This window comes from Paenibacillus paludis, from assembly GCF_042610515.1.
In the GTDB taxonomy this organism is placed as follows: Bacteria; Bacillota; Bacilli; order Paenibacillales; family Paenibacillaceae; genus Paenibacillus_AQ.
Genome location: NZ_JBGJZP010000002.1, coordinates 401,286 through 631,971, shown reverse-complemented (window position 1 = coordinate 631,971; position 230,686 = coordinate 401,286). Strand labels below are relative to the sequence as shown.

The window sequence follows — 230,686 nt, the reverse complement described above, 5'->3', positions numbered from 1 at the left end:
TCAACACAGTACCAAGCAGGGCTCGATACCCAGGGACAATTCCCGGGTATTCCGCTTGTATCCAACCCACCGGAAACCCTTCCAGTCTCCGCTTCGTCGGAACACTGAGCCGGGTCTTTCCATATGCCGGCCATTCCGAGTAGTTCCCAAACATGGTCTGTCTGTTGAGGAAATCTATGATATACCGTATAAGACCTGCATCATTCCGGAAGGGGGGCGGTACAGTTCCAAGATCGAGGTCCGCATGCTCCAGCATGGCTAGCACCCGAATCCGGTCTGCAGGGCGAAGGGAGGCGAATGGACTTCCCGCCCAAACGGAATAATCAATAACATCCTGCATCTGTCCGGAGGCGACGAATTGAACGGCACCGCAATTGAGCAACCCGGCGACAGGAGCGGATAGCGGTACAACTGTCAAATAAAAACCTTGCACAAGCGAAAGAGAGTGGTCCAGCTCCCAGATCATATACTCGTGAACACATAAATTAACAGCACCTGCAGTTTGCACGTCCCCGTATACGGAGCCTGTCGCAGTATTTGGGATTATTGCTTCAACAAGCGCACGAAATGTGGTACAGGTATGGGGAGAGACGGTTGCGGCGTAGGTTGCAGCCGGATGCATGACAAATCCCCCTTTGCTATAACGGATTTTACTGCTCATCAGTTTCCCGTATATAGATATCTATTCCTCAGAATTCACTTTAGACGCTGTTCAGCAGCAAGAATCTGAAATCTTAAAGAGTTGAATAAATGGAGCAGGCTGTATTAACGAAGTTACCGGTGATGCCCGATAAAAATACCAATACAAGTTGAACTAAAGAACTACCTAGAGGCAAAAGCAGCGGAGGGGAATTTTGGAACTGTAGGAGCGATAGCGACCGCCTGAAAGCTTTCCGTAGGAAAGCTCGCTTCGAAAGCATAAGCAGTCTACGGATTTCAACCGCTAAGAGCGGTATAAATCAAGAAATCTGTAGACAACAGCGGCCGGAAGTCCAAACATTCACCGCAGTTGCGTTCTATGCCGGTTTGGTAAGTCTAAAGTTCAACTTATATAAGTGCCAAGATGATTTACATTCAGTTTAAACATTTATCTTACATTAAAATGAATTCTCGCATATGGAGGTAAGATCTTTTGGAATTGTTTGAATATATTTTGCTGATGCTGGCGGCAGTCTCTTTATCCAATTTAGTAAACCGGTTTATCCCTTCGGTCTCCGTGCCTATTATTCAAATCGTGCTGGGGATGGTGATTACTTGGCTGCCCGTGCACTATGAACTGAAACTAAATCCGGAGCTGTTCTTGTTGCTGTTCATTGCCCCGCTGCTGTTCAATGACGGCAGGCATGCCGACAAAAAAGCCCTTTGGAAGCTGAAGAAGCCCATTCTTTTGCTGGCGCTGGGTCTGGTCTTTGTAACGGTAGGAGTCATGGGATATTTCCTTAATTGGCTGCTTCCGGTCATCCCGCTGGCGGCATCCTTTGCACTGGCGGCTGCATTAGCGCCTACCGATGCCGTGGCCGTGGGTGCACTGGAGCAGAAAGTCAAAATCCCCCACCGGACGATGCAAATCCTTGAGGGAGAATCTTTAATAAATGACGCATCGGGTCTGGTCTCCTTTCAGTTTGCCGTGGCCGCTATGGTCACTGGGGTGTTCTCCTTCAAATCCGCCGGGCTAAGCTTCATTTCCATTTCACTAGGCGGTGTGGTGCTGGGCCTTCTGCTCACGCTAGTGAAATATGGAGTGGTGAAATGGCTGCGGAGACTGGGAATGGAGAATGTCACACTTCACATGCTGATTGAGATCCTGACTCCCTTTTTGATCTTTATGGCGGCCGAGGAACTGGGGGTTAACGGCATCCTTGCCGTCGTCGCCGCAGGTATTGCCCATTCTTTCGGTTACAAGAAAATGAATCCCGAAGTAGCCAAGCTTAGCATTGTCTCCAAAAGCACCTGGTCGGTCATTATTTTTGTATTGAACGGTCTGGTCTTCCTGCTGCTTGGCACCCAACTGCCGGAGATTATTCAGACGATTTGGAACAGCCCGGAAATAGGGAATTTTAAAGTGATTATGTACACGTTAGTATTGACTGCGGCTGTACTCGGGCTGCGCCTTATCTGGGCGCTTCTGATGGATATTCCCAAAGGGACCGAACCGCGCGGCCCATGGCAGCTGAGGTTCAAGAAGGCGCTTATCCTTAGTCTGTCAGGAGTCCGGGGAACGATCACACTGGCGAGTACGTTGTCGCTGCCGTTTTTTCTAGATGATGGCACAGCATTTCCGGCCAGGGATCTGATCATTTTCCTGGCGGCTGGAGTTATATTGTGGACCCTGCTGGCCTCCAACTATCTGCTGCCGCTTTTATTGGTGAAAGAAACGCAAACAGAGCAGGAAGAGGAGGAGATTCAGGCGAAAATTGAGATTCTGAGGAATGTTGTTAGCGGATTAAACGACCTGACCACGGACCAGAACCGGCTGGCTACTGCCCAGATCATCAATACGTATACCTCCAGAATCCGAACGCTCAGGAAAGATGAGAAGAAGGATAAGGTACAGCAGTCCTTGGGCCTGGCTGTCCTGCAATGGGAAAGAGAGAACACGCTGCTTGCGCTGGAGAAAAAAGAAGTGAATCCATATACAGCGTACCGTTATCTGAACAGAATTAACCGGTTGCTGTTTATGCACACACGGAATCCCCAGTATAAAAGAGAGCTGTTCCCCGTTAAGCATTGGGACGAGGTGGTCGGGGTGCTGCAGCAAGCCCGGTTAAGCATCCGCGAGAGACGCGCCGAATTGAACAGCCTCAGAATTCAAAATATTGCTTATGTTATTAAGCAGCTAAAGACTCTGCTTACAGAAGGAACGCCGGATATGGAGACAGTCAACTCGATAGTTCTACAATATGAACGGATGCTGTTGCGCCTGACAAGAAGCGAGTCGGACAGCGGCACCCGAAAAGAGTTCGACATGTCGATGCAGGAGCTGGCCCGGGTCGGAATTCAGCTGGAGAGAGATCACATCCAATCCATGTTCGAGACAGGGCGTCTCTCCAGACAGGGCATGAAAGAAATGAAACGCGATATCCTCTTCATGGAGCATGATCTGCGAGAAGAGACGAGTTAAGGAGGGCGGTCTTGCCGCAGAAGGCGCTCATATCCAAAAGGGTGCTTGACCGTTGAAATAGGATAACTTATGCTTTCTTAGAGCACCAGCGTCCCCCCAAAAGATACTGCTTACAATGGTATGAAAAACAATCAAAGGAGAATTTCGAATGGAACAATCAATCTTTGATGATTTTGAGTGGATCAACCAAAGCAAGGCGAGCTATGTAGACGACAAACTGATTATTGAAGCACCGGCTGAAACGGATTTCTTCTGTAATAATGGTGCCATTTCGGAAACAGGAATTACCCCGGAAAGCCTCTTAAATGCCCCCTTTTACTACAAAGAGGTAACCGGAGATTTTGTGATGCGGGTTCAGGTTTCGCATGATTTCAAGGATACTTATGATTCGGCGACGATTATGGTGATGCAGGATTTCCAAGTATGGGCCAAAGCCTGTTTTGAAAAGACAGACTTTGATACCCATGCTGTAGTTAGCGTTGTAACCAATCATACTTCAGACGACGCCAACGGCTGCAATATTAACGGAAATATTGTATGGCTGCAGGTTGCTAGAGTAGATAATGCATTCTCTTTCCACTATTCGCTGGATGGGATCAAGTTCGACATGATGCGGTTCTTCACTTTACCGGTGGATCAGACCCTTAAGGTTGGTCTTGTAGCGCAGGCACCGATAGGCCAAGGCGGGGAACGGATTTTTCAAAATTTTTCATTAATTAATAGAACGGTAAAAAATATTCGGTTTGGCGAATAAACTTCAATCACTTACATAGAGAATCATATGGAAGTAATATGTTGGCCGCTCTGCATGGAACGGCCTCTTTTTGTGTTAATCATAGAAGCTAAATTAGTACATAAGTTGCTCTCAAGGGCCCATGAACCCCGACAACGAGCTGCATTTCAATATCGGCCGAATTCGAAGGACCGGAGATGAAGTTGATGGAGGAGCCCATGGGCTCACCTGCTTGAACTCGCCGGTTTAGATCGGCTGCGGCCTGAGTGGAGCGAAGCACAAGCCTCTTTTTTTCAATAATCGCAATATAATGGGCAGGCAGAAAGTGGAGGGAGCGGCCCTGATCCGGGCGGCTTTCTACGACAATCGTTCCTGACTCGGCTAGTGCGTAGTCGGCGAAGACAATTGCGGTATTGGCCGATTCGGAGCGGAGAATATTCTTCTCTCTTCCTGCCGCTTCCTCCCAGACGTACGAATCCGGGAAGTTTAACCTATAATCGGTAAACCGGGTATCTCCGGAAGTGATTACAGCACCTCCGCCATTCGCTTGGGTCAGATCATCCAATGTTCTCTGCAAAATCTCGGGATTCGACTCAATCAACTGGGTGTGGATAAAAAAGCACTGCTCTTTAAGAATCTCTATCAGCTCATCGGTTGTTAAATCGCCATAGCTGTCTGGGATCCACTCTTTCAGGTCGGGCCGCTGAACATCATGTACACGTTCTCGCCCCAGCTTGAAGGCGATTGTGTTTAGAAAAGACTCCTTGTCCGATACCGTCATTGGCCAGCCCCTCCTTTACGTTTGTCAAACCACGCCCGGAAGCTGTCTTGCTGCTTGACCGGTTGACTAAGATCACGAGCGTTGATCCAGCCACGGACTAGGCCCGGTCCTCTAACAATTCGTCCATGTCTGCTGATCAGCTGGCTGGCCGGGTTCGCAAACCGCAGTGCTTTGCCGAACAAAGCTTGGGAAGACAGGAGACGGCTGGCCGCCTTCATCTGAAGTCTATCTCCTGCACCGGTTCTATTTTGTTCCACAATTTTCTGACGGTGCAAGATAAGCTGCTCGTGAAGCGGGATTTTAACCGGACAGACATCCGTACAGGCTGCACAAAGGCTGGAGGCAAAAGGAAGCTCTTTGTAATCATCGTATCCGCCCAGCAGCGGGGTGATTACTGCCCCAATCGGACCCGGATAAATGGACCCGTAAGCATGCCCGCCAATATGACGGTAGACCGGGCAGACGTTAAGACAGGCACCGCAGCGGATGCACTGCAGGGCTTCGTTGAATTCGCTGCCCAGAATCTCGGAACGGCCGTTGTCCACTACGACTAAATGGAACTCTTCCGGACCATCCGTTTCCCCGGCTGCCGAGGGGCCCATTACAGTAATATAGCTGGTCAATTTTTGCCCCACAGCACTTCGGCAGAGCAGATTATCCAAAACCTCCATCTCCTCAAGTGTCGGGACAATGCGTTCCATCCCCATCACAGCGATATGCGTTTTCGGTATGGCGGCTGTAAGATCACCATTGCCTTCATTGGTCACCAGATTAATGGCTCCAAGGTTAGCGATGGCAAAGTTGCAGCCCGTAATCCCGACATCCGCTTCCAGGAACTTTTGCCGCAGCACCGTCCGGGCAAAACGGGCGAGGTTCTCAGGGCTTTCATCGCCTGTATATCCAAGCTTCTCAGTGAACACCTTATGGATTTGCGTCCGGTCTTTATGCAGCGCAGGGGCCACAATATGTGAAGGCGGGTCCCAATCATCCATTTGAAGGATATATTCCCCAAGATCGGTCTCGATCAGCTCGCAGCCTGCTTCCATCAGGACATGATTCAGCTCAATTTCCTCGGTGACCATTGATTTGGATTTGACGATTTTTTTAGCCTTTTTCTGTACGATGATGTCCCGGATATAGCTGCTTGCTTCCTCTTTGGTTTTTGCAAAATAGATGTGCCCGCCCTTTTTCTCAATGTTATCTGCCAGCTGCTCTAAGTAATAATCCAGATGTTTCAGCGTATGCTGGCGGATTTGCTGGCCGATGGTACGCCACTGCTCCCAATCCCCAAGAGAGGCCGCGGCGGAAAGGCGCCTTGTCTTCAGGCTGTCCTGGGCGGAGCTTACGGCGCTTCTCATGAAGGGATTACCAAGGCCATCTGTAGTCCGTTCGCTGAAATCCCGTTTATCCGTTTGCAGGCTCATGTCTGGCTCCCTCCTTGGCAACAGCAGGATTGTAATGGTTCAGCACTTCTGCAATATGCATTATTTTCACAGGTTCGCCCTTGCGGGACAGGCGGCCGCCGATGTTAAGCAGGCATCCCATATCAGCGCTGATCAGAATGTCCGCTCCGGTTTCAACGACACAACTGCTTTTTTCATCGACCATTTGCTCGGAGATCTCAGGCATTTTCACGGAAAAGGTTCCACCAAAGCCGCAGCAATTATCACTGTTTTTGAGCGGCTCCAGTTGGAGTCCCTGTACCTGTTCAAGCAATTGGAAGGGGGTTTCCTTTTCTCCCAGCAGTCTTGTCATGTGGCAGGAACGGTGGTAGGTGGCGGTGCCTTCAAGCGTTGCGCCAACATCGGTAATACCAAGCACCCTTACGATGAATTGTGTGAACTCATATGATTTCTCTTTTAAAGCAATCGCTTTCAATTCCCAATGTGGATCTCCTTTGAAAATTTTCGGATATTCATGAAACATAGCGATACAGGAGCCGGACGGACCCACGACATAATCGGAGCTTTCGAAGGCAAGCATCATGTTTTTCATCGCAAGCTTGGAATCTTCAAGATAACCGCTGTTATAAGTAGGTTGACCGCAGCACACCTGGGAAGCCGGAAAGTCGATTTCACAGCCGAGCCTTTCGAGAACTTGGACCATAGCAATTCCGACATTCGGGGTCATAAGGTCTACTAAACAAGTTGAAAAAATACTGACTTTCATTTCGATCCCTCCCAATGCAACCTTGATAAGAATAGCTTAACTCAAGAAGTCAATGAAAAACAACACAAAAACAAATAAAAAATGTGAATGTTGTTGACATAAAATAATGATAACGTTTACACTAAGAAAGGATCGAATGGAATAATCTACCTTGAGGGGGAGAGACAGTGGAAAAGCATTTGATGTATATCAACGGCCAGTTTACGGAATCAGAAGGCAATGAGTGGATGAATGTAACCAATCCATCAACAGATGAAGTCATTTCACAGGTTCCCAAAGCTACAAGGAATGATGTGGTGCGTGCCATTAACGCAGCGGAAGAAGCCCAGTCAGCCTGGGAGGAAACACCTGCGGTTGAAAGAGGAAAGTACCTTCATGCCATTGCCGATGGGATTCGGGCAGAGGTTGATATCCTTGCCAGACTGATCTCCGAAGAAGTAGGTAAGACCTTGGAATTGTCCACGGTAGAGGTTAACTTTACAGCAGACTATATGGATTATATGGCAGAATGGGCACGACGTTATGAAGGGGAAATTGTTCAGAGTGATCGTGATAATGAGAATATTTTTGTGTTTAAACGGGCGATTGGGGTCACCACAGGCATTCTGCCATGGAACTTCCCGTTCTTTCTGATCGCCAGAAAAATGGCACCGGCCCTGATTACCGGAAATACGATTGTAGTCAAGCCTAGTGCCGAATCTCCGAACAACGCGGTGGCTTTTAGCAAAATTGTTGACAAAGCTGGTCTTCCTAAAGGCGTGTTCAACCTGGTTACCGGTAAAGGCGGAGAGGTCGGCAATGAATTGGCCAGTAACCCTAAAGTCGGCATGGTCAGTCTAACAGGCAGTGTGCCGGCAGGACAACAGGTGATGAAGGCGGCTGCTGAAAATATCATCAAGGTCAGTCTGGAGCTTGGCGGCAAGGCGCCTGCCATTGTCATGGATGATGCCGATCTGGATTTGGCTATTAAGGCAATTGTGGATTCCCGGGTGATCAATACAGGGCAGGTTTGCAACTGTGCGGAGCGGGTCTATGTGCATGAGAAGATCAAGGACGAATTCACCACCCGTCTGGTTGAGGCGATGAAGGCGGTGAAGTACGGCGATCCGCTGAAAGACAAGGATATTCATATGGGGCCGCTGATTAACAAGGCGGCACAGGAATCCGTGCAGCAAAAGGTAAACCGTGCAGTACAAGAGGGCGCCAAGATCGCCTGCGGCGGTAAAAAGGTAGAGGGAGCAGGCAGCTTTTTTGAGCCGACGGTCATTACCGGTGCCACCAATGATATGGAAATCGTACAAGAGGAGATCTTCGGACCGGTTATTCCGATCATTTCTTTTGCAAACCTGGATGAAGCGATTGCGCTCGCCAATGACAGTGAGTTTGGACTGACCTCTTCCCTGTATACCCGGAATCTGAACGTTGCGATGAAAGTCATCAAGCGTCTCAAATACGGGGAAACCTATATTAACCGCGAGAACTTTGAAGCAATGCAAGGCTTCCATGCAGGCTGGAGAAAATCCGGCATCGGCGGCGCGGACGGCAAACATGGTTTGAACGAATATCTCCAGACCCATGTAGTTTATTTACAGTATGATAAATCCGTCAACTAAATTAGTGGAAAATGAATCATGCACTTATCCGATACGGTCCGAAAGGGCCGTTTTTTGTGTGGTTGGGTGTAACTCTTTTAATTGTAGACAGCAGATTTTTGGAGCAGGATAGAGCTGTACATAATCACAGGAAGAAAGGATGTAGGACATGGAAAAAAATAAGGACTGCATGTATTGTATGGAGGATGAAAGAAGGGACAACCTTATGATTGAGGTGGCTGAGCTGGAGGTTTCGACCGTGTTTCTGTTCAAAGAGCAGACGTATAAAGGCAGATGTAATGTCGTTTATAAAGATCACGTAAAAGAGTTATTTCAGCTTACAGCAGAAGAATTATCGGCATTCATGAAGGATGTGCAAAAAGTGGCAGCAGCTATGGATCAGGCTTTTGGGCCAGATAAATTGAATTACGGGGCTTACGGAGACAAGCTGCATCACCTGCACATGCACATCGTCCCTAAATATGCAGATCAAAAGGATTGGGGCTCCACCTTCCAAATGAACCCGGGCGATACTTATTTAACTGACGAAGAATATGTTGAAATGAATGCTCAGATTAAAAAGTATTTATAAGCTGGTCAAGCGAATAATGATATTCTGAAAGAAAAGACGATGCAAAAACTGAGTTTTAAGCCCGATAAGGGCTTTTTTTGCTAGATATTTAGTTGGGATCGGCAAAGACACGTCATGTTTTCCGGAGTACTGTTCAATTAAATGCTTGGCTAATTTAACTATGGCTTTTTCTCGATTTATTTTATCCTCCCTTAGAGGGGCTATAGGCCCAGAATATCAGTGTGCAGAACGTAAGGCGGAGTTAGCTGGTGTTTACTTTGTTCGGTGATGGTTTGAGAATCGGGTATACATAAAATAACCCACCGAACTAAAAGATGCTGGCGGGTTTGTTTTTTTCTGCAGTGTGTCTAGTAGCTAGGCCGGAAACGTGACTTTTTAACATGTCTAATTTGTATGCATGGATTTATAGACATTGACGTGACAGAAAACGCTTGTTTGTATTCATTACTTCGCATATGTTTATTACTGCAAATTCGACAAAAATACTATATACTCCCTTTTTATTTCAAATGCACAAAAGGAAGCTATTTCTGAATTTTGAATGGTGTCAAATAAAGACTATTAAAAATAGAGAACAATCTGATTCGTCCGAAACAAAGTAAATCATTGAGTGAAAGGAGAAGGATAGTTGTAAGGATAGTTGTAAGGATAGTTTGAATACCGTGTGAAAAAAATAGTGAAATCGAATTGACATTGGAGTTTACTCCAATGTTATTGTGAATGTATGGAAAAACAATATTCTATAAAAGAGGTTTCACGGATACTTGGTATTCCGAAGGATACGCTTCGGTACTATGACCGTATTGGAATCGTATCGCCTTCCCGGGAACACAATTCTTACCGTAGGTATTCGAAGGATGACCTCGTCGATTTGATGAATATTCAAATCATGCAGTATGCGGACTTTTCTCTAGAAGAAATCAAGGGAAAGTTTCAGTTCCACAGAATGCAGAGTGTAGATCCTGCTTATTACCAGGAGGTCGCTGAATTCCTTGATGCCAAAAAAGCAGAAACGCGCAAGAAAATTGCACATCTTGAAAAGGTCAGTCAGTTGCTCGACGTAGCAGTTGAAACGCTAAGGGACTTTAATCGTGAAAGTGACCAGCGGCTGGCAGTGTTCGTTCAGGAGATTTACCGGGATCTTCACAAGAAGGATCCTGGAATAACTAAGGAGGATTGTGATGGACATCAAAATTAAGAATTATTATTATCTGATTGCTGGTGTTCTTGCGATACTGTTTGCTGTTACGCACGCTTGGAATGGGCAATCCGTTGTACTGCCGACGCTCTTTGTGAATGATATAGCCATGGATACACGGATAATATTTAGGTATGTCTGGCACATTATCACCGCAGAGAATCTGGTCTTCGGTATTGTATTCATTATCCTGTCATTTCAAAGCGAGCGTTCGAAGATCCGGTCAGCTGCATGGACGATCGCCTTACTTCTGCTCGTTCGTCTGATGGTCATTCTCGGCGTAACGGCATTTTATGATGTTTCGGCACTTACTGATACGTTAATCGATTCGATTGCCATCCTAATCTATGTCGCTTTCATCATATTGGGCATAAGAATGAAGGGAAAAGAGTTCGGAGGTCAATCGACACAAACCAGTAGGAAGGTATGAAGAACTAAACTGCGTTTCACTGCCAGTGATTTGCAATACGCTAATGGGAAACGATAGTTGAAAAAAGCCAACTCGGCAGCCGTCCAAAAGGAACGGCTGCTTTTGATTGAACTAACGGGCAGGTTAGTTTTAATACCTTCACGAATACCTTAATACGAGGCTACTAAAGAGTGGTTATATAATAGGATTTAAGACAGACTTAATGACACGGGAAAATCGAGTGTAAAAACACTACTAGATGCTTCAAACTAATAAAGACTTGGATTAATTTGGGTATCAAGGCTTCTGTATACGGATGATTACCACCTGACATTATCCTGCACGGAAAGTCAGGCGACATAAACTACCGGATGATATGCTTCTTACGAAAGGAGGGATTGTCCTGGATTGGCTAGAGAGAATGAATCGAGCTGTCAGCTATATTGAAGACAACTTAGAACAAGATATTGATTATGACCAAATCGCTAAAATCGCCTTATGTTCGGTTTACCAATTTCAGCGCATGTTTTCATTTGTACTTGATGTCCCATTGTCCGAATATATCAGGCGCAGAAGGCTGACGCTTGCTGCATTTGATTTAAAGAACAGGAAGAACACTGTGACGGATATTGCCTTGAAGTACAGATATGAAACACCTGAATCATTCTCACGAGCATTTCAAAATCTGCATGGAATGACGCCTACATTAGCGCGAAATGCCGGAAGTGAGTTAAGAGCCTTTCCTCGTATCTCCTTTCAAATCATATTAAAGGGAGTTGTCGGAATGAATTATCGGATTGAAAAACGGGATGCTTTTCAAGTTTATGGGCTGGAGGATATCTACCATTACGACACTATTGCGAATGAGGAGGGGATATCGATCCCCGAGGTTTGGCAAACCATCAGCAAAAATGGTGAGTTGGACCGATTATCCCAGTCGGTGAGCGGGGATTGGAGAGACGAAAGCAGTTTCAGCAAGGAACTTGGAGCTGTCTTTGCATTCGACTCCTATACATTCACAAACAATACGACGTTCCCTTATCTGATCGGGTGCTACAAAGCGCTTGATAGCAAGGTGAATGGATATACAGTTGCTGATGTTCCAGCATCTACGTGGGCAGTATTCTCAACATTACATGATGGGAATGGCAGCGGCAAGTATGATTTGCAGTCTTTGAAGAATCGAATATTTTCGGAATGGCTGCAAACATCAACATTTACGATTTTAGATGGCGGCAACTTCGAGATGTATGGTACAAGTGTAGATGGCTACGAATATTGTGAACTATGGTATCGGGTCGAGGGATAAAATGGAAAAACGCGATTGCCGACATGCCCGGTCACCGCGTTTTCTTAACTCGAAGATGTTACAAGGACCATTTCAGCATGGTTCATTTAACTCTAACGGGAAACTATAGCTCAGTACAGACAGAAGCAACCGGGCTTGAGGACCGGCTGCTTCTCGTTACGTTAACGGGCAGATTAGTTCAAGATTAACCGCGGTGAACCGTATCACAAGTAGCGGCAAGTTTCTTAAGTGCCCCAATTCCGCAAAATATATCAAAAATAAAATTACGAAATGATGTACAGTTGTGGTATATCCATGGAGGCGTTTAATGAATTACATTGCATTGGTAACCAAAGCAATATCCTATATTGAAGACCATCTGATAGAAAAGACCACAGCCGAAGAAATTGCAGGATGGGTAGGATACTCCCCCTATCATTTCCACCGAATCTTTCAATCCGTTACACGAAACACCGTCTCAGATTATATCAGGAGGCGGAGATTGACTCTTGCAGCGTACGAATTGTTTCATTCTGATCTTAGAATCGTAGAGATCGCCATCAAATATCAGTTTGAATCTCAGGAAGCCTTTACCCGTGCCTTTCAAAAAATGTTCTCCATCTCGCCGGGACGGTTCCGCAAGCAAACAAACATGAAAGACACGTTGTTTCGGACAATGGAGAAGAAAGCATTGGATAAATCCGGGATGTGGCATTTGCTCTATGGAGTAACCCTCGACCCCTTGATTATCAATAAGGAAAAACTCAATTTGGTTGGAATGGAAATAAGGGGGCTGGGCTCCCGAGAAATCGGAAAGCTGTGGAGCGGTTTCAGGCAACGAGTAGCGGAAATCGATAGAAGAAGAAATCCTGAATCTACCTTTTACTCGTTATTTATGCTTACAGGAGTTCAGTGGGAAGTCTCTTACATCGCCTGCGTCGAGGTCTGCGAAGAGGGGCAGATCCCTGAAGGGATGGTCTATATAGTCCTCCCAGCAACAACATACGCTGTATTCACGCATCGGGGGTCGCTGGATAGAATACCGGATACGTTCTATTATATCTATAACACATGGTTACCGAAATCGGGAAGAATACGCACGAATGATCCGGAATTTGTACGATACGATCATAGATATATGGGTCCTATGAATGATGATTCCGAGTTTGATATTTATATACCCATTGGCCCGACATTGTAACTTGAGCGAATTTTGAGGAAAGGAAGTATGGTGAATGATAGGAAACACAGAGTTTAAGAATGGGTATGCAGGATTCCGAAAAGTAAAAATAGACGATATCTTCTTAGGCATTACGTTTCCCATGACGGTGATGTATCCGGCGGGCAATCCCGAACAAGTAGAGCGATTGGGACCCTACCTGTTGGAATTGGCCAGAGAAGCAGAGCCTTCGGGAGGGATGTTTCCACTGGTTATCATCTCTCACGGTACCGGCGGTTCGCCGCTTGTATACCGGACGCTGGCTCGGCATTTAGCTCGCAACGGTTTTATCGTGGGCATGCCGGAGCATCCGTACAACAATCGAAACGACAATAGCTTGGAAGGGACGGTACAGAATCTTGCAAACAGACCTAGGCACCTTAGGATGGCCACCGACTGGTTTTTCGAAAATAAGATGTTTAAGGAGAAATTAATGCCGAATGCCGTCTCGATCATCGGGCATTCCTTGGGCGCTTACACGGCATTGGCAGCGGCGGGTGGCGTGCCAACTTCGCTTCCTCATGAAACTTCGGACGGAAAGCCGCAGCTCATAGAGGTTACACAGGATCACAGAATCAAGTCCCTAGTTCTACTAGCGCCGGCGTCGGTCTGGTTCCAAGCTGAGGGGGCCTTACGTGCGGTTAACCTTCCCATCTTGATGCTGGATGCAGAGAAGGATCTATTCACTCCCCTTTTTCACGCACAAATGATAGTGGGTGGCGTTGCTGATCCGAAGAAAATACAATACAGAACAGTTGAAAACGCCGGACATTTCTCCTTTTTGAGCCCCTTCCCGGAATCGATGAAGAGCCCGACGTTTCTCCCTTCTCAAGATCCCCCAGGCTTTGATCGCGAACATTTCCATAAAACGCTTAATGCAGACATATTGGATTTTCTTTATACCCATCATGACGGGAGATGTGACAACTAGGCAAAGCTTTCTGTTCAGGTGCATATATTAGGTTGCATAAAGAATGAGTTTTTCAGCAAAGGATGACCTTGAAACTTGCCGTTACAGATAGCGCGGTGAAGCGCATCACAAGTAACGCCTAGATCATTACGCTAACGGAGAACGCTAGTTAAATCAAGATTAGAATCTTCTACTAGAAGCAAACTAGGAATAACTGCTCTATTAGGAGGTTTTATTATGATTTTAAGTGAACTTTGGTTTCATTATGAGACAGATAAAAGAATCCAAGGGTTTAGCCCAAACACATTGCTAGCGTATGCTTTACAACTTAGGATGTTGGTTGCGGAACTCGGAGATATAGATATCTCTGGGATCACACTGAATGTCCTGAAAGAATATTTAGCGAAGCAGTCTGAGCGCTTGAAACCAAGCAGCTTAGGACACCGCATGCGTTTTGTGCGGTCCTTATTTCGATTTGCATATGAAGAAACCTACTTATCTAGTAATCCTTCGCTCAAGCTGCGTGAACCTAAAATGGATAAACGAGTTCCTGAATTTTTGATGGAAGAGGATATCATTCATCTGAAGATATCATGCCAGACCTTAAGGGAAAGAGGATTGTTAGAGTTTCTATATTGCACAGGGTGCCGTATTGGCGAGGTTGAAAGGTTAAATATTGAGGATTTAAATTGGGAAAATTGATCTGCCATTGTAAATGGGAAAGGATCAAAGCAGAGAGAAATTTATTTCACCACGGAATGTAAAGTATGGTTGAAGAAGTACTTAAACAGCCGTGAAGACTCGTGTAAAGCCTTATTTGTAACAGAAACAAATCCAGTGAAGCGAATGGCTATACCATCGCTCAGATGGGCCATAAAGCGGTTGGCAGAACGCGGTGCTATTGAGGCAAATGTATATCCTCATCGTTTTCGTCATACCTATGCCTGCCAACTGCTTGATAACGGAGCGCCTTTAGATTTTATCCAAGGCATGCTAGGGCATGAAAAAGCATCAACCACACAAATCTATGCTCAATTGCGCGGAGAACGACAGAGAGAACTCTATCGCCGATTTTTTTAACGAATGTTAGCGACAGATGCTCTTTTAATGATCTGCCGCTATTCAACCAAAGGGCAGATTAACGCAACAATTCAATCGCTCCTGTCGTCTTTACCTAGTAATAAATCGATAAAAGGAAGATCATGGAGGCGAGTGGGAGACGTGCGGTTGCGCACATCGGTTTTTGAAAGATAAAGAGAGGACGAGTGGAACATGAATGTGGAAGTGTATACGTTAAATGCGTTTGCGAAAGGGGAGCGTGGCGGTAATCCAGCAGGCGTTGTCTTGGAGGATGGCCTTTCTCTGGATGCTGCCAAAATGCAGCTCATAGCGAAGGAATTGGGCCTTTCGGAGACAGCCTTTATGGAAAAATCCCTGCTTGCGGATTACAAAATCCGCTATTTCACCCCCGCCAGCGAAGTTGATCTGTGCGGACACGCCACGATTGCTGCGTTTGGACTAATGCATTCGCTGGGTTTGTCAAAGGAAGGGACCTCCTATTCGATAGAAACCAAGGCAGGGATTCTGGATGTCGATATTAGCTCCGAGGGTCTTGTTTACTTATCACAGGCTTTACCACAATTTCTTGAAAGGATATCCTGTGAGGAAATCGCCCCATCTTTGGGGATGGATGCCGAGGATCTGGAAACCGGGTTGCCCATCCAGATTGTTTCGACAGGCCTGCGGGACATTATGATCCCGATCCGCAGCAGGAAGCTCTTGAATGAGATTCAGCCAAATTTTGATGCCATAACCGCCATCAGCGAAAAATATGATGTGGTTGGATATCATCTGTTCACGATGGATACTCCAGACGATGCTGCTGCGGAATGCCGGAATTTTGCGCCGCTGTACGATATTCCCGAGGAGAGCGCGACAGGAACATCCAACGGTGCCCTGCTCAGCTATTTGTACCAACATGGCCAACGATCTTTGCGGGAAGTAGAGAATGTTATGTTCAGGCAAGGGTATTCGATGGATTGTCCTTCTGAAATCAAGGCAGGATTGCGCCTGAGCGAGAACGGTGAAATCAATCAGGTTCGGGTCGGCGGTGCAGTGGCTGGAATCGAACGAAGACATATCATGATATAAGCGGAACCAAAAAGCCTATTTGCAGCCACCGTACCATAGGGGGCAAATAGGCTTATTCTGCTACTGCGAGGCTAGATAGCAGAGGATGCTTGCGTAAGCAGACGGGTTAACAGTTCTTCATCCAACCTGTCGTTTTCCTTGATTTTGATCGTTTTGCGTTCCTCGAGGCCATCGAACAAGCCCCTCCCGCAATGCTAGGCCGTTTGCGTTGAAGATCGTGAACGACACGTAGTTGCATTGAACTAACGGGAAACGTTAGTTCAATAAAACATTTAGCCATGATATTGTTTCTGTTCACTTTGGCTCCTGTTTTAACGTCTTTGATGGCTTTACTGATTTTTGAATGGTAGCCATCTGGATCAAGTTGTTTTTTCATCTCATTCTTTCCCCAAAACTCTCCATCGAACTAAGCCATTTGGAGTTGAAAAGCAACTTCATCTGCAAGTACTTCGGTTGCAATCTCCATGATTAATGCTTCAGCGATCCCATCTCTCAACACCACACAGTATCTATTGTTAAGTAAGATTGAATAGTACAATCCGGAGTTCCTCCTTTTTGAATGTTGTTTTATCATACGCAAAACTCGGTTAAAAGACGAAATTCAATGTGAAAGCTGACTCTACCTGAATGAAGTGCTGAATACATTTCTAAGGCCTGATATCAGATTCTTTGAAAAGATAGAGAGCGATATTATGGTAAAGAAATATTAGAAAAGTTAAAGACAGGAGAACATATTTATAAGGATTTAACGTACATATTTTTAGAATTTTAATAAAAAAATATAAATTGAATTTTGATACACAACTTTAATGTATATATAGAATCACATAATAAGTTAAAAATGTTGATACACCAAGGGGTACTAGTACACAACCTTTTCGAAGAAAGTTGTGTACAGACAATAAAGTTGTGTTCTAACTTATAGTAACTTGTGAGTGACTGTACTGTGAAGCCGAGTAAGGACGAAGATCGATCAAGGTCAGCAGATTGCAAAGCCTTTTTGGGGTAGCTAAACCAGACCCTTTCGAAACTTAAAACCAAACGGCGACTTTTCCCTGGAATCCACTGGAGAGAAGTCGCCGTATTTGTTATGGAATGTTTCTTAGTTTTAAAAATAAGATTAATCTATTGTTCTTTATTTTTGATTAGCACGTTGTGAGAGCCATTCTTTTTTCAGTAATGCATATTGATACGTATTCTCGTATTTCGGCGTGCCGTCTTCATATTTAACAAATGAAACGAATTCCATGAAGCAGCCTTCTTGGCGAAAGCCCAGTTTATCACACAGCTTCTGGGAACGGAAGTTATCGTCCTCGACGTAGGCGTACAGTCTTCTTACTTCCTGTTGCGTAAAGAGATATTCTATGAAGGCGTTGGCGCTCTCACTTGCGTACCCTTTCCCTTCAAATCTGGCATTGAAATTCCATCCAATACCATAAGTATCCGAATCTTGTTCTTCCTTCATACCAAACAGCTCTCCGATCAGTTCGTTGCTGTCTTTCAGGCAGACCGCGATTTTGGAGTCGTCACTGCTTCTTTTTTCGACCTCCCCTGTAGCTTCCTCCAACGTCGAAATCTGGTGATCCATAAAGCAGTTAACTCTTGGATTAGCTGTATACTCCAACAATCCGGCAGCGTCGGTTGCGACAAAATTCCGCAGGATCAATCGGTTGGTTTCAAGTGTTTGCATGGATATACCTCCAGTTGTTATTTAAATAGATGGCTTTGTTCATTCGGTATGATCCTTTTATTCTATCAGAAACCGCGATTCAATCGTAATCAACTGTCAACGGACAATAAAATGGTAAAGAAATATTAGAAAAGTTAAAGACAGGAGAACATATTTATAAGGATTTAACGTACGCATTTTTATAATAAAAATATCTAAATCACAAATATTGGATTTTGGTACACAACTATATTGTATATCGTACAGGTGAAAATAATTTAGTTTACTCGCTAGTACACAACTTTATTTGTACGAAGAGAGTGTCATATTTAATGAGAAAATTTTCAGATTAAACGAGAAAAATCATCATAATTGACAAAGAAGAAGTTATACAAATTATTGATTGTATAAATACTCATTTTTAGAGTTGCGGATATTCTCATGAAATATGAAAATTAGGGTAGACCTAATGACCCAGAGCATCTGCTTGTTAAAATGGTAGAGGCAGTAAAGAATATTCCAGAAAATAAAACCATTGTCATTTGGTGCGCGGATAACGCACATGATCAAACAGGCTTACGTTTCGTATTGCATTTGTTGAGAGATCGAAAACAGCCAGTTAATGTTGTCAATGTGACAGAGCTCTTTAATACTACTGGACTTCGTAACAAAGAAGGATTTAATCCCTATTTTAGTGGTTTAATCGATCGAGAGCATTTTCAGATAATCGTAAAAAAGTATTATGAAGGTGTTCCTCTTGATCAAGTAGTTTAACGTATGTAATTTTTCATAGAAAAGTGTGAATGCTCGTTCATGTGTTATAATTTTTCGGGGGAAGGATGGAAAATTTTTTCCTATCATTATTTGAAGGGGGACACACTACTGTGGTAAGTCCGTCAACTAGGGATTTTCGATTATGAGCTACACCATGAATAATGTTTTGATTATAGACGATGACAAAGAACTTTGCGCTCTTATGAAAAAATGCGTAGAGCAAGAGAATTTATCAGCTATTATTGCATATAGCGGTGTGGACGGGTTGCGTCTGGCCGACAAAAATAAAAATAGCTTCTCTCTTTCTCTCGTGATTTTGGACGTAATGATGCCGGATATAGACGGTTTTCAAGTTTTGAAAAAAATCAGGGAAACAAGTAATATCCCGGTGCTCATGTTAACCGCCAAAAATGACGAGGAAGATAAAGTTTTCGGGCTTCGGAGTGGAGCAGATGATTATTTAACAAAACCGTTCAGCATTAACGAGTTGATGGCTCGTGTCAACTCCCTGATTCGTCGCTACACCACTTTAAACCCTACGACAGAAATAGATACTGAGTACATGTTGCTGAAAGGAATGGTCATTGATAAAGCAAACCGCATTGTTTCTGTCAATGATATTACAGTTGAGCTTACAAGCAAAGAATTTGACTTGCTTTCGTTTCTATCTTCTAATAAAGGACGGGTGTTCACCAAAAAACAGATTTATACGCGAGTTTGGGAAGAAGAATATGCTTTTGACGATAGTAACATTATGTCTTACATCAGTAAATTGCGCAAAAAGATTGAACCAGATCCCGACCGTCCATTTTATATTTTAACAGTCAGAGGTGTAGGCTATCGTTTTAATAAGGAGGCGTGACGTAAATTATGAATGTTTATCTGCTTTTTGCGTTGGTTTTTTCCCTGCTTATTATAGCGTACCTTGTTTCTGTCATACGGCGTGTCCAAACACAGCTTGCACTTATCAAAGACGCTTTAGAAGATATAAAAAATGGAAACCTTAATCGACGTGTTTTAGCAACGGAGAACGATATGACAAGGCAAATTTGTTATGGTATTAACGAAATTGCAATTAACAGCCAATCACGTCTCATTCAGCAAAAGCAATCAGAGCAGGCATACAAACGGCTAATGGCAAGTCTTTCCCATGATGTGAAAACTCCACTTGCTTCACTGATCGGTTATTTGGAAGCAATCGAAAATAAAATTGTTGTGGGAGAAGAACAGGACGAATATATCCATGTTTCGTCTGATAAAGCTCAGCACTTAAAACATTTTGTAGAACATCTATTTGAATGGGTTAAATTAGATTCCGGGGAACAAATTTTTCATTTTGAGATTTTTGATTTGAACGAGCTATCCCGTAATATTATAGCTGAATGGATTCCTATTTTAGAAAAGCAATTTGAATACGAGTTTGACATACCTGAAACAGAGTATCGCACACGCATAGACGCTACTGCGTATACCCGTATACTCAATAATCTATTACAAAATATAATTACCCACAGTGGCGGTGATAATATGTCGCTGCGCATTTATGAGAATGAACAGCAAGTCAAAATCGTAATAACAGACAACGGGAAAGGTATATCTTCTGATAATCTCCCACATATTTTTGAAAGAATGTACCAATGCGACCATTCGCGGGCTGCCAAAGGAAACGGGCTTGGGCTTTCTATTTCTAAAGAGCTTGTCAGCGCCCACAAAGGAACCATAACAGCGGCCAGCATTCCCGGTTCTGGAACTACATTCACGATAGTATTACCTAAAGCCCTGTGACAGCACAGGGCTTTCTTGCTGCTAAAACAAGATAAAAACAAGGTTACGGCAAGGTTTTGGCAAGGTTAATGTTCTATAATTTTAATTGCGATTGTTTCTACCTTTATATAGGTTAGCACGTTGAATAAGCACAGTTATCGAAAGTGAGGGGAATTCAGATGAATGATTTAGTGATTGAAACGAAACAACTGACAAAAATTTACGGAGAGCAGACAGCAGTTGGCTCAGTCAATCTCCATGTAAAAAAAGGTCGGATTTACGGTCTGTTAGGGCGCAACGGAGCCGGCAAAACCACTATTATGAAAATGATTTTAGGGTTGACTCAAATCACATCTGGCGAGGTAGAAGTGTTAGGACGAAACATCAAAGGTCAAGAAAAAAGGGTATATCCCCGTATCGGTGCTATTATCGAAACACCGGGATTCTATCCAAATTTGACAGGAACGGAAAACTTAGAGATTTTTGCGAAGCTGCGTGGTACAGCCGCCCCACACGCAGTTGAAAACGCATTGAAAGTAGTAGGCTTACCTTATAAAGACAAAAAGTTGTTTAGTAAGTATTCTCTTGGAATGAAGCAGCGTCTTGGTATTGCGAACGCTATTTTACATGACCCGGAACTCCTGATTTTGGACGAGCCTACAAACGGTCTTGACCCTATCGGCATCTCAGAAGTAAGAGATTTTATTAAGAATTTGAGCGTTGAGCAAGGAAAGACAATTCTTATTTCCAGTCATATTCTTTCGGAAATTTCACTATTGGCTGACGATATCGGAATCATCGACCACGGTGTTCTTTTAGAAGAAAGCAGCATGAGTGAACTGGAAAAGAAAAATCGTAAATATATTCTGCTGCAAGTTTCGGACATTCCGAAAGCGTCACTGATTTTAGAACGTCAATTTCACTTGAAAGATTACTCTGTTCAAGACGACCATTATTTACGGCTTTATGACACCGCTCTGGATATGGGTGAAATCAATAAGGCCCTTGTGACGCAGAATATAACTGTTATCAGTTCTCAACTTTGTAATGACACCTTAGAGGACTATTTCAAAAAAATCACAGGAGGAGAAGGCATTGCTTAGACTAATTCAAATAGAATTTCTTAAACTGCGCCGCAGGAAATTTGTCTGGCTAATGTTGTTAGCCGCCCTCTTTATGCCTTTTTTCGCACTATTATATTTCAAATATGTGAAAGAAACAGGTGGAGATCCATTACAGTTTTATAAATGGTCAGCGTTTGGTTATACGCTTTGGTTTATCTTACCTGTCGTTTTGGGAACACTTTGCACCATGCTTATGTACGAGGAGAACCAGCACGATATGCTCAAACAAATTTGGATTGTGCCGATCAGCAAAATGGGATACTTTTTCAGTAAATTTTCTGTAGTTTTGAGTTACTCGATTTGTTTTATGCTGATTACAGCCGTTGCGTCTGTTATGTTCAGTGTACTTCCCGGATATGTCGCATTTGACTGGGTAAGTATTTTATATTTGCTGAAAAAATGTTTAGAGATTGGTGTTATCACTTCTTTTGCAGTGCTGCCGATTTTGGCAATCGCTGCGTCGCAAAAAGGATATATTCTCCCAGTTTCTATTACATTGGTCTATGTCTTTCTCGGTTTTATTTTAATGACGGTAAATATGTATCTACATCCATTATCCAGTATGGCAGTTATTGTCATGCGAAATGGAGATATTCCAGGTTTAGTATTTACACAGGCTATCAATATTCCTTTAGCATTTCTTTGTATTTGCGTTTGGGATATTGTTGCAGTATTACTTGCAAACGCCGCATTGGGAAGAAGAAAGTGAGGCGTGAATTATGAGAAAATTGCTTTGGGCGGAACGTCAAAAGATTCGCCGTTCAAATATTGTTTGGATTGCAGTTTTTGCAACAGTTATGGTAGCGTTTATTGTTTTTTTAGGAGGGCAGGACGTATATGATGGCTCTCGGAATATAGACAATGCAGGCTGGTATATGACTATGGCTCAACCATGGGCAACTTTTTTTGTTCTTCCTGCGGTCATTGCCCTTTTGGGCAGTTATATGATTTGTCGTGAAGAACAGGAGGACACTATAAAATCCCTGCGGCTTATTCCCATAAATGAAGTTAGCTTAACCGCTGCAAAAATGATTATTACTTTTGTGTTCAGCATACTCCTTTACTTGCTGCTCTTTGCTATAACATTATTTGTTGAGGTAATTTTACATATTTCCGATTTGTCAGTAGCAATGGTTTTAAGCTTTCTGAAAGCATATTTTCTGGACGGTTTAGGTATATTCCTTGCTATCTCACCGATTATTGCTTTTATATCGCGTATGAGAAAAGGATATTGGCTTGCGTTATTATTTGCTGTAATTTATTCTTTTGCCGGACTATTTATGAGTATGTCAAATTTCTTAAAAGCCTTTTATCCCATTACTGCTGTGTTTACTATTTCTGGATACTATGACGCATCAACAAGTCAAGTAATCCTTAGTTGCATTAGCTTACTGCTTTGCGGCTGCCTTTCTGCCTTTACGCTGAAGGGCCTAAAACATAATGAAGAAAGTTGAAATAAGGCGGCCCTAAGCTGATTGGTTTGGCAAGCTGGTCATTAATTCAAAGACAGACACAAAAGCGGAGAGCCGATGAACAATGTCAGAAAGGTAACTGTTTATGAAAAAAAGATTATATAGGATTAGAAGGTTCCGATGGATATAATTTCACCGCACCGTCCGCCAAACCCACTATCATGACCTTCTACGATCTGCACGGTTAGCACCGGATTTAACTCATTCCATTTCATAATGTTGGTGCCCTTCCTTTCGTATTCGAAGTTCATTCATCCTCGCCGTCGGTCCAATGCTTATAGCGCACATCAGGTGGTGTCGTCTACTTTATTTAGTGCTGCCAGTACAATCTTGATATCTCGCACCTTGGCAAAGGGTGAACGGTCACTTTCGACGATGGTTTCTATCCGGCTAAGAGCTGCAGCCCGGCGGAACCTCACATCATGTTTTCCGGGGGACTGTTCAATCAAATGCTTGGTTAATTCAACTATGACTTTTTCTCGATCCATTTTATCCTCCTTTAGAGGGGCTAGAGGGCCAGATTATCAAAATACTCTCTTATTAAACCCCAAACCTCTGATCATTTTCTGAACATCAGCGATATGTATCTAATATTATGAGTGCGTATGAAAGTGTGCAGAACGTAAGACGAAGTTAGCTGGTGTTTATTTTGTTCGGTGATGGTTTGAGAATCGGGCTTGTATGCATCGATTTTACAGGATTTCTGCAACATATCATTTTTTGAGCTGTCTGTTCTAAAAAAAATGATAGCGGCAAAGAAACGTTTACAGCGTTCCGCATGAAATTCCTACAACGTAGTTCTGTCAGGAAAGTTACTGAGCTAGCGGGCAAGCTCATCTTTTCCAGTTAGCACCTCAACCATAAAAGGCTTCTCATTTCTCTCCATCCTTTCTAAACTTTTTAGTTGGGCAGGTTATCCATCAGCCTACATTAAATTCTTTGCTCTCTATTGCAGGAGCTTTGAATATGAAGGCATCAGAGTTAGTGGAACTTGTTGAAAAGGAGATTGGGAAAAATAAAATAAATAGACAATAAAAAAATAAGAATGGCTATGCGGAGTATCATACATAGTCATTCTTATTTTTTATGTTCCAGCCTGAAACCCTGCCTTAGGGTTGAATGTTTTTCCGGATTGCTTTTATTTTTTCCTCTGTAAAAACTCCCGAATCCAACAAGTCTAAAATCGAAAGCACACCGCCACGCGAGCCCCAACTTCCTTCTTCAATGACTTGAAAGGATACCCACCATGTAGGAGAGGGCTCGGGAACTTCAAGAACTGTGGTTAAACTGACAAAAATATTCTCAATGACCTGTTTTCGGACCTCATTTGGCCAATCCCCGTCCATCACAATTAGATTAACGGTAATTATGTCACGCTCAGGCATGTCGGATAGCAATTTTCCACCAATAGCCATTCGATCTGCAGAACGCTCTGTAAAGTGGACTTGAAAACCTTCACGTGCCGGAGGACAAAATTGCCCTACTTCTGGAACAAGCACAGCATCTGTCAAAGATTCTGCTAAAAGACGACGGTGTTCATTTGTCAGACGGTTTTCTGAATAATTTACTGAGATAATAGTCATGTTTGTTACTCCCCTTTTGATTAGTTAGGATATCGCAAATTCTTGATTTGAAATTTGGCGATCCAAAATACTTTTATTAATAAACATACTATATATTCGATAAAAACCATTGTCAACACTCATTATTATTATAATATATATTTAATTAATATATTGATTCAAGATGTTTACAGAGATGAAATGTTTTATAATGATATTTGTCTGGTTCATAATGAATGGGATGTATCCCTCACTATATATTTTATTTTGGAAGGTGAACAAAATGGCGAAGCAGTCCGGAAAGACCAACACTATGTTTGCAATATTAGGTATTCTTACGATTGGCCCCCATACAGGTTACGATATTAAGCAACATATGGAGAAGAGTACCAGTTACTTTTGGAATGAAAATTATGGCCAGATATATCCCAGCCTTGCCGAACTTCTGGAACGTAAGGATGTTGCCGTGGATGTAAAAAGGCAACAAGGAAAACCGGATAAAAAAGTGTACAGTATTACAGATCAAGGGAAACAAACATTATCTGACTGGTTATCTCAGCCAATGGTGCATGAGGTGATGCTGAAGAAGAACGAGCTGTTGTTAAGAGTGTTTTTTGGCAGTAACGCCCCGCCTGAAACCATTATTCAACATATACAGGAACATAAAGGAAAGCTGGAGGAAGCCTTACAGATGTTTCAGGAACTTGAAGCATGGCTTCGCAATGATGAGCCAAAGGATAGAAACTTTAAATATTGGCTTATCACAATTAATTATGGGAAAAGTCAGTTTCGTAGTTTAATAAGTTGGTGTGATGAGAGCATTAAAGAATTGGAATCTTAATTTGCATTGATATTGTAAATAAACAACATTGGAGATGAACAAGACATGGCGAAAGCAATTTTTCTTGATTTTTACGGTACGCTGGTATATGAAAACAGTGAAATTACGATGGAGGTAATCGACCAAGTTTTTAACACTGGAAATGCAAAGGACAAGATGGAAGCTGCCAGGTTCTGGTGGAGATCTTTTGCAGAGCTGCGTGCCGCTTCATTTGGAGAGACGTTTCTGCCACAGTATGAACTGGCTGTCCAGGCGTTTGAGACAACCATTCAACATTATTCTTCCACAGCGGACGCCAAAAAGCTTGCTGACAGGCTTGCAGAACATTGGAGCAATCCTCCTGTCTACAAGGATGTCGAGGCTTTTCTCTCAGCCAACCGGTTGCCGATATACATTGTGACGAATTGCGATACTATTTTTGTGGAAACAGCATTGCTCAACATGGGTTTACAACCAAATGGACTGATTACAAGCGAGCTGGCAAAAGCTTATAAGCCCCGCAAGGAAATTTTCGAACTGGCCTTGGAGGTATCCGGGGTGAGTGCAGACGAAGTGATACATATTGGCGATTCATTAAGCGGTGATGTCACGGGTGCTGCTAAGGTTGGAATTCAACCGTTGTTTTTAAATCGGGAAAACAAAGAGACGCCTCCTGGAGTAACGTCGATTCATTCGTTGCCTGATATTAATAAAATTCAGCATATTTAACTGTAAGAAGGATGGGAGTACTTTGACAATGCGTAGAAAGTATTTATTGTTTGTTTTAACCATGGTTATCTCTGTAATTTCATTAAGCGGGTGTGGAAGTGTAAAAGAAGCAGACCTGAAAAAACCGGTTGAAAATTATTTGGATGAGCGATATGGCTTCAAGGAGCCGTTTAAATTTCTGACATGGGATGATAATTGGTTTGAAGGTATTGATCATCAGACAGCTATTGAAATCGGCAAACCCTATCATGCGACTGCGTATATTATGCTCGAACGGGATACTTACAAAATTGCAGAGGAAAGAAGTGATAATGTATTTTTTGAATTATATAAAGGTGCCTATATCGAACAGCATCCAGAGGTAATGAAAGTAACCGAACAACTGATTGACAAATATGATTTAATGAAGAAATCGGCAAGCGAGTACGATAAAATGAAAGGGAATTACTACTACTATCTTAATGTTAATCTGAATACAAAACAGGCGGATGAACTTATAGATACTTTCAGAGGGACTCAAAAAATAGATACCCTAAATTCTCTGCCCGACATGTCTGAGCCATTAAGTAAAGAGGGTAACCGTTATCGGGGCGTAATTAATTTTAATTTTGATTTTAACACCTATAAACAAGACAAAGAAGTTCCTCAAGCAGAGGATATTGTAAACGATTTTGAAAAAAGTCATGTTCTCACTGAAGGACTTTATGGTATCTCTGTACATACTATAGAGGTTCATGATAAGGGAGTTTCTCAAGGAATGGATCGCAGGAATAGTAACGTTCGTTTTGAGGTCGATAAAAATGGTGAGTTCAAAAATATAAGTGTGTTGGAAGAGTAACGAAAGAACAAGGAAGATCGCAAGGCTCTCATGAAGTAATGAGGGTCATGCGATCTTTTTTAAGTTCAGAATACCACTTACAGAAAGAACACTTTCAAAGCAAGGCACAAAACAAAGATTCGTCCCGCTCTCTAAGGACAAGCTCATTCCTCTTCTGTAAATACCGTAAGTGCGCAACTGTCTCCCCAAGCGCAAAACTTACGGAGGCAGGATCGGCCACCTTGGGGAATAAACGGGTGCTGATCTCATAAGGGGTGAGTTCTCCGGCGTTGGAATGTTTCCATATGGACCGGATCTCCTGAAGACGTTCAAGATGATGCTCAATTACGCGGTCGATGAACGATTCGGACAACTGAAATGCTTCGCCGTGCCCGGGAAGGACAGTTTGTATATGTAAGGTTTGCAGCTTTTTTAGGGTATCAAAATAATCCTGCAAGGGGTCTGAGCCGGTACTGTAATCATACGTAATATTAGGTGTGATTTTCTCAAGCAGAAGGTCACCGCCTATGAACAATCCGCTGGCCTGGTGGAGAAAGCCAACACTCCCTTCAGCATGACCATTACCAAACTTTACTTGAAATCGCTCTCCACCTAGTTGAATGTCCTCCTCTGGCTCCAAGAGCACTTTGGCTCCCTCGATCGGCTTCACCCAAGTAAACAGTTCTTCATTGTGTTCAGTCATTTGGGCAACGAGCGAAGCAGGAACACCGCATTTTCGGCTGAATTGGGCGGATTTCCTGATAGATTCGCTATAGGTGCGGTCTGCCCAGTCAAAAGTCTCCTTGCTGCTGTAAACAGCGGCATCCGTCCACTGCTGAAACATCCCCGCAAGACCGTAATGGTCCGGGTGGTAATGAGTCACGATAATCCTTCTGATGTCCCCGAAAGTCAGATCATAACGCTGCAAAGCTTCAGTCCAGACCGTTAGGGTATTGTCTGTAGCTAAACCAGGATCGATCACGCTCCATCCTTCTTCATCTTCTATAAGATAACTATTCACATGATTGAGACGCAGGGGCAGAGGCAACCTCACTTTGTGTATGCGCAGCTCTAAAGGATTCATTAGTATCTCCTTTTAAATTAATCCGGTTTATCGGAATTATAAAAATTAGTTTGAACTATAATCGAGAAATGCGGTAGTGTCAACGTTTTTAATTTAAAATTGTTTATTCACAATTGTGTTGACAAATTAATCATAGCGGTTTAGTATGATTAAAAATGTTTCGTTGGCAAACAAAAAGGGGGTGACACAGCATGAAGGATTTAATCAACCGGGAGCAGATTGAAACCTTGCTTAGAAGCTCGGCATATCACCGCTTTTTGGATGTTCAAGTTGAAGAACTAAATGAAGAGTCCATTACGATTTTACTGCCTGACAACGATCTGTTTGTTACAGGGGACGCTGAATATATTCACGGCGGGATCATTGCAACGCTGATCGACATCGCCGGATACTTTGCGGTACATCGCAAGGTGAATCTGCCTACGCCTACTATTGATTTGCGGATTGACTATTTGAGGCCGGCAGCGCCTGGTGTTCTGCGTGCCAAGGCCAATCTGGTCAAATTAGGGAGAACGGTTAGTCTGGCAGATATTTCGGTAACAGACCATACAGGCAAGGAAGTTGCTGTCGGCCGGGGATTGTTTAGCTCGAAGCAGTAACCGTATATATTTGGAGGTCAGCTCTAGAAAGGGAGGAGTTATGAGTACGTATAATTTTGCGAGCATCATTCAAGAATCTGCTGCACGTTATCCTTCAAAGATTGCCTTGATCACGCCCCAGATTACATTGAATTATTCAGAGCTGGCCCGGCGTGTGAATCAAGCGGGGAACCTCTTTCTAAACCTGGGTGTTCATCCGCAAGACCGTGTCAGCATATTGTTCACTAATGATTACCGGTTCCTGGAAATTTGCTTCGGGTTGATGTCGATCGGAGCTATTCCGGTGCCGATGAATGCCAAGCTGGGTGCGGAGACGTTAGCTTATGTGTACCGCAACAGCGGAAGCCGGGTTCTAATTTTTCACGATGAACTGAATGAGAAGGCACAGGCTGTGCAGCAGATCAGTGAAGCTTCTATACTTGTACGCTGTGCTAGCGTGAATGAACAAGCAACTCCCGTTGCACTGTCCTACGATGAGTTGCTTCCTCAGCAGTCCGTAAGTCTGGAGCTGTACCCGTCAGAGGAGAGGGCGATCTGCTTTCTCCCCTATACATCCGGTTCAACCGGGAATCCCAAAGGATGCAGGCTAACTCACCGGGGGCAGCTATGGAACGTTCAGTCTACCTCGAAGCTAAGAGGTTTAACGGATGAGACGCGGGTGATCATCTCTCTGCCTCTCTACCACAAAAATGCGATGACGACGATGAAGACCATTTTCTATCTCGGGGCATCAGCCGTCGTACTCCCAAAAGCGGATCCAGAGCAGATCGTGAAAGCCATTGAGACTCACCGCTGTACATATATGACGGGTGTACCCGCTTTATATCGAATGATAGTAAGTTATCTGAAAGAACATCCGGGGTTCGATCTTACATCCTTGCGTTTTGGCATATGCGGTTCCTCCGATACGCCTAGTGAACTGTTGGAAGAGGTACAGCAGCTCTTAGGAATTCCAATGTATGAAGGATATGGGCTTACCGAAGGGGGGCCCGTCGTGCTGGAATCCCGGGAAGGTATTCAGCGGATAGGCTCTGCAGGTATTCCTGTGCCGGGCTGTAAGATTCGAATTGTGGATGAACAAGAGAACGAGGTCGGTCCGAATATAACCGGTGAGCTTTGGGTGAACAACCCGGGCGTAGCTGACGGGTATTGGAATCTCCCGGAGATCACTGCCCGCAGGATTACGCCGGACGGCTGGTTGAAGACAGGCGATGCAGCTTGCAGGGATGAAGATGGATTCATTTATATTGTTGGTCGTAAGGACGACATGATGAATGTAGGAGGAGAGAACGTCTATCCCAAAGAGGTGGAGAACATTCTCCTGAAGCATCCTTTGATTGAGGATGTCTGTGTCCTGCCTATTCCTCATGAAGTGAAGGGTGAGGTTCCTGTAGCCGTCATTGTGACAGGCAAGGGCGGTGAGTTAAAGGAGGATGAAGTGAAGCAGTTCTTTATCCATAACGGTCCCGCTTATGCGCATCCCCGCAAAGTCATCTTCGTGGATGCCTTGCCGCTTACCGGACCTGGCAAGCTTGACCGAACGCGAATAAAAGAGCAAGTCACGCAAAATATAATTTAAGAGGAGAAGATATCCAATGAGAGCTGCACTTATTCTTGAACACGGAGATCGAAATAATGTTGTTGTGGGAGAGTATCCGAAGCCTGAAGCCGGGCCGAAGGAAGTTGTCGTTAAGGTTGAAGCTGTCTCCCTGAACCATCTTGATATTTTCGTACGGCGGGGAATTCCGGGGAGAAAGCTCCCTCTGCCGCATATCTCTGGCGGGGACATCTCAGGAATTGTGGAACAGGTAGGAGAAGGAGTTCTAAATGCCAAGCCTGGTGACCGGGTTCTCATTGATCCATCCATCCCGGGCCATGGAGCACTGGGGGAAGATCTGACAGGCGGACTTGCCGAGTACGTAAAGGTTCCGGCGCAGAATCTGATTCCGCTGCCGGATGAGATCTCCTTCGAGGATGCCGCGGCTCTTCCGATTGCTTACGGAACAGCCTGGAGAATGCTGATCACCCGCGGCAAGCTGCAAGCCAATGAGACGATCCTGATTCTCGGTGCTAGCGGCGGCGTAGGGAATGCGGCCGTGCTTATCGCTAAGCTGGCCGGTGCCAAGGTCATAGCTGCTGCCGGATCGGACGACAAGCTGGAGAAGCTTAAGGAGCTTGGAGCGGATCTGGTCATTAACTACAATACAACGGATTTCTCGAAAGAAGTCTGGAACTACACCGGCAAAAAAGGAGCGGATGTCGTCGTTGACTATACCGGTAAGGCAACCTGGCCGCAGAGCATCAAGGCGACTGCCGTCAAGGGAAGAATTCTAACTTGCGGTGCAACGACTGGCTATGAAGCAGTGACGGATCTGAGATATATATGGGTGCGTGAAATTACAATTATCGGTTCCAATGGCTGGGAAGCGGGCGATCTGATCACTCTGCTTGAGCTTGTGCAAAGCCGCAAGCTGAAGCCGATTATTGACAGAGTGTTGCCGCTGGAGGAAATCAGGGAAGCTCACCGCATCATTGAAGAACGTGAATTCTTCGGGAAAATCATTATCAAGCCATAAGGCATAAGGGAGGCGGACATTATCGGATTCACATTGAAGTTTGATCATATTGTTCATTATGTAAATCAGCCGGAGCAGGTATTTGAAGAGTTGAAACCTTACGGCATCAATGCCATACATGGCGGAAGACATGAACAAATTGGGACATATAATGCACTCAGCTATTTCGATCTAAGCTATATCGAGTGGATCGGTGTATTCGATCACAGTCTGCTTCCGCTTGGAGAACGGACAAGCCGTTATGGTCTGATTGAGACGTTGGCCGAAGATGGATTCCAGGAAGGGCTGAGCAGGATCGCACTTCGTACCCATGATATTGAAGGTCTTGCAGCGCATCTGCGCAGTCAAGGTCTAGAGGTATTCGGGCCGGAGGCATGCAGCCGCAGAAGACCGGACGGTACGCTGGTAAAGTGGAAGCTGTTATTCGCAGGAGAAGCCGGCACTGAAGACGGACTTCCGCTTCCCTTCTTCATCCAGTGGGAAGGAGAAGACCCGGAGCGGAAGCTGGAACTGCAGGAGGCCGGAGTAATCCTTCCGCATGAACGTGGACTTCTCCAGCTTAGAGAGGTCGGATTTACTGTGAGACGTCTGCAGGAGACCGTTGAAAAATGGGCGAAATGGTTCCGCGTTCACGCGGGTGAAGTTACCTATGATCCTATATTGCGGGGCAATCGGCAGACTCTGGATCTGCACGGAACTTTACTCAGCTTTGTGGAGCCGGTGGAAGAAGGTCCGGCCTCAGAAGCCTTAAAGTCCCGTGGACAGCGGCCGTTCCTTGTAAGATTGAGTTCCGGAGAACCCGGAAGTCAGGAGCAATATGTGAAGATTCTGGGTTCACTATATCACTTGAACTAAGGCTGCCTGTCAAACATCAACTGACAAAACAGGCATAGAAGGGGAGGTTACTGTATGGCCAAAGAGAGGAAAGGCCGAACGGGGCAAAAACCTCTTTGGATTATTATTGTACAGGTCGCATTTGTAATACTGCTGCTGGGGTGGATGGAGCTTGCAGTATCCAAAGGCTGGGTGAGTCGAGTTTTCCTGGCTTCACCAACCCAAATTTGGAATGAGCTTGTCTATACGATTCAAGAAAATACACTGTGGCCGCATCTGATCCTTAGCCTGAAGGAGGTTACAGTAGGTTACTCGATATCTGTCGTTGCCGGAATCGGACTTGGTGTGCTCTTCGTGTCGTTCCCGACATTGGAGAAGCTGATAGATCCGCTGGTAGCCTCAGTAATGGCTATCCCGAAGACAGCGATTATGCCGCTGCTTATCGTCTGGTTTGGGATCGGGTTTACGAGCAAGGTTGTGCTGGTCATTCTCTTCTGTTTTTTCAATATTCTCTACAACACCGTTACAGGTGCCAAACAGACCCGGAACGATCATATCAAACTAGCCAGGGTCTTCAAGGCAAGCAGAGCTCAGACGGTATTCAAGGTGCTTCTGCCATCGGCACTGCCAAGCATTTTCAACGGGCTGCGGATCACGGCGGCCACAGCGATTACCGGCGTTGTCTTTGCAGAGATGGCTGCCTCCAAGGGCGGATTAGGATTTATGTTGAATGAGTCTCAAGCCGTACTTAATACTCCCAGGCTTTACCTTGTTATTATCATCGTAACGATCTTATCCGTCTTATTCGTGAACATCGTCAATCTTGTCGAGCGGATCACTTGCCGCCGCTGGATTACGAGCCCACATCAATCTAAATAGAGTAGGTGCGAACCATATGAAGAAGCCTAATAAAACATTCAGCCTTTTATCCATTATTCTTATCCTATCGCTCCTCTTGGCAGCGTGCGGTTCTAACTCTGCATCCAATACTACAAGCAATAAATCTACTAATAATTCCAGTAATACCTCCAGTAATACCTCTGCAGATTCCTCATCGAATACAGGCAATAAGGAGACTGTGTCCTTGAGTCCAGCCGACGGAGTACCTCCCTGGCAGGGCCGCGACAATGAGCGTGTCAAAATCAATGCCGGCTTCGCCAAAGGGATGACCGGGATAGCCAATCAATTTGCAATAGCGAAAGGCTGGTATTCTGATGCCGGCATAGATCTTGATATTGTGGATATTCCCAATCCTGTAGCGGCATTCGGCGCGGGCGAGGTGGACATTGCCGATGGTGACCCCGGTACTTATATTCCTGCCATTGCTAATGGCGTTAAGATGAAAATCGTCAGCAATATGTGGAGAAGCCGGGGGGCCTACTGGATTATTGCCAAACCGGAGATCAAGACTTGGGCAGATCTGAAAGGCAAGACCATCGGAACCGGTCAAGCCACAGGCGGTATGCCTTTGACGCTCAAGGAGGTTCTTAGCCAGAACGGCATTGATTACAAAAAGGATGTAGAATATGCGGCGAACAGCTTTTATCAGGAAGCCTACGCATCCTTTGTGAAGGGCGAGGTTGACGCGACGATCATCCACCAGCCGTTCGCCACGCTGGCTGAACAAGAAGGGACTGGACACGTTCTTGCGAAAACCTGGGAGTTTGTTCCCGAATATCAGACAGGCGTGCTTGTAGCCAGCCAGAAGTTGATTGATGAACAGCCAGAGGTCGTTGAACGCCTGCTTGAAGTCTACTTTTATGCGAATGAATATGCCAAGACTCATCTGGATGAATTCTATCCTTGGGCGGCTGAATATCTGAATCTGGATGAAGAAACGATTAAGAAGGCCATTAATTCCGAGATCATATTGTGGGAAAATAACCCGATCGTCGACACGAAGCGTCTTCAGGTTACAGAAGATCTGCTAACCAAATATGGCATGCAGCGTGAAGCGATCTCTGTTGACGGTGTTGTAGACAATTCATTCGCCGAGAAGGTTGCGAAGACACTGCTGCTTGGAAAATATGCAAAACAATAAGCACGCAGGGAGGAGCGCTTATGCCTACTATTGAACTCCGTAACATCAACAAGGAATACTCCAGTGTGGATGATGAGCAGACTTTAGCGCTCAAAAATATAAATCTTAAGGTGAGTGATGGCGAGTTCGTCTGCGTGCTTGGGCCAAGCGGTTGCGGGAAGAGCACGCTGCTCGAAATCGTGGCGGGCCTGCTTAATCAATCCAGCGGTGAGATCATTTTGGATGGCAAGGTGCAGGCTGGAACGAGCAGAGATATCGGAGTTGTATTTCAGGATTCCGCTCTATTTCCTTGGCGCACTATCCGCCGAAATATCGAATTCGGGCTGGAGATTGCAGGGGTTCCCCGTTCAGAGCGGCGCGGGCGGGCAGAACGTACGATTGATCTTGTAGGGCTAGGCGGCTTTGCGGATAAATATCCTCATCAATTATCCGGAGGTATGCGCCAGCGGGCCGGCTTAGCCCGGACGCTGGTAGCTGATCCGCAAGTGATTTTGATGGATGAACCCTTCAGTGCTGTCGATCACCTGACACGGTTAACACTGCAGGATGAGATTATACGGATCTGGCAACAGGAGAAGAAGACGGTGTTCTTCATTACTCATGATGTGGCTGAAGCCGTATATTTGGCTACACGCATCGTCCTGCTCAGCCCTCGTCCAGGACGCATCCATCAGATCTTCGATGTTCCCTTTGAAAGACCGCGCAACAGAAACGATGCCGAGATTCTGAACATTGTGGAAAAGATCTATATCAGTATCAATAATCCCCCCGCGGATCAGACCGAGTATTTCATTTAGCAGATCACATCTCAACAAATAGCCAAGGAGGTGACAGGATGAATATATTGATTACCGGGGGAAGCCGAGGAATTGGACTTGCAATCAGCCGGAGGCTTGGCGCAGGCGGGCATCGGCTGCTCCTATCCGGGCGTGACGAAGGCCATCTCGAATCTGCGGCAGCACTGCTCCCTGAGGATGCGTTGTATTTGGCTGCAGATGCCGGGGACCTGTCCTCGATCAGCCAACTGGTCCAATATGCCAAAGAACAAGCATTCTCGCCGGATGTGCTGGTGCTTAATGCTGCGGCATTCTATGATGCAAGCCGTTCGCTGATTGAGCCTGATGTGGAAGAGCTGGATCGTATATTGCGGGTAAATCTGCTGGCGAATGTAGCTTTGGTCAAGGCTTTTCTTCCAGCAGTTAAGGCAGGAAGCTACCCGCGTATATTTTTCATAGGATCAACAGCGGCTCTCCGTTCGGACAGCTCTTTCTATGCTATATCCAAAGCAGCCTTGAGCAATTACGCCCGTGGCCTGAGAGAAGAACTGAAAGTGTCTGGCGTAGGGGTGACTCTCATTCATCCTGGAGCGACATTTACTGAAAGAAGAGTGCCGGGAGAAGGTATTGCGGAGGACAGATTCCTTGCCTCGGAAGATATAGCCAAGCTCGTCGAAACGATGCTTGAGCTCAGCCCGCAGGCAGTCGTCGAAGAGATCAGTATTCGTCCTATGCTGGGTGACACTTACTGAGCCTACGAAAGGATAAAGAATACCGCGATCCAGCTATCAACATGAGATTGGAATTTTTGTTTGACGAATCCTGTGGAGTACGTATAGTATGAAATTGTTTCGTAAGAAAACAAAATTTCAAGAGGAGCGTTAAAGATTGGAGAAATTTCATGTTGAGCTGGACCGCTCCTTGGTCCGTATGTTCGAAGTCTATAATACACTGAACAAGAGGCCGAGAGAGTATAGTCCCGGAGTCGTCTTGTATTTATCCGAAATTCATATGATTGAAGCCATTGGTCACCATCCAGATTGTAAATTAACTGAAATCTCAAATGTGCTTAATATTACCAAAGGAACTACTTCCAAATTATTGACCAAGCTGGAAGCCAAAGGTCTTGTTTCGAAGTATCAGGTTGAAGGCAACAAGAAGGAAGTGTATTTCAGGCTGACTGAACTGGGACAAGGCGCCTTTGAAGGCCACTATAAGTTACATGAGACGAGAAGTTCGGATATCGATAAAGAATTTGACAATTACTCTCCTGAAGAGCAGAAAATCATCCTTAGGTTCATCCATATGTATACGGAAGAAATGGGACGTTATCTGGAATAAGGCTATGCTGTAGACATTAGGAGGGATTGCATTGAAGAATTTGGAGCAGAAATTGCAGGGAATCCGTCATGATTTGCATGAAAATCCGGAGTTATCCAATGAAGAATATTCGACAACAGGCAAGCTGAAGAATTGGTTGGAAGAGGCGGGAATCCATGTCCTGGATACGCCTCTACTGCGAACAGGACTTGTCGCGCAGATCGGCACGGGACAAGCACCTATCATTGCTATCCGTGCAGACATTGACGCTCTGCCGATACAGGAAGAGACGGGGCTGTCCTATAGCTCCCAAGTGGCTGGCAAAATGCATGCTTGTGGACATGATGTACATACAGCAGTAATTCTGGGAGCCGCTTATAGTCTCAAAGAGCGGGAGGAAGAGTTGTCTGGAACTGTACGCATCCTCTTTCAGCCTGCGGAAGAGACCGGGCATGGGGCCAAGCAGATCATAGAATCAGGAGGTCTCGAAGGTGTTGAGGCAATCTTCGGCTTGCACAACTGGCCTGAACTTGCGGTAGGCGAATTGGGAACGAGGGCTGGCGCAATTACTGCAGGTGTAGACCGGTTTGAAATCACGATCAAGGGAACGGGAGCTCATGCTGCGTCACCGGAGAAAGGGACAGATTCAATTGTACTGGCCTCACAAATTGTGCTGGCTTTGCAGACCATCAGCAGCCGGTCTATTAGTGCACTTGAATCTGTAGTAGTGAGCATAACGCGGATTAGCGGGGGAAATACATGGAATGTGCTTCCGGAAAGCGTGGTGCTTGAAGGGACGGTTCGGACTTTAAATACATCGGTTCAGCAGGAAATCCCCCGCAGAATGGATCAGATTCTTCAGGGGTTGGCTGCTGCAGCCGGGGCCGAAGCGCAGTTGCACTGGTATCCTGGGCCGCCTGCAACGATAAATGATTCCAGATGGTCTGAATTCATGAGCGTGGTGGCTGAAGAGCAAGGGTATCGGGTGCTTGAGATAGGCCCGCAGATGGGCGGAGAGGATTTCTCTTTTTACCTGCAAACGATTCCTGGAGCCTTTGTTATGATCGGATCAGGAGCATCGTATAATCTTCATCATCCAAAGTTTGCGCCCGATGAGACCTTGCTGCTTCCTGCAGCAGAATATTTTGCTGCCCTGAGCGTGCAAGCTCTGAAAGAATTGAGTAAATAATATACGAAAGTTGATTCTATGAAATTCAAATAAAACAGCGTGGAAGCTTTGCTTCTACGCTGTTTTGTCGTAAAATCGCTTAAAATAGTATTTTAAATTGTGTTATTGAAACCATTGACGGTTATGCTAACGAAGTAATATTCTGTACTCATAACCACTGATTTAGTGGTATGCCAAATATGTTGTGGGAACCATTAGATCATATTGCGTCTAGAGCTCTTTTTAAATAAGAGAGCGCTTTCAATTTGTGATAACGAGGAAGGAGGAGAGTGTTTTTTGTATTTTAATGCCAATTTAAAACAACTTTATATGATGCAAACGGAAAGCCATTTGTTATGAGAGGGATTAACCATGCTTACACTTGGTACAAAGGTCAGGAGTCCGTTGCCATTCCTGCAATTGCCCAGACAGGTGCAAATACTGTTAGAATTGTCCTTTCAGACGGGCAGCAATGGTCGAAAGACAGTCTGGCAGCCCTACAAAATCTCATCACCCTGTGCGAACAGAATAAATTGGTGGTAGTCGTCGAAGTCCATGATGGAACTGGCTCGGATAGTGAAGCAATACTTGATAATATAGCGAATTACTGGATTGAAATGAAAAGTGCACTCATCGGAAAAGAAAAAACCGTCATCCTCAACATAGCGAATGAGTGGTACGGCACATGGGATGGCGCAAACTGGGCCAAAGGGTATATTTCTGTAATACCAAAGCTTAGAAATGCCGGAATCAAAAATACCATCATGGTTGACGGAGCGGGATGGGGGCAATATCCGCAATCCATAGTAGATTATGGAACACAGGTGTTTAATGCGGATCCGTTGAAAAATACGATGTTCTCGATCCATATGTATGAATACGCCGGAGGAAATGCTGCGACGGTTAAGAGCAATATAGACAATGTATTGAATAAAAACTTGGCTCTTGTTATCGGTGAATTCGGAATAAAACATACTAACGGAGATGTTGATGAAGCGACGATTATGAGTTATTCCCAGCAAAAGGGTGTCGGCTATATCGGATGGTCGTGGAAAGGAAATGGTACCGGGCTGGAGTATCTGGATATGTCACATGATTGGGCAGGAACCAGTTATACTGAGCAAGGGAACGCCATCGTTAACGGTCCAAACGGAATTAAAGCAACTTCGAAGCTAAGCACAGTATTGGCGCTGACCGCACCTGCGAATTTGTCCGGTACATCACCAACATATGTTCAATTTAAGGTGCAGCAAAAAAACAAAGCCTCCAAGCTCAAATTGGAGGCTTTGTTTCTTAAATAGCGGATGTTATGTCTAGATCATGCTAAAGCTGTGACTTTAAAATTAAGGTTTGGTACGGTTGTTAGCAAATATAATATGGATATGCGGAAATTGCAGCAAACGATAAAATGGATAGGAGTGCGGCTTGATGGAATATACCAATCCCGTTATACCCGGCTTTCATCCCGATCCCAGTATATGCCGGGCGGGTGACGATTATTATTTAGTAACAAGTTCGTTTGAATATTTTCCGGGAGTGCCTATTTTTCACAGCAAAGATCTTGTTCATTGGCGTCAGATCGGGCATTGCCTTACAACGGCTGAACAGCTGCCTCTGGCGAATGCCTGGAGCTCGGGAGGAATCTTTGCGCCGACGATCCGTTACCATAATGGCTGGTTTTATATGGTGACCACTAATGTAAGCGGGATTGGCAATTTCTTCGTCAAAACGAAGAATCCGGAAGGGGCATGGTCAGAACCGATACCTGTTGCCCAAAACGGCATAGATCCATCCCTTTTGTTCGATGATGACAACCGCGTATACTTTCAGTCTTCCCGGACCGGCGACCAAGGGGACGGGATATACCAGTGCGAAATCGATATTGAAACCGGGAAGATGCTGACGGAGAGCCGATTGATCTGGAAGGGGACAGGCGGCGCTTATCCCGAAGCTCCTCATCTATACAATATTAAAGGTATATATTTTTTGATGATTGCTGAAGGCGGTACTGAGTATGGTCATATGGAAACGATCGCCAGAAGCAATCTGCCGTATGGACCTTATGAGCCTTGTCCGAATAATCCTATTCTCTCCAACAGAAGCATGAACAGCAAGATACATGCAACGGGGCATGCGGATCTGATCGAAGCGCAAGACGGCAGCTGGTGGGCTGTTTGCCTGGGAATTAGACCGGCCTCTTATCCTATGGGCCATCACTTGGGCAGAGAGGTGTTTCTGGCCCCGGTGACCTGGACGGCAGAAGGTTGGCCGGTTATCGGAAAGGATACGCATATTGAGCCGATCATGGAGGCACCGGAACTGCCGGAAGTCCTGTGGCCGGAGAAGCCCGTCAGAGATCATTTCAATGATTCGCTTCTCAGCTTAGAGTGGTCTTTTTTGCGCAACCCGGTAGAGGGGAGCTGGTCGTTACAGGAACGACCGGGGTATCTGGTTCTGCACGGACGTCAAGCTCTGCTGGATGAAGCAGCCTCTCCCGCATTTGTAGGCCGCCGACTATGTCATTTCTCTGCCAACATAGAAACTGAACTGGAATATGAGCCGCAGGATGACGGAGAAGAAGCAGGGTTAACCATTTATATGGATGAAAAACATCATTACGATCTTGCCGTAAGATCCATACAGGGACGCAAAACAGTCGTTTTCCGCCGGACCGTCGGTTCATTGAAGGTGGAGGAAACTAAAGAGTGTCCTGAAGGGCCTGTTGTACTGCGAATTCAAGCGCTGCCTGAGAAGTTTACAGTGTCGTTTCAATCAGCGCAATCCGGGAGAATTGAAATGGGGTGGGGGGAAACCCATCTGCTCAGCACAGAAGTTGCAGGAGGGTTTACCGGTGTATTTATTGCAATGTATGCAACCTCCACAACGGGACAATCAACCCCGGCGTCGTTCGATTGGTTCGATTATGAACCCATTGGTTAAATTGAAAATCAAAGAAATGATTGGAGCAGCGGCTAATTCAGGCCGGCTGCTTTTTTTGTATGGCTATGTTAATGTACAACATCCTAAAAAAACAGAACTCGTATATCTATCAAAAGAACAACATCTTAAATTGCTCAAAGAACTTAAAGAATTATTAGGAATAACGTATTAAAGAGCATCAATTGTGATGCTCTCAGACTGTAGACAAACTACATTTCTATAGTTGTTTTATTCAGTTATTGTATAAAAATACAAGACACCAGATAATTTATGATATCTGGTGTCCTATTGACCTGTTCTTAAATTGGAATTTAATTGCTTAAGATTATGCTTATACTATTCGCCTGTTCTTCTTGTCGTATATCATAACGGTTACAATTGAAACAAGAACAATCACAGCATTTGCGGCAATGGTTCCCGCCCAAGTCATAGGCAGGATGCTAAAGACGTTGGATGCTGCATTGAACATGGTGTGGAATATTACGCACATAAACACACGGCCTTTTCCTGATATTTTGTAGATTGCCCCGTAGAAAAACCGAAACGCAATGATTTGAACTGCAAACATCCAAAAGTCAATAAGTCCCTCGTAGTGACTCGTCCCCGGAATGAAGAAGAGAGGGAGATGCCATAAAACCCAAATGATTCCAACAGAAACAGAAGATAAAACAAAGCCATATTTTTTGTCAATCTCAGGCTGCAATATGTACATCCAGCCAGCTTCCTCCAAGCCACCGATAAAAAGATTACCAGGCAGGTTAAGGAAGAACATGTAAAATGGAAGCGCCATTTCCGTGCGGCCTGAAACTGCAAGATGTATCAAAAAATACAGTGCAAGCCCTGCAACAACAAACAAATAGAGAGATATGTTATTTTTGGCGTAAAAAACAGTTTTCAACCATTCCTTAAAATCTGCTATTTTGTTATTTTTCTTCAGAACGATATATGAAGCAATAGCGGGCGACAAAATATAGATTGCAAAAAGAATATTCGTCAAAAAGTACTGTAACGATTGAACCGAAGATTGAATCGAAGATTGAACCGAAAATCCGAATTGCCCAAGAGCAATCAAAGCACCTGACATAAGATAGGCTATGCAAAATGTCACCATCATAAACTGTACTATGATTTTTTTGTATGTCACGATTTCTTCACCTCACGTTCTGTTTTCGAAAAGCTTTGGGGGACATGCCGTACATTTTTTTGAATTGACGCGTCAGGTAATTACTGTCATTAAATCCGCATTCGTAGGAAATTTCTGTAATGGAACGATTTGTTTGTTTTAACAGCGTGCAGGCCTGTTCCAAACGAAGGCGCTGAATATAAGCGATTGGCGTTGTCAGATAGTAGGCCCGGAAAATCCGGTTTAAATGCCTGACGGAAATATCCGATCTAGCCGCAATTTCTTCCAGCGTAACCTGTTCACGATAGTGGTCTTCAATGTAAGAGATGGCATTTGCCAGGTGCATCAGGCTGTCCACGCCTTTCTCCTGGTTGTCATAATGTCTGGACAGATATACGACCAGCTCCATGAACTTGGAGGCAAGCATGGTTTGATATCCATGAAGTTTCTCATCATATTCCTTGATCATGGCCGTGATAAGCGATGAGACATACTCCAGGCTAACAATGGACATGTTCAGTTTGCTTTTATAAGAGTTAATACTGCGGTAGAACGGTTCCAGAACAAAAAGTGCCTGGTACCCATTCAAGGTTCTTAGATCCGGACCGGCTAACTTAAGCATTTCGGCCTTATACATGATGTTGCAGATTTTGAAATCGTACGGGTCTTTATAGGCATGGGGGGTACCACCGTTAATGACGAACACATTTCCTTTTTTAATAAAGGATTCTTCATGGTTGACAACATGCGTAGCATGTCCATTCAGCACGATTACGAGCTCGGAAAAATCCACATGTTTGTGGAAGGATGTGTCTTCTTCATGCCCGCCATATTGAATATAAAAGGGAAAATACTTATCCGTTGTAAACCAGCTTAAATATACATTACTCAAACCATTCCCACCTAAGAATATGTAATTAATGTCTAAATAATGCTATTGCATGACCTGAATGTCAAGGTTTTCAGCCATAATGGACGATAAAATGTAATCGAAGCTCAGGAAAATCAACAGGTGATGTAAATATCATGTATAAGGGGGACACAAGAAAGATGAACGGAAACTATCCGAAAAAATTAGGAACGGTGCTTCTGGCAAGCACGCTGCTCCTTTCGGCAGGCTGCAGCAGTTCTGGAAGCAACTCTGAGAATACTGAGAAGGTGAACAGCAGTGATGATACGAGCCCGGTAACTCTGACGTTCTTTGGCGCTGATGCCAGCCCGAACTGGAACAAAATGCAGGATGATGTCGGGAAAGAAATTACCGCTAATACGGGTGTTACTCTGAATGCGGAGTTTGATGTGGGCAGCGGTGGGGGACAAGACAAAATCTCTTTGATGGCGGCCAGTGGTGAATATCCGGATCTGATTTACGCCAAAGGTGAACTCGGTAAACTGGTGGATGCCGAAGCGATCATTGATCTAACCGATCTGATTGATAAATACGCTCCAAATATTAAAAAGGTTATGAGCGAAAATACGAACCGGATGAGATACAGTAATGATGATCAGGCCATTTATGCCATTCCAACCAATGTCGGTGTGGACCAGCAGTATTTCGATGCAGACAGCGGTTTTCAGGTTCAACATCGGGTATTGAAGGAGCTGGGCTATCCGCAGATCAAAACGGTCCAGGATTTTGAAAACGTACTCAAAGAATATACGGTCAAGCATCCGACAACGGACGGACAGCCGACCCTTCCGCTAACGCTGAATGCAGACGACTGGAAGATTATGATTACTGTAACTAATCAGGCTGCCGCCACAACAGGAGGAGCAAATGACGGTGAATATTATGTGGACCCGGACACCTATGAAGCGATTCTTCACTATAAACGTCCGGAAGAAAAAGAGTACTTCCGCTGGTTGAATCATATGTATAATGAAGGACTGCTCGACAAAGATTCCTTTGTTCAACAAGACGACCAGTATAAAGCCAAAATCTCCAGCGGCCGGGTACTGGGCCTCACCTCTGTCGAATGGGAATATCAGGACGCGGAGAATGCGTTGAAAGCCGCAGGCAAAGATGATTATACCTACGCGCATTTCCCGGTTACGATGGGTGAGCAGTATAAGGATCACGCCATGCAGTCCATCGGGGTTGACGGATATGGAATCAGTATCACAACCGCCTGTAAAGATCCGGTCCGCGCTATCAAGTTCATTGACTGGCTGTCCTCTGAAGAAGGTCAAGTGCTGAGAAACTGGGGGGTAGAAGGTAAACAATATCAAGTTGAGAATGGGAAACGTGTCATACCTGACGCTATTCTCAAACAAAAGGTCAATGACGCGGCGAATTTCACCATGCAATCAGGTATCGGATTGTATTCCATCTTTGGAGTCCGTTACGGAGATGGCGTTAAGGATTCTACAGGCAACTACTATACTACAAACTTCCCGGAACAAATTGTTGCCAGTTACTCGGATGCGGAGAAGGAGACTTTGGCCGCTTACAATGCGAAAACCTGGAAAGACCTCTTTCCCGGGGAAGATGAATTCCCGGTCAAAGAATGGGGAGCACTATACAACATGCAGGTCCCAACGGATGGAGACTATCAAGTCATCTATCAAAAAACGCAGGATATTGTTCGCAAGCGGATTCCGGAAGCGGTTCTTGCCAAAACAGCCGAATTTGATACAATCTACGATGTATTTATCGAAGAGCTGAACAAAGCCGGTGCAGAGAAGATGGAGAAACAATATACCGACCTGGTAAAAGCGAGAACATCGCTGTTCACTGGTAAGAGCATTAAATAGCAAAAATGCGAACGTGACTTTAACTAACTAGCGGAATACAGAAAACCAGCGTGCCTCCCGTATGATAGGGGGCACGCTGGTTTTGCTTTGCAAGCCATCACTATTTTCCGGTGTTAGCTAGGCTATTTACTGCTGCTTGGCGTACCATTCCGAGAACTGTTTTTGATATTCGGCAATATATTTGTCAATTCCCGCTGCCTTCAGTCTTTCCAGCGCTTTAGGGTAGGCGGACTCATAGTCGCTGAAGCCGCTGCCGATTGGCGCGAGGTATTCGGTAAATACTCCGTTCAGCTTCGTTTCTTCATTCTTGACCGGCGTATTGTCGAAGTTGAAGCCTGCACCTTTGGAGATGATTGCCCCGTCATCCCAGGCTTTATATCCGGCGATAAAATCATCCGGCACCGTGTTGTCGAAGCGGATGAAATTTTTGTTCATCAGCAGCCAGTCGGGAATCAGCGGATCGGTGGTTATTTTCGTGAGCCGCCCTTTGTCATCCAGAGAGAAGTCGGTTCCCTCAATGCCGTAGGCGAACAGGTCATACAGCTCCTGATTTTTTTGCAGCAGGTTGAAGAACATCACGTAGCGTTCCGGGTCCTTCGCTGCGGCGGAGACGAAAAAGGCGCTGCTGTAGGTGCCACGGCTGATCTTCGGACGGCCGCTGCCAAGGAAATAGTTAACCAGCTTGGCTTCAGGCACCGCTTGCGAGATCGTAGCCGCACCCTCGAAAGGACGCGCTGCCGTACCGGCCCAGAACATTGCTTTGCCGGAGTTCCAGTCGGATTGCAGCTGCGGGACATTGGTGGCGGCATATTTCGGGATGATCCCTTTCTCATACCAGCCGTGCATCAGCTTGGCATAGCTCTTGAATTCTTTGCTTTCAAACCAGCTGATGATTTGATCGTCCTTAGCAGACTCATCAAGCGCAATGAAATCATTTTGCCAGTACAGATTCTTGTCCGTGTAATCATATTGCAGCATTCTGCGGGCATCTGTGGAGGCATAACCGATCAGCTCCGGATGAATGGCATGGACCTTGTCATAGAACTGCTCCAGCTCTGCCAGCGAGGTGACCTTGGTCATGTTGGCCTCCTCCAGCAGATCCTGTCTGACCAGCACGCTGTAGAATTCTGCGGAATTCGGCTTGTTGCCGACAGGGATTGCATATTGCTTGCCGTCCAGCTGGAAGGCGCTAAAGGAAGCCTCGTCAACATTTTTACTTAGGTCAGGTGCGGCATCCACATAAGGGGTAAGATCGGTATACAGCCCTTTGGCGACTGATTTGACCATATAATTGCTATCGGTATAAGTGGCGAAATCCTCTCCCGTGGACAACATCAGGTCAGTTTTGCCTCCGCCGTATTCGGTCCAGGGCAGAAACTGGAATTCCACCTCGGCATTGATTTCTTTCTTGATCACATCATGGAATTCCGACTTGCCCAATGCTTTCATCCGGTTCGACTCATCCCCGTACAGCACAATTTTCAGCTTGGCGGGAGCCAGGTCGTTGCCTGCTTTGTTATCGCTGCCCGCAGAGGGGCTTGTACCTTCACTTCCGGTTCCTGCAGTGGAGTTAGCGCTTTCATTGTTGCCCTGGGAGCAGGCGCTTAACAAGAATACAACGGACAGGAGCAAACTTAACCAACCTTTTTTCTTTTTCATGATGAACCCTCCTGAAATAGAATCAATATGCTTGAAGCTATATTGCAATGGCAGTGCTCCCTTACGTCCCATTGTACAACAAGTTGAAGCAGGGGAGCATTAGCCTGGTGCAATCCAATTTAGGGCAAAGTCTGGCGGGGAATCAGCCTTTGACCGAACCCACGACAATACCTTTGACGAAAAAGCGCTGGAGAAAAGGATACAATATGGCGATCGGCAGGACGGTCAGGCAGGTCATCGCCATTTTGGCCGTCTCCAGCGGCGGAGCAATAATTGCGCCCCCGACCTGTGCGGCGTTGCCGGAAGCCAGGAACTGGATGTTCGCCATCATGTTGTACATCAAATATTGGATCGTATAGAGATCCTGATTAGACACCAGCATCAGCGGCAGATAGAAATCGTTCCAGAACTGCAGCGCGTAGAACAGGGAGATGGTGACCAGTCCGACCCGGCCTAGAGGAACCATAATACTAAAGAAGATCCGCAGGTGACCGGCACCGTCAATTTCCGCCGATTCAACAATTTCATGCGGAATGCTGCGGAAATAGTTGGCCATCAGGAACATCAGGAACACGCTCAGCAGATAAGGCACGAACAAGCCGAGCAGGGTGTCGCCGAGATGATAATATTTGGTGCTCAGTAAATACCACGGCAGGGTGCCTCCGCTGAAGAGCATGGTGAAGTAAGCGAAGAAGGCGAAGACATTTTTGAGCCGGAAGCTTTTGACAGAAATAACGTAGGCATAGGCAGTGGTAACCAGCACTGCGGAAAGAGTACCCAGCACTGTAACGATCACCGACATGGAATACGCCTTCAGAATCTGCTGCGCCTTGGAGCCGAACAGAAATTCATAGGTTTCAAAAGTGAAGCCCCGGGGCCAGAAGGAGTAGCCTTCCGCAGCGATTCGCGCTTCGGTGGATAATGAGCCGGATACAGCCAGAACAAACGGCACGAGACAAATGACCGAGAATATGGCAATACAGAAATAAAAGAAAATGAGCAGCCCTTTGCTGTCGGTAGTTGGCATCTTGCGGCCTCCTAAAATAGTTTGCTGTCTTTGTCATACCAGCCGGCCAGCTTGTTGGCCACAAGCACCAGAAGGAAACCAAAGACGGATTGATAGAGGGTAATGGCTGAAGCGAAGCCGAATTCGCCGGAACGAATGGCTGTACGGTATACATACACATCAATAATATCGGTGGTGGGCAGTAACAGCGGATTCAGGAAGGTTACCCCCATAATCATGCTAAGATCGCCTTTCAGCATGCCGCCAATCCCGAGCAGTGTCATCAAAATGATGGACGGAATCAGCATCGGCAGCGTGATTTTGGTAATGATCTGCCATCTTGAGGCGCCATCGATCCGCGCTGCTTCATAATAGGAGGGATCTATTCCCTGCAGCACCGCATAATAGATAATCGCTCCGTAGCCTGCGCTTTTCCAGATATTCGCCAGCACCAGGATGATAACGAACAGCCAGGGGCTGGAATACCAGTCGACTTGGGCAAGTCCAAGCGAATGGAAGAGCTGGTTGAGAATACCCTTGTCATAATCCAGCAGGGAGAAGAGAATCGCTCCGATAATAATCCACGAAATAAAATAGGGGAAAAACATCACGCTCTGCGTTACCTTGATAAACCATTTGCTGCGCAGCTCGTTCAAGATGATAGCGATCGCCACCGAAAAAAACGTGCCCGTCAGCATATAAAGCGCATTCAACATTACCGTGTTGCGTGTCGCCCTGAGGGCATCCTCCATACTGGAGAAGAAAAACTCAAAGTTGGAGAATCCTGCCCAGGGGCTGCCGAAGATCCCGTCGTTAAAGTTGTAGTTTTTGAAGACGAGAATCAGTCCGCTCATCGGCAGGTACGCAAAAAGTATCAACACGACGATGCCCGGCAGTGCGAGCAGATACAGCGAGCTGTCCTTCCTTAGAGATTTGCGGAAACTTCGGCTTCTGGCCGTCCGGGTCTTCAGACTGTGCCGCCCCGTGGTCTCCGGTATAGCCTCTTGGCTCATTAATCGTCCACTCCTTTAAAGTAGCATTATCATTTCTGTCCCGTGTTCCAGGAGCATGTTCTACAAGGCAAAGCATAAAGCCGAAATCAATGTAAACGCTATCATAATAAACGAAAAAAAATTAAAAAAACGGAATGTGTAGGCTTAAAAAAAGCAAAAAAGCAGCACTTTTTTGCTTTTTAGGCTAGGAATAGCCCCATTTGAGGGTGAAATCCGTACTGTGGAGGCCCGAGTGATGCAGGCGGTCTACACCAAAAGGGGATGCCCCCGGCTGCTCTATGGCAGCCGGAGACATCCCCTTCGGATTACTTGGATTGCAGAATATGATTCATTCTCCATTTGGAGGGTGTAACTCCATAACGTTTTTTGAATTGGGTTGTAAAATAGGTGCTGCTGTTATACCCTACCTTCTCCGCAATTTGCCGGATATCCATCTCCAGGTCCGTAACCAGCAGTGATTGCGCCCGCTCAAGACGCAGCTGGTTGATGAAATCGGGGAAGCTGCTGTCTACCTCTTCGGCAATCAGCCTGCTGAGATAAGCGGGACTGAGCGACAGCTTCTCGGCAAGGGCATTCAGGGACAGCCCGGGATCCGTATAATGCTCCCTGATATAGCTAATAGCTTCAGTGGCAATATTCCGGGTCTGTACAGCACTCATGCTGGCAATCCGCTCAAGGGCGGTGTAACAGCACTCCTCAATCCAGCTTCGCAGCTTGTCATAGCTCTGGATGTGCCGGATCCGCTGGTAATCGTCCAGAAAGCCGGAGTGCCGGGTGTTAGCACTCAGTTCGGCTGTGCGGCTCAGCTCAAAGGCAAGCCTCGATAAAGCGATATTGGCAGATTCCGCACGGTAGCTGCAGGCCACGGCCAGCAGCCGTTCCACTGCCTGCGGGATGTGGGCCGCCTGATCACTCTGCCTGACGGCCAGCAGCACCGGTTCAAGGGCACTGTCAGGCAGCGGACTGCTGTTCAGATGGATGGTATCATCGGCAAATATAATGTTCTGCCGCTCATGAAATTTAATATATTGCAGACCCTCTGTTGCTTCATTATATTTGCTTCTCAACAGGCCCATATCATTCGAGAACCCGCTGATCCCGATCGCGCAGCGGACACCGATTTCAGGAAGAGAGGCCGCAATCTCTTCCCATTTGCCGCGGTACAAGGCATAATCTCCGAAGCTGCCGCTGTGAAGTTCACTGAGAACGAGTACGGCGGTTCCCTCATGCGGCCGGAAGGCTTGCACCGCCGCCAGCCCGCTGAATGCGGTGCGAATCACCTCAATGCCCTCTCCGCCGGACTCTAAGGTGTCTGCTGCCGGTCCAGGTTCCACTATGGCCAGCACGCATACACAGTAGGCCCCTCCGGGATCACCGATGCTCATCACTGGCGTATCGCCATTGTCAGAGGCTTCACGGGGAGAGAGCAGCCAGCGCATCAAGGCACTGTCGTCGCTTTCTTTTTTTAGCTGCACCAGTTTGACACCGATCTGCTCCAGTTCGAGGCTTGCGGCGTCGAAATCACCGCCTGTCTTCAGCGCTTCTTCATTGCCGGAGAGGTGAACAATATTGCCGAACAGCCGCCCGATGGGTTTGTAGATCTGCCGGGAGATCAGGTTGGCGCTTACCGCCGCAGCCAGCATGAGAGCCAGGCACAGGCTGATCATCAGATTGCGGGCATTTGAAATGTCGCGGATGCTGTCCTTATAGGATGTCTCCGAAATAAACCATAGCTTGTCCTTAGCGGAATAAATATAGGTAATCAGCTGCGCTTCTCCGGTACCCCTGTAGACAAAGGAGCCTCTCTCAGAGGTGGAGGCAACGACCTGCTTCAGCATGTCCGCCTTTAAGGGGCTGCCGGAGAGTGCGCTGTGCATCAGCACATCGGCATTTCCGTCAAGCACAGCGTAACGCGTGACTTCGCCTTCTTTTTGCGTGAAGAGATTGTTCTGCAGCTTGCCCAGATTAACGGTCAGTGCTACTGCGCCGTAATACTCACTGCTGGCAAAAGCACGGTCATTATAGAAGACGGTCAGCAGGGTTACGGGGGTTCCATTGTTCAAAGTGGCCTTCCACAGAAACGGAGATTCGACGATCCGGCTGGTCTGTATCCGCTGAAACAGCTCCAGCTTGGATTCGGGGCTAAGCGGCAAGTTCTCGAACATCGCGACAGGTTCATTCATGCCGAAGATGTAAGCATTCTCCAAATACTGGTTGACCACCAGTGCGCCACGGATCTGGCTAAGGGCACTGTAGAGCTGGTCGCTCCAGCTCGTATCCCCGTTCATCATCAGCGCGTTGATGTTGGGATTCGCATAGAAGTCCATGGTGTAGTTCTGGACAATCTCTTTATAGTTCATATAAACGGTTTCAGTATTCAGCAGCACATTTTGGTTCGCCTTGTTGACATTATCTATGGATATATTCCGGTACAGGTAGAAGATCACGACGGCCAGAACAAGAATGCAGCCTACCGAAATCAGGGTCAGGCTCATAAAAAAGCGGGTATACAGCTTCTTTTTCTTTCCCAAGATGATCGCCCCTTTAAGTAAATCCTAGTATCCCCATTCTAGAGGGACAACCGTTTCATTGACAAGCGGTAAAAGATTGAGAATTGAGCATGAAAGTATAAAAATGAAGAAATAGAACATAGAAAATGCAAGAAAGTTGAACTTGTACGAACTATAATTGGTGGTGCTTACAATTCGTTCGTTTGAAGGAGGACTTCTGTGTTGAGAACATTCCGTAATCCGGTGCTGCCGGGATTTTACCCTGACCCCTCGGCCATCCGTGTGGGAGAAGATTATTACCTTGTGACGTCCAGCTTTGAGTTTTTCCCTGGTGTTCCGATCTTCCACAGCAAGGATATGGTCAACTGGCGCCAGCTGGGTCATGTGCTGGACCGCCCGTCCCAGCTTAATCTGGATCAAACCCTTCCGTCCATGGGAATCTGGGCACCGACAATCCGTTTTCATGAGGGTATCTTCTATATGATCACGACGTATGTCGACAATGATAAGAATCAGCATAATTTCTATGTGACAGCAACGGATCCGGCCGGAGACTGGTCAGACCCCGTCTGGCTGGAGGATGCTCCCGGCATCGACTCGTCCCTGTTCTTCGATGAAGACGGCAAAGTGTACTACACCGGCAACCGTGTTCCGCCCGAAGGGCAGGATTATCCGAAGCATATGGATATTTGGCTGCAGGAGATTGACCTGGGCCAAGGCAGGCTGGTCGGACCGAAGCATAGCATTTGGCAAGGCGCACTCAAGGTGGCCCACGCGCAGGAGGGACCCCATATCTACAAAATCGGCGGCTGGTATTATGTCCTGATTGCCGAAGGCGGGACCGGACATACCCATGCGATTACGATTGCCAGAAGCCGGAGCGTGAACGGCCCCTATGAAGGCCACAAAGCCAACCCGATTCTGACGCACCGCCATCTCGGCAGAGCCTATCCGATCGTCAATGTCGGCCATGGGGAGCTGATCGAGACGCAGCATGGAGACTGGTGGATGTTCTGCCTAGCTTCACGGACCAGCGGCGGCTATTACCGCAATCTCGGACGTGAAACGTTCCTGACACCGGTGGCCTGGGAGAATGAATGGCCTGTGGTGAACCCCGGCAAAGGGGTGCTGGAGTTTGAATCGCCAGCTCCGGACCTGCCGGAAACGACATGGCCGCAGCTGCCTGCGTGCGATGATTTTGAAGGAGCAGAGCTGGCACCGGTCTGGAACTTCCTGCGCACGCCGCGCGGTGAATTCTGGAGCCTGAGTGATCATCCGGGCTTCCTGCGGCTGCGCCTGAAGCCGGAGCGTCTCTCGGAAATCGGCAATCCCTCTTATGTCGGAAGACGCCAGCAGCATCTCAGCTTCAGGGCGGCGGTGGATATGACGTTCCAACCCGCCGCCGAAAGTGAAGTTGCCGGACTTGTGCTGCTCCAGAATGCGGACTACCACTTCCGGTGTGAATTGGGGCTGGAGGCCGGGGAGCCGGCATTGCAATTGATCGAACGCCGCGGCGGCAGTGAACAGCTGCTTGCTTCGGTGCCTTATCCGGGAGACAAGGTGCAGTTGAAGGTGGAAGCCAAGGGGCAGGACTACAGCTTCTATTATAGAAGCTCCGAAAGCGACAAGTGGACAGGACTATGCGGGAAAGCGGACGGAACAGTGCTCAGCACAGATCTGGCGGGCGGTTTTACAGGGGCCTATCTCGGCATGTATGCCAGTTCCCAAGGCGCGGAAAGCGCCAATTACGCCGATTTTGGCTGGTTCAGCTATGAAGGACTCGAATAGATTGGGAGGTACAGTTCAATGAGTGGCAATCGCAACAATGTCGATTATGCCCTGCCCGAGCTTCCGCAGATTCCGGCACGGACCTTCACGATTACAGATTATGGGGCGGAAGACGGCGGACTTTCGCTGTGCACCTCCGCCATTCAGGCTGCACTGGATGCCTGCGCAGCTGCCGGAGGCGGCAAGGTGGTGATTCCTCCCGGCCTTTGGCGTACAGGGCCGCTTACTCTGCGCAGCCGGATTAATCTCTGTGCCGAGCGGGGCGCGCTAGTGCTGTTTGACCCCGATCCCGCTCTATATCCGTTGCTCTCTTCCCATTTCGAGGGAAAGTCCGGCTGGCGCTGCCAGGCTCCGCTGGACGGAGAGGGCCTGAGTGATGTGGCCGTTACAGGGGAAGGAATCTTCGACGGCAGCGGTGAGGGCTGGCGTCCGGTGAAGCGGTTCAAGATGACGGAACTGCAGTGGAACAGTCTGACCGCTTCCGGGGGAGCGCTTGATTACAAGAGTGAAATCTGGTGGCCTTCCCGTGAAGCCATGCAGGGAGAGGCGCTCTGCCAAATGCTGCGGAAGAGCGGGGAGACGGGTATGGAGGCTTATCTGCCTGCCCGCGCGTATCTCCGTCCGGCGCTGCTCAGCCTGCGGAATTCCCGGCGGGTGCTGTTGGAAGGGCCGACCTTCCAGAATTCTCCGGCATGGTGTCTTCATCCCTTGGGCTGCGAGCACATTACCGTGAGGAATATCCGGGTGCGCAATCCGTGGTATTCGCAGAACGGGGACGGCCTCGATCTGGAATCATGCACGCACGCTCTTGTCGAGCACTGCAGTTTCGATGTGGGCGATGACGCGATTTGCCTGAAGTCGGGAAAAGACGAAGAAGGCCGCAGGTTGGGGATGCCCTGCCGGTATATTACGATCCGTCACTGTACGGTCTATCACGGGCATGGCGGAGTGGTAATTGGCAGCGAGATGTCCGGCGGTGTGCATGCAGTCAGAGTCAGCGACTGTGTGTTCATCGGCACGGACATCGGCCTGCGGTTCAAAAGTACCCGGGGAAGAGGCGGCGTAGTGGAGGATATTGTCATGGAGAACATCCGCATGAGCGGCATTCTCCATGAAGCCGTGTCTTTCCACATGTTCTATGAGGGTGTTGAAGGGTCGGAAGGATACAATGAGCAGCATTTCCCGGTTACCGAGGCGACCCCGCAGTTCCGGAATATTGCCTTGAAGAACATCGTCTGCCATGGAGCGGCAACCGCACTGCTCGTGAATGGCCTGCCGGAGATGCCGCTCGCCGGACTGAGCGTCGAGAATTTCCATGCGGTGAGTGAGCGGGGAATTGTTCTTAGGCATGCCGACAGTCTCTCGCTGGACCGTATCCAGCTACAGACGGCTAAGCTGCCTAAGCTGCAAATGCATCAATGCAGCAATGTATCGCTTCTCCGATCAGAAGATCTGGAAATGGTGGAATGATGGTTATCCCTTGAATGGGGACGAAGGCTGCGATTTAACTTCTTTCCGATACTGCAGCGGGGTCAGCCCGGTCGATTTTTTGAATGTCTTATTGAAGTGGGAGAGATGCTCGAATCCGACGGCAGAGGCGATTTCCTGAATTTTACCTGCAGATCCCGCAAGCAGGCGTTCAGCTTCCCGGATGCGTATATGGACGATGTATTCACGAAAGTGAAACCCCGTCAGCCGATGGAACACCCGGCTCAAGTAAGAAGGGCTAATGAAAAAATGCCCCGCCGTCTCTTCCAGAGTCAGCGCCTCACGGTAGTGCTCGCGGATGTAAGTGGCGACATCCGTCACCAGATGATGAAGCGGATGTTTCGTCCCGCCGGTCTGCGATGTACTCTCTGAACGCTGCAGCAGAATCATCAGCTCGGCGAACAGTGTGACTACCGAGATTTCGTAATACGCCCTCTGGAGCCGGCATTCATCCAGCATCCGGTTCAGCAGGCTCTGCACCTCATCCTGCTCGCGCAGGGTCAGCCGGAACAGGCGGTATCTGCGGTTATGGAACCATTTGGATTCCTTCCGCAGCAGCTCCGGCAGCAGCTCCGGGTCGTAATTAATCAGTACCCGCTCAAACTCGGCAATTTCGGAGCTTGCGGTGGCATGGAGCTCCCGGCCTTGAATGAGAATAAGCTCACCCTTGTGCACCGTAACTACCCGTTCGTCCACAAAGTACACCCGTTCCCCCTCCGTCAGGTAGTACAGCTCGGTCAGCTCATGGCTGTGGGGGCGCGGCATGGCAGTGATGCCCTTGCGTTTCATGTGCTGAATACTGAACCGGCCTTCTTCAATATGATATTTGGGATTGGGGCTGCTCACGCTGTTCATGAATTTCCTCATCTCTCTCGAACCGTTACGGTTATTATAGAATAAACACAGGCTGATAGGAAAGGAGCCGCAAATGTTAATTACAGTATCGAAGAATGGCAATGAAGGGTACACCAGTCTGCAGGAAGCGCTGGATTCCATTCCACAGGGACATCCTTCGGAGGTAACGATCCGGATCAAACCGGGCATTTACGAGGAGAAAATAACAGTGGATAAGGCTGCGCCGCCGATTCTGCTGCTGGGGGAAGATCCCCATTCCACCGTCATCACCTGGTCTGACAATGCCCATACGCTGGGCCCGGACGGAGAGCCGCTGGGCACCTTCCGGACCGGCACCCTGAATGTGTTCGCCGAAGGCTTCACCGCCGAGAATCTGACCATCCGCAATGCTTCTGGCCCGGGTACCGGGCAAGCGGTGGCGGCTTTCGTCGATGCCGGGCAGGCGGTGTTCCGGCGGGTGCGTCTGCTGGGCGATCAGGATACGCTCTATACCGGACAGGGCAGACAATATTATAACGAATGTTATATCGAAGGCGATGTGGATTATATTTTTGGTGCCGCCACGGCTTTATTTGATCACTGCCATCTGCACAATAAGCGCTCCAGAGGTTATATTACTGCTGCTTCCACACCGGAGGAGGCCCCGTTCGGTTATGTGTTCCTGGACTGTCAAATTACCGGCGGCGAAGGGGTAAGCGAAGTGTATCTTGGACGCCCTTGGCGGCCTTTTGCGCATGTTGCCTTCATCCGCACGGTCATGGATGGTTCGGTCATCGGGGAAGGCTGGCATAATTGGGGGCAGCCGGACCGGGAGAAGAGCAGCCGGTATGAAGAATTCAGCAGCAGCGGAACAGGGGCGAATGCGGCAGCGAGAGCGCCGTGGTCCCGGCAACTGACTGCAGAGGAAGCTGCGGAGTATAGGGTGCTGTCCGTGCTGGACGGCTGGCATCCCGAAGGTTATTAAGCTATCCGCGCACTGCGGATTGGATGAGGAGGATAACTTCGGATGGAACAACTGGAACAATACATGAAACAGCTGACCGGTTCCGCACCGCGCAGCTCCGCTTTCCGTACGGACATTCCCTACGGGCAATGGCGGGCCGGGCTGGCGGCAGGCCTCACCAGACAGCTGGGCGGGTTCCCGGAGAGGCCCGCCCAGCTTCAGCCCATTCTTATGGAACGGACGATCTGTAACCGGTATACAAGGGAACGGATCGAGATCACTACCTATGAAGGGCTGCGTATGCCGCTCTATCTTCTGATCCCGGAGCAGCCGCTGTCTTCACCCGCGCCCGCAGTTCTTGCCATTCATGGTCATGGCTACGGCAGCCGGGAGATCACCGGCCTGCAGCCGGATGGCTCGGATCGCGAAGGGGATCCGGGGCTGCATAAAGATTTTGCCGTTTCACTGGTGAAACGGGGGTTCGTAGTCGCCGCACCCGAGCTGCTGGGATTTGGCGACAGGCGTCTTGTGGAGGACCTCACCAGCGGTGAGCCCGGGCGCAATTCCTGCTTCCGCCTGTCCTCGGCACTGCTGATGGCGGGTCAGACAATGGCTGGCTACCGTATCTACGAAACCATGAGGGCACTGGATTATTTACAGACAAGGGAAGAGGTTAGGAGCGAACGAATCGGAATTATGGGCATTTCCGGCGGCGGATTGGTAGCAGGTTTCACCGCTGCGCTTGACGAACGGATTGCCTGTGCAGTTGTAAGCGGGTATGCCAATACGTTCGCGGACAGCATTCTGACGCGGAATCACTGCCTGGACAATTATATTCCCGGTATTCTGCTGGAGGCAGAAATGCCGGATCTGCTGGGCCTGATTGCACCGCGCGGCTTATTCCTGGAATCGGGAGACGCTGATCATCTGTTTGGCCCGGACGGAGCAAAGCGGGCTTTGGCCAGACTGCAGCAGATTTACACTGCCTCGGGCAGGGGCGGTCAGGTCGAGGCGGACTTTTTTGCAGGAGGGCATGAGATTCACGGTGAACCGGCATTTGCCTGGCTGCTGAAGCAGCTTGCCGGTACTGAAAGTCAAACTTAGCTAGATAGATTGAACTTAAAAACTTGAGATAAAGGAAAGGAGCAACGGAGGGGGATTTTGGAACTGGAGGAACGGTAGTGACCGCCTTTGTCTTCAGATTTCTACCGCTAATTAGCGGTTATAATCAAGAAATCTGAGGACAACAGCGGCCGGAAGTCCAAATATTCACCGTAGTTGCGACTGCTCCTGTGCTCTAAAACCACAAGTTCAATCTATATAGATACACAAGCGACAGGAGGAATAGCGATGAGTATAACTGAAGCAACAACCGGACGTTGGTCCCGTAAAATCGCGGATACAATTCTCGGAGCCTGCAACGGGCAAGGGGAGAACGAATACGTGCTGGAACGCTGGGCCTATGTCCCAGGCATGCTGCTGATGGCTATGGCACGTGCCGGAGTCCAGCTCGCAGAGCCTGAATATCTCTCGTTTATGACGCGCCATATGGATAGCTTCATCGGGGAGGACGGCTCGATCCGTTCCTATACGCTGGAGGAATACAACCTGGACCAGATCAACCAGGGCAAAAATCTGTTCCGGCTGTATCAGCAAACCGGAGAGACGCGTTACGCCGAAGCAGCGCACCTGCTGGCTGCGCAGCTTATCGGGCATCCGCGCACCTCCGAAGGCGGATTCTGGCATAAGAAGGTGTATCCTTTCCAGATGTGGCTGGACGGGCTTTATATGGCATCCCCCTTCCTTGCGGAATACGGCAAAGTTTTTCAGCGCCCTGAATTGATTGATGAGGCGGCCCATCAGCTGCTGCTGGTGGAGCGCAGAACCCGCGATCCCCGTACCGGTCTGCTCTATCATGGCTGGGATGAATCCCGGGAGCAGGAATGGGCCGACTCGTCCACCGGCTTGTCCTCCCATTTCTGGAGCCGGGCGATGGGCTGGTATGCGATGGCTGTGGTGGACTGCCTGGAGCATTTCCCGGTTACCCATCCGCAGCGGGGAACGATCATCGGGATCTTCCAGCGGATGTGCGGCGCACTAGCAGAGGTTCAAGACTCAAAGACCGGCCTCTGGTACCAGGTGCTGGATCAGGCGGGACGAAAGGGCAATTATCTCGAAGCCTCCGGCTCCTGCATGTTTGTGTATGCGATGGCCAAGGGGCTGAGGCTGCGCTATCTGGAGCCCTCTTTTAAAGACGTCATGCTCCAAGGTTATGAAGGCATCCTGGCCCATCTGACCTCAGAGGATGAACAGGGTGTTCATTTGCACAAGATCTGCCATGGAGCGGGTTTGAGCAAGGACCGCAACGGCTCCTACGATTACTATGTTTCCGAGGCTATGGTGTCTGATGCAGCTATGGGAGTGGCGCCGTTTTTACTGGCTTCCCTGGAAGTAGAGGGGTATCGCGATAGCCATTAAAGTCTACCTGGAGTAAGATTCCGCTTACGCGCGGGAAAGCCGCCAAGTCCCTGTATTATATGTGGGTATTGGTGCGTGAGGCGGAAACTGAAAATCATGTTTTAAATTTACCGGGTTAATAATTATAGCTGCAGTCCAATCATTCGTGATGAAAGTGAATGGTTGGGCTGTTTTTTTTATGATTTGGATATTACAAGGTGTCCCCAAGAGATTATTTTCCTTTAATTTGTCTAGTACATCTTTAATTTATCTCCTATGGGGTTCAACATTATATTCGTTATATTAGATGTGCATCAAATCTAAAAAAGAGGTGATAAGGTTCAGGCTATTGTGAATGCGCTTGCAATTCCACCATTGCTGAATTAGGTGATCCAAGGATTAAACCAAAATGAGGAGAGTGGACAATGGTATCTTATGCCCGAACAAAAAAGCTTAAAAAACTGACTTCGGCGGTTGTAGGCACAGCGCTTCTGGTTACTTTGCTGCCGCAAACTGCCTTGGCGGGAGATACATGGCCGTTCAAGAATGAAAGCGCTCATGGCAAGAATCAACCGAGTGTTCACGGCTATACCAGCAATCAAATCGCGGACTGGAGTCCTGAAACAGATCCTTATGCAGCGCTTCTCAGATCCCGGGTGCCCCTGCAGCAGCGTATTGCTCCATTTGCCGCTACACAGGCTAATCCCAGACTTGATCCTAAGGTGCAAATGATTACAGTCGCCGGGGACTATGGCAATGCCTTTATCGAGAATGCCCCTTATACCAACAAGTTTGCCCAGTATCACTTCAACTACTGGCAATATATTGATTATTATTCCTACTGGCATGGCACGGCGACTGCCTATACACCGCCAGAATATTACGACGAGCTGGCGCAGAAAGACTGGCAGCAGAAATGGTTTGAGTTCGGAATATTGAATATTCCCAACCCGGCCTATACCGATGCGGCGCACAAAAACGGGGTGATGTCCCTGGCCGGGATATTTTTCTCTGACAATGACCGGGGACAGCAGACTTACAAGCAAATGCTTGTAAAGGATCAAACCGGGAAATTTCCGGTGGCTGAGAAATTAATCGAAATGGCGCATTACTTCGGCTATGACGGTTATTTCATCAATCAGGAGGAAATCAGCCCTAACAATGTAGCGCCAGCAGACATTTCGGATTACATCGCTTTTGTGAAGACGTTACAAAAAAACGGACTGTATATTCAATGGTACGATTCCCTCAATTCATCCACAGGCAGAAATGAATTTGCCCGAACGATCAATGACAACAACATCTCCTTTCTGTACGACAAAGCAGCCGGTGAGAACGTTGCAGATTCCTATTTCTTTGATTATGGCGTCGGAAATACACAGATTAACAGTGCGGCTGCGTACTTAAATAAACTGAATAGTTCGGCCGGAACTAACTTCAACTTGTCCGATGTCGGTTTTGCCGGTCTGGAAGCAGGCAGAGACCGGTTTAAAAGTGTTCAAGGGACGGCGCTCAATAATAAGCTGAACAACGGCCTTCCCCGCCTAAGTCTTGCCACACTGGGGGCGGATTTCGTCCATGCCGGTCTGGATGAGGATATGGGACTATCCTGGCCGGTTTCGCACCGGTCGGAGAACAATTATCAATGGATGACCAACCTTCGGGAGCAGCTCTGGTGGTCCGGTCCGAATGTGGACCCGAAAAACACGGCGAAATCGGCAACAAACACCGTTGCGGATGTTTACGCGGATAACAGATACTGGCCGGGGATTGCTTCAGTGATCTCGGAACGTTCTGTGCTTAAGAATTCCAATTTCTACACCAATTTCAACACCGGGCACGGGCTGTCCTATTATGTGGACGGAAAGATCTCGAATCCTGATGAATGGTCCAACATGAGTCTGCAGGATGTGCCGGTAACCTGGCAGTGGTGGCAGGACACCAAAGGCAACCGGTTAACGGTTGATTACGACTACGGTACCGAATATGATATTTCGGGAACAAACCGCCTGAACTATCAACAGCTGGGAGGCTATAACGGGGGGAGCTCCTTGGCTGTGAACGGTAATCTTTCCAAGGAAAACTTCTTGCGTTTATACAAAAGCGACCTGAGCGTGAACTCCGGCTCCAAAATGTCGGTCACGTACAATAAACCTTCTGCCGATGATCAGTCTGTTATGCAAGCAGGCATCATCTTCGAGGATCAGCCGGCGGTTGTGGTAAAAGCTCCCCTTCCGGACAGCGGGAAGAAAACTGCGGGCTGGGTGACCAAGGAGCTGGATTTAAGCGCATATGCCGGCAAAAAAATCGCCGCTTTCGGACTGGTCTTCACACCGGGTCAGAAAACTATATCCAACTATCAGGTGAACCTTGGCCAGATCCGGATTTATGACGGTTCGGCAGTCAAGCCTGCCCCTCCGGCCGGTCTGGAGATTACCCGACTGCTTCCTAACACGAATGAGATGTACGTGAACTGGAGCCTCATTTCCGATTATTCGAAGGTTAAGCAATACAATGTATATGTGAATGATGTCTATGTGGGCGGAAAGTACGACGAGACCTTTTATATTAAAAAGCTGCCTGCCAAATCCGGAGTGGTTAAGGTGGCCGCGGTTGGAGCGGACGGACTGGAAGGTGAAGCCGCAACGGTATCCTTTGACCTGAATTCAGCAGTCTCGGGCATCGGAACAGAGGTCGGTGCTGACGGTAAATTCGTTGTCAAATGGACGAACCCGCAGCCGTCTTCCGGCAGTATTACAGTGACTGTGAATTCCATTAACCAGATTACGACTCCGCAGCCTGTAACCGCGCAAAAGGTATTGCCGGAGGGCAGCACGTCCGCATCTTTCGGGCAAATGCCGGTTAACGGTGATGAGTTTACGGTTACTCTGAAGGCGGGTCAAACGAATACAGTTACTTATAACGGCAGGTTTACCGATACAATTTCCGAACCCTATGCCGGGAGCTGGTCATGGACAGGAAATACACTGAACCTGCCGATGCCAAACAGCAGGGATTGGCGCTACCTTTACATTTATGAGGACGGTGTAGCCAAATCCTTCCCCACCACCTACAGTTCAGGTGATAAGCCGATGATTATCCGGGGAAGAACGACCAAAGCAAGTCTTTCCTTTACCTCGACCGCGCGTGTGGTAACGGCGGTTATGGAAGATTACAGCGGCAACCGTTCAGAGCCGCTATATCTCCGAGGCAAATAGAACCTTGCCGTTGACGGGAATGGATTTTCTGAAATGAAGCAATCATCAAGGCGCTTGCCCCCCTGGCTTCAATAAGGGGAGGCGGGCGCCTATTCAGTATCAAAGAAAGGTATATTTCTCCTGTGTTCCAGAAAAAACGACATGATATACTTGATTTCGACAATAGACAATAGATCAAGGAGGGTTGCTTATGCGGAGAGAAACCCTGTATCGCAGGTATTTTAAAGATAATTTGTTTTTGCGTTTTATTCTGATTGTGTCCTGCATATTCGTTGCCAGCATTATAGTTTTTTCCTACCTCATGTTGATGCTGATATCACAATCTGCGGTGCAGAGGCAGATGGATATTCAACGAAAGACGATGGAGAGCGTCAGCAACTATGTCGAGCACAAGTACCAATCCGTCCAGGACATCATACGGGATGTATACCGGGATGGGGATCTGGCCAGCAACACCACCTTTCTGCTGGAAAATCCTTTCGGCGAATATGTCGAGCACCGCCTGGACCGTTTTTTTATCTCGAACGAGTCGAATTCCGATGTTGTGCAATATTTTCAGAATAAAATCGACGATGACCCGGATATCAGAAGCTTGATGCTGTACAGCGCCAACCAGCAGGTAATGTATTTTTACAGCAACCGCAGGCAGTTTGATATGGTGTCAACCAATGCCGCCCATTCGTTTGTCCCGGATACGATGTATCTGGATGAGGCCAGCAATGTTTCTATTCCGAATATCTGGGTGCTTAAGAGCCTCGGTATGCAGCGGTCGCCGATGTTCTCGGTGCGTGTTCCCATCAGCAATAAGGCATCGCTGCGTAATATTGGCCAGATGCTCGTGTATTTTGATTCCGCTTCCATTTGGCAGAGCATGAAGAATTATCAGCAGGATTTCAAAGGCACCATTCTTGTGCTTTCCGCTCAAAATGATGTGTTGTTTGATACCTCCGGCAAAGAATACGGTAAAAAATATCTGGAGCTGCAAGAAATGACTTCCGATGAGGATATATCCCTTGACGGTATGGTGGCTACCCGCCTGACCCAGAGCCAAGGCGGTTATTCGGTAGTCAGCCTTATCTCCAAGCAAGAGCTTGAGGAAACGTACAGCAGTGCCCGCAATACGATCATTACCATAGCTGCCGTATGCATTTTGTTCGCGGTATTATTGCCGGCTATGTTCATCTCCAGTTTCGCCAAAAGGACACATCGCATTATCCGCTTTACCCGCAAGGTGAAGAACGGGGATCTCAATGCGCGAATCTCGGATAGCCGGGAAGATGAACTGGGACAGATCGCCAAAAGCTTCAACGACATGCTGGACGAATTGAACCAGTATATTGATAAGGTGTTTAAAGCTGAAATCAAACAAAAACGTACCGAAATCGCTACGCTTGAAGCGCGGGTGAATCCGCATTTTCTCTATAACACCTTGGAAGTCATCCGCATGCGTGCCGTTTCCAGCGGTGCCAAAGACGTGGGCGATATGATCTACAGCCTGTCCGTCTTGTTCAAATCCTATGTCCGGCCCAAAGCCAGATATACGTTCAAGGATGAACTGGAGGCATGCAAGATGTACCTGGAATTGTTCCGGATCCGCTACACAGACCGCTTTGCGTATACCATCGAATGCGAGAAGGAGCTGGAGAATTTGCCGGTGCTGAAGATGACGCTTCAGCCGGTCATCGAAAATTATATTTTGCACGGAATGCGGACCGGGCAGAAGGATAACTGGATTAACATCAGCGTCTATCCACAGGAAGGAGTAATCCGTGCCGTCGTTAGTGACAATGGCCGGGGCATCGCGGAGGAGAAACTGAGCCGGCTTCGGCTGGATCTGGAGCAAGACGACGGGCTGTCCGAATCCGAGTCATTTGGTCTGCGGAGCATTCATGACCGCCTCAAGCTAATGTACGGAAAGCCTTATGGCATCGAGCTTATGAGTGAAGAAGGAGCGGGAGCGGGTACAACAGTCATCATTACTTATCCCTATCCCGGCGAGGAGGAAATGAACCATGTATAAGGTATTTATTGTGGATGATGAGCCGTTCATACTTACAGGCTTGCGCGACATATTGGACTGGGAGCTGCTCGGGCTGGAGATTGTCGGCCAAGCCGAGAACGGACAGGAAGCGTTGGATATGCTTAGGGAAGTGCCTGCTGATATTCTGATTACCGATATCTCCATGCCTGTCATGTCAGGACTGGAGTGTATTCGTGCCGTAACGAAATTCCGCCCGGAAATAAAAGTGATTGTGCTCAGCGGATATGATGAATTCATGTACGTCAAAGAGGGCTTGTCTCTGGGAATTGAGAACTATCTGCTTAAGCCGATCAACCTGGCGGAATTCCAGAGTACCCTGGAAACTGTCGTCGAGAAGCTGAATGTCTCCAGAGTAGATATGGAGTGGTCACAGTATACGGCATCCGTGCTCAAGGATAATATGCTGCTGCGCTGGATGCGGAATCAGATTGACCGGAACGAACTGTCGGAGCGGCTGCAGCTGCTTGGCTTGCCGATCAATAAGCGGTTTATTCAAGTAGCCTTGATTCAGACAGAGATGGAAACGGAATCATTTCAGGTGAATACCGCTGCGCTGGCTGAGAGCAGCGCTTGGTTCTTCACCTTCTGGGACGCCGATAATGATTTTGTACTCGTACATAATTTTGAGGACAAAGACGCCGGGCCTGCGGAAATGGATGCCATTCTAAAGAGAATGATCGGCACCTGTCCTGCTGATCTGCGGATTCGCGCTGCTGTTGGAGCGATAGAGGAAACGGAGACCGCTGCTCACCTAAGCTATGAATCAGCAAAACAGGCGCTGGAATTTCTGACAATCCATCCGGAGCGCAAGCTAATCTATTATGAACAATTGAAGGAGCGCAAGAAAAATTTAAAAGATAGCCTGCCGGAGGACTGGAACGAATATACGAAGTTAATCATCTCCAAGGATACGCCAGCGTTAATGGAGAGAATCGACTCGTATCTGTCAGAGGAACGGATGGAAGGGATCACGCCTGACCTGCTTCAGGAGATCGCACTGGACTGGATTCTGTATTTCCGCATGCTAATCAAGGATATCCGAAGCGAGATGGAGCGGGAACTCATTGCGGATGTATTGACCTCCATCAGAACGGCAAATTCCCTCCCGGCGCTGTCTGTGGCTTTGAAGAATACGGCCAAAAAAGTCATTGAGCTGCTGGAGCGCGAGGTGAAAAGCCCGGTGGTCAATCAGGTGCTGAACTACATTGAGAAATCCTATGGCGAGGATCTGTCCCTGAAAAAGCTGGGTTATTCGTTCAATATTCATCCGGTGTATTTAGGGCAGCTATTTAATAAAGCAGTCGGTGAATCTTTTGCGGAATATCTGAACCGTTACCGGATTGAGAAAGCCAAGGAACAGCTTCGCACGACGAATTGCAAGGTTCATGAAATCGCGAAAAATGTTGGTTATTGGGAGATGGGCTATTTTTACAAGCAATTTAAAAAGTATGTAGGCATTTCTCCGACTGAATTCAAAGGGCTGCTCTAACGGTTGCCCTTTATTTTCTTTATTTTATACATCAGTTTATATAGTTTATCTTCTATTTGAAAATGCTTTCATTCAATAAAATGGAGACAGAGCTTAAGGAAACAGGTTGCCGGTGATAACAGGCAGGTCTGGATTCCCAAGCTAATAAAAAGGGAGGTACAGCAGATGAGCAAGAAAAAGAAAAGCTTCTCCTTATTGCTGACATCGTTGTTAGCGCTTTCTCTAACGTTAAGCGCTTGCGGAGGCAATAACAACAACAAAACAACTGACACCAATGGGGAGAACAAGGCGGGCAACAACACCGCGACAGAAACGGGAAGTTCTGAGAAACCCGTAGAGTTGACCTGGTATACCATTGGAGCACCGCAGAAGGATTTAGACAAAGTACTTGAGGAAGTTAACAAATACACGCTCGAAAAAATCAATGCAACAATTGATATGAAAATGATTGATTTCGGGGATTACACGCAAAAAATGCAAGTCATGGTCGCCTCAGGCGAGCCTATGGATATTCTGTTTACTTGTTCCTGGGCTTTTGATTATGTGCAGAATGCACGTAAAGGTGCGTTTATGCAGCTGGATGAACTGCTGGATAAACAAGGAAAAGGTATTAAGGATACGATTGATCCCGCCTTCCTTGAAGGCTCCAAAGTCGACGGCCATAATTACGCTGTTCCGGCGAATAAAGAGCTCCCGGCACAAGAGGTATTCCGCTTCAATAAAGAATTGCTGGACAAATATAAGCTGGATATCACCAACGTGAAAACTATGGAAGGTCTGGAGCCTCTGCTGAAAACGATCAAAGAAAATGAACCGGAAGTGACTCCATACGCAATGGTCAAGGACTTTATGCCGGTTCTGCCTTTCGATTACATTATCGAGAAAATGCCTATGGCCGTATATATGGACACCAAGGACTACAAGGTTGTAAATATCCTGGAATCTCCTGAAATTAAAGAAGCCCTCAAAACGGTCCGCAAATTCTATAAGGCAGGCTATATCTCTCCAGAAGTAGCAACCACCTCATCAGTTGATGACTTGTACAAATCAGGCAAATGGTTCACGGACCGGGCGGCTACCCAGCCGTTGGCCGACAATCTGTGGTCCGCAAGCTACGGTTATCCGGTGGTCTCCACTCCAGCCGGTCAGCCTTACATCTATAACTGGTCCGTCATGGGCTCCATGCAGGCCATCTCCGCCAACTCCGAACATCCTGAGAAAGCGATGGAATTCCTTAATCTGTTGAACACAGACCCTGTACTGCGCAATATGATTGATTCCGGTATTGAAGGCGTGCATTACGAGAAGGTCGGCGACAACATGGTCAAGAATCTGCCGGATGCGAAGAACTATGATATACCTACTTTTTCACTCGGCAACATCATGATCAACTATTTGAACGAGGGCGACCCTGAGAACAAATGGGAAGAGTTCAAGAAATTTAACGATGCCGGCATTAACGCGCCGCTGCTCGGGTTCAACTTCGATACGTCGAAAATAACCAATGAAATCGCGGCGGTACAAAATGTTAAAGAGGAATTCTGGGCCCCGCTCATGACGGGAGCAGTAGATCCGGAAGAATATCTGGCCAAAGCCAATGAAAAGTTCAAGGCTGCCGGACTGGATAAAATTATCACTGAAGCTCAATCACAGCTTGATGCCTGGAAAGCAGCGAACAATAAGTAGAAACTTATTCAAGATCGGGCGGGTGATTAGACTTTGCCCGGTCTTTTGATTATGAAGACATTGATCTTTGCGGGATAGGAGGAATAAGTATTATGGGTAAAATTCGAAATACAACCCGAGATGTTGTGAGAAATAAAGTACTGCTGTTCATGGTTCTTCCGGGTACGTTATGGTTTTTATTTTTCTCCTATCTGCCAATGATCGGGACGGTCATTGCCTTTAAAGAATACCGTTTCAGCCGGGACGGGTTTTTGGCCAGCATCGTAAACAGCAAGTGGGTTGGCTGGGATAACTTCAAGTTCTTATTCACCACGAACGATGCGTATCTGATTACACGCAATACACTGTTGTATAACATGGCTTTTATCGTGGTGGGACTGATCTTATCGGTGCTGCTGGCGGTAGTGCTCTCTGAGATTGCCAATAAAAAGCTGGCCAAGCTGTATCAGACGGGGATGTTCCTGCCGTATTTTCTGTCCTGGGTGGTCGTGGGCTATTTTGCTTTCAGCTTCCTCAGCTCGGAGCGGGGATTGCTGAACGAAATATTCGGAAGCCACATTTCATGGTATTCAGAATCAAAATACTGGCCTTTCATTCTTATCTTCGTGTACTTGTGGAAGGCAGTAGGATATAACAGCGTAGTCTATCTGGCCGCGATCATGGGCATTGACAAGTCGCTGTACGAAGCGGCGATGATCGACGGAGCAAGCAAATTTCAGCAGATCCGCAACATTACGCTTCCGCTACTCAGTCCGATTATCACCATTATGACCTTGCTTGCGATCGGGAAGATTTTTTATGCGGATTTCGGACTGTTCTATCAAGTGCCAAGAGATTCGGGGACGCTCTACAGCGTGACCAATGTTATCGATACGTATGTGTACCGCGGACTCAAGACGACCGGTGAGATCGGCATGAGCACAGCTGCGGGCTTGTATCAATCAGTGGTTGGTTTTGTTCTGGTCATTACCTCCAATTACATCGTGCGGAGATTCGATAAGGACAGTGCCTTATTCTAGGTCAATGAAAGGTCAATGAAGGAAAGTGAGGGAATCCTATGTCTGCAAATCCTGCTAAAGCGCGCAACTTCCATCAGCTGTCTAAAGGATGGAACATCATTTTTAATTGCATTGCCGGCGCTTTTGCTTTTCTTTGTATTTTTCCGTTTCTGTTTGTGGTGATCATCTCGTTCACCGATGAAGGAGCGCTTGCCCGGGAGGGCTACAAGCTAATCCCCTCTAAATGGAGCATTGGTGCCTATCAATATATCTTTGATTCAGGTGACACTTTACTCCGTTCATACGGGGTGACTATCTTTGTAACGGTGATCGGCACCATTGTCAGCCTGCTGTTTATTGCGCTGTACGCCTATGCCATTTCACGTAAAAGCTTTAAATACCGCAACTTCTTCGCCTTCTTCGCCTTCTTCACGATGCTGTTTAACGGGGGGCTGGTGCCGACCTATATTGTCGTGACCCAGTTTCTTGGATTGAAGGACAGCATTTGGGCTTTGATTCTGCCGCTGGCCGTCAATGCCTTTTATATTATGATTCTGCGCACCTTCTACAGCACCAGCGTGCCGGATGCCATTATTGAGTCCGGGAAAATCGACGGGGCCGGCGAATTCCGGGTTTTCCTTACCCTTGTTCTGCCGCTGTCGCTGCCCGGCTTGGCTACGATTGCACTGTTCAGCACGCTCGGGTACTGGAACGACTGGTTCAACGCCTTGCTTTATATTGATAATCCCGATTTGGTGCCGCTGCAATCGATGCTGATGCGGATTGAGACCAGCATGCAATTTATCCTGCAAAACTCGCAAAACAGTTCGCTTAGTCTGGAGGCGCTGCGGTCTATGCCTCAGGATACATCGCGTATGGCCATGGTGGTGCTTGCCACAGGTCCGATCATTTTTGCATATCCATTCTTCCAGCGTTATTTCATCCAAGGACTTACCGTAGGTGCAGTTAAAGAATAAGACAGAACAGGAGAGCGGGTGTGGGGACAAAATGATTTACAAAGACCGTACGAAGCCGATTAAGGAGCGGACAGCGCACCTGCTGGGGCTGATGACGCTGGAGGAGAAGGTGGGCCAGCTGATTCAGCTTTTCGGCTGGCAGACCTATGAATATACAGAAGGCAGAGTAGAGCTGGGCGAAAGCTTTAAACGTCAAGTCCGGGAAGGCGGCATCGGCTCCTTGTACGGAACCCTGCGGGCCGACCCCTGGACCGGCGTTACGCTGGAGACAGGACTGAGCCCGCGTGCCGGGGCCGAGGCGGTAAATGCCATTCAGAGCTATGTGCTGGAGCATTCCCGGCTTGGAATTCCTATGCTGATCGGGGAAGAGTGTTCCCATGGACATATGGCTATTGGCGCAACCGTATTTCCCGTTCCGCTGCTTCTCGGCAGCACTTGGAATGTGGATATTTACAGGGAGATGTGCCGGGCAACCGCGCTGGAGACCCGCGCCCAAGGCGGGACGGTTACGTATTCGCCGGTGCTTGATGTGGTGCGTGATCCCCGCTGGGGCCGTACCGAGGAATGTTTTGGAGAGGACCCTTATCTCATCGGCGAGTTCGCCGCCGCTTCCGTTGAAGGGCTGCAGGGCGATGCACTGGATAGCGAATCCAGTGTTGGCGCTACGCTGAAGCATTTTGTTGCCTATGGCAGCTCGGAGGGCGGCAGGAATGCAGGTCCCGTGCATATGGGGAAGAGAGAGCTTCTGGAAGTGGATATGTATCCCTTCCGCAAGGCAGTCGCAGCCGGTGCCGTGTCAATCATGCCTGCCTACAACGAAATTGATGGAGTGCCTTGCACCAGCAATACTGAGCTGCTGCGGGACGTGCTGCGTGGAGCGTGGGGGTTCGACGGCATGATCATCACCGATTGCGGTGCCATTGACATGCTGGCTTCCGGCCATGATACGGCAGCGGACGGTGAAGAGGCTGCTGTGCAGGCCATTCGGGCCGGTATTGATATGGAGATGTCTGGCGAGATGTTTGGCCGTTATCTGCTGCAGGCTGTCACTTCCGGCCGTCTGGAAGAGTCGCTGCTGGACGAAGCCGCTGCCCGTGTGCTGGACCTGAAATTCCGGCTGGGCCTGTTTGAACAGCCGTTCGCCGATCCTGATCGGGCGGAGCGGGTCATTGGCAGTCCAGAGCATGCCGGTTTGGCGCGTACAATCGCCGCAGAAGGTATTGTGCTGCTGAAAAATAACGGTGTCCTTCCGCTGTCCAGACGCGGAGGCACGGTCGCTGTCATCGGGCCCAACGCCGATGCCGGCTATAATCAGCTCGGCGATTATACCTCGCCGCAGCCTCCATCCAAAGTGGCAACTGTTCTGGATGGCATCCGGCATAAGCTCTCGGCAGAGCCGGAGCGGGTAAGATATGCGCCGGGCTGCCGCATCAAAGACCATTCCACCGAAGGTTTTGACTTTGCAGTGGAGGCGGCGGCCGGGGCAGATACGATCATCCTCGCACTGGGCGGGTCCAGTGCCCGGGACTTTGGCGAAGGAAGTATTGATTTAAGAACCGGAGCCTCTAAGGTTACGCACAATGTACTCAGCGACATGGACTGCGGGGAAGGCATTGACCGGATGTCGCTTCAACTGTCCGGTGTTCAACGGGAACTTGTGAAGCGGCTGAAATCTCTCGGCAAACCTATAGTGGTCGTCTATATCAATGGCCGGCCCATCGCCGAGCCGTGGATAGATGAGCAGGCGGATGCGATTCTTGAAGCCTGGTATCCGGGACAGGAAGGCGGCCATGCTATCGCGGATATTCTATTCGGCGATGTGAACCCTTCGGGGCGGCTGACTGTATCCGTCCCGAAGGATGCAGGGCAGCTTCCCGTTCACTATCTGGGCAAACGGTCCCGCGGCAAACGTTATCTGGAGGCAGATTCGCAGCCGCAATATCCGTTCGGCTTCGGGCTAAGCTACACCGAATTCAGTTATACGAATTTGCGGGCAGAGCCCGCTGTTATTCACGCGGACGGGACTGCCGAAGTGACGGTGGAAGTGGAAAATACCGGCCGCTGCAGCGGAGCGGAAGTGGTTCAGCTGTATATTTCCGATCTTGTCAGCAGGGTAACCCGACCGGCCAAGCAATTGAAAGGCTTCCGCAAAATCCGGCTGGAGCCGGGTGAAAAGCAAGTGGTTGCTTTTACGGTCAACGGAGAGCACTTGAGCTATATCGGACCGGAGTACACACCAGTGGTTGAACCGGGAATATTCAGAATTGGAGTTGGCAGAAATGTCAACGATACGCTCAATATTGAACTTGCGGTGGTGGAGGAATAGACATGGAACGAATCAATCGGTTTATCCGCGAATTGGCCGAGCGGCAATGGCTTGAATACAAGGCCATTGAGGATTGGCAGGTGTACTCAACGGAATATCGGCAGCCGGGAGATTATGACACGCTGCAGGTGTTCCCGGGCAGTGAATCCTTTGGATTGTTTCCCAGTGTGCAGGGGACGACTTATATTCTCCGCACCACCTTGGAAATCCCTCCGGAATGGCCCGCAAAGGGAATCGGACTCATCTTCCAATCCGGCGGAGAAGGCCTGCTGCGCCTTAACGGAAGGTCCTGGCAGGGATTGGACCGCAACCATACCTTCGCAACATTGAATCCGGAGGTGGCCGGAAGAAGTCCGAAGCTGGAGATTGAATTGTATGATCCCATTCCGGAGCCCGACGATCCGCTGAACAAGCAGGCGGTAATACAGCCGCCGATCCGTTCCATCACCACCGCGCTGGTGAGGGTTAACCGGCCTGTGCAGTCCTTAATGTATACTGCGACCGTAATCCGTGATTCAGCGCTGCTGCTGCCGGAGCAGGATTTCCGGCGTGCCCGCTTAATGGAGGCGCTGAACCGGGCCATGGATTCATTTATCCTGTTGCACCTTGAAGAGGTAAAGGACGGCAGCCTGATCGGCGGCATCGAACAAGCGCTGATCGAAAGTGTCCGGAAAATCGGCGGCAACAGTGAAGGCTTGATTCATATGGTAGGGCAGTCGCACATTGATATCGCCTGGCTGTGGCCAAAGCGGGAAACCGTCCGCAAGGCCAGCCGGACCTTCTCGACCGTGCATTCGCTGATGGAGGAATATCCGCATTACCGCTATGCCCAGAGCCAGCCCCAGCTTTTTGCTTATCTGAAAGAGAATGATCCTGAACTGTACAGCAAAGTGAAGGAGCGGATTCGGGAAGGACGCTGGGAACTGGTAGGGGGCATGTGGGTGGAGCCGGATTTGAACATTCCCAGCGGCGAATCCCTGATGCGTCAAATGCTCTACGGCCAGAGTTTCTACCAGGAGGAGTTCGGACAACACTCCGAGATTGAATGGCTGCCGGACACCTTCGGTTATTGCGCTTCGCTGCCGCAAATATTGAAACACGGCAAAGTGCGTTATTTCATGACGACCAAGCTCGGCTGGAATGATACGAACCTGTTCCCTTACGATTTGTTCCATTGGGTCGGTATTGACGGCACCTCGATGCTCTCTTATATGAACCATGGTGTGAATGAGAACACCCTGCCTAAGGATATCCATGACCACTGGCAGTCTTACCGTGAAAAGTCAGCCCACAGCGAGCAAATGCTGCTGTACGGGCATGGCGACGGAGGCGGCGGGGTTACTAGAGAGATGCTGGAATATATTGACCGTTCCGAGCTGATGGTAGGTCAGCCAGCTTCAGCTTATAGCACCGCGGCCGGATTCTTCGCGGGAATTGAGCAAGCCCGGCCGGAGCTGCCTTCTTGGCAGGGAGACCTGTATTTGGAGCTGCACCGTGGAACGTATACTACACACTCCCGGAATAAGCGCAATAACCGCAAAGCTGAAATTCTGTACCGGGAAGCGGAATTGTGGCAGACACTGGCAGGCAGCCTCCTTGAGCCGGACCAGTCCGGAGAAGTGGGACGTGCGCTGCATAAGGGCTGGAAGCTGATATTGCTGAACCAGTTTCACGATATTATCCCGGGGTCATCCATTCCAGAGGTCTATCAGACCTCGGAGAAGGAGTACCGCAGCATTTTCAGCCTAGGCGAAGGCAGCCTGGAGTTGGCTATGGAAGCGGTGATTGCCGGTATCAATACACGCGGGGAGGGCATCCCGTATGCGGTGCTGAACAGTCTGGGCTGGCAGCGGGACATGATTGTTGACATACAGACTGGGATCAAGGAAGCCAGCTTCTTGTCCGCCTATCAGGAGGATGGAACCAAGCTGGAATCGGAGACCCTCGTCATTGATGCTAAAACCATCCTTCGCATCCGTGTGCCTGAAGTTCCCCCGTTTGGGTACAAGACGGTCTGGTTGAGAGAAGTTGACCCGCCAGCGGAGATGGACCGGAACTGCGCGGCTTCCTTTGAAGATAGCTGGGAAACCGCATTTTATCGTCTGAAGTTCAATGAACGGGGGGAGATCGCCAGTTTATACGATAAACAAGGCGGGCGTGAGATTGTCAAACCGGGAGAGCAGGCCAACCGCTTTCACTTCTTCCATGACCGTCCTATTCTATGGGACGCCTGGGACATTGACAGCCGCTACGAACAGCAGCCTGCCGGAGAGGCCGTTCTGCTGGAGAAGAAGCTGATCTCCTCAGGGGAGGTCAGTGATGTGCTGGGCTTCCGCTGGAGTATCGGCCAATCCGAAATCGAGCAGGAACTGGTTCTGTACCATCAAGATCCGCGGATTGATTTCAAGACCAAAGTGGTCTGGAACGAAGCCCATAAATTGCTGAAGGTTGGTTTCCCGATCGATGTAATGGCTACCAAGGCGACCTATGAAATCCCATTCGGTGCGCTGGAACGGGTGACACACCGCAATACAAGCTGGGAACAGGCGCAATATGAGGTGTGCGGGCATCGTTTTGTGGATGTGGCGGAGCATGACTACGGCGTCAGTCTGCTGAACGACTGCAAATACGGGTATGACGTACAGGGCAGCACGATTCGGCTGTCGCTGCTGCGCGCGCCGAGATGGCCGGATAAGGCGGCGGATCTCGGCACCCACGAGTTCACCTATTCACTTTATCCGCATGCGGGAGATTGGCGCGAAGCCCATACCCTGCGCAAGGCTGCCGAGCTGAATCTTCCGGCACATGCGGCTGCATGTACACCAGAAGAAGGCAAGCTGCCGGCTTCGGGTTCCTTGATCGGCTTCAACGGGAATCACGTAGTGCTGGATACGGTCAAATTGTCGGAAGACGGGAGCGGCAGCATTCTGCGGCTGTATGAGTCGGCGGGTGGCCGTGAAACGGTGGAGATCAGCTGGCCGCTGCCGCATGCGAAGGTATGCCTGTCTAATGCGCTGGAGGAAGAAACAGAGGTACTTCATGAACAAGCAGGGAGTCTCCAACTGGAATTTGCTCCTTTCGAAATCAAGACGATCAAAATCATTCATTCCTAGACTAGGCAGAAGGAGAGATTCATATTGGAACAATTCAGACTTCCTCATATTGTGATGCCGGAGCTGCCGCTGCCTCCGTCGATTGCGGCGGTACTGGCGGAAACCGATCAGAAGCTGGCACACCGGCCGAAGCTGCGGCAGCTGTTCCGCAACTGTTTTCCCAACACCCTGGAAACAACAACCAAGCTGCTGGAGGACGGGACCACCTTCGTCATTACGGGCGATATTCCGGCAAGCTGGCTGCGTGACTCGGTCGAGCAGGTCATTCATTATGTGCCATTTGCGGGCAATGATCCCGAGCTCCAGCGTATCATCAGCGGGCTGATCAAGCGCCATATTCAATACGTTCTGATCGACCCCTACGCCAATGCGTTTAATGAAACGGCGAATGATTGGCATTGGAATGCCGGAGATGTGACGGAGATGTCGCCATGGGTCTGGGAGCGCAAATTCGAAATCGACTCGCTGTGTTTCGTGATCCGGCTGGCCCATGCGTATTGGGAAGAGACGAAACGGACCGACTTCTTCACGGCGGATTTCAAAAAAGCGCTGCGGCTCATTACCGATCTGTTCAAGCGGGAACAGCATCACTTCGAGCAATCCCCGTACCGCTTCACCCGCAATAACGGGATTCCCGAGGATTCGATCCGCAACGGCGGACTGGGCATGCCGGTCAATTATACCGGGATGATCTGGTCCGGCTTCCGTTCCAGCGACGATGCCTGTGATTTCCATTACAACATTCCGGGCAATATGTTCGCGGTTGTGGCCTTGCGGCAGATGCAGGATTTCGCCGAATGGGTCTTCCGCGATCTGGATTTCCTGGCGGAGCTTAAGGCGCTGGAACAGGAGGTCGACCATGGCATTAAGCTGTACGGCATCTACCGCCATCCGGAATTTGGGCCGATTTATGCATACGAAACGGACGGCTACGGCAACTACAGCCTGATGGACGATGCCGGAACGCCGGGCCTGATCTCCATTCCTTACCTTGGCTATGTGAAGAACGACGACCCGGTATACCAGAATACGAGACGTTTCGCGCTCAGCAAGGAGAACCCTTTCTATTTCGAAGGCAAAGTTGCCAAAGGCATCGGCAGTCCGCATACACCGCCGGGCTATATCTGGCACATGGCGCTGTCGATGCAGGGATTAACGGCGGACAACAAGGAAGAGAAGCTGGCGATGATCGACATGCTGGAAGCAACCGACGCCGATACCGGGTACATGCATGAAGGGTTCCTGGCAGATGACCCGCATATCTTTACCCGCAAGTGGTTCGCCTGGTCAAACAGCCTGTTCTCGCAATTGGTCTGGCAGGCGTTGAGAGAAGAAATCTTGTAACTGAAAAGGAGACATGATCATGACTACAATTATTGGAGACAAATTGTCAAATATCCCTTGGCAGGATAAGCCGGCAGGCATAAATGCGCCCGTATGGCGGTATAACGCCAATCCGATCATTGAGCGCAATGCCATACCGAGTTCCAACAGTGTATTTAATTCGGCCGTCATTCCCTTTAAGGACGGGTTTGCCGGCGTATTCCGCTGCGATTCCAAATCCGTCAGCATGGATATTTTCGCCGGCTTCAGCGAAGATGGTGTGAACTGGAAGATCAATCATGAACCCATCGTGTTCCAAGGAGACCCCGAAATAATTACGCGGGAATACCGTTACGATCCCCGGGTTTGCAAGATTGATGACCGTTATTACATCTCCTGGTGCAACGGCTATCACGGGCCAACCATCGGGCTTGCCTATACCTTTGATTTTCAAACCTTTCACCAGCTGGAAAATGCCTTCCTGCCCTATAACCGCAACGGCGTATTGTTTCCGCGAAAGATCGGCAGCCATTATGCCATGCTCAGCCGTCCGAGTGATACGGGACACACGCCTTTCGGAGATATTTTCTACAGTGAAAGCCCTGATCTCACCTTCTGGGGCAAGCACCGCTATGTAATGGGCACTGTTAATGGGGATGCTTCCGCCTGGCAGTCCAAAAAAATCGGCCCGGGCCCCATTCCGATTGAGACCGACAAGGGCTGGCTGCTGATCTACCACGGCGTGATCAATACCTGCAACGGGTTTGTCTACCGCATGGGCTGCGCGCTTCTGGATCTGGACGAACCTTGGAAGGTAAAGGCACGTTCGCGCAACTATATTCTCGGCCCGGAAACCTTGTATGAATGTGTGGGCGATGTGCCGAATGTAACCTTCCCTTGCGCAGCGTTGACGGATTCGGCCACGGGGCGGATCGCCATCTATTACGGCTGTGCCGACACCGTGACCGGACTCGCCTTTACCACCGTGGATGAGCTGCTTGAGTATATGGAGGAATTCCCTTTGAAGGCTGAGGTGTAGCACACTTGAACAAACAACAAACGGCGCATATCATTTCGCATACCCACTGGGACCGGGAATGGTATTTGCCTTATGAGCGGCATCATATCCGTCTTGTCCAGCTTGTGGACAGCCTGCTGAACAAACTGGAGCAGGACCCGGACTTCAAAAGCTTTTTCTTTGACGGTCAGACAATCATTATCGAGGACTATCTTCAGGTCCGCCCGGGCAACCGGGAGCGCCTGGAACGGCATATCCGTGAGGGAAGGATTTTTATCGGGCCCTGGTACATTCTCCAGGATGCCTTTCTGACCAGCCCGGAAGCCAATGTGCGCAATCTGCAGATCGGCCATAAGGACGCCCGCGTGTATGGCGAAGTTTCGCGGATTGGTTATTTTCCCGACACCTTTGGCCTGACCGGACAAATTCCCCAGCTCATGGCGCAGGCCGGAATTACTAACGCATTCTTCGGGCGCGGGGTCAAGCCGACGGGATTCAATAACACCGTTTCCGACGACGGTTATGAATCCTCCTTCTCCGAGTTGCTCTGGGAAGGGCCGGACGGCTCGAAGGTGCTGGGCATCCTGTTCGCCAACTGGTATTCGAACGGCAATGAGATTCCGGTCGATCCGGCGGAGGCGAAGGTATTCTGGGACCGGAAGCTGTCCGACGCCGAACGATTCGCGGCTACGGATCAACTGCTGTTCATGAACGGCTGCGATCATCAGCCGCTGCAAACCGATTTGCCGGAGGCGATCCGTACAGCGCAGAGGCTGTATCCGCAGACGGATTTTGTCCATTCCAACTTTGCGGACTATGTCGGGGCTGTGGCAGCCGCAGCCCTGGACCGCGGCCTCTCTACGGTCAAGGGCGAGCTGCGGAGCCAGCGCACCGATGGCTGGGGGACGCTGGTCAATACCGCTTCGGCCCGGGTGTACCTGAAGCAGATGAACCAGCGCGGCCAGGCGCTGCTTGAGAAGGTGGCGGAGCCGCTAGCTTCCATCGCCAGGCTGCATGGCGGGGAGTATCCGCATCATCTGTTTACTTACGCCTGGAAGACACTGCTGCAGAACCATCCGCATGATTCCATCTGCGGCTGCAGCGTGGATGAAGTGCACCGCGAGATGGTGACCCGCTTTGATAAAAGCCGCCACATCGCCGAAGGCATTGTGGAGGGCAGCATGCAAACCATCACCCAAGCGGTTGACACTTCCCTGTTCTCCGGGTTTGGCGAAGACGCCCTGCCGCTTGTAGCGGTCAATACAAGCGGCTGGAGCCGCACGGGCACTGTGAGCGTGGAGCTGGACGTTGCCCGCCTGTATTTGCGGGAAGGTCTGCCGCTGGAAGTAACGGCCAGCCGGATGAAAGCGGCAGATCTGGACGGACGGGTGCTGATCAATGAACAGGGGACAGAAATTCCCTGTACCGTCGAGGATCTTGGCCTGTCGTTTGGCTATGATCTGCCGGACGACAGGTTCCGGCAGCCGTACATGTGCCGCAAGGTAAAGCTGACCTTTGAGGCTGCGGACGTTCCGGCGCTGGGTTGGCGCAGCTACGCATGGGTACGCCTTCAAGAGGGCAAAGGTTCACCGCTTACCGGAAAGGTCTCCCTGCTCCAAGGAGAGCAGGTGCTGGAAAACGCAAACCTGCGTGTAGAAATCATGGCGGACGGTTCCTTTGCGCTGACGCACAAGCCGAGCGGCAAGGTGTACCGTGATCTTGGCATTTATGAGAATACCGGCGATATCGGCAACGAATATATGTTCAGACAGCCGGCAGGTGAAACGCCGCTCACTACCCAGGGCTTAGCGGCCGGTATCCGCGTGATTGAAGACACGCCGTACCGGGCTTCCGTAGAAATTACCCATGAGTGGGCAATTCCGGCTTCAGCCGGCTCCCTTCTGGAAGATGAACAGCGTTCGCTGGTCTACTATCCCGAGCGGCAGGCGCAGCGCTCCACGGCAACCGTGCTGCTTAAGCTGCGCACGGTGCTGAGGCTGGAGCAGGGCGGCAAAGGTCTGAAGATCGAAAGCTTCATCAGCAATACGGCGAAGGACCACCGGTTGCGGATGCTGTTCCCGACCGGTCTGGCCGCGTCCACCCACCGCGCCGATTCCATGTTCGAGCTGGCCGAACGCCCGAACGAGCCGGCGCCGGAGTGGCTGAATCCCAGCAATACACAACATCAGCAGTCTTTCGTGGATGTGGCGGAAGCAGGCGCAGGACTTGCAGTAGCCAATCTTGGACTGAATGAATATGAAATTCTGCGCGACGGCCGTAATACGATAGCCGTAACCCTGCTCCGCTGTGTCGGTGAGATGGGAGACTGGGGCTGGTTCCCTACGCCGGAAGCCCAGTGTCAGGGCGAACAGACAGCGGAAATGCTGCTCATTCCGCATGACGGAGACGTTGTGTCCTCCGGCGCTGCCGCCGGGGCTTATCAGTTCCAGATTCCTTGGATCACCGCCCAGGCGGAGCTTCAGCCGGGAACCCTTCCTGCCGTTTATTCACCACTTCGCTGGAGCGGCAAGACCGCTGCCTTGTCCTCGTTTAAAATGAACGAGGACAGCGGGGACTTGCTGATCCGCTGGTTTAATATGGAGAGCAAGCCGTGTGAATTGCATTTGGAGACGGATATACCGAATAGGGGATTTTACAAATCCAATATTCTAGAGGACAAATCGGCAGTCCTGGACTGTGGCAGCGCCGTTGCGCTGGAGCTGCCGGTTGGCGGACATGAAATTGTGACCGTGGGAATCGGCCTCAGCCTCGGCTAAAAGAAAACAACCCTTCTTCATTCTAGAAACCTAACTTATCTAAACAGCGATCCTCTTGTTACCGGAGGGTCGCTGTTTTTGTTTTTGTCATTGGCCGCTCCGCATGAAGGTCGCGTCCGGGTCTTTCTTGCTGAAGCAGTGTTTGGTACTGCTGTTATTTTGGCAGCGGGGTAGAAGGTCCTTGCGAAATATCTGGACGGCTCTCTAAGAGGGTTGTCTTTGGGCTTGTCTAGGGCGTGTCTTCAAACCGCTTCCCCGCCAACACCTGCTGCCGTATGCCCTAAGGAATCATAGGTACAGTACCATTTTCTGATCACACGCAGAGAAAGGCGTTTCGCCACTATATAGATTGAACTTGAAAACTTGAGCTAAAGGAAAGGAGCAGCGGAGGGGGATTTTGGAACTGGAGGAGCGGAAGTGTCCGCCTGAAAGCTTTCCGAAGGAAAGCTAGCATCGAAAGCATAAGCAGTCTTCGGATTTCTATCGCTAATAGCGGTTAAAATCAAGAAATTCTTACGACAACAGCGGCCGGAAGTCCAAATATTCACCGTAGTTGCGACTGATCTTGTACTCTAAAACCTTAAGTTCAATCTATATAGGTGGTTTTTTCGGTAGAGGCTTACGCCTCGGAGTTTCAAAGACTTCGCTCTTTTTCCGAAGGTGTGTGTGTGCGTCAGGAAGGTGTATTCCTGGCTCTGAGCACGAGCGGACCGAGTTGCACTTATTTGGGGCTTTTAGCCTGTTACAGGAGGAAAACGGACTCCAGCGCAGTTATTTCTCCCTGCTGGCCGTTTTTAAATAGAATGCAGAGCAGATAAGGTCACCTGGGTCCGCAAAAGAGAATAAACAGGGGTTTTACTCTCCATAGCGTCTCCTGAGTCCGTCCGAGTAAACGAACCCGCTGCGACTTTTTTTGCTCAAACAGCGGAGAGGACGGACTGACCCGTGGAAAAGCGGCAGCGGTCGCTTTTGTCCCCGGATTTTCACCGCTAAGGAGAATCAAAAAAATCTGGAGACATCAGCGATTGGAACAACGGTCCATTCGCGGAGAGTCCATACTAAGTGCTGACGTCGATCCTGCTCAACAACGGTCCGTTCGCGGAGTGTCCACACTAAGTGCTCGCGCCGATCCTCCTCACTCTAGTTTCAATCCACCTTTCCCAGTTTCACCAGCGTCCACAATCAACACTTTTATATCTGGACTTGTATCTGTAGAATCAAGTGGTGGGTGTTCTGTCTAAGGACACATGAAGGACATATCACTCGATTAAGCTGGAAAATATAAAAATGGTTTGAAGGCGGGGACTATATTGAAAAAGAAAGTTCTTCTCGTTGAGGATGAAAGCCGCATTCGTGAACTTGTTTCCGATTATTTCATAAAAAACGACTGGGAAGTACAAGAAGCGGATAATGGAAAAGATGCATTGAGCTGGTTTGATTCGCTGCAACCGGATCTGCTGATTCTGGATATTATGATCCCCAAGATGGACGGCTTTGAAGTGTGCCGGGAAATTCGCAAAAAGGCAGCGATACCCATCATATTGTTGACGGCCAAATCCGGAGATGAAGATAAAATTCACGGTTTTGAACTGGGTGCGGATGATTATGTGACGAAGCCGTTTAGCCCAAAAGTACTGATAGCCCGGGCGAATGCGCTAATGAAACGGGTCGAAGGAGGCCATTTGCCGGAATCCAGCATCGTGAAGTTTGGTTCCGCGATGTTTAATACGCTGGCCCATCGGCTTGAGGTTGCTGGTTCAGAAATAGAGCTTACCCCTAAGGAATATGATCTGTTATGGCTGTTGATCCGAAACAAGGGCATTGTGATCTCAAGGGACACGATCCTTACCCGGATATGGGGGATTGAATTCGAAGGCGATTCCCGTGTAGTGGACAGCCACATCAAAAAACTGCGAAGTAAGCTGGGGTATGAGTCACGCTATATTCGCACGGTGATTGGCACAGGGTACATATTTGAGGAAGAGGCATGAAAAGATGGGGAATTACCTTTAAGCTGTTCGTGATGACAGTAGTGTTTTTTGTCTGCTTTTACGGGATGGTGATTTTGAGCCAGCTGTTTTTCTTTGACAGCTTCTATCAGCAGCAGAAGGAAAACCGCGTGGAGAAGCATCTCAAGAGCTTTGCGTCAAGCTACACAAGTGAGTCGTGGGATACGAGCAGGACTTCCCAGGAGCTTGCCCGCTTCATGCTGCGCAATAAAACGCAGCTGGTTATTATGAAGCTGGACGGCAAGATGAAGTCGGAAGACCCGTTTCATATGAAGGTTATGAATGAAGACGGCCAGATCATAGCTGTTTCTTTATCCCTGTTCATCAATCAGTATGGAGATGAGTTCAGTGCAGCGAATATTAAGCTGGATGATCCTCTGACCATTCAAGGAGATCAGCTGATTGAAGGAGATGCCTCCTCACCGGAGCTCATATTCCCCACTAGCATGAAAAAGCAAGGGGCCGCAGCCATTGGGGATGAATCAGAGGGAGGAGACACCCAATTTTCCGGTATTGTCACGGAGATCGTCTTACCTAATCTGAAAATATGGAATCCGCGTCAGGGCATCCTGTTTGAAGCCTTGGACGAGTGGTTTCCGTTGTCTGAGGCCCGGGTGGAACAGTTCAAAGGGCTGCAAATGCAGAAAGCGGATTGGACAGCTCCTTGGGGTGGGATCCGCAACTCTGTGATGATTCTGCCTGTGCAGCAACGAAACGGAGATATTGATCTGTTATTCACTGTCACTTCCTTACAGGAGGTTAAGGATTCGAATGATGCGCTGCGCTGGTTCTTTTTATATCTCGGAATCGGAGGCTTTGTATTTATTCTAATACTGTCCTACTTCTATTCTAAAATGGTAGCCCGTCCACTGATCAAGCTGAACAAAATTGCCAAACGTATGGTTTCCCTGGACTTTACAGGACATCCCTCCATCCGGCAGAAGGATGAACTTGGAAGCTTGTCCAATAGCATGTTCACCTTATCACAAAGTCTAGACTCCGCCTTGAGTGAGTTGCGGGAGGCCAATCAGCAGCTGGTCGAAGATATGGAGCGCAAACAAAAAATGGAGACCATGCAGCAGGACTTTTTTGCCAATGCCTCTCATGAATTGAAGACGCCTCTAAGCATTATTAAAGGATTTGCCGAAGGACTAGAAGATGGAGTAAGTGCTGCTAAACAGGATTACTACATTAAGGTCATTATAGAGGAATCTGAAAAAATGGGATTTCTTGTGAATGATATGCTGGATTTGTTCAGATTGGAGTCGGGGACGACTAAACTCAGAAAGACCTCCTTCATGCTGACGGAACTGACGGAAAAGGTAGCGGACAGGCTGATTCACTTTCTGCAGGAAAAGCAGCTGCAAGTGATGATAATTCCTGCTAATGAATTGCCGGTATACGCGGATGCGGGCTGGATCGAACAGGTTATTCTTAATTTTCTAACCAATGCAATCAGGCATGCTGAAGATGGAAGTACCATAACCGTGAATGTTCAGAGCGATGAGAAGTCTACTGTATTCTCTATTCATAATAAAGGTGAGTCGATACCCGAAGATCAGCTGGGGCAAATCTGGGAGCGGTTCTACAGGGTTGAGCCTTCCCGGAGCCGGCTGACAGGTGGAACGGGACTGGGGCTTTCCATTGCAAAGCGGATACTGGATATGCATGGCTGTAGTTATGCAGTGGAAAATATCGAGGAAGGCGTCAAATCTATGGTTAGATTTGAAGGCTAATCCCACCAATACATGTACTGTAGCGAAAGGAGTAAGACAGCGTGAAATGGAATTGGCTGCCTTCAATGTTTACTCTGGCAAATTTGGGAATTGGAGCATTCTCTTTGCTCTTCACAATTCAAGAACGATATAGTTTGGCATTAACCATGATATTGTTAGCGGCTTTGTGTGATGTGATGGATGGTTTGCTGGCCCGGTGGCTGCATTGTACCAGCGATTTCGGCAAGCAATTGGACTCACTGGCAGATATCATATCCTTTGGATTGGCTCCTGCGTTTCTGATTTTGTTGTACAAGCTGGAAAATGTTCAGTGGCTGGGGACCCTGGCTGCAGTTGCTTTCCTGATCTGCGGCGCACTGCGGTTGGCCAGATTTAATATATCAGCTTCTTCGAAGGGTTTCGTAGGGATGCCGATTACTGCTGCAGGGGTGATCCTTTCGATGATCTCTTTGCTGGATGGACGGATGAAACCGGAATACATAGTAGTATTAATGTTGATGCTGTCTATAATGATGATCAGCCGGATTCCCTTCCCTTCTTTCAAAAAAAACTTCAACAGGAAGTGAAATATTGATGCCTTGGATGATGGAGTTAATTTCACATTACGGCTATTTAGCAATTTTTGCTCTTTTGGCGCTTGGAATTCTTGGACTTCCCGTACCTGACGAAGTGTTGATGTTGTTTGTGGGGTATTTGTCGTCCATTATGGTTCTGAATTTCACACTTTCGGTACTGATCGGCTGCATAGGGTCCATAACAGGAATGATGATCAGCTACACCATTGGTTTGCGGCTGGGACAACCGGTAGTGAATAAATACGGCAAGTGGATTGGGCTTACCCCGAAGCGGTTTATCAGAGTCAAGGGATGGTTTATACGCTTTGGAATTTGGACGGTTGCTTTTGCCTATTTTATTCCGGGGGTCAGGCATGTTGCCAGTTATATTTCCGGCATCAGTGCCATGCCCTTCAAAAAATATGTATGTATATCTGTTGCATGTGCGCTGACCTGGTCACTCCTTTTTGTTTCAATTGGCTACTTTATAGGTGCCAAGGTTTCTTTCTCCTAGACGTATCAACGCTAATCCGAAGATTAGGCGAATCAAACAATAATACTCCTTTTCAGGGCTTGTCTAATCACAAGTTCTGGAGAGGAGTTTTTTTTGGGATTGGGCCCAAAGGGGGCTTGACACCTTTTTTGAAAGCGGTTATATTTATCTCGTAAGTAATACGTTATATAACGTTATACTAAAGGAGAGAATCAAATGAATGTACATCAGGTTGTTGAAGCTATTCATGGAAAAGTGAACAAGGGGATTTCAGAGGTTTATTTTGTAGCCTGTGGAGGTTCGCTGGTTGATATGTATCCCTCAAAGTATTTTCTTGAAAGCGAAGCGAAAAAACTGGTAGCGGGTCTATATACGGCTAACGAGTTTGTTCATGCTTTGCCTAAACGTCTGGGCAAACAATCGGTAGTCATTGTTTGTTCTCATGGCGGAAATACGCCGGAATCGGTGGCTGCTGCACAGGCTGCCAAAGAGAATGGCGCACATACTATTGGCTTAACCCATAATCAGGAGGCCGCGTTGCTGAATTATTCCGATTATTCTTTCCTGTATGAATGGGGAGATGACAGTGACGTCAAAAACAATCCGATGGCTATCATTCTGGAACTCGCTGTAGAACTGTTGCATGTGGCTGAAGGTTATGCACATATTGACGCTTTTCAAAAAGGCTTGCAAACCATTAACGGTATTATTAACCAGGGTAAAAAGCAGGTTGCTCCACGAGCCCGTGTATTTGCCGAAAAGTACCGCAACGAAGAGTTATATTATATCCTGACAAGCGGAGCTTCTTATGGTCATGCTTACGGATTTGCGATCTGCTCGCTGATGGAAATGCAGTGGCTTCATGCAGCGGCTATCCACTCCGGCGAATTCTTCCATGGTCCCTTCGAAGTGACCGACAAAGAAACTCCATTCATCTTAATGATTAATGAAGGCCGCACCCGTGAGTTGGATGAACGCGCACGCACCTTCCTGAATCAATATGCTGAAAAAGTCGAAGTGATTGATGCTAAGGAGCTTGGCTTAGGTGTTATTGCCGACGAAGTCGTGGAGTTCTTTAATCCGGTATTGTTCTACAGTATTATCTGCGTCTACCGCGAGGCTCTGGCCGAAGTAAGAAATCATCCGCTGGAAACCCGCCGTTATATGGGGAAAGTAGCCTACTGAACGGGAGTGTAAACTATGAGAGTATTAGGGATTGGCGATAATGTGGTCGACAAGTATGTGCATCTGCGTATGATGTACCCCGGTGGCAATGCACTCAATTTCAGTGTTTTCGCCAAAGGAGAGGGTGCGGATGCGGCCTTCCTCGGCGTGTTCGGTGATGATGCTGAGGCAAGGCTGGTAGAGAATACATTGCAACAGCTAGAGATAGATACTACGCGCTGCAGACATCACAGTGGTGAAAATGGATGTGCACGTGTAACGCTGGAGAACGGGGAAAGAGTCTTTCTCGGCAGCAACGAAGGCGGGGTTACCCGACTTCATCCCATAGAACTTAGTGAAGATGATAAGGAATACATCCGCGGGTTCGATATTATTCATACGGGGCTTTACAGCCACACCGGGCATCTGCTTGCTGAGCTGAATGAGCTGAAGATTCCTCTTTCCTTTGATTTTTCCGATGACTTTGAGGAAGAGCAAGTAGAACGTTATATCGGTAATGCCGATTTTGCCTTCTTTTCCTGCAGCCATATGACGGATGAAGCGACCCAAAGTTACATCCGTTCCAAACGCAAGAGAGAGGGCCAGGTATTAGTTGCAACACGCGGCGGAGACCGGTCTATCGCCTATGATGGAACAGCCTTTTATTATCAATCGCCGGAGTTCATCCATGCTGTGGACACGATGGGAGCGGGGGATTCCTATATTACGGCCTTTTTACTAAGCATGCTTAAGGACGGAGATATTCAAGCCGCAATGAAGGAAGGTTCACGATTAGCTGCCAAAAGCTGTCTGGTAGAGGGTTCATTTGGATTCGGAGCCCATTATTAAGGCGCACACTTATCTTTGCTTGTGAAAAAGAGGATCGTTTGTTACTCTAAGGAAAGAGTAATATAACGTTATATAACAAGTGAGGGTAAACCATGTTAAATGCAGACAATGCTGAGCCATTATACATTCAATTGAAAAACGCAGTTCAATCCGCAATCGCCAACGGCAGCTTTAATCAAGGGGATAAAATACCTACTGAAATTGAGCTGGCCGAGACCTATAGTGTGAGCCGGATTACTGTGCGCAAAGCGATAGAAGAATTGGTGAGAGAAGGATATTTGACGAAGCGGCAGGGCAAGGGCACGTTTGTAAATAGGCCCAAGATCGGCCGGAAGATTGAGCATATTATCAGTTTTACGGCTGCCTGCAAAGCGAATGGAGTTTCTTCGCATAGCGTAGTCACGGAGAGAAAAAAGCTGAAAGCCGATTCAGATACCGCAGAGCGGCTGCAAATCCAGCCAGGTGAGTCTGTGCTGTATATTCAGCGCCAGAGATATGCCGGCGAACAACCGCTGATGCTGGAAAATAACTATTATCCGTTTGACCGGTTCGCTTTCTTGATGGAGGCTAATCTTGAAGGCTCGATATATGAGCTGCTGCGCAGCGAATACAATATTGATCCGAACCAGCCGGGAGAGACGATATTACAAATTGTCTTGGCGGACGAACCTCAGGCGAAATTACTGGAAGTTCCGATCGGCCAGCCTCTGTTTTACATGAACACAATTATTTACGACCAGTATAGTAAGCCGGTTCATGTAGGGAAGCAGTACATTATTGGTGACCGTTACCAATTCACTTTGTAATTCATGAAAGTCAGCTGGAATTTCAAATATGTAAAAGCTACTGTTTCTTCCAATGATGGAGAAGCAGTAGCTATAGTATAACGTTATAAGTCGTATTATAAATTTGAACTAAGGCGGAGAGATCATGGGAGCAGCTGAACATGGTTTTGCAGAAAGAGTACTAATGTCTAGTGCCGTGTTTACAGGAAAAGAGGAGGATGCCTCGCCTGGATTCATCGCCCTGCAAGGTGAACGGATCGCCGCGGTCGGTGATCCGGCAGAGGCAGAAGCCTGGATCGGACCGAAGACGATTGTCCATCATCTGAGGGATGCGTTGATTATGCCTGGTGTGCATGATAATCATGTGTTTTTCACCGGATATATGTCCTTGCACCGTGGTGTGGATCTGACAAATGCAGCCTCTATAGAAGATGCCTTGCAATTGCTTATAGAAGAAGCGGAACAACAACCTGCTGATCAAAATGTATACGCTTACGGTTGGAGCCGGGAGTTATGGGGAAAGCTCCCAGAGCAAAGTATATTAGATAAAGCTTTTCCTCAAAGGGCCGTCATTGCCATGAATCGGACGAAAAATTATTGCTGGATGAACCAAATCGCCCAGGATAAATATCAGTTCACCCCCGATCATTGCAGTGCTGAGGCGCGGGCCAGCTTACTGTATGAAATGATGCAGAATCGGGAATTAGTCAAAAAAGAGTTTCTGGATTTCACCCGGATGCTTGCCAAGCGGGGTGTAACCTCCATAAAAGATATAGGCTTTGACCAGCACAGCGGTTTATTGCCGGTTCTTGAAGAACTGGAAGCTGCCGGGGAACTGCCGCTGCGGTTTCATTTTGCGCTGGAGCCTGTGCTGCAGCCGATTGATATTCCCGCCGGAATTCAATATAAAGAACGCTATCAAGGGGAGGTTCTCCGCTTTCAGGGATTCAAGCTGATGATAGACGGTGTTGTCGCTGATCATACAGGGGATATGCTGGAGCCTTACGCAGATCTGCCAGGAGTAACTACTTTGCAGCCGGTTGACTATGACGTAATTGAAGCTGCAGTATTTGAAGCAGACAGGCATGGAATCAAGTGCTGTCTTACGGCTGAAGGGGATGCAGCGATTCGCAGGGCGGTAGATATGCTCGAAACCTGCCAGCAAAACCAGGGGGATCATCCGATTAGACATTCTATAAGTGATTTGGAATACCCTCACCCCGATGATTTAAAACGGATGGGGGAAAACGGGATTTTCGCCGAGGTATATGCCCAGATCCTGCTGTTAAATCCCTCCTATGAAGATGCTTATATGGCGGCTGTGGCTGGAAAAGCGAATGAAAGCCGGTTCTATGATTACCGGTCCATGCTGGATGCGAACATCCCCATAACGATTGGCACTGATTTACCTTTGTTCCTCACTAGTGTTCCTGATTCGATCTACGCGGCCACTTTCCGGTTGTTTCCTGACGGATCACCACCTGAAGGCTGGAATGTTGAACAGGGAATGCCAGTGTCTGAAGTCTTAAAGGCATGGACCCTTAACGGGGCCAGACACTGTGGTATGGAAGAGAGCACGGGAACTTTAGAAGCGGGGAAATATGCCGATATTGCTGTATTTGACCGCAATCTTCTGGATACAACAGCTGCCGATATCAGAGACGCACATGTCGTATTAACTATCGCTGCCGGAAAAATCACCTACGATGCTTCTAGGAATGAGGGATAGAATGGAAACCTCTAAACGTAAATTAAAATGGTCTCTGCCTCATAGTTATACTTTGATTTTCTTGATTATAATCGCTATTGCCGGTTTGACTTGGGTTGTCCCGAGCGGTCAATTTGACCGGCAGGAAGTCATCGTAGATGGTTCTGCCAAGACAACTATTATCCCGGGAACCTATCATTCTGTACCGAAAGTCAGTGAAGAGGGAGATTTGAGGCAGGGCCTTGCACAAATCGCCAGTGCGCCTATGGAAGGCATTATCAATGCCGCTGATGTGGTTGCCTTCGTACTTATTGTGGGCGGAGCCTTCGGGATTATTTTGCAGACTGGAGCGATTGACCGGGCGCTGATGGCCTTGGCCGGACGGCTCAAACAAAAAGGGATATTGCTGATTCCGATAGCGATGGTCATTTTCAGCCTTGGAGGTTCCACGTTCGGAATGAGTGAAGAAATAATACCTCTTTACGCCATTTTTATTCCTTTGATGTTTGCACTCGGTTTTGACTCCATCACGGCCATCCTCATCCTATTTCTTGGAACACAGATCGGTTATGTCGGCTCCACCGTTAATCCGTTTTCGGTATTGATTGCCCAAGGCGTAGCGGGAGTGCAAGGTAATCCACAGCTATGGCTGAGATTTATTGAATGGATTGTATTCACTGCGATATCGATCGGTTTTACCATGTGGTATGCGCAGCGGGTGAAGAAAAATCCGGAGAAATCTCCTGTATTCCAGAATGACATTTTAAACCGCCAGCACTTTATTAAAGAGAACTCAGGTATAGAGGTGAGCTTCACCCATCGGGATAAACTCATCATTGGCGGCTTTATCGTTACCTTGGGGTTGATTGTGTGGGGAATTATGACCCAGGGCTGGTATATGACCGAGATCGGTGCCCTTTTCTTCGTACTTGGTATTTTCTCGGGTGTGGTCACCAAGATGAATCAGAAGGAAATCGCTGAGAACTTCGTAAAGGGCTGTGGCGAATTCATCTATGCGGCAGTCATTATCGGGTTGGCCCGGGGAATTCTCGTCGTTGCTGAGAACGGCATGATTATCGATACGATCCTGAATGCGCTGGCTAACCTGCTTAAAGGTCTGCCGAACTATTTGTTCACTACCATCATGCTGGTCGTCCATAATATTATTACGTTCCTGGTTCCTTCTTCCTCCGGTGAGGCAGCATTAACAATGCCCGTGCTTGCCCCATTGGGCGATCTGGTCGGTGTCAACCGTGAAGCGGTCGTAACTGCTTATCAATTTGGCAATGGGTTGACCAATCTGATTTCGCCAACAGGTGGAGTATTATTGGCAGGTCTGGCAATCGCCCGGATCAATTTTGGGCAGTGGCTCAAAGTCATCCTTAAGCTGTTTCCAATCTTGTGGCTGGTGGCTGCAGTCTTTGCCGCGATATCTTCAGCTGTGGGAATGTAAGTACTATATAGATTGAACTTATAATTCTTCTATTTTGGGATTGGCCGTGACTACAGAGAATGTTTGGACTTCCGGCCGCTGTTAGGTTTGGATTTCCTGAATTTAACCGCGAATCGCGGTAGAAATCCAAACCTAAAGGCGGACGCTGTCGCTCCTACAGTTCCAAAATTCCCCTCCGCCACTTTTCCCTTTTGTCTAGTTATTAAGTTCATTCTATATGGGGGTGTCCCAAAAGTCGATTTTCTATGACCAGGTCCAATCTTCTTCTTTCTAAAAAACAGAGCAGCGATTCTCCCGTTATTGGGGATCGCTGCTCTTCGTTTTTGCTCCATTGCGGCTTGCTTCAGCAAAAATATACATAATCTATGTGTTCACCAACAAAATCTGCAATATTTTGATTTTCCCTTTTTTGATATATTGTGAACCCCACACTCTCATACATTCGTTGAGCAGGGATTAGGTCATTATTTGTGGTTACAATAATTTTTCTTACATTATCTTGGGTAATTCTATTGACCGCTTCTTGAAGCTGTATTTTACCATAACCATTGCTTTTGTGTTTTGAAGCAATGCAATTATGGCCAATTTCCGCATACTCAGGCATATTTCTCGGGTCCCATGAAACAAATCCGATGGCTTCATCGTTTAATGTTGTGATAAACCCATATTTATCAGCAATTTGCAAATTGTCAAAGAAAAAGTTGTCAAAAACTTGCCAATCAGAATTACAACTTTGCTGATATCTGCAATCAAATGAATATGTATCTTTCAATAATTCAAAGAGTATTCCTCGATTAAAGTCGCTCACTTTTTTAAATTCAATACTCATGCACTAATAACCCCCATTTTCTTGAAATATCAGTAGGTAGTTGATATGCTCACGTTGATCCTGCTTTTTCCCGATAACCTTTACGATAAAGAGCAGGTGTGATCTCTTCGAATTTTTTGAAGATTTTAATAAAATACCCCGGTTCATTGAAGCCCAGCTCATCACTGATTTGAGAAACGGGCATATCGGTCACTTCGAGCAGCTGCTTCGCCCATTTCACCTTAAGCCTTGCCAAATAAGTAGTGAAGTTTTCTCCCGTTTCCTTCGCAAAAAGTCTGCTGAAATAGCTGGGACTGATGTGACATAGCTCAGCCATATGACTTAATGTTATATTTTCACTTTTGTTATTGTAAATATAATCCCAGGCGGGTTTAAAGATCGGATTTGTACAAATACTCATATCACTGGATGTGTTTTTAAGGTAGGCATCCGCGATGGCATTGGTCATTTCTTTTTTGATCGACTCAATATTTTTTATGGTGTAGCCGGGCAGAATAGTGGAGAGGTTTAGGGCTTCATCGTTTCCGGCAGCCTTCTCGAACATTTCGACCAGCAGATTTTTGTTGAGTGCCTCTTCGATAATATAGTTGCAGAGGAGAAACAGCATGTTGGATATTTTCACGACTTCTTCATAGGTCATCGTTGGTATATCATCGTAGTATGCCTTCAATTGATTCCCTTTGAGCAGATGTGATGATTTGTTTGGCGAAGATACAATTTGCTCCAGATCTGTACCGTTCTCAGGATCGGAAAGCTTGACCTGCCCCGCCATCACAGCACCCAGGTATTTATCATCCACAGTGATCGGAATCGCAATATCTATAATATTAAAGTGGCATAGATAAACGTAAGGTGCATTTAACCGGACCGCTTCAAGCCCGCCGCGGGAATCACACTTCTGGCAAAACGGCAGCAGCTCCGGATCCTTCCGCACATTCTGACAGAAAGCCTGGCAGCTGCTGTGGCTGGTCACAGGGATCCCCTTGTAATCAACCGTCAAAATAGCCAGCTTGGTAACGGTAGCCAAGGAATCCTGAAGCCGCTTCCATTTTTTGAGATCCAAAAATTTGCTTATATTTAAGGACTCTTGCATCAAAAAAATCACCCCTCGATTTAAAATCGTATAATAAGGACCTTCTTTATGGCAAGAGGATACCATTGTTACTGCACAGTGCAAATAATTACGATTAAGAATTATAATTATTGGTTATGATATTCCACTATCAAGATCAATATCCTGCTTTATACTCTAATTAATTAATAAAATTTGTTATAAAAAACAGGAGGCGTTAGATTCATGAGAAAAGCATTCATTAGTCCAACTAAATATGTTCAAGGTGAAGACGAGTTATTAAATCTTGGCTACTTTGTAACTTCATTTGGTTCCTCCGCTTTGTTGATTGCCCATCCGGATGATGTGAAACGGGTAAAGGATAAGCTCGATGCTACGTCTAAGAAGTTTAACATCACCTTTGTTGAAAGCGGTTTTAAGGGAGAGTGCTCACGTCAGGAAGTCGCCAGATTGCAGGCTATTGCGACAGAAAAGGGCTGTACCTGCACAATCGGCCTGGGCGGAGGCAAAGCGATTGATGCGGCCAAATGCGTGGCCCAGGGGGAAGCTCTGATCATTTGCCCGACGATTGCCGCTACCGATGCACCTACCAGCCATTCAGCCGTGCTGTATACACCGGAGGGTGCTTTTGATGATTATGCCTATTTCAAGCAAAGTCCAAGTGTTGTTTTGGTAGATACAACGGTGATAGCCAATGCGCCTACACGCTTTCTTGTGGCAGGGATGGGGGACGCTTTGTCCACCTATTTTGAAGCAAGAGCGACTTCCAAGTCTTATTCGAGAGTGAACGCCAGTCTGCCTATGGGCTCAAGAGAAGGCCACTGTGCCCCTGCTGTAGGCACGAACGCAGCGCTCGCGCTCGCAACCCTATGTTATGAAATGCTGCTTAAAGACGGGGCGAAAGCGAAGATAGCCAGTGATAGTAATGTGGTTACACAGGCGCTGGAGAATATCGTGGAGACTAATATTTTGTTGTCGGGTCTTGGTTTTGAAAGTGCAGGCTTGGGCGGCGCACACGCGATCCATGATGGTTTAACCATTCTGGAAGGAACACATTCCTACTATCACGGGGAAAAGGTTGCCTTCGGCACACTTGCCCAACTGGTGCTGGAGAACGCCCCGACGGAGGAATTGCATCAGGTTCTGGATTTTTGTCTGGAGGTAGGGCTGCCTGTGTGCCTGGCGGATATCGGCGTAGATCATATTACGGCTGAGGAACTGCTTCAAGTCGCTGAAAAAGCCTGCATTCCTGAAGAATCCATTCATGCGATGCCATTCCCTATCACAGTAAAGGAAGTTGCAGCTGCGATTGCCGCGGCAGACAAAATTGGCCAAAACTACAAAACAGCCCGGGAGGCCTAATCCATGAAGAAGATCATCAATCAGCCGGAGAACACGGTCATTGAAATGTGCAATGGCATTGCCATGGCTCATCCGGAGCTTGAATTTGTGAGGAAGTATAAAATCATTAAGAAAAAAGAAATCAATGCAAACAAGGTCAGCCTGATTAGTGGCGGCGGCAGCGGACATGAGCCTGCACATGCAGGATATGTGGGGAAAGGCATGCTGGATGCAGCGGTATGCGGAGATATTTTCGCCTCCCCGTCCCAGATCCAGGTGTATCAGGCCATTCAGGCAACCGCCAGCAAAAAGGGTACCTTGATGATTATTAAGAATTACAGCGGTGACATGATGAACTTCAAGAACGCAGCCTTTTTGGCTGAAGAAGACGGGATTGAAGTAGATTATGTCCGGGTAGATGATGATATTTCGGTACAGGACAGTTTATATACGGTAGGACGCCGGGGAGTAGCCGGAACTGTACTGGTGCATAAAATTGCCGGCGCGGCGGCAGAAGAGGGCTGGAGTCTGGCGCAGGTGAAAGCCGCTGCGGAGAAAGCGGCTGCAAATGTTCGCAGCATCGGTTTCGGATTAACCTCATGTACGGTTCCTGCCAAGGGAACCCCCACCTTCGAAATTGCTGAGGATGAGCTGGAATATGGCGTCGGCATTCATGGGGAGCCGGGAATCCGCCGCGAAAAAATTGCAACTGCCGATAGTCTGGCAAAACGTATGGTTGAGGCACTTTTAGCAGATTTAAAGATCGGGGGCGAAGCTTCTTCCGAGATTGCACTACTCGTTAACGGGTTTGGGGGGACTCCGCTGCTGGAGCTGTATCTGTTAAATAACGCCGTGACCCGGGAATTAGCAGAGAAGAAAAATATTAAGATTTGTAAAACCTTCGTCGGAAACTATATGACAAGCATTGATATGGCCGGAGCCTCCATCACCCTTATGAAATTGGACGAAGAACTGAAAATGCTCTTATTCAAGGAAAGCGATACCCCTGCCTTCAAAGTTTCGGGGCCTACGGAAAGCGTTCCGTATGTTGATATTGCCCAGGACAATCTCACAGAATCATCCGTATCCTTTGAGACAGAAACACCTGAAGCATATGCCAAGATCAATGGCGATACCTTTACACTTCATAATTTCGTCTATCTGTTAGACAAGATGAGCGAAATCATTATTAGAAATGAAGTTCCGTTCTGTGAACTGGATTCACATGCCGGTGATGGCGATTTCGGGATGAGTATTGCCAAAGGATTCCGGCAGTTGAAGCGGGAGTGGAAAGATATTCTGACACATAGCCAAGCGGACATTGGGAGTTTTCTGAATGCTTGTTCACTGGTTATTATGGAATATTGCGGAGGGGCTTCCGGGCCGATCTGGGGTTCTGCATTCCGTTCAGCGGGTAAGGCTGTCGGTGCGAAAACAGAAATAAGTGTTTCTGAATTTGCTGACATGATGCAGGCCGCTGTACAAGGCATACAAACAGTCGGTGAACGTTCATTCGGGCGTGGAGCCGTGGTGGGGGACAAAACCTTGATCGACGCTCTTGTGCCTTGTGCAGATTCCTGGTCGAAGAGCAGTCAGGCCGGAGATGATTTCAAAACCGCTTTTGTGAAGGGTGCCGATGCAGCCATTGAAGGAGCCAAAAAGACAGAAGCTATTGTGGCACGTATGGGACGCGCAGGCACTGTTGGCGAAAGAAGCATTGGATACCCGGATGCGGGTGCCTATGCACTTGGGGTTATTTTTAAGGAGCTTTCGGATCAATTGAAATAAAAAGATTACATGCTCAAAAGGTATCAGCGTTAGATCTCTTAGCGCTGCTATACCTATTGCGAATAATGATAACGCTTACATTCAAGGAGCTGTGATGATATAACCCCATAAGTTCAAGACAAAGGAGCTATCTATAATGAGTAAAATGGTTTCGCAATTAAAAAAACCACAGGGCTTGCTGGCCTTAGCCTTGAGTCTAATCATTCTTGGAAGTCTGATCGCCAATATGTTTAACACTTCATTTTACTCGGTGAACGTGAAAGAAATTAAATTCAAGGCGGATCATGGCACACTTTCCGGGCTGCTCTATACACCCGATGGGGCCGGTGCAGAGGATCCCAGACCGGTAATCATAACGACACATGGCTATCTGAACACCAAAGAAATGCAGGATGCTCCGGCGATCGAAATGTCCAGACGGGGTTATATCGTCCTGGCGCTTGATATGTATGATCATGGTGATTCGCGCTGGGAAAGTGCCATCCCCGTGAAGGACTTATTCGGCACCTTCTGGGTTTATTCCCAATTTGACGCGTCCAAGTACATTTTTGAACAGGATTATACCAAAAAAGATGATAAGGGTAACGCATATGTCGCGGTCAGCGGCCATTCGATGGGCGGATTCTCCTCATTAGTAGCTATGTACATGGATGAACTGACCGCGCTACAGACCGGACAGCGCATGATTTATGCCGGAATTTCTGCAGGTGCCGATTTCTCTTACGCCTCCGCGGTTGCTCCTCAGGATCAGATTCAAGCTGCTTTTGGCAGCCGGACGGTAGGCATGATTGCGGGAAAATATGATGAGTTCTTCTTCAATAAATCTGATGATGAAAAGAGTGCGACAGAGAAGAAAGTACAGGGGACCGTTACGGAAAAGGATTTTGCGGCAACGATCTCGGGCAAAGGGTTCCTTGGACTTACCGAGGACAATCCGGCTGCAGAGACGGGAAAGTTCTACACTGTAGAATCTGGAGAATTGAAGCTTGAAGATAAGGTCGTTCGTCCAGCGCAGAGCGGTGAGCATATCTTATTTACACCTAGCCAGACTCACCCGTGGAACCATTTTTCCACAACTGCAACCGCCAACTTTATTGATTTTTATGCTCATGCCTTTAAAGGTGTGACCTCTCCCAACCAGACAAACGCCGGCCTGGGTTCAGGCAATCAAATCTGGTGGATGAAAGAAACGGGCAATGCTATAGCATTAGTGGGCTTCTTTCTACTACTGGTTCCCTTGATCAGCTTGCTGCTGAAGGTTCCATTCCTGAAGCGTTCGGTCACGGCTTCCACAATCACTGTAAGCGCGCCTTCAACCGGGATGCAGAGAATCGCCTATTGGGCAGCCATTGTGTTCTCGACGTTGTTTCCGGCCATATTGTTCCCTACGTTAATGGATAAGCAAGCGGATGGACTGAATGTTCTGAGTGTAATTTCCATGATCCTGCTAATCATTTGTTTGGTCGCAGCGGCCGCAGGCTTTATTCTGGCCAACAGCCAGAAGGCGAACCCGGATGTCCGCGCCAAAATGAAAAACATAGGCATAGGAAGTGCGTTGCTGGCGGTAATTTCGCTTGTTATGTGGATCGTCTTTGAGAAATCGGGTCGTATTCTCTCGACCAGTTCTTACTTTAACGAACCTACAACAAACCAGATTGGATATTGGGCGCTTGTCTCCGGTCTCATTATTGCTTTTATAACCTGTGCGTTCTACTATTTCTCGAAAAAGCAGGCGGGTACGAAATTCAGCAGCTATGGTATCCATCTGAACTCTATTACCATCATCGCCAGCTTGTGCACTGCCATTGCTGCTGTGTTCGTCGGTTACCTGCTGTTGTTCGCCGTGCAGGCAGTAGCTGGCACAGATTTCCGTCTTTGGACCTTTGCTGTACGTACCTTTGAAATCGAGCATTTGATCACGGGGCTTCGGTATATGCCATTTTTCTTTATTTACTACTTTGTCAGTGCTGTTGCACTAAATGCCAATACAAGAGGGCAAAAAAGGGGATATCTGCTATCCATTATTCTGAATGTGGGCGGACTTATTCTTTGGATGGCCGCTCAATATGGCAAAGATTTCATTACGGGTGTTGCGCTTTATCCAGGGCAATCCTTAAACGGTATTCTGTTGTTCGCTATGGTGCCACTTCTCGTAATAGCTGCTGTATATGCCCGGAAGATTTTTGAGAAAACCAACAATGTGTGGCTGGCCTCCTTCTTGAACACGATTCTGTTCACCATGATTACTGCAGCGAATACGGCAATGTTCTGGAATCTGGTTTAGATCAGCGAGAGACAAAATTAAAGGTGGTCCCGGGCTATTAGCGTAGCTGCGGGACTTTTTTTTAATGTTTTAAAGAAAACGGAATGAATTTAATGATTTTACACTGGTGTTCGGAGGATGATTTTGATAGGTTAAGCCGTAAGAACAGTTCAATACCTGTAGATTATTGTTAGCGCTATCATTTTGTCCTGAGCAGTGCCTGACGCTTGAGACAAAGAGGGGGGGGGGATGATGTATATGCCCGAATATAAAAAAACCATTTTCATACGGTTTATCATGTCTTATACGATCCTGTCTGTTGTTCTGATCGGCATCATGGGAGGGTATTGGTATACCCAAACCAATGGAATCATGGAGGATGAGATTGTTAAAGACAATCAGAACCGGCTGAATTCCGCCAAGGATTATATCGAACAGACAGTACTTAAGAAATACGAAGATAATCTGCAAAACAAAGCGCTCTCCATCCGGTTTATCCAGGAAAATTTCAATTTGAATCTGCTACTCAACAAGAGCTGGGAGGGGAATTTGAGCCGTATTGCTTCCTTCCGGCAAGATCTTGATTTTTACAGGATCGAAAATGAAGGGCTCAGCAATGTCACCGTTTATTTCCCGGCCAATAATTATGTGGTGGATTCCAGTCAATTTTATATGAAGACTGAGAATTCGGAGGAAGCGGCGTTTATCTTAAAGCTGAACAGGGTGAAGCCTAAAGAATGGCTGTTCCGGACATTGGCGGATGGAAGTCAGGTCATGACCTACGTGATTAAACTGCCTTATGAGACACCGGGTGTGCCGACCATGGGATACTTTTTTATCGATGTAGGCATGGAGTATCTTCAGACAGCGGCAGCCCAAATGCTCAGCTCTGCGGCTGACCGGCTGTATATCTTTAGCCCTTCCGGGCAGGCCGTTCTTCATACGGGGGAGTATGATGAAGCTTTAGGCGGATTGCTGAAGGAAACGATTCAAAACCGGCGGAACGGCGAACAGATCACCGAGGAGTCAGAAGGCAAAGCCGTCCTTTCGTATCTGGAGCCGGCCCATTCGGCACATGACTGGACATATGCGATGTACCGCCCGATGAATTCTTTTGTACTTTCTTCCGAACAGTTAAAGGAAAGCCTTTTCATCAGCTGCGGGGCGGTCGTGCTGTTTGGTCTTTTGATGTCATTCTTTTTCTCCAAGCAATTGTATATTCCGGTGAAAAAACTGGTAATGCAGATTAAAGGGTTGCAGTCGCCGGGTTCTGTCACGTTATGGGGCAATGAATATGCGTTTATTGGCAGCACCTTTAATTTGTTGGAAGAGAAAATAGTGAATCTGGAAACACAGGCCAGAAAAAATGATTTGAAAAATCTGCTGCTCGGGGTAAACCTGGAAATGGAGGTAGAGTCATTCATCAGACCGGATTACAGCTATTGCACAGTTTATCTGAATAACCTTGAAGGGGGAAGCGAAGAGTTTAAAAGCCAACATGAGCGGGTGGACCACTCCGTGCCTAGCGTAGTTGTCGCCTTGAATGAGCAGGAAGCGGCTATTATATATTATATCCCGCGGGCTGAGCCGGAACCGGAAAGGGTTATGTTGGACGATTTGCAGCAAACTAAGTCTTCAGAGCAAGCATCAAGCTTCGGGGCAGCCATTGGTACGATAGTGAACAACCCGGAGGAAATCGCCGATTCCTACCAGATGGCTAAACAGGCGGACCGATATCATTTTTTATACGGGAAGGATTCCATTGTTGCCTATTCCAGTATCGTTGAGCTGAATACGGCGCCTTATCTGTTTCCTTACGATCATTTCAAAAATGCGCTGCAGGCGGGAGACGAGGATAGCGTCAACAGCTTCCTTGATCATTTTCTGCAGACCCTCCAGGAAAGCAAGCTGCAGATTGAGGCGGTGGAACTGGCCTTGCTTCAGCTGATTATGCAGTTGTATCAATCCGTGATTGAGCTTAAGCTGCAGCACTTTCTGCCGCACTCGAATATCTTTGATGAATTAAAGAAAGACACGCTCGCGGGTACGGTTGAAGGGATAAGGGTGCTGTCCATGCAGATTACCGAGCATCTGAAATATTCAGGCAACCATGCGCATACCGATCTGATCCGTACCCTGAAGAATTACATTGAAGACCATTTACACGAGGATTTATCCCTGCAGATTCTTTCAAAGGAAGTATCGCTCGCTCCAGCTTATATTTCCACACTGTTCAGCGAGGGGACGAAGGAGTCTTTTACAGAGTATGTAACCCGGCTGCGTCTGGAAAAAGCTGCGGATCTGCTGCGTTGCCAGCCGCGTCTTTCGGTGTCGGCGATCGCCTCGCAGGTCGGGTATCGTAATCCCCAGTATTTTCACAGCAAATTTAAGACGCGTTTTGGTGTCACGCCCGTCCAATACCGGAACTCGCAGCTGGCGGCCCTCGATACCTTGTTTTTAGAGAACGAATAGTAAGAGAATGATAAGGAAAAACAGGATGATGATAGGGCTGTTGGTTGGAGCATTTGGTTATGCTTTCCAGTCAACGGCCTTTTTTTATGCTTTTAAGGGCAGAAGTGAAAGATTTTATAAGGATTCGAATGAAGTTGCAATGGAAAAAGCGCTTTCAGGACCCTAAGATGGGAATGTGGTTTGAGGGATTTTGGATTTTGGAAAGGAGCAGTCAACATGAACCCGGTGAATCGTCCGGAAATTGACGGAGGGAAGAAATTGTACCATGCCCGGCCGTCGAGAATTGCAGCAACCTGGAGAGAGTACAAAAAATGCAGATACCTGTTTCTGCTGCTCGCTCCGGTGATGATTTGGTACGCAGTGTTTGCCTACGCCCCGATGTACGGTATTCAACTGGCTTTTAAGGATTTTAGGATTATGGATGGCATCTGGGGCAGCCCGTGGGTCGGCCTCAAGCATTTCGAGTTCCTGTTCTTTCAGTCCCCTGATTTTCTGCGGATTTTGAAGAATACGGTTACGATCAGTTTTCTGCATATTGCCTTCGGCTTTCCCGCACCGATTATACTCGCGCTGCTGATCAACGAGATCCGCTCAAGCACCTTCAAAAGGGTTGCGCAGTCGCTGACGTATCTGCCGCACTTTTTTTCCTGGGTCATTCTCTCGGGAATTCTGATCACCTTGCTGTCCCCGTCGAGCGGTGTGGTGAATTACCTGCTGCAGCTTGTGGGACTAGAGCCGGTTTATTTCCTGGGCAATCCTAATTATTTCCGCTTCACGCTGGTAACCTCGGGGATATGGAAAGAAGTGGGCTGGGGGACGATCATTTATTTGGCCGCGCTCGCCGGAATACAGCCCGAAATGTACGAAGCTGCCGTCATGGACGGAGCCAGCCGCTGGAGGCAGACCCTCAGTATTACACTACCGACGATTTTACCGGTCATTATCCTGATGTTTATTCTGCGGATTGGCAGTGTGCTGGATGCCGGATTTGATCAGATTCTTAACCTCTATTCACCTGCGACCTATAGTGTGGCAGATATTCTGGACACCTATGTTTACAGGGTTGGCTTGCAGAACTTCCAGTTCAGCCTGACGACGGCGGTCGGCTTGTTCAAGAATGTGATCGCTTTTGCTCTGGTGCTGACTACGAACTTTATTTCTAAAAAGCTGGGACAGCAAGGCATCTTTTAAACGGAAAAACCGGATAGGAGGATAAAGCAGTGAAACATAGTTGGGGTAGTACCCTTTTTCAGGCCTGTTTAATTACTTTTATGATCATCTTATGTATCGTCATGTTGTATCCGTTCGTCCATATGCTCTCCATATCGTTCAGCACACCGGCGGAAGCTTTGAGACTGGGAATCCATTTGTACCCGCAGAAGGTCTCATTATTCGCCTGGGAGAAAGTACTGGGCAATCCTGATATCTGGACGGGGTTCGGAAACACACTTTTTCGTACCGTAGTTGGAACCATTTGTTCCATCCTGTTCATGTCATTTGGTGCTTACCCGCTCTCCCGTAAATACTTGCCGCACCGCAATATGTACACAATGATAATTGTGTTCACGATGTTTTTCAGCGGAGGGATGATTCCTTCGTATTTCCTGATCAAGTCCCTGGGACTGCTGAATTCGCGTCTGGTCTATATTATTCCCGGTCTCATCAGCACCTTCTCCATGCTCATTCTGCGCAATTTCTTTCAGGAGATTCCCGACGAGCTTGAGGATTCGGCTAAAATTGATGGAGCCAATGATCTGCGCATTCTGTTTCAGCTTGTGCTTCCGTTATCGCTGCCCGTCATTGCCACATTGTCGCTATGGTCGGCGGTAGGACATTGGAACGCCTGGTTTGACGCGGTTCTCTACATACAGGACCCCTCCAAACAGGTGCTGCAGACTTTCCTGAGACGGGTGGTTATCACCGGAGAGAATCTCTCCCTGTTTGCGAACGATGTTAAGGGCTCTGAACTGGGTTATGCAGAGCCGATTAAAGCGGCTACCCTGATGTTCACGGCGCTGCCGATCATTATTGTCTATCCGTTCCTGCAAAAGTATTTTGTCAAAGGAACCATGGTGGGATCGCTTAAAGGTTAACCGGTGTTTGCTCAAGCTGTCTTTCACGGCGGTTTGATGAAATTATAAAATTGCTAACGATCAAAAGGGAGGCTATTAGAAATGAATAAAAAGAAGCTTGTCACCGGTATGCTGGGGCTGGCCATGTCAGTATCGCTGATTGTGAGCGGTTGCAGCAGCAATGGGAACAATAAGGCGGCTAAAGAAAACAATGCGGGAGAAGCCGCAAATGCCGGCAAAGAAGCACCGATTGAAATTACGCTCGCCAACAACTGGAACAAACCGAAAGCGGACAACAATTATGTCCAGAAGTTTCTGGAACAGAAATTTAATGTCAAGTTTAAGAATGTTACCTTTGAGACAGCAACCTGGAAAGAACAATTTAACGTAATGCTGGCCTCCGGTGAAATCCCCGACATTATATCCGTGGACGGCACTGTAGGCGATATGGTGCAATGGGCGGATCAGGGCATCCTTGCCAGCATTTCCAAAGAGGAGATTAAGCAATACATGCCTAAATATACGGCGGATGTGGAGAGCGTTGATCCCAACGCCTGGGACCCTGGTAGTTACAACGGGAAAAACTGGGGTGTGCCAAAGGTATGGGGCGAAGGTGCAACGGGCTTTGTTCCCGCCTTCAACGGGCAATGGCTGAAGGCCGTCGGATACAGCGAGCCGCCCAAAGATCTTACAGAGCTTGAAGATGTTCTGACCAAATTCACGAATAATGATCCCGACGGCAACGGCAAAAAAGACACGTATGGCCTAACAGGACGCGGCAAGGATGCCCAGGCACAGCTGTTCAATACAGTGTTCTCGGCTTACGGTGTAGCTCCTTACCAGTTTAAACTGGACGCCGATGGCAAAGTGACCTATGGTGCGGTTACGGAGGAAGCACGCAATGCGCTGAAGCTGCTGAATAAATGGTATAAAGCAGGCATTATCGATCCCGAGTTTATTACGGACGGCAACGGCGAAATTCAAACCAAATTTATCAGCCTGCGCACCGGCCTTATCGAGACCGGAATGTGGCATCATTTATATGATGACGGTTATTTTGGCCTGGTCTCTAAGGATAAGGGCATTGAACTGGTTCCAGGGGTCCCGTTCACCGGTCCGGATGGCAAGAAATATGCCATGGCAAACGGAGCATTGCAGCCGCCACTGTTATTCGGCGCACAGCTTGAGAAGGATGAAGCCAAACGGATCAGAATTTTGCAGATTCTTGAATATGTCACTAGCGATGATGAAGGTTATCTGACCACAGCCTTTGGAGAAAAAGGAAACTCTTATAATCTGGAAGGTGATCTGGCGGTAATTACAGAAGCGGCAACGGGAACGGAATTGATGGGTGAGTTAGGTACCGGCTTCTACAATCCTTTTGGCGGCAAGGTCAATTCGATGATGAAGCACCACTATTCCCCGGAAAAGCTTGCTTACAAGGAAAAACTGACGAATGTGGAGGGACTGACGGTCCTAACCGATCTGATGCAGTCAACGGTGATGACAACGAAAGCGCAGTACGAGGCCATCCTGAATACACTTCAGGCGCAGTATTATATCAAGGCCATCTCCGGCGAATCCAATACGGATAAAGACTTTGATGATTTCCGGTCCCAGTGGCTCAATTCCGGCGGCCAGACGGAACTTGATGAAGCACAAAAGATTTATGAGGAGCGCAGCAAGTAAAATGAACTTATATAGATTGAACTTGAAACTTGAGGAAAGGGAGCGGAGCGACGGAGGGGAAGTTTGGAACTGGAGGAGCGATAGCGACCGCCTGGAAGCTTTCCGTAGGAAAGCTCGCTTCGAAAGCATAAGCAGTCTTCGGATTTCAACCGCGTACAGCAGTCATAATCAAGAAATCCGAAGACAACAGCGGCCGGAAGTCCAAACATTCCCCGCAGTTGCGACTGAACCTTTACTCTAAACTTCTCAGTTCAATCTATATAGTGTGAGAAACGGAAGACCGGCTTAAGCGGTACACGGAGAACGTGTCTGCTTCTAAGCCGGTCTCCTCACTATGCCGGAGGGAGTCTAACATTATGCAGGAAGCAAATACAGAGCTGGTAGTATATCCGGTGCCGGAAGGTGCCGCTGGAAACCCGGATTTCTCGGTGAAGGTCCGCAGGCCGCAGGGGGAATGGCAGCCCTTGTTCTGCCACAATGTGAAGGTCGATATGCATGAAGTGCGCAATGCCTCCATGGTCTCGTTTGATTGTTCCGGGCCGGTGGAACTGGAGATTGTGAAGAATGACGGAATCGTCAAGGAAGCTGTTGTCCGTCCTCTATCGGCGGATATAAATTGTGAATGCGAAGGGAATGTGATGCTGCTCCGGCTGGATGGCCCGCGGCAGCTATCCTTGGAAGCGGACGGGGAACGGTTCCACAACCTGCATATTTTCGCCAATCCAATGGATGAGAATATCCCGGCTATCGCCGGTCCGGAAGTGCTTACTCTGGAACCGGGAACCCATGTCACAGCAGAAATCCAGGAGATCCTGGCTAGTTTGCCTGCGGCGGAGAAACCCAAGGTGGTTTATTTTGCACCCGGCATTCACCGCTTGGATCCAGCCCGGCTTGAAGTACCCTCCAATACGTTGATTTATGTCGCGGGCGGCGCTGTAATCTATGGCGGTTTTATTTGCAGTCATGTCCATGATGTGCAGATTCGCGGCAGAGGGGTTCTGTATATGTCGGATTTCGAGAAGACGACCTATTACCGCGGCGTGGAGATCAGCTATTCCCGGAACATCTCCATTGAAGGCATTACGGTTATTGATCCTCCCCATTATACGGTTCTGCTGGGACAATCAGAGCGAATCGACATCCGGAATATCAAAACCTTCAGTACCCGCGGCTGGTCTGACGGCATAGATATGATGGCTTGCTCGGATGTGAAGATCGACAGTGTATTTCTCCGCACCTCGGATGATTGTATCGCCATCTATGCCTCGCGCGGCGATTACCAGGGCGATACCCGCAGAGTTGCCGTTACCCGTTCGATTCTTTGGGCGGATGTAGCCCATCCGGCCAATATCGGGACGCACGGCAACCATGAAGGCAATGGGGATGTGATTGAAGATATTCTATTCCACGATATCGATATCCTTGAACATCACGAGCCTCAGCCGGACTATTGGGGATGTCTGGCGATCAATGCGGGTGACAATAACACGGTACAGAATGTTACTTACGAGGATATACGCATTGAACCTTTTGAACTCGGAGAGTTGTTTAACGTGAGAGTGCTTCAGAACCTCAAATACAATCCAGCTCCCGGTAAGATCATCCGGAATATTCTATTCCGAAATATATGCTATTCCGGCAGTTGCACTAATCCATCCCATATAGCAGGCTATGATGAAGCCCGCAGGGTAGAGAACGTGAGGTTTGAGAATGTAACGATAAATGGCAGGCTATTGGATCTTTCGCAAGATGTTGTTATCGGAGCATATGTGAGTAAAGTGAAAAGACAGATCCATAGATTAAGCCCTTCAAGTAAATAATATGACCGTAGTGATCCAAGCTTTTGGGACTGCATCCCGTTTGCCTTTTCTCTTTCTCGCAGCGTGATAGGCCTGATGTATATACGCTGCCCTGGTCACTGTGAAGCAGCATCTTGTCCGTTTTAGAATTTGACTCAGCGTAACAAGGATCAAAGATGTGACTTGCTTGTCCGCTATACTGTAAGCCACAATCTCTCCGTTGTACAGATCCAGAATGCTGGAGAAGTACAACCTCTTACCACCAAACGGCAAATAGGTGATGTCCGTGACGAGCTTTTGCAAGGGAGCCTCTGCATGGAATTGTCTCTCTCTTCAGCAGGTTTTCTGCTGGATGAGCGGGGCTGCCCGGTGGTCTTTCGTATCTCCATCCTTACGCGGCTGCAGCCCCTCACGCTGCCTAATCCGCTGAACCCGTTTGTGGTTTATGGGTTCTTCTGCCCAAAGTGCAGATTTTATTCTAGTATATAGAACAGTAGAGCTAACCAGCTCACTTTATGTGGATATTCTTTGAAAATATTCATCCAGTAAAGATGATTCTAAAAGATTTAAGAAGAGGGAGTATCGCGCTTTCAGAACTTTTGCGTTATAATCTAGAAAAATTTCTTGAAGGTGGAACAGTGTGAGAATTGGAAAAATGAGATTGCGCCTTCAGACAACAATCACCCTGATGATCTGCCTGATCGTCGCCCTCGTCCTGCTGATTGTGTATGTGATGTTTGGCATGAAGTTCTCCCGGCAAGCCCAGGAATCGTTGGAGAACAAGGCTATAACCATTGCCCGCACCGTTTCGCGCACACCGGTTGTTATTAACGGTCTACTGGAAAATTCGGATTCCGGCAGCATTCAGGATTACGCAACCGAAATCAGCGCCATTAATAACGTCCAGTTTGTTGTTGTTATGAACATGCAGGGGATTCGCCGTTCCCATCCCGATGCTGCTTTGATCGGCAAGCATTTCATGGGAGGGGATGAGACAGATGCATTGCACGGTAAGGAGAAAATCTCCATTGCCCAAGGTTCACTGGGTTATTCTGTGAGAGCGTTTTCACCTATACTCGGACCAGATCACAAGCTGATCGGTGCAGTGGCCGTGGGGATTTCACTTGGCAGCGTCCACTCAGCCGTAAAGCAGAATCAGTGGATCATCTACTCGGGGATACTGGTTGGCGGACTTATGGGCATCGCCGGGGCTGTGCTGCTGGCACGCAAAATAAAGCGGATGATGTTTGGTATGGAGCCAGGGGAAATCGCCAAATTGCTGGAGGAGCGGAGCGCCATGCTTCAATCCACCAAGGAAGGGATTTTGGCAGTAGACAAAGAGTCCCGCATCACCTTGGTTAATGCAGAGGCGCGAAGGCTGATGGGCAGCGTCGGCATGAGCCAGGACCCGCTCAACAGGCAGGTGGATCAATTCTGGCCCCTCCTGCGGATGGAGAAAGTGCTGAATAATGGCGAGCCTTTGCAGGATAAGGAAGTGGAGCAGAGCGGCATTACGCTGCTGGTGAATGTGGTTCCGGTAAGGGTGAACGGAATCATCGAAGGAGCCATTGCCACTTTTCGGGACAAGACCGAAATCAGTCTTCTGATGGAGAGGCTTTCGGGGATATCTCTGTATGCGGAGGCGCTGCGTGCCCAGACTCATGAATTTATGAACAAGCTGCACGTGATCATGGGGCTGACCAATATGCGCAGCTACGACCGGCTGGAAGAATATCTGACGGATATTGTGCTTAGTATCCAGACAGAGGCGGACTCTGTGGTCAGACTGGTCAAAGACCCGGTTATGGTCGGATTTCTGCTGGGAAAGCTCAGCCGGATCAGGGAGGCGGATGTGCGTTTGGTCATTCTGGACGACGGTATGCTGCCCGAGTCTGCCAATCACGAAGTATCCCGGGAACTGGTCACTATAGCCGGCAACCTGCTGGATAATGCCCTGGAGGCTGTGCAAGGTGCAGGCAACAAGCTGATAGAGATTGGATTCCGGCATGAGGACAGCCGGCTTACACTCAAGGTTGTCGACAATGGTACAGGTATTTCCGTCGAAAACGGAGATCACCTGTATGAACAGGGCTATTCCACCAAAGGCAAGGACCGGGGCATCGGGTTGTATCTGGTGCACCGGAGCGTGGCCAAGCTGGGCGGAACGATTCATTGGGAAAGCCGGGAAGGTGAAGGAACCGAGTTTACTGTGCAGTTACCCTATATTGCGAAGAGTGATGATAACTAACTATGATAAAGGTACTTATTGTTGAAGATGATCCGATGGTTTCGGAGATGAATAAATTTTACTTGCAGCAGGTTGAAGGATTCTGTGCCGAAGGCTGGGCCAGCTCTGCAGAGGAGGTGCTGGACATGCTGAGGGAGAATTCCTATGACCTGATTCTGCTGGATATTTACATGAAAGAGAGCAACGGGCTGGAGCTGCTGTCCGAGATTCGGCGGAGAGGCTTAAGGATTGATGTCATCGTTATTTCGGCGGCCAGCGACAAGGGAAGCATCCAGGAGGCTCTGCAAAACGGAGCTGTGGACTATTTGATTAAGCCGTTTGAATTCTCCAGATTCCGTGCAGCGCTGAACGGATACAAGGAGCAGAACCGGTTGTTCCGCACACAGGAACGGCTGAACCAGTCTGAGCTGGACAAGCTGTCCAGATTCAAGCAGGAGCGGGCGGCTTCACAGGAGCTGGCCAAGGGATTCACGCGTCAGACACTGCAGACCATCTGGAGAGCGGTAGAGACCTGCGATTTGGAGTATTTTTCTGCGGAGGACATTTCAGTGATGTCAGGAATTTCCAGAGTTTCTGCCGGTAAGTATTTGGTCGGGCTGACGGAGATGGGTGTGCTGGAAATGGATCTGGTCTACGGTAGTGTGGGCAGGCCGGTACAGAAATACAGGATCGCCCCCAATGGCAAAACGCTGGTTACCCAATACATTTAACAGGATTGGAAGCTCCTGCTGCGAAATCGCAGCGGGGGCTTTTTCTTTACCCCCTTGTTCACATCCGTATTTTTTGATAGCGCTTACTTTAATAATTTACAAAACCTCTTCATTATTTACACAAAAACAAAAGCGCTTTCAAAGCAGCTATGATGAATTTGTAAAAGAGTTAAGGAGGTAAGGATAACATGCAAAAAGCAATTCAACCGCCACTTGCAGTACCGGATGAGCAGCATGTACTGAAGCAAGGAAAAAAAGGCTTTGCACAGCGGGTCACGCATTTAAAGGTGGGTGTCATTCCGCTTCCGCTGTATGTGGTATTTGCACTCATCATATTTGCGGCATCTGTACTCGGCGAACTGCCAAACGATATGATCGGCGGATTTGCGGTAATTATCGTCTTGGGCGTACTGCTCAGTGATCTTGGTTTCAAGCTTCCGGTTCTGAAAAATATCGGAGGCCCTGCAATCCTTTCGCTAATGATTCCGTCGTTCCTAGTGTTCTGGAATGTGCTCGACCCTTCGGTTACCGAATCGGTCAACACACTGATGAAGACGTCGAACTTTCTCTATCTGTATATTTCAATTCTGGTAGCTGGAAGTATTACCGGAATGAACCGCACTACATTAATCAGCGGCTTCATTCGCATCTTTATCCCGATGATGGCCGGAACCATTGTTGCGGTAGGCGCGGGTCTGGGCGTGGGCATGCTGCTCGGCTACAGCGCGCACCGTACCTTGTTCTACATTATCGTGCCCATTATAGGCGGCGGTGTCGGTGAAGGAATCCTCCCGCTGTCCATCGCATTCTCGCAGATTCTCGGCGGCGAATCCGGTTCCTATGTGGCCCAAATGATTCCGGCGGCGGTTATCGGCAATGTGTTCGCAATTATCGGAGCGGGGCTGCTCAAGAAAATGGCCGATAAAAATCCGTCAATTACCGGCAATGGCGTTCTGGTGAAATCGAAAGACGGCCAGAAGCTGGGCGGAAGCACCTATGATAGTGAAAAACCCGACTTCCTGCTAATGGGCGCCGGACTGCTCTTCGCCTGCGGATTATTTATTACCGGACACTTGCTGTCGCCATTCATCGGCATCCCGGGTCCGATCCTGATGATCTTTGCAGCAGCGCTGCTGAAAGTATTGAAGCTGCTGCCGGCTAAAATTGAGCAAGGCGCTTATCAGCTCTACAAATTTGTCTCCGGGACATTAACTTGGCCTCTCATGGTGGGACTTGGCATGTTGTACATTCCGCTGGAGGATGTGGCTGCCCTGATCTCGATTCCTTATATTATCGTCTGCGCTACCGTTATCGCCGCGATGATTCTCACCGGCTATTTTATCGGCAAATGGGTTAATATGTACCCCGTGGAAGCGGCGATAGTAACCGGATGCCGCGGCGGTCTCGGCGGAACGGGCGATGTGGCGATCCTGTCAGCATCCGGGCGTATGGAACTGATGCCGTTCGCTCAGATTTCCACACGTATCGGAGGAGCGATCACGGTTGTTGCAGCAACGCTGCTCATCTCGGTATGGGGTGGCTGATTAACGCAAGTCATGGCAAAACATCATGCAGGAGGCGATTAGTATGAATCAACTTAGCGGAAAATCTCATGTGTTTACGCTTCGTGTCCAGTACCGCAGCAACAGCGATTATCTTGCGAGCCTGGTGAGCATCGCCGAGAACTATAAAGGCACTGTGCTAAATGCAGAGCTGAAGGAGCTTCACACGGACCTGACCGCTGCCGATGTCGTAATTTCCGTAGAGCAGCCGGAGGATCAGAAGTGGATTGAAAAAGCGGTAAACCAGTTGAGCGGAGGAGATATTGTGGAATTATTGGAAGAAATCATGCTTCTGCACAAAGGCGGAAAGCTCGAAACAACCTTGAAAAATCCGATCCGGACCAAAGACGACTTGTCCAAAGTATACACGCCGGGTGTGGCAAAGGTCTGTCAGGCGATTGCACAGGATCAGGCTCAGGCCTATGAATTGACAACGAAGAAAAACACCGTGGCTGTCATATCTGATGGAACCGCTGTGCTGGGCCTCGGGGATATTGGGCCGAAAGCGGCCATGCCGGTAATGGAAGGAAAAGCGGCACTGTTCAAGCAGTTCGCGAATGTCGACGCCGTGCCAATCTGCCTCGATACTAAAGATACGGAAGAAATAATCGCTATTGTGAAGGCGCTCGCCCCTACATTCGGAGGCATTAATCTTGAAGATATTTCCTCTCCCCGCTGCTTTGAGATCGAAGAGAGATTGAGAAATGAGCTGGATATCCCGGTATTTCATGATGACCAGCACGGTACGGCCATCGTAGTGCTTGCCGGATTGCTGAACGCGCTAAAGGTATGCGGCAAAAATATCAAGGATGTCAAAATCGTGGTGAACGGCGTAGGTGCAGCAGGCATCTCCGTTTCCAAAATGCTGCTGCACGCAGGGGCCGTGAACCTGATCGGAGTGGACCGGGAGGGTGCCATTAACCGGCTTGAGACCTATAACCGGACCCATTGGAGCGATTTTGCCCAAATCACGAATCCGGGCCTCGAAACCGGCGGGCTGTCGGATGTAATCAAAGGCGCGGATGTCTTTATCGGGGTTTCTGCACCGGGAGTGCTGAAACTGGATGATGTGTTGAATATGGCCAAAGATCCGATCGTGTTCGCCATGGCGAATCCAACCCCGGAAATTGATCCCGCTATCGCTGCGCCGCATGTAAGAGTAATGGCGACAGGCCGCTCCGACTATCCGAACCAGATTAACAATGTATTGTGCTTTCCCGGTATTTTCAGAGGCGCGCTGGATTGTGAAGCCATGGATATTAATGATGAAATGAAGCTGGCGGCAGCAGAGGCGATTTCCTCGGTTATTGATCCGTCCGAGCTTCATGAGAAATATATCATTCCGGATGCCTTTGATCCGCGGGTGGTTGAAAGAATCCGCATGGCCGTTGCCCAGGCAGCGTTCAAAAGCGGTGCAGCCAGAAAAAATCTGCTCACGGGTGTGAACTGATTTCTGATTAGAAACGTATTCCGGCAATAATAAGAGTTGCTGTAGAGGAGGAAATACAAAGATGTCGGCTGAACAAATTACAGAGAAGCAGGTCTACCTGTTTGAAGAAGGAAATGCCTCTATGGTCAAACTCTTGGGAGGAAAGGGCGGGAACCTGGCTGAGATGACAGCACTGGGGCTGCCCATTCCGCCGGGATTTACGATCACGACGGATGCTTGCAAAAGCTATTACAAGCAAGGGGGGCAATTGTCCGGTGAACTGCAGTCCGAGATCAGAAGGGCAATTTCCACCTTGGAAAAAGTGAAGGATAGTCGGTTCGGTGACGCCAATCAGCCGCTTATGGTATCCGTCCGCTCCGGTTCGGTCACATCCATGCCGGGTATGATGGACACGATCCTGAACTTGGGCCTGAATGATGAAACCGTTCTGGGGCTGGCCCGGCAGACTGCAAGTGAAAGTTTTGCCTATGACTGCTACCGCCGGCTCATCGCGATGTTCGGCGAGATCGTGCTCGGCATCCCCTCCCTACTGTTCAGCCAGCAATTGGAGAACCTTAAGATCCATGCAGGCCGTGAGAGCGACGGGGAGATAACCGCCGGGGAATGGAAGCAATTAACCGATGTCTACCAGCTGCTGGTTAAGGAGCACAGCGGAATCGACTTCCCCCAGGATGTCTACCAGCAGCTGAATATGGCTGTCCGGGCGGTGTTCCGCAGTTGGAATAATGCGCGGGCCAAAGTCTACCGCAGGCTTTACTCCATTCCACATGATCAGGGAACTGCAGTGAATGTGCAGGCGATGGTCTTTGGCAACAAAGGAGAGGACTCTGGGACTGGCGTTCTGTTCACGCGTAACCCGTCCACCGGAGCCAAAGAACTGTATGGCGAGTATCTGATTAATGCCCAGGGTGAAGATGTGGTGGCCGGTCTCCGGACACCCCGCAGGCTGGCGGAGCTGCGGGAAGACATGCCTGAGGTCTACGATCATCTTGCCGCCTTGGCATCCGGCCTGGAGGCGCACTACAGGGATATGCAGGATATCGAATTTACAATTGAAAATCGGACACTGTACCTGCTTCAGACCCGCAGCGGCAAGCGCACAGCCCAGGCGGCAGTGAAAATTGCCGTTGATCTGTACGAAGAGGGCGAGATCACAAAGGAAGAAGCTGTCCGCAGGATTGATGCGGGCCATCTGGACCAGCTGTTGCACCGTTCCATCGCTCCGCTTGAGGAGCTGAAGCCCTTGGCTATCGGACTTCCAGCTTCGCCTGGTGGAGCATCCGGGATGATCGCGCTGGATGCGGAAACGGCAGAGGCATGGAAGCAGAACGGAAGCCGAGTTATGCTCGTCAGCGCAGAAACATCGCCTGAGGATATTCATGGCATCCTCGCCGCCGAAGGTGTGCTTACCGCCCGGGGAGGAATGACCAGCCATGCGGCTGTTGTGGCAAGAGGCATGGGTAAGCCCTGCGTTTGCGGATGCGATCAGCTGTCTATAGATGCGGAGCAGCGGATCATTTATTTGGGTGATCACATCCTGAAAGAAGGAGATGTCCTCTCTATTGACGGCACTTCCGGCCGTGTATATGCCGGGGACGTGCCGCTGAGCGATCCGGAGATGACTCCCGAGCTGCTGAAGCTGCTGGGTCTGGCTGATGAGATCAGGGAACTGAAGATTTACGCAAATGCAGATACCCCGCAGGATGCCCGCATCTCACGGGAGCTGGGAGCTGAGGGTATAGGGCTATGCCGGACGGAGCATATGTTCTTCACGGGCACCCGGCTGCCCACAGTGCAGTCCATGATCCTTGCCGACAGCCGGGAGGAGCGGCTGAGCCTGCTTGAACGCATTCTTCCCATGCAGCAGTCCGATTTCGAGGATATGTTCAAGGCGATGAATGGGCTGCCGATGACCATCCGGCTGCTGGACCCGCCGCTCCATGAATTTTTGCCCAATCTGGAGCAGCTCGGAGAACAGCTGCGGAGATTACAACTGACGGGCGGAGGTTTGGAAGAGCAGAAGAGCCTGAAGCGGATGATCGCCAAAATCCGTAGCCTGCAGGAAAAAAATCCAATGCTGGGCCTGCGCGGCTGCCGGCTTGGCATCCAATTCCCGGAAATCTATGATATGCAGCTCGAGGCAGTTTTTCGGGCTGCCAAAACTACCGCACACAATGGAATTGAAGTACGGCCGGAAATTATGATCCCGCTGGTAGGAGACCCGCGTGAGCTAAAGGAGCTGCGGGCGCTGGTGGATAAAGTGGCTTCAGAGGTTCTCGGAGAAGCGTTCAAGTCGATTTCCTACCGGGTGGGCACAATGATTGAAGTGCCACGGGCGGCTGTTATGGCCGACAAGATTGCCGAGCATGCGGATTTCTTCTCCTTCGGCACCAATGATTTGACACAGATGACGTTCGGTTACAGCCGCGACGATGCCGAAGGCAAATTTCTGAACAGCTATCTGGACAGAAATATTCTATCCGGGAATCCTTTTCAGATGCTGGATCAGGAGGGTGTGGGGAAACTCATTGAGTGGGCCGTTGCCAGAGGGAAGGAGAAAAAATCCTTTCTCAAAACAGGGCTGTGCGGAGAGCATGGCGGAGATCAAAGCTCAATCTTTTTCTGCCAGCAAACGGGACTTGATTATGTGAGCTGTTCACCTTACCGGATACCGTATGCCCGGATGGCAGCGGCGCAAGCGGTAATTTCCGCGCGGGATGAGGCGGCGAACAAGAAGGCGGAAGCGGCAATCCTTCCAATCGAGTGAGCCCGGTGACGGAGGGGAAAGACAGGTTCAAGCAGCGGCAGATCTTTATCTGCTCCGACTCGGCCTGTGAAACGGCGGATCGGGTGGTCCGGGCGGCGATGCAGCAATTTGATCTTGGCAATCCTGCTGTGCGCCGCTTCAAGCGGATAAATTCTGAGCAGGAAATTGCCGAACTGGTGCAGCTGGCGCATACAGAGCAGTCATTCATCGCCTACACGCTCGTCCAGCCGGGCCTGCGCGAAGCCATACAAAGGGAAGGCACCGAATGGAGTGTAGATGTAGTAGACATCATGGGTCCCATGATGGAAACCATCAAAAGCACCTTTAAGCTTGAACCCTTGATGAAGCCTGGATTGCTGTATGACATGAATGCAGATTATTACCGCCGGATTGAGGCCATCGAGTTCGCGGTGAAGTACGATGACGGACGCGACCCGCGCGGGCTGCTGCTGGCGGACATTGTGTTAATCGGAGTATCCCGCACCTCGAAGACTCCTCTTAGTATGTATATGGCCTACAAGGGGTACAAGGTTGCCAACTGGCCGCTGGTTCCAGGAGTCAAACCTCCTATGGAGCTGTGGCAAATCCGTAAACACAGACTATTTGCCCTAACGATGGATATAGAGGCCCTGATCAAAATACGCACAGAACGCCTGCGTATGCTTGGACTCGGAGCGGGTGCCAGCTATGTATCCGAGCTTCAGGTACTGGAGGAATATAACGAGGCCGAGGCTTTGATGAAAAGTCTGCGCTGCCCGGTTATTGATGTTACGAGCACATCTATTGAAGAATCAGCAGATCTTATCATGGAGTGTTGGGAAAAAAGCCCGGATTTATAGTAAATCATTTTGTATTTATACAGCAGGTTGAAGCAAAGGGAACGCCATAGAAGGCGCTGCTCCCTTTGCTTTTTTTCGTGAAAGGTATCTAGAAAAGGCTTGATAGACTTATAGGAAACACCTGCGTTCTAGTAGGCTTTTTTATTTTACATTGCCTTCTGAAGCTTCGATGTGTTAAAAAACAAAGTGAAGAAAAACAGCACTAGAGTGGAGGGCGAAATGAACATAAGGAAATTTCCATGGAAGAAAAATGTGTTTCGAAGGCTGATATTATCATTTATTTGCATTCTGCTGCCGCTTTTTATCCTCAGCATGATTATTTATAACTGGGGCGTTCATACGTTAAAGTCGGAGATTTCGAGGTCCATGAGTTCGCAGGTATCGCAATATTTTGGCAATCTGGAGCAGGAATTCCGCAGAATCCAGCTGCTGCAGTATGATTGCCTGACCGATAACAATCTGAATGCCCTCGGCTCCATTCCCGAATCGATGAACAACATTGAACGGATGGAAAGTATCCTGAGACTGCAGCAGCGGCTCAATGCGATACGGAACAGCAGCACTTACATCATTGATGTGTACGCTTACATTCCGTCGGTTCAGAAAAAGATCTCGGCTTTGACCGTATCTGCCTTTAATCAGGAGGAAATGGACGGGCTGAAGCTTGCCATGGATTCAACGGGATCGCAGCTCCGGGATATGAACGGCAGGCTCTTCATAAGTGCAGCCTATCCCACAACTTCACCGGGGGGCAGCAGAAAACCTCAATTCATCCTGTCTGTTGAATTTTCCAAAAGCAAGCTGAATGAGAATCTTAAGAAGCTGGTGAACTCATCCGACGAGCTGCTCATGCTGATCAATCCGGAATATACGATCTCCACAAGAGGCGGAGTCAGACCCGATCCCATGATTGCGGATATCTTGTCCAAACATTCAGAACAGAATCTGGTCAGAACGATGAACTTCGCGAATGCCCGCTATTTGGCGGTATATGCCTATTCCCCGTTTTTTGACGCAGTGCTGAGCAAATATGTTCCGGTAAACGCGGTCTTTGCGCCGCTGGACAAGTTCAAGAACTGGTTTCTGCTGCTCGCGGCGTTATCCGTGATGATTATTGTAATGTACTCTCTCTACGCTTATAAGTACATCCACAAGCCGCTGCTACATCTGGTCAAAGCCTTCCGCAGGGTGGAGCATGAGGATCTCTCTGTGCGGATCGATCATGATGTTGACGATGAGTTCCGTTACATTTATGCCCGCTTCAACAGCATGCTGGAGAATCTGGAGTCTCTGGTTGACCAGGTCTATAAACAGCAGATTCTGACACACCGGGCGGAGCTAAAACAGCTGCAGTCCCAGATTAATCCCCATTTTTTGTATAACAGCTTTTTTATTCTCAACACTATGGCCCGGCTTGGAGACAACGAGAATCTGGAGCAATTCACCAACCAGCTCGGCGTCTATTTTCAGTTCATCACGCGGAGTCATGCGGAGGAAGTGACCCTTGCCGATGAAGTGAAGCATGCGAAGGTCTACGCGGAAATCCAGTCCACCCGCTTCTCCAACCGCAATCAAATTGAATTCGGTGAGCTGCCGGCAACCATCAGCGAGCTTATGGTGCCAAGGCTAATCCTGCAGCCCCTTATTGAAAACGCGTTCAAACATGGCTTGGAGCAAAGATCAATGAACGGGATCCTGCGGGTCCGGTTTCAGCATCTGGCGGATGAGCTGCAAATGATTGTGGAAGACAACGGCAGCGAGTTAAGCGAGGAACAGCTTATTCGCCTAAGACAATCCTTGGCTGGCAATGATGTGGAAACTACCGGAATGCTCAATATTCATCTGCGCATCCGGCTGAAATTTGGTGAAGGCAGCAGATTGCTGCTGGAGCAGAGCGGGCTTGGCGGCCTGAAGATAACGATCCGCATTATGCTTGCGGAGAGGGGGGCATAACATGTTCAGACTTTTGGTTGTGGACGATGAGAAGATTATTGCCGACGGATTATATGAGGTTCTGAGAAACCTGCCGAATCTGGAGCTTGACGTGTATAAAGCCTATTCGGGGGAAGAGGCGGTCCGTCTGTTTGACCGGACACGGTTTGATATTGTCCTTAGCGATATCCGGATGCCGGGCATCAGCGGCTTGCAGCTTCTGGACAAGATCAGGGAGAAATGGCCGACCTGCAAAGTTATTTTCCTGACCGGCCATAATGAGTTCTCTTATATTTATTCCGCCATTCAGTATGACGGTGTAAGCTATCTGCTGAAAACGGAGGGCTATGAAAAGGTCATTGAAGTGGTCGGGCAGTCCGTCAAGGAAATTGAGCTGGAACTGAAAAATGAGTCGCTTCTGAAGCAGGCTCAGGAACAGCTGTACACAACCCGTGAAATGATGCAGAACGATTATGTGAAAGGGATATTGAACGAGCAGCTGAATATCCGGGAAATCAATCAGCAGCAGCTGGACGAACTGGGGTTGCCGCTGCGAGCGGATGAGTCCGTGCTAATTCTGCTCGGCAGGGTCAACAGCTTCCAGAACAAATCCATGTATTCTTATAGAACCAGCCAGCTCTACCGGATCAAGCGGATTGCCGGACAATATATTTCCGCGCATGCCGTATATGTGGAGACGGTGAATGAGAAATCCGACCTCATCTGGTTAATACAACCCTTGCCGGGTCATGCTGCGGCAGACGGATGGGACCAGGTTCTGACCTATATCAAGGGGAATCTGGAATTGATTCAGCTGGCCTGCCGTGAGTCCGTGGGCGAGGTGCTATCGTTCGTGCTGGATGACAGTCCGGTGAGCTGGGAACAAGCCGCAGACCGGTTTTCTATTCTGCAGATGCTAATGAACTACCGGATTGGACAGGGCAGCGGGATGCTGCTGCTCGACAAACAGCTGATCCGGCAGGAGATGCGGCAGGCGGAGAAATGGGGCGCCAAGAAGCCGTCATTCCGCCATTCCCGGCTGGAGCAGCTTCGCGACCAGCTGGAGCACGGGCAGCGCGAGGAGTTTGAGAAGACCCTGCAGGAGTGCGCCTTCACTTTCGCCGCTGTCGACAGCATGCATTACACCCCGGCGATGGAGGTGTATTATGCCATCGGCCTGGTTTTTCTGACGTACATGAACCGGTGGGATCTGGTAGACACTGTGGCGGCAAAGGTGGGAATGCATAAGCTCATGCAGCCCGGTGAACACGAGTCCTGGCAGGAAGCCTTCGGATACCTGATTCAGGTTGGCGAGCTGCTGTTCAGTCTTCAGAGCCAGGAGGAAGAAAGAAGAGCAACAGCGGTGATCCAGATTATTCACAAGCATATTCTGGACCACCTGCATGATCCCGATGAAATTTCACTGGTCCGGCTGGCGGAGCTCGTATTCTTTAATCCTTCTTATCTTTCCCGGCTGTTCAAGCAGGTTACCGAGATCAATCTTTCCGAATACATCAGCAGTGCGCGTATGAATAAAGCCAAGCAGCTGCTGGGCAATCCTGACATCAAAATTCAGGAGGTAGCCGAGCTTGTGGGCTATGGAACAGCTACCAACTTCACCCGCTCCTTCCGCAAGAGCATGAACATGACACCGCAGGAATACCGTTCGCTTGTGCTGAGTAGGTAAACAGCGGATTCAAAAGTAAACAGATGAATATTGAATGAAAGCGGTAACACATCTATCATTGAAAGTACCGGGGGCCCAGCAATAGTACATTCATCAGGGAGGTTCAAATGAAGACAAATCAAAAAATCAAAAGCTTGACGCTTCTCAGCGCGGCGGGAATGCTTATGCTTGCCGCATGCAGTAACGGAGGCGGCAACTCGGCGGAAACCGATAAGAGCAGTGCAAACGCTGAGAGCACCACCATTGATATCAACACCAAATATGATCCGCCTGTTGACGTCACCGCCTGGAGATATACGGAATCGACTTACAAATACGAGAATGGCGATACCATAGAAGACAATATCTATACACGTACTTATGCCAGCGATCTGGGCATCAATCTCAAATACGACTGGACAGTGCCGGTCGAACAGTTTGACCAGAAAATGAACGTCTCGATAGCCTCCGGGGATTTGCCGGATATCATGTGGCTGAAGAATAAGCAGCTTACTGATTTAGCGGAGAACGATATGTTGTATGATTTGACCGATCTGTTCGAGAAATACGCTTCACCTTTATCCAAGAAGATCATGCTTCAGGATGAAGCCAGCTTCAATACGGCCAAGATTGGCGGAAGACTGATGGCGTTGCCGCGGACTTCTTCTGCTGTAGACGGTCTGCCGATCCTGTATCTGCGTACTGATTGGCTGGATAAGCTTGGGCTTTCCGAGCCGAAGACAATGCAGGACGCGATGGCGGTCGCCGAAGCCTTCACCCAGAAGGATCCGGACGGCAACGGAAAAGCGGACACCTTTGGGCTTGCGCTCACCAAGACTTTTTTAACCGACTCGCATTTTGGAACTTCGGGATTTTTCTCAGGGTATCATGTCTACCCGGGCAAATGGGTGAAGGACTCGTCCGGCCAGCTGGTATACGGCAGTGTTCAGCCGGGAGTCAAAACGGCGTTGAAGCAGCTTCAGGATTTATACGCGGCGGGAATGCTTGATCAGGAATTCGGTGTCAAGGACCGTGCGAAGGTAACCGAATCGGTGGCCGCCGGTAAGGTAGGGTTATTTTATGGCTCCATGTCTGCGCCGCTGTCGGTCATTCAGAAAAATGTGGACAATGATCCGAACGCTGAATGGAAAGCGCTCCCTATACTCTCATCCGACAATGAGCCGGCAACGCCGATTGGTATCATGCCGATTACCACTTACTATGGAGTCAGCAAGGACAGCAAACATCCGGAAGCGATCTTCAAGCTGCTGAACTTCGGCATGCAGGGCTATGACGAGAATGCGGAATCCAATTCGGAATTTGGCATCAGCGCGAACAATGTTCCGGTGTACCTGTACAATTTGATCGCCGCTGACCCTGCCAAGAAGAATTTGAATGCACATAACAACGCAATAAAAGCAATTGAAGCAGGTGATCCTTCCAGTTTGTCAGCGGAAGAGAAAGGGTATTACGAGCGGATTATGTCCTACCGCAGCGGAGACAGATCCAATTGGGGAACAGAGCGCGTCTTCGGTTCGCCAAGCAGCTTTGATGTCATAGACAAATATGTAAACGATGAAAATTATATCTTCGACGCCTTCTACGGGTCTCCAACCGCCACCATGGTCGAGAAGAATGCCACACTCCAGAAGATGGAGGAGGAGGTATTCACCAAGATCGTGATGGGACAGTCCATTGATACCTTCGACAAATTTGTGGAGGATTGGACCAAGCTCGGTGGAGAGCAGATTACGAAAGAAATCAATGAATGGGCGGAGAAAAATAAATAAAGCCGCTGGCAGTTCATGTCTTCCGGGGGAAAGGCCGCTTTTCCCCCAGAAGGCAGGGATGCGGTAGAAATGGAGGGTTTGAGGAGATGGGTACCCGAAACAAGCTGAAGTCGTTGCCGCTGCATCTGATGCTGCTGCCCGGAGTGATTCTGACTCTTGTGTTCAGTTATATTCCCATCATGGGAATTGTAATCGCTTTTCAGAAATTTGTGCCATCCAAGGGAATCTTCCATTCGAAATGGATCGGGCTTGATAATTTCCGCTATATGCTTGATATGCCGAATTTCACAAGTGTGCTGTGGAATACGATTTTTATTGCCGTTCTAAAAATCATTGCCGGTCTGGTGATTCCGATCATCTTCGCCCTGCTGCTCAATGAGGTTTCCGGAGCGCTGTTCAAACGCACGATTCAAACGACTATTTACTTCCCTTATTTTTTGTCGTGGGTCATTCTGGGTGGAATACTCATTGATATTCTGTCCCCCTCCAGCGGAATCGTCAACCAGTTTCTGGGGATGTTCGGGGTCAAGCCGATCTTCTTCCTGGGCAATGACCAATGGTTTCCCTTTACACTGGTTCTAACCGACACCTGGAAAGGATTCGGCTACGGCACTATCGTTTATCTAGCGGCCCTGACGGGGATTGACCAGAGCTTGTATGAAGCTGCTACCGTGGATGGCGCGAGCCGCTGGAAGCAAATGCTGAATGTCACCCTGCCGGGCATGCTTCCCATAATTACGCTGATGACGGTACTGAGTCTCGGGAATGTGCTCAACGCAGGTTTTGAACAGGTCTTTAATCTCTACAGCCCCATGGTATACAGCACCGGTGATATTATTGATACCTTTGTGTACAGGCTTGGTTTGGTGGAAGCGCAATACGGGGTTGCCACGTCCGTCGGACTGTTCAAATCAGTGATCTCTCTGGTCCTGATTGTCGTCTCCAACAAGCTGGCTAACCGGTATGCCGGATATCGAATCTTTTAAGGGGGAGAGGAATTGCACAAGTTAACTGCCAGCAGAAGAGTATTTCTGATTGTGAATTATATATTACTGAGTGTGACCGCCATTGCCTGCATTCTGCCGCTGATCAACGTGCTGGCGATTTCCTTCAGCTCCAGCAGTGCAGCGGCGGCAGGTTATGTGAAACTGTGGCCCGTAGATTTCACGATCGCTTCCTATAAGTTTGCCTTGACCAAACATGAATTTCTCGACGGATTTCTCGTATCGCTCAAGAGGGTGGGGCTGGGTTATGCCATCAGCATGAGCGTAAGCATTCTGATTGCTTATCCGTTGTCCAAAGAGAAGCAGGTGCTGCGCTCGCGAAATATCTACGCCTGGTTCTTCATTGTTACCATGCTGTTCCACGGCGGGCTGATCCCGACTTATATGACGATAAAAACAGTGGGGCTGCTGGATACACTCTGGGCTTTGGTCCTGCCCTCTGCCGTCTCGGTCTTCAACGTTATTCTGCTGATGAACTTCTTCCGCGAGCTGCCGAAAGAGATTGAGGAAGCGGCCAATATGGACGGTGCAGGCCATTGGCGGACATTATGGAGCATTTACCTTCCCTTATCCAAGCCCTCCGTGGCGACGATTACCTTGTTCATTGTCGTATTTCACTGGAATTCATGGTTTGACGGTCTAATCTATATGAACTCCACCGCGAATTACCCGCTGCAAAGTTATCTGCAGACGATCATTATCAATGTAGATCCGAGCACGGCCACCACAAATGATCTGCTGGATATGTCTGCGATTTCGGATAGAACCTTTAAGGCGGCGCAAGTGTTTCTGGCGGCATTTCCAATCCTCATCGTGTATCCATTTCTGCAGAAGTATTTTATGAAGGGGCTAGTGATGGGCAGTGTCAAAGGATAATCTGCTAGACGACAAGGAGAGAAATTTGTGAATATACACGACCTGGCTGAATGGCCCCGCTGGGGAGATTTGGGCAATGGCTATTATCGCAATCCTGTGCTGAATGCAGATGTTTCCGATCCCGATGTCATTCGCGTGGGCGACGATTTCTATATGGTATGCTCGGACTTTCATTTTATGGGCATGCAGGTGTTTCATTCAAAGGATCTGGTGAACTGGAGTTTGACCGGGAAAGTGTACGAACGGCTGGATATCGACCCGGCCTATGACGAAATGCGCGGGTACGCCAAAGGAAGCTGGGCGCCTGCAATCCGTTATAATGACGGACGTTTCTATGTTTACTTCTGCACACCGGATGAAGGTCTTTACATGAGTTCAGCTTCCCATCCTGCCGGACCCTGGGAGCCGCTTCATGAAGTGGCCCGGGTATCCGGCTGGGAGGATCCTTGCCCCTTCTGGGATGAGGATGGCCAGGCCTACCTTGGACATAGTACCGTAGGGGCAGGGCCCATCGTCCTTCACCGCATGAGTAAGGACGGGAAACGTCTGCTCGATCCAGGGACCATCATTTACGTCGGTAAAATTGCGGAAGGGACAAAGATTTATAAAAGGAACGGATATTATTATTTCATCATTCCCGAGGGAGGGGTAGAGACCGGATGGCAGACCGTCCTGCGTTCCGGCAGCCTGTATGGACCGTACGAACGAAAGGTGGTTCTGCAGCAGGGGGCTACTGCGGTTAACGGTCCGCACCAGGGTGCGATTGTGGAACTCAGAAACGGTGAAACCTGGTTTCTGCACTTCAATAGCACTGGTGCTTTGGGGAGAGTCTGCCATCTCCAGCCAGTGCGCTGGGAGGACGATTGGCCGGTTATTGGCATGAACGGAGAACCCGTTGACATCTATGCCAAACCGGGTGTCGCCGGAAGCCATTTGCCCGCGCTACCTGCGACATCGGATGATTTTCTCGGGCCGGAGCTGGGCCTTCAGTGGCAATGGAATCACAATCCTGTCCATGGAAATTGGTCACTGACTAAGAACGGTTTGCGGCTGCAGGCGCTCAAGGCACGGGATCTGCTGCATGCCAGAAACACGCTGACCCAAAAAATCATCGGCCAACGAGGGGCAGCAAGCACCGAATTGTTCATCGGCGGCATGAAGACCGGCCAGCGCGCCGGGTTTGCTTTTCTGTGTGCCCGGGAGGAGAACTGGATCGGGGCAGTCTCGGAGCCGGAAGGAATTTATCTGCGTGCAGTCACGGGCGGAACCGTGTTTCACGGTCCAAAGCTGGCAGGAGAGACGGTGAGACTGGGAAGCCTCATTGATCTGGATAGAGAGACACGGTTTATCTTCAGCTTAGGTGAGGAATGGATTCCATTCGGTGGTCCTTGCCTTATGCTCCCGGGGTTCTGGAAGGGGGCGCGTATGGGCTTGTTCAGCTATACGAGTGAAGTAACAGGCGGGAACGCAGATTTCAAGTGGTTCCAATATGACGTTCACAGAGGCGGTGCATAGCGATGAAGGAATTGCTTGACCGGCTAAGAAGCATCGACACGGCATCCGAGATCGGTGAGCTTAAGAAACCTTCCGATGAACAGGTGTTGAAGGAATGGCTGAACTCCGGTGTGAAATTCGCCTCTGCTTCCGGGGGCCTGGAGAAGGTCTATTACAGCGCGGTTAAGAAACTGCTGGACTGCATTGTTTCTGTCGGCGAAGGCGCACCCGTGCTTCATGAAGGAGGTGCTTATCGAGGCACCTGGCTGGAGAGTACAGGGACGATCAACGCAGAGCTTTTGTCCCGATTTATGCCGAATGTCGCGCAGGCTACGTTTCGCCTATTCGCCGAGTACCGGAGGGAGGACGGCCTGCTCCCTTACAAGATTACGGACAACGGTCCGGCCTACAGGCAAATTCAGATGGTGACGCCGCTCGCGAGAAGCGTATGGAATCATTACTCCCTGAACGGACAAGATGAAGAATTCCTGCGGGAGATGTACCAGGCAATGGCCGGATTTGACGAGTGGCTGGAACAGTACAGGAATACACGCGGCTCAGGCTGTGTGGAGGCGTTCTGTACTTTTGACACCGGCCACGATCTGTCCCCGCGGTTCTGGCATATTCCGGATACCCCGCACATGGATGATCCGCGCCGCTTCAGCCCTGAATCGCCAGTACTGCCGCTGCTTGCGCCAGACCTCACGGCCAATTGCTACTGCCAGCGCAAGTATATGGCCCGTATGGCCAGTATCCTGGGAGAAGAAGGCTCTGTCTGGGAGCGCAAAGCGGCAAAAAGCCTCGATAGTCTGTTTCAATATTGCTATGACGAAAGCGATGAATTCTTTTATGACCTGGACCGCAATGACCACTTTGTGCGGGTTCAATCCGATGTATTGCTGCGTGTATTGGCTTGTGAAGTAGGTGAGCGTGCCTTGTTCGACTCGGCATTGAAGCGGTATTTGCTGAATACCGCAAAGTTTTTTGCCAAATATCCTTTAACGTCCATCGCGATGGATGATCCGCGGTTTGACCCCTCATCGGCGTATAACAGCTGGGCGGGCACAACCAATTTCTTGACCCTGATCCGCACTCCGCATGCCTTTGAAGCCCATGGCCGGTATGTGGAGCTGACTTGGATCATCACCCCTATTCTGAATGCAGTGGCAAGGATGAAGAATTTCTCCCAGACTATAAGCCCGTGGACCGGAACCGAAGGTTATACTGATACCTACTCCCCGGCGATTCTCTGTGTGCTGGATTTCGTGGAGCGGACCTGCGGCATCCTGCCGGCACCGGAAGGCGAGCTGTGGTTTACCGGACTTGTGCCTTATGCCATGGATCATGGGGAAGAGCTGGCGAGCGCGACTGCTTATGCCCGCATCATCGACGGGGTGTCGTATGAGCTGGTGAATACCCGGGAAGGAGCCATGCTGTACAAGGAGGGCAATGCACATCTCGCATTCCCTTATGGAACAAGAGCCGTGACGGACCGCGGAGGAAATCTGAAGGTACTGGTGGGCATGATGGCTCAGCCTGCACAAGGCCTGGTTCAGTGGGGAGGCAACACCTACAGCGTTGCCGTCAAAGGAAATCAACAGCTGTTCTATACGGCGGAGGGCTTTGAAGCTGGGCCTGACATCGGTGTGATCGCCCCTGGTTATGATTCCGGACAATCGGGCCGTTAACAGAGTAAGTTATATCCTGAAGGGAACAGCAAAAGGGCAGCTCTGCCCAATGCTGTTCCCTATTTGGTTACACGCGCGCTGCGGAAATTATTGCATTAATTCTGCGATATTCCCGAGGCTGGGATGCGGATAATGACCTGTGTTCCAATCCCGAGAGCACTAAAAATAGTAACGCCATAAGGGTCTCCGAACAGCAGCTTCAGTCGGCGGTTGACGTTGGCAATACCGTACCCGGATAAGGATTCGCTGCTGCCATCGGAAATGTCCTCCAGTATGGTTGCGGCTTTGCCCGGAGGCATGCCCATCCCATCATCGATAACCTCCAGCACAATATCCCCCCCAAGGCTATACCCTCGGAGGATAATATTCAGTCTGGCCTCCACATCCCAAATGGCATGATTAATGCAGTTCTCTATGAACGGCTGCAAGGTTAGCTTCACGATTTGCTTCGGCAATATTCGATCTTCAATCTGGTAATACACATGAAGCAGCCCGCTGAAGCGGATTTGCTGGATCGCCAGATAGTGGCGGGTCAGATTGAGCTCTTCGCTGACAGAGATGATATGCTTGCCTTTGTTCAGCGAGATCCGGTAGAATTTGGCCAGTTCGCCGACCATTTTATGGATACGCGAATCATCATATTTTATCGAAAGCGAAGAGATGGAGGCAAGTGTATTGTAGAGGAAATGCGGATTGATTTGCGCCTGCAGTACTTTCATCTCTATCTCCTGCCGGGCAATTTCCTTTTTGTATACTTCATTAATCAGGCTGTTGATCCGCGAGGACATAATATTGAAGGCCTGGCTAAGCTGTCCGATCTCATCGTTTCCCATCACTTGCATCGTTGAAGTGAATTCGTTGCGCTCCGCCCTGCGGATAATTCTTAACAGATAGATTACTCTTCGCGTGAACAGTCCGGCAGTGGTATAGATCAGCAAAATAGCGAGAGCAATGCAGATAAGCGCTATAGGCATCAGAGAAGAGGCAGCAGATTTGGCGAGACTGGAAAAATTCCTATAAGGAACAATAGTTACAGTCTTCCACCCATTGTTCAACGTGTTATAAACCACAAGCACCGGCTCGCCTCTGTACGTGCTGTCAAATTTGCCGGAAGATTCCTGGGGAAACGATTCCGGAAGCTGCGTCTGAAAAGGCCTTCCCAGGAGGGATTTATCCTTGCTGGAGATGATATTGCCTTCACTGTCAACGATATAGATGCTCTTAGTGGCATCTTCCTTTTCAACCAGGGAATAAATATCTGATTCTTGAATGTCCATGACAAGGATACCATAGGGGAAGTTTAGGCTGTAGTTGTTGAGCAGCCGGGCCAGGACCAGCCGAGGCGCTTGCTGTTCACCCGACGGAAAAGTCAGAAATAAGGCATTACCGTAAGTGTTGCCGAGTGATTCGAGGACCTCATCCCCCTTTGAATTTTCATCCAGCGGTTTAATCAGAACATTATCCTTGGGAAGAGACCGGTTGGCCGTATAAATCGTTATGGCGGAAATTTCCGGATTGCTGGTTCTTACTGAGCCTATGAGATTGTCGAAATAGTTATAAGTCTCCAGGTACTGGCTGCTGTCAATGTAGGTCCGGGTCAAATAATTGCGCAGGGTGCCGTCCAGAAACAGGGAATTCGATATTTTTAAATAGTTGTCCAGTTTGTTCTGCAGATTGGCATTGACTTGTGCCGTGGTTGAGATCATCGCCGCGTAGGACTGGTCCCGCAGCTCATTGCGGATCGAGAGGTATGAGAAATATATCAGCAGGGACAATGGCAGAATGGAAGCCACGAAAAAAACGGCAAAAAGTTTGCGCCGCAGATTCATATTCATGAGGATCAGACTCAGGTGTTTCCAGATGCTGCGCATGCTTTTTCACGACCTTACAGAATGAATTTTTTGCGGTATTCATTGGGTGAGCAGCCTTTATGCTTCAAGAACACGGAGCAGAAATAGGACACACTCTCATATCCTGCTGCTCGGGAAATTTGATGAATTTTAAGTGCCTTGTCCCCCAGCAGCCGGGTGGCATGCTCTATTCTGGTGCGTGTGATGGCTTCGAGAATCGTTTCACCAGTAGCTTCTTTATATAAAGTTCTTACATAGTTGGGGGATAGAAATACTTCTCTGGCAATTTCCTCTACAGTGAGTGGGGTGGAGAACCTGTCCTGAATGAGCTCATCAATCCTGGTCAGAAGCTTTTGTGCCGGGCTGCCGGCTCTGGTTCTGAGCATGGAGATCATTTCTGCGCAAATATCGAGAAGATACTGCTGCATATCGCCAATCGTCAGAAGCTGGGATAATCTTTCCCAGTGGTTGCTGAACAGCTGCAGCTCTCCGGCACTGGCGAGCAGCGAAGCAAATTCATGTTCTACCCCTGTCAATAGTCCAAGCAGCTGGGTAATGACGCTGTTTTTTCCTACCCCAGTGCTTCTGAGGATATCCGCGTATTCAGCAATGATCCCGCCAGCCTTCCGCTCATCCGTATCCGCAAGGGCTCTGCACAGTTCTGACGCATATGCCTCAGGCTTCAGATCTGTATGTACCGGCTCCATTCGATCCCCGCCATCTATTACTTTTCCCGTACCGAGAAAAAATTTCCACTCATTGCGCTGCTGCGCCATCCAGAATAAATGAGGCAGCTCCTGCACAGATACTCCTGCATCCGATAAGCCTATCGTCACGGAGGCGGAGGGGTAAGGCTCTGGGATACTGCTCAGCAAGTTCCTCCAGAATGATTTGTGCGCCAGTTCGGGAATTGGAGTATGGGACATCACAATAAGACCCAAGCTGTATTCCCCTGTTTCCACACTGGTTACATGATCTGCCGTGAGCTCTATCCTTTTCTGCAGCCCGGCAACCAGCAGAGAGGCTGAAGCAAGCTCGGGCGGCTGCTGTCCGTATTCACCATCAACAGTAACATAAGCTGCGATATAACATGCTTGTTCTGGAAGGGGGAGTGGCAGTCGGAACAGCTGCGCTTCCCATTGCCGGCTGAGGTTCTCATCCTTCTCTGTCAGCCATTTAAGGAGAAGGCGGTCCTTCGCAGCCGCAAGATTCTGGTGTGTGATGGTATCCTCCTCGCACTTTTGTTTCACCGTTATGATCAGCTCCCGCAGCTCATCCATATCAATAGGCTTTAGCAGATACCCGACAGCCTCCACGGTTAGCGCTGCTTTAATATATTGAAATTCATTATGGCCGCTCAGAAAAATAATTTTGATGTTTTTGTTCATTAGCCTAATCTGCCGGGCAAACTCCAATCCGTCCATCAGGGGCATTCGGACATCGGTCAGCACAATATCAGGAGACAGTGAGTCCAGCTTCCGGAGCGCTTCCTGCCCGTTCCGCGCAGAGCCGACAAGCGTGATGCCCATTTCATGCCAGGGCACATATTGCTCCAGCAGCTCCATTTCAATAAGTTCGTCTTCAACCAGCATCAAAGTGTGCATGATCATTCCTCCTTACTATTTGTATTGTAGGCGCTCTTAGGGCGGCGAACAACGAGCTTGATGTAAAAATCTGCGGATTGTAGTATGTATCGTTGGATTTTAATATTTCAGCAGAATAATGTGATGATTTGCAGTATCAATCGTTCAAACCTGTTATGGCTTGCCATATGAGAGCGCTCTTATAATATGGATACAGTCGCTAACACGGCAGTTACCTAAGCAAAACTAGCAAGAAAGGATGGGTTCACCATGGGAATGGAGCTGGCTTCATCACCTGCAAGGAGCAAACCGAAAGTTAAGAAGGATATTTGGCGTCGTCTGAAGTCGGCAAAATATTTGTATCTGATGCTGATACCGGCATTGATCTGGGTAATTGCGTTCTGCTATGCTCCTATGTTCGGGCTGTATATGGCGTTTATCAATTATCAGCCGGGGGGAGCATTCTGGCCGCAATTTTTCACCAGTGATTTTATTGGCCTGGACTGGTTCAGGTACTTCTTCAGCAGCGGTGATTTCGCCAATCTGATGCGCAATACGCTATCCTCCAGCTTGATTACGATTGTGCTCAGCTTTCCGGCACCGATCATTATTGCGCTTGCGCTGAATGAGGTGAAGAACAAGTTTATCAAAAAAACAGTGCAGTCTGCAGCCTATCTTCCTTATTTTGTATCCTGGGTTATAGCGGCCAATATCTTTGTTACGCTGCTGGCATCGGACGGCCTAGTTAACGGGATACTGAAAAATATCGGCTTGATCGACCAAAGCATATTGTTTTTCCAGGAAAAGAATTATTTCTGGGGAATTATTGCAAGCGCAAACACATGGAAGACAATGGGGTATAACTCCATCATCTATCTGGCGGCGATATCGTCCATCAATCCTGAGCAGTACGAGGCTTCCACTATGGATGGAGCGAATAAATGGAAGCAGTTACGGTTCATCACACTGCCCAGCCTGAAACCAACGGCGGTCATTCTGCTTATTTTGGCCGTAGCCAACATTATGAATACCGGATTTGACCAATATTATCTGATGCAGAATGAAGCTATTATGGCAACAGCCGATGTAATTGATACCTACACCTACCGGTACGGTCTGAGCCAGGGAATGTTCTCGTATGCGGCAGCAGTTGGCTTGTTCAAATCAGTGGTTTCGATCGTTTTGCTGACTTCCATTAACAAGATATTTAAAAATGCGCTGTTTTAGAGATGAAGACAAGGAGTGAGACATTTGAGAAGAACAGCGGGTTGGGATGATCGGGCGTTCAAGGCTATTGTATATTTGATTTTAGCGGCGGTATTCTGCGTGACCTTTCTGCCTTTTCTGAATATTCTGGCCATTTCGTTAAATGATGCTACAGATTCCGTTCGGGGAGGCATTTCCTTCTGGCCCAGACAATTCAGTCTGCAGAGCTATTCGACGGTGATGGGCGATCCCCAAATCTGGGGAGCCCTCCGTATTACAGTGGCCAGAACGGTAGTCGGTGTGCCGCTTTCTTTGTTCACGATTACGATGCTAGCCTATGTGCTGTCCCGCAAAGACATCCTCGGCGGCAAAGTGCTCACCTTTATCTTTTTGTTTACGATGTATTTCTCCGGCGGGTTGATTCCGTACTATATGGTGCTCAAATCGCTGGGCCTGCTCGATACCTTCTGGGTGTTTATCCTGCCCAACCTTGTCAATGTATTCTATATGATTATTGTCCGCACGTTTATCGATGGACTGCCGAAGGAGCTTGAGGAATCCGCCAAAATCGATGGGGCGAACGATCTGCAGATTTTCTACAAGATATATCTGCCGCTGTGTCTGCCTGTGCTTGCGACGGTAGGGATGTTCCTCGCAATTGATCAATGGAATGCCTGGTTTGATTCCTATGCCTTTACCAGCAGCATTGAACTGAAGACCCTGCAGGCTAAGCTGGTGCAGATTCTGAATCAGGCGGATACCAGTCAAATGACCAGCGGGGCGAACGCCTCAATCCGGCAGACGATTTCACCGCAGAGCATCCGTATGGCGATTACCATAATCGCAACGCTGCCGATCCTGCTGATTTATCCCCTGGTTCAACGGTTTTTTGCGCAGGGGATGACGCTCGGTTCCGTCAAAATGTAAGGGTATATACTTAAAAATAATGGGGGAATTCGCAATGGCAACAATGAAGAAGCTGGTAACACTCGGAACGGTATTGGGCCTGACCGGTACACTGCTTGCAGGCTGCGGGGGGAACAGCGCTCAAGAAAATAGCGCCTCTGCTGGTGAGACCAGCACTGGCCCGATCACACTGAAGTTTTTTGACAAGAACTTTGATCAGGCCTTCACTACACCTGTCGCCCAGGAAATTACCAAGAAAACAGATGTAACGATTGAGATGATGCCTACAACCGGGAATGCCGAGGAAAAATTAAATTTGATGCTGGCAAGCAATGATTTTCCCGATATCGTGCTGATTGGGCGGACGGATGACCTCATCAACAAATATATTGCCGCCGGAGCGCTTATTCCGCTGGACGATCTCATCGAGAAGTATGGGCCCAATATTAAAAAAATGTATGGGGACACGATCAGTAAATCCAGAAGCGCCGATGGCAAAACGTACTACCTGAACAACTGGTATTCTCTGGAGAAGGAGCCGGTTCAGGGCATTCAGATGCGCAAGGATATCCTAATTGAGCTGGGTGAAGAGCAGCGGGCGAATGATCCGTCAACCCCTTTCACTTCGGAAGAATACTATACGCTGCTAAAGAAGTTTAAGGAGAAATATCCTGTGATCGACGGGAAGGCATCCTTTGGAGCCACCTGGAACTACAGCGACTACTCGACACTGCTCAGCACGTACAAGGGAATGTTCGGAATGAAGACCTATTATGACGACAATGGGACTTTGAAGCAGGATGTACGCGATCCGCAATTCAAGGAAATGCTGACTTATATGAACAAGCTTTACCGCGAAGGTTTGGTAGACCCTGAGTTTGTCGTCAACAAGGAAGAGACCTGGAAGCAGAAGATCGCGAACGGCAATGTATTCTCTACAGAGGGTTCCTACTGGACGCTGGATACGCCAAATTCCATTCTCCGCAAAAAAAGCGACGGAACAGAGGATTCCACCCGGCAACTGTTCGCCTATAAAGTGACTGGGCCTGGAGTGGCCCCGGATCAGACGACCTACGGCGGAAGAAGCTCCCTGGGCTGGGATGCCATCGGTATCACCAAAAGCAATCCCGATCCGGTACGCACGATCAAATTCTTTGATTACCTGGCCAGTGAAGAAGGGCAGTATCTGCTGATGTGGGGCGTGGAAGGCAAGGATTGGGAGATGAAGGACGGCAAGCACACTCCGATCGGAAATATTGTGAAGCAGTTCCAAAGCGAATGGGATAAAACCGTGCAGTCCACAGGTATCAGAAGATACACCTGGTTCATCAACAACGGGGCAGGCAGTGACGGTACACCGTTTGACATGGCATCCAAATATAGTCGCGATGATCGTAATGTCCATGCCTCCAAAGCACTGGCGGACAGTGTATGGGATGTTTCCGAGTATGAGAACCTTGGTCCGGATGCAGGAACACCCGAAGCGCTGATCGCACAGAAATACGAGGACATCAAGAAAAATTCCATTGCCAAAATTATTATGGCTAAAACAGAAAATGAAGCCGTCGCTTTATATGATTCCATGATTAAAGAAATGGATTCCATCGGAATGTCAAAGCTTGAAACGATTGTAAACACCAAATACAAGACGCGCATGGAGCTGTGGAATCAGTAATCCACAGGAGGAATGGAGGAAGTCATGAGTATTCATTACAACGCTGAAGAACAAATTTTTCATCTTCAAACCTCGAAGACCAGTTATATTATCCAGCTTCTTCACACCGGCATCCCGGTACATCTGTATTGGGGAAGGAAGATACGTCCGGGAGCGGAGGGAGCATTGCTCCAGCGGACGGAGCGATGCTCCTTCTCGCCGACTCCCTTCCCGGAGGACAACTCGCTTTCGTACGACACACTTCCGCAGGAGTATCCGGCATATGGCGCGGGTGATTTCCGCAATCCAGCTTATCAAATCCAGACACCGGACGGCGCTACGGTATCCGAAGCACTCTACGATCAGCACCGGATTTACAAAGGAAAGGCAGCCCTGCAGGGGTTGCCTGCCACTTACATTGAGCAGGAGGACGAAGCTGAGACGCTGGAGCTTGAACTGCTGGATGCAGTGGCAGGTTTGCGGATCATTCTATCCTACACGGTCTTTAGTGAACTAAATGCCATCGCCCGCTCCGTACGATTTGTGAACGAAGGAACAGAGGAATTGAAGATTTTGAGAAGCCTTAGCATGAGTGTAGATTTTCGGGACTCCGCTTATGAGTTGCTTCACTTGTCGGGAACCTGGGCAGCAGAGCGGAATATGGAGCGCAGGATACTGGCTCCCGGAATGCAGGGTGTGGAGAGCCGCAGAGGCTCCAGCAGCCACGGACATAATCCCTTTGTCGCGCTGCTTGCACCAGGAGCAGATGAAGATACCGGCGATGTGTATGGGGTCAGTCTCGTATATAGCGGCAGCTTCGCGGCAATGGCAGAAGTAGATCCTTACCAGACTACCCGGCTGTCTATAGGCATCAATCCTTTTGATGCCGGCTGGCTGTTGGAAGCGGGAGAATCCTTTCAGACACCGGAGGCTGTCCTGGTGTTCAGTGCAGACGGTATTGGCGCCATGTCGCGTACCTATCATAAACTGTACCGCACCCGGCTATGCCGCGGTAACTTCCGCGACCGGACCCGTCCGGTGCTCGTGAATAATTGGGAAGCTACTTATTTTGACTTCAATGCCAATAAGATTGAGCATATTGCGCGGGCAGGCAGTGAGCTGGGGCTGGAGCTTTTCGTTCTCGATGACGGATGGTTCGGACACAGGGATGATGACCGCAGCTCGCTTGGAGACTGGTTTGTGGACAAGAGGAAGCTTCCGGGGGGACTGGAGGATCTGGCGAAACGTGTGAACGCACTGGATATGCAGTTCGGCCTCTGGTTTGAACCGGAGATGATCTCTCCGGATAGTGAATTGTACCGGGAACACCCGGACTGGTGTATTCATGTGCCGAACCGCCGCAGAACAGAAGCCCGGACTCAGCTGGTGCTGGATTTCTCCCGGGAGGATGTCTGCGCGGCAATCGCTGAGCGGATCAGCCAAGTTTTATCCAGTGCACCTATCTCCTATGTGAAGTGGGACATGAACCGCAACATGACGGAGATCGGGTCTGCCCTGCTGCCGGCCGGCAGGCAGCGGGAGACTTCGCACCGCTATATTCTCGGTCTTTACAGTGTTCTGGAGCAGATCACCAGCCGGTTTCCTGAAGTATTGTTTGAGAGCTGCTCGGGAGGCGGAGGACGATTCGACCCGGGAATGCTCTTTTATATGCCGCAGACCTGGACCAGCGACAATACCGATGCGATCAGCAGATTAAAGATCCAGTACGGAACCAGCATCGTGTACCCGCTGAGCGCGATGGGCAGCCATGTGTCGGCAGTGCCGAATCACCAGGTGCACCGGATCACTTCGCTTGAGCTGCGCGGCCATGTGGCCATGTCGGGGAATTTCGGCTATGAGCTGGATCTGACCCGCTTTTCCGAAGAGGAGAAGCAGGCGGTGAAGGAGCAGGTGGCACTTTACAAGGAGCTTCGGAAGCTGGTGCAATTCGGTGAACAATTCCGCCTGCTTAGCCCTTTTGAAGGCAACGAGACAGCTTGGATGGTTGTTGCGGAGGATAAGTCCGAGGCGATGGCGGTCTATATAAGGGTGCTTGCCCAGCCGAATGACAAGCTCTATTATTTGCGGCTGAAGGGGATGGATCCGGAAGCTGGGTATCTCTGGTTGGAAGACGGCAGAGTGTACGGAGGGGATCAATTGATGTATGCGGGACTTCCGGTATCCAGTCTTCAGGGTGATTTTCAAAGTGTGCTGTGGAGGTTCAGAAGAGTAAACTGATTCTGCATCGTCCCACCGGCTTCCAAGGAGTAATCCTTATAGTTTTTTGCTGCAAACGGCTATATAGTTCAGATCTTTTCCGGTGGTATTGAAGAACCTGAACATCTTCTTGAACTGCTCGCGGTTCTCTTTCTTGAGGCCGTTCCTGATAATGCGCATAGCGCCGAACACGCCTTCATCGCGGATCAGCCCCTGAATCTGCATCAGAGACATCGGACCTGTAGCGGTGCCTACCTGTGAGAAGCCTGCCGAGTAGAACAACTGCTGCCAATTGGCGGCAGGCAGCGGCTCGACGTTCACATGGATGGTCCGCCGCAGCTCTGCAAGCTCATCGGCCATATTTTCCTTCGTATAGCTGATATCATGGGTCAGCAGAATGCCTCCGGGCTTCAGTACCCGGTAATATTCAGCCACCGCCTTCATCTTAGCCGCCCCATTCAGCATCGTGAGCATCGCTTCATTGATAACTACGTCAAAGCTCTCATCCGCAAAAGGCAGCTTCATCGCATTACCTTGCATAACCTCTATGTGGTCTTCCAGCTTGGCCGCCCTGATATTTGCTCTTGCCTTTTCCAATGCCCGGGAGTCCATATCAATGCCTGTAATCTTGCATTTGTAGCTCCGTGCGAGCTGGATTGAGGTGGTGCACATGTTGCAGGCAACCTCCAGCACCTTGCTCTCACTGCCCAGCTCCGCCTGGCCCAACAGCCAGTTGGTGGCAACCACACCGCCGGGGCGCAGACGCTTTTTGCCTAGCTTGGCAAGGAAATTATGGCCTGCCTCCTTCTTCATCCTCCAATCCTCACCTTCTGCTCCGGCTTGACTACAATCAGCAGCATCTGGAAGGCTTCAACAGCTTGCAGGGCATGGGGGATATTGGCCGGCATGAGGATGCTCTCATTGTGCTGCAGCAGGAACTGCTCACTGCCGATCGTGATTTGGGCTTGTCCGGACAGGATATGAACGAGCGCATCGCCGGGTGAAGAGTGCCCTCCAATCGAGGACCCTTTATCGAGAGACAACAGTGTCATTGCCAGATTAGGCCGTTGCACCAGCGTCAGGCTGCAGACCTGCTGCTCCTCAATGCCGATGATTTCTCTTAAATCCAGAACTTGTGACTGCGGCAGTTTCTTGATATATCCGCCTGATTCCATGATACATTCCTCCAATAGTTATAGACTGATCTGCAGGAATTTGCATCTGCTTCCTGCGGCATACGCATGCCAGGTATTTCTGGGGACGATGACAGCTCCTCCGGCTGTCAGGCTGCAGTCCTGAACATCCACCAGCATCCGCAGCGTTCCCTCCAGGACATAGATAAGCTTGGTGCTGGGCGAAGTTTCGCTGCTGATAGTTTCCTCTTCGTCCATGGCATACAACACCCATTCCTGCCCGGTCCGGGCCGTGTCAGGAATATCGGGCAGTGACAGCTTCCTGCTTGCGATCTGGCCGGGCTTAACTTGGATCATTTCCTGTAAATAGAACACCTGGCCGGCCGAAATTCCGCTCATACGCTTCCTCCTTGGTGTTGATTGATGGGCCCAATCTGCTATAATTATAATTGAGAATTATTCTCATTGATTGAATTATAACAGAGTAATGAAATTGACTCTGTTGCCATAGCAACAGGAGGCGAAGGGAATGCGCAAAGATTTGGCTACGATAGGCAGCACCATCTTGTTCAGGGGGTTTGAGGAACCTGAGATTCAGCAGGCATTGAGCTGTCTTGGAGGCACTGTCCGGGAGTTTATGCGCAAGGAGGTTATTTTCAGGCCCGGAGATATTCTGGATTCGGCGGGAATTATTCTGCAAGGGCAGGTTCTGCTGTGCAAGGAGAGCATGGAGGGCGTGCGGTTTATTTTCTCGGAGCTGGGCAGCGGGGAGATCGTAGGCGAGACGGCGCTTCGTGCAGCCAGAGAAGAGAGCGGCTATGAGGCGGTAGCAGGCACGGAATGCAGAATTCTGTTCATCCAGATCCATAAAATCGTGCGGCCCGGCGGCCACACCTGCTCTCTGCGGGCACGCATCATTGAGAATATGCTGGCACTGCTGCTGGAGAACAACCGTACAATCTATCAGAAGCTGGATCTGGTCTCCCACAAATCGTTGCGTGCCCGGATTCTGCATTACTTAACCCTGCAAGCCCGGAAGAATAATGCCCCGCAGTTTGTCATTCCATTCTCCCGCAATGATCTGGCGGATTATTTGACCGTGGACCGGAGCGCTCTATCCAGAGAGCTGCAGAGGATGGCGGTGGAGGGGCTGATCCGGTTCTCGAAGAATCAGTTTGAGCTGCTCTATCCTTACGGGACAGAGGTGTTGTCCAGGCCTAGAAAGCTATCTAACCGGTAGGGTTTAGACTGACGAACGTGAGAAATGGGACGGAAAAATAAAGTTGCACTGAAAAATAAAGTGTTAGACTGACTATGTTTCATTGAACGGGCAGGATAGCTTAATGATTTCGCGGATACTCTACCTATGGAGTTATTTACAAAATTTGTAAATAACACGTTAGCCAGACAACCCTGCACTGGCTAAGTCCGCCGGACCCATGGAGCGAGCAGTTCGAAGTTTAGGGAAACAATGAACAGGCCTACACCAGACGAGTGGAATTGACTTCCCCGTCACGGAGACAGCAGTCTCATCCAGCGTATGAAATAGAGATCTTGAAAACGATGTAATGGAAGTTGCTGATGCTGGTCTACCACCACTTCTTATTCAGTAGGCTAGGCATGTCTATGGCTGTTGAATCATTTGGAGTAATCTTGACAATGCACTGGAGAAAATGGAATTCTGACGATGTACAAACCATACGTGCAAGTCCCGGTACCCTTCAGGAAGGCGATGGGAAGATATTAGACCCGCCTCTTCCGCCTTGGTAATTGACGATTGTGGCAGCATAGACACGCCGAATCCAGCGGCTACCCCATTTAGAATCACTTCTAACGTTCCAAACTCCATAATCTGATAAGAGCTCATCCCGCTTTCTCCTAGGAATTTCTCAGCTTTTGCGCGATGTGTACATCCAACGTCGAAGAACAACATCGGCTTCGTAAGCAATTCACGCATGTCACTCTTACCCGGTTCCGAGATCAGCACCAACTCCTCGTTGAAAGCCACAACATGTTCTATATCAGGCTGGTCAACGGGTCCATAGACAAAGGCTCCATCTAGTTCGTAGTCAAGCACCTTTTGTAAGAGACCATGCGTTTCGCCAGTGAGTAGCGATAGTTTGACATCGGGATATCGTAAGTGATACTTGGTCAGAAGTGGAGTCAGATGAATAACTGCTGTCGTTTCAATGGAACCTAAGCGGAGAAGGCCCGCAGGATGCTCCGAGTATTGTGTGGATTTCACAGCCTCGTCCATCAGAGTAAGTATTTTATCCGTATACTCCAGCAAGTTCTCACCTGCCGGCGTTAACGTCATCCCCCGATTGGATCGATGAAAAAGAGGGAGTTTCAACTCAGCCTCAAGGTACTTAATCCGGTTCGTCACATTGGACTGTACATAGTTTAAGACTTGCGCGGCCTTCGTTATGGTGCCCTCGCGAGCAACAGCTTGAAATATTTTCAAATCTCCACTTTCCATTTCCATGTCACCTGCCTGGTATGATTCTTTATGATAGTCGCCTTCAGTTTTGATCATTTTACTGGATTACATCCTTTATGTACAATTCAATATAGATTCATTAATAACGACTTAAGGGAGTAATCAAGATGAAAGCAATTGTACATGCTGGACAAAGTGGCCTGAAGGGCTTGAAATATAAAGATATTAGGGACCAAAAGCCGGGGGTTGGCGAAGTAAAAGTAAAGATAGAGGCTGCAGGGCTGAACCATAGGGACTTGTTCATCATGGCAGATCGAACAGAACAGGATGTCCCTTTGGTTATTGATTCTGATGGCGCGGGCAGGATTGAAGCAGTAGGTGAAGGTGTATCCAGCCATCCAGTAGGTGCCGATGTCATCATTAATCCATGTATCGGATGGGAATCCGCCGACAATGTTCCGTACGTTCCAGCCATTGTAGGCGGTCCTTCAGATGGTACATTCGCCGAGTCTATCATCATTCCTGCGCAAAATGCCATCAGCAAGCCAGCTTACCTGTCTTGGGAAGAAGCGGGTGTGCTACCGCTGTCCGCCTTGACGGCCTATCGGGCTCTGTTCACGAGAGGCCGCTTACAGCAAGGTGAACACGTCCTTATTCCTGGCATTGGTGGTGGTGTTGCGACTTATGCCATGAAGATGGCTTCAGCGGTGGGTGCACGTGTTAGTGTCACATCACGTAGTGAAACGAAAAGACAAGCTGCACTCATTAATGGGGCTGACTACGCATTTGACAGTCATAGCGATTGGAAGGAAAGTATGAATGGAGACACCGTCGATCTCATCCTCGACAGCATCGGACCTGCGACGTTCCCACATTACTTTGACATTATTAAACCTAATGGCCGTATTGTCACGTTTGGGGCAAGCTCGGGAGATCGAATGGAGATCCCGATGCGGTCCATATTTTTTCCCCAAATTAGTATCATTGGTACCTCTATGGGAAGTAGTGAAGAGTTTACTGCTATGCTTCAATTTATGGAACGCCACATGCTTCGTCCTATCATTGATCGAGTATATCCTTTACAAGATACAGTTCAGGCATTTCACAGAATGCAGAAGGGGGAGCAGTTCGGTAATATAGGAATAAGAATAGATTGAACGGACACCCTTGCAAAAGTCGCCGCTATCGATTCCGGTAATCCGGGATTGCGTATCAAGGGCTAGAGGAGCTGTCGGCAATAGCTCTCACGTTATGCTGACCATACTTCTCAAGGGCCGTAGACGGAAGCTCAATTCGTCCTTAACCAAAGCTGCCCCCCGGGGATGTGAATACCTTTGGAGGACAATCGTTCGATCTGAGACACTATACGAGGGCAGCTTATGCCCAGTGATGGTTTGTGAATGCAGGAAAGTTACTAATATGGGCTTTTTCAAGTCATTACGTTAATGGAAAACGATAGCTTAAACAAGAAGGCAGCCGATCAACGTGATCAGCTGCCTTGCCGGTGGTTATGTACGTTGCGCCGTTCCAGATGGTAGAACTCTTTCATAGCCTATTGGATGTATGAACAGACTCACTCCTCTTATCTCCAGCTCAACACCTTTTCGGGACTCACCCTTACTTGAAATATTCGATAGTTTTCTCAATAAATGCCTTGGCCGACTTAATCAGAAAACGGTCGGAACGATGAATGATCTCAAAGTGACGGTATGGCGGATCGTCTGTAATTCGGATGCAGCGTAGTGTTGGTTCATTCATCGCTTGGATCAGAGGATAAGGCAGCAATGTTCCTCCTACGTTGGCTTTAACCAAGCTAATAATGGAGGTTGCCGAACTGGTCTCCATGATCGTATTTAAGCGGAATCCATATTTACGGCAATAGTCATCAACCAATTCTCTGCCTGTAAATCCTTCGGGGAACATCACAGTTTGGATATCACGCAGTTCCTGGATTCCAATCGTGTTTCGTTCAGCCCAATCATGATTCTCGGAAACGATGAGTACATATTCTTCACTGCACAAAGAAATGCGTACAAGCCGATCATCAGGAGCAGACGTGATCGCGATGCCGATGTCTACTTCATTATCCAGCACTTGATTCACGACGTAGATCGAAGAGATAACCTTCAGTTGCACCTTGGGGAATCGTGCATGAAAATTCACGAGCAATGGGGTGATCCGATAGTCCAGATCGGAAGGGAGAACACCAATTACCAACCGACCTCGTTGATCATTGCGGAATTCAGCTAACGCATCCTGGGTATTCTGTAAATGCCGAATCATCTGTACACAGTGCTCCAGAAACAGATTTCCTGCCTGGGTCATCACAATTTTTTTGCCGACCCGGTCAAATAAGGGAACACCTAGTTCATCCTCGAGCGCGCGTATTTGTTGACTCAATGTAGGTTGAGATATGCCAAGTTTCTCCGCTGCTCGTGTAAAATGAAGCTCATCACACACAGCAATGAAGTTTTCCATCTGACGAATCTCCATATGAATTACCTCTAATCATTGGTTTTAGTAATCATTTTAATAGAAACAATAGTATTGTTCAATCATTCTAATGATTTTATACTTATCGTGCACCACCCAAAGATCTTCATTCAAATAGGATCATGTGTGAATGCAACGATACTACTACCATGAGGTGATCCAGCATGAAACTTTTTTATATCGTCTTGGCGCTTATCCTGGCTTCACTGAATTTACGACCACCCATTACATCCATTTCTCCTCTAATGAGCACCATACAGAATGATCTGGGTATAAGCGGGATTACCGCCAGTCTGTTAACCACACTTCCGGTATTATGCATGGGCATATTTGCTCCGTTCTCCGTAAGATTAAGCAGAAGGTGGGGAAATGAGAGCGCAATTGTTCTGGCATTAATCCTCATTGGGTTAGGTACGGGATTACGATGGTTTGTTGATACATCTTCTTTGATGATGTTCACTTCTTTTCTGTCCGGTGTAGGGATTGCATTGGCAGGGCCGCTGTTGTCCAGCTTCATTAAGCAGTATTTCCCTGACCGAGTGGCAGCCATGGTGGGTATCTACTCTACAGCGATGGTGATGGGGGCCAGCATTAGTGTGGGACTTTCGGTTCCGCTTCAGCATACGCTCGGTGGATCGTGGAGGGGCTCGTTGGCTGTATGGGCATTACTTGCAGCCATTGCATTACCGATCTGGTTGAGATTAGCCTGGTCTGCGCGCACAGATCGACAATCCGGTACAATTTCGAGTGTACTTAATGCACCACTTCCGGTAGACAACAAGCGTGCCTGGGTGCTGACATTATTTTTCGGGCTGATGGCAGCGATCTTCTATTCGTTAACCGCTTGGCTTGCGCCAGCAATTCAAAGCCAGGGGTATAGTCAAGAGGCGGCCGGCAACATCCAAACCTTATTTACATTGATATCGCTGCCCTCTACGTTGTTCATTCCCATGCTTGTACACCGTTACCAAAGACGTGTATTCTGGCTTGTCGGGTGTGCGTTATTGGAGTTGATGGGTGTCCTGATGCTGAACATATCCGTTAGCCCCTGGCTCGCGGCGATTCCACTCGGTATTGGAGCGGGTGGACTGTTCCCGATTGCACTGATGTTGCCCATTGATGAAACAAGCAATGCTCAGGAAGCCAGTAGCTGGTCCGCAATGACCCAATCTGGCGGCTACATTCTCGGAGCGCTTGGGCCGCTAGCCATTGGCTGGCTCCACGATGCAACGGGCAGCTTCGTTCAAGCATTCTATGGATTGGCTGTAATCATCGTGCTTCAGATTATCGTTCAGTTGGCTATAGGAAATAAAAAAAGTTTTCCAGCGAGTTATGATAAGCCGCGGCCTGGTGTATAAAGACAAAAACGATCAATATGCGATGAAATCTCCTATGAACAAAAGAGGTCAACTAGTAAAAACTGGCTGATCTCATCCTACGAACGGGAAGGATAGTGCGGTGGTAAAGCAGAAATAGTTAAGAACTATTTTATAATTTGAAGCTTAATGAATTGGATGAGATATATGGACGAAAAACGGATATACAAACCACTCGATGACCCCTCATCTGGAATAAGTTATAAAAAATGTATGTTTATTATCGGAGAGTAGGGCAAGTCATGAAACTTAGAGGGACAATGACAGAACAAGCATTTAGAGAAGAATTAAGAGCCTCAAGAACTCAACTTTTCAATGATATATCCATGCAAAGATTTCTAAATATTATTAGAGAGATCTTCCCCGCAATGAAAACAGCATACATCTATATTTCTGAATAAATAGGGGAACAGGCCGATACTAAGAATTCACAAAAGGGGGGATTAGGATGTTCAAAATTGGGGCGTTCGCGAAACTGAGCGGCGTGACGGTGAAGACATTGCGCCACTATGATGAACTCGGCTTGTTAAAGCCCGCGCATGTGGACGAAGAATCGGGATATCGTTTTTATACTGCGGAGCAACTGCTAACGATCCGTCGTATCGCGGGTTTCAAAGAGCAGGGCTTAACCCTTGAGAAGATGCGACCGATGCTCACCGGAACCGCCTCTCTGACGAAAGCGGAGCGCACGTTGCTTGAGAAACGAAAGGAGCTGGAGCGCCAGATACAAGAGGCTCAGCAGCAAATTACGGTGATCGATGAGCGACTCGTGCGCATTGAACGGAATGAGGCGGTTGCGGAGAAAGGGAAGTTCTTGCTTCGAAGCGTGGATCCGGTTCTCGTCGCTTACGTCCGCGAGACTTTGCCAAAAAACCAACTGTGTCTGTTGCTCGACGAACTGAAGCAGTATGTCCGCTCACATGGAGAAGAGCCGGACCGTGAGATGACAATCGTCTGGCATCGGAGGAGCGATTGCGATGAAGAGCTTTCGGACATCGAGGTCGCTATTCCTGTTTCAAAACCGATTCCTAATAGCGGCAGGGTGAAGATTCACCAAATGCCCGGCATGAAGGAAGCTGCCTCTTTTACTCATCAATGTGACCCGTATAAGGATAATTGCAAGGCGAGCGAGACGCTACGGGCTTGGATTGCTGGCACGGGCTACCGGCCACTCGAGGCGATACCGGTTCGGGAGATTTATCTGACGTCGGATAAAGATATTTATGGTCAGCTACGTTTGGCAGAGGCGATCGTGCCGGTTGAACGAGTCTGAAAAAAGATTGGAGTCCATTCCTTGACTCTCCCCTTATGAGGAGGGTTTATCATGGTATCAACCCATTATAAGGAGTGGATCTACATGAATTTGAAGCGTTTGGAAGGTCGGATCGCAGTCGTTACAGGAGCCAGCCGAGGGATAGGGAGAGCGATCGCGCTGCGTCTCGCCGCTGAAGGTGCGCTAGTCGCAGTACATTATCGCACGCGGAGGGATGCGGCGGCAGAGACGGTTTCTGCGATCGAAGCAGCGGGAGGTACAGCTTTTGCCATCGGTGCCGAGTTGGATTCTCTGGAGGGAGTCGATCGACTTCTTCAGGTCTTGGATGAGGAACTTATCCGCAGAACGGGCATCAACCATTTTGATATCTTGGTTAACAATGCCGGCATTGGCACATCCCCATCATTTGAAGAGACGAGTGAAGAGGACTTTGATCGACTGTTCGCGGTCAACGTCAAGGCGCCGTTCTTCCTCGTCCAGCAATCGATCGGACGTCTTCGAGACGGAGGTCGCATTATCAATATCTCATCTGGAGTGACACGAATTGCCTATCCGCATATCATGACCTACAACCTAACCAAAGGCGCACTAAATACATTCACCCTACACCTGGCTCAGCTTCTGGGTCCGCGGGGTATTACAGTGAACGCTGTCATGCCCGGCATAATCGATACCGACGTAAACGCGTCGTGGCTACACACGCCCAATGGCCGTAAGTCTGCAGTAGAGATGTCGGCACTTGGACGCGTAGGTGAGCCTTCGGATATCGCAGACATTGTCGCCTTCACGGCGTCACCTGACGGCCGATGGATAACGGGACAAATGATCGATGCGACTGGCGGATCGCATTTGTAAACTATGTCAGAACAGAAGCTAAGGTAGACGAAAGTACATTCTATTTATCGTTGTTGGAGTTCGCTGTTGATTTATGAGGTCGGCCTTCGCGCATAGTTCTCTAAGATGAGACGCACAATATTAGGGCGATTTGCCAGGCAAAATCATTCGAGAATAAGATGAGGAGGCGCTAAGTTTTAATGTCCAATAAAAAAAGTTACTATGCATTTGAGGATCCGCTTGGCACCAAAGTTGAATTCCAAGCCACTAGCTTACAACAAGCCATGGTGATTAAAAAGAAGAAGGCTCATGAACTGGGGATTCCTAAAGAGGCTTTTGAACTCACAAGCATACGCAAGAAACCAAGCCAGAGCGCATAAAGCTTGTAATGGAACCTTGGTTAGAAAAGAGGAGCCAGCGGACGAATGACCGCTGGCTAGAAAGCTTATTCACCCGTTAGGGTGATTTTGTTCAAATATAATGGACATGACAGAATGACTTCTAATCAGGCTTTACTGCGATAGGAAGAAGTTAACACACCGGTGCTATCCACAAGGCCTAGCTCATAAGCTTTTTGCAACGTGGAGAAACGAAACCTACTCTCGTCAGAAACACCATTGTGCTGTTCATATATACGATTGTTTAAAATTTCGTTATTAGAAATCTGGCGCGCATTGTACGAATTTAATTGTTCGCCCTTCTGAATTGCTCCCATAAAATCATCAAAACTCATCGATTTGCTGGTATCACTTGTTTTAATGCCCCGTTCTTCATTTTGCACCCGACTTCCGATGACTAAATGGGCATAAGCTGACCATTCTGCTGTGGCTCTTGCTGAGAGATCTTGAGAGATTTATCTTGTCCCATCCTTTTTGTTACACTGCTTTGCAGCACCCTCTAAAATTCACTTATCTGGAAACAAGTCCTCTGGCAGAATTTTTGCCGCTAGCGGGCAGTATAGTTGAAGATAAATTCCGGTGAACCGTATCACAAATAGAGGCAAGTTTTCTCGCTTATGAAATGTTAATATGAATAGTAAGATATAAGCTGTTTGGACGCCCAAAAAGGAGGAAACGTAAAATGAGCCAAAAGCATGGAATAGACATGCTCGAGGAGTTGCGTTCTGAACTAATCGGATATTGTTATCGGATGATGGGGTCCATTTTTGAAGCGGAAGATGCGGTGCAGGATACGCTGCTTCGCGCTTGGCAGAACTGGGACAAGATTAGGCAGGATTCTTCCCGTAAAGCTTGGATGTATCGGATTGCCACTAATGTTTGTTTGGATAGGTTAAGGAATGCAAAGCGTCGGGCACTTCCGATGGATCTCTCAGAACCCGCGTCTATTATTATGGAACCAAGGGACAGCTTGCCCCGGAGTTCTTGGATCTGGCCGGCCCCCGATAACGTTGGTGACCCGGCCAATATCGTGGTTAGCAGAGAAACCATTCGATTATCTTTTATTGCGATCCTGCAAATATTGCCGCCCCGGCAACGCGCCGTACTGATCCTGCTTGATGTCTTCCGATGGTCGGCTAATGAGGCAGCGAATGCGATGGGGATGACCACGGCAGCCGTCAACAGCGCTTTGCAACGGGCTCGCTCGACGATCGCTCGGTCGAATCTTCGGTCCGAAGAATTACAAGGGGGAGATGTTCAGGCAGATCAACAAGTGCTTGCAAGTTATATGGAAGCTTTCGAACAGTACGACATCGATGCATTGTTAGCATTATTCCACGAGAACGGTAGCTTGTCGATGCCGCCATTTAAGATGTGGGTTCGTGGCAGCTCTAATCTGTCGTCATTCTACAATACAACACGCAGCCATTGTTTGGGTTCCAGATTGCTGGCGATTCGGGCTAACGGGGATAGTCCAGCTTTTGCTCAGTATGTACCCACCGGAAGGGATGGGCTGCTGGCTCCGTGGAGCATTCATATTCTAGAGATAGAACAGGGTAAGATCGCTCATATCCATTATTTCATTGACTCCGATTTATTTGTTCGATTTGGATTGCCTACAGGTTTGGACGCGAAGCAGGATTTTTCAATATAGCGATGAGTTTACGGTGGCCCGATCGTCTATACTTATGAACCACATCGAATCAAATCAAAATTTAAGGAGGAACAATCTTATGACGGTAAAACTTACCCCTTATATTACTTTGGAGGGCCGGGTAAAGGAAGCAATTCAATTTTATGAACAAGCCATCGGTGCAGAAATCCTCTCCATGGTGACTTACGGTGAAATGCCGGACATGCCTGGTACGTTCACTGACGATCTGAGTAATCTTGTAGCGCACGCCAAGTTAAAGGTCGGAGTAACGGAACTCATGTTATCGGATGCTCCAGGCGGTTCGACTAGTGAAAACGGGAAACGGGTCACCATCTGCATTACAACGAATGAAGTAGAAGAATCAAAACGGATTTATGAAGCCTTGCAGCAAGAAGGTCAGGTCAATATGCCGTTTAAAGAAGAACCTTTCAGCCCTGGGTTTGGCGATGTAACGGACAAATTCGGCGTGACTTTTCAAATTTATACTGAAATTGAAGACTAAATTACGGATAAAGAGTTGCACAAGATGATGGTGCGACTCTTTTTTTTGTAAAGCTTGGATCTGTGTCGAAACCATCCGTGTTGTGCACAGTCGATCTATGTTAAATCTTATTGTTGGGCATCCGCCCAAGCGCCCTTTCCGCGAATGCATATGATGATTATGCCTAATCATTGAAAGGAGCGATCACATATGGGATTTTTTCCAACACCGGGACCCGGCGGAGGATTTCCGGGGTTCCCGGGCGGACCTGGCGGACCTGGCGTGCCGGGAGGACCGGGACTTCCGGGAGGTGCACCGGGAGGCGTTCAAGCGCCGACGGCTCCTCCACCGCAATTCGTACCGCAAATGCCGGCTACCGCTTTTGCCATCGACCCCGGGGGAATCAGACGATGCCTGTTCCGCAACACATACATTTGGCTGAACAACGGCGAGCAATTCTGGTTCTTTCCGGTATTCGTCGGGCGTAATTCTATTGCAGGGTTCAGATGGACTGGTTTCTTCTGGGCGTACTTCGGCATTGATTTGAATCGGATTAGCTCGTTCACCTGCTTCTAAGGCAGATAACAAAGAGAACAGCCTGCGGGCTGTTCTCTTTGTTGTGGTACTTTTGTTGTCATCTTATTTTCCCGACCTATGGCATGCTGTTATATATTCTAATAGAAACTGACAAAAAAGCAGCCCAACTTTATAATTGTTTTATATATCCTATAGCAGCACTAACCGGGAGGACGGCATGCAATTTCAACCAAGGTATTATGATGGGGAATTACTTCTACCGAAGATCGAATTAGATATGACAACGTACCAATCGATTGGCATTATAACCGACTTGAAGCGAAAGCAGCTTTTAATGGATCAATTAGTTGATCATTCCCGATATTATTTATTTCGGGTTCAACAAAACGAGTATATGCGTTTAACGGTGGAAGAGCTAATCACTTTTCTAATCAGAGTAACGGAGAGGAATGAGCGTGCCGCTTCGTTGATCGATTATTTTGCTTTAAAAGAAGAACGGAAGGTAAAAATCAAGGACCTAAGCTCATCAAGAAGGATGTATGTGACCTTGCTGCGTGTCTTTTTTGCGCATCAGCCTTCACTTGTACTGGAAGAACCCTATTTTTACTTAGAAGAGCAAGATCGCCGTCAATTTAAGCGGATTCTAGATGACCTTTTGAAAGAGAAGCAAGTATTAATTTTAACTTCGAATTTAGAGGATGCCCTTATTTCCTGTGATGCCATTTACCGGTTGAACGAGTCCGGATTTCATCCATTGGATATTCGGGATTCCGAAGAGGATAAGCAGGAAGTACAGAAACAAGACGAGGCCAATATAACCTTGCAGAAGATCTCTACCAAAAGAAATGACAAAATAATTTTATTTAATCCGCCTGAAATCGATTTTATAGAAAGTGTAGAGGGTTCGATCCTTGTTCATGTGGGCGGGGAAAATTATGACTGTGCGTTGACGCTAACCGAGCTGGAGCAAAGATTGTTGAATTTCGGGTTTTTTAGGTGTCATCGATCCTATATCGTTAATCTGCAAAAAGTAAGAGAGATTATTACATGGACGAAGAATAGCTACAGCTTGCGGTTAAATACAGGTCAAGATGCGGTGGTTCCGTTATCCCGTTCAAAATTGCATGAATTAAAAGCACTTCTTAACATTTAATTTCCGGGGAAATATCGAACCAATCAAGCATTGGGTGGTACCATTCAGGCGATAATAGCTACATTTCGGCGGGTTTTGATGGCTGGAAGCATGGAATCTGTATATGTTTAAGCCATCAATGCTAAGGAAGTGGTGTTAATGGATGTTATCCAAGTAGAACGTATCCGTAAGAGATTTGGAAATAAGGATGCGTTGGCAGATGTGTCTTTTTCAATTCCGAAAGGGGAAATTTTTGGTTTCCTAGGTCCAAGTGGCGCAGGAAAAACAACATTAATCAAGATTTTAACGGCGCAGTTAAATCCGACAAGCGGACAGGCTATTGTATTTAATCAGCCAGCGGAGATGATGCAGCAGTCTTCACAGAAGATGCGCTTTGGCATTTTGACGGATAACAGTGGTCTATATGAGCGATTATCGATTGAGGAAAATCTGGAGCTATATCGTAAGTTGTATGATCTTCCCAAGTCTGCGGTCGATAAGGTACTGCAGTTTGTGAACTTAAGCGGAGAGCGCAAAAAGAAAGCCAATCTCTTATCGAAGGGAATGCGTCAGCGTGTTATGCTGGCCTGCGCGATTATCCATGAGCCAGAATTGTTATTCTTAGATGAGCCTACTTCGGCTTTGGACCCGGTCAACACCGCACATATTTATAAAGGCTTGCGCTACTTAAATGAGAAAGGTACAACGATTTTTCTGACTACGCATGATATGGCTGAAGCAGAATTGATATGCAATCGTGTAGCGATTCTGTATCAGGGACAAATTCAAGCCATCGGTTCACCGAAGGAACTTAAACGGCAGCACCGGGAAAACATAATTTGTGTTGAATTAATTAATGGGGAAACTTACGAGCTCCCGATCGGTGAGGGAACGGGTGATCAAATTGCGGATTGGATGAGACGGGGGCTAATTGACCGGTTAGAAACGAAAGAGCCCAGTCTGGGTGATATTTTTATTAAAATGACAGGAAGTGAGCTACTATGAGTATCTCATTGAAACGTGCGCGGGCGATATTTGTAAAGGATTATAAGGAGTTTTCACGTAACTATGCGCTGTCCATTATGCTGATTTTTCCTATGATCATCGCTCTGCTTTTTAGGAGGGCAGGCGCGTCATTGCCTGGAGCCAGCGGTTTTCTTTTTAATAGTTCGTTTGTATTGCTGACCTGCTTCGCACAAGCCTGCTTGATTGCGGAAGAGAAGGAGCGTAACACTTTACGGTCATTAATGATGACTCCGGCTACGACCATGGATGTTCTAATCGGTAAAAGCTCTTTAGTCTTTGTAATGTCTGCTGTTGTTCTCGCTATTTCTACATTATTATTTGGCTATGAGCCAGCTAATATATGGGCGTTTGTGGCAGTGATCATTCTTTCGATTATTCTGTACACAGCAGCCGGGACCATCTGCGGTTTATTCTCCAAGACCTTGCTTGAAGCCTCATTATCCATACTCCCTGTGGTGTTCATATTTATGGGTGCACCGTGGGGAGCAGTACTAGAGAAGGATTATCCGGTCTTCCAAGTGCTGGATTACATGCCAAGCAGTCAGCTTGTGCATTTGCTAGGGATAAGCAATACAGGCTTTACGACGGGAGATATATTAAAACCCCTCCTCATTATTTTGGTATGGACGGTTGTATTAACGATTGTGTCTGTTGTTTTGTATCAACGACGGTTGAAGGATGAGTAGAATTTGATGAAAACTTGCCGTTACAGACAGTGCGGTGAACCGTATCATATTTCCTGCTGATTGTCGCATGCCGTAAAGGGTCCGTTTATAGCGTCTTACCAGCTCCTGTCCGCACTACTGGGCGGGGGCTATTTAATGTTCAGTTTGTCCAGAAACTTCAAGATTCCGTTCAAGCAATGACCCCACTCGTTGAGCCATAAAGGATGGAGGGAGAGGCATTCCATTCTTGAACCACCATTCTACTACCCCTACGATTGCTGCCCCTAAAAATTGAATCTCAACATTCTCACCGTCGGTTAATCCTTGATTGCTCCCTTCGGGCTCCTTGTTCTCTAATTCTTGGAGAAAAAACTCAAGGAATCGATTGCGGAAAAAAGGGCTCCCTTTACTCGCTAGCAACGCGGAGAAGAATAAAAAATGACTCTCAAAATATTCGAACCATAACAATCCCGCATCTACATAATCGGCGTCATCGTCTGTCGAATCGCAGAGTTCCCTAATATCGTCAATATGTTCTTCGATGAGCTTGTCCAGAAGATCAAATTTGTCCGTGTAGTGAAGATAGATGGTTCTTCGGCTAATATCTGCCCTGTCGGAAATATCTTGTATCGTAATCTGATCAAACTTTTTTTCAATCATCAGTTCAATAACAGCCACTTTTATTGCTTCTTGGGATTTACGTATCCTTCTATCTATCTTTAACACTTGAGAATCACCAGCTTTCTTATAAATAAATACACAATTATAAAGGATATGTGAACTAATGCACGGAACCTGTCTTTTTAAGAATTGTAGACTTTTTATTTCTGTTTACAATTATACATACATAGTTGCTTCTTAATACACTAATGTGCATTTAAATCGGAGGGGAATATTTCAATGAAAATTGCTATTATTGGAGCAACAGGGGGAACTGGAAGGAAAGTGCTGGAGTTAAGCGCCTAGTCATGCAGAGCGGCATTGGTTTGAGCGACGGGAAGGAGCTTTCCGCAGGCAATCGGTGGGCGATAGGCATGAATCGCCGCATCTTCTCGAAGGCGATCAAGGATAAGGGTATTGCCGAGCATGCGGTGCAACGGAGTGACCTGGATTGGGTCATTGTACGACCGGCGGGGCTGAATGACGCGGCTGCCACTCTGAACTATACAGCAGGACCATCAGCACGCATCGCTCCGTTCCGGCCGCTGTCCTTCGCAGACTGTGCCGACTGCCTTGTGCGGGCGGCTACGAGTGAGCCAGCATGGGTCAGGAAGATCGTTAATGTTGGACAATAACAAGTTGGTTAGATTGGCAGCATGGGCAGCATTGCTTGTGGCAGAGCGTTAGGGCTTCAATGTGAAGTTCATCGTTAACGATGGACATGATTTGGTGAACTGAATGCTTATCAATCTTCAGGAAGGGATGAAAAAATAATGTTTTATGTTTTCCTTTTTTTAGTCGTATCAGTCCTTTTAGTTTCATTGTTTATAGGTATACACCCAACGTTTGGCGGAAACTCAACTAAAAAACAAAAACTGGTGTATGGTGGGTTTGATAATTTTTCTAATGGGAAATTTGTCAATCAGGTTCCAACAAAGATGAACATGAGTGCTATGGATGTCCTCTCTATGATTAAGGATTCTATTTCTGGAAGAAAAGATCGTAAACCTAGGGGTCCTATTCAGGTGTCAAACATTGATTGGAATAAAATAAAAAGTGAAGAAGATAGTTTAACGTGGTTCGGGCACTCTGCTTTCCTAATGAGTATTGATAATAAAAAGCTATTGGTAGACCCTATGTTAGGACCTGTTGCTTCACCAGTTTCCTTCGCGGGCAGCAAGCGATACGGTAAAGATATGCTGCATATTATTGATGAAATGCCATTTTTGGACGCCGTTTTTATTACACATGACCATTATGACCATTTAGATTATCAATCCATTAAAAGACTAAAAAGTAAGGCCGGTCATTTTTTTGTTCCTCATGGAGTAGGTGCCCACCTCAATCGATGGGGAGTTACAAAAGAAAAAATTACAGAACTCAGTTGGTGGGACGAAGTTGTGTTTCAAGGTTTAACTGTTGCTTTAACTCCCTCGAAACATTTCTCTGGTAGAGGAATGTTTAATCGCGATACTACCTTATGGGGCGGGTGGGTTATTCTTGGAAAAAATACACGTTTCTATACCAGCGGAGATGGAGGATATGATTCACATTTTAAGGAAATAGGGAAAAAATACGGACCATTTAACATTACCTTAATTGAAGGTGGTCAATATGATAAACGATGGCCTTGGGTACATATGACACCTGAAGAAGCGATTCAGGCTCATTTAGATGTAAATGGGAAGAATATGATGTTAATTCATTGGGGAGCTTTTACCCTTGCTTATCATGGTTGGACAGAACCGGTGGAACGAGCCTTAAAAAAGGCAAACGAAGCAAAAGTTAAATTAATTACTCCTAAAATCGGCGAAACTACTCCATTAATTGGAGAGTTTTCCGTTCCTTTTTCATCATGGTGGGAAATTTAAGTTGGGGAATTCTGCTTCGTAATAATAGATCTATTTTTAATTTTTCACTCGATCCCTCATTTATTCTTTGAGAAGCATCCAAATAATAATTTTAAGAACTTATACTCAAGATTAATTATATATCCAATGGGCTTATTGGGTTTGTTACATCTTCTTGGGTTAATGTATTTTTAAAAGGAGACGTAATCCGTTTCTCACTGGAGTAGATAACCAGTCTTTCGAGTTGGATTTGTGGCAAAAGAAACCCAAATTGTTGTAAGTTAAAATAAATTGCATATTACGCTAACGGGAGATTTGCTCAAAACAACAGTTGACTATACCACTAATGTCATGGTTTATCATGTCATCATTATCCGAAAGGAGTTGATGATATGATCGTATTGACTTTCTGTTACAAACGAGATATCCCGTTTGCTGAAAACTATTATTTTAATTCGCATCTCCCCAATCTGTCCAGGAAAACTGTTCTTGAAATGGGGGCTTCCAAGTACGAGGTGAAAAAGGTCTTATCTTCAGCAGACGGCTCCTCTGCTCCGTATTCATTTATATTCAATCTGTATTTTGAGTCTAAGGATGCTTTAGAAACATTTATCAGTGACCCTAGAATCAAAGTTTTGCAAGATGATGTGTCTAATTATTACATTGGGAAGCAAGATATATTTATCGAAGAAATCGTCACATCGTTCACAAGTGCCTATTCAGCTAACGGGCAGGATAGCTGAACGGATGAGTTATACGAAATTGCATAAATCCTAGAAACCACTTTAAAACCCCACGCCTTCCCCAACACGCTTTTTATGAGCGTAATGGCTACGGTAAAGATTCATAGTCATCGTGGCGAAGGGCAGGGACGTCGGGACAGGGCACGTAATTCATATTTTTGTGCTATGAAATGTACGAAAGGCTGGAATAAATCATGGCAAAAAAAGAAGCGCCGAAAATTCAAACAGAACGATTGATTTTACGTCCGAGAGCGGAAAAAGACATTCCAAATATGCTTAAAATGTTTAACAATGATGAAGTAAGGGAATTTCTTGGAAGTAATCCCCCTCATGATGAACAGTCAATGTTAGAAATGGTTAGGAATCGTAATGAAACAAAATGGACTGTCGCATTAAAAGATACTGATGAATTCATCGGTGATGTAATGATTCCAGAAATAGCAGAAGGTTATCTTGGTGAAATTGGTTATCGCTTCATGAGGGAGCATTGGGGATGCGGTTTTGCGTATGAAGCGGTTTCCGCAGTCATTGAGCATTGTAAAAGCACATTAAACCTTAAACGCCTATTTGCTACTATAGATAATAAAAATATGAAGTCAAAAAAGTTAATTGAAAAACTCGGATTTACTTTGGTAGCGGTGTTGCCTGAATCGAATTTACGCGGCAGAGTTACCGATGTAGCTTACTATTCTCGTATAGTATAAGTATTATCTTCAGTACGCCTAATTCTCCTACCGCTTTGATAAGTATATCAAACTCGACTAAGTGATTAAGCTAACGGGAAACTATAGCTCAGTACAGACAGAAGCAGCCGGGCTTGAGGACCGGCTGCTTCTCGTTACGTTAACGGGCAGTTTAGTTGAACAAGATAAGTGGAGGTTTTATGTCGCATTTGACGCATATTGCGCAGCAGAAAGGAGAGTCAGCAAATTTAGAAAAAGAGTGGGCAGGATGGAGACAGTAGCACTTTGCGAACGAAACGATATTCGCAAAAAGTACTAAAAAAAGCATCGGCCCCCAAAGTTTTAAACGACGGCAGCTCTGAACGAGAAAATAAAGTCATAGACTGCCGCTGTGTTGTTGAACTAACGTTTCCGTTAGCTCAAAGAAACAAATTCATTCCAGGTGCGTCAATAGCTCTTTCTTGGAAGCCGAATTTTTCATAAAAACCCTTTTTTCCTTTTGCACTGGCTAATTGAACCCACTGAATACCGTTAGTTTTACAATGGTGTAAAAGTTCGTTCATGATTCTTTTACCGAATCCTTTATTTTGATATTCGGGCATCACAATCATCTCACAGATAAAACATTGTATATATCCATCAGAAACTAAACGACCTGATGCCACAAGTTTCTCATCATCATACAGAGTGACTATGTACCAACTGTTCTTTATTGCCTCATAGAGTATGTAAGCAGACCAAACACCTTTTTGGTTCCAACCAGTAGTCTGAAACAAATTAAAATACTCTTCTCGATTAGGCAGATCTGTACGACAAGAAATATTCAACAAGTTTCCTCCTTGAATGTTTTTACATAATTATACTTAATTACCCATGTTTATTCTATCAATTTTTATTCAAATAATCTGCCAGTTAGTTCAATGAAAAAAGCAGGATACCGTAGCTCCTGCTCATCAATGTGTATTATTGAACTAACGTTCTCCGTTAGTTCAATAAATCTTAACCTCAATCCACGTGGCTCAACTTACCCGTTAGTTCAATAGAATCAACAGTTTCAGTCCGATGGTATCCTCTTGTCTATGATTCAAGCCACCACTTTCAATCCTATGATAAAATACTTATAAATCCCACTATAGCCAAACGGCCAAAGCGGATATAATCTTACTCTAAATTACTGGAGGTAGCGCTCCGTACTCGGCCCACTGCTCTTTTGTCGGGCCGTAAAGATCCGGCACACGAAGGCCTGCCTGACGCATCAGGACTGTCATCTGACCACGATGATGAATCTCATGCTTTACGAGAATATCCAGCATTAAGCCGTTTGGCCATTGATCACCATACATATCGCTCATGATAAGCAGATTCTCATCTGTCCAACTGGACTGTATAGCATCAAGGAGCGCTTGTGAGGTTCTCTTATAGACTGACGCGATGTCTGTTGCCGAAGCTGGCACCGGCATATCTTCGCCCGGTCCTTCGAAAGACAGTCCCGTCCGAGATGGCATTTCGTGCAACGTCTGTACAAGGTGCCATGCAACACGTCCAAGCGTTCTATGATCGCTTGTTATCTGTTGGCCAAGAGACTCGTCGGTCAGCATCTCCAGTGTCCGCATTGTTGCTTCCGTTTCATTCTGCCAAGTTGCGGCAAAATCTTTAATGTGTTTATACATATCCAACATCTCCTTTTTGTAATGGAATCAAGTTTATTATACCGAACACTAGTTCTCAAGTAAATATTTACATTTACTTAAACTACCCCCGTTAACCAAACGAAGCTGCCGAAAATCATTGCGCTAATCCCGAAATGTAATTAACTACGTATGGTTAATACTTTTGATCATTTTATTTACGCTAGCCTGCCTCGTTAGCTTAATGAGGTCGCCTATTGGTCCGCGGCGGCCTTATGATGTGTTTTCTGCACTAACGTTTCCCATTAGTTGAATCCTATTTAGATAAATCCATCCCGTAAGCAGAAGGAAGCCGGTCGATTGACCAGCTTCCTTCGTTATTTAATATTTTGTTGCAATTACTTTAACGAAAGTAAGAAGATTTCCCTCGTCCGCGGCAAGCAATTCCTGATCACAATTTGAATTAAGCCAAAGCTCCTTACTATCCACAATATTATTAGCGAAATCAATAGTCACATGCTTTGTTTTATCCCAGTGATTTTCCCACCATTGATACGTTCGGAAGGTATATAGATCATTGCTCCAAAGACTTTTCAATTTCTCAGGCAGGTCGCCTTCGTTGTTAATATCTTTGGTTACTCCAGGTACGACTATACCCATTTGTCCTCCGCTTTTCACTAACTTTTGAAAATACCAAGAAAAGTAGAGTTCTTCGGTTCCAAAATAGTGATAAGCATCTATACTTATGATGGCATCAAAAAATTCCATTGCATATGGTAATGAATGAGCTTCAGCCTTTATGGGGAATACTCGATCCTCCACACCTGATTGTTTAATACGTTTTAGGTTGTCCGTAGGATCGACCCATAAATCATTAGCCCAAACTTGCACATCATATTCTCTCGCTAAAAATACAGAGGTGATAGCTTTACCACAGCCCATGTCTAGGATTTTCATGCCTTTCTCAAGGTTCATGTCCTTAGCTAGGTCTTCAAGAAGCCATAATGGGTTAGGGCCCATATTGTTTTCGTTAATCCAGTTAGGATCATAAGTTGCCGTACGCGGAAACCTGTTTTTCAAGTTCAATTCATCTCCCGTTTTTTTTAATTAGATATCACCGCAATCATCTTCCTAATGTTATTATTCAATATAAACAACTCCCATTGATTTAATTTTGAGCATATTATCTATGCTACTTGTTACTTCTATTTAAGTTGATGAAAAACCTTTTTATTCCATGATAAAGTTCCACAAAACTGCCCGTTAGCTGAATAGGCAGCCGATGATCTCAGCTACCTATTGTCATTGAGCTATCGTTCTCCGTTAGTTGAATAAGCACGCTTTCTTTTATTACACAATATCTTCGTACTGCGCAGTTGATAACTTCAAATAGATTCTTTTTTTTTGAAATTTGTTATAATTAAATAAAAACTTTTAATGAGGTGTTATCTTGCAATATTTTTTTTTAATTCCGTTGGCATTTGTTTTGGCAATTCCCTTGGTTTTACTGTTAAAAGGTGATTATGGAACCAAAAACAAGGTTTCAGATAAAACTACTAGCATAGAGAAAAAATTAGACAGAATAATAGAATTACTTGAAAAAGATAAGGATGCATAAGCATTTTTATCTTTTTTCATGTCGCAATATGCATCTAAGCTTCAGTAATAACGTGCTTTTGTGCTGTTGATTAGACTTTTTCTGACTTCGTGGCACTTTCATCTGTGTTTATTAATTTTTCTTCTTCGCAAACAATACAAATCCCTAATCTACTGGCTGATGGATCATATCCATTCGATTCATTCGCTCCGCAATCAGTACATTCTAAGTGAGTCCAATCCATACGATCTGAACCACAGTTTCTACATTCCATAATCTTTCTTCCCTTCGTCACAGTATTCGTCTACCGCCAGTGTCGTAGTACTGCGCAACAATCACTATAACTCTCGATGAAAAAGATTCATTATGCTAACGGGCAAGATAGTTGAATAGGTGAATATCATTGAAATAAAGAATATATATATAAGAATGAAGGGAGATGAAGTGTTGGTGGATGTTGAAATTGTGCCATTGAATGACTTTCTTGTACCCAGAACAAGAGCCTTGATATCTGGCTATCTAAATTCTTCGTCTAATAGAGTAGACGAATCTTTCTCTTCGCTAGAGCAATTAGAAAAATGCGAGCAAATTCTAAAACGATTTCTAAGCTATGACTTAGCTCATTGTTATTTAGCCAAGTACCATCAAGATTATGTCGGCTTTATCGTCCTTTCTTGGAGTATTTCAATCTCAAAAGGTTATCCTGTCTTACACATAGATGGCTTATATTCATCGCCAAAGTATAGGAATAAGGGGATCGGTAGGAGATTGATGCAATATGCGATTGATTTAGCAAATGAGAAAAAAGCCTCTCGCTTACAGCTTGAAACAGATGATGATAATACTCCTGCTCGTGCTTTATATACGAACCTTGGATTTAACAAAATACCAGGAAAAGGAGTGTACATGTCCTTTCTATAATCGTTAATTAAGCTAACAGGAAACGTTAGTTTAATACATCGGGCAGATTAAAACCTCTCCTTAGAAGCAAACTAGATTTAATAGCTTCTAAAGGGAGGTTTTGTTATGAATTTAAATGAGTTGTGGAGTTTGTATGAGGCTGACAAACGCATTTCAAGGGTTCAGTCCAAAAACATTAAAAGCATACGCCTTACAGCACAAGATGTTAGTGCTGGAGCTAGGTAATCTCGATGTCACAGAGGTAACGTTAACCATACTGAAGGAGTACTTGGCAAAACAAGCAGTTCATTTGAAGCCAAACAGCCTTGGTCATCGGATTCGTTTTATTCGTTCTCTTTTCCGATATGCTTATGAAGAGACGTATCTGACTTCAAATCCTTCTCTAAAGTTGAGAGAACCCAAATTAGATAAGCGCATTCCTAAGTTTTTGATTGAGGAAGACGTCATACACTTGAAAATCTCATGTCAGTCACTCAGGGAAAGAGCACTGCTTGAGTTTCTCTACAGCACCGGCTACCGGATTGGGGAGGTAGAAAAGATCAACATCGAAGATCTAAACTGGGAGAACTGCTCAGCAATCGTTAATGGCAAGGGATCGAAGCAAAGAGAAGTTTACTTTACGACAGAGTGCAAAGTATGGTTAAAGAAGTACCTGGCCAGCCGTGAGGATTCCTGCAAAGCCTTATTTGTTACCGATACGCATCCAACAAAACGAATGGCTATACCTACGATTAGGTGGGCAATAAAACGGCTTGCAGGACGGGCTTCGAGAAACGGTCCAACACTCACAATATTTGCCGTCTGAGTACCCATAAAAAGCCAAAGATAAATGGGCAATAGAATTTATTTTTTTAAAACCACCTTAAAGGAGGAATGAACAGATGATTAAAAACCTAAAAACCAAGTTTTCCTGCGAGATGCGCTTCAAATTACGATGGTCTTCATTTCTGCCGGCGACGATTCTGGCCACGGCTGCAGCATTTGTCATCGTGCTACCCGTATGGGCGGACAAATCTGAAGCCCTCGCTACATCTGTTAAAAACGACATTAACATCACGATTAACGGAAAAGTGGTAAAGACGAAAACGCCTCCTTTCCTAGACCAAGGTGCGGTTTATCTGCCTGTCCGGGATATCGGGGAACTGCTCGGAACCTTGGTGTCCTGGAACACACAGGCCAAAACGGTGACGATGAGGTATCCGGAACTCACGGTAAAAATTCCCTTCGGCTCGACCAGCGCAGCCGTAAATGGGCAGCCAGTCGCTCTGTCCACGCCCCTCCGAATGGTTGATGGGCGTGTGTATGTACCGCTGCGCTTTTTCTTGGAGGCTGTTGGAGCGGAAGTTAAATGGGAGGCGGCCACACATAACGTACGCATGACGAAGCCGAACGATTACCTCAAGCTGAACCCGTTTGCGATATGGTTGAATCATACAACCCATGACCTGTATATGGGCAAAGACGAACAGTCCGATGTACTTTCTATCGGCAAGTTGGATGCGCAGTTGCAGGGTTCGGTTATTGTTCAGCCTAGCATGCAAGGTAAGAATACGGTGCTGACATTAGTGGACAGATTTGCAAGTCCCCATCCCCATTATGAAGTCTACACTCTTCTGATCCGCGATAACCGGATCGTCGAGCAGAAGCATGCGTCGTATGACCAACGGTATGAGCCAAATACGTCGTATTATCAGGTCTATGATCCAAACGGCTGGATTGATTATACGGTGCTGACGGACGGCAAGATCGTGTTGGTATATAACGATGAAGGGAAAGTCGTCTCAACGTATGATCTGGCGGAGCTGACCCAGCAGGACGACGTGTTCGGCGTCCAGGCTGTGGGTACCGATTTTCTGGTAGTCCGACCCAACCGCAGCGGCCTGCTGACACTTATCGACCTGAAAGACAACTCTACTGTGGTCCTGGCAGATAAGCTCCTGACAGGAAAAGATTTGGCATATGCCCATGACAACCAGACGCCATATCCTGGGGATTCGTTGAGCTTTGGCGGGGACGTGGGGCACGGCGTTTTGGATTTCGCTTATCTCAGTCCGTTCCAAAACAACAACAGCCAATCAGAACGACTGTCCTACGAACGACCGTCTTATGAAGAAGAACGAAAGGCGCTTCCCAAGGAGCGCAGCTTTCAGGAGATGGCATCCTCATGCTCTACCGATACGGTCGTGTCTGTAGATATTCAGGATGGGGATCTCATGTATAAACCGCTGATCGGAACGAATAAACAGGATCAGGAAGGGATCCGTACGGTTTGCCGCATCCTAAAGAAAATCACCGCAGAAGGCGTTGAAGTTACGCTGCCTCGGACATTTCCGGTAACGTTCTTCCATGGAATGTCAGTAAATTTTTCTACCGGCGATTCGGTCAGCATTTACAGAGCATCCGGGGATAAGCTGGCCATGGGTTCCGAGCTTGGTGGAAAAAACATATTTCTTAGCAATGCCCAAACCATCAAGGAGTTTGAGCGCCTGAAAGTACTGCCTAAGCAATGAATGATCTGGATATATGTTGAAGCCCTACAGTACTCCGAATAAACGATCGCCTAAACAAGCCGAGATTTGTCCGGCTTGTTTTTTTTGTGGTCGATTTTGAGGGAAATAATCCAAACCCTGCATGTAAAAATAGGACATCCGAGTAATTCAGATTATGATATTGCCATTCCTGCTCATCGATAACGGACTTCTCTACGCGGTTTAGGCCAAATTGGTGTGCCAGGATGGCAGGCGGCTACAAGAACCGCGGCTTCTTGTGATCGGCTGCTTTTTCTAAACTAACGGGCAGTTTAGCGTCGTGTCTATGTTCTAAAATATAGAGGAAAATTCGTATCATCTAACGAATAAGTTGGCGAAGTAACTAAGCGGCAGCAATAGTTAAAACATTGGAGGTGGGAAGCAATGCTCAATAATCAAGTTATTTATTGGATAGGTGGTTCCTCTTGTGCTGGTAAAAGTACACTAGCAAAAATGTATGCAGAAAAGTACGAATTGGAGCTATATTCATGTGATGAATATTTTGATAGACATTTGCAGGTTGTTTCAACTAGTGAGTACCCAGCGATGCATAAAGTTTCTACGATGAGCCCTAATGAAGCTTTCTATACAAGGGAAGTCCAAGAACAGCTAAGTGTATATATACAGGTTTTTATTGAGGACTTTTCGTTTGTCATAAAGGACCTCGCAAAGAGAAGAGATAAACCTGTTGTTGTTGAAGGCAATCAATTATTACCTTCGCTTGTATCAGCACATTTAAATGAACATCATAAAGCTATCTGGATTATTCCGACAGAGCAATTTCAAAGAGAACAATATTCCAAAAGGGAATGGATACAAGGAATATTGCAAAACACTGAAAACCCCGCTGTAGCTTTTAACAAATGGATGTCTCGCGATGCATTATTTTCAGAATTTGTCCAAAAAAATGCCTTTGAATTACAGTTGAATGTATTAGAAGTAGATGGCAGTAAAACTCTACAGGAGAACTTTAGACTGATTGAAAATCTCTTCAGTGAAATCATACATGATTGAACTATCGGGGAACGATAGCACTATGACAATAGGCAGCCGAAATCATTGGCTGTCTATTTAGCTAACGGGCAGGATAGTTCAATTAATAATCGAATACTTTTAGGCATAGTAAATTGGGAATAAATTCGACTTCGGTAGCTCATACATTACAAGGGGGAATCCTATTGACTCATGAAAAAGTATTAGAAGGTGGTAATATGAATCGTATTGTTCGCAGAGAGAACACTGTTCTCCGCCCTACAGGTAGTTGGAGTCCGTGTGTTCATGAACTACTTCAGCATCTGGAGGAACAGGACTTTAAGGGTGCACCCAAGTTTCTTGGAACCGACGATTTGGGACACGAAATATTAACATTTATTCCTGGTGATGTTTCGGGTAATAAGTACCCAGAGCTTGAACCATACATGTGGTCTGACGAAACACTTGTGAGATTAGCACGAATTTTGCGTAATTTTCATGATGCGACTGCTGGATTTACTCTCAAATCGGAAAACCAATGGCAACTTAGCTATACTGACGAAGGCCAACACGAAGTGATCTGTCATAATGACGCAGCATTGTATAATGTGGTATTTCAACAAGGACTGCCTATGGCATTGATTGATTTTGATATGGCAGGTCCAGGTCCTCGTATATGGGACATTGCGTATACCCTGTACACTTCGGTTCCGCTTGCTAGTTTTGCACCTAACTATTCTTCAGGAAAAACAATGTTATATCGGTCCGATTTACACGCAGCAGAGCGAAGTCGGCGAATTCATTTGTTTTTTGAATCATATGGAGCTCCCATCCCCAAAGAATTGCAACAGTGGATTATTCAGCGATTGACTACACTTTGCGATACACTACGAAGTGGTGCGGCCGATGGAAATCCTGCCTATCTAAAAATGGTTGAAGAAGGACACCTGGTGCACTATGAACGTGAAATTGAGTTTGTAACGGATAATTTTGAAGATTGGATAAGGAATTGAAGTGTTAGTACTTTTTATAAACTTTTCAACATAAAGGGGGATGTGACACAATGGATGCATTCGCAGCCGTTTCATAGTTAGGTATAATATATTATTTTTATTTGGCTATTGGTGGTCCAATTCTAATCATCTGGTTTGCCTTTTCTTATGTAAAAGGTATGAAAGAGCGTAACAAAATACTTAGCGAATTGGTCGAGAAATTCAACAAATAGTACAGCGGAAATACGCATTGAGTTGTGTGTAAACCTTACGCTAACGGGCAGGATAATTCAATAAACACATCGAATATAAGACGGTTGTAAGATTTAACCTTGGGAGGATGGAATTACACGTTGGAATCCATAAAGGAAGACTATATTTTATCGAATAAGAAAAGTTGGGACGAAGTAGCTCCCCGATTTTTTGGAAGGACTGCACTTCCAGTTTACGGCCCATTCTTGCCGACAGAAAACGAATTAAACTTATTTGGTGATGTAGAGGATAAAATAGTCTTAGAAATTGGTTGCGGAAGTGGCCACTCTTTAAATTTCATGGCCTCACGTGGAGCCTCAGAGCTTTGGGGAATTGACTTATCCGATACTCAGATCGAGACTGCGTGGGATTTGCTTTCGGCTCATAAATCAAAATTGAATCTTTTCCAAGGACCAATGGAAAAGAACCCTGGTATTCCGAGTGAGTATTTTGATATCGTCTATTCCATCTACGCCATTGGTTGGACCGTTGATTTGCCAATGACATTACAGCAAGTATTCAGCTACCTGAAACCTGGTGGGACCTTTATTTTTAGCTGGGAGCACCCGTTACATAATCGAATTAAACAGGAAGGCGAGCAGTTTGTAATTAAAAAATCTTATCATGAGGAAGGTCCTCAACAGTGTGAACCATGGGACTTGCCAGCTATGATGAATCAACTAAAACTCAGTACATATATAAATGAGCTAATTCAGTCTGGATTTCAAATTGAAAAAGTGATTGAAGATGTTGTCATCACAGAGGAAATAAAATCGGGAGATTCTGCAGTGTGGTATACACATCAAAAGGCAGCATTAATACCTGCTGCATTTATTATTAAATGCACTAAAAAATAAGGGTATTTTCATAAAGCTTAGATCCGTTTAGTACGTGGATCGTTCAACTAACGGGAAACGATTGCCTATGAAACTAATGAAATACTGGGAGAGTGACAAGAGATGAACAATAGAGAAAGATTTTCGAACCGGGTCGATTCATATTTGAAGTACCGCCCGAGCTATCCGAAAGAGGCTGTTGATTATTTGTACGACTTCGTCGGTTTGCGTTCGAACAGTAAAATAGCAGACATCGGTTCAGGTACAGGAATCTTTTCAAAGCTACTTCTGGAACGCGGAAGCTATGTGACCGCGGTCGAGCCGAATCAGGCAATGCGGGTAGCCGCCGAGCAAATGTTAGAAAGCAATCCGAACTTTCAGACTATATCAGGTTCTGCAGAATCTACTGGATTACCTGATCAGTCGGTTGAGTTTATTGTCTGCGCACAAGCGTTTCACTGGTTTGATCGCTTAGCAACGCAAACCGAGTTCCGTAGAATTCTACAGCCGGGCGGGAGAGTAATACTAATCTGGAATTCCCGTCTTACAAACGGTACTTCATTTCGTGAAGAGTACGATCAACTGCTTCATACATACGGAACAGACTACGAAAAAGTCAATCATAAAAATATTTCTCAGACGATGCTTCTCTCTTTTTTCAAGGAAGGTACGATGCATGAAGTGCGATTCAGAATGAGTCAGGAGTTCGATTTCGAGGGCTTGAGAGGCCGGTTGCAATCATCTTCCTACAGCCCTGTACCCGGGCATCCGAATTACAATCCGATGATGACGGAACTGCGAAATCTATTTGATAGGAATAATCAGGATGGTATCGTTCTATTTGATTATGAAACTGAGATATTTTGGGGAGAAGTATAGATCGAGCTTCGATTATAGAGAATCACGGTTATTTAAATTTTTGGCTATGTTTAAGTACAATGTTGATTCTGGACATGAAAATAACCGCATTGTCTAAAAATGCGGTTATTTATGCTGGGAGCTCTCTTAAGCCATTATTTATTAAGCATATTGTATGGCTAATCTTCTAATGAAACTCCCATGTATTGTGCTGCTTCGTCAGAAGTCATTAGTGCTTTTGTTTGAGTAGTGGTATTTAGAGATTTTTCTAAATATTCTTGGCTTTTCAACCCATTAGATACTACCCGAGCTGATAAAATAAGATAGGAAAGGATATTCTTGTCATCCAAATGACATAAATTATGTCGTTTCTATTGACATAAAATATGTCTTGAGATATTGTATAGACATAAATTACGTCGAGGAGTGATTGCATGAATAAGCATGAACAGGTCCAATCCAAAACAGTGTTGGAATATATGGTCATGATTAACGAACAATCCTATTCAGGCATTGGCCGTCAGCTTCAGATTACACCGCAGCAGTTTTCCGATTGGATTAAAAAACGCCGGCCGATTCCACAAGAACGGCTACAGGCGCTCGCCGATTATTTTGGTGTGGATGGAGCTATATTCGTAGATAACAGCAATTTCGCAAAACCAATGACGCCTTTGGGGAAAATCGAACTCCATATCCTATTAGTGGAGCAAAAGGTGGCACAGCTTGTAGAGGAAAGGGCTGATGAAGAAGATATTGAACCTTATAGAGAAAAAAAACAGAAGCTTCTTAAGGAGAAGGCTGACCAGCATCGCCTAGAAAGAATTGCTGCCGCACTTCAGCAGAATGACGAACGAATCGACTGGATATTTGATATCGTACTAGCTGAGCTTGATGCGGGACAGGTTGAAGAACTCGAAATGAAGCTGGAAATGGGAAGGAACCGACCATGAGTACTGCAATTTACTTCGGCGGGGATGGAACCCGGTTGCTTGCAAAGAATCAGGATATTCCTTACGCAGGAGTGTACATATTCACGAATAAGCGTGGTGTTGCCAAAAGCGCACTAGTGCAACCGCCAAATCAGCCAGCAAAATGGATTTCTAGATACGGAAGTCTGACCGTCTCGCAAGTTGGCAAAGAAATGCCTAACTGCGGTTTCAACGAAGCAGGTCTCGTAGTGGAACAGACGACACTATGGCAATCTACTTATTCGAATGACGAGGAATTACCTGCGATCGGTGAGCTACAGTGGATCCAATTGCTACTTGATACTTGTGCCACGGTGAAAGAAGCAGAACTAGCGGCTTCACTGGTCCGAATTGTAGAGCCGATGTCACGGTTGCATTATATGATAGCTGACCGCACTGGTGATTGCGCAATATTCGAATTTATAGACGGAACCATGCGTGTATACAAAAGCGACAGTTTGCCGTTTCCAATTATGGCGAACACACCCTATTCCGAGGCGATAAGAGACTTGGAAGACGTAGATGAGTGCTGGAGGGGCACGTACAGCGATTACGAATACAACTCCATGGAACGTTTTGTGGAAGGGGCGGCTCATCTTACTGGTGGGTTCCCTGCTTTCAAGAATGACCGACTCAAATTCATGCTGAAAACTTTACAAGCGGTTCGGCGGAAAGATACTGCTTTCAGTCTGATATATGATTTGCAACAGATGCAACTTCATTTTACGTCGAGCCTTTATCCTGAATTGAAAACGTTTCGGCTTAGTGAGGTGGATTTCTCCGCGCACGCAACGACAATGGCGTTGAACCTTCAGCAGCCTGCAGGTAGTAGTGGAGATATTTGTTATGTGTGCTACGATGCGAAATTGAACTATACCGTTGCAAATGCATTTTTCAGGGATCCCGCTCTAACTAGTGCGTTCGGATGGAATATAACCGATGAAATGATTAACTTTTTCGCTGCATTTCCCGATAGCTTTCCGAGCAACGGGAAACGTTAGCTCAATAATAACAAGAAGGCAGCTGATCAACGTGATCGGCTGCTTTTGTTAAACTAACTGGCAGATTAGTTTAATAATAGGCAGTTACAAAGACTAACAGCAACCCATTTATCAGGAGGCTGTTAGTCTTTGTTTTGCACAATATGAGATGCACATGGACTACTGAAGACTGTATGATATCAACCAATTCATTGAGTGTCACTGAGATAGGTAACAAGAAATGACGCGGCCGCTGCTCAAACAGTCTCCTGAGCACTTGGCTTAACGGATAATATTTCCCATACGCTCATTAGTTGATTAATGGCAGAGTCAATTGACTCGTATGGAACATTGTCCCGGGCTTGTGTCGAGATTCCTCGAAGAAAGGTGTCAAATAAGGTGACTAGCATGGAAACATCCGTGGAATCAGGCAACTCACCATTTGCTACGGCCCTGTCTATACAATCGTGTAGCCAACTGCGGACCTTCTCACGCTCCTTGGAGAGCATCTCTCGTATGTGTTTATGCTCGGGAGAACAGGATACATCAGACAAAACTAGAAGACAGCCTAATGGGTGGGACTTCTCTGTTTGCATTTGTGCCGATCGCCTTAATCCCTGCTCAATAGCTTCCTTCGATGTTATGCTTGTATCCCTGAAACTTTCTGAAACCTGTCCATAAGTTGAGATATAATGTTTCACTACTTCGCGGAACAGCATTTCTTTGGATTCAAATGCTGCATAAAAACTCGCCGCAGATATGTCTCCCATTGCTGCGCGCAACTGAGCAAGTGAAGTCGATTCGAAGCCATAATCCCAGAACAGTATCATTGCGGCAACAACCGCTTCGTCTCGATTAAATGATCGGGGGCGTCCCGTTCGTGGCATAAGATAACCTCCTTAATTAATTCTATACTATTCGATCCATAAATAATTGACAAGTGAATGTGTTATGATTAATATATGGAATGATTGATCCACAAATGCATCTTAAGGAGGAAATAAAATTGTCCCAACGTTCATCATCCGCGGGTAAACTTCAATCTGCCGACGCTTCTGTTAAGCTTCCCTGGCTTGCTCTGCTGGCGCTTGCTATGACAGGATTCATCTGCATTCTTACTGAAACCATTCCGGCGGGGCTACTCCCACTAATAGGAGAAGGGCTAAATATTTCTAAGGGGTTGGCTGGTCAACTGGTAACTTCTTATGCGATTGGTTCCATAGTGGCCGCAATTCCGTTCGCCATGTTTACCAGCGGGTTTAGGCGCCGTCCGCTGTTGCTCGCCATTATAGCGGTATTCTTGGTATTTAACACCGTCACCGCTCTGTCGGCCAGTTATGTGTTGACACTCATCGCTCGTTTCTTCGCCGGTATGGCTGCCGGCGCCGCATGGGGGATGATCGCCGGTTACGCACGGCGGATGGTGCCAGAGATCTTGAAAGGACGTGCTTTGGCAGTTGCGATGGTGGGAACTCCAATCGCTCTTACGTTCGGAGTACCATTGGGCACCATGCTCGGTGACCTGATTGGTTGGCGTGCCGTTTTTGGACTCATGTCTCTTCTCACTCTTATTTTAATTGGTTGGGTGCTGTGGAAAGTTCCGGATTATTCAGGGCAAACTACAAATCAAAGAATGACCTTTAGGCAAGTGTTTGTTATGCCCGGCTTACGTTCAATTCTTATAGTGGTGTTTACCTGGATGTTGGCACACAATATCTTATATACGTATATCTCACCCTTTCTCGAGCCAATCGGACTCTCAGAGCGTGTCGATCTTGTCTTGCTGGTCTTCGGAATAGCCGCACTTATCTCCATCTGGATTGTCGGACTGTTAATTGACCGTATGCTACGCCCTCTTGTATTGATCAGCCTAATTGGTTTTGTGCTTGTGTCCGTTGCCCTATGGGTGGGCGGCACATCAGCACCGATTGTCTATACAGCAGTTGTGTTATGGGGACTGACCTTCGGCGGTGCTGCCACGTTGCTGCAAACCGCCCAAGCTAATGCAAGCGGTGAAGAAGGCGTGGATATCGCAATGCCGATAAATACCACAGTATGGAATTTGGCCATCGCTGGCGGAGGAATTGTTGGTGGCGCGTTGCTAGAGCATGTTGGAGTTCAGTCTTTTCCGGTGGCGCTATTGATCCTGCTACTTGTTGCATTGATTATCGCTTGGAGTGCGAAGAGACACGGATTCCCTAGTAAGCAGTGAAGTCCCTCATCGCAGGATAGTTACAATTTGTAGCTCTATAGCGTTAAATCACTAGCATTATTCTAATTTTCAGTAAATGGAACAATGTGGTAAAGTGGAATGATGGGACAAGTAATCAACAAAAAATAGAGGAGGCAACAAATATTTCATGGGCAACGACTTATACAGAAAACTAGGTGCATCCTTTCTAATTTCCGCTGGAGTAATCTATGCTATTGAACGTGTGGGCTCTTTGATAGCTCGTAGTCAAGAAATTGTAGTGTTATACGAAGCGAATATGTTCGATGCCCTGCCTGAAACTCATATTACAGGCTTCTTCGATAATATCTTTGTGCCAATCCTTACGTTCCTCGGTATGATACTTTTCGTATATGGGTTCCCGAAAAAAATAAAATGAGGTAACTCACTCAATGCGATGGGAACACATTATGTATAGTACAGCGAAGCACTAACAGGAAACGTTAATGAAAAAGTGGTTGCTTTATTCACCGCTTGGGCAAAAAACTCAATCTTTATGATACTTAATAAAGTGACAGAGGAGGTGCTTAAATGGCGGAAAGAAGATGTGGTATTGTCAAATGGTTCAAAGAAGATAAAGGTTACGGACGGATAATGCTAGACGGGCAGGACGATAACCATGTGTTTGTTCACTTTAGCGAAATACGACCAGACCCTATTAGGCTACCGAACGGCTTTCGGTTTCTTAAAGAGGGTCAAAAAGTTGCGTTCGACCTATTCGAGTTCCCGAGTATGGTTGATTCTCAGCGTTGGACAGCTAAGAATGTGCAAATTTTAGAGGACTAAAGAATCGAGACGTATTTCCTAAATGTATGGACTTTCGGGACCCATAATTAAGCTAACAGGCAGGATAATGCTGGTAAATTCCGAATTTACTTATGCTAACAATGATTAATGGGGGGCAGTCCATGGAAAGAAGCAAATTGTATGTTTATCACATTGTCACGAGAAGAAAAATGGACATTGGGCAGATAATTAGCTTTGACAAAAACCAAAAAAACACTTTATATCACTTCTTTTTTGAGAAGGAACAGATGAATTCCAAAGGTGAAGACTTTATTCAAATATTACACCGTCATTATACAAATGACGGCTTTAAGTTGGATAAAGAGAATGCAGATGTAGTTATTAGATATGCGGAACAAACAATCAGAGCTACTAGAGAAGTAATAGTTGAAATGGTCAGATTGCAAGAATATCCTGAATATCCTTCACGGTTGTCTTGCTTATACGCTGCTAAGAGCTATGAAGACGCTCTGAAATGGAAAGAACTTTTTGATTCTTATCATCGAAATGTTTTGCAGATCGTTAAACTTCGGGTTACTGGGAATATCTTTGAAGGAGACGGTAATCTTTTACCAAAGGAAGATGGAATTGCTTTCTCCCGAAAAATCGAACAAGCCAGAGAATATTGGAAAGGCAATGTAAATAACGAACTTCCTGAGCTGCTGATTAATGGGGAAATCGAAGTAGTAGAAATTATTGATGAATTCTCCACTTAATTTCAACAAAAGCGCTGAAAAAGCAAGCTAGAATTAATTGCTCTAAGATCCCCCGCTTATTCACTATAGGGCAGGATTGTATAGCAAGTTGTTTCTGAAGAAAAAAACAATAAACTGGTAGTGTAAGAGGAAATAAAGTAGGGTGGTTATCATATGAAGAAGATTGGTTGTTTGCATGCCCACTACTCAAATATTGAGTATATTCAAAAAGCTATTGCTTCAAATGATTTGGAATTAGTACACTTTGTAGACCCTGGATTAATGAGCAGAATTGCGTCAGATCAAAATTTCGATTTAACAAAAGCCCAAAACAAAGTGAATGAGCAGATTGAATGGATAGCAAATACGAATGTTGATGCAATTCTAATTACATGTACTAATTACATTGCTATTCTCAACGAAGAACAACTTAAGACATCAGTCCCAATAATAAAAATTGATGAGCCATTTATCCATCACGTTTGCAATATAACAAAGCCACAGATGCTACTATTTACTAATCCAGCAACAGTCGAAGGAACCATGAAACGGCTTAATGAATTTGCAACCACACACGCAAAACCAATTAATATTGATGTTCAAGTCATTGAGAATACCTTCGAGCTAATAATGCAAGGAAAGAAGGAGCAGTATGTGAATGAAGTATCAAACTATATAAAGGGTTTGCTTGTCTCTGACCCCAACAAGACCATTTCTGTCGCTCAATTATCCATGGTTGAAACTGCTGAAAAAGTTGAGCGTGAAATGGATGTGCAAATTGGAAATCCATTAAAAACATTGTTAACATATCTTGGATAGAGGTTGAAGTTTAACTTGAAGGATGATTCCCGTGAATAGGGCGATTCTTTGTTTTAAGGGAATCTAGGCAACGATTTTGATTTGAATTACATTGAACTCTAACGGAGAACGATAACCTAATAATGACGTGGAGGCAGCCGGTCACGACGATCGGCTGCCTTTTTTAACCGAACGGGCAGTATAGTTGAATAACCTATCTTTGATATACTTGGTTTATATTGTGGAGGAGAAGGAGGCGGGGGATGAAGCAGCTTTATATAAAGCAGAAAGTATTCAGTCTAAGTGGAAAATTTACGGTAAAGAATCAGCAGGAGGAGGATGTTTATTATGTAGAGGGCAGTTTTATGCAAATTCCAAAGACGTTCTCCATTATGAACACAACAAGAGATGAAGTCGCACTTATTACGAAAAAGGTGTTCAGTTTTTTACCGAAGTTTTTTGTTGAGGTTAATGGTCGAGAGGTGTTAACGATTAAGAAGGAGTTTTCTTTCTTTAAAGCACGCTATACGATTGATTCGGCTGACATAGAGGTACATGGTAATTGGTGGGACATGGATTTTCAGGTCTTACAGCATGGAGTAGTCATAGGCGAAGTGAACAAGGAGTGGTTCACTTGGGGCGATAGCTACAAGATTCAAATATTGAATGAGGAGATGGAGGCAATCATGATTGCGTTCGTTGTCGCAATTGATTGTGTGAAGGCTGACCAAGCTGCTGCTTCTCATCAGTGACTATTTTGTCTAGGTCTTACAATATGAAAGGGGGAATGGCGTTGATTGAACATAGCAATCTTGAAGAATATCAAGATCCGGTAAATTACGATCTTGAATTTGACGGTGAAATTGACAAATATCAGTTCTATCTTGAGCTTGCTAGATCGAGTCCTGGGGAAGTATTAGAGCTTGCTTGTGGTACAGGCTTAACAACGATACCCCTGTCGAAAGCCGGCATAACGATGACTGGTGTAGATATCTCTTCAGCGATGCTCGCATATGCGCGGTTGAAGGCGGAAGGGTTGACTGTTACTTTTATGGAAGGTGATGCCCGTACCTTCGAATCGGACAAGCGATTTTCAATGATTTATTTGACTGGTAATGCATTTCAGGCATTCATAAGTGATCAAGATCAAATTGATTTGCTCACGACCGTTCACAAACATTTACAACCCCATGGAATCTTTGCATTCGAGACCCGTAATCCGGAGGGAACGGATTTATCCGATCAAGAGGAGACAGAATGGGGATCATTCATAGATAAGGATGGGAATAACGTCAAGGTATCAGGCACACAATGTTACGACGCTAGAAATCATGTCATGCATTGGGTCACGATGCGTGATTGGGGGGATAAGCGGACGATTTCCCGAATTGCTTGTCGGTTCACGGATCAGGATACGCTGCATTCTTTATTAACCCGTCACGGCTTTCGCGTCGAACATCAATATGCTGATTGGGATAAGACGCCGTTCTCTCCGTCATCTTCATCTATCATTAGCGTTTGTAGGAAATGTTAGGAGAGACGCAATGCATTGCAATAGAAAAAATCCCCTCAGGTCGAGGGGATTTTTGGTGATCCTAAGTTTAGCATACTTTTCGTATTAATAATTCAATGACAAAAAAATCGTTGGAGATGAGTGTATGGATATAAACGTAAGGAAGGCAAGAATTGAAGATGCTAATGACTTGTCTGAATTAATTTTATTGGAACTGATTCCAACATTGAAAAGATGCAAAATCAGGTTTTAGTTCACAATTTTCAAATTCCGTTCCTCAAAAATTTCTTTGGCAACAAAAACGGCATTAAGAACTCTTGGAAAACCAGTATAGGGAATGCAATGCATAATCGCTTCAATTACTTCATTGGGTGTAAGTCCTACATTGAGAGCTGCGTTGATATGCACGTTTAGCTGTGGCTCACATCCGCCTTGTGTTGTAAGCGATGCGACCGTTATTAGCTGACGCTGTTTGAGATCAAGCACTTCCCTTGAGTATATCTCTCCAAATGCAAATTCAACAACGTACTTTCCCAGGTCGGGAGCAATGTCCCTCATTGACTCAATAACACGTTTTCCTCCTTCACCATCTATTTGCATTAGTTTTTCCCAACCACGTGTATAACGTTCATTTGACATATATTATTCCTCCTCTGTGTAACTTGAATTAAATGTTACACTTTAGAGTGCACTCTAAAGCAATGGCTTTTTTTGATGTGCTATAATAATATTTATGGAACCTAATTTTTTTACAATTCAACAAATCTCTGAAATGACAGGGCTTACTGTTCACACATTGCGCTATTACGAGAAAATCGGATTGCTTTACGGGATCCATCGAGATACAAGTGGGTATCGCCAGTATTCAGAGACTGATATCTCGTGGATCCATTTTTTACTCCGATTGCGGGTAACAGGAATGAAAGTCAGTGATATGAAGCGTTTTTCTGATCTGCGAAGTCAAGGAGAGGCTACAATAAGTGCAAGACGAGAGCTGTTGGAAACCCATCAAAAAAACGTTCTTGTTCAAATTAATGAACTGAAGAACAACCTGAAGATGATTGATGAAAAGATAGAATCTTATAAATGGATGGAGGGGCAAGACAGTAAAGAACAATGTCTATTCGTTCCTGATAATTGATAGACCGCCCCTTGCTCATAGCTTTCGCTTCCCCTTCTTCACCCAATCTGAGAGTTGTGTTCGTTCTTTTTAGACAAAGGAAAACTCCCCTTCAAGTAGCGGTTTATTTATTAAACCTGTCTAATTGAAGGGGAGTATATCAAAATCGATAGCCTGTTCCGTGATTATAATAGCGAGGTTACGAACTTCACTTCCGGAAAGCGGCTATCCGGTCCTTTCATTAAGATTCCGCTTTGATTTTTCAGATACATATCGAAGAAATCCAGCATATAGGTATTGATAACGGAGTTCGCTCTTTCGGGCGCAATCTTTCCTGTAGCGCCCAGCATTTTGAAAATCGGAGTAATGAACTGTACGTCGGCAAAATTCAAATGCTCCGTATTGTCGATATAGAGGACTTGTCCCCCTTCGTTGACCGTTTCGCGCATCCGTTCAAGCTCCAACTTTTTATCTTTCGTTACTTGATCCTCCCACTCTCTTGTTGAGCCCATACGGTTAAGCTCTGCATCCGTGTAGACCCGGTTATCCATCACCATTTTTAATTTTTCGAATTCGCTTTCCGAGTTGATGAACAAAAACGGCTTTCGCAGACCCTCTCTGTCACGCAGTCGATAAAGCCCTCCATCAAAGTCTATTCCAACCTCGATTCGCGGATCGTAAGAAGCGTCATAGGCCGTCGCTCCGCCGATGGAATGACCGAACACCCCGACATGACCGAGATCAATCCTCCCTTTTAGATGACTTGGAATCTGCCCCGATTGGATGAGTTCGAATTGGTCCAGCGCAAACGCCACATCGCCGGTTAAAACTTTTCCCAACTTGTCGCGATTTCCGCTTTCCGTCCGGTAATCATGGTCGGGCGAGAATAAGTCGTTGGTTGTGCTGGTCGTGATTCGACCGTCCGGAAACTCAGTTGCAAATGTATTGTAGGTGTGGTCGATCACTGCCACGATATATCCGTGACTCGCGAGATTTTCGGCTTGCGACGTGTGGAGGAACCTGGAAGAGCCGAAGCCGGGATTCGCAAGGATCAGCGGGTATGAAGTCTGTGCCGAAGAAACTTCGGCCCCCGAATAAGCATGACTGGATACGTACTTCAGGTGTTGAAAAGTAAACCCGGGAAGGCCATAGTTCGCGGACATATAACGTAAAATCTGGGTATCGGGAATAAAGGGAGCGTACTTGCCGTTGCCAGCTTGAGCCGGATACCATACCTGAACCATCAATTCTCTCTTACCATCTCTGGCTTCGTCGAAAATCTCTTCCCTATTTGTATCCACGAAATGAAAAGTTTGCGTTCCTACCTTAAATTCGCCTGTCGGTTCAGGTAGTCTATATACAGGAAAAGCATACATGAGACCCGCTGTTACGACCAGCATTATCGCTATAGCGGTATAAGCTGAACCCAACATGAATCGTGGGATTTTTTTTTGCCGGTTTTTTTAAAATAGCTATAACCTGAAATGGCTAAAAAAATGATCGTTATGCAATATGGGGGGAATAGCTGAACTCTGTATCCTTCCACCGTCCAATGAATGACCAGTAGAAGTGTGGCGATCCCGCTTGCAACGAATACTGGAATTCTACGCCTTCCTTTTTTTAATAGGATTGTTAATGCAAACAAGCCGATGTTTGACAAAAAAAGCAACAGTTCAAACAGCCTCATCTCGATTCTCCTTTTTAAAAATTCTTTTTTCATTTGTTCCAATCTTATCCTGCCAGGCTGGCCTGAGCTATCGATTTGCCTTACATCTACCTTACAAGTTTGAAATTCGATCTTGCGGTATTGGAGGACTATAATAGATTCCAACGGAACCTAATCCAGCCTATTCAAACTATAGAAACACAGTAAGTTCCAATCGCTCTTCGGCGAAGGCATGCTGTTCGCCAAGCTATTCATGATGATCGGAGCCGATGTGTTGCAGATAAGCCCGCTGCCATACTACATGCCAAGCAAAACAAGTTTTGGATATATCTGTTCGGGATAGCTGCTTGTCAAGAAAATGCAGCGTATTGATACACGATTATGAAGCTAACTGAGGACGTTCAACGACTGCAAATTTCAAATAGGTGCTGATAATATGAAGAAAAGCACAAGGGAAATCAATGTTCGAGATAAAAAATACGTTTATGTTATTAAGCAAAAATACCACCAAGGTGCATGTCAAATCACTCTTTCTATATCATTAAAGGAACTGAAGAACATAACATGTTCCTTCCACTTTTGTACATGGGATGACCCGATTTCGGGAAGCCCTCTGTTAGTTGGTGTTCACTTAAAGAAAATAACCTCGGGTGATATTGAAGGTTTTAATTTACATTACCCAGGAATAGTTAAGCAGTTTGTTTTATATGGTTTGGAAAATGGGTGGAATGGATCAAACAGAATTGAGTTTAATGATGGGCTGGAAATACTCAGTAATATGGGATATGACGTGTTATGGCTTAAACCAGGATACATTCAGCATTAAGTTACGTATTCCCATGCCAAAACAGATTTAATAAACTCGATTATGGAAAAGTTAGGGCTAATCTAACGGGATACTAGTATGCGTTGGATATTCCTTATTTTACGGCAGGAGATGATACTTTGAAGTTTTTTATTGATTGGCTAAACCGCAATCGAATACGTCGATGCGAAGCCTGTCGCACTGAGCTTAGTATTTATGCATATTCCTCCGGTGAATCGCAGATTTTGTACTGTGTTGCATGTAATGAATTTTATTATAGGGCAAACCCTAGCTCTCCCATATTTAAGTATGAAGTTCCCGAGGGGCTCTTAAAGATATGGGAAATGGACCCTTATAATAGATATTATACAGGGATTCCAATTAGCGAAGCATACGAACCCAAGTGGATTAAATTTCTCCGTAGATTATCAAAATAGCGGGACACGATAGTTCAAACACGACATGTAGACAGCCAGTCATTTCGATCGGCTGTCTTTGTTGAATTGCTACAGAAACCCCTTTTCTCTCAATAATTTTTCTGTGCTTTCCCACAACCTGCGCTGCATGGCATCATCTCCTCCGGGAGAGACTGGCTCAATGGATTGTCCTGTTCCGACATTAAAGTATCCACCCGTCTTATTTAGATATTCCGGATCAACAATTAATCGGGTAATAATATCGGTTCCTCTTCGCGGATCTCCCAGGCGCAGGGCTTTCAACAATCGTTCGAGTACGGGGGCGAACCAAAGTTCTCGTCCGAGTCCGGTAACATTAAATCCAGGATTCAGTGCATTTACGCTAATACCCGTTCCTGACCACCTCCGCGCAAGTTCAGCCGAAAACATAATATTTAATAATTTGGTTTTTCCATAGACAGGGGATGAGCCGCGAGCGGTAAAGGGAGTTGTATCTGTTAAATCCTCTGGTAGCTTCAATATACCGTGACGGCGTGAAGCTTCAGAGGCAACATTGACAACTCTGGCATGGCTCGAGTTTTGCAGGGAAGGTTTTAGAATCTGTGTTAAAATCCAGGGAGCGAAATAATTGACGGTAATCATCTCAGGAAGACCCTCGGGGGTGATGCGAGGCTTAAAAGCATGAATCCCCACATTGTTCAACAGCACATCGATTTTAGGATATTCGGCAGCTATTTCACTCCCAACCCGTGAAACGTCCTTAACTGACGAAAAGTCTCCATAAAAGAAATCAATATTCGCTGAAGGTGCCTGCTCCTTAATGCGTTCTCTCGTGATTTCAGCGCGTTCTTTACTCCGGGCAGTCAAAATAAGGTCAAATCCGCGTTTTGCTAATTCGAGCGCGACAAGCTGCCCAAGTCCACTGGTAGCACCTGTAATGACAACATTTTCTTTATTAGCCATCGTCATTTCTCCTTCCTATGATACACTTTAAAAGTGGATAATCACTATAACCTGCCTATAAATATAGTTGACATATATCCACTATATTGATTTAGTTGATATATGTCAACTATATAAAGGTTTTATTTAGACCTAAAGAAAGGTGAATAAGAATGAACGAGATAAACGTACCTAGGGATAGACTTGAGATTGAATTGGGCGAACAGCTTAATGCTCTCATTAGTTCTGCACATGCATTAAATGTAAAAGCCGCTGCTAAATTCGATTCCTCCATACAGCCTGCTGCCTTCCATCTTGTTCGCTGGCTGTATTCCTATGGCGCCACTAATGCCGCCGCTTTAGCTGAATCAACAGCAATGGATCGAAGTTCGGTCAGTCGCCTCGTCAAACAACTTCAAGCTTTGGGATATGTAAAACGAGAAACGTCGGCTAATGATGGACGGGGAGTTGTATTATCTCTTACCGATTACGGGCAACAAAAAGTTTTAGATGCGCTGAAGGAAAAAGAGACTGTGTACTATGAACGGCTTTCGGACTGGAAAGATGCAGAGCTTCATGATTTCATCCAAAGGCTGAGGCACTTTAATGGATTTCGTAGTTAAAGTGGAACTCTTAACGCATTGCCAGAACAATTTGTAAAATCAAGTAGCACAAGGAGTTTTGTTGTTCCGCTAACAGAAAACGTTAGCTCAATAAAACAGCGGCAGTCCAGGACTTTATTTCGTCCACGGCTGCCGCTGTTTTTATATTGAAGGCTAGTCTAATGCTTTATTTACTTTATTCTTGCTGATAAATGCGGTAATTTCCGCTTAAGGCCAGCAGACTGAAGAAATGCAGGCAGTTGTCGTAGTACCGGCGGACCCCGCTGCGCAGAGGCGTATTCCAGAAGAGCCTTGCGAACGGCTCCGCATCCGGTCCATCGGCAGCGAGCGAGGCCATCGCCAGCGTAGCCAGGAGTCCGACCGGATGTAGTGCCGGTTCCTCGAACGGATGGCCGTCAATGGTGTATCGGCGGTAATCCGCAGGTTCAATGTCCCGGAAGAATTGCTGAATCCGGTTCGACTGCTCGATCTGCGAGGGATCGCTGCGGAACCATTCATAGTCCAGCGCAATATTGGCCGCTACGCGGTAGGCATCGCTGAAGAAATGCCGGAAATCGCCATGGGGCTGAGGAGCTGCAGGTGTGCCGTCGAAATTTGCGTATTCCGGGGAAAGGCCGGTTACCGGATGGCAGGCTTGATGCAGGTAAACTCTGCTTGCTTCCGCAGCCTCCTTCCAGAATGTGCGGTCCTGCTCGTCTGCCTCCCGGGCAAACAATTCGTAGAAATGAGGCAGATGGTAGGAAGGATCACTGAAAGGAGACTCGGGAACGAACTTGATCAGCTTGTTCGCCGGGTCCCACATCGGGTCTCCCTCACCTTGTTCTCCCTTATGCACGCAGGCGCGGAGAATCGTCTTCGCCTGTTCAGAATAGTTGTACGGCTCCGGCCCGTCACCCCAGCGGCTGGAAGCGAAGAACAACGCCATCGCGAAGAATTCTTCACCGTCTGGTGCGGGTCCTTGGGACAGGCGGCTGCCGTCCGGCTTGCAGTGCCAGGCAAAATAATCCTTGTAGCGTCCTTCCGTATGCTGCATGAACACCTTGGAGAAAAGCCACAGCCGGTCGAATTCATCTTTCTTATTCATTTGCACAGCCATCATCATCCCGTAGGACATGCCTTCGGAGCGCACATCGGAATTTCCGGTATCCAGCATATAGGCTTTATCGTTGTCCGCCGGATAATAGATCCGCACATCGGGAGCCCCGTAGAACAAATCGTTCCACGCCTGTTCAAGCCTTGCTTGGATCTCCTCTTCCGTATAGCCAATCTCTCTGAACAGATTTCTATATTCATGCGTGTAATAAGAACCCTCTTTGCTAATGTTCATAGCACCCTCCAATAGAACTGATTTTGCCCAAAGTATAGCATGGCGGAAGGTGAACAAATTAAAGCGTTTTCCCTGAAAAATATAGTTCAAACCTATTTTGATAAAAAAATAAAGTCTGAATAAATTACATTATATGGTAAAAACCCTTGACATGCATATGATAGAATTTATTTAAGAGTGTTTTTTTTGTTCAAATTAGGAGGCCTTATGCATAAATATATAAGTGTTCACGGAGCCAGGGAAAATAATCTGAAGAATGTCAGTCTTAACATCCCACGCAACCAATTCGTAGTTTTTACCGGGGTAAGCGGATCGGGCAAATCGAGTCTGGCTTTTGATACGTTGTATGCCGAAGGACAAATGCGTTATGTGGAATCGCTCTCGTCCTACGCCCGGCAATTTCTGGGGCTTAGGGGCAAGCCGGATGTCGATTCTATCGACGGACTTTCACCTGCCGTAGCCATCGAGCAAAAGACGACTTCAAACAATCCGCGTTCAACAGTGGGGACAGTTACAGAAATTTATGATTATCTGCGTTTGCTGTGGTCCAAGATCGGAATTCCCCATTGCCCCTCGTGCGGGAGAAGGGTCGAACGCCAATCTGTGGATCAGATTGTGGAACAGATCAGCAGTCTTCCTATCGGAACCAAATACGAAATACTGGCTCCCGTCGTCCGTGACCAAAAAGGAGAGCATCAGCATGTATTCGAACAGGCCAAACAAAATGGATATGTCCGGGTCCGGGTGAATGGGGAGGTTCATGACTTATCCGGTGAAATACGCTTGGACAAAAATAAAAAACATCAAATCGCAATAGTGATTGATCGTCTGATAGTGAAGGACATAGATGTTCAAAGGCTGTCAGACTCCCTGGAAACGGCATTGTCGCTCTCAGGCGATCTGGTCGTTATTCGTCAAACCGCCAGCGGTGAAGAGACCTTATTCTCACAGACCTATGCCTGCCCTTACTGCTCGATCTCACTGCCGGAGTTATCCCCGCGTATGTTCTCGTTCAACAATCATGAGGGTGCTTGTCCGGCCTGCTCAGGTTTGGGTTCGCATTTGAAGGTCGATCCGGGCAAGGTTATTCCTGATAAAAGCCGCTCGATCAACTCAGGCGGGATTGTGGCCAACGGCTGGAACAATGTCAAAAGTAATTCCTTTTGCAAAATGTACTATGAAGCGCTCGGAGCAAGGTATGGCTTTGACTTCGACACTCCGCTTGGCGAGCTTACGGAAGAAGCACTGGATGCGCTGCTGTATGGAACCCGTGGAGAGAAGCTTGAAGTGTACCATCCCAGTGAGGCCTTAAGAAAATATGTGAAAGAATCCTTTGAAGGCATTGTGAACAATCTGGAGCGGCGTTACCGCGAGACACAGTCTGAGGCGATGCAAAAAGAAATTGAAGAGTACATGTCCGTATTGCCCTGTCCGGATTGTCACGGTGACCGCCTGTCCCCAGTTGTTCTTGCAGTTACTGTTAATGGGTTGAATATATCGGAATTCTGCAGCTTATCCATTGACGCGGAACTGCAATTGATTAGAAATCTGAGCTTGTCGAAGGAACATTCCAAGATTGCCGGTTCTATTCTTCAGGAGATTGATTCCAGATATCAGTTCCTGAACAACGTAGGGCTGAACTATTTAACGCTTTCCAGAGCTGCCGGAACTTTATCGGGCGGTGAAAGCCAGCGCATTCGTCTGGCGACGCAGCTCGGTTCCGGGCTGATGGGCGTACTGTATATTTTGGACGAGCCTTCGATTGGGCTGCATCAACGGGACAATGACCGCCTGCTGCTGGCTTTGAAAAAAATGCGTGATCTCGGCAACACCTTAATCGTCGTGGAACACGATGAGGATACCATACGGCAGGCGGACTGGATCGTGGACATTGGTCCTTATGCCGGTACGAATGGCGGTGAAGTGGTGGTGCAGGGGGGACTTGAAGACATCCTGGCGGAGTCCCGCTCCATTACGGGCCAGTATCTTTCCCGGCAAAAGCAGATCCCCGTACCTGAAACGCGCCGTGCCGGAACTGGACAACAGCTAACCATTACAGGGGCAGCCGCCAACAATTTGCAGGGGATTCATGTGTCGATTCCGCTCGGTACGTTCACTTGTGTCACAGGGGTTTCAGGCTCAGGTAAGTCTAGTCTGGTCAACGAAATCCTGTACAAAAAGCTGGCAGCATCGCTCAACAGGGCTCATACCGTTCCCGGAGCTCACCTGAGCATAGAAGGAATGGAGCATCTGGACAAGATCATCAATATCGACCAACAACCGATCGGACGTACCCCGCGATCCAATCCGGCCACCTATACAGGTTTGTTTGATAATATCCGCACGCTGTTCTCGCTCACCAATGAAGCGAAGATTCGTGCTTATGGCCCGGGACGGTTTTCCTTCAATATAAAAGGGGGCCGTTGTGAGGCTTGTGCGGGCGAAGGATTGATTAGGGTGGAAATGCACTTTCTCCCGGATGTCTATGTGCCCTGCAGCATTTGCAAAGGGCGAAGATACAGCCGTGAAACGCTTGAGGTCCACTATAAAGGCAAGAGTATTGCGGATGTACTGGAAATGACGGCTCAGGAAGCAGTTCAGTTTTTTGAGAATATTCCTAAAATCCGCAAAAAGATCGAAGCGCTCTGCAGCGTGGGACTCGGTTATATTAAGCTCGGGCAATCGTCCACCACATTATCCGGAGGGGAAGCGCAGCGGGTAAAGCTGGCAGCAGAGCTGCTTAAGCCGGCAACCGGGTCTACTATTTATGTCATGGATGAGCCGACGACCGGGCTGCATTTTTCAGATGTGCATCAATTGATTGATGTGCTGCATTCGTTAACCGATGCGGGCAATACCGTAGTCGTTATTGAACATAATCTGGATTTGATCAAAAATGCAGATTACATCATTGATCTGGGACCTGAAGGTGGAGCGGAAGGCGGAACGATTGTATGCACAGGCACACCGGAGCAGGTAGCTTCTGTTGAAACGAGCTATACAGGCCAATATTTAAAAAAAGAGCTGGATAAAAGTTGTGTGCAGAGTGGATGAAAGGAGCATTGCCGCAATGAACTGGGTAAATGAACAAATCTATCATACCGGGTATGGCCCTGGAATTGTCGTCAGCCATATCGACGGACGGATAAGCGTGTTATTTTCGGAAGCCATTGGTGAAAAAAGCTTTCTGTATCCGGAAGCCTTTGAGCGCTATTTGAAAACAGCCAATCCTTCTTTTCAGGAACAAGCTGCTGCAGATTTACAATTGAAAAGGGAGCAGGTGGCAGCAGAAAAGATCCGCCAAGAGCAGCTTCGTATAGAAGAAATCCATAAGCTGGCTGAGGAAAAGCTTGCAGCAAAGAGCAAAGCCCGCAAGAAAGCAGCGCCGCGGAAGAAGAAAATTTAAGTATCAGGAACTTTATTATTCCGGAGGAATTATCGTATGTATCAGTATGAGGATCAGGAATTTGCCGGGGTGCATTTTGATGGACAGTTCTTTTTATGCGCTCCTATGGTGCAAAGGTAGACTGAATTTCCCGAGTCCATCCTATATTGAATATACAAAGAAATCGCTTCTTTTTGAGATGGTTGGTGGCACTTCCATTTTACCAAAAAGGGCGATTTCTTTTTTTGCGTTTTTTTAAGATTGCATAAACTTGTTCTGCTCAAACAACCAGGGGTGTCCCAAGCTTATTCGTCCGTTGATCCCCGATACTCGCGCGGTGATTTGCCGTACCAGCGTTTGAATTGCCGGCTGAAATGGGCAATATCACGGTAACCCAGAATGCCCGAAATCTGGCTCACGGATAAGCTGGGATCATCCAGAAGTACCTTTGCTTCATGAAGCATTTGCTCGGACAGAAAGACTCTGGGCGACATGCCGAAGACTTGCCGGAATACACGGTAACAATGTGAGGCGCTGATCCCAAGCTCTGCAGCAATGTCATCAATGCCGTAATGGCTGTCGTAAGGCAGTTCCAGCTTGAATTGCTGATAGACCAGTCCCTGCAGGCGGCTGCGGATCTGGTGGGCAAGCTCTACCTTCTCATAAGTAGTGGACGAAGATAAATGAGCATCAATGGAAAAGGCCTCCCACAGCTGGGCGAACAGATCGAAAACTGCGGACTGCAGCCGCATTCGCTGGGACATCGTAATATCTCCGGCAATTGACTTTGAAATCTCCACCAGTTTAGAGAGAACCGGACCTAATTTATGGGCAATGGTGCTGTCGGATTCAAAGAGAACATGGTTCAGGCGGCTCAGCAGGGAGATCAGGATCTTGTCATCGATATCAAAATGAATGCAGAAATAGGTGAAGGGCTTGCCATTGCCGCTTCGACTGGAATGTGAATCTCCGGGCCTTAGCAGGACCAGATCTCCGGCCCGCTGAGTATAGCTGTGATTATTTACGATAATCAGCTGTTCTCCTTCAAGCACATAATTAAATTCGTATTGAGGGTGAGCATGGACGGGATAATCCCACTCTCCACTTACCTTTCGCAGATGCATACCGAACAGATTAAGAGTTGTTTTCACATCCGGTATAATCGTTTCATTGATACTTTGTCCAAGTACAGGCGGCAGAAATGCTGAAACCACAAGAAGCTCCCCCCCCGATTATTTGAGTTCTGTTTTGTCTATATCAGTATATCTGAGTTCTGCTTGATTTGGGTAAATAAATGCTCGATTTGACAATGTTCCCGGCTGCCGGCGTCAGATATGATATAGAGAAAGCGGAGGATTCTGCTGCGAACCGGTCGCTGACCCGGGAAGCTGTACGCTAAGTCAAATTACTTCAGGCCAGAACAAGGAGGAATTCTGCATATGAAAGCATCCAACGATAATAAACATACTCTTGCTGACAGTGGATACAATGCCTGGTTAAGCTATCCGGTGCTGCCGCAAGGGAACGCATATAATCAATACGTGAAATGGTGCGGGGCCGTGAAGGCTGCCGAAAAGGACGATATGGTTCAGGCTGCGCTTCAGGAATGGCAAAGAGGTATTGAATCTATGCTGGGCATAAAGGTGTCATCCAAACCGGATGGGCTGTGTATTGCCATCGGCACCTTCCAGGGAGGAAATGAATTAATTTCCAGTGTGTTTGCTGAAGATACCCTTGCAAAGGTGGGCCCCGAAGGCTTTGCGATCCGATCCAGTGAAGAAAATGACTGCATTGCAGTAGGCGCTTCATCACCGGCGGGTGTTCTCTATGGTGTATTTCACCTGCTGCGCCTGATCGGCAGCCTGCAGAGCATTGAAGGGTTGGACGAGGTAGTCAATCCGGTGAACGGGCTGCGGATGATCAACCATTGGGATAATTTTGACGGCAGTGTGGAGCGGGGATATTCGGGAAGATCGTTTTTGTATGAAAACAACCGGTTCACGGACGACCTGGAGCGTATCCGCGATTATGCGCGGTTGATGTCCTCGGCAGGCATCAACGCGATTGCGATCAATAATGTGAATGTCCATGCTCTTGAAACGCTGTTTATTTCGAAGTACCTGCCCGACGTTTCAAGAATTGCCGATGTGTTCAGGCTGTATGGGATCAAGCTGTTCCTGAGCGTTAATTTTGCCGGTCCGATGCATGAGGGAGAAGTAGGGACAGCCGATCCCTTGGACCCTGAAGTACGCAGGTGGTGGCAGAGTAAAGCAGCCGAAATCTATGCAGCCATCCCCGATTTTGGCGGATTTGTGGTCAAGGCCGATTCGGAGAACCGCCCGGGTCCGTTCACCTATGGCCGGGACCATGCCGACGGGGCCAACATGCTGGCCGAAGCGCTTGAACCGTTTGGCGGAATCGTGATCTGGCGCTGCTTCGTCTATAACTGCAAGCAGGATTGGCGGGACCGCAAGACCGACCGGGCCAGAGCAGCCTATGACCATTTCAAACCGCTCGACGGCAAATTTAACGATAACGTGATCCTGCAGATCAAGAACGGCCCGATGGATTTCCAGGTCAGAGAGCCTGTATCGCCACTGTTCGGGGCGCTGGAGCGGACCAATCAGGTGATTGAATTCCAGATTGCCCAGGAATATACCGGCCAGCAGCGCCATGTCTGTTATCTGGTCCCCCAATGGAAAGAGATCATGGAATTCAACACCTATGCCAAAGGAGAGGCTTCCCCTGTAAAGCATATCGTGGATGGATCACTATGGGGCAACCGTTACAGTGGTATTGCAGCGGTTTCCAATGTGGGCAATGACAAGAATTGGACCGGCCATCTGCTGGCACAGGCGAATCTGTACGGATACGGACGTCTTGCCTGGAATCCGGAGCTGACGGCAGAGCAAATCGCCAGTGAATGGATCTCGCTGACCTTTGGCACAGACCCGGTAGTATCAGGCGTCATTAGCCGGATTTTGCTTGATTCGTGGGAGATTTATGAATCCTACACGGCACCGCTGGGCGTAGGCTGGATGATCAATCCGGAGCATCATTATGGACCGAATGTCGACGGTTATGAATATTCGCAGTGGGGCACCTATCATTATGCCGACCATCGGGGAATCGGCGTAGACCGGACGGTTAAGACAGGCACTGGCTACAGTGCCCAATATTTAGGCAGCAATGCTGAGCACTATGATTCTCTGGAGGAATGCCCCGATGAATTGCTACTGTTCTTCCACCATGTTCCATATACCCATGTGCTTCATTCCGGGAAAACCGTGATCCAGCATATTTATGATGCCCACTTCGAAGGTGCGGAGCGTGCAGCAGAGCTGTTGTCAATGTGGACCAGTCTAAAGGACAAGGTTGCAGAAGGTCTTTACGTACAGGTGGAGGAACGCCTGAAGGAGCAGGCCGGTCATGCCAAGGAATGGTGCGACCAGATCAATACGTACTTTTACCGGAAGAGCGGGATCGAAGATAACAGCAAACGGGTCATTTACTGAGGGGGAACGGACATGAGCAAGCATTCACAAGTCACAAGACAAGATAAGCTGCCCTTGACCATGAAAGCAGCGGTCATGGACAAACCCGGGAGCATCGTAATTAAGGAAGTGCCGGTACCGGAGGTTGGCGATCATGAAGTGCTCGTCCAGGTTATGGCCGTTGGCGTATGCGGCTCGGATCTGCACTACTATGAGCATGGCCGGATTGGGCGGTTTGTAGTGGAGAAGCCGATTATTCTGGGGCATGAATGTGCGGGAGTTATTGTTGCCGCAGGAGAAAAGGTAACCAAAGCAGTCATCGGTGACCGTGTTGCAGTTGAACCGGGAGTGACCTGCGGACACTGCAGCGCCTGTAAGGCTGGAAGATACAATCTTTGCCCCGATGTCCAGTTCCTTGCGACACCTCCTGTAGACGGAGCATTCGTACAGTATCTGGCGATCCGCGAGGATATGGTGTTCAGGATTCCCGCTCATTTGTCTTTTGAAGAAGCGGCTTTAAATGAACCCTTCTCGGTAGGCATCCACGCGGCCAAACGAAGCCGGCTGCAGGCAGGTGAGACGGTGGCGATCATGGGGATGGGGCCTGTCGGGCTGATGGCGGTTGCGGCAGCCAAATCCCATGGGGCCTCCCGGATCATTGTGACCGATCTGGAGGAGGTCAGACTGGAGGCGGCGCTGCGCCTTGGAGCGACGCATGCGATCAATATCAGGAAAGAGGACGCGGTAGAGACCATCAAGCAATTAACGGATGGGGCGGGCGTAAATGTGGCCTGGGAGACTGCCGGTAATCCGAAAGCGCTGCAGTCGGCACTATATTCCATACGGCGCGGGGGAAGGCTGGCTATCGTAGGTCTGCCGGCACAGGATGAGATACCGCTTAATGTGCCCTTTATTGCGGATAACGAAATAGACATTTACGGCATCTTCCGATATGCCAATACGTACCCCAAAGGAATCGAATTTTTGGCTTCGGGAGACGTGGACGCAGGTGTGTTAATTACAGACCGTTACCCGCTGGCAGAAACCCGCGAAGCGCTCGAACGGGCCATTCATAACAAAAGCGGCAGCCTGAAGGTTATTGTATATCCCAATGAATAGACCAGAGTCTCGATGAGGCTTATGCTCACAAAACATTAGGAGGGCATAATGACACCTACTTTCGGATGCATTATAGATAAATTAACGGCAGGAATTGCTACGCCGGACGGAACTGTAGACAAGCTGGAGCCAGGGTGCCTGGAGACGAAGGTGCAGGGAATCGTTACAGCCTTCTCCGCTTCACAGTATGTCATAGAACAGGCTATTGCCTTGGGCGCCAATTTGATCATCACGCACGAAGGCGTTTTTTTCAGTCATCAGGATCACCGGGAATGGCTCATGCATGACCCTGTATATAAGCAAAAAGCTGATCTGATCGCAGGCTCGGGACTGGGGATTTACCGGTTTCATGATTACCTGCACCGCTATACACCGGATGGGATCATGGAAGGCCTTCTCCGGGCGCTTGATTGGCAGAAATATGTTTCGTCACATCAGCCCTCTGCATCCATTCTGACTATTCCTGCTATGAAGGTTGTGGAGGTTGCAGAATATCTGAAACGGCAGCTTCAAATTCCTTACTTGCGTGTAGCAGGCAGCCTCTCAACTTCATGCCGCAGAGTGGGAATACTGGTCGGTTACAGGGGCAGCGGTGCCACGGCGATCCCCTTAATTGAACAAGAGTCCCTCGATTTAATCATAGCCGGAGAAGGTCCGGAGTGGGAGACTCCAGAGTATATAAGGGATGCAGCCCATCAAGGGCGGAGTAAAGCCTTAATTATGCTGGGCCATGCAGAGAGTGAAGCGCCCGGCATGAGTTATCTGGCAGAGCGGCTGTCGTTGCAGTTTCCACAGCTTCCGGTCCACTTTGTTAAAGACCAGCCGGTGTTTCAAATCGTATAAAGCCCGAAGCCTCTTTTGAAGCAAAAGGACGGAGGAACAGCCTGTTCACTCCTTGTATCCTCCTGCCGACAAAGAGGTTTTTGAGTTTTCACTGCAATAGGCTATTGCAAAAGCGGAAGTTTACAAATAATCAATCAGGTTCATTTTGTAGATTGCCCTCCGGGTCATTTATATATATAGTTGAAATCTAGCAAGGACAAAGGCAAAGACACCGTAAGGGAGTGCGGAATATGAAGCAAAAAAAGTTGATGTTCAGCAAAAGTGTGGCCTACAAATGGATTGTCTCCTATGCTGTGATTATGCTTATTCCGCTTATTGTTAGCGCTATCATATATCTGCAAACTAAACAAATCGTTGAATATGAAATTGAGCGGGCAGGCCATGCAATGCTGAAGCAGATGCAGAATACGGTCGACAGTGAAATTGACCAGGCTGAGAAGATGGCTATGCAGTTGTCCATTCATAATGATGTGAATAAATACTTGAACATGACAACCAAGGAAGAGAAGAGTCAATCCTTTCAGATTTACAAAACCCGTCAGGAGTTAAGCAAATATAAATCGACAAATGATTTTGTGAGCGGAATTTATTTGTATTCAAGCCGTCTGGACAAGGTGCTGACGGATGAGACCTATGTAGACAGTCAAACCTTTTATGAGATGAACCGCCAAATGATTGGTATGCCTTATGAAGAGTGGTTGTTACTGTTGAAGGGTGAGTCTGCCGGGGGCAAGGCATTGACCCCTTTCACCCAATTCAAACGTTGGGAAACTAAGGTTGTTTTAATGAAGCCTTTCTCAAGCGCCGGAGCGGAAAATGCATTTAAAGGAGCGCTTATCCTTCCGCTGAACGGCAGCAAAATTCAAAGTATGCTGAAAAATGTGGATTGGGTCAATAAAGGTGATGTGTATATTGTAGATAAGAATAATCAAATTTTGTTCCAGAACAACAGCCTTGCCGGCTTTCAGAACGTGCCGTACACCGAAGAAGGCGGCAAAAAAGCTGGAACCTCTTTCATAAATATCGCCGGGACCGAAAACATGGTATCTTTTATCGATTCAGACACAACAGACTGGAAATATATAAGCGTCTTTCCTTCAAGTGTGTTTTGGGAAAAAGCGCGGGAAATCCGCAATCTGAACCTGTTCGGGCTGCTGCTCTGCTTTTTGGTCGGAGGCGGCGTGATTTCATATTTTGCCCGCAAGAACTATAATCCTGTACGCGAATTAGTGAATATGTTCTCGGGTGCCAAGGATGTGCAGACACAGCGGGTACTGGATGAGTTTTCCTTCATCAGGGAGAGCGCTTTGGCCACCATCCGTGAAAGAGATGACAGTAACAACCGGCAGTTCAGGCAGCTTCGTGTCCTGCAAACCTATTATTTATCCCGTCTGCTTAAAGGACAGGCTGAAGATGGATTGTCGGTGGAGGAAGCGGCAAGACTGCATCATTTTAAATGGGATTCTGAGGATTTCGCGGTGCTGCTGTTCTATATCCAGGGCGGGGGAGAAGGCAGTCCTTCACCAAGCCTTTCCAATTTCATCGTTTCTAATATCATCATGGACTTCACCGGCGGTCACCATAGTCTAAGCTTTACCGAAATGGACGGCATGCTGGCAGCTGTAATCAATATCAATGCCGAACGTTCGGCCAGCTGGAAAGAGGATATTGAGGAAGCACTGACCAATACACTGGAGTTTATTGACCGGAAGTACCGTCTGCAGATTGTTATGGCCGGAAGCGAGCGCCACACCGGACTGAACAGCCTGCACCAGGGTTATCTTCAGGCGCTGGAGGCTCAGGAATACCGGCTGGTGCTGGAAGAGAATCTGTCTATTTGGTATGGGGAAATTGAGCCGCAGGAAACGGATTATTACCTCTCCATCAATGATGAAGTCGTATTTATTAACCTGATTAAAAGCGGGGAGTTTGATAAAGCATCAGCTATGGTGGATGCCATTCTGGCACAGTTTTTCGGTTCCCAGGTGTCCATTGAGCTGGTGAGGTATGCGATGATTGATTTGACCAGCTCGATTATGAAGGCAATTCCTCAAGAGGCCCAGCGGTCCAAGCTGTGGGAAGAATGGCGTCCAATGAAACGTCTATTAGTCTGCACAACACGCGGGGAATTCCGGCAAGAGCTGATGGAGCTGACGCGGATGGCCTGCGGCATGGCCAATGAGAAGCTGACTCTGATGTCCAATACCGGAATTGGGGAAGAGGTATCTGCGTATGTGAAGGACAATTATGCGGATATCAATCTCAGCGTATCTATGATCGGCGCCCATTTCGGCATTACTCCCCAGTACGTATCCAGGTTATTTAAGGAACAAACCGGGCAAGGGCTGCATGATTACATCAGCCAGATCCGCACCGGCGAGGCCAAAACGCTGCTGCAGGAGGGGGTCACTATTGAAGAAATATCCTCCCGGGTCGGCTTCTCCAGCAGCAGTGCGTTTATCCGGGTATTCAAAAAATATGAAGGCATCACGCCTGGCCGATATAAGAATCTGCAATAAACAAACTGGATCTTCAATTTTTAAAAAGGAGGATAGGGACTCAAAATGCCTATCCGCTTTTTGCGTTTTGATCAATGGATTTTGCATATTGAACATTGTTTGCCCGTATAAATCCGCTTACATTGTAGAGGCAACAAGTCATCAAATCACATTAAACGGAGGTCGTCATGTTGATGAAAACATTCAAAAAGAAAAAAATTCACCACTCGGTTATCCTGCTGTTGGGTCTTGCTCTGCTGTCAGCCGGATGCGGCAATTCAAGCAACAGCAATAATGAAAGCGCTTCTAACCCTCCTTCCAATGAAACACCTGCCGCAGAATTCGCTTATCCGATGTCTGGCAGCACGGAGCTCACCTTTATGAACGAACAATTGGGAGGTACTCCGGAAAAACTGCCTATTGATGACGAATACGAAAAGCGTACAGGGATTAAAATCAAGCATTTAGGCGGAACACCCATGACTGACCAGAAATTCAGCCTGCTGCTGGCCTCGGGTGAGCTGCCGGATATTTTTCTGAATACATGGCTGCAGTATCCGGGCGGTCCGGATAAAGCGGTAGAGCAAGGGTACATTCTGAAGCTGAATGACCTGATTGATCAATATGCACCCAATTTGAAGAAGACGCTCCAGGAGCATCCTGAAATCGATAAAATGATCAAAACGGATGACGGCACTTATTATGCCTTCCCGTTCATCCGCTCCGAGGCCGGACGGGTATATGGCGGCCCTATTATCCGCAAGGATTGGCTTGATGAGCTGAACTTGACTGTTCCGGAAACGATTGATGAATGGCATACGGTGCTGACTGCTTTTAAAGAAAAGAAAAATGCAGCTGCGCCTGTAACGTTCCGCACGATGTTCCTGGGCGAACGGACCGGCGGTTTTGCCGGGGCCTATGGATTGATGGGGAACTTTTATATCAATGACGGAAAGGTAGTGTACGGCTACCTGGAGCCCGGATATAAGGATTATCTGACAACGATGGCTCAGTGGTATAAAGAAGGGCTGATTGACAAGGACTTTGCTTCGATTGATTCGGCAACGGTAGACAAGAAGATGACCTCCAAAGTAAGCGGGGCAACGATTGGCTGGCAGTTCTATATCGAGAAGTACAACTCTGCTGCACAGGAAACCGATCCGAACGCCAATTTTGTGGCGGCTCCTTATCCTTCTGCTGCCAAAGGCCAGCTCCCCGAGTTCGGACAACTGGATAATGCCTATGCGGGCACCAGCTCAGCCGCAATATCGGCCACTGCCAAAAATGTCGAAGCGGCGATGCGCTGGCTGGACTACGCCTACACCGAGGAAGGCAGCCTGCTGAATACGTTTGGCGTTGAAGGCACTACGTATACTCTGGAGAACGGCAAACCTGCATATACCGATCTGGTGGTTAAAAATCCGGAAGGTCTCGGCAGTGATCAGGTCATGATGAAATACTCGCACGGAACCAATTTCCCGATGATCCAGCAGGATAACAATCTGCCAGCTAAATATTTGCAAACCACAGAGTCCATCGACATCTGGAAGAAAACCAATCATGAAAGCCATCTGCTTCCACCGATTACACCAACAGCCGAGGAAGCTGATGAAATGAGCAGTATTATGAATGACATTAACGCGCTTGTAAAAGAGATCGAGCTCAAAATTATTCTGGGTACCGAATCCGTTGATAATTACGATAAATATGTTCAGCAGTTGAAAGATATGGGCATTGAGCGGGCACTGGAGATTCAGCAGGCAGCTTATGAGCGTTACATGAAACGGTAGACCCTGTCAGCAGGGGCCGCTATAAATAGGATAAAATGGGCGGCCCCCTTCTTAAGTACTGCAGCAAAGGAGAGAAAGTTATGCTGAAAACCAGATTGGGCAAAGATTTATTGCGCAATAAATGGCTCTACCTGATGATTCTTCCGGTGGTAATTTACTATTTTCTATTTCACTATGTTCCTTTATACGGCACCATTATTGCCTTCAAGCAATTTGTTCCGGCCAAAGGGATTCTGGGCAGCGATTGGGTCGGATTCAAGCATTTTGAGGAGTTTTTCTCCAGCATTTACTTTTTTCGCGTAATTAAGAATACGGTTTTGCTGAGTTTTTTCAACCTGCTATTCGGGTTTCCCGCACCTATTATTCTGGCATTATTGCTGAATGAATTAAAAAGCCCGCTTTTCCGGCGGATTACACAGACCATCACTTATATGCCGCATTTTATTACACTGGTGGTTGTAGCCGGAATCATCCGGTATTTTACCTTATCCGATGGTCTGATTAATGATGTCATTGCCTTTTTTGGCGGCGCCCGGATCTCCTTCCTGCAGCAACCGGAATCCTTCCGCCCCATTTATATAATCAGTGAAATATGGCAGCAGATCGGGTGGGGAACCATCATTTATCTGGCGGCCATCACCGGAATTGACCAGCAGCAGTATGAGGCTGCCAAGATTGACGGAGCGACGAAGCTGCAGCAGATCCGCCACGTTACGCTGCCGGGTATTCTTCCGACCATTATGATTATGCTGATTCTGGCGCTGGGGAATATCATGAACGTCGGTTTCGAGAAGATCATTCTCTTATACAGTGCCAGTATCTATGAGACGGCGGATGTCATATCCACCTATGTTTACCGTAAAGGGATTTTGGAATTCAGCTACAGCTACAGCGCGGCGGTGGGACTATTCAACTCCGTGATCAACTTCACCATTTTGCTGCTCGCCAACTCTTTCAGTAAACGTGCTAGTAACAACAGTCTTTGGTAAGGGGTGGACAACGATGATTAAAACGTCGCTCGGTGAACGTATTTTTGACATTTGCAATGCCATTATTATGGTGCTGCTGATTATTCTGACGCTGTATCCTATGCTCTATATCCTCTTCTCTTCCTTAAGTAAAGGCAACCAGCTGATTTCGTTCAATGGCATCCTGCTGTGGCCGCAAGGGTTTTCCCTGGAGGGCTACAAGGCAGTTCTTAGCAATCCTACGATCCTGTCAGGCTTCAAAAACACTCTTTTCATATTAGTAGTGGGGCTCGGGATTAATATGACGCTGACCTCTCTCGGAGCCTATTTTCTATCCCGGGAAGGGGTGATGCTGCAGAAGCCGATCATGTTCTTTATCGTGTTTACGATGTTTTTTCAGGGAGGACTGGTCCCCTTCTATCTGATTGTGAAATCTTACGGGCTGTTGGACTCCTTATGGGCGCTTATTCTGCCTACGGCTGTCAGCACCTTTAACTTAATCATTATGCGGACCTATTTTATGGCCATTCCGAAGGAACTGGAGGAGTCCGCATTTCTGGACGGAGCCGGTCATTTCACGATCCTGTTCCGGATCTTCATTCCGCTGTCCATGCCGGTTGTTGCTGTACTGATTCTCTATTATGGCGTGGGCCACTGGAACAGCTGGTTTAATGCAATGATCTTTCTGCGGGATCAGGATCTCTATCCGATACAGCTTGTGGTCAGAAACATTATTCTCGAGAACGACAATGCCAGCATGCTTGGGACCACAACCCTGATCCAGAGCCGCGACGTTGCCGAGACATTAAAATATGCGGCCATCATCGTGACAACGGCACCTATTTTGCTCCTGTATCCCTTTTTGCAGAAATATTTTGTTAAAGGTGTTATGGTGGGAGCTTTGAAAGGATAATTAATTGCACTCTGCAATCCACAAACGGGGGGAATCTTATCCATATGAGTATCAACAGAAAACTGAATGCTGGCTGGCATTTCAGTAAGCAGCCGCTTCATTCGGAGCTGGCGAAGGTAGCCGCCGATGCGGACTGGATGCCGGTTTCGCTGCCTCATGATTGGCTGATCTACAACACTCAAGGGCTCTATGAAAACGGAGAAGGCTGGTACCGCAAAATCTTCACCCTGGATGAAGTGCCAGCCCACAGCCGCCTGTCCCTGCGTTTTGAGGGAGTGTATATGAATTCTACGCTTTATGTGAACGGACATGTGGCGGGCGAATGGAAATACGGATACTCGACCTTTGAATTCGATATTACCCCTTATCTGATTGAGGGAGACAATACGATTAATATGCGTGTCATTCATGAATCACCCAATTCCCGCTGGTACTCCGGTGCCGGGATCTACCGCTCTGTGTGGCTGAAGACTTATCCGAAGACTCACATAGCTCCCGATGGCATTTATATTGCCGCCCGGCATGCGGGCGGCGAAGCCTGGACAGTCGATGTGGACTGCGAGCTGCAGGTGGAAGAAGGAGCGGAAACATCAGGCCTGAAGCTCCGCCACACCATTCTGGATGACGGCGGAACGGCAATCGCACATGGGGAATCTGCGCTCCCAGCGCAGGGCGGCGGTCTTATCGTTCATGCCCACAGCCGTCTGACCGTGGACCGGCCGGTGCTCTGGGATATCGGCAATCCCTGTCTGTATACACTCCAGACGGAGCTGCTGGATCAGGATGAAGTTACCGAAGAAGAACGGCAAAGCTTCGGATTCCGCCAGGTGGAATTGGACAGCGAGAGAGGTTTCTTCCTGAACGGCAACCACGTCAAAATTTACGGTGTGTGCCAGCACCATGACCTTGGCTGTCTGGGCGCTGCCGTCAACAAGGCTGCGCTGCGGCGGCAGTTCGTTCTGCTGCAGGAAATGGGTGTGAACGCCATCCGCACCGCGCATAATATGCCTGCGGTTGAATTAATGGAACTGGCGGACGAAATGGGCATGCTTATCGTCTCGGAAGCCTTCGACATGTGGGAGCGCAGCAAAACTCCCTATGACTACGCCCGTTTCTTCCCGGAGTGGTGGAAGAAGGATGTGGCCAGCTGGGTGCGGCGGGACCGCAACCACCCCAGTCTCATCATGTGGAGTATCGGCAATGAGATCTACGACAGCCATGCTGATGCCCGCGGCCAGGAGGTCACAAGGCTGCTGCAGGATGAGGTGCTCTTCCATGATCCCCGGGGCAACGCCTTCGTAACGATTGGCTCCAACTACATGCCTTGGGAGAATGCGCAGAAATGCGCCGATATTGTCAAGGTGGCGGGATACAACTACGGGGAGAAATATTATGACCGCCAGCATCAGGAGCACCCGGACTGGATCATCTATGGCAGCGAGACCTGTTCAACCGTACAGAGCCGGGGGATCTATCATTTCCCGCTGGCCCAGTCAGTGCTGGCCGACGATGATCAGCAGTGCTCCTCCCTCGGTAACAGCTCAACCAGCTGGGGGGCCAAAAGCACGGAGGCCTGCATCACGGCCGACCGCGATGCCAGCTATTCTCTCGGACAGTTTCTGTGGACCGGCTTCGATTATATAGGAGAGCCGACTCCGTACTTCACCAAAAACTCCTATTTTGGACAATTGGACACGGCAGGATTTCCGAAGGATGCTTATTACATTTATCAAGCGGAATGGACGGATTACAGAACCCATCCGATGATCCATATTTTCCCGTACTGGGATTTCTCGGAGGGGCAGCTCATTGATGTCCGGGTTTGCTCGAATGCTCCGCGGATTGAGCTGTTCTTCAATGATGTATCCCAAGGCACCTATGACATCGATCATGTCAATGGCCACAAGCTGCTTGGAGAATGGCAGCTGCCTTATGCTCCGGGAGTCCTCCGTGCTGTTGCCTATGATGATCTGGGCAATGTGATCGCTACGGAGCAGCAATCCTCCTTTGGTGATGCCGCCTCTCTGGTCCTGACTCCCGATAAGCAGCAAATTACGGCTGATGGTGGGGACTTGATCTTTGTTACGATTACCGCAGCTGACAAGGAAGGTCTTCCGGTGGCAAACGCCAATAACCGGGTTAGCCTTAGTATAGAAGGCCCCGGACGTCTGGTTGGTCTGGATAATGGCGACAGCACGGACTACGATCCATACAAGGGTGTAAGCCGCAAGATGTTCAGCGGCAAGCTGCTCGCTGTGATTGCCGGCACCCGGGAGACGGGCACGATCATCCTGCGAGCTTCTTCGCCGGAAATGCCTTCCGCCGGGCTTGTGCTGCAGTCCGCAGCACCGGAGCCCGGAACTGCTGCGGAAGACGGGTTATACCTCTATGCGGACTGTCCTTTGGAGGCAAGGAAAGAACCGGAAGAAATTCAAAGCAGCGTGGCTGCGGAAATTCCTGTGCGCAAGCTGGAATTGATCTGTCCTGAGGGCAATGTCCTTACTGCGGAGCATCCTGCGCTTCCAGTTCGTGTGAAGCTTCATCCGGAGAATGCTACCTTTCAGGATGTAGAGTGGCGTATTACCAATGCCGGAGGGATAGATGCCAATATAGCGACTATTGAGGCGGATGGTCATGAAGCGGTCATTACCGGTCTTGGAGATGGGGATGTGTATATCCGATGTGGCACTACCAACGGTGCTGAGGGGATTCGGCTCTATTCGCAAATGGAATTCAAGCTCACCGGGCTAGGCCAAGCTTATCTGGACCCCTATGAATTTATATCCGCCGGCTATCACAGCAGTGCCAGTCTTAACCTGACCAACGGCAACGATCGCGGCGTTGCAACGGCGCGGGAAGGAGAGAGCCGGATCTGTTTCGAACGGATTGATTTCGGCGACTATGGGGCGGATGAAATCATTCTTCCTATTTTCTCCCTGGACGGCGAAGAGTTCCCGATTGAAATTTGGGAAGGCGTACCGGGAGAACCGGGGGCTGGTCTGCTGTCCATCGTAACCTATCAGAAGCCGTCACAATGGAATGTATATCAGGAGGAAACCTACAAGCTGCCCAAACGTTTGACGGGCATCACTTCTCTCTCCTTTGTCCTGCGGCGGAAGATACACCTGAAAGGGTTCCGCTTTGTCCACAAGCGCAAAGCCTACGAACGGCTCGCCGCTCTTGAGAACAGCCGGATTTATGGCGACAACTTCAACGTCACGGAGACAGCTATCGAAGGCATCGGGAACAATGTCTCTCTCGTGTTTGACGGGATGGACTTTGGAGAGCAGGTTTGTACACGGATTGTAATCTGCGGGCGCTCTGCACTTGAGAACAATACGCTTCATTTGCTGTTCAGCGGTCCCGGGGGCGAATCCAAGCAGCTTGTGGAGTTTGCCGGTTCAGACGGCTACACAGAGCGGGAATTTATCCTCGAGCCTGTAAGCGGCAGCCGGACAGTAACCTTCTTGTTCCTGCCAGGCAGCCAGTTTGATTTCCGGTGGTTTCAGTTCCGGCCTTCTGCTGATTAGGACAATAAATGCTATATAGATTGAACTTAAAAACTGAGATAAGGAAAAGGAGCAATGGAGGGGGATTTTGGAACTGGAGGAGTGGTAGTGTCCGCCTGAAAGCTTTCCGAAGGAAAGCTATCATCGAAAGCATAGGCAGTCTTCGGATTTCTACCGCTAGTAGCGGTTAAAATCAAGAAATTCTTACGACAACAGCGGCCGGAAGTCCAAATATTCACCGTAGTTGCGATGATCCTTTACTCTAAAACCTTAAGTTCAATCTATATAGCTCCAAAACGCAAGATACCCGCAAAGGCGGTGGTCTTGCGTTTTTTTATTTGCGCATGTGGAAAGGGGAGGACCGCTGACCTAACAATTGTTGACAATGTAGCTTAATAATCGACAATCGGGACGAATATATCAGAGATTTTTGTAGCTATAGCGACAGATTAATAGGCAAAGAGATTCATTGACCTGGAAAAGTATGGAGGCTATAATCATAACAGGAAAATTCATTGGAGATATGAAACTCTGTGTAACGGTGTAGCGGATACTTCCTGAAGACTCTAATTGTAAGCGTATACACATGATGGATCTTTCCAAATTACTACCGGAGGAGGAGATCAATGGACCAATGTTGTTAAATTAGAAGATTTTCTTTTTTTTCTCTTTAATGCAAACGTTTGCGCACGCTGTTCCATTAAATTTAGATCAGGAGGTTGTTTATTTGGCACGAAAAACAGCTCGGAGATTAGTTTCATGGTTGGTTATTTTTGCGCTTTGCTTCAGCTTATTCGGCTTATCAGGAGGGGCTTCGGCCAGCGATACCGATTATACGGTCACCTATACAAGTTCTACAGCGACAGCTGTGACATTGCACTGGACTACCAATAACTGGACGAATACTGTGGACACGGCAATGGCCAGGAATGGGACCACATTTACGGCGAACATCAATGTGCCGGAGGGTGCCACACTAATTTATTGTTATCATATTACGGCCCCGACAGATTACTGGGATAGCAATGGCGGGAAAAACTGGACGGTCACAATTCCGGTTACCGGGAAATACGAAGCCGAGAACGCAGGCTTGTCTGGAGGTGCAAAAGTAAATACAAACCACACCGGATATTCCGGGACCGGGTTTGTGGATGGATACACCGCCTCCGGAGCAGCTGCAACTTTCAGCGTCCAGGCGTCCAGTCAGGCCGCCTATAATGCCACTCTCCGCTATGCGAATGCAACGGGCAGCGCCAAAAACCTCTCCATTTATGTCAATGGAATAAAAGTAAAACAGACAACTTTGCCAAGCTTGGCCAATTGGGATACATGGGGCGACCAGACAGAAACGCTCTCCTTGCAGGCCGGAAATAATACGGTTGCTTACAAATACGACTCCACTGACACTGGAAACATTAATATCGACTATGTGACCGTCTCGCCTGGAGCTACTCCGTCGCCTACCGTAACACCGACACCTACATCCACTGCAACACCTACATCCACTGCAACACCGACAGCAACTGCGACACCGACAGCAACAGCAACACCAACACCAACAGCAACACCGACAGCAACAGCAACAGCTACCGCAACACCAACACCAACACCAACACCAACACCAACACCGACGGCAACCGTAACACCGACACCCACAGCTATCGCAGCCGGGGTAACGGTTCACATTAAGAAACCTTCAAGCTGGAATTCAGCGATGCGAATTCATTATTGGAATCTGAGTCCGGCAACCGTTCCAACAAGCGGGGCATGGCCGGGAATTCTGATGAAGTCGGATGGGAACGATTGGTACAGCTATACGATTGCTGATGCCGCGGGCGCGAGTCTGATTTTTAATGACGGCAGCGGCAAACAGACGGGCGATTTGTCCCGCAGTGTGAAGGAGTCCTGGTATTACACGGATAACGTGTGGTATGAAGCCAACCCGGAAATCCCCAAAATTCCAGTGGTTTCAGTCTCTCCTGCACCGAAGACATACGATTCTGCCCAGACAGTGAAACTTTCCAGTACCAATAGCGGCGATAAAATTTACTATACAACAGACGGCTCAACACCTACGACAGCATCGGCCTTGTATACCTCGCCAATTCAGGTGGCTTCCTCTTTGACCATCAAGGCCTTTGCTGTGAACTCATTGGGTCAAGCAGGAAATGTAGTCTCTTTCGCTTATGTGATTGACTTAAATGCCGATTTTCAAGCCCCGACAATCACAGCGAATTTGCCTGTTGGGCATTCTGAGTCCCAGGTCACTGTATCCTTCACGATAAAAGATAACAAGGCAGCAACGACGAGGGCATACTACACAGATGATGGTACGGAACCATCCGCAAGTTCTAAAGCCTATATTTCAGGCAATGCACTGACCGGCTTGACAGGACCTTCCATACTTATCTCCAAAACCACCACTTTGAAGTTCTTAGTGATAGACGGCGCCGGCAATCAAACCACACAAAGCTTTGTCTACAACATTGGTAAGTCGGGAGATTTCCGGGAAGACAGCATTTATTTCGTGATCACTTCGCGGTTCTATGATGGCGATCCGAGCAACAACGTGCACGCATGGGATGATGCCAAGGCGAATAATCCGGATTCGGACCCGGCCTGGAGAGGCGATTTCAAGGGCCTGATTCAAAAGCTCGATTACATCAAAGCTCTCGGATTCAGTGCCATCTGGATTACACCTGTTGTGGAGAATGCGAGCGGTTATGATTATCATGGTTATCACCCGATCAATTTTGCCAAAGTAGACCCAAGGTATGAATCGGCAGGCGCTTCCTATCAGGAGCTGATCCATGCGGCCCATGCCAAAGGGTTGAAGGTTATTCAGGATATCGTCGTTAATCATACCGGTAATTTCGGTGAAGAGAATCTGTTCCCCATGTTCAAGAAAGATGAGACCAAGCCGGACACCGTTAACAACATGCTCAAAATAACCGATAAGCTGCCGGCAAACTATGATTCCATGACACCCGATCAGCAATATCAGGCAAGACTTGCCTTAATGAAGACAGAGGGGACGAATAATAACATTTACCATACGGAGAAAAGTCTTTCCTGGGAATCTTACACCGTACAGACAGGACAGATTGCCGGAGACTGCGTCGACCTCAACACGGAAAATCCTGTAGTTGACCAGTATTTGATAGACTCCTATAACCAATATATTGATATGGGTGTAGATGCTTTCCGTCTCGATACAGTGAAGCACGTGAGCCGGTATATTTTTAATAAATACTTTATTCCTGCCTGGAAGACAAGAGGCGGCTCGGACTTCTTTATCTTTGGTGAAGTGGCCACCCGCTACAGAGATGTATGGAACAGCGGGATTCCGGCAATTTCGACACCATTTTATACCTGGAAATCTTCGAAATCGTATCCGGGCGATAACACAAATGATTACGCTTCCAATAAAGCGTCGGTTGAGCAGGAGTGGGCAGATAACTCGACTACAGCAGGACAGCCTACCTCAAACAATGCTTTCCTGATCGGCAATACCTATCATGCGCCTGATTATTCCATGAAATCGGGTATGGATGTGATTGATTTCCCTATGCATTGGGCCTTCAAGTCAGCACAGGAAGCATTCAGTATGAAAAGCGGTGACCAATTCTATAACGATGCAACCTGGAATGTAACCTACATCGACTCTCATGACTATGCTCCCGACCAGGCTCCGGAAAATCAGCGCTTTGCTGGTACACAGGACACTTGGGCTGAGAATCTCGCTCTGATGTTCACTTTCCGGGGAATCCCCGCCATCTTCTATGGCTCTGAAATTGAATTCAAAAAGGGGTCCGTTATTGATGTAGGTCCAAACGCACCGCTCAGCACAACAGGCCGCGCTTACTACGGTGACCATATTGAAGGCAATGTAACAGTACAAGATTACGGCAGATATACCAATGCTACCGGCACACTTGCGGACTCGCTCAACTACCCTCTGGCCAAACATATCAGACAGCTCAATCTAATCAGAAGAGCGGTTCCTGCTTTGCAGAAAGGTCAGTATTCTACAGAGAATGTAACGGGCAACCTGGCGTTTAAGAGAAGATATACTGACAACGCCAAAGGCATTGACAGCTTTGCATTGGTTACGATTTCGGGCAATGCCACTTTTACCGGAATTCCGAACGGAACTTACGTGGATGCGGTGACCGGCGATTCGAAAAATGTAACCAACGGCACAATTACACTGACATGCTCCGGTAAAGGAAATGCGAGAGTGTATGTGTTAAACGGCAGCGGCGGAATTGGAGTGACGGGTACCTACCTGAAGTAACCAGCAGCATATCTTATTAAAAGAAGCACCTTCAGCCGGTATTTCACCGTACTGAGGGTGCTTCACTTTTATGTAAAGTAATTTACAAAAATTTATTATAATTGAAAACATTATGAAACTTATAGATTATGGCTGGAGTTTATACTTCTGAAATAGAAAACAATGATCAAGTCTGGAGGACTAATCATGAAATATACAAGAAGACAATTGTTAATGGTGAGCTGTTTAGCAGTACTGGTGCTGGGAGGATGCAGCGACGTGTCTAATCATCCAAATAATACAGTTTCTCCTTCTCCTTCTGCAACAGAAAATGAAATCAATACTTTGATATATACCGATCAGCAGAAGAAGGAGATTCTCGCAGCGGCTCAAAAGGCTGGAGTAAAAAAAGTGTATATCCCTAAAATCGGCGGTGGGCCGGACGATTCTTTTGAAGGTATAGAGGTGAAAGAGAATACGTTAATCCTTAAATTCCTGCGTATGGCTATTGCTCAATCTGAAGAAGAGATTGGGCCTGCTGTAGAGGGCAGCGATGAAAAAGAAGTGCAGCTTACCGATGAAGTAAACGGTAAATGGATTCCGGAAGATGAAAGCAGCGTGGCCTTTTTATATTTTAAAATAGTGGATACCTACTTGAGTTATTCTTCGGCCAAACCATTCATCCCCCAAGAGTATGAAGCCTCGGCTCGATCCATGATCCCACTGGAAGTGAATTATTAATTGTCTTGGTGAAGTTGAACCACAACTCGCATTGACCACGGAAAGCTATAACTATTGAAGCACCTATGGGGTGTCCCGGGCAAGCCATTTCATGGCTTTTGGGACACCCCATTTCGTGCTGAGTGAAAGTTAACGTAAAGGGTAAGTTACGGTTCGCCCGATGTCTTTGATGAGTGTAGTTACGTCCTCCGAGAAATTCCGGACAGGATGCCCGTCAAGCGGTTTCATGCCCTGATGGAGACTTTGAATACGCATGTGCAGGTTTTTGTCTGCTGTCACATGCACATTATGATTAGGCAATTCACGTTTTACAGTCCGTACCGCGTCCTGTTCAATGATGGAAAGATTCTCACCTTGTTTTACATCAAGCCCCACAATTGCTTCCTTGTTATGGATGACAACAGTGGCTTTATCTACTCCTCTAATCTTGGAAAGGTCTTTGGCAACCTTATCCGAGTGAGTAGAATCGGCTTTATGAATCATATGTTGTTCCTTTGATTGAGTCTTATATCCATTTGTTGTGTTGTTGTTTTTAGTACCACAGCCCGTGGAAAGGACAACAATTACCAAGGTCATAAGCACTAACATATGCAGTCTTTTCATTAATATCACCTCCATGCCCGTATTTTGCTCAGAGAATAAGGAAATATGTCATTTTATTTATGTTAAATAGTGGAATAAAAACAAGGAGGTGGGATTAATTTACTTCTCTAAAAAAGATCATTGTGGAGATATTAATATTCGGGGAAAAAATTTAAGGAGGGTATAAAATGAAAAAAATTTCTGTAGCAATAATGTCGGTATGTCTAATGCTGTCAGCTGCTTCTGCGGTACAAGCAGCACCAAGTGAACCTCACGCAAAACAAGAAAAGATGCTCCACTCAGAAAAGATTCATAAGGAAAAGATGCACAAAGAGCATGAAAAGAAATTGCACATGAAAAGTCACAAACCAAGCAAGATAAAAGCGGAAAGTGTTAAAGGAAAAAGCATGAAAATAAAAAGTGTTGAAACTAAAGGATTAAAAGCTAAAAGTCTGAAAGCCAAGAGTATTAAGACAAAAGCAACCGAAATGCCAAAATCCGGCTTCGGCGGTGCCAGCGAACAAATGGAATAGGAGGATGAAAGAGGGTTGAATTCTTGACCCTCTTTCTTTTCTAAATATGAAAAAAAAAATCAGCTTGTATATTTTGGTGATTTTTTGTCTGGGGCTTGCCAGTTTATTTGCATCTCAATCCAATAATGGAAATGAAAAAAAAGATGTAGTACTAGAGGCTTTGCCTACTCCAACAGCAGCTTCGCAGCCAACAAAAATTAAAATCATGAAGAAGACGGATGTCTTACCTGTCAAATTTATGCCTGATGTCATTACTATTCCTTCAATTTCAGTCAAGGCCAAATTAAAAAAGGTTGCTGTGCTTGATAATGGTCAGATGGATGTGCCCAAAGATACACAATTGGCGGGTCTTTTATACCCGGGTACGTTACCTGGTGAGAAGGGGAATGTCATTATTGACGGGCATGTGGATAGTTACACAGGGCCAGCAATTTTTTTTAATTTGAAAAAACTAAAACGAGGTGATCCAATTATTGTTACCAGCTTAAAAGGTAATAAATTAACCTACACCGTCGAGTCCGTAGAGATTTTCAAACCCAAGGAAGCACCATTAGAACGCATATTCGGCAAAAGCGATGATTACCGCTTGAATCTTATTACTTGTACTGGCCGTTACAGCAGAAAGAAAAAGGAACATGAACAAAGATTGGTTATTTTCGCTAAATTAGGTGGGGAACTATGAAACGAGGCACACACATAAAATATATATACAAAATAGTTGTGATGATATTGGTTATGACCATTCTGCCATTTTCAACAAATGCGGCAGTTGCTAAACAAAATAAGGCGGACCATGAAATTAAATCTGCATTGGATGACTTATACAGGGTCAGAGCTGAAGCAATAATCAGCCAAGACCTTCAAAAAGTAAAGGATTATTACCTTGATGATAAAGCCAGTCAAATTGCACTGCAGCATGAAAAAAACAGAATGAAATACTTAAATAAATGGTCAAATAAAAGAGCTATTCAATTGACACATTCTCAAAGCACTATTCGGATTGTCCGTCAGAGTATTGCAGGAGATCAAGCTGTAGTCTCACTTGTGCAATCCCACAAAGTTGGATATATCTATACAAACAAAATTTTGCCAGAGCAATTTTTCGGAGTTGGAACAAGGCATTTCATTACATTGAAAAAAAGAAACGGACTTTGGAAAGTTTCCAGGGAATGGTACTTAGATCCTTTGGATGAGAATCCGGATAAGGTTACAGAAGGATTAGACGGGCTAGCCCCTTCCGTTAAGCCACAATCCTCCGATCATACCAGCAACAAAATGTATAACCGCGATCGTGCTGTCCGTTATGCCAACAAGTATGCCGGAGCTGCTTGGGGGGCCGGTAATCAGCATCGGTACAATAACAAATATATGGATTACACAAGTAAAGGAGGGGACTGTACAAATTTTGCTTCCCAGGTCATCGGAGATGCTGAGGAGGGCGGGGGTTTAGCCGTGGCAGGGAACTGGCGTTATTTTAAAAATTCAGGTGGAACCCAAACCTGGGTTCAAACAGATTCCTTGAGTCGCTTCCTTATAAGATCTGGATATGGCAAGCTTATTGCTAAGGGTAATTATCTGCAAATTACCAGCCCCTCTGATAAATACCCTGAAGGTGCGATTTCCATGCTGAAGCCTGGGGATCTCATCGGTTATATATTGCATGATGATGATACGGATCATTTCTCCATCGTTGTCGGATTTGATGATTATGGCTATCCGTTAGTTAATTCACACACCGCTGACCGTTATCGGGTTCCTTTTGATTTAGGATGGGACAGAGATACTAGATATCAGTTATTTCACATCAAAGATTGAGCAAATGAGTGAAATTAAGGCTTGTCAGCATATCAGGGGCTCACTGTTCATACACATAGAAATAAGAACCTTTATGTGATGCAGGAGGGGAAAATGAGGATACCCCGGCTTATCAAACAATTCGTGATCAGAGCCGGCGCCATGTTCGTAGTGAAGTTGATTGGACTCGTCGGCCGGGTGATCCTTACAAGAATCATTGGCGCAGAAGGAATAGGACTGTATCAAATTTCCTATTCCTTTTACGGATTTATCTTGATGCTTACCAGCGGATTTCCAACGACACTTGCTATTGCAACAGCTAAAGCACCTAAACAGGGTTGGGGATTTTTAAAAATAGTATCGCTATGTCTTATTCTTTCCTGTGGCCTTCTTAGTCTTGGGGTTTTCTGGAATTCATCAGATGTTGCCGGGTTTCTGAGTAATCCTGGACTGGAATATGCGATTCGCAGTCTTTCCTTATCTTTATTTGCAGTACCTCTTCTGGGCTTGGTACGAGGGTACCTGCAAGGGCTGAAGCAATTTGGGATAATCGCACTCTCGGAGATTGTTGAGCAGTCGTTCAGATTTATTTTTATGCTGTTGCTTGTTGGTCAGTTCTTGTCACTCGGTGTAGAGCGGGCAATTGGATATGGATTATACGGCACTTTCATGGGCGCATTTATCTCATTTAGTATGTTGACTATTTTCATTTCACTTAATAAAGAAACTATATCTTCATACAGGAGCAGAGATTCATTTATAACACTCTCTTGGTTTGTGAGAACTTCGTTGGCAATCTCCGCTACCCGTCTGTTTATTCCGCTTTCAGAATTTGTTGATGCTCTTCTTGTTCCCAATCGTCTCGTTGCAGCAGGCTACAGTGCTTCTGAAGCAACCGCTTTATACGGAGTTATTTATGGAATGGCCGTCATTGTAGTTTATGCACCTACACTGTTTACCGGAGCATTGAGTCATATCTTAACGAGTCACATTGTTGCTGAGTGGCAAAAGGGAGACAAAAGAAAGTTCATTAGCATCTGTAATACTGCCTTATACACATGCTGGTTATGGGGAGGAGTAACCGGTTTGTTTTTATTTGTGTATGCAGATGAACTGTCTTTTTACATTTTTAATACGGACAGCGCAAGTCATGTGATTAGAGCCTTAGCCCCTATCCCTCTGATCGTTGGTTTTCGTGAGATTTCCACCAGTATTTTATGGGCTCAGGATAATAGGAAAGATCCCTTCTTTGGACTTCTTTCCGGAATCGCATGTTCAATAATCATCCAATATTTTTTAGTGGCTATCCCCGGGTTTGGTTATAAGGGGGCTGCTATTGCAATAATTGTACTTGAATTGGTTGCGTCTATATGGAATATGAAAGTTTTACGCAACAAGGAGGTTGCCTTTAAAGGAATAGTGAAACCCTTACTATATGATTTTACATTCGGAATCTGTATTTTGTTGGGAATGATAAATTTATTCCAAGGCTCCGAATATATCATGAATTTGTGGCGATTTATAACTATAACTATGTTATATTTTATGACCTCGGGAATTTATATTTATTTACGGTGCATACGAAAAATATTATAACAGCCAGCCATACATACAGAACTGACTTCCAAGGTTCAAACTATAAGAATGAAGCAGGCAGCACATTTAAGAAACGGTTAAGAATCAAATAAAGATTGTTAAGAATTGATTGAGTAAACTAGAAAGGGTATAGGATACCGATGCAGACAAAGGAGGGAGTTACCAGATGACATCATAGTTGAAACCTACGGACAAACTATTTAGACCCTTTTGCTTATGGAGTGCTAACCAATTCTATGATTAGGAGATTTATGATGAAAAAAATCCTCGGGCTGGCCCTTGCCACCTTGCTTATACTGCCTTCAACAGCACTGGCGAAAGCTGAACCCGTTCAGCGCTCAGACGCAAAGTTGGAACAGGCAGATGTAAAGGAATTCACCAATCAGTTTTTTAAACAGAAAGAAATTCAAGAACAGCTTGTAGGAGCTGCAGTTGTTGTGGTTAAAGATGGCAAGGTATTGCTTAACCAAGGTTACGGTTACGCTGATGTTGCCGCCAAGAAACCTTTCGATGCAGATAAGACCGTATTTCGTCTGGCTTCCGTCTCCAAGCTGCTTACCTCTGTGGGGATCATGCAGTTAGCGGAGGCAGGCAAGGTTGATTTGAATAAGGATATACAGGGCTATTTGCCTCATCTGCAAATTCCGAATCCAACAGGGTCCCCGCTTACTCTTAAGCATTTGATGACTCATACTTCGGGTTTTGATTTAGGGGGCTCCCTTGAGCCTGGTAAAGCCTACAGCTTGGAGGATTTTGTAAAAGCAACAGTACCTACTGTTATCCGTAAACCTGGTGAAGCCTACAGATATAACAATTATGGATTTTCTCTGCTGGGCTACATTATCGAACAGGTGAGCGGCTCAACCTTTGAAGAATATATGAAAAAGGGCTTGTTCGAACCCTTAGGTATGGATAACAGTAATGTGCTGTTCAACAGTGAGGTAAAGAAGGCCATTGCTACCCCTTATGACATTACACTGAAACCTCTAGCACAGCTCCCCAATATCCCTGACAGCGGTCCGGAAGGACACATGTTCTCAACAGGCAGTGACATGGCGAAATTCCTTCAGGCGATGGTTAACTATGGACAACAGGGTTCTAAACGCATCTTAACGAAAGATTCAGTCTTGGAGATGGAGAAGAACAGTGTGACTATTCATCCTGATATGCCGGGGAGCGGTTATGGCCTGGAGACTATTTATCCGTCGTCTTACAATGGATACACTGTCGTTGAGAAGGGTGGCGATTTACCGGGATTTCATAGCAATCTATGGTTGCTGCCTGAAGAGAATACGGGAATATTCATTGTGCTTAACAGTGATAAAGGCAACCTCCGGGCCCCATTCTTTGAGCAGTTTATGAACCGCTATTTCCCTGACAAAGGGATAAGTCCTGTGATCAAAACGCCGAAGCCTACGCAAGAGCAACTGCATCCGTTCGAAGGGTTATATCGGGATTTGAGTATGCCTGGCTGGACCTACGATATTAAGGCCGGTGAGGGAACTCTGCTGGTGTCAGATCCTTTGGGAGAGCATGTCTTACGCCAGTCTAAGGATCTGCTGTTCTATGATGAGGAGGGATTACCTGCCGGCTTCCAAGCGGATAAAGACGGTAACATGGAATACTTCTCCTACAACAAAGCGGGGAGCTGGTCTGAGAAGCTTCCTGAGCCTGCAAAATATTCTGATGTTCCAGAGGATCACCCTTACGCAAAATATATTTATGAGCTCGTTCAATTGGGTGTGATTCAGCAGGATCAGGATACATTTAAGCCGGAAGAACCTATGACAAGGGGCAAATTTATTGCCCGGTTGTTCAAGTTTACAGATTTCCCGCTTTCTACAAGGCCTAGCCAGTTTAGCGATACTAAGGGGCATCCGTATGAGGCAGTTATTCAGACTGCAGTTGAAAGCGGAGTCGTATCGGGATTTTCGGATGGAAGCTTCCGCCCGGATGAGCTTGTGACCCGAGAGCAGGCAGCAACTATGATATGGAGGCTGGTGAAGCAAAATTTAATGGTTGAACCTGTAAAGGCTGAGTTAAGCGAGGATGTCAGCCCTTGGGCATCTGAAGGTGTACAATTCGTAGTGGGCCTTCATATTTATGGTCCTGATGTTGCAGTAACAAATGGAACAGTACAATATCGGCCGAAGGATATACTGTTAAATCAAGAATCTGCTGTGCTGATAGGATTGATTATTCAGAATTTGTTCTAATGTAAAAGCGAAGCTGAAATACAAACAAGACCCGCAGAAGGGATGGATGCCCCATCCCTCTGCGGGTCTTTAATTTTTGGAGGATCACAACTGGAGCACCCCCTCCTACACCCTAAATACTACCACGAAATGCTGTTGGCTGCGTTTTTAAGAAACAGTTAAGAATCAAATAAAGATTGTTAAGAATTGATTGAGTAAACTAGAAAGGGTATAGGATACCGATGCAGACAAAGGAGGGAGTTACCAGATGACATCATAGTTGAAACCTACGGACAAACTATTTAGACCCTTTTGCTTATGGAGTACTAACCAATTCTATGATTAGGAGATTTATGATGAAAAAAATCCTCGGGCTGGCCCTTGCCACCTTGCTTATACTGCCTTCAACAGCACTGGCGAAAGCTGAACCCGTTCAGCGCTCAGACGCAAAGTTGGAAGAGGCAGATGTAAAGGAATTTACCAATCAGTTTTTTAAACAGAAAGAAATTCAAGAACAGCTTGTAGGAGCTGCAGTTGTTGTGGTTAAAGATGGCAAGGTATTGCTTAATCAAGGTTACGGTTACGCTGATGTTGCCGCCAAGAAACCTTTCGATGCAGATAAGACCGTATTTCGTCTGGCTTCCGTCTCCAAGCTGCTTACCTCTGTAGGTATCATGCAGTTGGCTGAGGCAGGCAAGGTTGATTTGAATAAGGATATACAGGGCTATTTGCCTCATCTGCAAATTCCTAATAAAACAGGGTCCCCGCTTACTCTTAAGCATTTGATGACCAATACTTCGGGTTTTGATTTAGGCGGGTCCGCTGATCCTGCTAAAGCCTACAGCTTGGAGGAATATGTAAAAGCAACAGTACCCACTGTTACCCGTAAACCTGGTGAAGCCTACAGATATAACAATTATGGATTTTCTCTGCTGGGCTACATTATCGAACAGACGAGTGGCTCAACCTTTGAAGAATATATGAAAAAGGGCTTGTTCGAACCCTTAGGTATGGATAACAGTAATGTGCTGTTCAACAGTGAGGTGAAGAAGGCCATTGCTACCCCTTATGATATAACACTGAAGCCTGCAGCACAGATTCCCAATATCCCTGATAGCGGTCCGGAAGGAGGCATGTTCTCAACAGGCAGTGACATGGCGAAATTCCTTCAGGCGATGGTTAACTATGGACAACAGGGTTCTAAACGCATCTTAACGAAAGACTCAGTCTTGGAGATGGAGAAGAACAGTGTGACTATTCATCCTGATATTCCGGGGAGCGGTTATGGCCTGGAGACTATTTATCCGTCGTCTTACAATGGATACACTGTCGTTGAGAAGGGTGGCGATTTACCGGGATTTCATAGCAATCTATGGTTGCTGCCTGAAGAGAAAACGGGAATATTCATTGTGTTTAACAGTGATAAAGGCAACCTCCGGGCCCCATTCTTTGAGCAGTTTATGAACCGCTATTTCCCTGGCAAAGGGATAAGTCCTGTGATCAAAACGCCGAAGCCTACGCAAGAGCAACTGCATCCATTCGAAGGGTTATATCGGGATTTGCGTATGCCTGGCTGGACCTACAATATTAAGGCCGGTGACGGAACTCTGATGGTGTCTGATCCCCGGGGAGAGCATGTCTTACGCCAGTCAAAGGATATGCTGTTCTATGATGAGGAGGGAGTGCCTGCCGGCTTCAAAGCGGATAAAGACGGGAACATGGAATACTTCTCTTACAACAAGGAGGGGAGCTGGTCTGAGAAGCTTCCTGAGCCTGCGAAATATTCTGATGTTCCAGAGGATCATCCTTATGCAAAATACATTTATGAACTCGTTCAATTGGGTGTGATTCAGCAGGATCAGGATACATTTAAGCCGGAAGAACCCCTGGCAAGGGGCAAATTTATTGCCCAGTTGTTCAAGTTTACAGATTTCCCGCTTTCTTCAACTCCTAGCCAGTTTAGCGATACTAAGGGTCATCCGTATGAGGCAGTTATTCAGACTGCAGTTGAAAGCGGAGTCGTATCGGGATTTTCGGATGGAAGCTTCCGCCCGGATGAGCCTGTGACCCGGGAGCAGGCAGCAACTATAATATGGAGGCTGGTGAAGCAAAATTTAATGGTTGAACCTGTAAAGGCTGAGCTAAGCGAGGATGTCAGCCCTTGGGCATCTGAAGGTGTACAATTCGTAGTGGGCCTTCATCTGTATGGTCCTGATGTTGCAACGACTAATGGAACAGTACAATATCGGCCGAAGGATATGCTGTTAAATCAAGAATCTGCTGTGCTGATGGGATTGCTTTTTCAAAATTTGTTCTAATGTAAAAGCGATGCTGAAATACAAACAAGACCCGCAGAAGGGATGGATGCCCCATCCCTCTGCGGGTCTTTAATTTTAGGAGGAGCTTGACCTTGCAGTATACTTCAACCTTTATAATGGAATCAGTGATGAAGAAAAGTATTAAGTTGAGCTACAGCAAAAAGGAGCTATGTACTATGAATAGCAACATCCTTCCTGACAAAGATAAGCTATGGTATTGGCAAGAAGAGCTGAATAGAGTCGGTCCGCGATTTACTGGAAATAAGGCACATAGAAAGCTGATTGATTTTTTCGAACAAGAATTAACGGACATGGGACTGAAAGTCAACCGGGACAAGCATGTATTCACAAAATGGGAAGCGAAGCAATGGAGTCTGTCTGTGCAGGCGGAACATGGCGGCATAGAGGAATATCCCGTTACGTCCTACTACCCCTATTCAGGAACAACCACAGAGGATGGCGTTGTGGGTGAACTGATCTATTGTGGTTCAGGACCCGGAAATTTCAAACAGGCGGCTGGAAAAATCGCGATTGTGGAAGTAACCGTTTCTAAACTTCCCTCTTCGGTAGCACTTAGAAAAAGAACCTCGTTTCCTAAAAGCGCAAAGCTTCCTTTCGGACTAAGAAATTCTGTTGTTAGTTCGTTAATGAAAGGTCCGGATTTAGTAGAGGCACAACAAGCTGGAGTGTTAGGCGTGATATGTGTCTGGAAAAAGATATCCGCAGAAAACGTTAGGGGGCAATACCTTCCATTCACAACTGCACTTAAAGACTGTCCGGCTCTATGGGTAGACGGGAACACAGGAGATCAATTGAAGCAGCTAGCCTTCCGGCATGCTAAAGCACGTTTAGTGCTGCATGCTGAAATCGAGGAAAATGCAGATAGCGATACGCTTTATGCCATTCTTCCGGGAACGAATAGAAGCGAAAATATCCTGATCAATACCCATACAGACGGACCGAATGCCTGTGAGGAAAACGGAGGGGTTGGCCTGCTGGCGATGGCAGAGTATTTCTCAAAGCTTCCATTGGAACAGCGTCAAAGGGACTTAGTGCTTGTGTTCGTTACAGGCCACTTCCAAATTCCGCAATTCGGCATACAGGGTCAAGCCACTACACGCTGGCTGCAAGATCATCCTGAACTTTGGGACGGAGAAGGAGGCCATCAGAAGGCGGTGGCAGGTCTTACACTGGAGCACTTGGGATGCAGGGAATGGAAAGATAATCAGGAGAATAGCCAATACAGCGACACCGGAAATCTTGAAACTGAACTTGTGTATACAGCAAATGAGATGATGAATACAATTTATTTGGATTCGCTTAAGGGAAGAACGAAAGTGAGAAGTATATCGTTGAAACCGATAAACAATATACATTTCGGCGAAGGGCAACCGTTATTTGACGCCGGGATACCGAATATCTCACTTGTTCCAGCGCCTGACTATTTATGTGCAACAGGACCCAACGGATATTTAGACAAACTGGACATTGATTTTATGGATGAGCAGATAGGGTCATTTATTAAAATGACAACCGTTATTGACCGTACCCCGGTAGAAGTATTAGGTCAACCAGAACCTTATGCCAAAGGACTTCTGGGTTTCTTGGTAAAGGACGCAAACGAAAAGCAATAAGCAGAAAGCAAGACTTTTGAAACAGACGGAGAAAGATAAAGCAATAAAACAGCGGCATTTTGGGCGTGTTTTTCTGTCTGGACTGCCGCTGTTTAGATCTGCGGGATACTTATATATCAGCATATCTGAATGTTCTTAATGCCAATAAAAAGGTGGCAATCCCCACCAGTGACAATAGCCCCATACTTATAAAGTAGCCGGACCACTCCAAGGCCAGAGAATTGCGTAATCCGTTGATAAACCATTGAAAAGGGTTAATCCGGTTGAGCATCTGCACCCAGCCCGGGGCATTATCCAAGGAGTAAAATGCGCTGCTGCAAAGCAATAGCGGAATAGTAATCATATTCGTTAGGATACTTACATTGCTCTCCGTCCGGCTCAGGCTGGCGGCAAAAAAGCTCAGGAAAACATAGCCAATCGTAGCGATAATTATCACCGGTATCAATGCAACAATCGAACGTACTGCAATATTCAGCTCAAAAACAAAAATACCTGATATCAATACGAGGATTGCACACACAAGAGAAGTCAGTGTCCATGCACCTGAAATACTGCATATATATTTCCAGAGAGACATAGGGGTTACACGCAGCAGATTGTATACACCTCTTCGGCGCTGTGTCAGGACCGCGAAGGATGTGGTCATGAACGAATAGAACAAAATGCTGACAGCCATCATGCCGGTTAGTATGCGCTCAGGGTAATCCGGAGATTGTATAAACATTCCCAAGCCAATGGTTCCGCCTATCGGTAACACAATCGACCAAAATAATAAAAATGGATCACGGGTTGCTGATTTAAGCGTAAGTTTGAAGATAGTTTTCATTGTATTTTCCTCCCAATCTAAGCATTATCGGTCAACTGAAGATATAGATCTTCCAGTTTTTCAGCATGATATTGCTGCAACAAGTCTTCCGGTTGTCCCTCAGCAATGATTTGTCCGTTGTCCATCAAAATCAAGCGGTCAGCGATACGGGATACTTCCTCCATATCATGAGAGGAGAACAGCACAGTCACTTTGTTCCCGGCAAGCCGCTCAATCATTCTTCTAATCTCTTGACGTGCCCGGGGGTCAAGCCCAGCCGCTGGTTCATCAAGAACAATTAAATCGGGATTGTGTATCGCAGTGACTGCAATGGCAAGCCGCTTTTGCTGTCCGCCGGACAAACGGGCGGCTGGTGTTTTTCCTGCATCTGCTAAGTTGCATTCCTCCAGCTTGTTTCGTATTTGCGCCTTGCTTAGCTTCACATGATAAAGTGCCGCAAAAAGTGCAAGATTCTCTTCAGCTGTGTATCCTTCAAAAAATGGAGTCGATTGGAGCTGCACACCTATATGTGCACGGTAATCGTCCCTCCAGCGTGTGATTTCGCCGGAATCCGGCTGCAATATCCCCAACAGCATCGCCAAGGTGGTTGATTTTCCGGCTCCGTTTGTGCCAATCAGAGCAAGAACTTCTCCTTGCCTGATTTCCAGGTCAATTCCCTTTACTACCTCACGGTTACGGAATTGCTTGTGGATACCTTTGGCTTCAATGAGGTTCATTCTTTCCACTCTCCTTTACTTCACATTGTTTATTCATCGTTGAGTATAGGGGCATTTTTTTCTCCCTCAGTTATGAGGGAGAGTGTTTATTCCTGCGTATCCAAAAGCGCCAGCGCCTTTTCAACAAAATCCTGCTGCTGCCGGATAATGGCGAACATATTATCCATGATCAACATGACCATTGGAGGGATGTTATGCTGCATGGCTGCATCTTTGGCTTCAAAACCTTGCTTCACAGCGTCGTATTCGTCCTGTAGAGTGCTGCGCTGCTGTTCTAATGCTCTTCGGCATTCCTCCGGCGACAGTTTTTCATAAAAGGATAAACCGGAATACATCTTCGAAGGGTATAGCACAGAAGAAGCTTTTAGCGCATCGCTGATCAGCTCCTGCAGATACTGTTTTCCGGATTCAGTAATGGTGTAAATCGCCTTTTGGCGATGCCCGGTCTGTTCAATGCTTGTGACCGCAACATAACCCTCCAGCTCCATTTTTTTCAGTGCATGATAAATAGAACCGATCAGCACCCCACCCCAGCGTTCCGCATCTGTCATCTGCAGCCCCTGCTGTACATCATAACCAGACATAGGCTGAACATTCAGCATTCCAAGTACAAGTAATCGTGTCAATCGTTTTCCACCTCCATTACTCAACGTTGAATATTGTATAATGACTATTTGACTCTGTCAAGTTGATATGTAATCCGGTTATACAAGCATGACGGATATTATGTGAAAATGGCCGTCGCCTGGGCAGTTTCAATGTGCTATATCAAACTGCCCGAGGCAACGATGGCCTACTTGGAAAAGAATTCATTGGATGACTTCACCGAAACGGATGATCTCCTCAAAATGAGATAGCGTTTTCTAACCCTTTCATCCCTGATTACGAGTCGTAGATTCTATCGTCATCATCATTCTGTTCTTCGAGAGTCCGTATCTCAATCAGTTTCATGGCGGTGAAAGCCCTGACTCCATGCCGATCTCCCCGAATCATTGTAAATATCTCACCTGTGCGGGCCGCAGCAACCGATCCGTTCAGAACGACTTCTCCATGACCGGACACTATCATCCAGCTCTTGCTGGAATGAAGACAGGGCATTTCAGGCAGGGCATGATCCGGCAGCAGGGACAATTTAATTGTAAGCACAAGCCCCGAACCGCTGGTTGCCTCGTCCAGCACGGTAAAGCTCCCCCATTCAGTTTCCCCATACCTCGGTGCAGCGGAAACGTCTTGGAGGATTTCTTTAATGGCATTTGCTTCTGCTTTGCCGGCAATCAGAATGCCCTCGGGACTTCCTACGGCAACTATGCCGGGTACGCCAATCACATGCAGCGGAATGTTCAATTCATTGACAATATGGGTATGACCCGACTCTCCCCAAATGCCCCCTGCACCAATTACATGATGATTCAGCTGGGCAGTCAGTGTTTCCCAGCTTCCCAGATCACGCCACTCGCCTTCATGCGGCAGCACGACGGCTTTGCTGCTGCGCTCAGCCACTTCCTTGTCAAAGCTGCGGACCGGGAATCCGGGGTACGCGTCTGTAAATGCGGCGAGGTCAATAGGCAGCCCCATTTGTTCCAGATGCGACAGCATAAAGCGCAGTGAAAAAGCAAAAACTCCACAGTTCCATAACGCATGTTCCTGTAACAGTTCACGGGCTCTAGAGATGACCGGCTTTTCTTCAAAAGAAATGACGGGCGAATAGGCGGAAGTCTTCCCCTTTCCCGGGACAATGTAGCCGTACTGGTCCGAGGGATGGGTGGGCCTTGTCCCAAGCAGAACAAGGTCTGCCTGTGAAGCGGCCAATGTATCCGTGAACTGATGAAATAAACGGAAGAACGCATCATCCGCAAACATATCCGCCGGAGCCACGCAGAGGGTATCTTCGGGTTTAGCTTTTCCGGTGGAGTGCAAGTAGAGTGCCCCAAGCGCGGCGGCGGTGAAAGTACCGCGCTTATAAGGCTCCCCGATTACCGGGTATCCATTTCCGGTATACCGCCGGGTCAGAGCCATTTGATCCTTATGCGTCACGAACAACGCCGATTCACCCAGTCCGCAGTGATTGAGCTGGCGGCATACCCGTCCAAGCATGGACTCTGTGCCTCCGCCCGGTGCGGGAAGCAGCTCTAGAAACATTTTGGAACGGATCCGTCCGGACAGCGGCCACAGCCGCTGTCCGGAACCGCCGCATAAAAGAATGGTATGCACGGCTGTCTGCCTCCTTAATGCTTAGGTGGAGTGGAATATCCTTTACGCTGATGGAAGGAAAGCGAACGGTAGGTACGGGCATACTTCCGAATCTGCGCTTTTCCCAGAGAAGCGGCTGAGGTTTTTAGAGACTTATTGTTGGCATTTTTCAATATCACAGCGGCGCTGTTTCCGCTATAGACATAATTGGCATAGGTTTCAAATTCGGAAAAGCCGAACTGTTTCTTCTTGTCGATACTGCGGATAATGGCGGCATGCCAAGACATCCCGTGCCGGGCTTCGATTTTTCTTTTTAGTCCGGCCAGTTTTGCTTTCTCAAACAGCATGTAATGGGTGACAAAGGATTTGGGTGAAGGGGCGGCAGTACCCAGCAGCTTGCGGTAGGTGCGGAAATATTCCGGCTGGCTCCAGTTGCGGCAATAAAAGATACTCTTTCCCCCGGTACGGAACCGGTGGGGACGAATCAGCACCGTATCGGCATCAATGACCAGAAAATGACTCTCCCGGCAGATATGATCACCGTTCATTTTAAGCAGCTGCTGATACAGCCAGCCGGAACGGTTCCAGCGGGAGGAGGAATAACGGATGTCCTTTTTAGTAAACGGCAGAACGGTGGTCTCATTGACAAAGATACAGTTTTTGCGTGAGCACAGATTTCTGATCTTGCTGCTGTTCGGTGAGACAATATAGATATTGCTGATGGGGTGGCGGACATAGCGGCGAAGACTGTCGATCACATGAGGGAGGGTCGCCAGGTCCTTTTCAATCGCCGGAATAAGGACATCTATCGCGGGACCGCTAACACTTAAGCCTGCTGAGGTTGCTGACATAGGTTCATCTCCATGCACAAATTGACATGAGCGTCTGCACTAATGTATGCCGCGAATTCACTTCATGACCGGGCATAGATCACCGTAAAGATAATCTATTCATTACGGGATAGATGCTTAATTCAGCCGTGGCCTCTTCTGCATAGGATGCAGTGACTATGTAAATCAGGGAGGGAATTCATCCCATCTCAGACAGGAGAGTGCATGAGTGAAGGCAAAACACGCTAACTTACCGCAGAGCAAATGGCTCAAGACCAAATTGCTGCTGCGCAACGCTTCGATCAGGCCCTTTATTCCGGACACCCGGAAATTCAGCAAACGTAATCTGGAGCAGATGATTCACAGCTATGGAATGATCTATGTCAAGCCGGAACGGGGAACCTATGGCAACGGGGTCATCCGCGCGGAGCGGGGGGAACGGCAGGGCTTTTCTTACCAGTATGAAGAAACCGTCCGTCATTTCGACAGCTTTGAGGCCTTTCACAAAAGTCTGGCGAAGAAGACTGGCGGCAGGAGCTATTTAATTCAGAAAGGGATTCACCTGCTGAAGCATAACCGGCGGCGCTTTGATATCCGGGTGATGGTACAGTTAAGCCCCAAGGGCGTATGGGAAGCTACCGGGATCATTGGGCGGCTGGGGCATCCGGGCAAAATTGTGACGAATTACCACAGCGGCGGCAAACCCATGGCGATTGAGAAATTGCTCTCGACCCATCTTTCGGAGCGCAGGCTTGCGCAGCTGATAGAGGAATTAAATAGACTTGGTGCCCGCATGGCGGCTCATATGCAGAAAACCTACCCCCGGATTCGGCAAATTGGTGTAGATGTCGGTTTGGACCGGTCGCTGACGCCATGGATTATTGAAGTGAACATGAATCCCGATCCCTATATCTTTAATCAGCTTAAGGATAAATCCATGTATAAAAGAGTAATGAGATACCGGCGTTTTTACATGGGGAAATAAAGCTTTCGCATCAGGAGTACCCGTTGATGTTTGCAGAGGCTCAGTGAAAACTGAGCCTTTTTGCTGTCTGGCGGGCGATGTGCAGAACAGCAGAGTGTCCTTGCCCGTGATGCCTACCAGCGGCTCAATCTCATTTCAAGCGGTATTCTAACGGAGAGACGCCGAAGTGAGCCCGGAACACGCGGTGAAAATAAGAGTAGCTGGCGAAGCCGCAAGTTTCGGCAATATGCTCCAGCGTCAATTCACTGTATTTGATCTGTTCTACAGCCGCTTTGAGCCGGATCTCAATCGCATATTGAATCATGGTTTTGCCATAATGCTCCTTGAACAGCCTTACTGCCCGCGACAGGCTAAGACCGGCATAGCCGGCAGCTTCCTCAAGCTTAAAGGTGACCGTGGCATGCTCTTCAATAAACCGCTTGAGCTTCAGGGTTGCCGTACCCTTCCGGTCCGCCTGTACATTTTCGGTAATCGCTCTGTCAATATACAGGCAGAGGCTGCGCAGCAGCACATCCTTCAGCTCGGTATCCTCTTCAAGCGAACCGCGCCGTTTCTCCAGCAGCAGGTTGCGCCATAAGCCAATCAGCTTGTCATCCAGGCCAATCCGGTTAGCTACCGGACGGTTCCTCCGTTTCCACCAGGCGTCAATCCAGGGGCCTTCGCAGAACAGATAATAGTCTCCGCTGGACAGGCGTCCCTTATGATCCGGTTCCTTCACTGTTAGCTGGTAATCGTCGCCTGGCCGGAGCAGCAGCAGATCACCACCGCTTAGGGTGTACTCTTTGCCGTGTGAAGTCACTTCACAGGAGCCTTCGGTCTGCAGCCGGAACAGGTAATTCTGTAATCCGCCCTTTAGATTGTGGTTAAACGACTTATAGTGATATGAGTGATCGCAGATGAGCAGAGACGTGTCCACGAATATGACCCTCCCAACGAATTCAGAGCAAATAGTTCATGTTCTGTCGATATTGTATATGTTCATTTTAGTCTGTATTCCACTAGAATGATACCAGAGAGAACAATAAAATTTTAAGTAGACAGAGGTGCTTGTTATCATGAACAAGATCAATATCGGGTTGCAGCTGTACACGCTCCGTGATCTAACCGCTTTGGATTTCGAAGGAACACTCCGGAAGGTGGCAGAGCTTGGTTATCAAGGCGTTGAATTTGCCGGGTATGGAGATATTCCCGCTGAACAAATGAAGTCGCTGCTTGATGAGCTGGGTCTCCAAGGATTCAGCAGTCATGTTTCGCTGGAAGCCATGCGTAAGGATCTGCAAAAAGAGATTGATTACCTCAAAACTATCGGTGCAGCGTATATGATCTGTCCTTTTCTAATGCCTGAGGATCGTCCTCAAAGCAGTGAGGAGTGGTGCAAGCTGTTCTCCGAGCTGCAGGAAATAGGAACTGAAGTCAGTAAGCAGGGATTGATCTTTGGTTATCACAACCATGATTTTGAATTTATAGGACAGGCCGGAGAACATAACGCATTTGATGGCATGTTTATGCAAACCACACCGGCTGCGGTTCAAGTGGAAATGGATGTGTGCTGGGTTCAATTCGCTGGACAGCATCCGATCGAGTATATCCACAAATATACCGGACGTGTGCCGCTTCTCCATCTGAAGGATTTCAGTACAGACGAGCAGGGTCAGATGATAACGCTTGAATTGGGACAAGGTTCCGTTAATCTGCCTGCGGTTATTGAGGCCTCAGCGAAAGCGGGGGTGCAATGGCTGATCGTGGAGCAGGATGTCTGTCAGAACCCGCCGCTTGAAAGTATATCGAACAGCTATAGCTGGCTCAAACAAAACTATTTAAACCAATAATAATCCATTGCTTAAAGGAGCTATTTAACATGAAAAAAATCAAAGTTGCTGTATTCGGCTGCGGCGCCATCGCCGAGCGCAGACATATTCCAGAGTATGCAGCGAGTGAACACGTAGAGCTGGTTGCTTTTGCAGATCCTATCATTGAGCGCGCTGAGAAGATGGCCGAAACCTATGGCGGCAAAGGTTATGCCAGCTACGAGGAATTACTGGCTAAAGAAGAAGTGGATGCGGTTAGCGTATGTACACCGAACTATCTGCATGCTTCAATGGCTATTGCGGCGGCCAATGCAGGCAAACATGTTCTGGTGGAAAAACCCATGGCATGTTCCGCTGAAGAAGGTGAGCAGATGATCGAAGCTGCCCGTAAAAACGGAGTGTACCTGATGGTTGGACATAATCAGCGTCTGATGCCGCCTCATGTGAAGGCCAAAGAAATTCTCGACTCCGGCAAACTGGGCAGAGTGCTTACATTCCGCACGTCCTTTGGGCACCCCGGTCCGGAGGGCTGGAGTGTAGACGGTGCAGACAGCTGGTTTTTCCGCAAAGAAGAAGCAATCATGGGCGCGATGGGCGACCTGGGCGTACACAAATCAGACTTTATCCGTTATTTGCTGAACGACGAAGTATCCGAAGTTGCCGGCTTTATCAGCACTTTGCACAAAGAAGGCACGGAAGTCGATGATAACGCAGCCTGCATCCTGCGTATGAAGAGCGGCGCCATCGGAACACTGGTTGCCAGCTGGACACAATACAGAGGCGGAGACAACAGTACCGTGTTATGGTGCGAGCATGGCGTGATGAAGATTGGTACTGTAGAGGGTGACGAAGTGATCGTAGAGCTTACGAATGGTACGGTCGAGACCTACAAAGTGGGTGCTATGGCGACCAACGAAAAACAAGTGCCGAGTGGTGTCATTGATGAATTCGTGAAATCCATCGTAACGGATACACCTCCGGCGATCTCTGGGGAAGAAGGTCTGAGATCCCTGAAAGTTATTTTGGCTGCATTCGAATCCCAGAAAACGGGGCAAATGGTCAAGCTGTAATTATTTTCACACATAAGCAAATAGTTCAGGTTACAAATGATGGAAACCGCAGCCGGTTTGGCTGCGGTTTTTGTCTGCCGGAAGGCTATTTAATCAGCAACTTGCCTGTAAAGAGTATTTTGTGAAAGGCACAAGCGGTCAGCTTGATCTCTGCCATTTTTTGAGCATTAACACCGGTCTATGCTATAATTCCTTATACTAATGAAAGTAAACAGGAGGAAGGGAATGCAAGAACGAAGCAAGAGAAGGAAAGCGCAGCGCAGCAAATCACGTAACCGCAAAACGCTGCTTAGTGTAACCGCTGTGCTGGGTACGTGTCTGATCGCTGGAGCTGTTTATGCAGGAACTTTGTATTATAAGGCTGAACGGGCACTTGACCGGATTTCGGCATCGGGAACGACTCCCGGTGAAACGGCAAGTCCTGCATCGCCTATGCCTGGAGCTTCGGCCGAGGCTGATGCTGCGGATGCCGTGGATGAGAATAAACCGCTCACGTTCTTACTCGCTGGTGTGGACAACCGGAGTGGCAGCGGAGGGACGCTGAATACGGATGTGCTGATGCCGGTGGTCTATGAGCCTGTGAGCAAAAAGCTGTCCATCCTGTCCATCCCCCGTGACATGAAGATCACAAGCAGTGATATCGGCACGCATAAGGCCAATTATTATTACGCTTATTATTACTCACATAACAAAGGTGAGGTTCTAAGCAAGACCAAGGAGTTCTACAGCAGCATTCTGCAGGTCGACATTGACCATATGATTCTGGTTAATTTTGAGGCGTTCAGCAGCATAGTGGATGAGCTTGGCGGACTGGATATCGATGTGCCGATGAATATGCGCTATGTGGATAATGCGGACGGAACGAACATTAATCTGACTAAAGGGATGCAGCATTTAAGCGGCAAGGAAGTGCTGGATTTCGTCCGTTACCGCAAGTCGAACCGGGGAACGGCAGAATCCTCAGATATATCCCGCAATGAGCGGCAGCAGGAGGTCTTGAACCTGATTCTGGGCAAGCTGGATTCTGTTAACGGGCTCGCTCAGCTGGGGGATATCATCGACATCCTTGGGGAGAATATCCGCACCGATATCGACAAAGTTCAGCTCCGTGACTGGATTCTGAATTATAAATCCATGAAGCCTTCATCCAGTGAGCTGATTACACTGGATTCGGTCTGGAAGAGCCCTTATGTCTATGCCAAAGAAGAGGATCTGCTGGTGAAGCTGCAGAAATTTCGCGAACCGCTGGGTCTGCCTGCGCTCGACAAGCAGCAGCTGCTTCATGATTTTGGAATTACGGATTAGGCTGGAGCACGATACATAGGTTTCACTATGCTTGGTCCATGTACGAACAATAAAGGGCTGTCTCCACAGTAGATGTTTCTACTGTGGAGACAGCCCTTTTTCATTTATGCTCTGATGTACTCCGAGAAGTTCTCCTGCAGGTATAGCGAATTGATATCCTCCCGCAGATGGTGATGAATCAACGCATCAATGGACTCGGTTTCCTTTTGCATCATGTATTCAAGGATACGCTGATGCTCATTCCAGATTTCCTCCAGCTTCTCCGTTCTCAGCATGTGCAGTCTGCGGTATCTTTCATAATGCACATTGGACTGCTGAATCAGATTCCACAGGAACTCCCGGCCGGCTAACCTGAACAGGGCAGCGTGGAATGCATCGTCCAGGCGGAGAAACTGCTCTGTGGCCGATTCTTCATGGATGGCGGCTTTCTGCTGCTGCAAAATATCTTTCAGTTCATGTACGCCTTTGAGTACAAGATGAGTGGACAGATATTTGATAATCTCTTTTTCCAGAACGCTTCGCAGGTAAATAATCTGTTCGACCGACTCCAGGTCAATATAAGAGACCAAATTGCCCTTTTTGGGATAGACATCAATGTAGGACTCCCGGCTGAGCTGCTTCAGCACATCGCGTAAAGGTGTTCTTGATATCTGAAACCGTTCGGACAAGGCGGTCTCACTTAGAATGGTACCGGGTTTCAGCGTCAGGGTAAGAATTTCGTTCTTTAGCGAATTCATAATTTCTTCTTTAATTGACATTGTACTCCTGCTCCATTGTCGTTTTTAAGACCTAGTATACATCATTGTAGAGGTTTATTAAAGTAAACAATAATGTTTTCGAAAGATATATTGACAACTTAATGGCTGTATTTTATGATCAAGGAAATCTTGTATACAAGATACCAGAGGTTAAATCAGAGGAGGTTCTATCAATGAACATGACGTGGAGATGGTATGGTGAAGGCAATGACAACATTACGCTTGACCATATCCGGCAGATTCCGGGGGTTATGGGTATCGTCTGGTCTTTGCACGATAAAGTAGCCGGTGAAGTGTGGGAAATGGAACGGATCCAGGAAGTGGCGGATCAAATCACTGCCAAAGGCTTCAGCACAGCTGTGGTGGAGAGCGTCAACGTTCATGATGATATCAAAATCGGTCTTCCGTCCCGTGATAAATATATCGATATTTATATCGACACGATCCGCAAATTGTCCAAAGTGGGCGTAAAAGTCATCTGCTATAATTTCATGCCTGTATTCGACTGGACCCGCACGGAGCTGTACAAGGAATTGCCGGACGGCTCCAATGCCCTCTTTTATGAAAAGGCTGCCATTACCGATAATCCGCGTGAGATGGTGGACCGGATTCTGAAAGGCGCCGGACAATTCACAATGCCAGGCTGGGAGCCTGAGCGGCTGGCGAAGCTGGATGAGCTGTTCGCAGCCTATGCAGATGTGACCGAAGATAAACTGTTCGAGAACCTCAAATACTTCCTGGAACGCATTATTCCAGTATGCGAGGAAGTAGACATCAAGATGGCGATCCATCCCGACGATCCGGCCTGGCCGATCTTTGGCCTGCCGCGCATTATCCGCAACCGGGAAATGATCCGCAGGTTCCTGGATTTGGTGGACAGTCCCTACAACGGTCTCACCTTCTGCACAGGATCGCTGGGCACGAATCCGGAGAACGACCTGCCGGCGATGATCCGCGAGTTCCATGACCGTATTCATTTTGCCCATATCCGCAACGTGAAGGTGTTTGAGAACGGTGACTTTATAGAGGTGTCGCACCGCGGGCGTGATGGCAGTGTGGATGTGGCTGAAGTCGTCAAAGCCTATCACGAGAATGGATATACCGGTTATGTGCGTCCGGACCACGGGCGGCATCTATGGGGCGAAGAGAAGAACTGCCGTCCGGGTTACGGCCTATATGACAGAGCCATGGGCATCATGTATCTCCTTGGCGTATGGGACAGTCTTGACAATGTCAAGGGGGCGAACTAAATGCTGCGCTTAAGCCGAAGCAGTATCTCTGATGAAGCAGCCTGGAAGGCTGCGGGTGTAGAGCTTCCGCGCTTTGACTTTGATCAAGTGGCGAAGAATACACAGGTGAAACCGGAATGGGTTCATTTCGGTGCAGGCAACATCTTCCGCGGATTCGTGGCGAATGCCCACCAGAAGCTGCTGGACAGCGGCAAAGCGGACACCGGGATCATCGCGGCGGAAACGTTCGATTTTGAGATGATTGATAAGGTCTACAAGCCATACGACAATTTGACACTGCTCGTGCTGATGAACGCACGCGGTGATTTCCAGAAAAAGATCGTCAGCAGCATTGTTGAGGGAATCGCAGCTGACAAGAACCGTGAAGCGGATTACCGCCGTCTGACTGAGGTGTTCGAGAATCCCAGCCTGCAGATGGCCAGCTTCACCATTACGGAAAAGGGTTACTCACTGACAGGCCCGAACGGACAGTACCTCGGCATCGTGGAGAAGGATATCGCAGGCGGGCCGGAGCAGCCGGCGCATGCGATGAGCATCGTGGCTTCCCTGGCCTACCGTCGCTACCTGAAGGGCCAATACCCGATGACCTTTGTGAGCATGGACAACTGCTCTCACAATGGCGATAAGCTGAAGAACGGTGTCGTGACCATTGCCAAAGAGTGGGCCGGCAAGGGACTTGTCGAAGAAGGATTTGTGACCTATCTGGAGGACGAGCGGTTAATCGCCTTCCCGCTGTCCATGATCGACAAAATTACGCCGCGCCCGTCCGAAACGGTCCAGGCGGCGCTGCTGGAACAGGGAATCGGCGATATGGATGTCATCGTCACTTCCAAGAACACCTATACAGCCCCATTCGTAAACGCGGAGATCAGCGAATATCTGGTGATTGAAGACAAGTTCACGAATGGCCGTCCGGCGCTGGAGGAAGCAGGGATTATCTTTACCGATCGCGATACAGTCAACAACGTGGAGACGATGAAGGTAACAACCTGCCTCAATCCGCTGCATACCGCGCTTGCCGTATCCGGCTGTCTGCTTGGATACACCCTGATCGCCGATGAGATGAAGGATGATACGCTGCGTAAATTCGTGGAAATCATCGGCTACAAAGAGGGATTGCCGGTCGTAGTGGATCCGGGGATTCTCAGTCCAAAGCAGTTCCTGGACGAAGTATTGACAGAACGCTTCGCCAATCCGTTTATCCCTGATACCCCGCAGCGGATCGCGACCGACACCTCACAGAAGGTGGGCATACGGTTCGGAGAAACCATTAAATCGTATATCCGCCGGGAGGAGCTTGATCCGGCGCAGCTGACAGCTATCCCGCTGGCGATTGCCGTCTGGTGCCGCTATCTGCTTGGAGTAGATGATGAAGGCAAACCTTTCACCTTGAGTCCGGACCCGCTGCTTGAGGCGCTGCAAGGACATTTGCAGGGAGTTTCACTCGGAGCTACCGCGGTAAATGTGCGGCCAATTCTTGAAGACGGGCAGCTCTTTGGTGTTCGGCTCTATGACATCGGCCTTGGGGAGAAGATTGAGGGTATGTTCCTTGAAATGCTGGCCGGCCCGGGAGCTGTGCGGAGCACATTGGAGAAATACCTGAAATAAGGGTAAAGGAGCATAAGGATGAAGCCTTTTATTCATGAGGATTTTCTGTTGCAGTCAGAGGAGGCCCGGATACTCTATCATGAGTATGCGGAAGCTCTGCCTATTATCGACTATCATTGCCATCTGGACCCGAAAGCCATTGCCGACAATAAACGTTTCAATAATATTGCCGAGGTCTGGCTGGGTGGAGACCACTATAAATGGCGTGCGCTGAGAACATTCGGGATCGAAGAGAGATATATTACCGGCAATGCCTCTGATGAAGAAAAGTTTGCCAAGTGGAGCGAGGTGCTTCCCTATACTGTCGGCAACCCGCTGTACCATTGGTCGGCGCTGGAGCTGAAAGCTTACTTTGGCGTAGAGGAGCAGCTGAGTCAGGACAACTGGCGGAAGATCTATGACCACTGCAACACCTTGATTGCCCAGGACGGCTTCACGGCCCGGGGGCTGATTACCCGTTCCAGGGTGAAATGGATCTGCACGACGGATGATCCGGTGGATGATCTGCGGTACCATGAGCAGATTGCCGGAGACAAAGAGTTCAAGACCGGGGTGACGCCGACCTTCCGGCCGGATAAGGCACTGCTGATTGAAGCGGAGTCCTTTCCGGGTTATGTAGCAAACCTGGAGCAGACCGTAGGGTATGCCATCACCTCCTATGAACTGATGGAACGCGCGCTGCTGGAGCGAATTGAATACTTTGACCAGCAGGGCTGTATGATCTCTGACCATGGCTTCTCACACCTTCCTTATGCTGAGGCGCCGCCATCTGTACTGGAGACGATCTTCAGCAAGCGGCTGAGCGGCGAGACCTTGAGCAGACTGGAATGCGATCAGTACGCAACAGCGTTGTTCTTAGCCATGGGCCGCAAATATGCCGCCCACGACTGGGCGATGCAGCTGCATATCGGTGCGATCCGCAATCCGAACACACGGATGTTCCGGGAGCTTGGTCCGGACACGGGCTTCGACATCATCGGTGACCGCAGCTACGCGGACAACTTATACAAGCTGCTCGACGGGCTGGACCGGACCGGCGAGCTTCCCCGGACCATTCTCTACAATTTGAATGCAGTGCAGAATGATGTGCTGGCTGCGATGGCGGGGTCTTTCCAAGGCGAAGGAGTCAAAGGGAAGATTCAATTCGGCTCCGGCTGGTGGTACAACGACCAGAAGGACGGAATGATCAAGCAAATTACTTCCTTATCCAATCTGGGGCTGCTCAGCTGCTTTGTAGGGATGCTGACAGACTCGAGGTCTTTCCTGTCCTATACACGTCATGAGTATTTCCGCCGGATTCTGTGCAACCATATCGGCGGCTGGGTGACCAGTGGGGAGGCCCCGCGGGATCTTGCATTCCTTGGAGGCATCGTTCAGGATATTTGCTACCATAATGCCAACCGCTATTTTCAATTAACCTGATAAAGATGATAATTTTACAGTCGAAGAACTGCAAAAGCTACCTGTTCCGCTTGAAATAGCGCAGAAGAAACAATCCGGTAATGAGGCCTACACCTGCTATCCCCGCAGCAATCCAGAGGTGCCGGCTGTCTCCAGCTTGTCCGGCTGCTGGTTCAGCACCGGCATTGACGGCACTTGCAGTCGAAGGACTTTCAGCGGCTGGACTCACGGTAGGACTAGGTGATGGGGAAATGCTGATTTCTTTATCCTTCAGAAACTCCAGGTCTACGTAGGCGTCCGAAATCTTTACGGAAGGGGAACATAACGGATTTTCCCACTTGCCGTCCTTTTGCTTCAGAAAAAAAAGATAATCACTGCCTTCTTCGCTGGGGCCGTTCATCGCACCCCAAGTCATATTTTCGTCAACGACAAGGGAAGGTTCCGTGATCGTTTTAAAACTGCGTACTACCGTCATATGGATTTGGTTGTTGGAGCTGATTTGCACGACATCCTCCACATGTCCAATGACAACTCCATCGTATGTATCATAGGCCGCTTCCATGGAAAGCAGTTGTGCACAGGATAAGGCTGATGTGCTTGGGGCGGGCAGGAACAGAGTGAACAACAGAACGAGCAAGGCTGCTTTTCTCATAAGGAACACCTCCGGGTTACCTACCAAACGTTCCCAGTGGCTAAAAGGTTGCATTTCATGTGATGCGCAAATTCCTGCGGATTCAGGGAGACAGCCCCGGCATGTACCTCTGGTGCAAGCAATATTTCAGACTGACGAGGTGCAGAAGCCGTTAATTCCGGTCTCTGCGCCTTTATTATTTTGTAGTTGACTTTGCCCTTAGGGGAAGGTGCATAGTGGATACAAATACAAGGAATGGAGGGGACGGCTTGCTTTCGATTGGAGACTTCTCGAAGATATGCGAAGTATCTACAAAAACGCTCCGATATTATGATGAAATGGGATTAATTAAACCTGATGAGATTAATCCGGAAAATGGCTATAGGTATTATTCTATCAGGCAGCTTAAAAAGATGCTCTTTATCAACCGTTTGAAATCCTATCATTTTTCACTGGAAGAAATCAAAGCTCTTCTGGACTGGGAAGAGGATCAATCCGATGAGAAGCTTCGTTCTGCCCTGGATCGCAAGAAAAGAGAAATAGAGGACAAGCTGAAAGCTTTTGAACAAACACTGCAACAAATAAGCAACGATATTTTAAATGTAGAGAAGGGCCTGCCGATTATGTCCTATATGGACGATATCGAAGTGCAACTTGTTGAAACCCGGCCAATGAATATGCTTTATATGCGTCAGATGATGAGCAGGGATGACTATGCTTTTGGATACGGAAAGTATTTTAGCAGGTTATATGAGAGGATTGCGACTGAAAAACTCACCTCGCTGGGTACACCAATGACAATTTATCACAGCGCTGAATACAATCCGGCCAGCAATGATATCGAGTTTGCCATCCCGGTAAAAGAAACGGTAAACGGAACGCGTAATCTGCCTGGAGGCCTGTGTGCGAAGTCTGTTTTAAAGGGAGCATATTCGGAATTGACTTCGGTCTATGCCAAGCTGAGGGAATGGATAGAGAATGAGGGCTATGTAATGGTGAAATCACCCTATGAAATTTATGTAACCGACCCTTATCAAGGTACCGGTCCTGAGGATCACGTTACCGAGATATATTTTCCTGTAAAGAAAATTTAAAAACGTCTTGTAGAGAGGTGTCTATCATGCAAAGAAACTACTGGCCCACTTCAGAATGGCTGCAAGCCCCAGACCCGGCAACCTTGAGGAAGGATGCTGAGAAGTTTACAGCGCTTGATCCAATCATTAAATCGGAGTACAGCAATATAAACGGTATTGTTGTTGTGAGAAACGGATACATGGCTTATGAAAACTATTATAACGGCTATGGCCCGGAGGATACGCACCATGTAGCCTCTGTAACGAAAAGTGTCATATCTGCTCTCGTTGGCATTGCCATAGATGCAGGATATATTCGCAATGTAGACCAGAAGGTGCTCGATTTTTTCCCTGAATATGCTCAAGGTTCGGCTGATAAGCAGAAACAAGAAGTCAGTATACGCCATCTACTCACGATGACGGCTCCCTATTCATTTGAGGACTGGCAAGAACCGCTCGACAAGATGTGCATGCAGCCTGACTGGGTAAAATACACTTTGGATATTCTCGGCCAACAAGGTAGTATTGGAACCTTTAAGTACTCCACCGCAGGGGCGCATCTGCTTTCCGCCATCCTCACCCGCAGCACAGGGAAAAGTGCCCGTGAGTTTGCCAACGAATGTTTATTTAAACCCATCGGGATGAAAGAAATTCCGGATTATAAAATGAAATCGTTCGGCTTTGAGGATCTATTTGGGGAAAATGTGAGGGGATGGGTTGCAGATCCGAACGGTAACTCCACAGGAGGCTGGGGACTTACACTAAGTCCCCGTGATATGGCACGTTTTGGTCTCCTATATCTGAATGGTGGCATTTGGGACGAACATGAGGTTATTTCGGGTGCATGGACCCGCGAATCCACAGCAATGAACCCTAATAAGTACGGCTACCTATGGTGGTTACG

Annotated in this window: 193 protein-coding genes and 4 pseudogenes (2 of these 197 only partly in view); 150 read left to right on the top strand and 47 right to left on the bottom strand. The window is 47.5% G+C overall.

Annotated features, from left to right (window positions below; all coding sequences use genetic code 11):
- Positions 1 to 622: the 5' portion of a hypothetical protein gene (locus ACAN56_RS06170; protein WP_379141240.1), read on the bottom strand. Its footprint begins 44 nt before the window's first position; 622 of the gene's 666 nt are visible here — the first part of the coding sequence; the start codon lies at positions 620 to 622; its stop codon lies off the left edge, out of view.
- A 510-nt stretch (positions 623 to 1,132) separates the two neighbouring features.
- On the opposite strand from ACAN56_RS06170, the gene ACAN56_RS06165 reads away from it, so the two are divergent.
- Together ACAN56_RS06165 and ACAN56_RS06160 are read left to right on the top strand one after the other, a co-directional pair.
- Positions 1,133 to 3,121 (top strand): Na+/H+ antiporter, encoded by a 1,989-nt coding sequence (locus ACAN56_RS06165; protein WP_379141238.1) that lies wholly within the window; start codon positions 1,133 to 1,135, stop codon positions 3,119 to 3,121.
- A gap of 148 nt (positions 3,122 to 3,269) precedes the next feature.
- Positions 3,270 to 3,875, top strand: coding sequence for a DUF1349 domain-containing protein (locus tag ACAN56_RS06160; protein WP_379141236.1), 606 nt, complete (start codon positions 3,270 to 3,272; stop codon positions 3,873 to 3,875).
- Positions 3,876 to 3,963: 88 nt separating this feature from the next.
- Here the strand turns inward: ACAN56_RS06160 and ACAN56_RS06155 are convergent, their stop codons facing one another.
- From ACAN56_RS06155 to ACAN56_RS06145, 3 genes are read right to left on the bottom strand one after another with little or no spacing between them, the layout of a single operon-like run.
- The gene (locus ACAN56_RS06155) at positions 3,964 to 4,635 is read right to left on the bottom strand and encodes a LutC/YkgG family protein (RefSeq protein WP_379141234.1); all 672 of its coding nucleotides are present in this window, start codon (positions 4,633 to 4,635) and stop codon (positions 3,964 to 3,966) included.
- Positions 4,632 to 6,059, bottom strand: coding sequence for a LutB/LldF family L-lactate oxidation iron-sulfur protein (locus ACAN56_RS06150; protein WP_379141232.1), 1,428 nt, complete (start codon positions 6,057 to 6,059; stop codon positions 4,632 to 4,634). The genes ACAN56_RS06155 and ACAN56_RS06150 overlap by 4 nt, the downstream gene beginning before the upstream one ends.
- Positions 6,040 to 6,804, bottom strand: a complete 765-nt coding sequence (locus ACAN56_RS06145; RefSeq protein WP_379141229.1) for a (Fe-S)-binding protein — start codon at positions 6,802 to 6,804, stop codon at positions 6,040 to 6,042. Before ACAN56_RS06145 ends, ACAN56_RS06150 begins: the two co-directional genes overlap by 20 nt.
- Positions 6,805 to 6,971: 167 nt before the next feature.
- On the opposite strand from ACAN56_RS06145, the gene aldA reads away from it, so the two are divergent.
- The 10 genes from aldA to ACAN56_RS06095 all read left to right on the top strand — a co-directional run bounded on the left by aldA (position 6,972) and on the right by ACAN56_RS06095 (position 16,163).
- Entirely contained in the window at positions 6,972 to 8,417 is a 1,446-nt protein-coding gene (gene aldA, locus ACAN56_RS06140) for an aldehyde dehydrogenase (RefSeq protein ID WP_256718064.1), read from the top strand.
- Positions 8,418 to 8,565: 148 nt separating this feature from the next.
- Entirely contained in the window at positions 8,566 to 8,988 is a 423-nt protein-coding gene (locus tag ACAN56_RS06135) for an HIT family protein (protein WP_379141226.1), read from the top strand.
- 724 nt (positions 8,989 to 9,712) lie between these two features.
- Positions 9,713 to 10,186 (top strand): MerR family transcriptional regulator, encoded by a 474-nt coding sequence (locus tag ACAN56_RS06130; protein ID WP_379141224.1) that lies wholly within the window; start codon positions 9,713 to 9,715, stop codon positions 10,184 to 10,186.
- On the top strand, positions 10,170 to 10,616 hold the full coding sequence (locus tag ACAN56_RS06125; protein WP_379141222.1) for a hypothetical protein: 447 nt from the start codon (positions 10,170 to 10,172) through the stop codon (positions 10,614 to 10,616). The genes ACAN56_RS06130 and ACAN56_RS06125 overlap by 17 nt, the downstream gene beginning before the upstream one ends.
- Positions 10,617 to 11,016: 400 nt before the next feature.
- Complete coding sequence (locus ACAN56_RS06120) at positions 11,017 to 11,904, top strand: AraC family transcriptional regulator (RefSeq protein ID WP_379141220.1); 888 nt, start codon at positions 11,017 to 11,019, stop codon at positions 11,902 to 11,904.
- Between the two features lie 307 nt (positions 11,905 to 12,211).
- Complete coding sequence (locus ACAN56_RS06115; RefSeq protein WP_379141218.1) at positions 12,212 to 13,084, top strand: AraC family transcriptional regulator; 873 nt, start codon at positions 12,212 to 12,214, stop codon at positions 13,082 to 13,084.
- A gap of 34 nt (positions 13,085 to 13,118) precedes the next feature.
- Positions 13,119 to 14,033, top strand: a complete 915-nt coding sequence (locus ACAN56_RS06110; protein WP_379141216.1) for an alpha/beta hydrolase family protein — start codon at positions 13,119 to 13,121, stop codon at positions 14,031 to 14,033.
- A 216-nt stretch (positions 14,034 to 14,249) separates the two neighbouring features.
- Positions 14,250 to 14,714 carry a tyrosine-type recombinase/integrase gene (locus ACAN56_RS06105; RefSeq protein WP_379141213.1) on the top strand — a complete coding sequence of 155 codons (465 nt, stop codon included), beginning with the start codon at positions 14,250 to 14,252 and terminating at the stop codon, positions 14,712 to 14,714.
- 69 nt (positions 14,715 to 14,783) lie between these two features.
- Positions 14,784 to 15,092 (top strand): tyrosine-type recombinase/integrase, encoded by a 309-nt coding sequence (locus ACAN56_RS06100; RefSeq protein WP_379141211.1) that lies wholly within the window; start codon positions 14,784 to 14,786, stop codon positions 15,090 to 15,092.
- Positions 15,093 to 15,284: 192 nt separating this feature from the next.
- Positions 15,285 to 16,163: a PhzF family phenazine biosynthesis protein gene (locus tag ACAN56_RS06095; RefSeq protein ID WP_379141209.1), complete on the top strand. Its 879-nt coding sequence runs from the start codon at positions 15,285 to 15,287 to the stop codon at positions 16,161 to 16,163.
- 106 nt (positions 16,164 to 16,269) lie between these two features.
- Here the strand turns inward: ACAN56_RS06095 and ACAN56_RS06090 are convergent, their stop codons facing one another.
- The 3 genes from ACAN56_RS06090 to ACAN56_RS06080 form a co-directional block, all read right to left on the bottom strand.
- Positions 16,270 to 16,539: a hypothetical protein gene (locus tag ACAN56_RS06090; protein ID WP_379141207.1), complete on the bottom strand. Its 270-nt coding sequence runs from the start codon at positions 16,537 to 16,539 to the stop codon at positions 16,270 to 16,272.
- 30 nt (positions 16,540 to 16,569) lie between these two features.
- A complete protein-coding gene (locus ACAN56_RS06085; protein ID WP_379141205.1) occupies positions 16,570 to 16,701 on the bottom strand; it encodes a hypothetical protein in 132 nt (43 codons plus the stop codon).
- 597 nt (positions 16,702 to 17,298) lie between these two features.
- On the bottom strand, positions 17,299 to 17,853 hold the full coding sequence (locus ACAN56_RS06080; RefSeq protein WP_379141203.1) for a GNAT family N-acetyltransferase: 555 nt from the start codon (positions 17,851 to 17,853) through the stop codon (positions 17,299 to 17,301).
- A 474-nt stretch (positions 17,854 to 18,327) separates the two neighbouring features.
- Between ACAN56_RS06080 and ACAN56_RS06075 the strand changes: the two genes are divergently transcribed.
- The 6 genes from ACAN56_RS06075 to ACAN56_RS06050 all read left to right on the top strand — a co-directional run bounded on the left by ACAN56_RS06075 (position 18,328) and on the right by ACAN56_RS06050 (position 22,948).
- Positions 18,328 to 18,606: a DUF1835 domain-containing protein gene (locus ACAN56_RS06075; RefSeq protein ID WP_379141201.1), complete on the top strand. Its 279-nt coding sequence runs from the start codon at positions 18,328 to 18,330 to the stop codon at positions 18,604 to 18,606.
- A 142-nt stretch (positions 18,607 to 18,748) separates the two neighbouring features.
- Positions 18,749 to 19,468 carry a response regulator transcription factor gene (locus tag ACAN56_RS06070; protein ID WP_489685690.1) on the top strand — a complete coding sequence of 240 codons (720 nt, stop codon included), beginning with the start codon at positions 18,749 to 18,751 and terminating at the stop codon, positions 19,466 to 19,468.
- 8 nt (positions 19,469 to 19,476) lie between these two features.
- Positions 19,477 to 20,391 (top strand): sensor histidine kinase, encoded by a 915-nt coding sequence (locus ACAN56_RS06065; protein ID WP_379141199.1) that lies wholly within the window; start codon positions 19,477 to 19,479, stop codon positions 20,389 to 20,391.
- Between the two features lie 158 nt (positions 20,392 to 20,549).
- Entirely contained in the window at positions 20,550 to 21,473 is a 924-nt protein-coding gene (locus tag ACAN56_RS06060; RefSeq protein ID WP_379141196.1) for an ABC transporter ATP-binding protein, read from the top strand.
- Positions 21,466 to 22,203 (top strand): ABC transporter permease, encoded by a 738-nt coding sequence (locus ACAN56_RS06055; protein WP_379141194.1) that lies wholly within the window; start codon positions 21,466 to 21,468, stop codon positions 22,201 to 22,203. The genes ACAN56_RS06060 and ACAN56_RS06055 overlap by 8 nt, the downstream gene beginning before the upstream one ends.
- A 10-nt stretch (positions 22,204 to 22,213) precedes the next feature.
- The gene (locus tag ACAN56_RS06050) at positions 22,214 to 22,948 is read left to right on the top strand and encodes an ABC transporter permease (protein ID WP_379141192.1); all 735 of its coding nucleotides are present in this window, start codon (positions 22,214 to 22,216) and stop codon (positions 22,946 to 22,948) included.
- A gap of 305 nt (positions 22,949 to 23,253) precedes the next feature.
- Here ACAN56_RS06050 and ACAN56_RS06045 read toward each other — a convergent pair whose 3' ends face one another.
- Complete coding sequence (locus ACAN56_RS06045) at positions 23,254 to 23,454, bottom strand: hypothetical protein (protein WP_341119009.1); 201 nt, start codon at positions 23,452 to 23,454, stop codon at positions 23,254 to 23,256.
- A gap of 621 nt (positions 23,455 to 24,075) precedes the next feature.
- On the bottom strand, positions 24,076 to 24,549 hold the full coding sequence (locus tag ACAN56_RS06040) for a tautomerase enzyme (RefSeq protein WP_379141189.1): 474 nt from the start codon (positions 24,547 to 24,549) through the stop codon (positions 24,076 to 24,078).
- 262 nt (positions 24,550 to 24,811) lie between these two features.
- Here ACAN56_RS06040 and ACAN56_RS06035 point away from each other — a divergent pair, with 262 nt between their 5' ends.
- The 3 genes from ACAN56_RS06035 to ACAN56_RS06025 are packed head-to-tail and all read left to right on the top strand — an operon-like array spanning position 24,812 to position 26,915.
- Complete coding sequence (locus ACAN56_RS06035) at positions 24,812 to 25,369, top strand: PadR family transcriptional regulator (protein ID WP_379141187.1); 558 nt, start codon at positions 24,812 to 24,814, stop codon at positions 25,367 to 25,369.
- A gap of 45 nt (positions 25,370 to 25,414) precedes the next feature.
- The gene (locus ACAN56_RS06030) at positions 25,415 to 26,077 is read left to right on the top strand and encodes an HAD family hydrolase (RefSeq protein WP_379141185.1); all 663 of its coding nucleotides are present in this window, start codon (positions 25,415 to 25,417) and stop codon (positions 26,075 to 26,077) included.
- Between the two features lie 28 nt (positions 26,078 to 26,105).
- A complete protein-coding gene (locus tag ACAN56_RS06025; RefSeq protein WP_379141182.1) occupies positions 26,106 to 26,915 on the top strand; it encodes a hypothetical protein in 810 nt (269 codons plus the stop codon).
- A gap of 94 nt (positions 26,916 to 27,009) precedes the next feature.
- Here ACAN56_RS06025 and ACAN56_RS06020 read toward each other — a convergent pair whose 3' ends face one another.
- On the bottom strand, positions 27,010 to 27,978 hold the full coding sequence (locus ACAN56_RS06020) for an MBL fold metallo-hydrolase (protein WP_379141180.1): 969 nt from the start codon (positions 27,976 to 27,978) through the stop codon (positions 27,010 to 27,012).
- Between the two features lie 191 nt (positions 27,979 to 28,169).
- Between ACAN56_RS06020 and ACAN56_RS06015 the strand changes: the two genes are divergently transcribed.
- From ACAN56_RS06015 to ACAN56_RS05960, 12 genes and pseudogenes are all read left to right on the top strand, one after another.
- Positions 28,170 to 28,577 (top strand): PaaI family thioesterase, encoded by a 408-nt coding sequence (locus ACAN56_RS06015; protein WP_379141178.1) that lies wholly within the window; start codon positions 28,170 to 28,172, stop codon positions 28,575 to 28,577.
- Between the two features lie 40 nt (positions 28,578 to 28,617).
- Complete coding sequence (locus tag ACAN56_RS06010) at positions 28,618 to 30,156, top strand: class I adenylate-forming enzyme family protein (protein WP_379141176.1); 1,539 nt, start codon at positions 28,618 to 28,620, stop codon at positions 30,154 to 30,156.
- Between the two features lie 16 nt (positions 30,157 to 30,172).
- Entirely contained in the window at positions 30,173 to 31,153 is a 981-nt protein-coding gene (locus tag ACAN56_RS06005; protein ID WP_379141174.1) for a zinc-binding dehydrogenase, read from the top strand.
- Positions 31,154 to 31,186: 33 nt separating this feature from the next.
- Entirely contained in the window at positions 31,187 to 32,008 is an 822-nt protein-coding gene (locus tag ACAN56_RS06000; RefSeq protein WP_379141172.1) for a VOC family protein, read from the top strand.
- 54 nt (positions 32,009 to 32,062) lie between these two features.
- Positions 32,063 to 32,866 (top strand): ABC transporter permease, encoded by an 804-nt coding sequence (locus ACAN56_RS05995; protein ID WP_076114372.1) that lies wholly within the window; start codon positions 32,063 to 32,065, stop codon positions 32,864 to 32,866.
- A gap of 205 nt (positions 32,867 to 33,071) precedes the next feature.
- The gene (locus ACAN56_RS05990; RefSeq protein WP_379141170.1) at positions 33,072 to 34,028 is read left to right on the top strand and encodes an ABC transporter substrate-binding protein; all 957 of its coding nucleotides are present in this window, start codon (positions 33,072 to 33,074) and stop codon (positions 34,026 to 34,028) included.
- A 20-nt stretch (positions 34,029 to 34,048) separates the two neighbouring features.
- A complete protein-coding gene (locus ACAN56_RS05985; RefSeq protein WP_379141167.1) occupies positions 34,049 to 34,825 on the top strand; it encodes an ABC transporter ATP-binding protein in 777 nt (258 codons plus the stop codon).
- A 38-nt stretch (positions 34,826 to 34,863) separates the two neighbouring features.
- A complete protein-coding gene (locus ACAN56_RS05980; protein WP_379141164.1) occupies positions 34,864 to 35,556 on the top strand; it encodes an SDR family oxidoreductase in 693 nt (230 codons plus the stop codon).
- Positions 35,557 to 35,692: 136 nt separating this feature from the next.
- On the top strand, positions 35,693 to 36,145 hold the full coding sequence (locus ACAN56_RS05975; RefSeq protein ID WP_379141162.1) for a MarR family transcriptional regulator: 453 nt from the start codon (positions 35,693 to 35,695) through the stop codon (positions 36,143 to 36,145).
- Between the two features lie 31 nt (positions 36,146 to 36,176).
- Positions 36,177 to 37,313 carry an amidohydrolase gene (locus ACAN56_RS05970; RefSeq protein ID WP_379141160.1) on the top strand — a complete coding sequence of 379 codons (1,137 nt, stop codon included), beginning with the start codon at positions 36,177 to 36,179 and terminating at the stop codon, positions 37,311 to 37,313.
- Between the two features lie 299 nt (positions 37,314 to 37,612).
- Positions 37,613 to 38,593 (top strand): annotated as a pseudogene (locus ACAN56_RS05965) (glycoside hydrolase family 5 protein); the annotation flags it as partial.
- A 127-nt stretch (positions 38,594 to 38,720) separates the two neighbouring features.
- Positions 38,721 to 40,232, top strand: coding sequence for a glycoside hydrolase family 43 protein (locus tag ACAN56_RS05960; protein WP_379141158.1), 1,512 nt, complete (start codon positions 38,721 to 38,723; stop codon positions 40,230 to 40,232).
- Between the two features lie 331 nt (positions 40,233 to 40,563).
- Here the strand turns inward: ACAN56_RS05960 and ACAN56_RS05955 are convergent, their stop codons facing one another.
- Positions 40,564 to 41,376 (bottom strand): CPBP family intramembrane glutamic endopeptidase, encoded by an 813-nt coding sequence (locus ACAN56_RS05955; protein ID WP_379141155.1) that lies wholly within the window; start codon positions 41,374 to 41,376, stop codon positions 40,564 to 40,566.
- A gap of 7 nt (positions 41,377 to 41,383) precedes the next feature.
- Entirely contained in the window at positions 41,384 to 42,247 is an 864-nt protein-coding gene (locus ACAN56_RS05950; protein WP_379141153.1) for a helix-turn-helix domain-containing protein, read from the bottom strand.
- A gap of 158 nt (positions 42,248 to 42,405) precedes the next feature.
- Here ACAN56_RS05950 and ACAN56_RS05945 point away from each other — a divergent pair, with 158 nt between their 5' ends.
- Positions 42,406 to 44,109 carry an ABC transporter substrate-binding protein gene (locus ACAN56_RS05945; protein WP_379141150.1) on the top strand — a complete coding sequence of 568 codons (1,704 nt, stop codon included), beginning with the start codon at positions 42,406 to 42,408 and terminating at the stop codon, positions 44,107 to 44,109.
- Between the two features lie 126 nt (positions 44,110 to 44,235).
- On the opposite strand, the gene ACAN56_RS05940 is transcribed toward ACAN56_RS05945, so the two are convergent.
- The 4 genes from ACAN56_RS05940 to ACAN56_RS05925 form a co-directional block, all read right to left on the bottom strand.
- Positions 44,236 to 45,768, bottom strand: a complete 1,533-nt coding sequence (locus ACAN56_RS05940; RefSeq protein ID WP_379141147.1) for a DUF3502 domain-containing protein — start codon at positions 45,766 to 45,768, stop codon at positions 44,236 to 44,238.
- Between the two features lie 142 nt (positions 45,769 to 45,910).
- Positions 45,911 to 46,795 (bottom strand): carbohydrate ABC transporter permease, encoded by an 885-nt coding sequence (locus ACAN56_RS05935; protein WP_076114482.1) that lies wholly within the window; start codon positions 46,793 to 46,795, stop codon positions 45,911 to 45,913.
- Positions 46,796 to 46,806: 11 nt separating this feature from the next.
- A complete protein-coding gene (locus ACAN56_RS05930) occupies positions 46,807 to 47,787 on the bottom strand; it encodes an ABC transporter permease (protein ID WP_076114481.1) in 981 nt (326 codons plus the stop codon).
- Positions 47,788 to 48,092: 305 nt separating this feature from the next.
- Complete coding sequence (locus tag ACAN56_RS05925) at positions 48,093 to 50,318, bottom strand: helix-turn-helix domain-containing protein (RefSeq protein WP_379141144.1); 2,226 nt, start codon at positions 50,316 to 50,318, stop codon at positions 48,093 to 48,095.
- Positions 50,319 to 50,519: 201 nt separating this feature from the next.
- On the opposite strand from ACAN56_RS05925, the gene ACAN56_RS05920 reads away from it, so the two are divergent.
- Both ACAN56_RS05920 and ACAN56_RS05915 read left to right on the top strand, forming a co-directional pair.
- Positions 50,520 to 52,085 carry a glycoside hydrolase family 43 protein gene (locus ACAN56_RS05920; RefSeq protein ID WP_379141142.1) on the top strand — a complete coding sequence of 522 codons (1,566 nt, stop codon included), beginning with the start codon at positions 50,520 to 50,522 and terminating at the stop codon, positions 52,083 to 52,085.
- An 18-nt stretch (positions 52,086 to 52,103) separates the two neighbouring features.
- Complete coding sequence (locus ACAN56_RS05915; RefSeq protein ID WP_379141141.1) at positions 52,104 to 53,555, top strand: glycoside hydrolase family 28 protein; 1,452 nt, start codon at positions 52,104 to 52,106, stop codon at positions 53,553 to 53,555.
- Between the two features lie 3 nt (positions 53,556 to 53,558).
- Here the strand turns inward: ACAN56_RS05915 and ACAN56_RS05910 are convergent, their stop codons facing one another.
- Complete coding sequence (locus ACAN56_RS05910; RefSeq protein WP_340897064.1) at positions 53,559 to 54,428, bottom strand: helix-turn-helix transcriptional regulator; 870 nt, start codon at positions 54,426 to 54,428, stop codon at positions 53,559 to 53,561.
- A gap of 73 nt (positions 54,429 to 54,501) precedes the next feature.
- Here ACAN56_RS05910 and ACAN56_RS05905 point away from each other — a divergent pair, with 73 nt between their 5' ends.
- The 23 genes from ACAN56_RS05905 (at position 54,502) to ACAN56_RS05795 (ending at position 89,545) form a co-directional block, all read left to right on the top strand.
- Positions 54,502 to 55,392 (top strand): pectinesterase family protein, encoded by an 891-nt coding sequence (locus ACAN56_RS05905; RefSeq protein ID WP_379141139.1) that lies wholly within the window; start codon positions 54,502 to 54,504, stop codon positions 55,390 to 55,392.
- A 42-nt stretch (positions 55,393 to 55,434) separates the two neighbouring features.
- The gene (locus ACAN56_RS05900) at positions 55,435 to 56,475 is read left to right on the top strand and encodes an alpha/beta hydrolase family protein (protein ID WP_379141137.1); all 1,041 of its coding nucleotides are present in this window, start codon (positions 55,435 to 55,437) and stop codon (positions 56,473 to 56,475) included.
- 246 nt (positions 56,476 to 56,721) lie between these two features.
- Entirely contained in the window at positions 56,722 to 57,849 is a 1,128-nt protein-coding gene (locus ACAN56_RS05895; protein WP_379141135.1) for a glycoside hydrolase family 88/105 protein, read from the top strand.
- A gap of 404 nt (positions 57,850 to 58,253) precedes the next feature.
- Positions 58,254 to 61,046, top strand: coding sequence for an endo-beta-N-acetylglucosaminidase (locus ACAN56_RS05890; protein ID WP_379141132.1), 2,793 nt, complete (start codon positions 58,254 to 58,256; stop codon positions 61,044 to 61,046).
- A gap of 190 nt (positions 61,047 to 61,236) precedes the next feature.
- Positions 61,237 to 63,066: a sensor histidine kinase gene (locus ACAN56_RS05885; RefSeq protein WP_379141130.1), complete on the top strand. Its 1,830-nt coding sequence runs from the start codon at positions 61,237 to 61,239 to the stop codon at positions 63,064 to 63,066.
- The gene (locus tag ACAN56_RS05880) at positions 63,059 to 64,576 is read left to right on the top strand and encodes a response regulator (RefSeq protein ID WP_379141128.1); all 1,518 of its coding nucleotides are present in this window, start codon (positions 63,059 to 63,061) and stop codon (positions 64,574 to 64,576) included. Before ACAN56_RS05885 ends, ACAN56_RS05880 begins: the two co-directional genes overlap by 8 nt.
- A gap of 165 nt (positions 64,577 to 64,741) precedes the next feature.
- Positions 64,742 to 66,262, top strand: a complete 1,521-nt coding sequence (locus ACAN56_RS05875; RefSeq protein ID WP_379141126.1) for an ABC transporter substrate-binding protein — start codon at positions 64,742 to 64,744, stop codon at positions 66,260 to 66,262.
- A 92-nt stretch (positions 66,263 to 66,354) separates the two neighbouring features.
- Complete coding sequence (locus ACAN56_RS05870; protein ID WP_076114341.1) at positions 66,355 to 67,281, top strand: ABC transporter permease; 927 nt, start codon at positions 66,355 to 66,357, stop codon at positions 67,279 to 67,281.
- A gap of 38 nt (positions 67,282 to 67,319) precedes the next feature.
- Entirely contained in the window at positions 67,320 to 68,237 is a 918-nt protein-coding gene (locus ACAN56_RS05865) for a carbohydrate ABC transporter permease (RefSeq protein ID WP_340897070.1), read from the top strand.
- Between the two features lie 31 nt (positions 68,238 to 68,268).
- Positions 68,269 to 70,563, top strand: coding sequence for a glycoside hydrolase family 3 N-terminal domain-containing protein (locus tag ACAN56_RS05860; protein WP_379141122.1), 2,295 nt, complete (start codon positions 68,269 to 68,271; stop codon positions 70,561 to 70,563).
- A gap of 2 nt (positions 70,564 to 70,565) precedes the next feature.
- A complete protein-coding gene (locus ACAN56_RS05855; protein WP_379141120.1) occupies positions 70,566 to 73,676 on the top strand; it encodes an alpha-mannosidase in 3,111 nt (1,036 codons plus the stop codon).
- Positions 73,677 to 73,700: 24 nt separating this feature from the next.
- Positions 73,701 to 75,020: a glycoside hydrolase family 125 protein gene (locus ACAN56_RS05850; protein WP_340897073.1), complete on the top strand. Its 1,320-nt coding sequence runs from the start codon at positions 73,701 to 73,703 to the stop codon at positions 75,018 to 75,020.
- 19 nt (positions 75,021 to 75,039) lie between these two features.
- Positions 75,040 to 76,038 (top strand): glycoside hydrolase family 130 protein, encoded by a 999-nt coding sequence (locus tag ACAN56_RS05845; protein WP_342436558.1) that lies wholly within the window; start codon positions 75,040 to 75,042, stop codon positions 76,036 to 76,038.
- A 5-nt stretch (positions 76,039 to 76,043) separates the two neighbouring features.
- Positions 76,044 to 78,794 carry an alpha-mannosidase gene (locus tag ACAN56_RS05840; protein WP_379141117.1) on the top strand — a complete coding sequence of 917 codons (2,751 nt, stop codon included), beginning with the start codon at positions 76,044 to 76,046 and terminating at the stop codon, positions 78,792 to 78,794.
- 1,310 nt (positions 78,795 to 80,104) lie between these two features.
- Positions 80,105 to 80,785, top strand: coding sequence for a response regulator transcription factor (locus ACAN56_RS05835; RefSeq protein WP_379141115.1), 681 nt, complete (start codon positions 80,105 to 80,107; stop codon positions 80,783 to 80,785).
- Positions 80,782 to 82,539, top strand: coding sequence for a sensor histidine kinase (locus ACAN56_RS05830; protein WP_379141113.1), 1,758 nt, complete (start codon positions 80,782 to 80,784; stop codon positions 82,537 to 82,539). The genes ACAN56_RS05835 and ACAN56_RS05830 overlap by 4 nt, the downstream gene beginning before the upstream one ends.
- Positions 82,540 to 82,580: 41 nt before the next feature.
- Positions 82,581 to 83,105 carry a CDP-diacylglycerol--serine O-phosphatidyltransferase gene (gene pssA, locus ACAN56_RS05825; protein ID WP_076114417.1) on the top strand — a complete coding sequence of 175 codons (525 nt, stop codon included), beginning with the start codon at positions 82,581 to 82,583 and terminating at the stop codon, positions 83,103 to 83,105.
- A gap of 7 nt (positions 83,106 to 83,112) precedes the next feature.
- Positions 83,113 to 83,607, top strand: a complete 495-nt coding sequence (locus tag ACAN56_RS05820) for a DedA family protein (protein WP_076114416.1) — start codon at positions 83,113 to 83,115, stop codon at positions 83,605 to 83,607.
- 195 nt (positions 83,608 to 83,802) lie between these two features.
- Positions 83,803 to 84,771, top strand: coding sequence for an SIS domain-containing protein (locus ACAN56_RS05815; protein ID WP_379141111.1), 969 nt, complete (start codon positions 83,803 to 83,805; stop codon positions 84,769 to 84,771).
- Positions 84,772 to 84,786: 15 nt separating this feature from the next.
- Complete coding sequence (locus ACAN56_RS05810) at positions 84,787 to 85,599, top strand: PfkB family carbohydrate kinase (RefSeq protein WP_379141109.1); 813 nt, start codon at positions 84,787 to 84,789, stop codon at positions 85,597 to 85,599.
- Between the two features lie 92 nt (positions 85,600 to 85,691).
- Positions 85,692 to 86,405 (top strand): GntR family transcriptional regulator, encoded by a 714-nt coding sequence (locus ACAN56_RS05805; RefSeq protein ID WP_379141108.1) that lies wholly within the window; start codon positions 85,692 to 85,694, stop codon positions 86,403 to 86,405.
- A gap of 124 nt (positions 86,406 to 86,529) precedes the next feature.
- Entirely contained in the window at positions 86,530 to 88,113 is a 1,584-nt protein-coding gene (locus ACAN56_RS05800; protein WP_379141105.1) for an amidohydrolase, read from the top strand.
- Position 88,114: 1 nt separating this feature from the next.
- Positions 88,115 to 89,545 (top strand): YfcC family protein, encoded by a 1,431-nt coding sequence (locus ACAN56_RS05795; RefSeq protein WP_379141102.1) that lies wholly within the window; start codon positions 88,115 to 88,117, stop codon positions 89,543 to 89,545.
- 343 nt (positions 89,546 to 89,888) lie between these two features.
- Here the strand turns inward: ACAN56_RS05795 and ACAN56_RS05790 are convergent, their stop codons facing one another.
- Complete coding sequence (locus ACAN56_RS05790; protein WP_341379319.1) at positions 89,889 to 90,374, bottom strand: GNAT family N-acetyltransferase; 486 nt, start codon at positions 90,372 to 90,374, stop codon at positions 89,889 to 89,891.
- 49 nt (positions 90,375 to 90,423) lie between these two features.
- The gene (locus ACAN56_RS05785) at positions 90,424 to 91,467 is read right to left on the bottom strand and encodes a PocR ligand-binding domain-containing protein (protein ID WP_379141098.1); all 1,044 of its coding nucleotides are present in this window, start codon (positions 91,465 to 91,467) and stop codon (positions 90,424 to 90,426) included.
- A 204-nt stretch (positions 91,468 to 91,671) separates the two neighbouring features.
- On the opposite strand from ACAN56_RS05785, the gene ACAN56_RS05780 reads away from it, so the two are divergent.
- The 8 genes from ACAN56_RS05780 to ACAN56_RS05745 all read left to right on the top strand — a co-directional run bounded on the left by ACAN56_RS05780 (position 91,672) and on the right by ACAN56_RS05745 (position 104,891).
- Positions 91,672 to 92,808 carry a glycerol dehydrogenase gene (locus ACAN56_RS05780; RefSeq protein ID WP_340897079.1) on the top strand — a complete coding sequence of 379 codons (1,137 nt, stop codon included), beginning with the start codon at positions 91,672 to 91,674 and terminating at the stop codon, positions 92,806 to 92,808.
- A 3-nt stretch (positions 92,809 to 92,811) separates the two neighbouring features.
- Positions 92,812 to 94,575 (top strand): dihydroxyacetone kinase subunit DhaK, encoded by a 1,764-nt coding sequence (gene dhaK, locus ACAN56_RS05775; protein ID WP_379141096.1) that lies wholly within the window; start codon positions 92,812 to 92,814, stop codon positions 94,573 to 94,575.
- Positions 94,576 to 94,711: 136 nt separating this feature from the next.
- Positions 94,712 to 96,859 carry an alpha/beta hydrolase family protein gene (locus ACAN56_RS05770; protein WP_379141093.1) on the top strand — a complete coding sequence of 716 codons (2,148 nt, stop codon included), beginning with the start codon at positions 94,712 to 94,714 and terminating at the stop codon, positions 96,857 to 96,859.
- Positions 96,860 to 97,096: 237 nt separating this feature from the next.
- A complete protein-coding gene (locus ACAN56_RS05765; RefSeq protein ID WP_379141091.1) occupies positions 97,097 to 99,310 on the top strand; it encodes a helix-turn-helix domain-containing protein in 2,214 nt (737 codons plus the stop codon).
- A 216-nt stretch (positions 99,311 to 99,526) separates the two neighbouring features.
- Entirely contained in the window at positions 99,527 to 100,501 is a 975-nt protein-coding gene (locus tag ACAN56_RS05760) for an ABC transporter permease (protein ID WP_379141088.1), read from the top strand.
- A gap of 29 nt (positions 100,502 to 100,530) precedes the next feature.
- On the top strand, positions 100,531 to 101,403 hold the full coding sequence (locus ACAN56_RS05755) for a carbohydrate ABC transporter permease (RefSeq protein ID WP_379141086.1): 873 nt from the start codon (positions 100,531 to 100,533) through the stop codon (positions 101,401 to 101,403).
- 81 nt (positions 101,404 to 101,484) lie between these two features.
- A complete protein-coding gene (locus ACAN56_RS05750) occupies positions 101,485 to 103,071 on the top strand; it encodes an extracellular solute-binding protein (RefSeq protein ID WP_379141084.1) in 1,587 nt (528 codons plus the stop codon).
- Positions 103,072 to 103,427: 356 nt separating this feature from the next.
- Positions 103,428 to 104,891 carry a glycosyl hydrolase family 28 protein gene (locus ACAN56_RS05745; protein ID WP_379141082.1) on the top strand — a complete coding sequence of 488 codons (1,464 nt, stop codon included), beginning with the start codon at positions 103,428 to 103,430 and terminating at the stop codon, positions 104,889 to 104,891.
- A gap of 173 nt (positions 104,892 to 105,064) precedes the next feature.
- On the opposite strand, the pseudogene ACAN56_RS05740 reads toward ACAN56_RS05745, so the two are convergent.
- A pseudogene (locus ACAN56_RS05740) lies at positions 105,065 to 105,197 on the bottom strand (IS3 family transposase); the annotation flags it as partial.
- Between the two features lie 313 nt (positions 105,198 to 105,510).
- Here ACAN56_RS05740 and dcuS point away from each other — a divergent pair.
- From dcuS to ACAN56_RS05675, 13 genes are all read left to right on the top strand, one after another.
- Positions 105,511 to 107,118 carry a DcuS/MalK family sensor histidine kinase gene (gene dcuS, locus ACAN56_RS05735; RefSeq protein ID WP_379141080.1) on the top strand — a complete coding sequence of 536 codons (1,608 nt, stop codon included), beginning with the start codon at positions 105,511 to 105,513 and terminating at the stop codon, positions 107,116 to 107,118.
- Positions 107,119 to 107,120: 2 nt separating this feature from the next.
- Positions 107,121 to 107,828, top strand: coding sequence for a response regulator (locus ACAN56_RS05730; protein WP_379141078.1), 708 nt, complete (start codon positions 107,121 to 107,123; stop codon positions 107,826 to 107,828).
- A gap of 188 nt (positions 107,829 to 108,016) precedes the next feature.
- A complete protein-coding gene (locus tag ACAN56_RS05725) occupies positions 108,017 to 109,372 on the top strand; it encodes a 2-hydroxycarboxylate transporter family protein (RefSeq protein WP_083675915.1) in 1,356 nt (451 codons plus the stop codon).
- Positions 109,373 to 109,676: 304 nt separating this feature from the next.
- Positions 109,677 to 110,840 carry an NAD(P)-dependent malic enzyme gene (locus ACAN56_RS05720; RefSeq protein ID WP_379141422.1) on the top strand — a complete coding sequence of 388 codons (1,164 nt, stop codon included), beginning with the start codon at positions 109,677 to 109,679 and terminating at the stop codon, positions 110,838 to 110,840.
- Positions 110,841 to 110,901: 61 nt separating this feature from the next.
- Positions 110,902 to 113,607 (top strand): pyruvate, phosphate dikinase, encoded by a 2,706-nt coding sequence (gene ppdK, locus ACAN56_RS05715; protein ID WP_379141075.1) that lies wholly within the window; start codon positions 110,902 to 110,904, stop codon positions 113,605 to 113,607.
- 5 nt (positions 113,608 to 113,612) lie between these two features.
- Positions 113,613 to 114,446, top strand: coding sequence for a pyruvate, water dikinase regulatory protein (locus ACAN56_RS05710; protein ID WP_379141073.1), 834 nt, complete (start codon positions 113,613 to 113,615; stop codon positions 114,444 to 114,446).
- 219 nt (positions 114,447 to 114,665) lie between these two features.
- A complete protein-coding gene (locus tag ACAN56_RS05705) occupies positions 114,666 to 116,399 on the top strand; it encodes a sensor histidine kinase (RefSeq protein WP_379141071.1) in 1,734 nt (577 codons plus the stop codon).
- A gap of 1 nt (position 116,400) precedes the next feature.
- Positions 116,401 to 118,065 carry a response regulator transcription factor gene (locus tag ACAN56_RS05700; protein WP_379141069.1) on the top strand — a complete coding sequence of 555 codons (1,665 nt, stop codon included), beginning with the start codon at positions 116,401 to 116,403 and terminating at the stop codon, positions 118,063 to 118,065.
- Between the two features lie 107 nt (positions 118,066 to 118,172).
- Entirely contained in the window at positions 118,173 to 119,834 is a 1,662-nt protein-coding gene (locus tag ACAN56_RS05695) for an extracellular solute-binding protein (protein ID WP_379141066.1), read from the top strand.
- 86 nt (positions 119,835 to 119,920) lie between these two features.
- The gene (locus ACAN56_RS05690; protein ID WP_379141064.1) at positions 119,921 to 120,820 is read left to right on the top strand and encodes an ABC transporter permease; all 900 of its coding nucleotides are present in this window, start codon (positions 119,921 to 119,923) and stop codon (positions 120,818 to 120,820) included.
- 12 nt (positions 120,821 to 120,832) lie between these two features.
- The gene (locus ACAN56_RS05685; RefSeq protein WP_379141062.1) at positions 120,833 to 121,714 is read left to right on the top strand and encodes a carbohydrate ABC transporter permease; all 882 of its coding nucleotides are present in this window, start codon (positions 120,833 to 120,835) and stop codon (positions 121,712 to 121,714) included.
- 27 nt (positions 121,715 to 121,741) lie between these two features.
- Positions 121,742 to 123,229, top strand: a complete 1,488-nt coding sequence (locus ACAN56_RS05680) for a glycoside hydrolase family 43 protein (RefSeq protein WP_379141059.1) — start codon at positions 121,742 to 121,744, stop codon at positions 123,227 to 123,229.
- Between the two features lie 2 nt (positions 123,230 to 123,231).
- A complete protein-coding gene (locus ACAN56_RS05675; protein ID WP_379141057.1) occupies positions 123,232 to 124,896 on the top strand; it encodes an MGH1-like glycoside hydrolase domain-containing protein in 1,665 nt (554 codons plus the stop codon).
- Between the two features lie 95 nt (positions 124,897 to 124,991).
- Here ACAN56_RS05675 and ACAN56_RS05670 read toward each other — a convergent pair whose 3' ends face one another.
- Both ACAN56_RS05670 and ACAN56_RS05665 read right to left on the bottom strand, forming a co-directional pair.
- Positions 124,992 to 126,767: a cache domain-containing sensor histidine kinase gene (locus tag ACAN56_RS05670; RefSeq protein WP_379141055.1), complete on the bottom strand. Its 1,776-nt coding sequence runs from the start codon at positions 126,765 to 126,767 to the stop codon at positions 124,992 to 124,994.
- A 14-nt stretch (positions 126,768 to 126,781) separates the two neighbouring features.
- Entirely contained in the window at positions 126,782 to 128,350 is a 1,569-nt protein-coding gene (locus ACAN56_RS05665) for a response regulator (RefSeq protein ID WP_379141053.1), read from the bottom strand.
- Between the two features lie 249 nt (positions 128,351 to 128,599).
- On the opposite strand from ACAN56_RS05665, the gene ACAN56_RS05660 reads away from it, so the two are divergent.
- Genes ACAN56_RS05660 through ACAN56_RS05645 form a run of 4 tightly spaced genes read left to right on the top strand, consistent with a single transcriptional unit; the run spans position 128,600 to position 134,333 of the window.
- Positions 128,600 to 129,556 (top strand): ABC transporter permease, encoded by a 957-nt coding sequence (locus ACAN56_RS05660; RefSeq protein ID WP_340897099.1) that lies wholly within the window; start codon positions 128,600 to 128,602, stop codon positions 129,554 to 129,556.
- 24 nt (positions 129,557 to 129,580) lie between these two features.
- Positions 129,581 to 130,462, top strand: a complete 882-nt coding sequence (locus ACAN56_RS05655) for a carbohydrate ABC transporter permease (protein WP_340897100.1) — start codon at positions 129,581 to 129,583, stop codon at positions 130,460 to 130,462.
- A gap of 34 nt (positions 130,463 to 130,496) precedes the next feature.
- Entirely contained in the window at positions 130,497 to 132,116 is a 1,620-nt protein-coding gene (locus tag ACAN56_RS05650) for an extracellular solute-binding protein (protein ID WP_379141050.1), read from the top strand.
- Positions 132,117 to 132,140: 24 nt separating this feature from the next.
- A complete protein-coding gene (locus ACAN56_RS05645; protein WP_379141048.1) occupies positions 132,141 to 134,333 on the top strand; it encodes an alpha-galactosidase in 2,193 nt (730 codons plus the stop codon).
- 36 nt (positions 134,334 to 134,369) lie between these two features.
- On the opposite strand, the gene ACAN56_RS05640 is transcribed toward ACAN56_RS05645, so the two are convergent.
- The 3 genes from ACAN56_RS05640 to ACAN56_RS05630 are packed head-to-tail and all read right to left on the bottom strand — an operon-like array spanning position 134,370 to position 135,844.
- Positions 134,370 to 135,125 carry a class I SAM-dependent methyltransferase gene (locus ACAN56_RS05640; protein ID WP_379141046.1) on the bottom strand — a complete coding sequence of 252 codons (756 nt, stop codon included), beginning with the start codon at positions 135,123 to 135,125 and terminating at the stop codon, positions 134,370 to 134,372.
- Positions 135,122 to 135,487 carry a cupin domain-containing protein gene (locus tag ACAN56_RS05635; protein WP_340897104.1) on the bottom strand — a complete coding sequence of 122 codons (366 nt, stop codon included), beginning with the start codon at positions 135,485 to 135,487 and terminating at the stop codon, positions 135,122 to 135,124. Before ACAN56_RS05635 ends, ACAN56_RS05640 begins: the two co-directional genes overlap by 4 nt.
- Before the next feature lie 18 nt (positions 135,488 to 135,505).
- Positions 135,506 to 135,844 (bottom strand): cupin domain-containing protein, encoded by a 339-nt coding sequence (locus ACAN56_RS05630; protein WP_076113973.1) that lies wholly within the window; start codon positions 135,842 to 135,844, stop codon positions 135,506 to 135,508.
- Positions 135,845 to 135,974: 130 nt separating this feature from the next.
- On the opposite strand from ACAN56_RS05630, the gene ACAN56_RS05625 reads away from it, so the two are divergent.
- Positions 135,975 to 136,685: a Crp/Fnr family transcriptional regulator gene (locus ACAN56_RS05625; protein ID WP_379141043.1), complete on the top strand. Its 711-nt coding sequence runs from the start codon at positions 135,975 to 135,977 to the stop codon at positions 136,683 to 136,685.
- A 384-nt stretch (positions 136,686 to 137,069) separates the two neighbouring features.
- On the opposite strand, the gene ACAN56_RS05620 is transcribed toward ACAN56_RS05625, so the two are convergent.
- Entirely contained in the window at positions 137,070 to 137,924 is an 855-nt protein-coding gene (locus tag ACAN56_RS05620) for a LysR family transcriptional regulator (protein ID WP_379141421.1), read from the bottom strand.
- Positions 137,925 to 138,052: 128 nt separating this feature from the next.
- Between ACAN56_RS05620 and ACAN56_RS05615 the strand changes: the two genes are divergently transcribed.
- Positions 138,053 to 139,042 carry a zinc-binding dehydrogenase gene (locus tag ACAN56_RS05615; RefSeq protein WP_379141041.1) on the top strand — a complete coding sequence of 330 codons (990 nt, stop codon included), beginning with the start codon at positions 138,053 to 138,055 and terminating at the stop codon, positions 139,040 to 139,042.
- Positions 139,043 to 139,502: 460 nt separating this feature from the next.
- Here ACAN56_RS05615 and ACAN56_RS05610 read toward each other — a convergent pair whose 3' ends face one another.
- A complete protein-coding gene (locus tag ACAN56_RS05610) occupies positions 139,503 to 140,363 on the bottom strand; it encodes a LysR family transcriptional regulator (protein WP_379141039.1) in 861 nt (286 codons plus the stop codon).
- Positions 140,364 to 140,542: 179 nt separating this feature from the next.
- Between ACAN56_RS05610 and ACAN56_RS05605 the strand changes: the two genes are divergently transcribed.
- The 4 genes from ACAN56_RS05605 to ACAN56_RS05590 all read left to right on the top strand — a co-directional run bounded on the left by ACAN56_RS05605 (position 140,543) and on the right by ACAN56_RS05590 (position 144,241).
- Complete coding sequence (locus tag ACAN56_RS05605; RefSeq protein ID WP_379141037.1) at positions 140,543 to 141,736, top strand: MFS transporter; 1,194 nt, start codon at positions 140,543 to 140,545, stop codon at positions 141,734 to 141,736.
- A 466-nt stretch (positions 141,737 to 142,202) separates the two neighbouring features.
- Positions 142,203 to 143,027, top strand: coding sequence for a MerR family transcriptional regulator (locus ACAN56_RS05600; protein ID WP_379141035.1), 825 nt, complete (start codon positions 142,203 to 142,205; stop codon positions 143,025 to 143,027).
- A gap of 84 nt (positions 143,028 to 143,111) precedes the next feature.
- On the top strand, positions 143,112 to 143,882 hold the full coding sequence (locus tag ACAN56_RS05595) for an SDR family oxidoreductase (protein ID WP_076113986.1): 771 nt from the start codon (positions 143,112 to 143,114) through the stop codon (positions 143,880 to 143,882).
- 179 nt (positions 143,883 to 144,061) lie between these two features.
- Entirely contained in the window at positions 144,062 to 144,241 is a 180-nt protein-coding gene (locus ACAN56_RS05590; protein ID WP_341095057.1) for a hypothetical protein, read from the top strand.
- A 125-nt stretch (positions 144,242 to 144,366) separates the two neighbouring features.
- Here the strand turns inward: ACAN56_RS05590 and ACAN56_RS05585 are convergent, their stop codons facing one another.
- Positions 144,367 to 144,714, bottom strand: a complete 348-nt coding sequence (locus ACAN56_RS05585) for a hypothetical protein (RefSeq protein ID WP_489685693.1) — start codon at positions 144,712 to 144,714, stop codon at positions 144,367 to 144,369.
- Between the two features lie 179 nt (positions 144,715 to 144,893).
- On the opposite strand from ACAN56_RS05585, the gene ACAN56_RS05580 reads away from it, so the two are divergent.
- The 6 genes from ACAN56_RS05580 to ACAN56_RS05555 all read left to right on the top strand — a co-directional run bounded on the left by ACAN56_RS05580 (position 144,894) and on the right by ACAN56_RS05555 (position 149,775).
- Positions 144,894 to 145,913, top strand: a complete 1,020-nt coding sequence (locus ACAN56_RS05580) for a sigma-70 family RNA polymerase sigma factor (RefSeq protein WP_379141418.1) — start codon at positions 144,894 to 144,896, stop codon at positions 145,911 to 145,913.
- A gap of 79 nt (positions 145,914 to 145,992) precedes the next feature.
- Complete coding sequence (locus ACAN56_RS05575; RefSeq protein WP_379141030.1) at positions 145,993 to 146,415, top strand: VOC family protein; 423 nt, start codon at positions 145,993 to 145,995, stop codon at positions 146,413 to 146,415.
- Positions 146,416 to 146,604: 189 nt separating this feature from the next.
- Positions 146,605 to 146,970 carry a collagen-like protein gene (locus ACAN56_RS05570; protein ID WP_340897111.1) on the top strand — a complete coding sequence of 122 codons (366 nt, stop codon included), beginning with the start codon at positions 146,605 to 146,607 and terminating at the stop codon, positions 146,968 to 146,970.
- A 178-nt stretch (positions 146,971 to 147,148) separates the two neighbouring features.
- Entirely contained in the window at positions 147,149 to 148,084 is a 936-nt protein-coding gene (locus tag ACAN56_RS05565) for a LytTR family transcriptional regulator DNA-binding domain-containing protein (RefSeq protein ID WP_379141027.1), read from the top strand.
- Positions 148,085 to 148,222: 138 nt separating this feature from the next.
- A complete protein-coding gene (locus ACAN56_RS05560) occupies positions 148,223 to 149,068 on the top strand; it encodes an ABC transporter ATP-binding protein (protein WP_379141025.1) in 846 nt (281 codons plus the stop codon).
- Complete coding sequence (locus ACAN56_RS05555) at positions 149,065 to 149,775, top strand: ABC transporter permease (protein WP_379141023.1); 711 nt, start codon at positions 149,065 to 149,067, stop codon at positions 149,773 to 149,775. Before ACAN56_RS05560 ends, ACAN56_RS05555 begins: the two co-directional genes overlap by 4 nt.
- 132 nt (positions 149,776 to 149,907) lie before the next feature.
- Here ACAN56_RS05555 and ACAN56_RS05550 read toward each other — a convergent pair whose 3' ends face one another.
- On the bottom strand, positions 149,908 to 150,480 hold the full coding sequence (locus ACAN56_RS05550; protein ID WP_342480320.1) for a TetR/AcrR family transcriptional regulator: 573 nt from the start codon (positions 150,478 to 150,480) through the stop codon (positions 149,908 to 149,910).
- A gap of 155 nt (positions 150,481 to 150,635) precedes the next feature.
- Here ACAN56_RS05550 and ACAN56_RS05545 point away from each other — a divergent pair, with 155 nt between their 5' ends.
- The 5 genes from ACAN56_RS05545 (at position 150,636) to ACAN56_RS05525 (ending at position 153,711) form a co-directional block, all read left to right on the top strand.
- On the top strand, positions 150,636 to 151,049 hold the full coding sequence (locus ACAN56_RS05545) for an NAD(P)H-binding protein (protein ID WP_379141416.1): 414 nt from the start codon (positions 150,636 to 150,638) through the stop codon (positions 151,047 to 151,049).
- A 138-nt stretch (positions 151,050 to 151,187) separates the two neighbouring features.
- Positions 151,188 to 152,285, top strand: coding sequence for an MBL fold metallo-hydrolase (locus ACAN56_RS05540; RefSeq protein ID WP_379141020.1), 1,098 nt, complete (start codon positions 151,188 to 151,190; stop codon positions 152,283 to 152,285).
- Between the two features lie 21 nt (positions 152,286 to 152,306).
- Positions 152,307 to 152,459 carry a DUF6713 family protein gene (locus ACAN56_RS05535; RefSeq protein ID WP_379141414.1) on the top strand — a complete coding sequence of 51 codons (153 nt, stop codon included), beginning with the start codon at positions 152,307 to 152,309 and terminating at the stop codon, positions 152,457 to 152,459.
- A gap of 197 nt (positions 152,460 to 152,656) precedes the next feature.
- Positions 152,657 to 153,007: an EthD family reductase gene (locus ACAN56_RS05530; RefSeq protein ID WP_379141018.1), complete on the top strand. Its 351-nt coding sequence runs from the start codon at positions 152,657 to 152,659 to the stop codon at positions 153,005 to 153,007.
- Between the two features lie 194 nt (positions 153,008 to 153,201).
- Positions 153,202 to 153,711, top strand: a complete 510-nt coding sequence (locus tag ACAN56_RS05525) for a GNAT family N-acetyltransferase (protein WP_379141016.1) — start codon at positions 153,202 to 153,204, stop codon at positions 153,709 to 153,711.
- A 398-nt stretch (positions 153,712 to 154,109) separates the two neighbouring features.
- Here the strand turns inward: ACAN56_RS05525 and ACAN56_RS05520 are convergent, their stop codons facing one another.
- From ACAN56_RS05520 to ACAN56_RS05510, 3 genes are all read right to left on the bottom strand, one after another.
- Positions 154,110 to 154,517, bottom strand: coding sequence for a GNAT family N-acetyltransferase (locus ACAN56_RS05520; protein ID WP_379141014.1), 408 nt, complete (start codon positions 154,515 to 154,517; stop codon positions 154,110 to 154,112).
- Between the two features lie 339 nt (positions 154,518 to 154,856).
- Positions 154,857 to 155,360, bottom strand: a complete 504-nt coding sequence (locus ACAN56_RS05515) for a DinB family protein (protein WP_379141012.1) — start codon at positions 155,358 to 155,360, stop codon at positions 154,857 to 154,859.
- A 339-nt stretch (positions 155,361 to 155,699) separates the two neighbouring features.
- On the bottom strand, positions 155,700 to 156,398 hold the full coding sequence (locus ACAN56_RS05510) for an SAM-dependent methyltransferase (protein ID WP_379141010.1): 699 nt from the start codon (positions 156,396 to 156,398) through the stop codon (positions 155,700 to 155,702).
- A 370-nt stretch (positions 156,399 to 156,768) separates the two neighbouring features.
- Here ACAN56_RS05510 and ACAN56_RS05505 point away from each other — a divergent pair, with 370 nt between their 5' ends.
- From ACAN56_RS05505 to ACAN56_RS05460, 10 genes are all read left to right on the top strand, one after another.
- On the top strand, positions 156,769 to 156,936 hold the full coding sequence (locus ACAN56_RS05505) for a hypothetical protein (RefSeq protein WP_254924592.1): 168 nt from the start codon (positions 156,769 to 156,771) through the stop codon (positions 156,934 to 156,936).
- A gap of 372 nt (positions 156,937 to 157,308) precedes the next feature.
- On the top strand, positions 157,309 to 157,836 hold the full coding sequence (locus ACAN56_RS05500; RefSeq protein WP_379141007.1) for a GNAT family N-acetyltransferase: 528 nt from the start codon (positions 157,309 to 157,311) through the stop codon (positions 157,834 to 157,836).
- Positions 157,837 to 157,969: 133 nt separating this feature from the next.
- The gene (locus ACAN56_RS05495) at positions 157,970 to 158,641 is read left to right on the top strand and encodes a tyrosine-type recombinase/integrase (protein WP_379141005.1); all 672 of its coding nucleotides are present in this window, start codon (positions 157,970 to 157,972) and stop codon (positions 158,639 to 158,641) included.
- Positions 158,642 to 158,717: 76 nt separating this feature from the next.
- Positions 158,718 to 160,346: a copper amine oxidase N-terminal domain-containing protein gene (locus tag ACAN56_RS05490; protein WP_379141003.1), complete on the top strand. Its 1,629-nt coding sequence runs from the start codon at positions 158,718 to 158,720 to the stop codon at positions 160,344 to 160,346.
- Between the two features lie 402 nt (positions 160,347 to 160,748).
- Entirely contained in the window at positions 160,749 to 161,378 is a 630-nt protein-coding gene (locus tag ACAN56_RS05485) for a hypothetical protein (RefSeq protein ID WP_379141001.1), read from the top strand.
- A gap of 164 nt (positions 161,379 to 161,542) precedes the next feature.
- Positions 161,543 to 162,349 carry a phosphotransferase gene (locus ACAN56_RS05480; RefSeq protein WP_379140999.1) on the top strand — a complete coding sequence of 269 codons (807 nt, stop codon included), beginning with the start codon at positions 161,543 to 161,545 and terminating at the stop codon, positions 162,347 to 162,349.
- 341 nt (positions 162,350 to 162,690) lie between these two features.
- Positions 162,691 to 163,437 carry a class I SAM-dependent methyltransferase gene (locus ACAN56_RS05475; RefSeq protein ID WP_379141412.1) on the top strand — a complete coding sequence of 249 codons (747 nt, stop codon included), beginning with the start codon at positions 162,691 to 162,693 and terminating at the stop codon, positions 163,435 to 163,437.
- Between the two features lie 102 nt (positions 163,438 to 163,539).
- On the top strand, positions 163,540 to 164,295 hold the full coding sequence (locus ACAN56_RS05470; protein WP_038595269.1) for a class I SAM-dependent methyltransferase: 756 nt from the start codon (positions 163,540 to 163,542) through the stop codon (positions 164,293 to 164,295).
- A gap of 413 nt (positions 164,296 to 164,708) precedes the next feature.
- Positions 164,709 to 165,224, top strand: coding sequence for a helix-turn-helix domain-containing protein (locus ACAN56_RS05465; RefSeq protein WP_038595267.1), 516 nt, complete (start codon positions 164,709 to 164,711; stop codon positions 165,222 to 165,224).
- Positions 165,221 to 166,243, top strand: coding sequence for a linear amide C-N hydrolase (locus tag ACAN56_RS05460; protein ID WP_379140995.1), 1,023 nt, complete (start codon positions 165,221 to 165,223; stop codon positions 166,241 to 166,243). Before ACAN56_RS05465 ends, ACAN56_RS05460 begins: the two co-directional genes overlap by 4 nt.
- 236 nt (positions 166,244 to 166,479) lie before the next feature.
- On the opposite strand, the gene ACAN56_RS05455 is transcribed toward ACAN56_RS05460, so the two are convergent.
- Positions 166,480 to 167,109, bottom strand: a complete 630-nt coding sequence (locus tag ACAN56_RS05455; RefSeq protein WP_379140993.1) for a TetR/AcrR family transcriptional regulator — start codon at positions 167,107 to 167,109, stop codon at positions 166,480 to 166,482.
- Between the two features lie 119 nt (positions 167,110 to 167,228).
- On the opposite strand from ACAN56_RS05455, the gene ACAN56_RS05450 reads away from it, so the two are divergent.
- From ACAN56_RS05450 to ACAN56_RS05420, 7 genes are all read left to right on the top strand, one after another.
- Positions 167,229 to 168,434, top strand: coding sequence for an MFS transporter (locus ACAN56_RS05450; RefSeq protein WP_038595262.1), 1,206 nt, complete (start codon positions 167,229 to 167,231; stop codon positions 168,432 to 168,434).
- A gap of 148 nt (positions 168,435 to 168,582) precedes the next feature.
- The gene (locus ACAN56_RS05445) at positions 168,583 to 168,831 is read left to right on the top strand and encodes a hypothetical protein (RefSeq protein ID WP_038595260.1); all 249 of its coding nucleotides are present in this window, start codon (positions 168,583 to 168,585) and stop codon (positions 168,829 to 168,831) included.
- A gap of 152 nt (positions 168,832 to 168,983) precedes the next feature.
- On the top strand, positions 168,984 to 169,238 hold the full coding sequence (locus ACAN56_RS05440; RefSeq protein ID WP_038595257.1) for a cold-shock protein: 255 nt from the start codon (positions 168,984 to 168,986) through the stop codon (positions 169,236 to 169,238).
- Between the two features lie 122 nt (positions 169,239 to 169,360).
- Positions 169,361 to 169,954, top strand: a complete 594-nt coding sequence (locus ACAN56_RS05435; protein ID WP_038595255.1) for a DUF2441 domain-containing protein — start codon at positions 169,361 to 169,363, stop codon at positions 169,952 to 169,954.
- Between the two features lie 153 nt (positions 169,955 to 170,107).
- Entirely contained in the window at positions 170,108 to 170,752 is a 645-nt protein-coding gene (locus ACAN56_RS05430; protein ID WP_038595253.1) for an aspartate/glutamate racemase family protein, read from the top strand.
- Positions 170,753 to 170,994: 242 nt separating this feature from the next.
- Complete coding sequence (locus ACAN56_RS05425; protein WP_038595251.1) at positions 170,995 to 171,483, top strand: LURP-one-related/scramblase family protein; 489 nt, start codon at positions 170,995 to 170,997, stop codon at positions 171,481 to 171,483.
- A gap of 41 nt (positions 171,484 to 171,524) precedes the next feature.
- Positions 171,525 to 172,265 carry a class I SAM-dependent DNA methyltransferase gene (locus ACAN56_RS05420; protein WP_379140986.1) on the top strand — a complete coding sequence of 247 codons (741 nt, stop codon included), beginning with the start codon at positions 171,525 to 171,527 and terminating at the stop codon, positions 172,263 to 172,265.
- A 228-nt stretch (positions 172,266 to 172,493) separates the two neighbouring features.
- On the opposite strand, the gene ACAN56_RS05415 is transcribed toward ACAN56_RS05420, so the two are convergent.
- A complete protein-coding gene (locus ACAN56_RS05415) occupies positions 172,494 to 172,883 on the bottom strand; it encodes a carboxymuconolactone decarboxylase family protein (protein WP_038595249.1) in 390 nt (129 codons plus the stop codon).
- A gap of 94 nt (positions 172,884 to 172,977) precedes the next feature.
- Here ACAN56_RS05415 and ACAN56_RS05410 point away from each other — a divergent pair.
- Positions 172,978 to 173,127, top strand: a pseudogene (locus ACAN56_RS05410) (MerR family DNA-binding transcriptional regulator); the annotation flags it as partial.
- Positions 173,128 to 173,163: 36 nt separating this feature from the next.
- Positions 173,164 to 173,385: a hypothetical protein gene (locus ACAN56_RS05405; protein ID WP_379141409.1), complete on the top strand. Its 222-nt coding sequence runs from the start codon at positions 173,164 to 173,166 to the stop codon at positions 173,383 to 173,385.
- A 164-nt stretch (positions 173,386 to 173,549) separates the two neighbouring features.
- Here ACAN56_RS05405 and ACAN56_RS05400 read toward each other — a convergent pair.
- Positions 173,550 to 175,051: pseudogene (locus tag ACAN56_RS05400) on the bottom strand (alpha/beta hydrolase family protein).
- A 415-nt stretch (positions 175,052 to 175,466) separates the two neighbouring features.
- On the opposite strand from ACAN56_RS05400, the gene ACAN56_RS05395 reads away from it, so the two are divergent.
- Entirely contained in the window at positions 175,467 to 175,856 is a 390-nt protein-coding gene (locus ACAN56_RS05395) for a hypothetical protein (protein WP_379140983.1), read from the top strand.
- Positions 175,857 to 176,341: 485 nt separating this feature from the next.
- Here the strand turns inward: ACAN56_RS05395 and ACAN56_RS05390 are convergent, their stop codons facing one another.
- On the bottom strand, positions 176,342 to 177,214 hold the full coding sequence (locus ACAN56_RS05390; protein ID WP_379140981.1) for an SDR family NAD(P)-dependent oxidoreductase: 873 nt from the start codon (positions 177,212 to 177,214) through the stop codon (positions 176,342 to 176,344).
- 152 nt (positions 177,215 to 177,366) lie between these two features.
- Here ACAN56_RS05390 and ACAN56_RS05385 point away from each other — a divergent pair, with 152 nt between their 5' ends.
- A complete protein-coding gene (locus ACAN56_RS05385) occupies positions 177,367 to 177,816 on the top strand; it encodes a MarR family winged helix-turn-helix transcriptional regulator (RefSeq protein ID WP_379140979.1) in 450 nt (149 codons plus the stop codon).
- 175 nt (positions 177,817 to 177,991) lie between these two features.
- Here ACAN56_RS05385 and ACAN56_RS05380 read toward each other — a convergent pair whose 3' ends face one another.
- A complete protein-coding gene (locus ACAN56_RS05380; protein WP_379140976.1) occupies positions 177,992 to 179,143 on the bottom strand; it encodes a family 8 glycosyl hydrolase in 1,152 nt (383 codons plus the stop codon).
- A 207-nt stretch (positions 179,144 to 179,350) separates the two neighbouring features.
- On the opposite strand from ACAN56_RS05380, the gene uvrA reads away from it, so the two are divergent.
- Positions 179,351 to 182,197 (top strand): excinuclease ABC subunit UvrA, encoded by a 2,847-nt coding sequence (uvrA, locus tag ACAN56_RS05375; RefSeq protein ID WP_379140973.1) that lies wholly within the window; start codon positions 179,351 to 179,353, stop codon positions 182,195 to 182,197.
- Between the two features lie 16 nt (positions 182,198 to 182,213).
- Positions 182,214 to 182,549 carry a hypothetical protein gene (locus ACAN56_RS05370; RefSeq protein WP_038595233.1) on the top strand — a complete coding sequence of 112 codons (336 nt, stop codon included), beginning with the start codon at positions 182,214 to 182,216 and terminating at the stop codon, positions 182,547 to 182,549.
- Between the two features lie 284 nt (positions 182,550 to 182,833).
- Here the strand turns inward: ACAN56_RS05370 and ACAN56_RS05365 are convergent, their stop codons facing one another.
- Positions 182,834 to 183,742, bottom strand: coding sequence for a helix-turn-helix domain-containing protein (locus tag ACAN56_RS05365; protein ID WP_379140969.1), 909 nt, complete (start codon positions 183,740 to 183,742; stop codon positions 182,834 to 182,836).
- Positions 183,743 to 183,967: 225 nt separating this feature from the next.
- Between ACAN56_RS05365 and ACAN56_RS05360 the strand changes: the two genes are divergently transcribed.
- The 10 genes from ACAN56_RS05360 to ACAN56_RS05315 all read left to right on the top strand — a co-directional run bounded on the left by ACAN56_RS05360 (position 183,968) and on the right by ACAN56_RS05315 (position 202,679).
- Positions 183,968 to 186,043: an alpha-glucuronidase family glycosyl hydrolase gene (locus ACAN56_RS05360; RefSeq protein ID WP_379140966.1), complete on the top strand. Its 2,076-nt coding sequence runs from the start codon at positions 183,968 to 183,970 to the stop codon at positions 186,041 to 186,043.
- A 12-nt stretch (positions 186,044 to 186,055) separates the two neighbouring features.
- Entirely contained in the window at positions 186,056 to 187,141 is a 1,086-nt protein-coding gene (locus ACAN56_RS05355; RefSeq protein ID WP_379140963.1) for an NAD(P)-dependent alcohol dehydrogenase, read from the top strand.
- A gap of 48 nt (positions 187,142 to 187,189) precedes the next feature.
- Positions 187,190 to 187,984 (top strand): Nif3-like dinuclear metal center hexameric protein, encoded by a 795-nt coding sequence (locus ACAN56_RS05350; RefSeq protein ID WP_379140961.1) that lies wholly within the window; start codon positions 187,190 to 187,192, stop codon positions 187,982 to 187,984.
- A 230-nt stretch (positions 187,985 to 188,214) separates the two neighbouring features.
- Positions 188,215 to 190,503, top strand: coding sequence for an AraC family transcriptional regulator (locus ACAN56_RS05345; RefSeq protein WP_379140958.1), 2,289 nt, complete (start codon positions 188,215 to 188,217; stop codon positions 190,501 to 190,503).
- Positions 190,504 to 190,676: 173 nt separating this feature from the next.
- Positions 190,677 to 192,272, top strand: coding sequence for an extracellular solute-binding protein (locus tag ACAN56_RS05340; protein ID WP_379140956.1), 1,596 nt, complete (start codon positions 190,677 to 190,679; stop codon positions 192,270 to 192,272).
- Positions 192,273 to 192,352: 80 nt separating this feature from the next.
- Positions 192,353 to 193,261, top strand: a complete 909-nt coding sequence (locus tag ACAN56_RS05335; protein WP_379140953.1) for an ABC transporter permease — start codon at positions 192,353 to 192,355, stop codon at positions 193,259 to 193,261.
- A 13-nt stretch (positions 193,262 to 193,274) separates the two neighbouring features.
- Positions 193,275 to 194,153, top strand: a complete 879-nt coding sequence (locus ACAN56_RS05330; protein WP_379140951.1) for a carbohydrate ABC transporter permease — start codon at positions 193,275 to 193,277, stop codon at positions 194,151 to 194,153.
- 44 nt (positions 194,154 to 194,197) lie between these two features.
- Complete coding sequence (locus tag ACAN56_RS05325) at positions 194,198 to 197,683, top strand: glycoside hydrolase family 2 TIM barrel-domain containing protein (protein ID WP_379140949.1); 3,486 nt, start codon at positions 194,198 to 194,200, stop codon at positions 197,681 to 197,683.
- Between the two features lie 706 nt (positions 197,684 to 198,389).
- On the top strand, positions 198,390 to 201,959 hold the full coding sequence (locus tag ACAN56_RS05320) for an alpha-amylase family glycosyl hydrolase (protein WP_379140947.1): 3,570 nt from the start codon (positions 198,390 to 198,392) through the stop codon (positions 201,957 to 201,959).
- A gap of 186 nt (positions 201,960 to 202,145) precedes the next feature.
- On the top strand, positions 202,146 to 202,679 hold the full coding sequence (locus ACAN56_RS05315) for a hypothetical protein (RefSeq protein ID WP_379140945.1): 534 nt from the start codon (positions 202,146 to 202,148) through the stop codon (positions 202,677 to 202,679).
- Between the two features lie 129 nt (positions 202,680 to 202,808).
- Here the strand turns inward: ACAN56_RS05315 and ACAN56_RS05310 are convergent, their stop codons facing one another.
- Positions 202,809 to 203,282, bottom strand: a complete 474-nt coding sequence (locus tag ACAN56_RS05310; protein WP_038595210.1) for a YhcN/YlaJ family sporulation lipoprotein — start codon at positions 203,280 to 203,282, stop codon at positions 202,809 to 202,811.
- Between the two features lie 167 nt (positions 203,283 to 203,449).
- Between ACAN56_RS05310 and ACAN56_RS05305 the strand changes: the two genes are divergently transcribed.
- From ACAN56_RS05305 to ACAN56_RS05275, 7 genes are all read left to right on the top strand, one after another.
- Positions 203,450 to 203,794: a hypothetical protein gene (locus ACAN56_RS05305; RefSeq protein WP_038595208.1), complete on the top strand. Its 345-nt coding sequence runs from the start codon at positions 203,450 to 203,452 to the stop codon at positions 203,792 to 203,794.
- A gap of 46 nt (positions 203,795 to 203,840) precedes the next feature.
- Positions 203,841 to 204,476 carry a class F sortase gene (locus ACAN56_RS05300; RefSeq protein WP_038595206.1) on the top strand — a complete coding sequence of 212 codons (636 nt, stop codon included), beginning with the start codon at positions 203,841 to 203,843 and terminating at the stop codon, positions 204,474 to 204,476.
- Entirely contained in the window at positions 204,473 to 205,609 is a 1,137-nt protein-coding gene (locus ACAN56_RS05295; protein WP_379140941.1) for an amidase domain-containing protein, read from the top strand. Before ACAN56_RS05300 ends, ACAN56_RS05295 begins: the two co-directional genes overlap by 4 nt.
- A gap of 93 nt (positions 205,610 to 205,702) precedes the next feature.
- Positions 205,703 to 207,184: an oligosaccharide flippase family protein gene (locus tag ACAN56_RS05290; RefSeq protein ID WP_379140939.1), complete on the top strand. Its 1,482-nt coding sequence runs from the start codon at positions 205,703 to 205,705 to the stop codon at positions 207,182 to 207,184.
- 251 nt (positions 207,185 to 207,435) lie between these two features.
- Complete coding sequence (locus ACAN56_RS05285) at positions 207,436 to 209,400, top strand: serine hydrolase domain-containing protein (protein WP_038595199.1); 1,965 nt, start codon at positions 207,436 to 207,438, stop codon at positions 209,398 to 209,400.
- A gap of 332 nt (positions 209,401 to 209,732) precedes the next feature.
- Entirely contained in the window at positions 209,733 to 211,697 is a 1,965-nt protein-coding gene (locus tag ACAN56_RS05280) for a serine hydrolase domain-containing protein (protein WP_379140937.1), read from the top strand.
- Positions 211,698 to 211,873: 176 nt separating this feature from the next.
- Positions 211,874 to 213,331 (top strand): hypothetical protein, encoded by a 1,458-nt coding sequence (locus ACAN56_RS05275; RefSeq protein WP_379140935.1) that lies wholly within the window; start codon positions 211,874 to 211,876, stop codon positions 213,329 to 213,331.
- Positions 213,332 to 213,440: 109 nt separating this feature from the next.
- Here the strand turns inward: ACAN56_RS05275 and ACAN56_RS05270 are convergent, their stop codons facing one another.
- The 5 genes from ACAN56_RS05270 to ACAN56_RS05250 all read right to left on the bottom strand — a co-directional run bounded on the left by ACAN56_RS05270 (position 213,441) and on the right by ACAN56_RS05250 (position 217,914).
- On the bottom strand, positions 213,441 to 214,157 hold the full coding sequence (locus tag ACAN56_RS05270) for an ABC transporter permease (RefSeq protein ID WP_038595194.1): 717 nt from the start codon (positions 214,155 to 214,157) through the stop codon (positions 213,441 to 213,443).
- 17 nt (positions 214,158 to 214,174) lie between these two features.
- A complete protein-coding gene (locus ACAN56_RS05265; RefSeq protein ID WP_379140932.1) occupies positions 214,175 to 214,873 on the bottom strand; it encodes an ABC transporter ATP-binding protein in 699 nt (232 codons plus the stop codon).
- Positions 214,874 to 214,959: 86 nt separating this feature from the next.
- On the bottom strand, positions 214,960 to 215,499 hold the full coding sequence (locus ACAN56_RS05260) for a PadR family transcriptional regulator (protein WP_038595191.1): 540 nt from the start codon (positions 215,497 to 215,499) through the stop codon (positions 214,960 to 214,962).
- Between the two features lie 256 nt (positions 215,500 to 215,755).
- Entirely contained in the window at positions 215,756 to 217,084 is a 1,329-nt protein-coding gene (locus ACAN56_RS05255; RefSeq protein ID WP_052092237.1) for a sugar phosphate nucleotidyltransferase, read from the bottom strand.
- Between the two features lie 14 nt (positions 217,085 to 217,098).
- On the bottom strand, positions 217,099 to 217,914 hold the full coding sequence (locus ACAN56_RS05250; protein WP_038595188.1) for a DUF6492 family protein: 816 nt from the start codon (positions 217,912 to 217,914) through the stop codon (positions 217,099 to 217,101).
- Between the two features lie 208 nt (positions 217,915 to 218,122).
- Here ACAN56_RS05250 and ACAN56_RS05245 point away from each other — a divergent pair, with 208 nt between their 5' ends.
- Positions 218,123 to 218,878, top strand: coding sequence for a YheC/YheD family protein (locus tag ACAN56_RS05245; protein ID WP_379140929.1), 756 nt, complete (start codon positions 218,123 to 218,125; stop codon positions 218,876 to 218,878).
- A gap of 130 nt (positions 218,879 to 219,008) precedes the next feature.
- Here ACAN56_RS05245 and ACAN56_RS05240 read toward each other — a convergent pair whose 3' ends face one another.
- Entirely contained in the window at positions 219,009 to 219,794 is a 786-nt protein-coding gene (locus ACAN56_RS05240; protein ID WP_038595183.1) for a helix-turn-helix transcriptional regulator, read from the bottom strand.
- Positions 219,795 to 219,933: 139 nt separating this feature from the next.
- Here ACAN56_RS05240 and ACAN56_RS05235 point away from each other — a divergent pair, with 139 nt between their 5' ends.
- From ACAN56_RS05235 to ACAN56_RS05225, 3 genes are all read left to right on the top strand, one after another.
- Positions 219,934 to 220,707 (top strand): sugar phosphate isomerase/epimerase family protein, encoded by a 774-nt coding sequence (locus ACAN56_RS05235; RefSeq protein WP_379140927.1) that lies wholly within the window; start codon positions 219,934 to 219,936, stop codon positions 220,705 to 220,707.
- A gap of 29 nt (positions 220,708 to 220,736) precedes the next feature.
- Entirely contained in the window at positions 220,737 to 221,756 is a 1,020-nt protein-coding gene (locus ACAN56_RS05230) for a Gfo/Idh/MocA family protein (protein WP_379140925.1), read from the top strand.
- A 225-nt stretch (positions 221,757 to 221,981) separates the two neighbouring features.
- Positions 221,982 to 223,061, top strand: coding sequence for an LCP family protein (locus ACAN56_RS05225; RefSeq protein ID WP_379140923.1), 1,080 nt, complete (start codon positions 221,982 to 221,984; stop codon positions 223,059 to 223,061).
- A gap of 104 nt (positions 223,062 to 223,165) precedes the next feature.
- Here ACAN56_RS05225 and ACAN56_RS05220 read toward each other — a convergent pair whose 3' ends face one another.
- Positions 223,166 to 223,819, bottom strand: coding sequence for a GntR family transcriptional regulator (locus tag ACAN56_RS05220; protein WP_038595176.1), 654 nt, complete (start codon positions 223,817 to 223,819; stop codon positions 223,166 to 223,168).
- Between the two features lie 173 nt (positions 223,820 to 223,992).
- Between ACAN56_RS05220 and uxuA the strand changes: the two genes are divergently transcribed.
- From uxuA to uxaC, 3 genes are read left to right on the top strand one after another with little or no spacing between them, the layout of a single operon-like run.
- Positions 223,993 to 225,069, top strand: coding sequence for a mannonate dehydratase (gene uxuA / locus ACAN56_RS05215; RefSeq protein WP_038595175.1), 1,077 nt, complete (start codon positions 223,993 to 223,995; stop codon positions 225,067 to 225,069).
- Positions 225,070 to 226,677, top strand: a complete 1,608-nt coding sequence (locus ACAN56_RS05210) for a mannitol dehydrogenase family protein (RefSeq protein ID WP_379140920.1) — start codon at positions 225,070 to 225,072, stop codon at positions 226,675 to 226,677.
- A gap of 18 nt (positions 226,678 to 226,695) precedes the next feature.
- Positions 226,696 to 228,099: a glucuronate isomerase gene (gene uxaC / locus ACAN56_RS05205; RefSeq protein WP_379140917.1), complete on the top strand. Its 1,404-nt coding sequence runs from the start codon at positions 226,696 to 226,698 to the stop codon at positions 228,097 to 228,099.
- Positions 228,100 to 228,136: 37 nt separating this feature from the next.
- Here uxaC and ACAN56_RS05200 read toward each other — a convergent pair whose 3' ends face one another.
- Positions 228,137 to 228,730, bottom strand: coding sequence for a hypothetical protein (locus ACAN56_RS05200; RefSeq protein WP_379140915.1), 594 nt, complete (start codon positions 228,728 to 228,730; stop codon positions 228,137 to 228,139).
- 248 nt (positions 228,731 to 228,978) lie between these two features.
- Here ACAN56_RS05200 and ACAN56_RS05195 point away from each other — a divergent pair, with 248 nt between their 5' ends.
- Together ACAN56_RS05195 and ACAN56_RS05190 are read left to right on the top strand one after the other, a co-directional pair.
- Entirely contained in the window at positions 228,979 to 229,803 is an 825-nt protein-coding gene (locus ACAN56_RS05195; protein ID WP_379141407.1) for a MerR family transcriptional regulator, read from the top strand.
- A gap of 26 nt (positions 229,804 to 229,829) precedes the next feature.
- On the top strand, positions 229,830 to 230,686 hold the 5' portion of the coding sequence (locus ACAN56_RS05190; RefSeq protein WP_379140912.1) for a serine hydrolase domain-containing protein. The gene runs 157 nt beyond the window's last position; 857 of the gene's 1,014 nt are visible here — the first part of the coding sequence; its start codon is at positions 229,830 to 229,832; its stop codon lies beyond the right edge, outside the window.

Excerpts from the sequence above, each read along its gene's own strand:
- ACAN56_RS06160 (WP_379141236.1), top strand. The coding sequence starts at position 3,270 with ATGGAACAATCAATCTTTGATGATTTTGAGTGGATCAACCAAAGCAAG.
- ACAN56_RS06155 (WP_379141234.1), bottom strand. The coding sequence starts at position 4,635 with ATGACGGTATCGGACAAGGAGTCTTTTCTAAACACAATCGCCTTCAAG.
- ACAN56_RS06150 (WP_379141232.1), bottom strand. The coding sequence starts at position 6,059 with ATGAGCCTGCAAACGGATAAACGGGATTTCAGCGAACGGACTACAGAT.
- ACAN56_RS06145 (WP_379141229.1), bottom strand. The coding sequence starts at position 6,804 with ATGAAAGTCAGTATTTTTTCAACTTGTTTAGTAGACCTTATGACCCCG.
- ACAN56_RS06135 (WP_379141226.1), top strand. The coding sequence starts at position 8,566 with ATGGAAAAAAATAAGGACTGCATGTATTGTATGGAGGATGAAAGAAGG.
- ACAN56_RS06130 (WP_379141224.1), top strand. The coding sequence starts at position 9,713 with ATGGAAAAACAATATTCTATAAAAGAGGTTTCACGGATACTTGGTATT.
- ACAN56_RS06125 (WP_379141222.1), top strand. The coding sequence starts at position 10,170 with ATGGACATCAAAATTAAGAATTATTATTATCTGATTGCTGGTGTTCTT.
- ACAN56_RS06120 (WP_379141220.1), top strand. The coding sequence starts at position 11,017 with ATGAATCGAGCTGTCAGCTATATTGAAGACAACTTAGAACAAGATATT.
- ACAN56_RS06115 (WP_379141218.1), top strand. The coding sequence starts at position 12,212 with ATGAATTACATTGCATTGGTAACCAAAGCAATATCCTATATTGAAGAC.
- ACAN56_RS06110 (WP_379141216.1), top strand. The coding sequence starts at position 13,119 with ATGATAGGAAACACAGAGTTTAAGAATGGGTATGCAGGATTCCGAAAA.
- ACAN56_RS06105 (WP_379141213.1), top strand. The coding sequence starts at position 14,250 with ATGATTTTAAGTGAACTTTGGTTTCATTATGAGACAGATAAAAGAATC.
- ACAN56_RS06095 (WP_379141209.1), top strand. The coding sequence starts at position 15,285 with ATGAATGTGGAAGTGTATACGTTAAATGCGTTTGCGAAAGGGGAGCGT.
- ACAN56_RS06090 (WP_379141207.1), bottom strand. The coding sequence starts at position 16,539 with ATGAAAAAACAACTTGATCCAGATGGCTACCATTCAAAAATCAGTAAA.
- ACAN56_RS06080 (WP_379141203.1), bottom strand. The coding sequence starts at position 17,853 with ATGCAAACACTTGAAACCAACCGATTGATCCTGCGGAATTTTGTCGCA.
- ACAN56_RS06075 (WP_379141201.1), top strand. The coding sequence starts at position 18,328 with ATGGTAGAGGCAGTAAAGAATATTCCAGAAAATAAAACCATTGTCATT.
- ACAN56_RS06070 (WP_489685690.1), top strand. The coding sequence starts at position 18,749 with ATGAGCTACACCATGAATAATGTTTTGATTATAGACGATGACAAAGAA.
- ACAN56_RS06065 (WP_379141199.1), top strand. The coding sequence starts at position 19,477 with ATGAATGTTTATCTGCTTTTTGCGTTGGTTTTTTCCCTGCTTATTATA.
- ACAN56_RS06060 (WP_379141196.1), top strand. The coding sequence starts at position 20,550 with ATGAATGATTTAGTGATTGAAACGAAACAACTGACAAAAATTTACGGA.
- ACAN56_RS06050 (WP_379141192.1), top strand. The coding sequence starts at position 22,214 with ATGAGAAAATTGCTTTGGGCGGAACGTCAAAAGATTCGCCGTTCAAAT.
- ACAN56_RS06045 (WP_341119009.1), bottom strand. The coding sequence starts at position 23,454 with ATGGATCGAGAAAAAGTCATAGTTGAATTAACCAAGCATTTGATTGAA.
- ACAN56_RS06040 (WP_379141189.1), bottom strand. The coding sequence starts at position 24,549 with ATGACTATTATCTCAGTAAATTATTCAGAAAACCGTCTGACAAATGAA.
- ACAN56_RS06035 (WP_379141187.1), top strand. The coding sequence starts at position 24,812 with ATGGCGAAGCAGTCCGGAAAGACCAACACTATGTTTGCAATATTAGGT.
- ACAN56_RS06030 (WP_379141185.1), top strand. The coding sequence starts at position 25,415 with ATGGCGAAAGCAATTTTTCTTGATTTTTACGGTACGCTGGTATATGAA.
- ACAN56_RS06025 (WP_379141182.1), top strand. The coding sequence starts at position 26,106 with ATGCGTAGAAAGTATTTATTGTTTGTTTTAACCATGGTTATCTCTGTA.
- ACAN56_RS06020 (WP_379141180.1), bottom strand. The coding sequence starts at position 27,978 with ATGAATCCTTTAGAGCTGCGCATACACAAAGTGAGGTTGCCTCTGCCC.
- ACAN56_RS06015 (WP_379141178.1), top strand. The coding sequence starts at position 28,170 with ATGAAGGATTTAATCAACCGGGAGCAGATTGAAACCTTGCTTAGAAGC.
- ACAN56_RS06010 (WP_379141176.1), top strand. The coding sequence starts at position 28,618 with ATGAGTACGTATAATTTTGCGAGCATCATTCAAGAATCTGCTGCACGT.
- ACAN56_RS06005 (WP_379141174.1), top strand. The coding sequence starts at position 30,173 with ATGAGAGCTGCACTTATTCTTGAACACGGAGATCGAAATAATGTTGTT.
- ACAN56_RS05995 (WP_076114372.1), top strand. The coding sequence starts at position 32,063 with ATGGCCAAAGAGAGGAAAGGCCGAACGGGGCAAAAACCTCTTTGGATT.
- ACAN56_RS05985 (WP_379141167.1), top strand. The coding sequence starts at position 34,049 with ATGCCTACTATTGAACTCCGTAACATCAACAAGGAATACTCCAGTGTG.
- ACAN56_RS05980 (WP_379141164.1), top strand. The coding sequence starts at position 34,864 with ATGAATATATTGATTACCGGGGGAAGCCGAGGAATTGGACTTGCAATC.
- ACAN56_RS05960 (WP_379141158.1), top strand. The coding sequence starts at position 38,721 with ATGGAATATACCAATCCCGTTATACCCGGCTTTCATCCCGATCCCAGT.
- ACAN56_RS05945 (WP_379141150.1), top strand. The coding sequence starts at position 42,406 with ATGAACGGAAACTATCCGAAAAAATTAGGAACGGTGCTTCTGGCAAGC.
- ACAN56_RS05940 (WP_379141147.1), bottom strand. The coding sequence starts at position 45,768 with ATGAAAAAGAAAAAAGGTTGGTTAAGTTTGCTCCTGTCCGTTGTATTC.
- ACAN56_RS05935 (WP_076114482.1), bottom strand. The coding sequence starts at position 46,795 with ATGCCAACTACCGACAGCAAAGGGCTGCTCATTTTCTTTTATTTCTGT.
- ACAN56_RS05930 (WP_076114481.1), bottom strand. The coding sequence starts at position 47,787 with ATGAGCCAAGAGGCTATACCGGAGACCACGGGGCGGCACAGTCTGAAG.
- ACAN56_RS05915 (WP_379141141.1), top strand. The coding sequence starts at position 52,104 with ATGAGTGGCAATCGCAACAATGTCGATTATGCCCTGCCCGAGCTTCCG.
- ACAN56_RS05910 (WP_340897064.1), bottom strand. The coding sequence starts at position 54,428 with ATGAACAGCGTGAGCAGCCCCAATCCCAAATATCATATTGAAGAAGGC.
- ACAN56_RS05905 (WP_379141139.1), top strand. The coding sequence starts at position 54,502 with ATGTTAATTACAGTATCGAAGAATGGCAATGAAGGGTACACCAGTCTG.
- ACAN56_RS05900 (WP_379141137.1), top strand. The coding sequence starts at position 55,435 with ATGGAACAACTGGAACAATACATGAAACAGCTGACCGGTTCCGCACCG.
- ACAN56_RS05895 (WP_379141135.1), top strand. The coding sequence starts at position 56,722 with ATGAGTATAACTGAAGCAACAACCGGACGTTGGTCCCGTAAAATCGCG.
- ACAN56_RS05890 (WP_379141132.1), top strand. The coding sequence starts at position 58,254 with ATGGTATCTTATGCCCGAACAAAAAAGCTTAAAAAACTGACTTCGGCG.
- ACAN56_RS05885 (WP_379141130.1), top strand. The coding sequence starts at position 61,237 with ATGCGGAGAGAAACCCTGTATCGCAGGTATTTTAAAGATAATTTGTTT.
- ACAN56_RS05880 (WP_379141128.1), top strand. The coding sequence starts at position 63,059 with ATGTATAAGGTATTTATTGTGGATGATGAGCCGTTCATACTTACAGGC.
- ACAN56_RS05875 (WP_379141126.1), top strand. The coding sequence starts at position 64,742 with ATGAGCAAGAAAAAGAAAAGCTTCTCCTTATTGCTGACATCGTTGTTA.
- ACAN56_RS05870 (WP_076114341.1), top strand. The coding sequence starts at position 66,355 with ATGGGTAAAATTCGAAATACAACCCGAGATGTTGTGAGAAATAAAGTA.
- ACAN56_RS05865 (WP_340897070.1), top strand. The coding sequence starts at position 67,320 with ATGTCTGCAAATCCTGCTAAAGCGCGCAACTTCCATCAGCTGTCTAAA.
- ACAN56_RS05860 (WP_379141122.1), top strand. The coding sequence starts at position 68,269 with ATGATTTACAAAGACCGTACGAAGCCGATTAAGGAGCGGACAGCGCAC.
- ACAN56_RS05855 (WP_379141120.1), top strand. The coding sequence starts at position 70,566 with ATGGAACGAATCAATCGGTTTATCCGCGAATTGGCCGAGCGGCAATGG.
- ACAN56_RS05845 (WP_342436558.1), top strand. The coding sequence starts at position 75,040 with ATGACTACAATTATTGGAGACAAATTGTCAAATATCCCTTGGCAGGAT.
- ACAN56_RS05830 (WP_379141113.1), top strand. The coding sequence starts at position 80,782 with ATGAAAAGATGGGGAATTACCTTTAAGCTGTTCGTGATGACAGTAGTG.
- ACAN56_RS05820 (WP_076114416.1), top strand. The coding sequence starts at position 83,113 with ATGCCTTGGATGATGGAGTTAATTTCACATTACGGCTATTTAGCAATT.
- ACAN56_RS05815 (WP_379141111.1), top strand. The coding sequence starts at position 83,803 with ATGAATGTACATCAGGTTGTTGAAGCTATTCATGGAAAAGTGAACAAG.
- ACAN56_RS05810 (WP_379141109.1), top strand. The coding sequence starts at position 84,787 with ATGAGAGTATTAGGGATTGGCGATAATGTGGTCGACAAGTATGTGCAT.
- ACAN56_RS05805 (WP_379141108.1), top strand. The coding sequence starts at position 85,692 with ATGTTAAATGCAGACAATGCTGAGCCATTATACATTCAATTGAAAAAC.
- ACAN56_RS05800 (WP_379141105.1), top strand. The coding sequence starts at position 86,530 with ATGGGAGCAGCTGAACATGGTTTTGCAGAAAGAGTACTAATGTCTAGT.
- ACAN56_RS05795 (WP_379141102.1), top strand. The coding sequence starts at position 88,115 with ATGGAAACCTCTAAACGTAAATTAAAATGGTCTCTGCCTCATAGTTAT.
- ACAN56_RS05790 (WP_341379319.1), bottom strand. The coding sequence starts at position 90,374 with ATGAGTATTGAATTTAAAAAAGTGAGCGACTTTAATCGAGGAATACTC.
- ACAN56_RS05785 (WP_379141098.1), bottom strand. The coding sequence starts at position 91,467 with ATGCAAGAGTCCTTAAATATAAGCAAATTTTTGGATCTCAAAAAATGG.
- ACAN56_RS05780 (WP_340897079.1), top strand. The coding sequence starts at position 91,672 with ATGAGAAAAGCATTCATTAGTCCAACTAAATATGTTCAAGGTGAAGAC.
- dhaK (WP_379141096.1), top strand. The coding sequence starts at position 92,812 with ATGAAGAAGATCATCAATCAGCCGGAGAACACGGTCATTGAAATGTGC.
- ACAN56_RS05770 (WP_379141093.1), top strand. The coding sequence starts at position 94,712 with ATGAGTAAAATGGTTTCGCAATTAAAAAAACCACAGGGCTTGCTGGCC.
- ACAN56_RS05765 (WP_379141091.1), top strand. The coding sequence starts at position 97,097 with ATGCCCGAATATAAAAAAACCATTTTCATACGGTTTATCATGTCTTAT.
- ACAN56_RS05760 (WP_379141088.1), top strand. The coding sequence starts at position 99,527 with ATGAACCCGGTGAATCGTCCGGAAATTGACGGAGGGAAGAAATTGTAC.
- ACAN56_RS05750 (WP_379141084.1), top strand. The coding sequence starts at position 101,485 with ATGAATAAAAAGAAGCTTGTCACCGGTATGCTGGGGCTGGCCATGTCA.
- ACAN56_RS05745 (WP_379141082.1), top strand. The coding sequence starts at position 103,428 with ATGCAGGAAGCAAATACAGAGCTGGTAGTATATCCGGTGCCGGAAGGT.
- ACAN56_RS05730 (WP_379141078.1), top strand. The coding sequence starts at position 107,121 with ATGATAAAGGTACTTATTGTTGAAGATGATCCGATGGTTTCGGAGATG.
- ACAN56_RS05725 (WP_083675915.1), top strand. The coding sequence starts at position 108,017 with ATGCAAAAAGCAATTCAACCGCCACTTGCAGTACCGGATGAGCAGCAT.
- ACAN56_RS05720 (WP_379141422.1), top strand. The coding sequence starts at position 109,677 with ATGCTTCTGCACAAAGGCGGAAAGCTCGAAACAACCTTGAAAAATCCG.
- ppdK (WP_379141075.1), top strand. The coding sequence starts at position 110,902 with ATGTCGGCTGAACAAATTACAGAGAAGCAGGTCTACCTGTTTGAAGAA.
- ACAN56_RS05705 (WP_379141071.1), top strand. The coding sequence starts at position 114,666 with ATGAACATAAGGAAATTTCCATGGAAGAAAAATGTGTTTCGAAGGCTG.
- ACAN56_RS05700 (WP_379141069.1), top strand. The coding sequence starts at position 116,401 with ATGTTCAGACTTTTGGTTGTGGACGATGAGAAGATTATTGCCGACGGA.
- ACAN56_RS05695 (WP_379141066.1), top strand. The coding sequence starts at position 118,173 with ATGAAGACAAATCAAAAAATCAAAAGCTTGACGCTTCTCAGCGCGGCG.
- ACAN56_RS05690 (WP_379141064.1), top strand. The coding sequence starts at position 119,921 with ATGGGTACCCGAAACAAGCTGAAGTCGTTGCCGCTGCATCTGATGCTG.
- ACAN56_RS05675 (WP_379141057.1), top strand. The coding sequence starts at position 123,232 with ATGAAGGAATTGCTTGACCGGCTAAGAAGCATCGACACGGCATCCGAG.
- ACAN56_RS05670 (WP_379141055.1), bottom strand. The coding sequence starts at position 126,767 with ATGCGCAGCATCTGGAAACACCTGAGTCTGATCCTCATGAATATGAAT.
- ACAN56_RS05665 (WP_379141053.1), bottom strand. The coding sequence starts at position 128,350 with ATGCACACTTTGATGCTGGTTGAAGACGAACTTATTGAAATGGAGCTG.
- ACAN56_RS05660 (WP_340897099.1), top strand. The coding sequence starts at position 128,600 with ATGGGAATGGAGCTGGCTTCATCACCTGCAAGGAGCAAACCGAAAGTT.
- ACAN56_RS05650 (WP_379141050.1), top strand. The coding sequence starts at position 130,497 with ATGGCAACAATGAAGAAGCTGGTAACACTCGGAACGGTATTGGGCCTG.
- ACAN56_RS05645 (WP_379141048.1), top strand. The coding sequence starts at position 132,141 with ATGAGTATTCATTACAACGCTGAAGAACAAATTTTTCATCTTCAAACC.
- ACAN56_RS05640 (WP_379141046.1), bottom strand. The coding sequence starts at position 135,125 with ATGAAGAAGGAGGCAGGCCATAATTTCCTTGCCAAGCTAGGCAAAAAG.
- ACAN56_RS05635 (WP_340897104.1), bottom strand. The coding sequence starts at position 135,487 with ATGGAATCAGGCGGATATATCAAGAAACTGCCGCAGTCACAAGTTCTG.
- ACAN56_RS05630 (WP_076113973.1), bottom strand. The coding sequence starts at position 135,844 with ATGAGCGGAATTTCGGCCGGCCAGGTGTTCTATTTACAGGAAATGATC.
- ACAN56_RS05625 (WP_379141043.1), top strand. The coding sequence starts at position 135,975 with ATGCGCAAAGATTTGGCTACGATAGGCAGCACCATCTTGTTCAGGGGG.
- ACAN56_RS05620 (WP_379141421.1), bottom strand. The coding sequence starts at position 137,924 with ATGGAAAGTGGAGATTTGAAAATATTTCAAGCTGTTGCTCGCGAGGGC.
- ACAN56_RS05615 (WP_379141041.1), top strand. The coding sequence starts at position 138,053 with ATGAAAGCAATTGTACATGCTGGACAAAGTGGCCTGAAGGGCTTGAAA.
- ACAN56_RS05610 (WP_379141039.1), bottom strand. The coding sequence starts at position 140,363 with ATGGAAAACTTCATTGCTGTGTGTGATGAGCTTCATTTTACACGAGCA.
- ACAN56_RS05605 (WP_379141037.1), top strand. The coding sequence starts at position 140,543 with ATGAAACTTTTTTATATCGTCTTGGCGCTTATCCTGGCTTCACTGAAT.
- ACAN56_RS05600 (WP_379141035.1), top strand. The coding sequence starts at position 142,203 with ATGTTCAAAATTGGGGCGTTCGCGAAACTGAGCGGCGTGACGGTGAAG.
- ACAN56_RS05595 (WP_076113986.1), top strand. The coding sequence starts at position 143,112 with ATGAATTTGAAGCGTTTGGAAGGTCGGATCGCAGTCGTTACAGGAGCC.
- ACAN56_RS05590 (WP_341095057.1), top strand. The coding sequence starts at position 144,062 with ATGTCCAATAAAAAAAGTTACTATGCATTTGAGGATCCGCTTGGCACC.
- ACAN56_RS05575 (WP_379141030.1), top strand. The coding sequence starts at position 145,993 with ATGACGGTAAAACTTACCCCTTATATTACTTTGGAGGGCCGGGTAAAG.
- ACAN56_RS05570 (WP_340897111.1), top strand. The coding sequence starts at position 146,605 with ATGGGATTTTTTCCAACACCGGGACCCGGCGGAGGATTTCCGGGGTTC.
- ACAN56_RS05565 (WP_379141027.1), top strand. The coding sequence starts at position 147,149 with ATGCAATTTCAACCAAGGTATTATGATGGGGAATTACTTCTACCGAAG.
- ACAN56_RS05560 (WP_379141025.1), top strand. The coding sequence starts at position 148,223 with ATGGATGTTATCCAAGTAGAACGTATCCGTAAGAGATTTGGAAATAAG.
- ACAN56_RS05555 (WP_379141023.1), top strand. The coding sequence starts at position 149,065 with ATGAGTATCTCATTGAAACGTGCGCGGGCGATATTTGTAAAGGATTAT.
- ACAN56_RS05540 (WP_379141020.1), top strand. The coding sequence starts at position 151,188 with ATGTTTTATGTTTTCCTTTTTTTAGTCGTATCAGTCCTTTTAGTTTCA.
- ACAN56_RS05530 (WP_379141018.1), top strand. The coding sequence starts at position 152,657 with ATGATCGTATTGACTTTCTGTTACAAACGAGATATCCCGTTTGCTGAA.
- ACAN56_RS05525 (WP_379141016.1), top strand. The coding sequence starts at position 153,202 with ATGGCAAAAAAAGAAGCGCCGAAAATTCAAACAGAACGATTGATTTTA.
- ACAN56_RS05515 (WP_379141012.1), bottom strand. The coding sequence starts at position 155,360 with ATGTATAAACACATTAAAGATTTTGCCGCAACTTGGCAGAATGAAACG.
- ACAN56_RS05495 (WP_379141005.1), top strand. The coding sequence starts at position 157,970 with ATGAGGCTGACAAACGCATTTCAAGGGTTCAGTCCAAAAACATTAAAA.
- ACAN56_RS05490 (WP_379141003.1), top strand. The coding sequence starts at position 158,718 with ATGATTAAAAACCTAAAAACCAAGTTTTCCTGCGAGATGCGCTTCAAA.
- ACAN56_RS05485 (WP_379141001.1), top strand. The coding sequence starts at position 160,749 with ATGCTCAATAATCAAGTTATTTATTGGATAGGTGGTTCCTCTTGTGCT.
- ACAN56_RS05470 (WP_038595269.1), top strand. The coding sequence starts at position 163,540 with ATGAACAATAGAGAAAGATTTTCGAACCGGGTCGATTCATATTTGAAG.
- ACAN56_RS05465 (WP_038595267.1), top strand. The coding sequence starts at position 164,709 with ATGAATAAGCATGAACAGGTCCAATCCAAAACAGTGTTGGAATATATG.
- ACAN56_RS05460 (WP_379140995.1), top strand. The coding sequence starts at position 165,221 with ATGAGTACTGCAATTTACTTCGGCGGGGATGGAACCCGGTTGCTTGCA.
- ACAN56_RS05455 (WP_379140993.1), bottom strand. The coding sequence starts at position 167,109 with ATGCCACGAACGGGACGCCCCCGATCATTTAATCGAGACGAAGCGGTT.
- ACAN56_RS05445 (WP_038595260.1), top strand. The coding sequence starts at position 168,583 with ATGGGCAACGACTTATACAGAAAACTAGGTGCATCCTTTCTAATTTCC.
- ACAN56_RS05440 (WP_038595257.1), top strand. The coding sequence starts at position 168,984 with ATGGCGGAAAGAAGATGTGGTATTGTCAAATGGTTCAAAGAAGATAAA.
- ACAN56_RS05435 (WP_038595255.1), top strand. The coding sequence starts at position 169,361 with ATGGAAAGAAGCAAATTGTATGTTTATCACATTGTCACGAGAAGAAAA.
- ACAN56_RS05430 (WP_038595253.1), top strand. The coding sequence starts at position 170,108 with ATGAAGAAGATTGGTTGTTTGCATGCCCACTACTCAAATATTGAGTAT.
- ACAN56_RS05425 (WP_038595251.1), top strand. The coding sequence starts at position 170,995 with ATGAAGCAGCTTTATATAAAGCAGAAAGTATTCAGTCTAAGTGGAAAA.
- ACAN56_RS05415 (WP_038595249.1), bottom strand. The coding sequence starts at position 172,883 with ATGTCAAATGAACGTTATACACGTGGTTGGGAAAAACTAATGCAAATA.
- ACAN56_RS05405 (WP_379141409.1), top strand. The coding sequence starts at position 173,164 with ATGAAAGTCAGTGATATGAAGCGTTTTTCTGATCTGCGAAGTCAAGGA.
- ACAN56_RS05395 (WP_379140983.1), top strand. The coding sequence starts at position 175,467 with ATGAAGAAAAGCACAAGGGAAATCAATGTTCGAGATAAAAAATACGTT.
- ACAN56_RS05390 (WP_379140981.1), bottom strand. The coding sequence starts at position 177,214 with ATGGCTAATAAAGAAAATGTTGTCATTACAGGTGCTACCAGTGGACTT.
- ACAN56_RS05385 (WP_379140979.1), top strand. The coding sequence starts at position 177,367 with ATGAACGAGATAAACGTACCTAGGGATAGACTTGAGATTGAATTGGGC.
- ACAN56_RS05380 (WP_379140976.1), bottom strand. The coding sequence starts at position 179,143 with ATGAACATTAGCAAAGAGGGTTCTTATTACACGCATGAATATAGAAAT.
- uvrA (WP_379140973.1), top strand. The coding sequence starts at position 179,351 with ATGCATAAATATATAAGTGTTCACGGAGCCAGGGAAAATAATCTGAAG.
- ACAN56_RS05370 (WP_038595233.1), top strand. The coding sequence starts at position 182,214 with ATGAACTGGGTAAATGAACAAATCTATCATACCGGGTATGGCCCTGGA.
- ACAN56_RS05360 (WP_379140966.1), top strand. The coding sequence starts at position 183,968 with ATGAAAGCATCCAACGATAATAAACATACTCTTGCTGACAGTGGATAC.
- ACAN56_RS05355 (WP_379140963.1), top strand. The coding sequence starts at position 186,056 with ATGAGCAAGCATTCACAAGTCACAAGACAAGATAAGCTGCCCTTGACC.
- ACAN56_RS05350 (WP_379140961.1), top strand. The coding sequence starts at position 187,190 with ATGACACCTACTTTCGGATGCATTATAGATAAATTAACGGCAGGAATT.
- ACAN56_RS05345 (WP_379140958.1), top strand. The coding sequence starts at position 188,215 with ATGAAGCAAAAAAAGTTGATGTTCAGCAAAAGTGTGGCCTACAAATGG.
- ACAN56_RS05340 (WP_379140956.1), top strand. The coding sequence starts at position 190,677 with ATGAAAACATTCAAAAAGAAAAAAATTCACCACTCGGTTATCCTGCTG.
- ACAN56_RS05335 (WP_379140953.1), top strand. The coding sequence starts at position 192,353 with ATGCTGAAAACCAGATTGGGCAAAGATTTATTGCGCAATAAATGGCTC.
- ACAN56_RS05330 (WP_379140951.1), top strand. The coding sequence starts at position 193,275 with ATGATTAAAACGTCGCTCGGTGAACGTATTTTTGACATTTGCAATGCC.
- ACAN56_RS05325 (WP_379140949.1), top strand. The coding sequence starts at position 194,198 with ATGAGTATCAACAGAAAACTGAATGCTGGCTGGCATTTCAGTAAGCAG.
- ACAN56_RS05315 (WP_379140945.1), top strand. The coding sequence starts at position 202,146 with ATGAAATATACAAGAAGACAATTGTTAATGGTGAGCTGTTTAGCAGTA.
- ACAN56_RS05310 (WP_038595210.1), bottom strand. The coding sequence starts at position 203,282 with ATGAAAAGACTGCATATGTTAGTGCTTATGACCTTGGTAATTGTTGTC.
- ACAN56_RS05305 (WP_038595208.1), top strand. The coding sequence starts at position 203,450 with ATGAAAAAAATTTCTGTAGCAATAATGTCGGTATGTCTAATGCTGTCA.
- ACAN56_RS05300 (WP_038595206.1), top strand. The coding sequence starts at position 203,841 with ATGAAAAAAAAAATCAGCTTGTATATTTTGGTGATTTTTTGTCTGGGG.
- ACAN56_RS05295 (WP_379140941.1), top strand. The coding sequence starts at position 204,473 with ATGAAACGAGGCACACACATAAAATATATATACAAAATAGTTGTGATG.
- ACAN56_RS05290 (WP_379140939.1), top strand. The coding sequence starts at position 205,703 with ATGAGGATACCCCGGCTTATCAAACAATTCGTGATCAGAGCCGGCGCC.
- ACAN56_RS05285 (WP_038595199.1), top strand. The coding sequence starts at position 207,436 with ATGATGAAAAAAATCCTCGGGCTGGCCCTTGCCACCTTGCTTATACTG.
- ACAN56_RS05280 (WP_379140937.1), top strand. The coding sequence starts at position 209,733 with ATGATGAAAAAAATCCTCGGGCTGGCCCTTGCCACCTTGCTTATACTG.
- ACAN56_RS05275 (WP_379140935.1), top strand. The coding sequence starts at position 211,874 with ATGAATAGCAACATCCTTCCTGACAAAGATAAGCTATGGTATTGGCAA.
- ACAN56_RS05270 (WP_038595194.1), bottom strand. The coding sequence starts at position 214,157 with ATGAAAACTATCTTCAAACTTACGCTTAAATCAGCAACCCGTGATCCA.
- ACAN56_RS05265 (WP_379140932.1), bottom strand. The coding sequence starts at position 214,873 with ATGAACCTCATTGAAGCCAAAGGTATCCACAAGCAATTCCGTAACCGT.
- ACAN56_RS05250 (WP_038595188.1), bottom strand. The coding sequence starts at position 217,914 with ATGTCAGCAACCTCAGCAGGCTTAAGTGTTAGCGGTCCCGCGATAGAT.
- ACAN56_RS05235 (WP_379140927.1), top strand. The coding sequence starts at position 219,934 with ATGAACAAGATCAATATCGGGTTGCAGCTGTACACGCTCCGTGATCTA.
- ACAN56_RS05230 (WP_379140925.1), top strand. The coding sequence starts at position 220,737 with ATGAAAAAAATCAAAGTTGCTGTATTCGGCTGCGGCGCCATCGCCGAG.
- ACAN56_RS05225 (WP_379140923.1), top strand. The coding sequence starts at position 221,982 with ATGCAAGAACGAAGCAAGAGAAGGAAAGCGCAGCGCAGCAAATCACGT.
- ACAN56_RS05220 (WP_038595176.1), bottom strand. The coding sequence starts at position 223,819 with ATGTCAATTAAAGAAGAAATTATGAATTCGCTAAAGAACGAAATTCTT.
- uxuA (WP_038595175.1), top strand. The coding sequence starts at position 223,993 with ATGAACATGACGTGGAGATGGTATGGTGAAGGCAATGACAACATTACG.
- ACAN56_RS05210 (WP_379140920.1), top strand. The coding sequence starts at position 225,070 with ATGCTGCGCTTAAGCCGAAGCAGTATCTCTGATGAAGCAGCCTGGAAG.
- uxaC (WP_379140917.1), top strand. The coding sequence starts at position 226,696 with ATGAAGCCTTTTATTCATGAGGATTTTCTGTTGCAGTCAGAGGAGGCC.
- ACAN56_RS05200 (WP_379140915.1), bottom strand. The coding sequence starts at position 228,730 with ATGAGAAAAGCAGCCTTGCTCGTTCTGTTGTTCACTCTGTTCCTGCCC.